The 230,686-nt window shown below is 41.9% G+C and carries 185 protein-coding genes, 3 tRNA genes, 2 pseudogenes and 1 riboswitch; of the genes and pseudogenes, 96 read left to right on the top strand and 94 right to left on the bottom strand.

Features of this window, described 5'->3' with window-relative positions; translation table 11 throughout:
* Positions 1 to 334 precede the first annotated feature (334 nt).
* Together COR50_RS04835 and COR50_RS04830 are read left to right on the top strand one after the other, a co-directional pair.
* On the top strand, positions 335 to 742 hold the full coding sequence (locus tag COR50_RS04835) for a DoxX family protein (protein WP_098192945.1): 408 nt from the start codon (positions 335 to 337) through the stop codon (positions 740 to 742).
* 121 nt (positions 743 to 863) lie between these two features.
* Positions 864 to 1,556 (top strand): hypothetical protein, encoded by a 693-nt coding sequence (locus COR50_RS04830; RefSeq protein WP_157760627.1) that lies wholly within the window; start codon positions 864 to 866, stop codon positions 1,554 to 1,556.
* Between the two features lie 48 nt (positions 1,557 to 1,604).
* Here the strand turns inward: COR50_RS04830 and COR50_RS04825 are convergent, their stop codons facing one another.
* From COR50_RS04825 to gcvT, 3 genes are all read right to left on the bottom strand, one after another.
* Positions 1,605 to 2,330: a 2-phosphosulfolactate phosphatase gene (locus tag COR50_RS04825; RefSeq protein ID WP_098192943.1), complete on the bottom strand. Its 726-nt coding sequence runs from the start codon at positions 2,328 to 2,330 to the stop codon at positions 1,605 to 1,607.
* A 14-nt stretch (positions 2,331 to 2,344) separates the two neighbouring features.
* The gene (locus tag COR50_RS04820; RefSeq protein WP_098192942.1) at positions 2,345 to 2,818 is read right to left on the bottom strand and encodes an SRPBCC family protein; all 474 of its coding nucleotides are present in this window, start codon (positions 2,816 to 2,818) and stop codon (positions 2,345 to 2,347) included.
* Between the two features lie 103 nt (positions 2,819 to 2,921).
* The gene (gene gcvT, locus COR50_RS04815) at positions 2,922 to 4,010 is read right to left on the bottom strand and encodes a glycine cleavage system aminomethyltransferase GcvT (protein ID WP_098192941.1); all 1,089 of its coding nucleotides are present in this window, start codon (positions 4,008 to 4,010) and stop codon (positions 2,922 to 2,924) included.
* A 280-nt stretch (positions 4,011 to 4,290) separates the two neighbouring features.
* Here gcvT and COR50_RS04810 point away from each other — a divergent pair, with 280 nt between their 5' ends.
* The 7 genes from COR50_RS04810 (at position 4,291) to COR50_RS04780 (ending at position 11,310) form a co-directional block, all read left to right on the top strand.
* Positions 4,291 to 5,913 carry a M20/M25/M40 family metallo-hydrolase gene (locus COR50_RS04810; RefSeq protein WP_098192940.1) on the top strand — a complete coding sequence of 541 codons (1,623 nt, stop codon included), beginning with the start codon at positions 4,291 to 4,293 and terminating at the stop codon, positions 5,911 to 5,913.
* Positions 5,914 to 5,981: 68 nt separating this feature from the next.
* Complete coding sequence (locus tag COR50_RS04805; protein WP_157760626.1) at positions 5,982 to 6,383, top strand: hypothetical protein; 402 nt, start codon at positions 5,982 to 5,984, stop codon at positions 6,381 to 6,383.
* Positions 6,384 to 6,386: 3 nt separating this feature from the next.
* A complete protein-coding gene (locus tag COR50_RS04800) occupies positions 6,387 to 7,073 on the top strand; it encodes an NUDIX hydrolase (protein ID WP_098192938.1) in 687 nt (228 codons plus the stop codon).
* Positions 7,074 to 7,196: 123 nt separating this feature from the next.
* Complete coding sequence (locus COR50_RS04795) at positions 7,197 to 7,574, top strand: hypothetical protein (RefSeq protein ID WP_098192937.1); 378 nt, start codon at positions 7,197 to 7,199, stop codon at positions 7,572 to 7,574.
* A 17-nt stretch (positions 7,575 to 7,591) separates the two neighbouring features.
* Positions 7,592 to 8,053: an HAD domain-containing protein gene (locus COR50_RS04790; RefSeq protein ID WP_098192936.1), complete on the top strand. Its 462-nt coding sequence runs from the start codon at positions 7,592 to 7,594 to the stop codon at positions 8,051 to 8,053.
* Positions 8,054 to 8,632: 579 nt separating this feature from the next.
* A complete protein-coding gene (locus COR50_RS04785) occupies positions 8,633 to 10,054 on the top strand; it encodes a nicotinate phosphoribosyltransferase (protein ID WP_098192935.1) in 1,422 nt (473 codons plus the stop codon).
* Positions 10,055 to 10,113: 59 nt separating this feature from the next.
* Positions 10,114 to 11,310: a BamA/TamA family outer membrane protein gene (locus COR50_RS04780; RefSeq protein WP_098192934.1), complete on the top strand. Its 1,197-nt coding sequence runs from the start codon at positions 10,114 to 10,116 to the stop codon at positions 11,308 to 11,310.
* Positions 11,311 to 11,355: 45 nt separating this feature from the next.
* Here COR50_RS04780 and thiH read toward each other — a convergent pair whose 3' ends face one another.
* The 7 genes from thiH to thiS all read right to left on the bottom strand — a co-directional run bounded on the left by thiH (position 11,356) and on the right by thiS (position 17,384).
* Positions 11,356 to 12,474 carry a 2-iminoacetate synthase ThiH gene (gene thiH / locus COR50_RS04775; RefSeq protein WP_098192933.1) on the bottom strand — a complete coding sequence of 373 codons (1,119 nt, stop codon included), beginning with the start codon at positions 12,472 to 12,474 and terminating at the stop codon, positions 11,356 to 11,358.
* Complete coding sequence (locus COR50_RS04770) at positions 12,474 to 13,256, bottom strand: thiazole synthase (RefSeq protein ID WP_098192932.1); 783 nt, start codon at positions 13,254 to 13,256, stop codon at positions 12,474 to 12,476. The genes thiH and COR50_RS04770 overlap by 1 nt, the downstream gene beginning before the upstream one ends.
* Positions 13,237 to 13,872: a thiamine phosphate synthase gene (locus COR50_RS04765; RefSeq protein WP_098192931.1), complete on the bottom strand. Its 636-nt coding sequence runs from the start codon at positions 13,870 to 13,872 to the stop codon at positions 13,237 to 13,239. Before COR50_RS04765 ends, COR50_RS04770 begins: the two co-directional genes overlap by 20 nt.
* Positions 13,865 to 14,617 carry a hydroxymethylpyrimidine/phosphomethylpyrimidine kinase gene (locus tag COR50_RS04760; protein WP_098192930.1) on the bottom strand — a complete coding sequence of 251 codons (753 nt, stop codon included), beginning with the start codon at positions 14,615 to 14,617 and terminating at the stop codon, positions 13,865 to 13,867. The genes COR50_RS04765 and COR50_RS04760 overlap by 8 nt, the downstream gene beginning before the upstream one ends.
* Complete coding sequence (locus COR50_RS04755) at positions 14,593 to 15,192, bottom strand: thiamine phosphate synthase (RefSeq protein WP_098192929.1); 600 nt, start codon at positions 15,190 to 15,192, stop codon at positions 14,593 to 14,595. The genes COR50_RS04760 and COR50_RS04755 overlap by 25 nt, the downstream gene beginning before the upstream one ends.
* A 1-nt stretch (position 15,193) precedes the next feature.
* The gene (gene thiC, locus COR50_RS04750) at positions 15,194 to 17,059 is read right to left on the bottom strand and encodes a phosphomethylpyrimidine synthase ThiC (protein WP_098192928.1); all 1,866 of its coding nucleotides are present in this window, start codon (positions 17,057 to 17,059) and stop codon (positions 15,194 to 15,196) included.
* Between the two features lie 121 nt (positions 17,060 to 17,180).
* Positions 17,181 to 17,384: a sulfur carrier protein ThiS gene (gene thiS, locus COR50_RS04745; protein WP_098192927.1), complete on the bottom strand. Its 204-nt coding sequence runs from the start codon at positions 17,382 to 17,384 to the stop codon at positions 17,181 to 17,183.
* A gap of 53 nt (positions 17,385 to 17,437) precedes the next feature.
* Positions 17,438 to 17,539, bottom strand: a riboswitch (TPP riboswitch).
* 134 nt (positions 17,540 to 17,673) lie between these two features.
* Between thiS and COR50_RS04740 the strand changes: the two genes are divergently transcribed.
* A complete protein-coding gene (locus COR50_RS04740; protein ID WP_157760625.1) occupies positions 17,674 to 18,156 on the top strand; it encodes a lipocalin family protein in 483 nt (160 codons plus the stop codon).
* Between the two features lie 66 nt (positions 18,157 to 18,222).
* Here COR50_RS04740 and COR50_RS22235 read toward each other — a convergent pair whose 3' ends face one another.
* Together COR50_RS22235 and dnaN are read right to left on the bottom strand one after the other, a co-directional pair.
* On the bottom strand, positions 18,223 to 18,477 hold the full coding sequence (locus COR50_RS22235) for a hypothetical protein (RefSeq protein ID WP_157760624.1): 255 nt from the start codon (positions 18,475 to 18,477) through the stop codon (positions 18,223 to 18,225).
* Between the two features lie 672 nt (positions 18,478 to 19,149).
* Positions 19,150 to 20,268 (bottom strand): DNA polymerase III subunit beta, encoded by a 1,119-nt coding sequence (gene dnaN / locus COR50_RS04730; protein WP_098192924.1) that lies wholly within the window; start codon positions 20,266 to 20,268, stop codon positions 19,150 to 19,152.
* A gap of 326 nt (positions 20,269 to 20,594) precedes the next feature.
* On the opposite strand from dnaN, the gene COR50_RS04725 reads away from it, so the two are divergent.
* The 6 genes from COR50_RS04725 (at position 20,595) to COR50_RS04700 (ending at position 29,300) form a co-directional block, all read left to right on the top strand.
* Positions 20,595 to 21,854, top strand: coding sequence for a pyridoxal phosphate-dependent aminotransferase (locus tag COR50_RS04725; RefSeq protein WP_098192923.1), 1,260 nt, complete (start codon positions 20,595 to 20,597; stop codon positions 21,852 to 21,854).
* A 520-nt stretch (positions 21,855 to 22,374) separates the two neighbouring features.
* Complete coding sequence (locus tag COR50_RS04720) at positions 22,375 to 22,989, top strand: TetR/AcrR family transcriptional regulator (RefSeq protein ID WP_098192922.1); 615 nt, start codon at positions 22,375 to 22,377, stop codon at positions 22,987 to 22,989.
* Positions 22,990 to 22,991: 2 nt separating this feature from the next.
* Positions 22,992 to 23,615 carry a TetR/AcrR family transcriptional regulator gene (locus COR50_RS04715; protein ID WP_098192921.1) on the top strand — a complete coding sequence of 208 codons (624 nt, stop codon included), beginning with the start codon at positions 22,992 to 22,994 and terminating at the stop codon, positions 23,613 to 23,615.
* Positions 23,616 to 23,641: 26 nt separating this feature from the next.
* Positions 23,642 to 24,997 carry a TolC family protein gene (locus tag COR50_RS04710; protein WP_098192920.1) on the top strand — a complete coding sequence of 452 codons (1,356 nt, stop codon included), beginning with the start codon at positions 23,642 to 23,644 and terminating at the stop codon, positions 24,995 to 24,997.
* Positions 24,998 to 25,006: 9 nt separating this feature from the next.
* Positions 25,007 to 26,080: an efflux RND transporter periplasmic adaptor subunit gene (locus tag COR50_RS04705; RefSeq protein WP_098192919.1), complete on the top strand. Its 1,074-nt coding sequence runs from the start codon at positions 25,007 to 25,009 to the stop codon at positions 26,078 to 26,080.
* Positions 26,081 to 26,117: 37 nt separating this feature from the next.
* Positions 26,118 to 29,300: an efflux RND transporter permease subunit gene (locus COR50_RS04700; protein ID WP_098192918.1), complete on the top strand. Its 3,183-nt coding sequence runs from the start codon at positions 26,118 to 26,120 to the stop codon at positions 29,298 to 29,300.
* A gap of 124 nt (positions 29,301 to 29,424) precedes the next feature.
* Here COR50_RS04700 and COR50_RS22230 read toward each other — a convergent pair whose 3' ends face one another.
* Positions 29,425 to 30,702 (bottom strand): histidine kinase, encoded by a 1,278-nt coding sequence (locus COR50_RS22230; protein WP_157760623.1) that lies wholly within the window; start codon positions 30,700 to 30,702, stop codon positions 29,425 to 29,427.
* A gap of 136 nt (positions 30,703 to 30,838) precedes the next feature.
* On the opposite strand from COR50_RS22230, the gene pheS reads away from it, so the two are divergent.
* From pheS to COR50_RS04680, 3 genes are all read left to right on the top strand, one after another.
* The gene (gene pheS / locus COR50_RS04690; protein WP_098192917.1) at positions 30,839 to 31,867 is read left to right on the top strand and encodes a phenylalanine--tRNA ligase subunit alpha; all 1,029 of its coding nucleotides are present in this window, start codon (positions 30,839 to 30,841) and stop codon (positions 31,865 to 31,867) included.
* Positions 31,868 to 32,013: 146 nt separating this feature from the next.
* Positions 32,014 to 32,874, top strand: a complete 861-nt coding sequence (locus tag COR50_RS04685) for a 3-hydroxyacyl-CoA dehydrogenase family protein (RefSeq protein ID WP_232516273.1) — start codon at positions 32,014 to 32,016, stop codon at positions 32,872 to 32,874.
* Between the two features lie 74 nt (positions 32,875 to 32,948).
* On the top strand, positions 32,949 to 33,932 hold the full coding sequence (locus tag COR50_RS04680; protein WP_098192915.1) for an NAD-dependent epimerase/dehydratase family protein: 984 nt from the start codon (positions 32,949 to 32,951) through the stop codon (positions 33,930 to 33,932).
* 10 nt (positions 33,933 to 33,942) lie between these two features.
* On the opposite strand, the gene COR50_RS04675 is transcribed toward COR50_RS04680, so the two are convergent.
* The 3 genes from COR50_RS04675 to COR50_RS04665 form a co-directional block, all read right to left on the bottom strand.
* Positions 33,943 to 34,626, bottom strand: a complete 684-nt coding sequence (locus COR50_RS04675; RefSeq protein ID WP_098192914.1) for a hypothetical protein — start codon at positions 34,624 to 34,626, stop codon at positions 33,943 to 33,945.
* Positions 34,627 to 34,692: 66 nt separating this feature from the next.
* Positions 34,693 to 35,634 (bottom strand): UDP-3-O-(3-hydroxymyristoyl)glucosamine N-acyltransferase, encoded by a 942-nt coding sequence (locus tag COR50_RS04670; RefSeq protein WP_098192913.1) that lies wholly within the window; start codon positions 35,632 to 35,634, stop codon positions 34,693 to 34,695.
* A 574-nt stretch (positions 35,635 to 36,208) separates the two neighbouring features.
* Entirely contained in the window at positions 36,209 to 36,949 is a 741-nt protein-coding gene (locus tag COR50_RS04665; RefSeq protein ID WP_232516272.1) for a Crp/Fnr family transcriptional regulator, read from the bottom strand.
* Positions 36,950 to 36,987: 38 nt separating this feature from the next.
* On the opposite strand from COR50_RS04665, the gene COR50_RS04660 reads away from it, so the two are divergent.
* From COR50_RS04660 to COR50_RS04630, 7 genes are all read left to right on the top strand, one after another.
* Complete coding sequence (locus COR50_RS04660) at positions 36,988 to 37,581, top strand: pseudouridine synthase (RefSeq protein ID WP_098192911.1); 594 nt, start codon at positions 36,988 to 36,990, stop codon at positions 37,579 to 37,581.
* A gap of 57 nt (positions 37,582 to 37,638) precedes the next feature.
* Positions 37,639 to 38,514: a YicC/YloC family endoribonuclease gene (locus COR50_RS04655; protein WP_098192910.1), complete on the top strand. Its 876-nt coding sequence runs from the start codon at positions 37,639 to 37,641 to the stop codon at positions 38,512 to 38,514.
* Between the two features lie 24 nt (positions 38,515 to 38,538).
* Positions 38,539 to 39,024: a gliding motility lipoprotein GldH gene (locus COR50_RS04650; protein WP_098192909.1), complete on the top strand. Its 486-nt coding sequence runs from the start codon at positions 38,539 to 38,541 to the stop codon at positions 39,022 to 39,024.
* A gap of 3 nt (positions 39,025 to 39,027) precedes the next feature.
* Positions 39,028 to 40,041, top strand: a complete 1,014-nt coding sequence (locus tag COR50_RS04645; protein WP_098192908.1) for a sensor histidine kinase — start codon at positions 39,028 to 39,030, stop codon at positions 40,039 to 40,041.
* A gap of 127 nt (positions 40,042 to 40,168) precedes the next feature.
* Positions 40,169 to 40,879: a response regulator transcription factor gene (locus tag COR50_RS04640; RefSeq protein ID WP_098192907.1), complete on the top strand. Its 711-nt coding sequence runs from the start codon at positions 40,169 to 40,171 to the stop codon at positions 40,877 to 40,879.
* A gap of 300 nt (positions 40,880 to 41,179) precedes the next feature.
* The gene (locus COR50_RS04635) at positions 41,180 to 41,944 is read left to right on the top strand and encodes a sensor histidine kinase (RefSeq protein WP_157760622.1); all 765 of its coding nucleotides are present in this window, start codon (positions 41,180 to 41,182) and stop codon (positions 41,942 to 41,944) included.
* Positions 41,945 to 42,077: 133 nt separating this feature from the next.
* Positions 42,078 to 42,836, top strand: coding sequence for a LytR/AlgR family response regulator transcription factor (locus COR50_RS04630; RefSeq protein WP_098192905.1), 759 nt, complete (start codon positions 42,078 to 42,080; stop codon positions 42,834 to 42,836).
* A 147-nt stretch (positions 42,837 to 42,983) separates the two neighbouring features.
* On the opposite strand, the gene COR50_RS04625 is transcribed toward COR50_RS04630, so the two are convergent.
* From COR50_RS04625 to COR50_RS04615, 3 genes are all read right to left on the bottom strand, one after another.
* Positions 42,984 to 43,826 carry an SH3 domain-containing protein gene (locus tag COR50_RS04625; protein ID WP_098192904.1) on the bottom strand — a complete coding sequence of 281 codons (843 nt, stop codon included), beginning with the start codon at positions 43,824 to 43,826 and terminating at the stop codon, positions 42,984 to 42,986.
* A 13-nt stretch (positions 43,827 to 43,839) separates the two neighbouring features.
* Positions 43,840 to 45,813 carry a BatD family protein gene (locus COR50_RS04620; protein WP_098192903.1) on the bottom strand — a complete coding sequence of 658 codons (1,974 nt, stop codon included), beginning with the start codon at positions 45,811 to 45,813 and terminating at the stop codon, positions 43,840 to 43,842.
* A gap of 131 nt (positions 45,814 to 45,944) precedes the next feature.
* On the bottom strand, positions 45,945 to 46,652 hold the full coding sequence (locus COR50_RS04615) for an SDR family oxidoreductase (protein ID WP_098192902.1): 708 nt from the start codon (positions 46,650 to 46,652) through the stop codon (positions 45,945 to 45,947).
* Positions 46,653 to 46,825: 173 nt separating this feature from the next.
* Here COR50_RS04615 and COR50_RS04610 point away from each other — a divergent pair, with 173 nt between their 5' ends.
* Positions 46,826 to 47,521 (top strand): YjjG family noncanonical pyrimidine nucleotidase, encoded by a 696-nt coding sequence (locus COR50_RS04610; protein ID WP_098196098.1) that lies wholly within the window; start codon positions 46,826 to 46,828, stop codon positions 47,519 to 47,521.
* 422 nt (positions 47,522 to 47,943) lie between these two features.
* Here the strand turns inward: COR50_RS04610 and COR50_RS04600 are convergent, their stop codons facing one another.
* The 4 genes from COR50_RS04600 to COR50_RS04585 all read right to left on the bottom strand — a co-directional run bounded on the left by COR50_RS04600 (position 47,944) and on the right by COR50_RS04585 (position 50,848).
* Entirely contained in the window at positions 47,944 to 48,603 is a 660-nt protein-coding gene (locus COR50_RS04600) for a phosphatidylserine decarboxylase family protein (RefSeq protein WP_098192900.1), read from the bottom strand.
* Positions 48,604 to 48,730: 127 nt separating this feature from the next.
* Positions 48,731 to 49,606, bottom strand: coding sequence for a phosphatidate cytidylyltransferase (locus COR50_RS04595; RefSeq protein WP_098192899.1), 876 nt, complete (start codon positions 49,604 to 49,606; stop codon positions 48,731 to 48,733).
* 67 nt (positions 49,607 to 49,673) lie between these two features.
* Positions 49,674 to 49,898, bottom strand: coding sequence for a putative signal transducing protein (locus COR50_RS04590; RefSeq protein WP_098192898.1), 225 nt, complete (start codon positions 49,896 to 49,898; stop codon positions 49,674 to 49,676).
* A 23-nt stretch (positions 49,899 to 49,921) separates the two neighbouring features.
* Positions 49,922 to 50,848, bottom strand: a complete 927-nt coding sequence (locus COR50_RS04585) for a CPBP family intramembrane glutamic endopeptidase (RefSeq protein WP_098192897.1) — start codon at positions 50,846 to 50,848, stop codon at positions 49,922 to 49,924.
* A gap of 160 nt (positions 50,849 to 51,008) precedes the next feature.
* Between COR50_RS04585 and dusB the strand changes: the two genes are divergently transcribed.
* The 9 genes and pseudogenes from dusB to COR50_RS04540 all read left to right on the top strand — a co-directional run bounded on the left by dusB (position 51,009) and on the right by COR50_RS04540 (position 65,420).
* Positions 51,009 to 52,079: a tRNA dihydrouridine synthase DusB gene (gene dusB, locus COR50_RS04580; RefSeq protein ID WP_098192896.1), complete on the top strand. Its 1,071-nt coding sequence runs from the start codon at positions 51,009 to 51,011 to the stop codon at positions 52,077 to 52,079.
* A gap of 94 nt (positions 52,080 to 52,173) precedes the next feature.
* Complete coding sequence (locus COR50_RS04575) at positions 52,174 to 52,743, top strand: HNH endonuclease (RefSeq protein ID WP_098192895.1); 570 nt, start codon at positions 52,174 to 52,176, stop codon at positions 52,741 to 52,743.
* A gap of 578 nt (positions 52,744 to 53,321) precedes the next feature.
* Positions 53,322 to 54,122 carry a pyrroline-5-carboxylate reductase gene (proC, locus tag COR50_RS04570; protein WP_098192894.1) on the top strand — a complete coding sequence of 267 codons (801 nt, stop codon included), beginning with the start codon at positions 53,322 to 53,324 and terminating at the stop codon, positions 54,120 to 54,122.
* 132 nt (positions 54,123 to 54,254) lie between these two features.
* Positions 54,255 to 54,476: pseudogene (locus COR50_RS04565) on the top strand (HigA family addiction module antitoxin); the annotation flags it as partial.
* 654 nt (positions 54,477 to 55,130) lie between these two features.
* The gene (locus COR50_RS04560; protein ID WP_098192892.1) at positions 55,131 to 56,738 is read left to right on the top strand and encodes a DUF6377 domain-containing protein; all 1,608 of its coding nucleotides are present in this window, start codon (positions 55,131 to 55,133) and stop codon (positions 56,736 to 56,738) included.
* 680 nt (positions 56,739 to 57,418) lie between these two features.
* Complete coding sequence (locus COR50_RS04555; protein ID WP_098192891.1) at positions 57,419 to 60,361, top strand: SusC/RagA family TonB-linked outer membrane protein; 2,943 nt, start codon at positions 57,419 to 57,421, stop codon at positions 60,359 to 60,361.
* 26 nt (positions 60,362 to 60,387) lie between these two features.
* On the top strand, positions 60,388 to 61,932 hold the full coding sequence (locus tag COR50_RS04550) for a RagB/SusD family nutrient uptake outer membrane protein (RefSeq protein WP_098192890.1): 1,545 nt from the start codon (positions 60,388 to 60,390) through the stop codon (positions 61,930 to 61,932).
* Between the two features lie 139 nt (positions 61,933 to 62,071).
* The gene (locus COR50_RS04545; RefSeq protein ID WP_098192889.1) at positions 62,072 to 64,531 is read left to right on the top strand and encodes a glycoside hydrolase family 31 protein; all 2,460 of its coding nucleotides are present in this window, start codon (positions 62,072 to 62,074) and stop codon (positions 64,529 to 64,531) included.
* 136 nt (positions 64,532 to 64,667) lie between these two features.
* On the top strand, positions 64,668 to 65,420 hold the full coding sequence (locus tag COR50_RS04540) for a rhamnogalacturonan acetylesterase (protein WP_098192888.1): 753 nt from the start codon (positions 64,668 to 64,670) through the stop codon (positions 65,418 to 65,420).
* Between the two features lies 1 nt (position 65,421).
* Here the strand turns inward: COR50_RS04540 and COR50_RS04535 are convergent, their stop codons facing one another.
* Together COR50_RS04535 and COR50_RS04530 are read right to left on the bottom strand one after the other, a co-directional pair.
* Positions 65,422 to 66,093, bottom strand: a complete 672-nt coding sequence (locus COR50_RS04535; protein WP_157760621.1) for an HhH-GPD family protein — start codon at positions 66,091 to 66,093, stop codon at positions 65,422 to 65,424.
* 85 nt (positions 66,094 to 66,178) lie between these two features.
* Positions 66,179 to 66,877 carry a membrane or secreted protein gene (locus COR50_RS04530; protein WP_098192886.1) on the bottom strand — a complete coding sequence of 233 codons (699 nt, stop codon included), beginning with the start codon at positions 66,875 to 66,877 and terminating at the stop codon, positions 66,179 to 66,181.
* 285 nt (positions 66,878 to 67,162) lie between these two features.
* Between COR50_RS04530 and COR50_RS04525 the strand changes: the two genes are divergently transcribed.
* The 3 genes from COR50_RS04525 (at position 67,163) to COR50_RS04515 (ending at position 69,412) form a co-directional block, all read left to right on the top strand.
* Positions 67,163 to 67,603, top strand: a complete 441-nt coding sequence (locus tag COR50_RS04525) for a hypothetical protein (RefSeq protein WP_098192885.1) — start codon at positions 67,163 to 67,165, stop codon at positions 67,601 to 67,603.
* A 166-nt stretch (positions 67,604 to 67,769) separates the two neighbouring features.
* Positions 67,770 to 68,786 carry a class 1 isoprenoid biosynthesis enzyme gene (locus COR50_RS04520; RefSeq protein ID WP_098192884.1) on the top strand — a complete coding sequence of 339 codons (1,017 nt, stop codon included), beginning with the start codon at positions 67,770 to 67,772 and terminating at the stop codon, positions 68,784 to 68,786.
* A 71-nt stretch (positions 68,787 to 68,857) separates the two neighbouring features.
* The gene (locus tag COR50_RS04515) at positions 68,858 to 69,412 is read left to right on the top strand and encodes a hypothetical protein (protein ID WP_098192883.1); all 555 of its coding nucleotides are present in this window, start codon (positions 68,858 to 68,860) and stop codon (positions 69,410 to 69,412) included.
* Between the two features lie 123 nt (positions 69,413 to 69,535).
* Here COR50_RS04515 and COR50_RS04510 read toward each other — a convergent pair.
* The 3 genes and pseudogenes from COR50_RS04510 to COR50_RS04500 form a co-directional block, all read right to left on the bottom strand.
* Positions 69,536 to 70,755: pseudogene (locus COR50_RS04510) on the bottom strand (IS256 family transposase).
* An 86-nt stretch (positions 70,756 to 70,841) separates the two neighbouring features.
* Positions 70,842 to 71,453, bottom strand: a complete 612-nt coding sequence (locus COR50_RS04505; RefSeq protein ID WP_098192882.1) for a PH domain-containing protein — start codon at positions 71,451 to 71,453, stop codon at positions 70,842 to 70,844.
* Positions 71,454 to 71,503: 50 nt separating this feature from the next.
* Positions 71,504 to 72,601 (bottom strand): type I restriction endonuclease, encoded by a 1,098-nt coding sequence (locus COR50_RS04500; protein ID WP_098192881.1) that lies wholly within the window; start codon positions 72,599 to 72,601, stop codon positions 71,504 to 71,506.
* Between the two features lie 223 nt (positions 72,602 to 72,824).
* Here COR50_RS04500 and COR50_RS04495 point away from each other — a divergent pair, with 223 nt between their 5' ends.
* Entirely contained in the window at positions 72,825 to 73,298 is a 474-nt protein-coding gene (locus tag COR50_RS04495; protein WP_157760620.1) for a hypothetical protein, read from the top strand.
* Between the two features lie 83 nt (positions 73,299 to 73,381).
* On the opposite strand, the gene COR50_RS04490 is transcribed toward COR50_RS04495, so the two are convergent.
* Positions 73,382 to 73,455, bottom strand: a tRNA-Ile gene (locus COR50_RS04490).
* Positions 73,456 to 73,574: 119 nt separating this feature from the next.
* Between COR50_RS04490 and COR50_RS04485 the strand changes: the two genes are divergently transcribed.
* Complete coding sequence (locus tag COR50_RS04485) at positions 73,575 to 74,198, top strand: HAD family hydrolase (protein ID WP_098192879.1); 624 nt, start codon at positions 73,575 to 73,577, stop codon at positions 74,196 to 74,198.
* A gap of 12 nt (positions 74,199 to 74,210) precedes the next feature.
* Here COR50_RS04485 and COR50_RS04480 read toward each other — a convergent pair whose 3' ends face one another.
* From COR50_RS04480 to COR50_RS04465, 4 genes are all read right to left on the bottom strand, one after another.
* The gene (locus COR50_RS04480) at positions 74,211 to 74,474 is read right to left on the bottom strand and encodes a DUF4834 family protein (protein ID WP_098192878.1); all 264 of its coding nucleotides are present in this window, start codon (positions 74,472 to 74,474) and stop codon (positions 74,211 to 74,213) included.
* A gap of 75 nt (positions 74,475 to 74,549) precedes the next feature.
* Positions 74,550 to 74,903 (bottom strand): TM2 domain-containing protein, encoded by a 354-nt coding sequence (locus COR50_RS04475; protein ID WP_098192877.1) that lies wholly within the window; start codon positions 74,901 to 74,903, stop codon positions 74,550 to 74,552.
* Positions 74,900 to 75,217, bottom strand: a complete 318-nt coding sequence (locus COR50_RS04470) for a DUF2752 domain-containing protein (protein WP_198405779.1) — start codon at positions 75,215 to 75,217, stop codon at positions 74,900 to 74,902. Before COR50_RS04470 ends, COR50_RS04475 begins: the two co-directional genes overlap by 4 nt.
* A 2-nt stretch (positions 75,218 to 75,219) precedes the next feature.
* Positions 75,220 to 75,459, bottom strand: coding sequence for a GlsB/YeaQ/YmgE family stress response membrane protein (locus tag COR50_RS04465; RefSeq protein ID WP_098192876.1), 240 nt, complete (start codon positions 75,457 to 75,459; stop codon positions 75,220 to 75,222).
* A gap of 250 nt (positions 75,460 to 75,709) precedes the next feature.
* Between COR50_RS04465 and COR50_RS04460 the strand changes: the two genes are divergently transcribed.
* The 11 genes from COR50_RS04460 to COR50_RS04410 all read left to right on the top strand — a co-directional run bounded on the left by COR50_RS04460 (position 75,710) and on the right by COR50_RS04410 (position 91,271).
* On the top strand, positions 75,710 to 76,174 hold the full coding sequence (locus COR50_RS04460) for a ribosome maturation factor RimP (RefSeq protein ID WP_098192875.1): 465 nt from the start codon (positions 75,710 to 75,712) through the stop codon (positions 76,172 to 76,174).
* Between the two features lie 16 nt (positions 76,175 to 76,190).
* Complete coding sequence (nusA, locus tag COR50_RS04455; RefSeq protein ID WP_098192874.1) at positions 76,191 to 77,438, top strand: transcription termination factor NusA; 1,248 nt, start codon at positions 76,191 to 76,193, stop codon at positions 77,436 to 77,438.
* Complete coding sequence (infB, locus tag COR50_RS04450; protein WP_232516270.1) at positions 77,425 to 81,018, top strand: translation initiation factor IF-2; 3,594 nt, start codon at positions 77,425 to 77,427, stop codon at positions 81,016 to 81,018. The genes nusA and infB overlap by 14 nt, the downstream gene beginning before the upstream one ends.
* 201 nt (positions 81,019 to 81,219) lie before the next feature.
* A complete protein-coding gene (locus COR50_RS04445; protein ID WP_157760619.1) occupies positions 81,220 to 82,593 on the top strand; it encodes a peptidylprolyl isomerase in 1,374 nt (457 codons plus the stop codon).
* A gap of 327 nt (positions 82,594 to 82,920) precedes the next feature.
* Positions 82,921 to 84,768 (top strand): amidophosphoribosyltransferase, encoded by a 1,848-nt coding sequence (locus COR50_RS04440; protein ID WP_098196096.1) that lies wholly within the window; start codon positions 82,921 to 82,923, stop codon positions 84,766 to 84,768.
* Between the two features lie 120 nt (positions 84,769 to 84,888).
* On the top strand, positions 84,889 to 85,386 hold the full coding sequence (locus tag COR50_RS04435; protein ID WP_098192871.1) for a SixA phosphatase family protein: 498 nt from the start codon (positions 84,889 to 84,891) through the stop codon (positions 85,384 to 85,386).
* 173 nt (positions 85,387 to 85,559) lie between these two features.
* Positions 85,560 to 86,963, top strand: coding sequence for an aspartate ammonia-lyase (gene aspA / locus COR50_RS04430; protein ID WP_098192870.1), 1,404 nt, complete (start codon positions 85,560 to 85,562; stop codon positions 86,961 to 86,963).
* A gap of 106 nt (positions 86,964 to 87,069) precedes the next feature.
* Positions 87,070 to 88,206, top strand: a complete 1,137-nt coding sequence (locus COR50_RS04425; RefSeq protein ID WP_098192869.1) for a type II asparaginase — start codon at positions 87,070 to 87,072, stop codon at positions 88,204 to 88,206.
* A gap of 16 nt (positions 88,207 to 88,222) precedes the next feature.
* The gene (locus tag COR50_RS04420; RefSeq protein WP_098192868.1) at positions 88,223 to 89,563 is read left to right on the top strand and encodes an anaerobic C4-dicarboxylate transporter family protein; all 1,341 of its coding nucleotides are present in this window, start codon (positions 88,223 to 88,225) and stop codon (positions 89,561 to 89,563) included.
* 18 nt (positions 89,564 to 89,581) lie between these two features.
* The gene (locus COR50_RS04415) at positions 89,582 to 90,751 is read left to right on the top strand and encodes a porin (protein ID WP_098192867.1); all 1,170 of its coding nucleotides are present in this window, start codon (positions 89,582 to 89,584) and stop codon (positions 90,749 to 90,751) included.
* A gap of 31 nt (positions 90,752 to 90,782) precedes the next feature.
* Entirely contained in the window at positions 90,783 to 91,271 is a 489-nt protein-coding gene (locus COR50_RS04410; protein ID WP_098192866.1) for a VOC family protein, read from the top strand.
* Here COR50_RS04410 and COR50_RS04405 read toward each other — a convergent pair whose 3' ends face one another.
* From COR50_RS04405 to COR50_RS04395, 3 genes are all read right to left on the bottom strand, one after another.
* A complete protein-coding gene (locus tag COR50_RS04405) occupies positions 91,272 to 91,757 on the bottom strand; it encodes a low affinity iron permease family protein (RefSeq protein ID WP_098192865.1) in 486 nt (161 codons plus the stop codon). It lies immediately after the preceding gene.
* A 6-nt stretch (positions 91,758 to 91,763) separates the two neighbouring features.
* Positions 91,764 to 93,191 carry a sigma-54-dependent transcriptional regulator gene (locus tag COR50_RS04400; RefSeq protein ID WP_098196095.1) on the bottom strand — a complete coding sequence of 476 codons (1,428 nt, stop codon included), beginning with the start codon at positions 93,189 to 93,191 and terminating at the stop codon, positions 91,764 to 91,766.
* Between the two features lie 106 nt (positions 93,192 to 93,297).
* A complete protein-coding gene (locus COR50_RS04395) occupies positions 93,298 to 93,657 on the bottom strand; it encodes a response regulator (RefSeq protein ID WP_098192864.1) in 360 nt (119 codons plus the stop codon).
* Between the two features lie 251 nt (positions 93,658 to 93,908).
* Here COR50_RS04395 and COR50_RS04390 point away from each other — a divergent pair, with 251 nt between their 5' ends.
* Complete coding sequence (locus COR50_RS04390) at positions 93,909 to 94,100, top strand: CsbD family protein (RefSeq protein ID WP_098192863.1); 192 nt, start codon at positions 93,909 to 93,911, stop codon at positions 94,098 to 94,100.
* A 256-nt stretch (positions 94,101 to 94,356) separates the two neighbouring features.
* Here the strand turns inward: COR50_RS04390 and COR50_RS04385 are convergent, their stop codons facing one another.
* Complete coding sequence (locus COR50_RS04385; protein WP_098192862.1) at positions 94,357 to 94,809, bottom strand: PA2169 family four-helix-bundle protein; 453 nt, start codon at positions 94,807 to 94,809, stop codon at positions 94,357 to 94,359.
* Positions 94,810 to 95,149: 340 nt separating this feature from the next.
* Between COR50_RS04385 and COR50_RS04380 the strand changes: the two genes are divergently transcribed.
* Together COR50_RS04380 and COR50_RS04375 are read left to right on the top strand one after the other, a co-directional pair.
* Entirely contained in the window at positions 95,150 to 96,133 is a 984-nt protein-coding gene (locus tag COR50_RS04380; protein WP_157760618.1) for a hypothetical protein, read from the top strand.
* A 66-nt stretch (positions 96,134 to 96,199) separates the two neighbouring features.
* Positions 96,200 to 96,793 carry a hypothetical protein gene (locus COR50_RS04375; protein ID WP_098192860.1) on the top strand — a complete coding sequence of 198 codons (594 nt, stop codon included), beginning with the start codon at positions 96,200 to 96,202 and terminating at the stop codon, positions 96,791 to 96,793.
* A 3-nt stretch (positions 96,794 to 96,796) separates the two neighbouring features.
* Here the strand turns inward: COR50_RS04375 and COR50_RS04370 are convergent, their stop codons facing one another.
* Genes COR50_RS04370 through COR50_RS04360 form a run of 3 tightly spaced genes read right to left on the bottom strand, consistent with a single transcriptional unit; the run spans position 96,797 to position 100,117 of the window.
* Positions 96,797 to 98,233 (bottom strand): hybrid sensor histidine kinase/response regulator, encoded by a 1,437-nt coding sequence (locus COR50_RS04370; protein WP_098192859.1) that lies wholly within the window; start codon positions 98,231 to 98,233, stop codon positions 96,797 to 96,799.
* A 2-nt stretch (positions 98,234 to 98,235) separates the two neighbouring features.
* Positions 98,236 to 98,700: a response regulator gene (locus COR50_RS04365; RefSeq protein ID WP_098192858.1), complete on the bottom strand. Its 465-nt coding sequence runs from the start codon at positions 98,698 to 98,700 to the stop codon at positions 98,236 to 98,238.
* A complete protein-coding gene (locus tag COR50_RS04360) occupies positions 98,693 to 100,117 on the bottom strand; it encodes a sensor histidine kinase (protein ID WP_098192857.1) in 1,425 nt (474 codons plus the stop codon). Before COR50_RS04360 ends, COR50_RS04365 begins: the two co-directional genes overlap by 8 nt.
* 342 nt (positions 100,118 to 100,459) lie before the next feature.
* Between COR50_RS04360 and COR50_RS04355 the strand changes: the two genes are divergently transcribed.
* The 3 genes from COR50_RS04355 (at position 100,460) to COR50_RS04345 (ending at position 102,359) form a co-directional block, all read left to right on the top strand.
* Positions 100,460 to 100,819 carry a hypothetical protein gene (locus COR50_RS04355; RefSeq protein WP_098192856.1) on the top strand — a complete coding sequence of 120 codons (360 nt, stop codon included), beginning with the start codon at positions 100,460 to 100,462 and terminating at the stop codon, positions 100,817 to 100,819.
* Positions 100,820 to 100,841: 22 nt separating this feature from the next.
* On the top strand, positions 100,842 to 101,387 hold the full coding sequence (locus COR50_RS04350) for a YciE/YciF ferroxidase family protein (protein ID WP_098192855.1): 546 nt from the start codon (positions 100,842 to 100,844) through the stop codon (positions 101,385 to 101,387).
* 105 nt (positions 101,388 to 101,492) lie between these two features.
* The gene (locus tag COR50_RS04345) at positions 101,493 to 102,359 is read left to right on the top strand and encodes a glucose 1-dehydrogenase (RefSeq protein WP_098192854.1); all 867 of its coding nucleotides are present in this window, start codon (positions 101,493 to 101,495) and stop codon (positions 102,357 to 102,359) included.
* Between the two features lie 92 nt (positions 102,360 to 102,451).
* Here COR50_RS04345 and COR50_RS04340 read toward each other — a convergent pair whose 3' ends face one another.
* Complete coding sequence (locus tag COR50_RS04340) at positions 102,452 to 102,826, bottom strand: hypothetical protein (RefSeq protein WP_098192853.1); 375 nt, start codon at positions 102,824 to 102,826, stop codon at positions 102,452 to 102,454.
* 323 nt (positions 102,827 to 103,149) lie between these two features.
* Here COR50_RS04340 and ku point away from each other — a divergent pair, with 323 nt between their 5' ends.
* Genes ku through COR50_RS04320 form a run of 4 tightly spaced genes read left to right on the top strand, consistent with a single transcriptional unit; the run spans position 103,150 to position 106,713 of the window.
* The gene (gene ku / locus COR50_RS04335) at positions 103,150 to 103,923 is read left to right on the top strand and encodes a non-homologous end joining protein Ku (protein ID WP_098192852.1); all 774 of its coding nucleotides are present in this window, start codon (positions 103,150 to 103,152) and stop codon (positions 103,921 to 103,923) included.
* Positions 103,920 to 104,540, top strand: a complete 621-nt coding sequence (locus COR50_RS04330; protein ID WP_098192851.1) for a DNA polymerase ligase N-terminal domain-containing protein — start codon at positions 103,920 to 103,922, stop codon at positions 104,538 to 104,540. The genes ku and COR50_RS04330 overlap by 4 nt, the downstream gene beginning before the upstream one ends.
* Positions 104,541 to 104,557: 17 nt before the next feature.
* Entirely contained in the window at positions 104,558 to 106,492 is a 1,935-nt protein-coding gene (gene ligD / locus COR50_RS04325; protein WP_098192850.1) for a DNA ligase D, read from the top strand.
* A gap of 26 nt (positions 106,493 to 106,518) precedes the next feature.
* Positions 106,519 to 106,713 (top strand): hypothetical protein, encoded by a 195-nt coding sequence (locus COR50_RS04320; RefSeq protein WP_157760617.1) that lies wholly within the window; start codon positions 106,519 to 106,521, stop codon positions 106,711 to 106,713.
* 78 nt (positions 106,714 to 106,791) lie between these two features.
* On the opposite strand, the gene COR50_RS04315 is transcribed toward COR50_RS04320, so the two are convergent.
* The 4 genes from COR50_RS04315 to COR50_RS04290 form a co-directional block, all read right to left on the bottom strand.
* Positions 106,792 to 107,748: a hypothetical protein gene (locus COR50_RS04315; protein WP_157760616.1), complete on the bottom strand. Its 957-nt coding sequence runs from the start codon at positions 107,746 to 107,748 to the stop codon at positions 106,792 to 106,794.
* Positions 107,749 to 109,346: 1,598 nt separating this feature from the next.
* A complete protein-coding gene (locus COR50_RS04300) occupies positions 109,347 to 109,553 on the bottom strand; it encodes a hypothetical protein (protein WP_098192845.1) in 207 nt (68 codons plus the stop codon).
* 101 nt (positions 109,554 to 109,654) lie between these two features.
* Positions 109,655 to 110,326 carry a response regulator gene (locus COR50_RS04295; RefSeq protein WP_098192844.1) on the bottom strand — a complete coding sequence of 224 codons (672 nt, stop codon included), beginning with the start codon at positions 110,324 to 110,326 and terminating at the stop codon, positions 109,655 to 109,657.
* A gap of 3 nt (positions 110,327 to 110,329) precedes the next feature.
* Positions 110,330 to 111,973 carry a tetratricopeptide repeat-containing sensor histidine kinase gene (locus COR50_RS04290; RefSeq protein ID WP_098196094.1) on the bottom strand — a complete coding sequence of 548 codons (1,644 nt, stop codon included), beginning with the start codon at positions 111,971 to 111,973 and terminating at the stop codon, positions 110,330 to 110,332.
* 398 nt (positions 111,974 to 112,371) lie between these two features.
* On the opposite strand from COR50_RS04290, the gene COR50_RS04285 reads away from it, so the two are divergent.
* Positions 112,372 to 113,070, top strand: a complete 699-nt coding sequence (locus COR50_RS04285; RefSeq protein ID WP_098192843.1) for a porin family protein — start codon at positions 112,372 to 112,374, stop codon at positions 113,068 to 113,070.
* 81 nt (positions 113,071 to 113,151) lie between these two features.
* Here COR50_RS04285 and COR50_RS04280 read toward each other — a convergent pair whose 3' ends face one another.
* Together COR50_RS04280 and COR50_RS04275 are read right to left on the bottom strand one after the other, a co-directional pair.
* Entirely contained in the window at positions 113,152 to 113,931 is a 780-nt protein-coding gene (locus COR50_RS04280) for an enoyl-CoA hydratase-related protein (protein WP_098192842.1), read from the bottom strand.
* A 24-nt stretch (positions 113,932 to 113,955) separates the two neighbouring features.
* Positions 113,956 to 115,983, bottom strand: a complete 2,028-nt coding sequence (locus COR50_RS04275) for a S9 family peptidase (RefSeq protein WP_098192841.1) — start codon at positions 115,981 to 115,983, stop codon at positions 113,956 to 113,958.
* A 126-nt stretch (positions 115,984 to 116,109) separates the two neighbouring features.
* On the opposite strand from COR50_RS04275, the gene hflX reads away from it, so the two are divergent.
* From hflX to COR50_RS04260, 3 genes are all read left to right on the top strand, one after another.
* On the top strand, positions 116,110 to 117,300 hold the full coding sequence (gene hflX, locus COR50_RS04270) for a GTPase HflX (protein ID WP_098192840.1): 1,191 nt from the start codon (positions 116,110 to 116,112) through the stop codon (positions 117,298 to 117,300).
* Between the two features lie 6 nt (positions 117,301 to 117,306).
* The gene (locus COR50_RS04265; protein ID WP_098192839.1) at positions 117,307 to 117,639 is read left to right on the top strand and encodes a Rieske (2Fe-2S) protein; all 333 of its coding nucleotides are present in this window, start codon (positions 117,307 to 117,309) and stop codon (positions 117,637 to 117,639) included.
* 392 nt (positions 117,640 to 118,031) lie between these two features.
* Positions 118,032 to 118,105: transfer RNA gene (locus COR50_RS04260), tRNA-Asn, on the top strand.
* A 347-nt stretch (positions 118,106 to 118,452) separates the two neighbouring features.
* Here COR50_RS04260 and COR50_RS04255 read toward each other — a convergent pair.
* The 14 genes from COR50_RS04255 to COR50_RS04200 form a co-directional block, all read right to left on the bottom strand.
* The gene (locus COR50_RS04255; protein WP_098192838.1) at positions 118,453 to 119,439 is read right to left on the bottom strand and encodes a type II toxin-antitoxin system HipA family toxin; all 987 of its coding nucleotides are present in this window, start codon (positions 119,437 to 119,439) and stop codon (positions 118,453 to 118,455) included.
* A gap of 2 nt (positions 119,440 to 119,441) precedes the next feature.
* On the bottom strand, positions 119,442 to 119,765 hold the full coding sequence (locus COR50_RS04250; protein ID WP_098192837.1) for a HipA N-terminal domain-containing protein: 324 nt from the start codon (positions 119,763 to 119,765) through the stop codon (positions 119,442 to 119,444).
* Entirely contained in the window at positions 119,762 to 119,980 is a 219-nt protein-coding gene (locus tag COR50_RS04245) for a helix-turn-helix domain-containing protein (protein ID WP_098192836.1), read from the bottom strand. The genes COR50_RS04250 and COR50_RS04245 overlap by 4 nt, the downstream gene beginning before the upstream one ends.
* Before the next feature lie 321 nt (positions 119,981 to 120,301).
* Entirely contained in the window at positions 120,302 to 120,667 is a 366-nt protein-coding gene (locus tag COR50_RS04240) for a hypothetical protein (protein ID WP_098192835.1), read from the bottom strand.
* A 123-nt stretch (positions 120,668 to 120,790) separates the two neighbouring features.
* Entirely contained in the window at positions 120,791 to 120,955 is a 165-nt protein-coding gene (locus tag COR50_RS22225) for a hypothetical protein (protein WP_157760615.1), read from the bottom strand.
* A 25-nt stretch (positions 120,956 to 120,980) separates the two neighbouring features.
* Positions 120,981 to 121,670 (bottom strand): nucleotidyl transferase AbiEii/AbiGii toxin family protein, encoded by a 690-nt coding sequence (locus COR50_RS04235; protein WP_098192834.1) that lies wholly within the window; start codon positions 121,668 to 121,670, stop codon positions 120,981 to 120,983.
* Complete coding sequence (locus COR50_RS04230) at positions 121,663 to 122,217, bottom strand: hypothetical protein (protein WP_157760614.1); 555 nt, start codon at positions 122,215 to 122,217, stop codon at positions 121,663 to 121,665. The genes COR50_RS04235 and COR50_RS04230 overlap by 8 nt, the downstream gene beginning before the upstream one ends.
* Positions 122,218 to 122,409: 192 nt before the next feature.
* Complete coding sequence (locus COR50_RS22220) at positions 122,410 to 122,592, bottom strand: hypothetical protein (protein ID WP_157760613.1); 183 nt, start codon at positions 122,590 to 122,592, stop codon at positions 122,410 to 122,412.
* 129 nt (positions 122,593 to 122,721) lie between these two features.
* Complete coding sequence (locus tag COR50_RS04225) at positions 122,722 to 123,762, bottom strand: serine hydrolase domain-containing protein (RefSeq protein WP_098192832.1); 1,041 nt, start codon at positions 123,760 to 123,762, stop codon at positions 122,722 to 122,724.
* Between the two features lie 373 nt (positions 123,763 to 124,135).
* Positions 124,136 to 125,407 (bottom strand): alpha-hydroxy acid oxidase, encoded by a 1,272-nt coding sequence (locus COR50_RS04220; RefSeq protein WP_232516269.1) that lies wholly within the window; start codon positions 125,405 to 125,407, stop codon positions 124,136 to 124,138.
* An 80-nt stretch (positions 125,408 to 125,487) separates the two neighbouring features.
* Positions 125,488 to 127,464: a heparinase II/III domain-containing protein gene (locus tag COR50_RS04215; RefSeq protein WP_098192831.1), complete on the bottom strand. Its 1,977-nt coding sequence runs from the start codon at positions 127,462 to 127,464 to the stop codon at positions 125,488 to 125,490.
* Between the two features lie 15 nt (positions 127,465 to 127,479).
* The gene (locus tag COR50_RS04210; protein ID WP_098192830.1) at positions 127,480 to 128,772 is read right to left on the bottom strand and encodes a glycoside hydrolase family 88 protein; all 1,293 of its coding nucleotides are present in this window, start codon (positions 128,770 to 128,772) and stop codon (positions 127,480 to 127,482) included.
* 100 nt (positions 128,773 to 128,872) lie between these two features.
* Positions 128,873 to 130,609 (bottom strand): RagB/SusD family nutrient uptake outer membrane protein, encoded by a 1,737-nt coding sequence (locus COR50_RS04205; RefSeq protein WP_098192829.1) that lies wholly within the window; start codon positions 130,607 to 130,609, stop codon positions 128,873 to 128,875.
* Positions 130,610 to 130,657: 48 nt separating this feature from the next.
* The gene (locus COR50_RS04200; RefSeq protein WP_157760612.1) at positions 130,658 to 133,768 is read right to left on the bottom strand and encodes a SusC/RagA family TonB-linked outer membrane protein; all 3,111 of its coding nucleotides are present in this window, start codon (positions 133,766 to 133,768) and stop codon (positions 130,658 to 130,660) included.
* 391 nt (positions 133,769 to 134,159) lie between these two features.
* Here COR50_RS04200 and COR50_RS04195 point away from each other — a divergent pair, with 391 nt between their 5' ends.
* Together COR50_RS04195 and COR50_RS04190 are read left to right on the top strand one after the other, a co-directional pair.
* Positions 134,160 to 138,236, top strand: a complete 4,077-nt coding sequence (locus COR50_RS04195) for a hybrid sensor histidine kinase/response regulator transcription factor (RefSeq protein WP_098192827.1) — start codon at positions 134,160 to 134,162, stop codon at positions 138,234 to 138,236.
* 81 nt (positions 138,237 to 138,317) lie between these two features.
* Positions 138,318 to 139,331 carry a glycosyltransferase family 4 protein gene (locus tag COR50_RS04190; RefSeq protein ID WP_098192826.1) on the top strand — a complete coding sequence of 338 codons (1,014 nt, stop codon included), beginning with the start codon at positions 138,318 to 138,320 and terminating at the stop codon, positions 139,329 to 139,331.
* Positions 139,332 to 139,333: 2 nt separating this feature from the next.
* Here COR50_RS04190 and COR50_RS04185 read toward each other — a convergent pair whose 3' ends face one another.
* The 4 genes from COR50_RS04185 to COR50_RS04170 form a co-directional block, all read right to left on the bottom strand.
* Positions 139,334 to 140,158: a HipA domain-containing protein gene (locus tag COR50_RS04185; protein WP_198405777.1), complete on the bottom strand. Its 825-nt coding sequence runs from the start codon at positions 140,156 to 140,158 to the stop codon at positions 139,334 to 139,336.
* A 118-nt stretch (positions 140,159 to 140,276) separates the two neighbouring features.
* Positions 140,277 to 140,609, bottom strand: coding sequence for a HipA N-terminal domain-containing protein (locus tag COR50_RS04180; protein ID WP_098192824.1), 333 nt, complete (start codon positions 140,607 to 140,609; stop codon positions 140,277 to 140,279).
* Positions 140,584 to 140,823 (bottom strand): type II toxin-antitoxin system Y4mF family antitoxin, encoded by a 240-nt coding sequence (locus COR50_RS04175; RefSeq protein ID WP_098192823.1) that lies wholly within the window; start codon positions 140,821 to 140,823, stop codon positions 140,584 to 140,586. Before COR50_RS04175 ends, COR50_RS04180 begins: the two co-directional genes overlap by 26 nt.
* Positions 140,824 to 140,989: 166 nt before the next feature.
* A complete protein-coding gene (locus COR50_RS04170) occupies positions 140,990 to 142,123 on the bottom strand; it encodes a hypothetical protein (RefSeq protein ID WP_098192822.1) in 1,134 nt (377 codons plus the stop codon).
* Positions 142,124 to 142,242: 119 nt separating this feature from the next.
* On the opposite strand from COR50_RS04170, the gene COR50_RS04165 reads away from it, so the two are divergent.
* Positions 142,243 to 143,526: a hypothetical protein gene (locus COR50_RS04165; RefSeq protein ID WP_098192821.1), complete on the top strand. Its 1,284-nt coding sequence runs from the start codon at positions 142,243 to 142,245 to the stop codon at positions 143,524 to 143,526.
* Between the two features lie 79 nt (positions 143,527 to 143,605).
* Here the strand turns inward: COR50_RS04165 and COR50_RS04160 are convergent, their stop codons facing one another.
* The 12 genes from COR50_RS04160 to COR50_RS04095 all read right to left on the bottom strand — a co-directional run bounded on the left by COR50_RS04160 (position 143,606) and on the right by COR50_RS04095 (position 161,231).
* Positions 143,606 to 143,974 (bottom strand): retropepsin-like aspartic protease, encoded by a 369-nt coding sequence (locus tag COR50_RS04160; RefSeq protein WP_198405776.1) that lies wholly within the window; start codon positions 143,972 to 143,974, stop codon positions 143,606 to 143,608.
* Positions 143,975 to 144,123: 149 nt separating this feature from the next.
* Positions 144,124 to 144,834 carry a hypothetical protein gene (locus COR50_RS04155; RefSeq protein WP_098192819.1) on the bottom strand — a complete coding sequence of 237 codons (711 nt, stop codon included), beginning with the start codon at positions 144,832 to 144,834 and terminating at the stop codon, positions 144,124 to 144,126.
* A complete protein-coding gene (locus tag COR50_RS04150; protein ID WP_098192818.1) occupies positions 144,834 to 146,447 on the bottom strand; it encodes a hypothetical protein in 1,614 nt (537 codons plus the stop codon). Before COR50_RS04150 ends, COR50_RS04155 begins: the two co-directional genes overlap by 1 nt.
* Positions 146,440 to 147,672, bottom strand: coding sequence for a hypothetical protein (locus COR50_RS04145; protein ID WP_098192817.1), 1,233 nt, complete (start codon positions 147,670 to 147,672; stop codon positions 146,440 to 146,442). The genes COR50_RS04150 and COR50_RS04145 overlap by 8 nt, the downstream gene beginning before the upstream one ends.
* 7 nt (positions 147,673 to 147,679) lie before the next feature.
* The gene (locus COR50_RS04140; RefSeq protein WP_098192816.1) at positions 147,680 to 151,156 is read right to left on the bottom strand and encodes a hypothetical protein; all 3,477 of its coding nucleotides are present in this window, start codon (positions 151,154 to 151,156) and stop codon (positions 147,680 to 147,682) included.
* Between the two features lies 1 nt (position 151,157).
* Complete coding sequence (locus tag COR50_RS04135) at positions 151,158 to 152,666, bottom strand: hypothetical protein (RefSeq protein ID WP_098192815.1); 1,509 nt, start codon at positions 152,664 to 152,666, stop codon at positions 151,158 to 151,160.
* Positions 152,667 to 152,677: 11 nt separating this feature from the next.
* The gene (locus tag COR50_RS04130) at positions 152,678 to 153,073 is read right to left on the bottom strand and encodes a hypothetical protein (RefSeq protein WP_098192814.1); all 396 of its coding nucleotides are present in this window, start codon (positions 153,071 to 153,073) and stop codon (positions 152,678 to 152,680) included.
* 4 nt (positions 153,074 to 153,077) lie between these two features.
* Entirely contained in the window at positions 153,078 to 154,598 is a 1,521-nt protein-coding gene (locus tag COR50_RS04125; RefSeq protein WP_157760611.1) for a hypothetical protein, read from the bottom strand.
* 627 nt (positions 154,599 to 155,225) lie between these two features.
* Positions 155,226 to 156,476, bottom strand: a complete 1,251-nt coding sequence (locus tag COR50_RS04115) for a DUF4374 domain-containing protein (RefSeq protein WP_098192811.1) — start codon at positions 156,474 to 156,476, stop codon at positions 155,226 to 155,228.
* 32 nt (positions 156,477 to 156,508) lie between these two features.
* Positions 156,509 to 158,851, bottom strand: a complete 2,343-nt coding sequence (locus tag COR50_RS04110) for a TonB-dependent receptor (protein ID WP_198405775.1) — start codon at positions 158,849 to 158,851, stop codon at positions 156,509 to 156,511.
* Positions 158,852 to 159,018: 167 nt separating this feature from the next.
* Positions 159,019 to 160,653 carry a PepSY-associated TM helix domain-containing protein gene (locus COR50_RS04105; protein ID WP_098192810.1) on the bottom strand — a complete coding sequence of 545 codons (1,635 nt, stop codon included), beginning with the start codon at positions 160,651 to 160,653 and terminating at the stop codon, positions 159,019 to 159,021.
* Between the two features lie 302 nt (positions 160,654 to 160,955).
* Positions 160,956 to 161,231 (bottom strand): hypothetical protein, encoded by a 276-nt coding sequence (locus tag COR50_RS04095; protein ID WP_157760610.1) that lies wholly within the window; start codon positions 161,229 to 161,231, stop codon positions 160,956 to 160,958.
* An 895-nt stretch (positions 161,232 to 162,126) separates the two neighbouring features.
* On the opposite strand from COR50_RS04095, the gene COR50_RS04090 reads away from it, so the two are divergent.
* From COR50_RS04090 to COR50_RS04080, 3 genes are all read left to right on the top strand, one after another.
* A complete protein-coding gene (locus COR50_RS04090; RefSeq protein ID WP_098192807.1) occupies positions 162,127 to 162,543 on the top strand; it encodes an energy transducer TonB in 417 nt (138 codons plus the stop codon).
* 178 nt (positions 162,544 to 162,721) lie between these two features.
* Positions 162,722 to 162,794: transfer RNA gene (locus tag COR50_RS04085), tRNA-Gly, on the top strand.
* 149 nt (positions 162,795 to 162,943) lie between these two features.
* Positions 162,944 to 164,464, top strand: coding sequence for a sulfatase family protein (locus tag COR50_RS04080; protein WP_098192806.1), 1,521 nt, complete (start codon positions 162,944 to 162,946; stop codon positions 164,462 to 164,464).
* 126 nt (positions 164,465 to 164,590) lie between these two features.
* Here COR50_RS04080 and COR50_RS04075 read toward each other — a convergent pair whose 3' ends face one another.
* Positions 164,591 to 167,575, bottom strand: coding sequence for a ligand-binding sensor domain-containing protein (locus tag COR50_RS04075; protein ID WP_198405774.1), 2,985 nt, complete (start codon positions 167,573 to 167,575; stop codon positions 164,591 to 164,593).
* 130 nt (positions 167,576 to 167,705) lie between these two features.
* Between COR50_RS04075 and COR50_RS04070 the strand changes: the two genes are divergently transcribed.
* The gene (locus tag COR50_RS04070; RefSeq protein ID WP_098192804.1) at positions 167,706 to 169,169 is read left to right on the top strand and encodes a clostripain-related cysteine peptidase; all 1,464 of its coding nucleotides are present in this window, start codon (positions 167,706 to 167,708) and stop codon (positions 169,167 to 169,169) included.
* On the opposite strand, the gene COR50_RS04065 is transcribed toward COR50_RS04070, so the two are convergent.
* Together COR50_RS04065 and COR50_RS04060 are read right to left on the bottom strand one after the other, a co-directional pair.
* Positions 169,164 to 169,778, bottom strand: coding sequence for a M15 family metallopeptidase (locus COR50_RS04065; RefSeq protein WP_098192803.1), 615 nt, complete (start codon positions 169,776 to 169,778; stop codon positions 169,164 to 169,166). The two genes, COR50_RS04070 and COR50_RS04065, sit on opposite strands and share 6 nt — an antisense overlap.
* A 135-nt stretch (positions 169,779 to 169,913) precedes the next feature.
* Entirely contained in the window at positions 169,914 to 170,378 is a 465-nt protein-coding gene (locus tag COR50_RS04060) for an HvfX family Cu-binding RiPP maturation protein (protein ID WP_198405773.1), read from the bottom strand.
* 742 nt (positions 170,379 to 171,120) lie between these two features.
* On the opposite strand from COR50_RS04060, the gene COR50_RS04050 reads away from it, so the two are divergent.
* Positions 171,121 to 171,576 (top strand): RDD family protein, encoded by a 456-nt coding sequence (locus tag COR50_RS04050; RefSeq protein ID WP_098192801.1) that lies wholly within the window; start codon positions 171,121 to 171,123, stop codon positions 171,574 to 171,576.
* 18 nt (positions 171,577 to 171,594) lie between these two features.
* Here the strand turns inward: COR50_RS04050 and COR50_RS04045 are convergent, their stop codons facing one another.
* The gene (locus COR50_RS04045; RefSeq protein ID WP_098192800.1) at positions 171,595 to 172,398 is read right to left on the bottom strand and encodes an RDD family protein; all 804 of its coding nucleotides are present in this window, start codon (positions 172,396 to 172,398) and stop codon (positions 171,595 to 171,597) included.
* Between the two features lie 72 nt (positions 172,399 to 172,470).
* On the opposite strand from COR50_RS04045, the gene COR50_RS04040 reads away from it, so the two are divergent.
* The 5 genes from COR50_RS04040 to COR50_RS04020 are packed head-to-tail and all read left to right on the top strand — an operon-like array spanning position 172,471 to position 177,937.
* Positions 172,471 to 173,454 (top strand): stage II sporulation protein M, encoded by a 984-nt coding sequence (locus tag COR50_RS04040; protein ID WP_098192799.1) that lies wholly within the window; start codon positions 172,471 to 172,473, stop codon positions 173,452 to 173,454.
* 19 nt (positions 173,455 to 173,473) lie between these two features.
* The gene (locus COR50_RS04035) at positions 173,474 to 174,370 is read left to right on the top strand and encodes a hypothetical protein (protein ID WP_098192798.1); all 897 of its coding nucleotides are present in this window, start codon (positions 173,474 to 173,476) and stop codon (positions 174,368 to 174,370) included.
* The gene (locus COR50_RS04030) at positions 174,360 to 175,601 is read left to right on the top strand and encodes a DUF4350 domain-containing protein (protein ID WP_098192797.1); all 1,242 of its coding nucleotides are present in this window, start codon (positions 174,360 to 174,362) and stop codon (positions 175,599 to 175,601) included. The genes COR50_RS04035 and COR50_RS04030 overlap by 11 nt, the downstream gene beginning before the upstream one ends.
* 3 nt (positions 175,602 to 175,604) lie before the next feature.
* Positions 175,605 to 176,585, top strand: coding sequence for an AAA family ATPase (locus tag COR50_RS04025; RefSeq protein ID WP_098192796.1), 981 nt, complete (start codon positions 175,605 to 175,607; stop codon positions 176,583 to 176,585).
* Between the two features lie 8 nt (positions 176,586 to 176,593).
* Complete coding sequence (locus COR50_RS04020; RefSeq protein ID WP_098192795.1) at positions 176,594 to 177,937, top strand: DUF58 domain-containing protein; 1,344 nt, start codon at positions 176,594 to 176,596, stop codon at positions 177,935 to 177,937.
* Between the two features lie 461 nt (positions 177,938 to 178,398).
* On the opposite strand, the gene COR50_RS04015 is transcribed toward COR50_RS04020, so the two are convergent.
* Positions 178,399 to 180,558 carry an alpha-galactosidase gene (locus COR50_RS04015; protein ID WP_098192794.1) on the bottom strand — a complete coding sequence of 720 codons (2,160 nt, stop codon included), beginning with the start codon at positions 180,556 to 180,558 and terminating at the stop codon, positions 178,399 to 178,401.
* A 370-nt stretch (positions 180,559 to 180,928) separates the two neighbouring features.
* A complete protein-coding gene (locus COR50_RS04010; RefSeq protein ID WP_098192793.1) occupies positions 180,929 to 181,681 on the bottom strand; it encodes a glucose 1-dehydrogenase in 753 nt (250 codons plus the stop codon).
* 272 nt (positions 181,682 to 181,953) lie between these two features.
* Between COR50_RS04010 and COR50_RS04005 the strand changes: the two genes are divergently transcribed.
* A complete protein-coding gene (locus COR50_RS04005) occupies positions 181,954 to 182,403 on the top strand; it encodes a DUF1569 domain-containing protein (RefSeq protein WP_098192792.1) in 450 nt (149 codons plus the stop codon).
* A 59-nt stretch (positions 182,404 to 182,462) separates the two neighbouring features.
* On the opposite strand, the gene COR50_RS04000 is transcribed toward COR50_RS04005, so the two are convergent.
* The 3 genes from COR50_RS04000 to COR50_RS03990 all read right to left on the bottom strand — a co-directional run bounded on the left by COR50_RS04000 (position 182,463) and on the right by COR50_RS03990 (position 187,008).
* Entirely contained in the window at positions 182,463 to 182,933 is a 471-nt protein-coding gene (locus COR50_RS04000) for a Dps family protein (protein WP_098192791.1), read from the bottom strand.
* Positions 182,934 to 182,970: 37 nt separating this feature from the next.
* Entirely contained in the window at positions 182,971 to 183,879 is a 909-nt protein-coding gene (locus COR50_RS03995) for a transglutaminase domain-containing protein (protein WP_098192790.1), read from the bottom strand.
* A gap of 540 nt (positions 183,880 to 184,419) precedes the next feature.
* The gene (locus COR50_RS03990) at positions 184,420 to 187,008 is read right to left on the bottom strand and encodes an NACHT domain-containing protein (RefSeq protein ID WP_098192789.1); all 2,589 of its coding nucleotides are present in this window, start codon (positions 187,006 to 187,008) and stop codon (positions 184,420 to 184,422) included.
* Between the two features lie 729 nt (positions 187,009 to 187,737).
* Between COR50_RS03990 and COR50_RS03985 the strand changes: the two genes are divergently transcribed.
* The 3 genes from COR50_RS03985 (at position 187,738) to COR50_RS03975 (ending at position 201,552) form a co-directional block, all read left to right on the top strand.
* Positions 187,738 to 198,381: a gliding motility-associated C-terminal domain-containing protein gene (locus tag COR50_RS03985; RefSeq protein ID WP_098192788.1), complete on the top strand. Its 10,644-nt coding sequence runs from the start codon at positions 187,738 to 187,740 to the stop codon at positions 198,379 to 198,381.
* 90 nt (positions 198,382 to 198,471) lie between these two features.
* Positions 198,472 to 199,482 carry a PorP/SprF family type IX secretion system membrane protein gene (locus tag COR50_RS03980; protein ID WP_098192787.1) on the top strand — a complete coding sequence of 337 codons (1,011 nt, stop codon included), beginning with the start codon at positions 198,472 to 198,474 and terminating at the stop codon, positions 199,480 to 199,482.
* Between the two features lie 72 nt (positions 199,483 to 199,554).
* Positions 199,555 to 201,552 (top strand): OmpA family protein, encoded by a 1,998-nt coding sequence (locus tag COR50_RS03975; protein WP_198405772.1) that lies wholly within the window; start codon positions 199,555 to 199,557, stop codon positions 201,550 to 201,552.
* Positions 201,553 to 201,823: 271 nt separating this feature from the next.
* Here COR50_RS03975 and COR50_RS03970 read toward each other — a convergent pair whose 3' ends face one another.
* Positions 201,824 to 202,294: a hypothetical protein gene (locus tag COR50_RS03970; protein ID WP_098192785.1), complete on the bottom strand. Its 471-nt coding sequence runs from the start codon at positions 202,292 to 202,294 to the stop codon at positions 201,824 to 201,826.
* Positions 202,295 to 202,776: 482 nt separating this feature from the next.
* Between COR50_RS03970 and COR50_RS03965 the strand changes: the two genes are divergently transcribed.
* The gene (locus COR50_RS03965; protein ID WP_098192784.1) at positions 202,777 to 204,189 is read left to right on the top strand and encodes an MATE family efflux transporter; all 1,413 of its coding nucleotides are present in this window, start codon (positions 202,777 to 202,779) and stop codon (positions 204,187 to 204,189) included.
* 123 nt (positions 204,190 to 204,312) lie between these two features.
* The gene (locus tag COR50_RS03960) at positions 204,313 to 205,236 is read left to right on the top strand and encodes a PfkB family carbohydrate kinase (protein WP_098192783.1); all 924 of its coding nucleotides are present in this window, start codon (positions 204,313 to 204,315) and stop codon (positions 205,234 to 205,236) included.
* Between the two features lie 112 nt (positions 205,237 to 205,348).
* Here COR50_RS03960 and COR50_RS03955 read toward each other — a convergent pair whose 3' ends face one another.
* The gene (locus COR50_RS03955; RefSeq protein WP_098192782.1) at positions 205,349 to 206,155 is read right to left on the bottom strand and encodes a S1/P1 nuclease; all 807 of its coding nucleotides are present in this window, start codon (positions 206,153 to 206,155) and stop codon (positions 205,349 to 205,351) included.
* A 90-nt stretch (positions 206,156 to 206,245) separates the two neighbouring features.
* Here COR50_RS03955 and uvrB point away from each other — a divergent pair, with 90 nt between their 5' ends.
* From uvrB to COR50_RS03935, 4 genes are all read left to right on the top strand, one after another.
* A complete protein-coding gene (gene uvrB / locus COR50_RS03950; protein ID WP_098192781.1) occupies positions 206,246 to 208,285 on the top strand; it encodes an excinuclease ABC subunit UvrB in 2,040 nt (679 codons plus the stop codon).
* Between the two features lie 422 nt (positions 208,286 to 208,707).
* Positions 208,708 to 210,090 (top strand): ammonium transporter, encoded by a 1,383-nt coding sequence (locus tag COR50_RS03945; protein WP_098192780.1) that lies wholly within the window; start codon positions 208,708 to 208,710, stop codon positions 210,088 to 210,090.
* A 195-nt stretch (positions 210,091 to 210,285) separates the two neighbouring features.
* A complete protein-coding gene (locus COR50_RS03940) occupies positions 210,286 to 211,341 on the top strand; it encodes a porin (RefSeq protein WP_098192779.1) in 1,056 nt (351 codons plus the stop codon).
* 134 nt (positions 211,342 to 211,475) lie between these two features.
* Positions 211,476 to 212,135, top strand: coding sequence for a DUF2461 domain-containing protein (locus COR50_RS03935; RefSeq protein WP_098192778.1), 660 nt, complete (start codon positions 211,476 to 211,478; stop codon positions 212,133 to 212,135).
* A gap of 224 nt (positions 212,136 to 212,359) precedes the next feature.
* Here COR50_RS03935 and COR50_RS03930 read toward each other — a convergent pair whose 3' ends face one another.
* Positions 212,360 to 212,578 carry a hypothetical protein gene (locus COR50_RS03930; RefSeq protein WP_157760608.1) on the bottom strand — a complete coding sequence of 73 codons (219 nt, stop codon included), beginning with the start codon at positions 212,576 to 212,578 and terminating at the stop codon, positions 212,360 to 212,362.
* Positions 212,579 to 213,357: 779 nt separating this feature from the next.
* On the bottom strand, positions 213,358 to 214,347 hold the full coding sequence (locus tag COR50_RS03925) for an aspartate-semialdehyde dehydrogenase (RefSeq protein WP_098192776.1): 990 nt from the start codon (positions 214,345 to 214,347) through the stop codon (positions 213,358 to 213,360).
* Positions 214,348 to 214,462: 115 nt separating this feature from the next.
* Here COR50_RS03925 and COR50_RS03920 point away from each other — a divergent pair, with 115 nt between their 5' ends.
* The 3 genes from COR50_RS03920 to COR50_RS03910 all read left to right on the top strand — a co-directional run bounded on the left by COR50_RS03920 (position 214,463) and on the right by COR50_RS03910 (position 219,627).
* On the top strand, positions 214,463 to 217,012 hold the full coding sequence (locus COR50_RS03920; RefSeq protein WP_098192775.1) for a lamin tail domain-containing protein: 2,550 nt from the start codon (positions 214,463 to 214,465) through the stop codon (positions 217,010 to 217,012).
* A gap of 118 nt (positions 217,013 to 217,130) precedes the next feature.
* Positions 217,131 to 217,778: a DUF5606 family protein gene (locus COR50_RS03915; RefSeq protein WP_098192774.1), complete on the top strand. Its 648-nt coding sequence runs from the start codon at positions 217,131 to 217,133 to the stop codon at positions 217,776 to 217,778.
* Positions 217,779 to 217,896: 118 nt separating this feature from the next.
* The gene (locus COR50_RS03910; protein WP_098192773.1) at positions 217,897 to 219,627 is read left to right on the top strand and encodes a M3 family oligoendopeptidase; all 1,731 of its coding nucleotides are present in this window, start codon (positions 217,897 to 217,899) and stop codon (positions 219,625 to 219,627) included.
* 73 nt (positions 219,628 to 219,700) lie between these two features.
* Here COR50_RS03910 and COR50_RS03905 read toward each other — a convergent pair whose 3' ends face one another.
* A complete protein-coding gene (locus COR50_RS03905; protein ID WP_098192772.1) occupies positions 219,701 to 220,132 on the bottom strand; it encodes a Fur family transcriptional regulator in 432 nt (143 codons plus the stop codon).
* Between the two features lie 14 nt (positions 220,133 to 220,146).
* Entirely contained in the window at positions 220,147 to 220,773 is a 627-nt protein-coding gene (locus tag COR50_RS03900; protein ID WP_098192771.1) for an SCO family protein, read from the bottom strand.
* A gap of 180 nt (positions 220,774 to 220,953) precedes the next feature.
* Between COR50_RS03900 and COR50_RS03895 the strand changes: the two genes are divergently transcribed.
* The gene (locus tag COR50_RS03895; RefSeq protein ID WP_157760607.1) at positions 220,954 to 221,322 is read left to right on the top strand and encodes a MerC domain-containing protein; all 369 of its coding nucleotides are present in this window, start codon (positions 220,954 to 220,956) and stop codon (positions 221,320 to 221,322) included.
* A 347-nt stretch (positions 221,323 to 221,669) separates the two neighbouring features.
* Positions 221,670 to 223,961 carry a TonB-dependent receptor gene (locus COR50_RS03890; RefSeq protein WP_098192769.1) on the top strand — a complete coding sequence of 764 codons (2,292 nt, stop codon included), beginning with the start codon at positions 221,670 to 221,672 and terminating at the stop codon, positions 223,959 to 223,961.
* Between the two features lie 82 nt (positions 223,962 to 224,043).
* On the opposite strand, the gene COR50_RS03885 is transcribed toward COR50_RS03890, so the two are convergent.
* Positions 224,044 to 224,700, bottom strand: coding sequence for a hypothetical protein (locus COR50_RS03885; RefSeq protein WP_098192768.1), 657 nt, complete (start codon positions 224,698 to 224,700; stop codon positions 224,044 to 224,046).
* Positions 224,701 to 224,747: 47 nt separating this feature from the next.
* Complete coding sequence (gene purN, locus COR50_RS03880) at positions 224,748 to 225,317, bottom strand: phosphoribosylglycinamide formyltransferase (RefSeq protein ID WP_098196090.1); 570 nt, start codon at positions 225,315 to 225,317, stop codon at positions 224,748 to 224,750.
* An 839-nt stretch (positions 225,318 to 226,156) separates the two neighbouring features.
* On the opposite strand from purN, the gene COR50_RS03875 reads away from it, so the two are divergent.
* Positions 226,157 to 227,437 carry a c-type cytochrome gene (locus tag COR50_RS03875; protein ID WP_394336706.1) on the top strand — a complete coding sequence of 427 codons (1,281 nt, stop codon included), beginning with the start codon at positions 226,157 to 226,159 and terminating at the stop codon, positions 227,435 to 227,437.
* A 137-nt stretch (positions 227,438 to 227,574) separates the two neighbouring features.
* A complete protein-coding gene (locus tag COR50_RS03870; RefSeq protein ID WP_098192767.1) occupies positions 227,575 to 230,670 on the top strand; it encodes a TAT-variant-translocated molybdopterin oxidoreductase in 3,096 nt (1,031 codons plus the stop codon).
* Positions 230,671 to 230,686: the final 16 nt, after the last annotated feature.

Below are 230,686 nucleotides of genomic sequence, written 5' to 3'. Positions count from 1 at the left end.
AACACACATTAAAACATTAGAAAAATCCTAGGCTCGTGAAAAGGCAATCCACAAAGGTAAGCAGAATTTGTGGAAAATGTAAGGATTAAAATCGGGCTTTCGCGTGGTAGAGTGGAGGCCAAACTTGTTCCTTCGCCGCCTGCCTTATACTCTAAACCGCATCGTTGATCTGCCCGGATCAAAAAAAATCCTAAAAAAAGTCCAATAAAAATGAAAAACTGTCTATTCCTCCCGCTTCATTTCCATGATAAATTTGCATAAAAATCGAGGTATGTATGTGAAGGTAAGGCGACTGTGAGTATGGGTAAGGCATGCCTTATCTCAACAAAATCATATGGAAAGTATTCAGAAAAAACAAAATGTAGCCCTATTGTTGCTACGCATCGGGATCGGAACTTTATTCATCGTTTTCGGCATTATGAAGTTGGCGGGTGGCAGCGCTACCTGGGAAGCCGTGGGCGGCTCTATGCAGCTCGTAGGCATTTCGGCAGCTCCGAAATTTTGGGGCATCGTGGCATCTTTAACGGAATTAATCGGCGGAATCAGCTTATTATTAGGACTTTATACGAGAATCGGGGCGATATTATTGCTGTTCACGATGATTGTAGCCGTATTAGTAAAAATCAATTTTGACGGAACGCTTGCAGGCGTTGCCAGCCCGTTGACGATGTTAATCATCATGATATTTTTTGCTGTCGGTGGCAGCGGGCGTTATTCTTTGGATGCGAGGAGATTGGGGTAATGTTTTTTTGTTGGAGAAGAAACGGAAGGCCAGAAGCGGTAGATTTTTAATAGTTATTTGTTATAATAAGGTAAAAGCTGTTAATTGTATGTACAGATTGCTTTACGCATAATAGATAATAATGATCTACATAAAAACAATTTTCTTTTTTGTCTCGTTGCTAACAGTCCGTGGTAATGTATCCCCGGTAAATGGTATCGTTGACATAGGCCTTGTGAAAATAACTTGTATACAGGAACAACCGGGAAGGCCGAAGCCTATTGTAATCATCCCAACAGATACCATTTATTATAACGGCTCTATCGGTGTCGAATTAAATAGCGCCAGGCATACCGTGGAAGTCAATTCCACCATGAGCCAGGAAGTTATCCGTACCGGCTATCATTTACTTGATCTGAAGAAGTTTAATTATTTCAAATTTAAATCAATTGAGGAATTAGACCCGGGAAAAGTGAATTGGGAGCCGATTCAGAAGAAAATGGTCGGGATGAAACTTACATTTCCCTATTATGTTGGCCAAAAATATACCGTTTCCGATACGGTCATTAACGATAAAAAATTGCAGTTAGTTCATTATATATTTTCCGGGGAATCAATGGAAGCTGCGCCGACAAAAATAATTATAGATCCCGATAAATCATGTCCTGTACCGTTGAAGAGTATTTCCGAGAAATTTAAAGGAAGGGTTTTGGCTTTGATATTTGATTATCCAATTAATCAAGCAGTTACTACGATTCAATTTGATTATGAAGACAATATTGAGCCAACTTCTGAAGTGAAGAATATCTATCAGAAAATAGGGGCATTGTTATAAAAGAATAAAAAGTAGCGGAGAAGTTACTTATTCCGCTACTTTTTATTTTTACCCCGCAATCAGCTCACCATTTTTAAACAATGGTAAAACGTTGGCGCCATCGGGCGTAAGGCAATATTTAATATCTTCTTCCAAACCAAATCTAGCCAAACGTTGGAAGTGGGAAGCTCCTTTCATAAACTCGAAAAGATCATCTTTGGCAGCGGCGTATAAATTCTCCGCACCGATCGCGGAATCGCAATCTACCGCGAAATGTTCCTTGATCCTGGATACTACCGCACCCGCGAATAAAGTATCTTCCATATTGACGCGATCCTTCCATGCGGCACATCCCAAGATGACATTCTTCCCTTCCGCCACCAGGTAATCGCAAACAGCGCTGATATTAGGGAATGACCCCGTTACGATCTGGATGGCATCCGTAGCCATATGCAGCAACTTGGTACCGTTGGTCGTTGTTAGCACCAACACTTTACCCTCGATAAAGTCACGGGAATATTCAAAAGGAGAATTACCGTGCTCTAAACCCGCTGCAATTTGACCATCGCGCTCCCCGGCGGTAATGGCGTTTAATTGTTTGCCGATATTTACACACTCCTCTACGGATGCCACCGGGATCACCTTGGCAGCGCCGTTATGCAAAGCGGTGCAGATCGTTGAAGTAGCCCTTAAAACATCGATAATTACCACGATGCTATTCTTCACATCAAACAAGTGCAACAATGCCGGGGAAAGGCATACTTCTAACTTCGGTTTATTGGATTCTACGCTCATTCAATATTATTATATTAAGATAAAACCACGCGCCACTTGTCGCTTTCAGCATATTCCTTGATTGCTTTATTGCGGGCTTTCAAGAGATTTTTCATATACCGGGCGAGGTACAACTTTTCAAACCAACGGCCCATCCTGCCGTAGGGGGTGCCAAATTCAAAAAGATCAATCATGATCGTACCATTTTCAATTGCTTTGAAATGATGTTCATGCTTGAGAAATTTAAAATCACCTTCCGTCATTTCATCGGCAAAAAAATGACTTCTCTGCATGGCCGTGATCTTGGTTGTTAGTTCCCTCACTTTACGGATGTGCTTAGCTCGCCAAGTAACGGTTTCATTAAGTTCCATCAGTCCGCTGGTGCGACCTCTCACTGCTTCTTCCCCGTTGTGTTGCATGCTTTTCTTGTGCATGGTAACACTACGGCTCAAGTCGAATACCCTTTCAATGGGGGCATGAATGACAGTGGTCAGGTGAATAGTAGGCATAGCGATTAAAATTAAAAATCTTTCAATAAAATGTATGATATGGTTCGGGCAATGCTATCCTCTAACGTTTCACCGGGCAATAAATTTTGTGTTCCTGGGAAAATTAGCCCAAGAATGGTACTTTTACCACTTTGGCTTTCAGGCTTTTATCCCTAACGGCAATGAATATCTCCGTATCTAAAGCGGCAAAAGGTGTTTTTACATATCCTAAGCCAACGGCTTTTTGAATAGTGGGGCCTTGTGTACCCGAAGTTACCCTTCCGATAACATTTCCTTGTGCATCCTTGATTTCATAATCATGGCGGGGAATACCTTTGTCGATCATTTCGAAGCCCACCAATTTTTGTTGGATGCCTTCGGCTTTCTGTTTTTCCAATATTTCCCTGGCGGTAAAGTCCTTGGTAAACTTGGTGATCCAGCTCAAGCCGGCTTCCAATGGGGAAGTACGATCGTCAATATCATTACCGTAAAGGTTAAAGCCCATTTCCAGGCGAAGGGTGTCACGGGCGCCTAAACCGATCGGTTTTAATCCCTTGGGGCCACCCGCTTCAAAGATCGCATCCCAGATTTTTTCGGCGGCGCCGTCTTTATCTTCAAAATAGATTTCCACACCGCCGCTTCCGGTATACCCGGTCGCGCTGATCAACACGTTTTCTACACCTGCGAAAGTGCCTTTCACGAAGGTGTAATATTTCATATTTACTAAATCCAAGTCGGTTAAAGGCTGCAAGATGCTGGTGGCATTCGGGCCTTGTACAGCTAATAAGCAAGTTTTGTCGGAGATGTTCTGCATTTCAACATTCTTGCTGTTGAATTGAGAGATCCAGTTCCAGTCTTTCTCGATATTGCTGGCATTAACTACCAGCATATATGTTTTATTTTCCTCGATACAGTAAACCAACAGATCATCCACGATGCCGCCTTCCTTGTTGGTCAGGCAACTGTATTGCGCTTTCCCGGCAGTAAGCTTAGAAGCATCGTTAGTCGTTACCCTTTGGATCAGATCCAGGGCATTTTCGCCTTTCAAAATAAATTCACCCATATGGCTAACATCGAAAACTCCGGCATTCTTGCGCACGGCAAGGTGCTCATCATTGATCCCAGTATAAGAAATGGGCATATTATAACCAGCAAAAGGAGCCATTTTCGCGCCAAGTGCCAAATGCTTTGCTGTAAAGGGTGTATTTTTCATAAAAAGAAAAAATTAATAATATATTGGTTTATTGATTGGAAATAAGCTGTTATCTTATATTAACAGCCCGGCAAAAATAGGATTTAATTTCTGTTGGGGTGAAATTGGTGCAATAATTGTTGACGCTTGCGTGTATTGATCGGGCGATTTTACTGTCCTTTTGTATGATTATTGTTTGGTAATGAAGCCAGGTTACACATATTATCGAAATATGTATTTGTTTGACTGGCGGTTTCGTGATCTTTAATCGACTAATTTTGTCTTGTAAATCAACTTTGTTGTGAAAACTTACCTACTCTTGCTGCCGCTGGCATTTTCTTGCGCGGTACATGCCCAAAAGAAAGCAGATCGTAAAACGATCAGTAACCTGCAAAGCCACGTGGCTTATTTGGCCGATGATAAGTTGGAAGGCAGGAGAACCGGTACTGCCGGGGAAAAGCTCGCTTATACTTATATCGCGGATCAAATGAAAGCCAGCGGGCTGGCGGCGAAAGGTACGGAAGGCTATTTACAGACTTTCGAAGTAAGCGAGGCCTGGTTGCCGGGAAAAAATACGCACCTATTGTTAAATGATAAAAAGATGCATCCCGGTAATGACTATGAAATCATGCCTTTCAGCGGAAATAAATCAGCTAAAGGCGATGTCATATTGCTGGTAAATGAACCTGAAAATGTATGGATATTGAATGTAGCAGACTGGGAAAAAGTTGATAATCCCCATGCTGATCCATTGGCCAGGTATAAAGCTAGAGCTGATGAAGCTATCGCGAACGGGGCAAAGGGCGTGATTTTTTATAATGGCGATATACCCGCTGCGCTCGTAAAAAAATGGAAGTTTGAAAAACTGGATTTGTTACCCGTTCCGGTATTGTATTTCCCCAAAGCAAGCAGTTCCATTTTTGAAGATGAAAATGTTACCAGCTTTAAAGTAGACTGCTCCGTAGATCGTGTAACTGAAAAACGCAGCGGAACGAACGTAGTCGGTTATATCGATAACGGTGCGGCACAAACAGTAATCATCGGTGCGCATTACGATCACCTCGGTCATGGTGAAGATCATAATTCACTGTCGCCGGGAGGATCAGCCATTCATAACGGCGCCGACGACAACGCCAGCGGAACCGCCGCCATGCTCGAATTGGCGCGTATGTTAAAAGATAGCGAGCTGAAGAAATTTAACTACCTCTTCGCCGCATTCTCGGGGGAAGAGCTTGGACTATTCGGTTCTAAATACTTCGTGGAGCATAGCCCGGTACCTTTAAACACCGCCAATTTCATGATTAACATGGATATGGTAGGAAGGTTAACGAATGATAAGGGCTTACAAATTGGAGGGATCGGTACCTCCCCCGCTTGGCCGGGAATAATCGCTGAAAGTTTACCCAAAAACCTAAAGATCACATATGATTCTTCCGGCATCGGACCTTCCGATCATACTTCTTTTTATTTGAAAGATATCCCGGTACTTTTCTTCTTTACCGGCACGCATACAGATTATCATAAACCGACGGATGATGCCGATAAGATTAATTACACCGGTGAACTAACCGTGATGAAAATCATTTACGAAATCATAGAGCATAGCGAAGATGAACCCAAGTTGGCTTTTGCCAGAACAAAAGAGCCGAAAATGTCGACGGGCAAGTTCTCAGTAACCTTGGGCATTATGCCTGATTATACGTACAGCGCCGGCGGTGTGAGGATTGACGGCATATCGCCCGGTAAAGTTGCAGAGAAAGCGGGTTTGCAGGTGGGAGACGTTGTTGTAAAGCTGGGCAATTACGATATAAAGGATATGGAAAGCTATATGTCGGCCCTGGGCAAGTTCAAATCCGGTGATCAAACAGAAGTAATCATCAAGAGGGGTAATGAAGAGAAGAAATTCCCTGTTTCTTTTCAATGATCGTTGAGGGTTTGACCTTCCCGCGTGATTTGACTATCTTGCAGGATAAATTTATATAAACGATGACGATGCGCCTATTTATCTCTAGTAGTTTATGTGTATGTTTTAGCTTGCTGCTGGCATGTAACAATAAGCGGAAAGGGATGTCTGAAGAAGGTTACGAAGTTATTAGCGAGAAATGCTTCATCGTTCGTAATAAGCCGTTTAATGATAGCCTGCAAGACAGCGTATTGAAGATAAAGACGCAGATCATCGAATATTTAAAGGCGCAGCAATTCCCGGAAAAAGTAGTACAGAATGATAGTTTGCTGTTCCGCCGCGCTAACGGGCAAGAAGTGGCGATCGTGCTCCCCGTTCCGCAAGATGCCTGGGAAGCTAACACCATAATTGTATTCGATCCCTTGAAGAACCCGTTATTCATCAACCCACGGAAAGGGGTTACCCAGTTAGAAAAATACTTTAAACCATAATCATTGTTGATCCAACAGCATATCAGGGTAACGGTAGATGCCGTTGTGTTTGGTTATTCTGCCAAGCAAGGTATTTCCGTGCTACTGATAAAGCGAAAAATACCGCCACATATATTCAAGTGGGCTTTGCCCGGTGGTTTCGTGCACAATGATGAAAGCTTCGAAGACGGCATCAAGCGGGAACTACGTGAAGAAGCCGGCATTACCATTAATTACCTGGAACAACTGTATACCTTCGGAGCACCGGAGAGGGATCCCCGCGGTAGGATTATTTCTATCGCATATTATGCATTAGTGGATCCATCCAACTTTAAACTGGCGCCTGATACCGATGCTGAAGCAGCACAATGGTGCCCGATCGACGAACTTCCTTTCCTGGCTTTCGACCATAAAGAAATCATTGCCTTGGCGCAGGAGCGACTAAGGAATAAAATCCGCTATGAGCCGATCGGCTTCGAGTTGCTGGGAAAGAAATTTTCGATGGCCGAGTTGGAAAGCTTATATACGCATCTATTAGGAAGATCGGTTGATCGAAGGAATTTCCAGAAGAAGATCTTATCCTTCGGATTTTTAAAGACCTTACCTGAAAAACAAAAGCATCCGCAACAAGGCCGCCCGGCGCAGTTGTATAGTTTCGATGAGAAGAAATACCATGCCTTGAAAAAGGAAGGGATTTTTTTCGAGGTGTAAAGAGTTGTTTTTATAGTCTTCACTATTCAAAAACCGAAGCTACATTACTCATTAAATTTTCTCACTGATCGTGTAATCCAACAATATAAATTCGTTAACTTAATTAAATGAAAAACGAATGAAATGGTTACAAGAGAAAAGATTGAAAAGTTGATTCGAGAAAACGAAATCGAGTTAAAACCTACGCAGCCTAAACTATGTGTGCCTATCATCGGTAGGATCCATAGGAAAATGTTAAAAGACATTCGACTACCTGGAATAAAGGTTAAAGGTGAGTTGATCTGTCAAGGACATCATAGATATATTGCTTCCCTTCTTTCTGACCGAACAGTAGAAAGAGTTCCTGGTGAGACTTCGAGCAATCCAAATATTACTGATTGGAAATCAGTGATTTTTGAAACAGAAGACTGGGATACGAAGGAAGATATAGAAATGCATAACCGTCTAAATGCTGAATTGAACAATATGTCTATAGAAGATTTCAACCGATTATTAGAATAATTGTACCTTTGTATGCGATGTTATACTTATTAGACATAGATGGTGTAATGGTTCCCGCTACGAGTTGGAAACGTCCTGAAATTTTGAAGGATGGCTTTCCTGCCTTTAGTAGTAAGGCTACCCATGCTCTTCAGATCTTAATTACTGGGGACGATACCATCGTGCTTACAACATCCCATAAATCTAAGTATACCCTTAAAAAATGGAAGCAAATTTTCCAAAATCGAGGGATTCATATCGATCATCTTAGATCCCTACCTGAAAACTCGGATCATTTAAGCAGGAAGGATGAAATAGTCAATTGGCTAAATAGTGAGATGCAGCATGAAGACTTCGTCATTATTGATGATGATAAGTCTTTGAATGAACTTCCGTTTTCTTTTAAAGAAAGATTATTTCAAACTAGTTCACATATCGGCTTAACAGTAGAGCTTGCACAAAAGATTAAATCAGTTAGAGCCGGTCAAAGTTCTGAATAATAAAGGATTGACTCCTTGCTTCTATTATAGCGAGGAGTTTTTTTTATCTAGCTAACCATATTTGTATTTTCTTCAAAAAATATTCACCATGGCTATATTTTCTTCCTGGTTCATTGGAGAAAAGCTTATGGCTGTATTAGGTTCTCTTTGATATTATCTTGCCGGATGAATTGTATAAAGAGGCTTAAAAATGTATGGAAAATCTACTCCATAATGGATTTGCTCACCCCTTATACTCCCTTTGCAACTACTTTCTTTTGTATCTCTCTACAACCGTAAAATTGCAATAGCTGCCCCTTATTATTTACATTTAAATCCATTAATCTATTGATTACTAATAAGTTAATTTGTTTTGCGTATTTTCAACAATAAAATATTTTTTTAATTCGTAAGAGTTTTTATATTTGTGTTATAATTACGCAAATGATACTTCTAATGGTGATTGCTATTCGTTTTGCTTTAAATCGATTTAATTCCCTTAAGAAGTTAACACGGGAAATAATTTTTTTCCTCGGGCCAAACAGAACAACCGTTTTTTTGTTGGGATGATTGGTATATTGAAACTTAAAACTCTTGGATATGACCGACATGAACCTAGTCCTATTAGCCGATGCTTATAAATACTCCCACCATAAATTGTATATGCCCGGAACGCAGTTCGTTTATTCTTATATGGAAAGCCGCGGGGGGAAATTTAGCGAAACCGTGTTTTACGGCTTGCAATATTTTCTTAAGCACTATTTGCAAGGGGCGGTTATTACCAAGGAAAAAATTGATGAAGCAGCAGAAACTTTATTAGAAGTATTCGGGAGAAATGATGTTTTCGATCGTAGTAAATTCGATTATATCGTTGAAAAACACGGGGGAAAGTTGCCGGTTAGAATCAAGGCGGTTCCCGAAGGAACGGTAGTGCCGGTTAAAAATGTAATGATGACCATCGAGAATACCGATCCGGACTGTTACTGGTTAACGAACTTCTTGGAAACCTTGTTGATGCAATCATGGTATCCTTGTACCGTGGCAACATTAAGCCGGGAGGTTAAAAAAGTTGTAAAACAATATTATAAAGAGACTGCCAGCGATGCGGCTCAAGCGGGGATAGATTTCGTGTTGAACGACTTTGGTTTCCGTGGTGTCAGCTCTGTCGAAAGCGCCGGACTGGGCGGCAGCGCCCACCTGGTAAACTTCTCAGGTAGCGATACAATCGCGGCTTCTACCTTCGCTTCCCGTTATTATAAGGCGCCAAAGGCTGCCGGTTTATCTATACCTGCTACCGAGCATTCCATTTGTACCTTGTTAGGGGAAAGCGGAGAATTAACCGTCTTTAAACATGTACTCGCTACCTTCCCCACAGGGACTGTCGCCTGTGTTTCCGATTCTTACAACATCTTCAGGGCGTGTGAACAATACTGGGGAACGGATTTGAAAGATGAAGTAATGAAAAGAGACGGGACTTTGGTTATAAGGCCCGATTCCGGTGATCCGGTTTTAACACTTTTGACGGTGTTTGACATCCTGTTTGATAAATTCGGATTCACGACAAATGAGAAGGGGTATAAAGTGCTGCCACCGCAAGTAAGGGTGATTCAAGGTGATGGAATTAGCTATAGCTCTATCCACACGATTTATGCCGCCTTGAAAAAGGCCGGTATCAGCGCTGAAAACCTGGTGCTGGGCATGGGTGGCGCCCTTTTGCAAAAAGTGAATCGAGATACCCAGGAGTTTGCTTTGAAGTGCTCTTATGCAGAGATTAACGGAAAAGGTATCGATGTGATGAAATCCCCGGTAGAGTTGGACTCCCAGGGAAAAATGAGGACTTCCTTCAAGAAATCTAAAGCGGGAAAACTGAAGTTAGTACGCCTGCCCGATGGAAAATTGGAAACTTTGAAAGAGGATGAGTCGCCCGAATTGGATGATTTGTTGGTAACAGTTTTTGAAGATGGTGAATTAGTCGTGGAACATAGTTTTGAAGAAATCAGGCAACGCGCGATGTGCCCTTAAAAAACTAGTACGCTTTTTGCGAAAGGGATTGCCTGTTCTTTTGCACCTTTGTAGTAATTATGTTGAAAAAATTTATCACGACTTTGGCTGGTGGTTTGTTGCTCTTCTCGGCAAATGCACAAATCAGGATTTATAATACCCGTCATTCGCAGGATACGCTGAAGACTGCGCCGGGAAAAGATTCTTCGCTTTTACGGAAAAGCCGCTTCCTGCCTATTCCCGTTTTGGGCTATGCCCCGGAAAAAGGCTTGGAAATAGGCGCCGCGGTGCTGTATTCTTTTTACCTGGATAAGGAAAATCCCGTAGCCGGAACCCGGAACTCTACTATTATTTTCATCCCGAGCCTAACTACGGAACATCAATATAAAGCAGATATCAAGGCCGATTTTTGGTCGCCGGGAAACCTATGGCATTACAAGGGACAACTACGTTATCACGATTTTCCTATTAACTTTTACGGGATCGGCAGTGATACCAGGGAAGCGGATAAAACTTTGCTGGATAATAAACGCTTCAAGTTCCTAGCGGAGGTTGAGCGTAGGCTACTCCCCCAGTTTTATGCCGGCCTTTCCCTGCAATATCAATATGATGAATACAGTGCGGCTGAAGATAAAGGGATTTATCCCCAAATGAACCTAGTGGATAAGAATGGCGGCCACAGCACTTTCCTGGGCGTTTCGGCTATATATGATAATAGGAATAATCAAAATTATACGACCCGGGGCTCATTCCTGAGGGCGAACGCGGCATATGCTTTAGATTTTTTAAGCACCCGGCCGTTCTGGAAGCTGGAAGGAAAGGCCAGTCATTTCTTCGCAATATCTAAAAAGAGTACGGTCGGCATCAATGGTCAATTGAATAGTGTGCAGGGCGATGCTTTACCATTTTATATGCTATCGGAATTAGGGAGTGATTATATTATGCGCGGGTATTATCCCGGTCGTTACCGCGACCAAAATTTTGCCGGGATACAGGCTGAATACCGGTTTTTAATTGATCCTAAGTTGGGATTACAATTATGGTCATTCAATCTTCAACCAAAATTTGCCTTGGCAGTTTTCGGTGGAACGGGTGCCGTTTTCACGAATCATAATATTGCATTAGACAAGTTAAAACCTAATTACGGCTTAGGGCTTCGTTATTTCTACGATGAAAACTCCCGCTTATCTATCCGCATTGATTACGGTTGGGGAGAAAAAGCTCCCGGTGAAAAAAGACAACAGGGTTTTTATTTGTCGATCGGTGAAGCATTTTAAATTTTTCGTTGCAAAGCGATGCAATCATAACATCGCTTTGGATTCTTAATCGACAAACGATCTTTCATAATCTTTCCAAACCGGTTCATATCCGGACTTCCGCAGCATTCGGGCAATTTCTTCGGCAGATCTTTCATCAGAAATTTCAAATTGCTCCAGGCTTTCTTTTTCTACGGCGTAGCCACCGGGGTTCGTTTTGGAAGCTGCGCTCATCGCGGTGATGCCCAGCTTGAATAAATTGTCCCGCATATTGGTTTCTTCGCGGGTCGATAAGCTGAGTTCCACTTCCGGGAAACAGAGGCGGTAAGCACAGATTAATTGCACTAATTCTTTATCCGTCATTTCAACCTTGGGCGCTAATCCACCGGAGAATGGCCGTAATCTTGGAAACGAAATGCTATAGCGCGATTTCCAGTAAGTCTTTTGTAAATACTGTAAATGTAACGCTGTAAAAAAGGAATCAGTTCTCCAGTCTTCCAAGCCTATCAAAACACCTAAACCTATTTTATGAATCCCTGCTCTACCCAGGCGATCCGGTGTTTCGAGGCGGTATTCAAAATTGGATTTTTTGCCTTTAGGGTGATGTTTTTTATAATCACTCCCGTGGTAGGTTTCCTGGTACACGAGTACGGCATGTAATCCCAGGGGTTTTAAAATCTTGTAATCTTCTTCATCCATCGGTTGTACTTCCATGGAGATGTTGGCAAAGTGCGGCTGTAAAATTTGCAAGGCGTTCTTGAAATAATCCAAGCCCACGGTTTTATTAGCTTCGCCGGTAACCAGTAAAACATGATCGAAGCCCATTTGCTTTATCACGTTTACTTCTTGCAACATTTCCGCGCCTGTCAACGTTCTTCTGTGCATGGGATTGTTATAGCTAAACCCGCAATAAGTGCATATATTTTGACATTCGTTGGATAAATATAAAGGAACATACATCTGCACGGTATTGCCAAATCTTTGCCGGGTTAATTGCTCGCTTAATCCCGCCATCTGGGCAAGGAATGGAACTGCCGCCGGGGAAATCAGGGCTTGAAATTCTTTCAATCCGCGGTTTTCCATCTGCAAAGCTTTTAATACATCGCCCGCCGTAAATTGATAAATGTTTTGCTTTTGCCTATCCCAATCGTATTGAAGAAATGTTGATAAGAATGAATGTTGCATTATGCCAAGTTTTCTAAAAATGAAACTAAAGGACTGGAAGCCGCAGCTTGTGTGCGTACGGAAGGTAGCCCCGCTTCGTAAGCCATCCGTCCCGCGATGACAGCATCCTTAAAAGCAATGGCCATATTCAATGGATGGGCCGCGGTTGCAATAGCCGTATTCACCAGGACGGCGTCTGCACCCATTTCCATTGCCTTAGTTGCATCGCTGGGCGCTCCGATCCCGGCATCGATAATTACAGGCACCTGGCTTTGCTCTATAATAATGGAAAGGAAGTCGGCCGTTTTTAAACCTTTATTACTACCGATCGGCGCTCCTAGCGGCATGACGGCAGCAACGCCTACTTCTTCCAGGCGTTTACATAAAACGGGATCGGCATGGATGTAAGGCAATACCACGAAACCATCTTTTACCAATGCTTCCGCAGCAATCAATGTTTCGATAGGATCCGGTAATAAATACCTGGGATCGGGATGAATTTCTAATTTCACCCAGTTGGTATCCAGGGCCTCCCTTGCCATTTGACAAGCGTAAACTGCTTCCTTTGCCGTTCTGGCGCCGGATGTATTCGGCAATAATTCAAACTTTGGGGAGGATAGATATTGCAGCATATCCTCTGCCGGTTGTTCCAGGTCAATTCTTTTCAAAGCTACGGTTACCAGTTCCGTATCGCTGGCTTCCAATGCTTCTTTCATCTGTAAATGCGAACCGAATTTCCCCGTTCCCGTGAACAGCCGCGAATGGAATGTTTTTCCTGCTATTTTAAGTGGTTGTATATTCATGATGCAGTAATTGTTGTAATTGAGTGACGATTTTTTCCGCTTTTGCAGATCGGGTGATAAGTCCTGATACCGCGATGCCGTAAACTCCCGCTTTCATCAATCCCGGGATATCTTCCAGGCCGATTCCTCCAATGGCAAATACCGGGATCTGAATACCGTGTAATTGCATCTTTTGCAGGATGGATCGATAGCCTTCCAAGCCAAGTATAGGGCTAAGTTTCTGTTTAGTTTCCGTGAACCGTAATGGTCCCAGCCCGATATAATCCGGTTGATGTACCGCATGGCGTTGAATGTCTTCAAAAGTATTAGCAGTAGCTCCTGTTACGAACGGTTTGAAATCCTGCTTTACTTTCGCTAAAGGCATATCTTCTTTACCAACATGTATCCCGTAGGCATTAACTGTAGCCGCTATTTGCGGAGCATCATTAATAAATAATTTTGCACCGAATGTATCGCATAACTCCTTTGCCTTGTACGCGGTAGCTAACCATTCCGGTAACTCCGTATGTTTCAGCCGCAGTTGAATGTTTTTGCATCCGGCATTACATGCTTTCTTGATATGCTCAATATGGTCAACCGGAAGATAACCTTGCGATATATAAATAATCTTATCCATGATGATATCCTAATAATGAATCATTACTTATCAAAAATTGATAAGCGTATTTTTTTGCCTTATAACAAGCTTCTGTTAAATCGAATCCTTGGGAGAGGTAAGCAACGATAGCGGCGCTTAATACGCAACCGGAACCGTGTTTTCCCGAGGCATTGCTTTCTCTTGGCATGAATTGCTTTATAGGCCCGTTTTTTAAATAAAGGAAGTCATGCCCGGGCATCGTTGGGTGGTGCCCGCCTTTTAATAATACGTTCGCCAAGGATTGCAGTTCTCCCATGGCCAATTCAATGTTACCGTTACTCGTTAATAATCCAGCTTCCAGGTAATTGGGTGTAATTAAAAAACACTCGCGTAATAAAGATTCCAGTGGCCCTGAAAGCAGCGGATCATAAAAAGTAAACCCGCTGGAAGATTTAAGTACCGGATCCCAAGTAATATGCAAATGCGGTTGCTCCCGCTTCAACCTTCGGACGATTTCCAAACAACTGTCAACATCTTTCATTAAACCCAGCTTGAGAAACTGAAGGGGGAACTTCCTTATTAATGGGATTGCTTGGTCGATGACCTGGGAAACGCTCATCCATTCAACCGATAAAAACTCCGAATCGGTTTGAACCGTCAAAGCCGAACAAACGCCGAAACCGTAAACATTTAATTGTTCAAATGTTTTGATATCGGCTAATACCCCGGCACCGCCGCTGGGATCAAAGCCTGCAATACTCATAACATATTTCCTTGCCGCCATAATTTTGCTATTTCCAGGTAATTTTCAACTGCCTTTCCCGGGTTTGACCATACGGCTCCCAACAAGGCTATATTTTTAATTCCCAGCTCCCTGGCCACTTCTACAACGGATGCTTGTATCCCGCCCAATGCTATCAATTTGTTGGATGAATATTCAAATTGATGCCGTGTTTTGGGTTGATATCCCGGTTTGGAAATACTTTCAAACAGGGGGCCGGCAAACAGGTAATCAAAATCTTCTTCTAGGCTTTCAAACTCTTTCATTCCATGTGTTGAAGTCGTGCAGGTCATTCCCCCTTGTCGCCAAGACAGGATTTGCTGCAAAGTATAATGAGTCCTCAACTGGGTACTGAAATGGATACCGCCTAATCCCATCCCGGTTGCTATTTCCGGAAAATCAGCCAAGATCATTTTTTTTCGATCTCCCGGGGAGAATAGTGATAAGAATGCCAGGTATTCATCCCTAGATTTCCCGGGTTTACGGACGACGAACTTTTGCAAGCCGGCGTTCAATAAAGCCTGGATTTGTAGATGTTCAGTATCCATGAATTCCGGTGCAGAGAAAATCCAGATCATCTTATTGAAATATTTCTCCGCCCTGCTCTACGAAATGCTTGGCTTTTTCCTGCATCCCTTGTTCCAAGGCTTGCGTTTCATTTAATCCTTGTGATTGCGCATATTCCCTAACTTCTTGCGTGATTTTCATCGAGCAAAAGTGCGGGCCGCACATGGAGCAAAAATGCGCGATACGCGCACCTTCCGCCGGAAGCGTTTCGTCGTGATATTCGCGCGCCGTATCCGGATCTAAGGACAGGTTGAACTGGTCGTTCCATCTAAATTCGAACCTTGCCTTGCTGAGAGCGTTATCGCGGTATTGTGCGCCGGGATGGCCTTTTGCAAGATCGGCGGCATGAGCAGCTAATTTATAAGTGATGACCCCGGTTTTTACATCTTGCTTATTCGGTAAGCCAAGATGTTCCTTCGGTGTAACGTAACAAAGCATCGCGGTACCGAACCAACCGATCATGGCCGCGCCAATCGCGGAAGTGATATGATCGTAGCCCGGAGCAATGTCGGTCGTTAAGGGGCCGAGGGTATAAAAAGGCGCTTCGTGGCAATGTTTCAATTGCTTATCCATGTTTTCCTTGATGAGGTGCATCGGCACATGGCCGGGGCCTTCGATCATTACCTGTACATCGTGTTTCCAGGCAACTTGGGTCAATTCTCCCAAGGTTTCGAGCTCTGCAAATTGGGCAGCATCGTTTGCATCTGCAATGGAGCCGGGACGAAGGCCATCGCCCAATGAAAAGGCGACATCATAGGCTTTCATGATTTCGCAGATCTCTTCGAAATGGGTATATAGGAAGTTCTCGCGGTGATGCGCCAGGCACCACTTAGCCATGATAGATCCGCCGCGCGAAACGATGCCTGTTACGCGCTTGGCAGTTAACGGTACATACCTCAGCAGTACCCCTGCATGGATGGTGAAATAATCCACGCCTTGTTCTGCTTGTTCTATCAAGGTATCGCGGAAGATTTCCCAGGTGAGGTTCTCCGCTTTGCCATTTACCTTTTCGAGCGCCTGGTAAATAGGTACGGTGCCGACGGGAACCGGGGCATTGCGGATGACCCATTCCCTTGTTTCATGGATGTTTTTACCGGTACTTAAATCCATGATGGTATCAGCACCCCAGCGGCAAGCCCAAACTGCTTTTTCAACCTCTTCTTCCATACTGCTGGTAACGGCGCTGTTGCCGATGTTAGCATTGATTTTAACGAGGAAATTGCGACCGATAATCATCGGTTCTGATTCGGGATGGTTTACATTGTTAGGAATGATGGCTCTTCCGGCGGCAATTTCACTTCGTACGAATTCGGGAGTAATTCCTTCGGGCGGTATACCAGCGCCGAAGGCCTGCCCGGGATGTTGCCGCAGGTTGCTATCCCCGTTTTGAATAGCTTCCCTTCTTTGGTTTTCCCTGATGGCGACGTATTCCATCTCGGGGGTAATGATACCTTGCCGCGCGTAATGCAGTTGCGTGATATTTTTACCGGGTAGTGCCTTGTAAGGTTTCGGCTTTTTGGGAAAACGTAAAGCCGCCGGGGTTTTGGCTTGGTTTTGATTTACGAAATCGGAGCTGAAAGATTCCAGTGTTTCTATGTCTCCACGTTTCTCGACCCAGGGCGACCTGAGCCTAGGCAGTCCTTCACGTATATCTATCTTGATATTAGTATCAGTATACGGACCGCTGGTATCATATACCGTGACCCCCGGGTTCTCGATGGTTTTATCATCAATTTGAGTGCCTGATAAGGAGATTTCCCTCATGGCCACTTGTACGGGGTGGATTTTTCCGGGTATATAAATTTTCTGGCTAGCAGGGAATGGAGTTCTACTTATAATTTCTTCCCGGCTCCCGGGTATCGGTTGCGTATTTTTCATAATGATGTGAACATGATTTTTTAGATGAAAATATTTTCGTGTAGCCGTTATTGTTATATTTATAACAATAAGCAGCTGCACGCTATTCTAGCGAGTACAATTATTTATTTATATCATGGTATTAGCCTCCCTGGGTTGCCCGAATAATGGTAACCTGGTCTGATGGGCTTAGGGAAACATTATCCCAACTTCGTTTAGGAATAACTTGATCATTGACCGCGATAGCGATACCCTTTGTAGAAGGAATTTGAATAAACTGTAAGAGTGTAGCAAGCGTTGCGCCCTGCTCCACTGCATAAAGTTTATTGTTTACATGAATTTCCATGAGATTGGAGATTTAATTGAACAATAAACTTTAAGGATGCGTGATAGATGAGAGAGTTCAGTATAACTTTTTCCTACGACAGTATGAACTGCATCAGGTACTGAGGGTATCATCTCAGTTCCGGTATGTATACCGGAACACCCCTAAAGTGCTGTAAAACTAAGAAAGATTCGTTGGAATAACGAAATTTATTCGATGTAAATTTTATAGCATCATATTTGTATTATCTTGTACGCTCTAAATGCAGGCCAAGGGATGCAGGGCATTTATTCATCCAAAAACAATCACCATGAAGCACTCCGCATATATTATATTCATTTCCCTGGTTTTGTCGGCATGCCAGCAAACGAAACGTGAAGCCATTAGCTCTTACCCTGATAGTTTGATAGAATACGTAGATACAATTTATACGCCCCCTGTTGCTGTGACGGATACACTGCAAAGGGATAGTATCGACCTAACATTAGTGCCAGGCAGATGGTGGCAACCGGTTCCAGGCAAGGAAGAAGAGCAACAGGGATTTCATTTAATGAAAGGGGGAAAAATAAAAGGACTGAATATGCCGGCCTTGATTTACGAGAAATGGGAAATTGTATCCGACACCTTGATGCTTTGGAGTGATATGGTATCAGGAGAAGATACGACACGGTTAATCGACACATTATTGGTTAGGAATGTTAACGACTCCGTGATGGTTTTATTTCCCCACAATGCCGCCGCCGGTTATTTCGAGATTTATCACCGTGAAGGCGCCAAGGGTAAAAAGAAATAGCCCGCTCACTTATTCAAAAGAACAAGCAAAGCGGGTATTTAATATATTTTAAAGCTTACAATACACTTATTGACCACCTAAAATTCCAATGCCCAGGATAATAGTGATGCAAGCGAAAATGATTCCTGCAACAGATAATTGTAAATCAAATGTTGTTCTACGAGATAATATCGTAGAAGCAATGCCAATAAGCAAAGCAGAACCACCCATAATTATCAGGGCGCTTGAATTATACAGGAAGAATGAGAATACCAAGATAGTAAACCCTAAAATAAACGCGATAGCACCGGCTATGCGGGATGATGTTATTGAGTGTAGCATACGTAAATGTTTATCTATTTAAACTATTTTTATTGTTATATAATCCAATCAATACTTCAAAGATTCCAGTTAGCGGAAACTGCCAGACTAATACTCAATCCATTAGGAATCTTCAATTTTAAATAGGTAAGACATAGGAATCCCTGCTGATATTTCGACTAACGTAGATCTTTAAAGAACTCGGTTAGTGACAATCCTTTAATCCTGCTGCATGCATTTTGAAAAACGGCCTGGATAATTAAATACTCCTTGCACACTATAAAATGCGTTTTTGCAGAGGAGATGGCCAAAAGGGATAAATGGGGTAAATTTCTAGATGCGCTTTATAGCATCTTTTACAATATAAAATTAGAATCTTTTTGTATAAGTCGGAAGTAAATTAACATGTTTTTTCATTGCCGCTTAACAAGCGATTCACAATTAAATTACTTTATATGTAACTTTAAAGTAATGAATTATTCAAAGTAATTTAAATTGATAAAATTACTAATATGTCAATATTAGTTAATACAGAGAATCTTACTTATTAGACATTATCATTACTTGTCAGCGTGTGTTTAATTGTATTTTAAAAACCAAGGAGTTACATACTACCGGTGTTTGGGGTTATTCAAAACAAAAAAGCAACCCCCTGGGAGGTTGCTTAAAATAATTATACTCTTATTATCTTAATTAGTTGTTCAGCATTAAAGGCATTACCAATATTAAAAGGTCTTCATTCGCTTCTTGCTCTGATGGTTTGATAATACCTGCTTTCGTAGGAGTGGATAATTCCATCGATATCTCGTCTCCTTCAGCGGCGTGTAACATCTCGATCAAGAATTTAGCATTGAAGGCGATCTGCATATCCTCGCCGCTATATTGGCAACTCATGCGTTCGTTTCCTTCGAATGAGAAGTCAACATCCTGGGCCGATAATTGTAATTCGCTACCCGTAATTGACAATGCTACCTGGTTGGTACTTTTATTAGCGAATACCCCTACCCTTTTTAATGCGTTCTGGAAGTCGGTTTTATTAACTACCAAGCGGTAAGGATTTTCCTTGGGTATTACTACTTTATAATCCGGGAACCGTGCATCGATTAGGCGGCAAATCATCTGCGCATTATCGTGCGTTACGAAGAAGTGATTTTTGCTGTAAGCGATCCTGATCTCGGTATCGTTATCAGGAATGGCAGCTTTAAGTAAGTTCAACGGCTTTTTGGGAACGATGAAGCTATCGCTCTGCGGGCATTGAACATCAGTTTTCACGTATTTGACCAAGCGGTGGGCATCGGTAGCAACGAAAGTTAAGCTCGTTGGCGCCAGCTCGAAGTAAACGCCGGTCATAGCAGGGCGAAGATCATCGTTACTCACTGCGAAAATGCATTTGTTGATCGCGGTAATCAGGCCGGTGGCAGTCATCGTGAAAGAAGTTGCATCTTCGGCAGCCGGTTCTTTCGGGAAGTTCTCAGGGTTTTCGCCCATCACCTTGTACTTACCGTTGTCGGAAGTGATTTCCACCGCGTAAGAATTTAGGTCGATGTTGAAAGTAAGTGGTTGATCCGGCAAGTTCTTCAGGGAATCCATCAGGATTTTTGCCGGGATACAAATACGCCCGTTTTCTTTCGCTTCCACCTCTAATTTGACCTTCATCACTGTTTCCAGGTCGGTAGCCACTACCGTGAGCTCGTTTTTTTCGATCGAGAAGAGGAAATCTTCCAAAATCGGTAAAACGGTATTCGAGTTAATAACACCACTGATCTGTTGTAATTGTTTCAACAAAGTAGAAGACGAAACGATAAACTTCATAAGGTTACTTGCTATAAGTTATGTTTAATGCAAACAAAGATAGAAAGAATTGTAATTCACCGTAACCCGTACCCACTTATTTATTAACACTCTTTCAACGATCGTGTGTTAACAATATAGTCCGGCCCCATGCCAGGGCTATATTAAAATTGCTAACCGCACTTGAATATTTTGACAGTTTTAGAATCGTTTATTGACGATTTTTAATTAATGTTAGAATTGTTTTAAAATATTTGAATGAATCGCTTCGTTTTTTGAGAATATATGGAATAGGGTTAGTTTTGCGGGCGCAAAAAACTAATAATCACATTAAAAAAATCTTGGTTATGAAACTATCTCATTTAGCCGAAACGCTTATTGGATCTGAAATTATTAAATTGGCCGGTGAGATTAAGGAGAAGATGGCCAAGGGTGAAAAAATATACAACTTTACGATCGGTGATTTTGATCCCAAGGTGTTCCCCATCCCCGTTGAGTTTGAGCAAGAAATCACGAAGGCTTACCAAGAGCATTATACGAATTATCCTCCTGCTGACGGCATCCTTGAATTGCGGAAAGCCGTAGGAGGCTTCATTCATGAAAGGGAAGGGTTAAACTACGATCCTACCAGTGAAATTGTTATTTCTTGTGGCGGTCGCCCGATCATTTATGCAACTTACCGGACACTGGTAGACCGCGGCGAGAAAGTGATATACGCTACCCCTTCTTGGAATAATAACCACTATACACATTTCCTGGAAGCAGAACACGTAGTTTTGGAAACTACCCCTGGAAATAATTTTATGCCGACGGCGGCAGAACTTAAACCCTTGTTGAAGGGGGCTACCTTATTGGCTTTATGTTCTCCCCAAAATCCTACGGGAACTACTTTCGGCAAACAACAATTGGAAGAGATCTGTGACCTGGTGCTGGAGGAAAATAAATCCCGCGGTGACGATGAAAAGCCTTTATTCGTAATGTTTGACCAAATGTACTGGGTATTGACATTTGGAGATACAGTGCATTACAACCCGGTTTCATTGCGTCCCGAAATGAAGAAATACACCATTTTCATCGACGGTATGAGTAAGGCCTTTGCCTCGACAGGTGTAAGGGTTGGATGGGCCTTAGGACCAGCCAACGTGATTGGAAAAATGAAAGCGATCCTTTCGCATGTGGGAGCCTGGAGCCCGATGGCAGAGCAAAAAGCTGCCGCCCGCTACCTGGTTCAAAGGGAAAACGTGGATAAATACCTCTCCCACTTCAAAAGTGAGATCGAGGAGCGCCTTGTAAAAATCTATGAAGGGTTCAATAAATTAAAAGCCGCCGGCCACCAAGTAGATGCCATCGCCCCACAAGCAGCCATCTACCTAACTATAAAACTGGATCTTGTGGGCAAGAAAACAGCCGATGGAACCGAATTAAAAGATCAAGCCGCGGTAACATCCTACATCTTGAACGAAGCGAAACTGGGCATTGTACCATTTAATGCCTTTGGTGCAGCGAAAACCTCTCCCTGGTATCGCCTGAGCGTGGGAACATGCGTAAAAGAAGAAATACCCGCCATGTTATCCGCCCTGCAAGCCGCCCTGGAAAAATTAAACTAAAAATAAAAACAACACATTGCAAACATAAAATTAAGCCGGCTCCCAGCCGGCTTAATGCTTAATAATACCTCGTATCCACCGCACCCCTCAATTATCTACTCCCGTCTCCCCCACTAACCATCACCCCACTAACTATCTCGCCAATATCATCCGCAAAAAATCATCCGCAAAAAAGCATCCGTGAAATCCCTAAATCCCAAAAAATCCGTGATATTTTTGACTTTTCGACCCAAATAGTCAGTATCCATCACTCCACAAACAACAACCTAAAAAAGCCACCAAATGTTATCTTCTGTTAAAATCGACATTTTCCGTGAACGGAAACTACTGTACTTATAAAAGTTTACAAAGTGTTTATAAAAAATTGATTTTCAATATGTTTTTTTGGAAACCCACCCTGTTTTTATCATATTTAAGACTGTGAAGGAAATGTTAAATCCCTGAAAAAAGGTCAACTTATGTTACCAAATTTCAAAAAAGTTATACTTTTGACTTTGTAACTAAAAAAGTCAAATACTGAATGCATACAGAGAATAAAGACGAAATGAGAGAAAGGATCATCGAGGCCGCCCTAAGAAGATTCACCCATTATAGTGCATCCAAAACCACTATGACGGAAATCGCGGAGGATCTCAGTTGCTCCAAGGCGTCTTTATATTATTATTTCCCGGATAAAAAAAGTGTACACTTAGCAGTGATCTCAAAAATCGGGGATTATTACTTAGCTGCCTTGGAGAAGGAAGCCGGGAAGGTAGAATCGGCCGTGGCATCGCTGGAGAATGTGATCGCTATCAGGAACGAATTTATCCAGCGCTTTTGCAGGCTTGAGTTGTTCAAGCTGATCAATGATGAAGCGATTAAGGTGTTCCACGAGGAAATCAAGGAAGCGAAGAAACGTGAAATGGCGGTCATCGTTAAAATCATCTCCAAGGGCATTGAAAAGGGTGAGTTTAAAGCAGTAGATCCGGAAGAAACGGCCAACCTGCTGTTTCACGCGTGGATAGGGTTACGTTATTGCTTCATCCAGGATATGTCTACGAAAATTACCGAGGACCTGGACGAAGAACAAGCCAAGGTGCTCGTACATAGGCAGAAACAATTATTAAAAATATTCGTAGAAGGACTTAAAAAATAGCCATGCAACAAACAGGAACACAAGAGAGAATCTTAGATGTAGCATTGCGCATGTTTATGACTTACGGTGCTAAAAGTATTACCATGAATGATATTTCAAGGGAATGCGGCATCTCGAAGAAAACCTTGTACGAACATTTTGAAGATAAGAATGAACTAGTGCAAGAGGCCATCACCTTCATGTTGAAATGCCATTTAGATGATATTATGACTACTAATGGCCAGGCGAAGAATGCAATTGAAGAATTGGTGTTTGGCCTCGAGCACACCGAAAAAATGGTGAAAACCGTCAACCCGGTTTTGCTGTACGAGGTTGAAAAATATTTCCCCTCCTCATGGAAAGTGATAATGGAATTTAAAGAAGGGTTCTTGGCCGATTATTTAAGCAAGAACTTGGAAAGGGGAATGGAAGAAGGGCTGTATAGGAAAAATATCAATATCCCGGTGATCAGGCATATGCGATTGCTACAGCTAGACAGCGCTTTTAACCCGCAACATTTCCCGGTAGCCAAGTTCGATTTACACGAAGTTTTATACCAGGTGGCCGCGCATTATATCCATGGCATTGCCACCTTGAAAGGACATAAACTGGTGAATAAATATTTAAACATCAACGAAGAAGAATAAAACACAATACGCAATAAACGTTACTCATGAAAAGGTTGAAATTATCCTTAATTCTACTCATTGGATTAGGTGTTTCGCAGGTCAAAGCGCAAGAACAACCGCTCACATTGAAAGAATGTTTGCAATACGCGCTTAAAAACAACCAGCGGCTACAACAAACCCGTGTCAATGAAGAAATCGGTAAGCTGAAAACTAAAGAAGTGAAAGCCCAGGCTTTACCGCAAATCAATGGTAATGCTAGTCTCACCGATAATTTACTCAAACAGAAATTAGTGCTTCCCGGCGAACTGCAAGGCAAGCCCGGGGAAACTACCATCATCGAAGCCGGTACCACTTATAATAGTACCCTTTCCGGCGACTTGACCCAGCAGCTCTACAATGCCAGCGTGTTTACCGGCTTGAAAGCTGCCAAGAGCGGGGAAGCTTACTATGCTTTGCAAACGGCTAAATCCGAGGAAGACGTGATCTACAATGTAGCCAGGTCTTACTTCACCGTATTATTAACTAACCAGAAAATTAAAGTGGTGGAATCGAACATCGACAAGTTTAAACAACTTGTAAAAACAACCACTACGCAATTTGAAAATGGCTTGGCTAGAAGGATCGACCTCGACAGGATCAAGGTAAACTTAGTAAACGCTACAACTGAGAAAAATAACCTGCTGAATACAGTAGAAGAACAAACAAATTTATTGAAACAGGTAATGGGGATGCCTAACGATGCTTCGTTGACTTTCCCGGTCGTTACCTTGGAAGATATTGAGAAGGCAACGGAGGGTAATATAGATTGGGGTGTATTTAATTTTGGAAACAGGACGGAATATAAACTGATAGAAAAGGAACAAGAATTACAGCAATTGCAAAGAAAGGCTTACATCGCTGAGTATTACCCCACCGTTTCTCTCAAGGGCAATTATTCTTACAACGGGATGAGTAATAAGTTCGACCTGTTCAAAGGAAACTCAACCGCCAATTGGTTCGGTATGGCTTCCGTAGGTTTGAATGTTAAAATACCCATTTTCGATGGATTTGCCCGCCGCTCCCGCGTTCAACAGGCGGAAGCTACCATCAAGCAACTCGATATGGCCAAATCTGAATCCCAATTATCATTGGCAACAGATTATGCTAATGCCAAGTTGAAATTGAGCAATAACCTTAACACCATCCGTTCACAAAGGGAAAACGTGGAGTTGGCCGAAGAGGTTTATACTTCTACCAAGAGCAATTACGAGTTGGGTTTGACAGATCTCACCGAATTGCTCAACGCGGAAACTTCCATGGCGGAAGCACAACGCAGCTACAATGAAGCCTTGTTACAATACAAGCTCGCTGAAATTGATCTTATTAAATCTAACGGTAACCTTAAAACACTCTTAAACTAATCTATAGCCATGAAGAAAATTATCATCTACGGCGTTCTTACTATTGGTGCTTTGGCTTTCATTATGTGGAAACTGAATGCTAATAAAGCTGCCAATATCGAAAAAACGGATTTCGTAAAGGAAAGTAATAACGGGGTTATACCCGTGTTGGTGGAAAAAGTGGCTAAAGTAGAATTTGATCGCAACTTTACCGCGAACGGTAATTTCGAACCGATCAGGGAACTGACTTTCTCCAGCGAGGTGTCCGGCAGAATTACCCAATTACTCGTAAAAGAAGGTAGCGTCGTTTCTAAAGGCCAATTATTGGTAAGGGTGGATGACGAGTTGCTCAATACCGAATTGCAACAAGCTAAAGTAAACCTAGATAAAATTACGCTGGATAAGCAAAGGAATGAAAAGGCATTTGAAACCGGCGGGGTTACTCAAAAACAATTAGACGATTCAAAAACTGAATATAAATTGGCGCAAGCCAGGTTGGATGCTGCTCAACGCAGGGTAAACGATACTTACGTGAAAGCGCCGATATCCGGTGTCATCAATGCCAAGTACGTGGAGCTCGGTACTTACCTCTCCCCCGGTAACAAGATGTTTGATATCGTGGATGTTTCCAAGTTGAAGTTGGTAGTGTCTGTGCCCGAAGCCCAGGTGATTCACCTCGATAAGGGTGATCAAGTGAAAATCACAACGAATGTATTCCCAGAAACTTCATATACCGGTGTAATTACTTTCATCGCTTCTAAAGGGGATAATACCTTGAATTATCCTGTTGAAATGGTGGTTGATAACGTATCCGGCAAAACGTTGAAAGCCGGAATGTACGGTTCTGCCAATTTTGAAATGCCTCAAATGCAGCCTGCTATCATCATCTCCCGCAATGCTTTCGTGGGTGGTGTGAAAAGCAACCAGGTGTTCGTTATGGAAAAAGGCATCGCTAAGTTGAAAAAAGTTGTTGCCGGAAATATTTACGGTGACAGGGTTGAAATTCGTGAAGGATTGAACGAAGGTGATACCGTAATTACCAGCGGACAAATTAACCTGGTGGATGGCTCCAAGGTGAGCTTACAAACAGCAGAAGCTAAATAAGCTAAGGGTTTGACAGCATGATTCAAAACATTGAACAATGAAGATTACAGAAATATCCATTAAACGGCCCACCATCGTCGTGGTGTTGTTTACCATATTAACGTTGCTGGGGGTTATCAGCTACAAATCGTTGAACTACGAATTGTTGCCCAAGTTCTCCTCCCCGATCGTTACCATCTCCACGATTTACCCCGGCGCCTCGCCGCAGGAAGTGGAAAGTACCATCACTAAAAAGATTGAGGATGCCGTGGCTTCCATGGAAAAGATTAAGAAGATTACTTCTAAATCTTCAGAAAGCTTATCCGTGGTTACCGTGGAATTAAATAATGATGCCGATGTAGATATCGGCTTGCAAGATGCTCAACGGAAAGTGAACGCCATCTTGGCTGATTTACCTACGGATGCAAAACCGCCATCCTTAAATAAATTCTCACTGGATGATTTGCCCATCATGACCTTGGCCGCCACGGCCAACATGGATGCCAGGACTTTTTACGACTTGGTCGATAAAAAAATTCAACCTGCATTATCCCGTTTACCGGGTGTGGCCCAGATATCATTGACAGGTGGTGAAGAAAGGGAAGTTCAAATTAATATCGATCCTAAAAAATTGGAAGCGTATAAGCTCTCTATTTTACAGGTTAGAAATATCATTACCAATGCCAACCTTGACTTCCCTACGGGTAAAGTAAAAACCTTGGATCAACAAATCCTGATCCGCTTGGCCGGTAAATATAAATCGGTGGATCAATTACGTGATCTCGTACTGACGACTACGCCCGATGGAACACAAATCCGTCTCGGTGACGTTGCCGATGTACAAGACACGCATAAAGACGCCGAAAAGATTGCCCGCGTAGACAGTAAAAGCGCGATCGCGTTATCCGTACAAAAACAAACAGATGCCAACGCAGTGGTGGTAAGTGAAGAGATGCACAAAGCCATCGCGCAAATGGAAAAGGAATATGCCGCCAGTAATTTGCATATCGATGTGGCGAACGACTCTTCTACTTTTACCTTAGAATCGGCAGATTCGGTAATTCATGACTTGATCATCGCGATCGTGTTGGTGGCTGCCGTGATGTTGTTATTCTTGCACAGTTTGAGAAGCGCCCTGTTCGTGATGATCTCGATCCCGGCATCCCTGATCGCGACCTTTATCGGTATGAAGATCATGGGCTTCTCGCTGAACCTGATGAGCTTGCTGGGCCTTTCCCTGGTAGTAGGTATATTGGTGGATGATGCCATCGTGGTATTGGAGAATATTTACCGCCACATGGAGATGGGTAAAAATAAGGTACGTGCGGCTTTTGACGGGGTGAAGGAAATCGGTTTCACCGTTACTTCGATCACCCTGGTAATCGTGGTGGTATTCTTGCCGATCTCGTTAACCAATGAATTGGTGTCCAAGATCCTGAGAGAGTTCTGCGTGGTGGTGATGATTTCCACGATGTTAAGTTTGCTCGCCTCTTTCACCATCGTACCGTTATTGTCTTCCCGCTTCGGTAAGCTGGAGCATATGACCGGGAAAAACATCTTCCAAAAATTCATCCTCTGGTTCGAACGCCAACTGGATAAATTCACCGCTTGGATGACCGGATTATTGAAATGGGCGTTGAAACATAAATTGATGACCATCGTTATCTCCATCGTGATGCTCGTAGCTTCATTCATGTTGTTAGCGAAAGGTTATATCGGTGGTGAGTTCATTCCTCAAGGTGACCGCGGTCAATTCATCGTGATGTTGGAATTGCCGAAAGATGCTTCCCTGGAACAAACGAACCAAGCCACTTTGAAGGCCGAACAGGTATTAAGCAAAAAACCTGAAGTGACTTCGTTAATCACGACTGTTGGTCAGACGAGTGAAGATGGTTTCGGTACTTCGCAGGCTACTGTATATAAATCTGAAATCACCGTCCTGTTGGTCGATGAAAAACATCGTAATGACGCTTCCGATATCTTCGCCACCAAGGTGAAGAAAGAGTTGGCAGCGCAACTTCCCGGTGTAAAGGTTAAAACAACCCCCGTGAGTATCTTGGGTACTGCCCAAAGAGCGCCGGTGGAGTTGGTTGTGATGGGTAACGACCTGGATACGGTAATGAGCTTCGCAAAGAAAGCCATGGCTAAACTGCAAACCATAGAAGGTACGAGCGAGGTTAAATTATCGGTTGAAGACGGTAACCCTGAAATCAATGTGCAGGTTGACCGTGATAAGATGAGTGCATTGGGACTGACCTTGGAAACCGTGGGAGGAACTATGCAGACCGCATTCAGCGGAACGGCGGACGATTCAAAAGTGAAATTCCGTCAAGGTGAATATGAATACGACATCAACATCCGTTTTGATAATTTCAATCGGAAAAATATCAACGATGTTAGAAATATTTCTTTCGTGAACAACAAGGGTGAGTTGGTGAAATTATCACAGTTTGCCGAAGTAACGGAGGGTTCAGGACCGAGCCGCTTGGAGCGCCGGGATAAAAGTACTTCTGTTTCCGTACAATCCCAAGCGATCGGCAGACCGTCCGGTACCATCACGGCAGAGTTCGCTAAGGCTTTGGAAACCATGTCCAAACCTGTTGGCGTATCTTATGTATTCGGCGGTGATGCCGAAAACCAAGGAGATTCCTTCAGCACCTTGGGTACTGCCTTGTTGATTTCCATCATCATGGTATACCTGATCATGGTTGCCCTGTATGATAACTATATTTATCCTTTCGTGGTATTATTCTCGATCCCGCTATCCATTATCGGGGCCTTGCTTGCCTTGGCATTAACAAATAATACTTTGAACATCTTCACGATCTTGGGTGTGATCATGTTGATCGGTCTCGTGGCGAAGAATGCCATCATCCTGGTCGACTTTACGAACCAGATGAAAGAAGAAGGACAAAGCACATATGAAGCCTTGATCCATGCGAACAATGCCCGTCTTCGCCCGATCCTGATGACTACCATCGCGATGGTGATCGGTATGTTGCCGATCGCGTTAGCAACGGGTGGTACGGCCTCTACTAAGAATGGTTTGGCCTGGGTTATCATCGGAGGTTTGATCAGTTCGATGTTCTTAACCTTGATCGTTGTTCCTGTTGTATATGCTATCGTGGATAGGATCATGCAGAAATTCGGATGGGGCAAACAATCTAGCAAACGATACATCCGTCAAAAGATGTATGCGCCGGTGAAGGAAAAAGATATGGAACCCTTGAGTTATAATTAAAAATGGCACAGCGTAAAAGCTGTTCAGCATAAAGATTAAGTGTTACAAACAGTGTAACAGTTGTAGGTTTAACTAAATGGCCGGGATATTCCTATCCCGGCCTAATTATTTTTACCCGGTTTGATTATTCGAAATCATTCCTGCATATCTTGATCGAAACCTTGGTGCCGGCAGGCATCTCATCATTATAAAGATCTTCTATTTCGATACTGAAATCCGTATTGAACAAGGATTTATACAATTCTACCCTTTCCATGCAAAGCATCATGCCTTTGGATTTATAGGCATCATGCTTAAGCGTTTGAGTACGGTTTTGCCCCGCCAATTTCCTCCCGATGCCGTTGTCGGTAATTTCACATAGCAAGGTGTTATCTTCCGGCTGTAGCCAAAGAACTTTCAACCTGCGGTCGCCCTCTTTGTTCATTAAGCCATGCCAGATGGCATTTTCTAGGAAAGGTTGAATCAGCATACCCGGGACGTAGAAAGTGTGTGGGTCGATATTGTCTGCCAGCTTTATTTCATATTGAAAATTGTTGTCAGCCCTCAACGATTCCAGGCCGAGGTAATATTCAATCATCTCGTTTTCTTCTTGCAGGGAGATAAAATTCTTCTCGGCATGCATTAATACCGTGCGCAATAATTTAGCAAAATGAGAGACGTAAGCCCCCGCTTTATCTACCTGTTCTTGGATAATACAATTATAAATACCGTTTAAACAGTTGAATAAGAAATGGGGATTGACCTGCGATTTTAAAGTAATTAAGCGGAGTTCCGCCAATTGCTTATGTAGTTTTTGTACCTCTATATCTTGCAAGTTAGCCTTGGTTTCCGCGAATGTTTTGGCGAGCTTCGCTGAACAAATTGCCGCGATTTGTTCCAGTATAAACCTGTGATGTTCAGTATAAAAATGTTTCTTATGGTGTTCCGAATCGATAATTCCGATCACCTTCCCTTCGTAGAAAATGGGAACAGTAAGTTCTGAATACCGTTGCTGGTCATCCACGATATAGCGTTTGTCTTGCGTGGTGTCATGGATGATTTCCGATTTTCCCGACAGCGCCACTGATCCCACGATACCGGTACCTAAAGGAATTTCTATCGGGTTTAATATTTCGAACTTTTCTGGATTTTTTGCGCCGTATGCTGCCTTTTGCACGAGTTTAGACCCCTGCTCATTAAAAAGGTAAATCACGCAATCTTCAAATTGCAATTGGGAAATACAGTTCTTGGCAATATCCCACAATATTTCATCCACCCTGTTTTTGCCAAACAGGGAAGTGGTAAAATAATTGATAGTGGCTTGGGTTTTATATTGCCTCCGTACCCGGAAAAACATCACACCCAATGCCGCAATAATCAATAAAAGAGTAGCAAGAATAATTATATATATGGCTTGCGGCATATATGAAATTAAGTATTCCTAAGAAAATAATTGTTGATTTCAGTTGTGTCCCGGGCTAAAATATAGGAATTATACAATTCCTAGCAAAATTTACCCTAGTGGAAGAATCTGCCTAATTAATTATCTTTGTTGCCTTATGGAGCAGATTGTACAGCAAATAGACGCCTATAAACAAGAGATTGAAGCTCTTTCCCCGGCCACTGCCGAGGAATTGGAACAATACAGGATCAAGTTCCTGGGCACCAAGGGAATCGTGAAAGCAATGTTCGGCGAGATGAAATCTGTGCCGAACGAGCGTAAAAAGGAGTTCGGGCAGGTACTGAATGCCTTTAAACAATTGGCAGAAGCTAAGTATGAAGCATTTAGTCACTTGAAAGACGGCGCCGCGGCCGTTCAGAATGATATCGATTTCAGCTTGCCGGCGGAATCGATTCGCTTAGGCACCCGGCACCCGATCAGTATCGTGAGGAATAAGATCATCAGGATTTTCGAGCGGCTTGGTTTTACTATTGCTGAAGGCCCTGAAATAGAGGACGATTGGCATAACTTTACCGCTTTAAACTTACATGAGAACCACCCGGCCAGGGATATGACAGATACGTTTTACGTACATCAGAACCCTGATTGGTTGTTGCGTACACATACATCCTCCGTGCAGGTGCGCGCGATGGAGTCTAGCCAGATGCCCATCAGGATTATCTGCCCGGGCCGCGTATACCGGAATGAAACCATCTCTGCGAGGGCGCATTGCTTCTTTCACCAGGTGGAAGGCTTGTATATAGCTGAGAATGTATCTTTTGCCGATCTTAAGCAAACATTATATCATTTCGTGAAGGAAATGTTCGGGGAGAAAACCGAGGTACGTTTCCGTCCTTCCTACTTCCCGTTCACGGAACCGAGTGCCGAGATGGACATCACTTGCTTTATTTGCGGGGGGAAAGGTTGCTCCGTTTGTAAACAAACCGGTTGGGTTGAGATCTTGGGTTGCGGGATGGTGCATCCGAACGTGTTAAAGAATTGTGGCATCGACCCGGAGAAATACACGGGCTTTGCCTTCGGTATGGGTATTGAGCGGATCACCATGTTGAAGTACCAGATCAAGGACTTGAGGTTATTCTCGGAAAACGACCTGCGTTTCCTGAAACAATTTGAAACTGCATTATAAATTGAGGGCTGATGTAACCATCGGCCCTTTCTTTTTGAAGCTATCTACCTGAACAAAACATCCATATCTGCCGGTAATGTTGGTATTCTATCCCGGAATAACGATATTGCCGGAATCAATATCGAAAGCGAACCAATTCAATGTCCATGAACAATCAAATTTCTACGGTTGCAGTATGCGGTGCTGGTACCATGGGAGCCGGTATAGCGCAGGTAGCTGCTGGGAAAGGGTTTAAAACCATCTTGTATGATCTTCAGGATGCCGTGATAGAAAAGGCGGCGGACAAGATCCGTCAACAATTACAAAAATTGGTGGATAAAGGAAAGATCTCCTCCGATCAACAAGCCCAAACATTATCCAACTTAAGTTTTACTACTGATATTTCATCCTGCAAAGCTGAAGTTATCATTGAAGCTATCGTGGAAAATGTTGCCGTGAAAGTGGAATTATTCTCTAAATTGGCGGCAATCAATGATCCCGGTACAATCTTATGCTCAAATACTTCATCGCTGCCCATAAAGGAAATTGCCGCCGGACTGCCGCAGCCGGAACGGGTTGTAGGGATGCACTTTTTTAACCCCGCTCCCGTAATGAAACTGGTAGAGGTGGTGAGCGCGGAACAGACGGCAACGGAAGTCGCTGAAAAAATATACGGGCTGGCGAAACAATTCGGTAAAACACCTGTACATGTGAAAGATTCCCCCGGCTTTATCGTGAACCGCGTGGCCAGGCATTATTACCTGGAGGCGATGCAAGTGGCCGGGCAAGGTGTTGCCGATATTGCAAGTATCGACCGGCTAATGGTTTCCCTCGGTTTCAAAATGGGCCCTTTCGAATTGATGGACCTGATAGGGAACGATGTTAACCTGGCTGTTTCACAATCTTTATACGATGCCTTCGGAAAAGCGGAAAGGTTTAAACCCGGGGCATTACAAGTAGAGAAGGTGGCCGCTGGAGAACTGGGCCGAAAAACAGGAAAAGGTTTTTATGATTATCAAAATCGATGATATTCCCGGAAAGATTCTAAACTAATAAAGGCTTTCTATAACTTTACGCATCTTTTTAAATCACTGTTGTATTCATGATATTAGTAACTGGAGGTACCGGATTCTTGGGAAGTAACTTGTTGCGTGCACTCGTGCAGGCTGGCAAACCCGTAAGAGCATTGTACCGCCGGGAGATCCCTTCGCAACTGGATGATATTAAAGACCGGGTGGAATGGGTGAAAGGTGATATAACCGACATCTTCTCATTAGAGGATGCCCTGGTAGGAATACAGCAGGTATACCATTGTGCAGCGGTCGTTAGCTTCCAGCCGGGCGCTAAAGAGCGTTTGTTTAAGATTAACATCGAAGGAACTGCCAACGTGGTAAATATGTGCCTGGATGCAGGTGTAAAGAAGCTGGTTCATGTAAGCTCCGTAGCTGCATTGGGCAGGGCAAAAGAAAATGAAACGATTACCGAAAAGGCAGAATGGGTAGAAAGCTCCTCTAACTCGCAATACGCGATTAGCAAGTACCTCGGTGAAATGGAAGTATGGAGGGGAATGATAGAAGGTTTGCCCGCTGCAATCGTTAACCCTTCCATAATTTTAGGTAGCCATTATTGGGATGAAGGTCCCGGGCAGTTTTTTCAAAATGCTTGGAAAGAATTTCCGTATTATACTACCGGTATCAATGGCTTTGTAGATGTAATGGACGTAGTTCGATCCATGATGTTGCTCATGAATAGCGATGTAACAGGACAAAGGTTCATCCTCTCCGCCGACAACTGGACGTACAAAGATATTTTTACCACGATAGCGCAACAACTTGATAAAAAGCCTCCGCATATCTCCGTGAAACCCTGGATGGCTGCACTTGTATGGAGAATGGAAAAAGTGAAGCAGTTGTTCACAGGTAAAAAACCACTTATAACTAGAGAGACTGCAAGAACAGCACAATTAGAGGTGTTTTACGACAATACCAAGTTGCCCAAATTCTTACCCGGCTTTTCCTACACTCCCTTGGAAGCAACAATTAGCAGGATTGCTTCGGACTTTAAACAATTTAAAGCCAGGCAATGAGAATGAGATATTATTGCTGTAATAGCGAGCTGACGGCAGCGGCAAATACTTGGCTCTCGTAGCTGTCCAAGCCTTCTTCCACCCAAACCTTCGGTTGCTTATCCAACATAACCGCAGCAAGTATCTTTTTCTTGCTTTTAAATTCATAACAGGTTTTTTCATAAGAATTTGTGAAACTAAACTTATTATGTGCCGAAATCATAAAACTCCTGTTGCCCGACCTTAAAGTACCGGTTATGTTATTTTTATTCAAAGAAAGGTAATGCGGTTTACGGATGATCATCTCCCAATGCGGCCGCGAAGTATCTTTCTGATCGATTAATTCGGCATAGAAAAAGTCTGCGTTGCCCGTATGTTTGCTATGAAGATATTTGGGTAATGTTTTTTCATCGATCGAGATACTTGCGACGGTGCCGTAAGTGATTAAGTATTCACTAGCGTTACTGGTAAGTTGATAGTGAAAGACATTCTTTGCAGAAGGAAAGGTCCTGAAGATCGAGGTTCGGTTGCTGCCGTTAGTTTTAGAACTTGCCTGGTATTTACCGATAGTGTATGTTTTAGCCGAAAACCATCCGTCCGCTATTACAACGGGCCATTCATTGCTGGGGCGGTAAATATCTTGGGGATCGCTGAAGCTGCTGTTAAAAGTTAATAAGCTAAGGCAAACAAAGCTGTACAAGAAGAATCGTAACATCGCCTGCAAAATTTATGGAAACATGTACCACGCGATGCCTATCTACGCGCGGTACATATCAATATTTTAACTGTTGAGTTTATTCCACATCTCGGGGATTCGTTTAACCCAAGCTAGTTCCCTTTTCTTATGGCGAGCATCTTCTACCGGGGTGCCGAAGTACGTTTTGCCGCCTTCGATTGAACTAGGTACGCCGCTTTGTGCTAAAACGATTGCTCCTTTTCCTATTACCAGGTCTTTTGAAACGCCAACCTGCCCCCATAGGATCACGTTATCTTCGATGATCGCTTTGCCACCGATTCCAACTTGTGCGGCGAACAAACAGTTTTTACCAATCACCGCGCCGTGACCGATATGGATCAGGTTATCGAGTTTTGTTCCCCGTCCTATGATCGTATCGCCACTAACACCTTTATCGACAGTGCAGTTTGCACCGATCTCCACGTTGTCTTCAATCACTACCCTACCGCAACTTTCCAGCTTATCATACTGCACTTCACGCTCTGCCCTTTTCTTAAAGTAAAACGCGTCGGCGCCGATTATAGTACCTGCATGGATAATGACGTTATCACCGATTACCGAATGGTCGTAGATTGTAACGTTTGGGTGGATGAGGCAGTTTTTGCCGATCCTAACATGGTGTCCTATAAACACGTTGGGTTGCAGGATAGTACCCTCGCCCACCACGGCAGTATCGCTGATCATGTTTGTGCTGGGAACGAAGGGTCTGAACTTTTTTACCAAGCTCACATAAGCGCTAAAGGGATCATCCAAAACAAGGATCGCCTTCCCTTCGGGGCAATCTACTTCCTTGTTAATAATGATAATGGTAGCTTTTGAATTAAGTGAAGCGTTATAATATTTTTCAAAATCCACGAAGGAAATATCGCCTGGTTCCACTTTGTGAATTTCGTTTAGCCCGGTTGCCAACAAGTCGGCATTACCTACTAATTTAGCCCCGATCATGGAAGCAATTTCGGTAACCGGGATCGGTGTTTCGAACTTCATAAGAATACTTTTAGAATGCTAACAAAGGTAGTGTAATTCATCCAAGCAAAATGGTAATACTTAGTGTAAGAAAAGCAATTTTTTGAAGCGATGAATTGGAAGCAAGGAAGAAATTGTTCCACATTTTGGAACAAGAAAAGTATCGTTATCCACAAAAAACTTAGCTGTGTGTATAAAATATTTTGTAAATTTTTTCTTTTGTGATGAAATTCTTTTTAATATTGTGTAGGGAATCTTGTTTCCCTGTACTTACTAACCCATTCACATAACGAGAAAGTCTGGTTGTAACAACTTCCAGACTTTTTTCATTCTATACCTGGAATGCGCTACAGTAAAGTGTTTCATTAAACCTCACTTCTTTAATTGCTTGCCACTTTTCATCTTAATTTTGTTGAAATGCTTGGTTGAATATTGTTTTACAAGCCTAGATGTTTATGGTTGGAAAAGTTATCCCGGTTTAAAGGTACGGGGTAAAGAAGGATTTGCTTGCCATGGAGGAAAGGTGTCATGTCAACAACCCGGTAATGGGGAATTGTTCTTTCATATGTTGGGTTGTTACAGTAAAGTTGCTGAACTAGTCTTGCAGGTTAGCCATCTTGATGAGCTGTTGTAGTTGCAGTATCTTGATTTTTTTCCCGGTAAGATCGATTACTTTTTCCTTTTTAAATTCCGATAGCAACCTGATTGCCGATTCAGTTGCCGTACCGACGAGGTTGGCAATTTCTTCCCTCGACAACATCACGTTAATCGTTTGCTGATCGTTTTGCAAACCGTAAGTTTCTTTTAAAGTCAATAACGTTTCCGCCAGGCGTTCCCGTACCGGTTTTTGGGCTAAGTTGGTGATCTTCTCTTCCGCCCTCCTCAACTCACTGGTTAAGATGCGCATCATTTTAAGGGAAAGGCTATTGTCTTTCAGCAATACGTTCAGGAAAACATCCCTGGGAATGAAGCAAACGGCGCTGTCTTCCAATACCGTCGCGGTAGCTGTATAAGCTTGGTTGCTGATTAATGCTTTGTAACCGATTAAGTCGCCTGGACGAACCAGCCGGATAATTTGTTCCCGGCCATCATCGCCACTATGGGTCAACTTGATCTTGCCGGTATTAATCACGTAAATACCGTAAGGTTGTGCGCCTTCGTGGAAAATAGTTTGCCCTTTCTTGTACAAGGCGCATTTCTTCACAGCAGCAATGTCGGCTGCGTGTTGCTCGCTTGTGTCGGCAAAAATATCCCCCAAGTTCTTGTTACAGTATTGGCACTGTGGTGTATCAAAAAATTTACTCATGTACCTGTCTTCCCAATGGGAATGTCGCAAAATTACTAATTTACAGTCCCTTAACCAAAGCAAGTGTTGTGTCGTTGCATTATTTTATTATATATAAGCCTTACCAGGTTCTTTCACAGTTTAGCCGGGAAGGAGAAAAGGCCGTATTAGCCGACTATTTTAAGGTTCCCAAGGATGTTTATCCCGTGGGAAGGCTGGATTATGACAGTGAAGGGTTATTGATTTTAACCAATGACAAGAGCTTGAATCACCGCTTATTGGATCCCAAGTTTGCCCATGAAAGGGAATATTGGGTACAGGTAGATGGTGCGATTACAGTAGAGGCATTACAAGGTTTGGATAAGGGGATTGATATAAAGGTTGACGGCAAAACACACCATACCCGTCCCGCGAAGGCAAAATTATTTGAAGAAGCGCCCGGTGTCCCGGAAAGGAATCCTCCGATCCGCTTCCGTAAAAGCATCCCGGCGCCATGGATCAGCCTAACACTTACGGAAGGCAAAAACCGCCAGGTTCGCAAGATGACCGCGGCAGTTGGCTTCCCTACTTTACGCCTGATCCGTTACAGGATCGGGAATTTGACCTTGGGCAACATGCAAGCCGGAGATATCGTACCTTTAACCGCCGATGAAATCAAGGCAGCTTTATTCAATAACAAGTAACATTTCTAGTTTCTTTGGATGAATTTAACTAGGTTTGTTGCCAACAATTTATAATATATGCTCAAATCCATGACCGGCTTTGGCCGTGCAGAAGTGACCCAAGGAGAAACGACATTCATTGCTGAAATAAAATCGTTGAACGGGAAACAGTTCGAGGTAAATTTAAAACTTTCCCCCCTGCTGAAGCCTTACGAGTTTGATATCCGTAACATCATGCAATCGGTACTGTACCGCGGTACGATCGATGCTACGATTAACATCAAACAAAACGGCGCTACCCGCCCCGTGGTGATCAACACGACTTTAGCCCGTTACTATTACGATGGCATCCGCAAGATGGCACTGGATTTGGATCTTCCCCAAGATGATATGCTGAATGTGCTGATGAAGTTGCCGGAAGTGGTTTCTCCCGCCACCGAGCAAATCAGTGAAGAGGAATGGAAGATGGCTTCAGATGTAATTACATCGGCCGTACAACAACTCGATGCTCACCGTCTAAACGAAGGCGCCGTTTTGGAAACCGACCTGGCGCTCAGGATTAACAATATATTAGAGTACGCGGAAAAAGTGAAAGAGCTGGATCCGTTGCGTAAAGATAAAGTACGCCAAAAGCTGGATGGACTGTTGGCGGAATATGTTGGAAAAGAAAACGTGGATGCTAACCGCCTGGAGCAGGAGCTGGTATTTTACCTGGAGAAACTGGATATATCTGAAGAATTGGTGCGCTTGAACAATCATTGCCGTTATTTCAAGGAGATATTAGAAGGAGATGAATCGTCTAAAGGTAAGAAACTGGGTTTCGTGTTGCAGGAAATAGGCCGGGAAATAAATACCACCGGTTCCAAGGCTAATGATGCCGGTATCCAGCAATGGGTCGTGATGATGAAAGATGAATTGGAAAAAGCCAAGGAACAAGTTTTAAACGTGTTGTAAGGATTTAAAACAATCGATATCATTATGAAGTATTGCTTAGCAGTAGCAACGCTTGTCTTATTATTTTTGTCGGCTTGCCAGCCCATGCAGATGGATGTCTATGAGAAAAATATAGAAATCCCCCAGCATGATTGGACTTACGACTTCAAGCCTAGTTTCGAGCTGGATTTGCAAGCGGCAGATACCGCATTTTACTATAATATTTATGTGAATATACGTCATGAGGATGCCTACCCTTTCAGTAATCTTTGGATGACGATCATGACCACCTACCCTGATTCTACCGCGCAGGAGCCTGTTAGGGTTCAATTACCCTTGGCAGATATCAACGGGAAGTGGTTAGGTTCAGGCATTGACGATATCTACGAACACCAAGTTTTGATCCAGGAGAAAGCTATTTTTAACCAACCTGGAAAATATCTCTTTACCTTTGCACAAAAAATGCGGCAAAACCCTTTGCCTCATGTAATGAACGTGGGATTGAGAGTTGAGAAAGCCGCGCACCGATAGCGCATGAAGAGAGTCATTCAAAAAATACAGACGGGTAAGGGCATTACCTTCGTCTATTTCTTCCTACTATTTTACATCATTCTTGCCTTGGTATGGTGGGGCGTTCTATTGTTCCGTCAAAGCCACCAGATCAAAACTTTCGAAGTACAAAACCTGGAACTAAGGATCGATAAAACGGTTACCCCGGTGGCTTACGAAGAAGAATTGTACCGCATAGAGCGCGATGAGCATATGCGTACGTTCAAGTTTTTCGGTGAAGGCGCTACTTTCCTGGGCGTCATCTTCTTCGGTGCCGTGCTGGTATACAGGGCCGTTTGGAAGCAGATAAAGCTCGGCCAGCAGCAACAGAACTTCATGATGGCGGTTACGCATGAATTAAAATCTCCCATTGCCGCGGCGAAGCTCAACCTGGAAACCATCCGCAAAAGAAAGTTAGATGAAGAAAAGCAGCACAAGCTGCTGGATAATACGATCAAGGAAACCGATCGCCTGGATCAACTGTGCAACAATATCCTGCTGGCATCACAATTTGAGAACCAGAAAGCACAGTTGTTTAAGGAGCCTGTAAACCTAAGCGAGATCATCTGCCATGGGCTGGAACAAATCAAGCACCGCCAATCTCATGAAATAAAGGCTTATATCAGCCCTAATATTTGGATCGAAGGTGACAAATTTATGCTGAACCTCGTATTGAGCAACCTGGTGGAAAATGCCGTGAAATATTCCCCGAAATGTTCTGAAATTATTGTTCGGCTATTCGAAGAAAACAAACTGCTGAAATGGCAGGTTATAGACGGGGGGGATGGCATAGCTGATGATGAAAAAGAGAAGATTTTCCAAAAGTTTTACCGCGTGGGCAACGAGAACACCCGCAAAACGAAGGGAACCGGGCTCGGGTTATATTTGACTAAGAGGATCGTAACACAGCATGGTGGCGAGATCGAGGCTATTGATAACCCCGGTGGCGGAACTTGCTTTGAAATTAGCTTCCCCGGTTTCCAAGTTAAACACGCTTAGAATTAAGCTTTATAGTAAATTTATAATAGGTTTCGAGATATGCAGAAAAGTCGGGTTCCGTACCTCGGCACGATATTCGGTAACTTATGATTATCATTGTATTTAATAAATCAGCAAATAATATTATATGAAGGAAGCGAACAAAGCAACAATATTGCTGGTGGAAGATGAAGAAAATCTACAAGAAGCATTAAAGTTGAACTTGGAGCTGGAAGGATATGAAGTTACTGCTGTAGATAATGGTACTGCTGCCCTCAAAGCAGTCAAAAATGAATATTTCGATTTGATCATCCTCGATATAATGCTTCCAGAAATGGACGGTATCGCCGTATGTGAAAATATACGTATTCAAAATAATGATGTACCCATTCTCTTCCTCAGTGCAAAAAACAGCAGCGCAGACAGGGTACTTGGATTGAAGAAAGGGGGTGATGATTATATGACTAAGCCTTTCAACCTGGAGGAATTATTACTCCGCGTTGAAAAGTTGATCGTCAAGAATAAGAGAATCCAAGATAAGGATAGTGTTCCTAACGTTTATAAATTTGGCAATAACAGCATCGACTTTGCAGCGCAAGAATGCATTGGTAAGGATGGCAAACGGCATGAACTTAGCAAGAAGGAAACCATGTTGTTGAAATTGCTGATCGAAAATAAAGGGGAAGTTGTAACCCGCGAGAAGATACTGCAAGTAGTTTGGGGTTATAACGTTTACCCGACCACCCGCACTATCGACAACTTTATCCTCAATTTCCGCAAGTATTTCGAGGAAGATAGCCGCAACTCCCGTTATTTCCATTCCGTTAGAGGCGTTGGCTACAAGTTTACAGATGCTTGATAATTAATTAAATATAAATCGAAAGGCTGGGAATTCCCGGCCTTTTTTAATTACCTGGACCGGTGGGAACCTACTATTGTACAATATTTAGTGAATCAATGAAATCCGGCCAGTTATATCACGAAAGTTCCCTATTACCTCGAAAAAACGACCCACCAATAATTTTGTTATGTTTGGGGAGGAAATCCAGTTTAAATTTATAAGAAAGGATTAAAAAGTTTTTAACCCTGCGAGGTTATTATTGTGTTGAATCAATTCATTATTATATCTCTACATGGTAGTTGGCCATTTTGGTTAATCGTGTTGATCAGTGGAAGTTTAATCGTCTATTTTGTAACACGCCGTGCCAAACGAACCCGGAAACTCATCGAAGACGAAGTTCAACTCCGCCAGCGGCAGACTGCCATGGAGTGGAAGGCCTTTCAATCCCAGATGGATCCACATTTTATTTTCAACAGCTTAAATGCCATTCAACATTTTATTCTCTCTACAAGTACGGAAGAAGCCTCCCTGCATTTGGCCCGCTTTTCTAGGTTAATGAGACTTACCATCGATCATTGCGGGCAGGAATGGATTTCCTTGGAAGATGACCTGGATGCCTTGGAGCTTTACATTCAGCTCGAACAGCTCCGTTTTGAAGGTAAATTCCATTATCAAATTGATATTGAACCCGAACTAGAAACCCACCAGGTAAAAGTACCCCCTTTTATTGTTCAACCCTATGTCCACGACGCCATTTGGAAACACCTTTTGGTAAACGATCGCGAACCAGCCGGGATATTGAAAATTTCAGTAGCTTCACAATATGAAGAACTAGTAATCCGGTTGGAAGATAATGTGGAGCCGGAATGGATGGGCCAAAATATCTACCGTTACCGCCCGGCTGCCAAAGATGTTACCCATGATAGGCTTAATTTTTTAAGGGAGCGCTACGACACGTCGATCCAAGTAGATACAGGCCAGCTATTTAAAATGGATGGCGCCTGTAATGGTGCCTATACAGTGATAAGGCTTCCCTTGTTTTATAATTCGGTTAAGATGAATAAATTGGGAAAATATGAGTAATTTAACGGCTCGAATAGCGGTATGATAGTGTTATCATTAAGGATTTAGAATAACTACAACTGTAACTGTTAAGGATTTGATTAATTTATTGCACTGAATCCCTGGCTGCTTATAACACAAACTTGGCTATTATATGCAAGCGATAATTATTGATGATGAAAAACATTGCAGGGATGTCTTGCAAATGTTGTTAAACAAGTATTGCCCGCAAGTTAAAGTAATAGCGACTTGCGCCGATGGCAAATCCGGTTTGGAGGCGATACAGGCATCGGAACCTAACCTTGTATTCCTGGATGTTGAAATGCCGGGGATGGACGGTTTCGAAATGCTACAGGCCTGTAAAAACATTAACTTCTCCGTAGTATTTACTACTGCCTACGATCAGTACGCTATCCAGGCGATCCGCCATAGCGCCATCGATTTCCTGTTGAAGCCGATCGATAAGGATGAATTAATTCAAGCTGTAAATAGGGCTCAAGCCCATGCACAAGCCAGCCCGCCCAATAAGAAAGTTGATACGCTGCTGCAATTCCTTCAACAGCACCTTCAACCTAACGAACGTATTGCCCTACCTACCCTCGACGGTTTAAGAATGATGCCTATCAAGGAAATCTTATACTGCGAATCGGATGGTGGATATACCAGGATCTTCATGCAACAGGGTGTTCAGGATAAACCTGCCGTACTCATCTGTAGAACCTTGAAAGAGGTAGAAGATGTGTTGAAGGAGAAAGGCTTTTTTAGAGTGCATAATAGCTACCTGATCAACCTTTCTTATATCGATAAGTATATTAAGGGCGATGGCGGTGAAATCGTTATGAGCGATGGTAAAAGTATCCCCGTTTCACGTAATAGGAAGCAAGAGTTCTTGACGCGGATCGAGCGGCTTTAATGTTCACGGATTTTTTCGGATTGAGGGATTTTACGGACGATTTTTTTCTCCGGATTTATTATCGATTTTATCGCTCCTTTGGTTCCTTTCAAATCTTTTATACGTTCATTCTTTTATTCTTCCTATTTTTCTTTTGGGTTTGTGCTGTTATAGGATTTTTATGTCTTTGGCTTTGATCCAGCCTTCTTTTCCATCTTCCATTAAAATTTTGGTATAGCTAGCTGTCGTATCCAGAATTTTTACCTTGGTGCCTGCATGGGCTTCGAATAGATCTTTGCCGCTATCTCCCGGGGCGTTTTTTACGGTAGCAGCACCTGGGATCACGATTGCCGAAGAAGAATTAGTAGCCAGGTTGAACATGTATATGCTCATACTCAAATGGGCTACAAAAATTACGCTCAAGGCATAAATCACCCAGCGGAGATAGTTGGAACGGAATTTTGGGAAGAATTTATACAGGATAAAAGCTATTGCTAATACCCACGCAACTACGATGGATGCAATGGCCCATCCGTTTGGCGAATGCCATTGGGAGAATGCCATCCACCACTCCTGGAAAAACAATAAGGGTAATTCGTCCGGGCGATTTTCAACCTTTTGTTCTGCTATGCTTAAATTATTAGATGCGGCTTCGTGATGTGGGTTCAGCTTTAAGGTCTTCTCATAGTAATATATTGCAGGACCTACCTGGTTGCTTTTCAAATAGGCATTGGCAGCATTGAAAAATAAGTTATCAACCTGGTACCCGGAATCGATCAACTGCTGGTATGTTTTGGCCGCTTCCGTAAATTGCTGATTTTGATATAATTGATTTGCCTCGTCGAACAAAGCCTGTGTATTAGGCTTTTGTGCGAAGCTGTTTATTCCTGTACCAATGAGAAATATCAATAAAATTCCTTTACAAATCAATTGCCGCATGAATTGTTGATTGTTCCTTTGTTTGATAATTTGTTTTATTGTTTTTTGCTCGAACAACAATGCTCTCTTCATAATAAAATAATTATTACGCAGCTTGCTTCTTTAAGGCTGTTTCCATATCGCTAATTACAGTAATGGCTTGCTCATAAGTAGTTCGACGAACATCGTGACTGTTAGAAGGCGCATACAAGGCGATTTCACAATTATCTAGCAGCACGAATAAGTTATTCGAAATGGCAGGGTCGATTTGCTCCGCAGCCAAGCGATCTTGAATAACCTGTTTATTTAATTCGGCCAATGGAATATGGAATTTATTGGCAAGGTAGCCCCAAACGGCACGGGATGTTTCTTCGTAAAAGAGCTTGTCCTTTCCCTCGTTTAAATAACGTGCCGCTAATTCCAATCTTTTTAAAGCTACTTTATTGGCGTGTTTATATTTTAATAATGATGCATTCTTAATCATATAAGCTTGTTGCTGTTTCTTCCAGTAGAAGAAAGCAATTGCCAAAACCGGCAATAATAACAAGGTCCAGAACCAAACACTTTTTAGGAAATAGGGAATACTCAATGTCCATGCTTGCGTGCCTGGGATTATATTTTTGAAGGTGTTACCGGCAGCTCCGGCCACAACAGGCGTTGTATTGCGCACCTTCTTACCTTGAGCAATATCTAGAGCTATTGCCGGGGATTGCAAGGTTTTATATTCTTGCGTCCCGGGATCAAAATATGAGAATTCCACCGGGGGAATAGTATGTTTTCCACTTTCCTGCGGCATGATTACGTATTCAAACGTTTTGCTGCCGGAAAGGGGGTTGCTGTTTTTATCAATATTATCGCTAACCTTCGGATCAAACACTTCGAAAGATGGTGGTAAGTCCAATTTAGGCGCATTCAGTAAGGTGATGTTTCCTTGACCTTTAATGGTAACCTTCATCGTAATGGCATCATCAGTCGTAATGTCTTCTTTAACCGGGGCCACATCCATGGAAAATTTGCCGATCGCACCTGTAAAACTTGCAGGTTTCCCGTCGGCAGGTAATGGCTTAACATGAACTTTTACTACCGGACTTTTAATCTTGTAAGGAATGTCCTCGTAAGTATAGTTAGGCCTGTTAAAGAAATCGTCGAAGAAAGGGTCATCTACCATACTGCCGCCCATCGCGTCTTTGAAGAAGGGATCATCAAAAATATCTTTCATGCGGTTATTCCTGCCACCGGGTACCTCCTTGATCAGTCGTACCTGGTTGTCTACCTCGGCAGGATCAAGCTCCAAAGTACCGTTCTGTAACGGGAAGAGCATTGTTTTACGGATGGTGAATACCTTAAAAGGAACGCCGTTCACGTATTCGGTTTCTGCCTGGGGTGGATTGGGTAATTCGATATCCCTCGCGGAAAACCCTTTAAAGGCCGGCACTTTCGTTACTGAGGAGTTCGTAGGAAGCCGGGTATATAATTTATAAGTAGCGGTGATTTGCTCCCCTTCATAAACGTCGGTTTTATCAACATCAACTTTTACAAACAAGTTTTTGCGCAACTTTTCATCGATGTTTTCATTCTTTTTCAGCACCCCGCCCATCACATCATCTTCGCCGCGGTTGTTGCGGCGGGCAGCCGGTGGCGGGTAATTCGATTGTTGTTGCGGGCGTTGCAAATTCCTAGCCTTACTTACCCCGATCCCAATGGGATTGGATTTAATCAAATCGCCATTCACGCGGGCTGTAGCCGCGGGAATCGTGAAATTCCCGATTTGCTTCGGTAATAAAACGTAAGATATTATGAATTGGGTTGTTGCCTTACCATTAGCGATAGTAGAACTTTGCATTTGCATTGGACCTTGAATCACCGTAAAATATTTAAACTCCGGTGGATCGAAGCTTGCAATATTGGTGGCATTTTCAAGTACAAATTGCACTTGGAACGGCTCATCTAAAGCTACCGAGTTGGAATTTGTAACAGTCACAAACTTTACCGATTGTGAAAAGCCCGCGGAAATCATCCCCAGGCAAAACAGTAAAGTAAAAAATATATGCTTCCTTATACAAACTAAACTTGTCATCATCGTTCAACAAATTTAACCAATGCCCTTGCGATTGACCTTAATTTTCAGTTAAAAGTTAGTTAAAAATAATTATATATAAATTGCCCTAAATGGCTTACCATGGGGAGTTTTAGCGGATGTTGACTATGCAATTATTCTATATCTCCAAGCATAGGTCTTAACACGATATCTTCTATAACGGTTTGGGGGGCCAGGTTATAGGCGCTCCATATGACTTGGGCAATATCTGCGGCGGGCATCAGGCGGTCTTCCGGGGCTTCGAACCCTTCCCAGGAAGCCGTTTTTGTTGGTCCGGGGCTGATGCTGGTAACTTTTATGTTATGGGGTTTGAGCTCTTCCCTTAAGTTTTTAGAGAACCCCAGCAAGGCAAACTTTGTAATGCTGTAGGAGCCCCCGTTAGCATAAGCTTTATGGCTGGCAGTAGAACAAAGGTTGAAAATATGACCTTTTTTCCGTTGAATCATGCCTGGTAATAAGGCTTTGGTTAGGTAATAGGCGCTGTATAAATTGACAGCCATCATCTTTTCCAACATTCCTTCCGCTTCTTCATGAATGGCCCCGGGAACGAAGATACCGGCATTATTCACCAGGATATCGATATGTTGAAATTGTGCTTTAATATCATCAGCGAAATTCATTACCTGTTCTTTTTCAGCCATGTCTACCATCGAAGCAAACACCTTGGTACCCGGATGCTTTTCCACTAAGCGGGCTTGCAAGTCCCCGATATCGACAGGGTTCCTGGCACATACCGCCAAGTTAAATCCTTGGGCGGCGAGTTTTTCTGCTACAGCTCTTCCTATGCCTTTCGTGGCGCCGGTAATTACAGCATTCTTCATCTAAATTCCATTTATTAAGCCTTAAAAATACATAAAAGACTTAACCTAAAGTTTAGTTAACGGGAATGGGAACAACTGTTGAATTCCCACTATTGTAGTAACTTTGCCGCTCTCTAATTGTGAATACATAGACATCTATGTATAGGTTTTTGAGGATTAAAGGCCAACGAATTATGAAATACAAGCATATATTTTTTGATTTGGATCATACCTTATGGGATTTTGAGACCAATTCAAAGTTGACATTGAAGGAGTTGTATGATACCCATCAATTAACGGAAAGGAATATTCCTTCCTTCGAAGCGTTTTATCAACATTACACTGAACATAACGACCGTCTTTGGGATCGCTTCCGTAAAGGCTTTATCAATAGAAATGAGCTGAGGACGAAACGCTTTTGGTTAACTTTCTTGGATTTCAAGATAGCGGATGAGAAATTATCTAAAACGTTCAGTGACGCTTTTTTACAGATTCTGCCTACTAAAACGGCTTTGTTCGACGGTACTACCGATGTATTGACCTATTTACGCAACAAAAACTACGATATCCATTTAATCACGAATGGCTTCGAAGAAACACAATTGTTGAAATTACGGAATGCGGGCATCAAGGATTATTTTACACACCTGGTTACTTCTGAAACCGCGGGCAGTCTTAAACCCCACCGTGAAATTTTTGATTATGCCATCGCGAAAGCAAACACGACGGCAGGGGAAAGTATCATGATCGGTGATGCCATAGATATTGATGTCTTGGGAGCCCGGAATGTGGGGATGGATCAAGTTTATTTTAATCCTACCCAACTGCCGCAGGTACAATTATCAACCTATACCATTAGGGAACTAAATGAACTGATGGGTATATTATAATTGAATTGATGGTGGGCTAAGCTGATTACGGTTACAAGGCTGATTATGACAAGGCTGATTATGACAAGGCTGATTATGTTGACAAGGCTAATTATGATGACAAGGCTCGAGAGCCTTGTCCCGCCGATCCCGAATTAATTTCCCCTCAAAATTTTTTTCACCCTCATGGCAGCAGGGTTTTGGGGTTGTATGCAACAGGCCATTGAATCATTTTGCTTAATAATTGTCCTTTCAAGGCTATCTTTTTCCGCAGCATTCTTAACAACAGCATTATTTATATTCTTGTCCCCGGTTTTTCCGTTTTCAGCGGAACCGCAGCTCGCAATTATGCCTGTAATTACAACAATTAAGAAAAGATATTTTATCATAAGAGTTATTAAGAAAATGCCGCTCCATACCGGGGCGGCATTTAAAAATATATATTAAGCAGGCAATTCGGCAATCACTGTTTGTCCACCTTTTACAACTTCATTAAGTTTTACATTGACTTTAGTGCCCACGGGCAAAAATAAATCAACCCTGGAGCCGAACTTGATAAATCCCATCTCTTCGTTTTGACGCACCTTGTCGCCGGGTTTGAGATAATTTACAATCCTTCGAGCGAGAGCACCTGCGATCTGGCGAACGAGGATGGCTTGTTTGCCATTATCCAGCACAACGGTATGTCTTTCATTTTCGGTAGAAGACTTGGGATGCCAGGCTACGAGAAACTTTCCCGGGTGGTAAGTTGATAATTTAACCTCGCCGCTGATAGGGTTTCTATTGACATGCACATTTGCCGGGCTCATAAAGATCGAAATCTGCAAGCGTTTGTCTTTAAAATATTCCGGCTCTTCAGTATCCTCGATTACCACCACTTTGCCATCGCAAGGAGAAATTACGAACTGCTCGTTGTAAGTGTATTGCCTGGCAGGGATGCGGAAGAAAGAAACAATGAATAAGAAAAATAAAATGGAAATAATTGATACGGTATAATTCAGGATAGGGGAATTGCTGCAGAAATAAAAAATTACAGCATTTAAAATTGCTAATACGATAAATGTTAATGCAATTGTTGGAAATCCTTCGCGATGGATCTTCATCTTGATTTAAGTTATATTGTTTTTGTTAAAAAGCTAATTACAAATGTGTCTGCATCTCTAATAATCCACGAAGTTAGGGAAGAATTACGAATACGTACCGGTAAAGAGATGTAATAAAGATTCCTTTTTATAGAAAAAAATAAATATATATCCAGGCAAGCGGCGCCGCAAAGATCAAGGAGTCGAACCGGTCGAGAAAGCCGCCATGACCGGGCATAATGTTGCCGCTGTCTTTTACACCGGCCATTCTTTTCAATTTCGACTCGACTAAATCGCCTATGGTGCCAAATATGGCGGCTATGCCGGCCAATACCATCCAATGTTGGAACGCCAACCATTGATAGCCCCAAAAATGACCGAATACACCGGCGGCAGCGATGGCCAAAACCATCCCCCCTACACTTCCTTCCGTTGTCTTTTTCGGGGAAATACTCGGGAAAAAAGGGGTTCGACCTATTAATGAACCCACGATGTAGGCCATGGTATCGTTGATCCAGATGAAAATAATCAGTAATAATGGGGCCAGGTAACCGATGTGTAGGCCAGTATTACCCACAGCTTGCATACCCGGTGTTAACCTCATATTTACCAATAAGCCAAAGGGCAGGGTTACATATAATAAACCGAGTAAAGAATATCCCAGGTTTTTTAGGGAAAATTGCTTGGCTAATAAAATCTCACCCATCGGCAATGCCAAGATGAAGATGATCGTCATCCATAAACCGATAAATCCTAACGAGATAGAATTGTAAGAACCGAAATATGGCCCTGTAAAAGCCATCATGGCAGCGCAACCCGCAACGATTACGCCGTACTTATGCCAAGCGGTGATCTCCTGGTAGCCCGGGTCAATGTTTCGAACCAGTTTAAAATATTCCTGTAAAGCAAATAAGTTGACCAGGAAAAATAATAAGAAAAAAGAAAGTTCATTCCACAAGATTCCCCCTAGCATTATTGCTACGAAAACCAATGCGGATATAGTACGGGTAATGAATGTTTTCATGATTGTCGGCTAAAACCTGCTTCGTTGAGGCCGTAAAATAATGAATGCTAGGAAATTATTATGCATACTAACCTTCATTTGTTGGGTTGCCTTCAGCGACAAGCTGTTTGGCCAGGGTTTCATTAACTTCTTGAACATACACCTCGTCTAAGCCGGGAATCATTTGTGTAAAGGACGAATCTTGCTTATTAACAATTACAGCTTCTATACCGTTTTCTATCAACATTCCCTTTACAATTTCAGCCTTAAAAGGGTCCCTGGTTTCGTAAACTTTAATCCAACCTTTTTCCATATATATATTGAATTTTGTAAAATTTAACTTATTGATATAACGCCTTCATCTTGGCGATTGTTGTTCCCATTACGGCCCTGGCGTTTCAGTAAGAAGAACAGTCCCATAACTATCAAAGCACTTGCCAAAAGCATGTACCAGGGCAGTAATTCATCATTTTCCATCTCCTTACTCACTTGGCCTATATTAATAAGATACGCCGTGATAACGCCGAGGGCATTATTGATGAAATGGCCTATGATAGAAAGCCATAAGTTATTACTAACCAAGTATATAGCTCCCAGTAGTACCCCTAGGAAAAACCTTGGCATGAAACCCATGAACTGGAAGTGGATCGCGCTGAATACCGCTCCGGTAAAGATGACGGCCACCCAACCATTTTTAAACCATTTGTGACAAATGTTTTGCATGGCACCTCGGAATAAAAACTCTTCGGAGATGGCAGGTACTACGGCTATCACTATTAAGTTGAATAACAATCCGCCGATATTATCGGTTGCCAAAATGGTTTTTGTCAATTGTTCGGCTTGATCTTCCACTTTCATCAACGATTCCGGCAATTGCCAACCTTGGTTCCAAACCGCTAAGGCCCCGACCAATGGTAAGGCAAATAGCATGATTCCTATTGCTATAGCACTTTGAGATATATTAGGTGTTTTGTTAATTTTCAAATAAGCGCCGATCTTTTCATGGCTGGCCCAATAGGCAAATAATAGGGCCGGGAGGAAATATGCGAATAATGTATAAAACATCTGCCCAACTTTTAAAGCGCTGATGGCTTGCGTATTGCTGGCTTGTAGGTTGTTGATGTTTTCATATGAAATCCCGCCGCTGATTAAAGGGAATACTCCTATCAAAACCAGTGAGTACACCAGGTTGAGCACCACGAATAAGGCTAACAAGATGGCGAGCTGCAACGAACTCGGAAATTGACTGAGTTTCCCTTTCATAAACTGTCTCTATATTTTTTTGCGTAAATTTACACCGTGTTTTTCATTAGGCAAGGAATACTTCCCGCCTGCAATGCGGAATTTTATACGGTTCACGGTCAGCAATATACGATTTTATGAACGGGTGAATTGTGCAGTAGAACCGCTAAATTAGAATTATATGGTTAAGATCGGAGATATAGAGTTGGGGGATTTTCCCTTGTTGCTGGCGCCCATGGAGGATGTGAGCGATCCGCCATTCCGTGCCGTTTGTAAAGCAAATGGCGCCGATTTGATGTACACGGAATTTATTTCTTCCGAAGGCCTGATACGCGATGCGATCAAGAGCCGTAAGAAATTGGATATATTTGATTACGAACGTCCCATAGGCATCCAAATTTTCGGAGGCGATGAGGAACCGATGGCTATGGCCGCCCAAATTGTAGAGGCTACCAACCCCGATTTGCTGGATATCAACTTCGGTTGCCCGGTTAAAAAAGTGGCCTGCAAAGGTGCAGGGGCCGGTATTCTCAAAGATATCCCGAAGATGATCAAGCTAACGGAAGCCGTGGTAAAAGCAACGAAGCTACCGGTAACCGTTAAAACCCGTCTCGGCTGGGATGATCAAACAAAGAATATCGAAGAAGTGGCCGAGCGCCTACAAGATGTTGGCATCAAGGCACTCTCAATTCACGGGCGCACGAGAACGCAAATGTATAAAGGTTCAGCAGATTGGACCTTGATCGGTAAGGTGAAGGAAAACCCGCGCATTCATATCCCGATTTTCGGGAATGGCGATATCTCGACACCGGAACAGGCTGTTGCCGCAAGGGCTAAATACGGTGTAGATGGTATCATGATCGGTCGTGCCGCGATCGGTTACCCGTGGATATTCAATGAAATCAAGCATTTTATGGCTACAGGCGAACATCTTCCGTTGCCTTCCATTGAAGATCGCGTGAAGGTGTGTAAGCAGCACGTAGTACAGTCTGTCGAGTGGAAAGGCGCCGTGGTAGGTATATTGGAGATGCGCCGCCATTACGCGAATTACCTGAAAGGCTTACCCGGCATCAAGGAATACCGTGGAAAGCTGGTATCGGCAGCCAACCTGTCGGAAGTAGCAGCGATTTTGGATGAGATCGCGATTCAATATAAAGGATATATTTTTGAGAGAACCAATGCTGAAGTTAATGTTTCGAATGAAGAAAGCGGAGAAGAATCGATAGCGGATTGTAGTAACATATATATGTAAAGAACCTGTATTAACCCCTGCCAGTGTACATTGTTTGCAAATAGAGTCATGCAATACGGGTACACCATGAGCGGAACCAGAAAATATAATTTGCATGGCCGCAGTTAAAAACTTAAGAAATGAAGCCTGGAAGGATCTGCTGATAAAACACCGATCTACCCTACGGAAAAAATATGCTGTTTCTAACATGGGAAGAGTTATGAGTTACTTGGTTTCCATGGAAGACGGCAAGCTGCTGAAAGGCTCCACCGTAGAAGGGTACACCGTACTCAACATCAAACCTGCGGATACTTATCAATCTTTATATTTACACCGCGAGGTGGCGAAAGCGTTTTGTGAAAAATCAAGCCGCGCGCAGAAATACGTGATTCACCTCGATCATAATAAGAAGAATAATAAGGCTACTAATCTCAGGTGGGCCACCAAGGCCGAAATGGAGCAACACCAACAAAATAGCCCCGCCAAAATTGCTTATAAAGAACAACAGAAACAGAAGGTTAAAGGACTGAAACTGAATGTTGCTAAAGTGAAAAGTATCAAGAAATTGTTGGCAAGGCCGGGACGGAAAACCATGAAACAGATCGCTGCCCAATTCGATATCAGCGAAATGCAGTTGTATAGAATTAAGAACGGTGAGAATTGGGGACACGTCACGGTTCACTGATGTAAGGTCACATCACTGATGTAAGGTCACGGATTTTTTAATGATTTAAGGATTTCACAGATTGTTTGGTTCAATCTGCTTGGATGCAGGTCGATGGAGGCTTTCTTATTTCTTTATTTTTTATCATTGTTGTCCGACTAAAAATGCTTTAAAGGTACTTGAATTCCTTACCTGATCAAGGATATAAGCGAAGGATGATACATTCACCCCCCGCCAAGTGAACCATGGAACTTTGCATTGTTGATAGCGAAGGGTAGCTTGGGTATACAGTAAGCAGTAGGAAGGCCAGATCGAGCGATCAAATTGGTGGCCGTAATGGCCAATTTTCCTTCTTGTTAATTTTTAGGAAACATATAAAGTAAAAAACCTGCTGTCTATAATAATATCGAACAAAAATGGAACAATAAAGCAAGTTTTTCATTCTTAACAATGTGCATTGTAGATTATTATGTAGCGACAGCAATAACACTACGCAACCGCCGTTGTCACTCACTTATACCGCGGTAATCCTTCTCATCTGTATTTTTAGAAAAACTCTAATGAAAAACGATGTATTTTAAGCCTATAAAGTTAGTGTTATGGAATTTCAAAAAATAGCTATTATCGGCGGTGGGAATCTCGGTTCCGCCATTGCTCAAGGACTTGTTAAGAGCGGTTTTTCTAATCCGGGCGATATCATTATTACTAAGCGTAACACTACTACCCTAGCCCATTTGCAAGCTCAAGGCGTCCAGGTACAGTCCGATAATGCTGCCGCGATCGCTGCTTCTAATGTGATCGTTGTAGCATTAAAACCGTATAATGTGAAAGAGGTCTTAGCCGATCTGAAAGCGATTTTTGATCCCGGAAAGCATATCCTGATCAGCGTAGTAACAGGTGTGAGTTTGCAAGATCTTGATCAAATTACTGTTGATGGCTTACCCATTTTTAGAGCGATGCCTAATACCGCCATCGCGATACAAGAATCGATGACTTGTATTTGTCACCTGGGCGCTACGCAGGAACAAATCAATTTCGTTACGGAGATGTTTAACCAGCTCGGAGTAACGGTTAGCATAGATGAAAAACTGATGGATGCCGCTACCGTTTTGGGGGCTTGCGGCATTGCATATGCGCTGCGCTTTATCCGCGCCAACATACAGGGGGGAATTGAAATCGGTTTCGATGCTAAGACGGCTAACCTGATTGCAGCGCAAACCGTAAAAGGCGCCGCCGAATTATTAATCAAGGAAAATCGTCACCCGGAAGAAGAAATCGATAAGGTAACCACTCCCAAAGGTTGCACCATTGCCGGTTTGAACGAGATGGAACACCAGGGGTTCAGCTCCTCCCTGATTAAAGGAATTTCCGTTTCTTATAATAAGATTGTGAAGGGATAAAATATGCTAACATACATTTTTACTACATCTCGTTTCAGTAAACCTGTGCCTAAACAAAAGAATTCTTACAAATATTGCTAAGATATTAATGAATGGGCATCAATAAATATGCCTTAACGATCAGCTTATAGGCTTGCAAAGGAAACATACATCTCGCAAACGAGGATTTCACAAATTATGAAAGGAAAGAGAGGTATCACCACCGATACCGCATTAAGGTTGAGCAAGTACATTGGAAATTCCGCTAAGTTTTGGTTAGGCTTACAAGATGATTACGATATTGAAGAAGAACTGATCAATAACGAAATTAAAATTAGCGGCATGAAAACAATCAGCACCGGGGTGGCTTATTAAAGTCGATAGCAATAAAATTATTTCTGTTCCTTTTACCATCTCTTCGTATATAAAATAATTCCCTACCCATTCTTTTCTAGTTAAATGATATTATATAATTGACAATGAATGTGTTATGTATAAGAATGTCTTGCGCAATCATAAAATAAAATATTATAAATTAAAATAAATGATTATATTTGTTTTGTCCTGATACAATACCTATGAAATGTCGTTAGTGACCGGAAACGGGAGCAACGAGCAACCGAATACACCTTTGAATATGAAACACCTTACAACTACCCGTTCTAGTAGGCGGGTCAAGCACTTTGTTTGTCATAGTTTACGCTACCCTATGTTTCTTAAAGAAATGCTTCTTTAGGGTAATTTGGTTATAGAGTTTTCCAATACACATTATTTTATAATAAAAAGAGCTTTAGTTAAACGTTCTACTGAAGGCGAGACCATGTCGTTGTTTTTATGATTTTTTAAATGGTAAGAACAGCCATAGTAGTCAAAATGAGAGCACCTCGCAGGTTTTGTACCTGGGGGTGCTTCTTTTTTTTGCGCAAACGATTAATTGTCATAACAGTTATTATTTTCAAAAAAATATGCAGCAAATAAAAGATTGTCGTATAATGCAGTAGGAACAATGCCATCTTTCATCGATCGTTTATGAAGCATTTAATTACTTGCTTGTTTTGGGTGCTGATTTCAACCGCGAACCTATTAGCACAAAATCCTATTGCCCAAGCCCTGGCGGATTTACAAATAACTATCCAAGAGGCTGGTAAATATGACATGAACAGGCGCAAAGAAATAGCGCAGTTAAGGGATCGATTGGTTCATACGGCTGCTACCGAACTTGAAACCCGTTTCGAATTATCTTCCCGCTTATGGGAATCCTTCAAGGTGTTTAAATACGATTCTGCTTTCGTATATGCACAAAAAATGCGTCAGATCGCACAAGAGATGGATGATCCTGCTAAGCTCGCCACTGCTAATATCAAGTTGGCCTTCGTGTTGTTGAGCTCCGGCATGTTCAACGAAACAATCGATTGCTTAGATAAAATCCGCACGCAATATATTCCAGCTGCCGATAAATCGATGTATTATTATGTAAAAGCTCGCTCTTACTACGATTTGGCCGATTACTGCTCCGATCGTTACTACGCACCGCAATATATCAATAAGGGTAATTATTACATTGATTCTGCCATTCAAAACTGTAAAGAAGATTCGTTTGAATATGGTTATTACCGCGGGTTGAAATATTGGAAATCGAATGATGAAGAAAAGGCAAGTGAGCAATTTAAGTTAACGGCAGATAGAAGAGACTTGACTTGGCACGAGAGGGCTATCGCCACATCTTCGTTAAGCACCATATATATAAAAATGGGCCGGGTTGATGAAGCTATCGTGCTTTTGGCACAAGCCGCGATGGCCGATATAAAATCTTCTACCAAGGAAACAACTGCCATCTTTAATCTTTCGGAGCTTCTTTTTAAAAGGGGAAATGTAAAAATGGCCTCTACCTGCGTAGAATATGCCATTAGCGACGCCACTTTTTATGGAGCCCGCCAAAGGAAGGTACAGGTGAGCTCAATTTTACCGATCATCGAGGGTGAGAAGTTGAATATCGTGGAGTCGCAGAAGCAAAAGTTCGTGATATATTCGGTGATTGCCACCTCGTTATTAATTGCATTAATCATCCTTGCAATAATCATCTTTAAACAGAATGAAAAACTGAAGGCTACCCGCAATCAGCTCATGGCCTCCCATCAAGAGCAACAGCGGATCAATAGCCAATTGCTGGAAGCTAATAAGATTAAAGACGAGTATGTCGGCTACTGTTTTCACACTAATTCCGCTTATATCCATAAAATTGAAAAGTTTAAAAAGCAACTGGAGCAAAAGTTAACAGAAAAAAAGCATGCTGAAGCGCTTTTCATCGTAAATAATATTAACATTAAACAGGAACGCGAAGAGTTATTCAAAAACTTTGACCGCATCTTTTTAAAAATTTTTCCCAACTTCGTGCAGGACTTTAACGCTCTCTTTCATGAAGAAGACCAGGTTAAGCTAAAGGATAATGAATTGCTAAATACGGATCTTAGGATCTTTGCCCTCATCCGCCTCGGAATTGCTGATAATGAAAAAATAGCTGAGATTTTAGAATACGCGGTGAATACCATCTACACTTATAAAACCAAGATCAAAAATAAATCGCTCGTGTCCAACGATCTCTTTGAAGAGAAAATCATGCAGATTAAAAGCCGCTAATTGCTTTTTTAATTTTTTTATTAACTAGCATTGCTCAACTAGATTGTTTAAATTCATTGTTATTATTTTTATTGAAATGCCCGTTGAACTATTACAAGTTCCGTTATTTTTTAACCCGTTCTATTACCAAAATCTAATATAATGACCGTACCAAGTTTAACCCGAAAACCTGTAAAACTGTATCAATTTACACTTAAAAACACCGGTAATTTAACCTTAAATCAGTCATATATAAAATTATGTAATATAAATTTATATGATTGATTATTAATGTTTTAACTGGCATAAGTGGAACTATTTTTACTTTAATTTCTATATTAAATTCATAATAGTTGGCCAACTTCTGCAAGCTAAGTTTCTTTGATACTGCTTCAATTATTAAGAAACGAAGTAATAACCAAAATCACGAAAGCTTGATACAAAACTGATCGATGCATTTTGTTTAAAAGTTCCATGAATTAGCAATAATGATATGAAACCCGCAAGGGCTACCCATGTCCGTAATTGTTCCACGTAAGTTAAAAAAGATGAAAAAATCCACGCATGGTAAATATGAAGCCCTCCGAACGGGCTAAACCTATTTCTACCATTATTCCATTAATTATTAAAAAAATTGAGTCCACCGTGGTCGTATGAAATATGTACACCACGTTTCCAAATCACGTTTTAAAATCTGCGTTATGATCAAAACTCGATTATTACAGACGTTTTTGTTTTGCTCGCTTTGGCTCTTATTAGCAAGCATAGCCAATGCACAAAGCCGAACCCTATCCGGCAAGGTGCTCGACGAAAATGGTGGCGGCATCCCGGGTGCCACCGTTCAAATTAAAGGTACTTCCTCCGGCACCAGTACGGACGATAAGGGTGCGTTCAAACTTACCCTTCCGGCCAATGCCAATACATTGATTGTATCCTTTATAGGCTACAAAAAATTGGAAGTTGATGTTAAAGGAAAGTCGGAGGTAACGGTTAATATGGAATTGGAAAATACGACCCTCTCCGATGTAGTTGTGGTAGGTTACGGTACTGCCCGTAAGAAAGATCTAACGGGATCTGTTGCATCTGTTAAAGCCAAGGATTTTAATAAAGGCGTGTTGGCTGCCCCTGATCAATTGATCCAAGGTAAAGTGGCCGGCTTGATGGTGATCAACAATAGCGGCGCTCCCGGTGGTGCTACCACGGTTCGTATCCGCGGTAATTCTTCCTTGAGAAGCGGTAACCAGCCTTTGTATGTTGTAGATGGTGTTCCCCTTGATGGTCGTACTGCCAAGCCTGCCTTTACTGGCGCCGTTGGAACTACTCCCGATTCGAACCCTTTAAACTTTATTAACTCTTTTGATGTTGCGTCCATGGAAGTTTTAAAGGATGCTTCCGCAACGGCTATTTACGGTTCCCGCGGTTCTAATGGGGTTGTAATGATCACCACGAAACAAGGGGTGCCAGGCCCCGCGGCCGTAGATGTAAATTATTCAGTTGGCTTCAGTAACCTGTTGAAAAAGCTGGACGTGTTAAGTGCATCGGAGTACCGCAAAGCTTTGAGTGATTATAGCTTAACCAATGGTGATTACGGCGCCGATGTAGATGCTTTGGATGCAATCACCCGTACCGGTATTACCCAAAATATCAATGTTGCTGTAAGTGGAGGTAACGAAACTAGCCGCTACCGCGCTTCTTTTGGCTATTTAGATCAAGAAGGGATCGTTAAGAAATCCGGCTTTAAGAAATATACTGCCAATATGAACGGCCGTTTTAACTTCATAGATAACCGCGCAGGATTGGATTATTCGTTGTTGGCCAGTCACTCCACGGAAAACTTGGCTCCTATTAGTAACGATGCGGGTTTTCGCGGTAGTTTAATTACGCAGGCGCTGCAATGGAACCCGACCAGGGCTTTATATAATCCAGACGGTAGTTTTAATATTTTGGATGATGGTTCTGCCGTAAACCCTGCCGCGATGTCGGCTGCAAATGATGATGTTGTAAATATTAACGGGATATTGGGAAGCATTTCCCCATACTTTAAATTCAACGATAACTTAGAATACCGTTTTATTTACAGTATCAACCATCAAGTAGGAGAACGCGAAGCGCAATTAGCATCTTTTATCAACATTCCCGGTATCTTGGGAAAAGGACAGGCTTTTTATGCTACTAATACGTTAACGGCACAATTGTTTACCCATACATTAAACTTCAATAAACAATTAAATCCTAACTGGCATCTTGGTGCAGTAGTTGGATATGAATATCAAAAATATGATTATAAAGGCCGTGGTTTAACTGCCAACACATTCACAACGGATGCCATCGCTTACATAGATGCTTTACAAGATGCACCGCAGGTAAATACCTCGATCAATTCATTCAGGAATCCCACCAGTGAAATACAGTCGGTATTTGGTAGGGTGAACCTTAACTGGATGGACAAGTATCTATTGACTGCAACATTACGTGCAGATGGCTCTAGCAAGTTCGGTGAAAACAACCGCTACGGTTATTTCCCGTCTTTTGCAGCTAAATGGGTGACCAGTAATGAAGAATTTCTTAAGGGAAACCAGTTCTTCAACTACCTCGCTTTGCGCGCCGGATGGGGAATTACCGGTAACCAGGAATTTCCAGCAGGCGCTTCACAAGAACAATATGGTACTACCAACAGCGGATCTGCCGGCTTGAACAATGTGGCCAACCCCGACCTGAAATGGGAAAGTACCAAGCAATTAAACGTGGGCTTGGACTTTAACCTGTGGGATTACAGGATCTCAGGTAGCGTTGATTATTTCCATAGGAACACCACTAACCTGCTATTCAACTTACCCACGATCCTTCCTGCCCCTGCCAGTACTTACTGGATTAATGTACCGGCTAATATTATCAATAAGGGAGTTGAGTTCGTGGTTAGGGCAGAAGTTGTTAAAAGCAATGATTTTAACTGGGCTGTCGGGGTAAATGCAACATTCCTGAAAAATGAATTGACCAATTATGACGGTGCGCCACTGTTAACCGGAGCTATCAACGGGCAGGGTGTAACCGGAGCCTCCGTTCAAAGGATCGCGAATGATTATCCTTTGAATACCTTCTATGTTCGCAACTTCGAAGGATTCGATAAAGACGGCCTTTCAATGTACACCGATGACGGTGCCTTGTTTATGAAATCTAACCCCAATCCTAAAACTTTGCTCGGTATAAATACGGAATTGAATTATAAGAAATGGACATTACTGGCCAGCGCTCACGGCGCCTTCGGTTACGAGATATATAATAATACGGCCAATACGGTATTGCCGATCAACGGCCTGGGAAATACCAACGTAGCTAAGAAGCTGATCGGCAATGGTGAAAACTTATCGAATGCAATCGCAACATCTTCCCGTTACCTTGAAAACGGTAATTTCTTGAAGATGGATAATATAACCCTTAGTTACAACCTGGGCGATGTGAGCAAGTTTAAAAATGCATCCATATTCGTAACGGGACAAAACCTATTCATTATCACTAAATATAGTGGTTTTGATCCGGAAGTAAATACGGATAAAAGCTTAAATGGAGTAACCTCGTTAGGTATAGAGTACGGACCTTATCCAACAGCTAGAACCGTACAGGTTGGTGTAAACTTTAGACTTTAATCATCCATCTACTAAAATGTATTATCATGAAGTTGAATAAATTTATTATAGCTGCCGCGGTTTGTGCTTCAACGGCTATGTCGTGTACCAAGCTTGATGAAAAACTGGCTTCCACAATCACGAAAGATGAAGCTGATTCCGTGATTACTGCACCGTCATTATTACTACGTGCATATAATGGCTTGCAACTACCTTACCAGGATCAAAGTAATTTCTGGGCATTACAGGAAATGACTTCCGACGAAGCCGTGGCTCCTACCCGTGGTGGCGACTGGGATGATAATGGCGCCTGGAGAGCCTTGAAACTACATACCTGGGATGCGGATCATGTATCGATAGGGAATGCATTTAGGAACTTGTTACAGCTACAGTTTTATGCTACTAACGTGCTGGAATTTAATCCAACACCGCAACAGGCAGCGGAAGCAAAGTTCCTTCGGGCATTATCTATGTTTTCGGTATTGGATGGTTGGAACCAAGTGCCCTTCCGCGAGCCGAATGCGAACTTGTTAAATCCTCCGAACGTTTTGGTTGGTGATGAAGCAACGAACTTTATTATCGGCGATTTGGAGGCTGTATTAAATGATCTGCCTGCGGAAGGACCTGCATATACTGCCAGCCAAAATGCAGCAAGGGCTTTGCTGATGAAGTTGTACCTGAATAAAGGAGCTATTTCAAACCGGCAGGCGCCGACTTTTGATCCTGCTGATATGGAAAAAGTAATACAATATGCAGATGCGATCATCGGTACCGGCAAATATTCACTTGCCACCAATTACTTCGACAACTTTGCATATAATAACAACATTATCTCTACCGAAAATATCTTCACGCAGGAAAATGGACCCGGTTTAAGTACCGCCCGCGGCGGTAATGCGGTGTTCTGCCATTGGGCCCCGACTTTACATTACGCGCAAGTGCCTAGCGGCTGGAACGGTTTCGCTACAGTTGGCGATTTCTATGACTTATACGAGGCTACTGATACCAGGTTAGGTGGAAGTTACCCCGGCTTTACCGAGCTAACAGGAACAAAGGTTGGTTACTTGATCGGTCAACAATATAACAAGGATGGCGTGGCATTGGAAGATCGTAAAGGGAACAAGTTAATCTTTACAAAAGCCCTGGAGCTACGCGAAAGTGGGAATGACCTGGAAGTGAAAGGTATCCGCGTGGTAAAATATGTACCGGATATGGTTACACCTAATGGAAGCAATAGTAATAGCGCAGAAAATGACTATGTATTTTTGCGTTACGCCGATGTATTGTTGATGAAGGCGGAAGCTTTGTTGCGCTTGAATCAAGCCGGCGCCCTGGCTATCGTAAATGATATAAGGGTGAAGAGGAATGCTTCCCCGCTCGCGGATGTTACGTTAGATGATATTTTAGATGAAAGGGGGCGTGAATTATACTGGGAAGGATGGCGCAGGCAAGACCTGATCCGTTTCGGTAAATTCTTACAACCTTGGCAACTCAAACCTAGTGATGATCCCAAAGCCTTGCTCTTCCCTATTCCAAACAACGATTTAGCTGTAAACCCCAATTTGAATCAAAACGAGGGCTACGCTAATTAGGTTCTAAATGTAAACAAACATCGTGATCAAGGGAAAGGCCGTGCCAGTACAGCGGCCTTTCCCTTCCCCTACAACTTTGCAGGCAATGTAAATTGACCTGCTAGGGATTTTATTGCATGTTCAAAATCAACAAATTCGTATGAAGTATCAATTTTTTTATTGTTTGATAGGACTTTGTTTGCTAGCTCCTGTTACCAAGGCGCAGCAGGTAGTTAAAAATACAGGTGATGTAACCGGGGTCTCAGTGAAAGAAAGTTCGATAGATATTCGTACTGAAAATGCTTTCATAAATATTTCAGTTTATAGTCCCAATATCGTGAGGGTTAGGATGGATCAACAGCAACTGGGGAGCGATTTTTCATATGCCGTAATTGCCAAACCCAAACCCGGAAATGTGAAGGTCAGCCAAGACGATGTTAACCTGCAAATACTAACGGACTCGTTAAAGGTTGTTATTCAAAAGAAGCCGTATTCCATTACTTTTTATACACTATCCGGCGAGGTGATAAACCAAGATGAAAAGGGGCTTACCACCAGTTGGATCGGTACCGAGGTAACTACTTACAAAAAGATGCAAGAAGGGGAACGTTTTTTAGGCTTGGGAGAGAAAACGGGTAACCTGGATAGAACCGGGAATGCTTATGTAAACTGGAACTCAGATGTATTCGGTTATTCAACTTCGCAAGATCCGCTGTATTCGACTATCCCTTTTTATATAGGCATTCATCATGGCTTGAATTATGGAGTCTTCTTCGACAATAGTTACCGGAGCACATTTAATTTCGGCGCTAGCAATAACCGTTTTTCAAGTTTCGGTGCGTTGGGAGGAGAAATGAATTATTATTTTATCTACCATGCAAATATGCCAGGGATCATCAAGAGTTATACTGATTTAACCGGAAGGATGCATATGCCGCCACTTTGGAGCTTAGGATACCAGCAGAACAGGTATAGTTATTATCCTGATACGGAAGTGTTGCGAATTGCACAAACATTAAGGGAAAAACATATCCCGGCCGATGGCATCACGCTGGATATCCATTATATGGATGCATATAAACTTTTTACATGGAATAAAGAGCGTTTCCCTGATCCGGCAGCCATGGTACGAAAGTTAAAAGACATGGGTTTTAAAACAACCCTGATCGTAGATCCGGGAATTAAAGTGGAAGCGGGTTACCCGGCTTATGAAAGTGGTAAGAAAGAGGATATTTTTATTAAGTACTCCGACGGGCAATATTATACAGGTCAAGTTTGGCCGGGCTGGTGCCACTTCCCCGATTTTACTGGCGAAAAAGGCCGTGATTGGTGGAAAGAACAAATGAAACGCTTCGTGAACGAAGGTATATGCGGTTTTTGGAATGATATGAACGAGATCGCCACCTGGGGACAAACCATGCCCAACAACGTTTTATTTGATTTTGAAGGAAAGAAAACTACGCACCAGCAAGCTCACAATATTTATGGGCTCAATATGATTAAAGCAAGCTATGAGGGAACCCGCGCCGCTATGAAAACCCGTCCTTTTATCCTGACCCGCGCTGGTTATGCAGGGCTACAACGTTATGCAGCTTTATGGACCGGGGATAATCGCGCTGAAGATGATCATATGTTGTTAGGGATACGTTTGATGAATAGCTTGGGAATGAGCGGTGTAAGCTTTACCGGTATGGATGTAGGGGGATTTACAGGAAATCCGAGTGTAGGTTTATATACAAGATGGATGCAGATAGGTGCCTTCATCCCTTATTTCCGTAACCATACGGGAGTTAATACTAAGTCCAGTGAACCTTGGGCTTACGGGGAGGAATCCTTGGAAGTAAACCGGAATTATATTAATCTCCGCTACCGATTGTTGCCATACCTGTATAGCAGTATGTACGAATCTACGCAAGACGGAATGCCGGTCATGCGTAGCTTGGCAATCGATCAGCCACATGAATCAAAAATATACGATACCCGTTATCAAAATGAATACGAGTACGGCCATGCATTTTTGATCATGCCATTTGAAAGTGGTAAGGATTACGGCAGCGTATATTTTCCTGTAGGTACCTGGTACAATTTTTATACAGATGCCCCGGAAAATGGTGATACAGAGAAAATAATTCCATTAAATTATCACCAGCTCCCGGTATATGTAAAAGGTTCCAGTATTATCCCGATGCAATCATTGATACAAAACACTGCTGAACAGCCGACCGACACGCTGGTGGTACATGTTTACAAAGGGACGGAAGCAAATACGTTCGTGTATTATGAAGACGATGGGAATACGTATGATTATGAAAATGGCGTTTTCTATAAAAGGGAAATAAAGTATGATCCAGCTGCCGATGAAATTAAATTTGGAACTGTTTCAGGAGAATATTCAAGCAATTTTAAACACGTTGCATTGGTATTACATGGTTTTGATCAAAGCCTGGACGGGATAAATGTTGATGGTAAAAAAATGAAATTGGCGCCTCAACAGATTGCTTTCTTAAACCCTATTTCAAAATTCGATCCAACAGGCGGATTTAATGTTGCGCCGCATTGCCAGGTAAAAGTAGTGGTCTTTGATAACTTGAATAAGGAGATAGTGGTCTCTCAATTATAATGCAGATCGTCTGTAAAAGGAAACTACTTTAGTGGAATTTTCGTAGTTTCCCGAAAAGTGTTCTGCCTTTAAGCGGAACACTTTTTCGTTATTAGATGTTGACAATTTTTTATAGCTTGTATGTCAAATTCCACATATGTTAAAACAATTTCTATTACAAATCCTGTTATCGACCTGTATTATACAAGGTGTACAAGAACAGGAAAATATCACTATTTATTTGATAGGTGATTCTACTATGTCGATAAAAGTTACCGGCGCTTACCCCGAGACAGGATGGGGCATGCCTTTTAAATATTTCTTCGATTCCACGGTTACGGTTGATAACCGGGCCAAGAACGGTAGGAGCACCCGTTCGTTCATCGCGGAAAACCGCTGGCAGCCCGTGGTTGATGCGTTGAAACCCGGTGATTACGTAATGATTCAATTCGGCCATAATGATGCCGCGAAGAATCGTCCGGATAGATATACAGATCCGGTCGCCTATAAAGAGTTATTGGAGAAATATGTTAAGGAAACGCTTTCTAAAGGAGCTCATCCGGTCCTGCTAACACCCGTTTCCAGGCGTAGGTTCGATTCGACCGGAATGGCAATAGAAACCCATGCTGCTTATACGCCTGTTGTAAAGGAAGTAGCAACAGCCATGAAAGTGCCATGTATCGATTTGGACGCCAAGAGCCGGGAGTTATACCAGTCTATGGGAGAAGAAAATTCCAAGCTTTTATTTTTACAATTAAAAGTGGGCGAACATCCGAACTACCCTAAAGGGAAAGTTGATAATACTCATTTTAATGAGTTGGGAGCAAGGTTAATTGCCCAAATTGTATTGCATGAAATGGAGCAACTACATTTGCCGGTATGTGAACATATTGTAAAATCTAACAGGTAATTTATTTGTCTTTGACACTGTTTTTATAGTATTTACAATCCTCGTTCAGGATACAAATTTCGCATTCCGGCTTTACCGCCTTGCAAACCAGTGCAGCAAAGTCCAGTACAGCCCAATTCATTTCAAGTGCGTTAGGGGTGTTTACGATCGCGGATGACAGTTTTTGTAGATAAGGATCATGGCGTATATCTGCTAATTTTCGTTTCTTGAAATAGCGCTCTAGTAATCGGGCCATATTCACATCCAGTAAGGGAGATGGCTTATTCCATAGAACAAGCTCAACTGCATTGGCCAGGTATTGACCCATCATCGGGAGTTGCATTAGTTCATCCCTGTTCTGGGGCAAAATCCCCTTAGTATCAATCATTTTTTCAGCAAGCGCTTTTAATCCCCTAGCTCTTTGCCTGTATAAGCCCAAGGGAGTCAGTACGGATTCCAATTGCTTGATATCCGTGTCAACAATCGATTTCCAGCTCGGGAATTTCCGTAGAAACTCCAAGTAGACCTTGCTAACCGTTTCGGCCTTGGTACGCTGTAATAATATTTCGGCAATGATGGCGCGGTAGGGATCGAGTTGAATTTCCCGCCAAGGGAATTTCCTGCCATGAAGGAAATACCAGGACAGTAGTTTCCGTTGAAATGCTTGGATAATATGTTTGGAAGGTAGCCTCAATAAAATACCCTTACAAAATGTATGCTTCCAAAGTTAGCGCATTCCTGGAAAGCGATACAAATCTGTAAGGGTATATAAGTAAATACTAATACGTTCTCGTCCAGATTTCGTGGATTGGATCACCTTTAGAGCTTTTGCCGCTATGATCCCATTCATTACCATTTAGGGAGCCGTTAAAAGAGAGCGATGCTCCTACCCTGCTATTATCACGGGAGAAAAATTCGATATTTTCCGTGTATTGGCCATTTTCAAAGGAATAAGTACCTCCCCCTGAACCGAAAAACTCCCCCGTCTCCGTGTTCATCGCAATCCATTGAAATCGCTTACCAGACAGAATCTTAACCGTTTTCCGGGCCCTGGCCGGCATATTGTTCATTTTACCATTTTGTTCCCGTCCCGTTATTTGCCAGTACCCGGGCATAACACCGTCGCCGTAATCGGTGCGTTCCCAGGTGCGTGCCCCGTCGGGCTCATATAGTACCATGCTAGTCGTGCTAAAATCCGCAGAGAGGTTAAGTGTTTTCCCAACCTGCGATTTATCCGTAGCGTTAAATTCAATGTTAAATTTTACGTCGTCAGGAGTGTCGGCTTGCCAGGTGCCGCCGTAGGTAGAGATAAATTGGCCCGGTGTGTAAATGGCGATCGTAAAATATCCTGGTGTGACGATCATGCTACGGATCGTATCACCGGATTTAGATTGCCAAGCCCCGGTAGGTTGATCTTGTGCGAAGGTGGCCGAAACGCTGCCACAGATTAGGATTAAAAAGGATAATATTGTTTTCATGATTCGTAGAATTGAATAAATAAGTTACGGATTATTCATGAGAAATTTATGATTTCAAACAAGTCAATGATATATTAATATAATGTATTGACATTGATATATTTTTCTATCATTGCAAGCAAAATAAAACCTAACTAAAATGAAGAAAACTCTAGCCCTATTGTCAATACTTGTTGCCATATTTGCTAGCTCCAATCTACAAGCACAAGATATACTAAAAGGAAATGTCAACTTTTTACGTGATGTAAATGACCTCAAGATTGAATTTAGTTATGATAATTAAAAGTGGGAAAAGATGGAAGTGAGGCTAATTATATCAAGCGTAAGAAAGCCGAAAAAGAGAAAAAAGATGCAGGTAGTGGTGATGAATGGGAAAAAGCATGGCAAGGAGACAAAAGCGAGAAATATCAACCTAAATTTGAGCAGTTATTTTCTGAATATAGCGATATCAAGGTCGGGGAAGATTTGGATGCAAGATACATGATGCATGTTGAAACGGAGTTTATCGAAGTTGGATTTAATGTTGGCGTCAAAGCAAAACCGGCGTTGGTGACGTTAATCGTAACATTTTACGAAGCAGAAAACCCCAAGAAAGTCTTATGCAAAATCAAGATGGACAAAATGAAAGGTTTTCAAGGGCATTTTGATTCAGGCTCAAGGATTGCCGAAGGCTATGCTAAAGCGGGTAAATATTTAGCAAAATTTATCAAGAAAAAATTGAAATAGAATTGATGCGATGAAGCTACTATTGGCTGTCTTTCAGGTCATTCGAAGATAACATAAAAAGGGGTATGTCATGAAATGATATACCCCTTTTGTATTACTTTCCTTATGGTTCCTAGTTTTTCTTTTCGAAATTCTTAATTTAGTAGGATTGATTCCAGCGTTAGAGATGAAAAAGATTAAGCCTACACCTATTAGCCTGTATAAAACCACGATACTTTTAGGAAGTTTATATTTTAGGATCAAGCGGCAAGAAAAATATTTACGCAAGCAAGTCGCGGTTATCCTCAAGGATATAAACTTCAAAGAATATCTCGTTGGTAATGAGAAAGCTGTTTGCCGCACGATAAAATATTGGCAGTTGGGATTGAACTTGATCTGTGAGAACGTTTATCGATTGACGGGCAATTCGCTTAACAAGGATGAATATGAACGGATCGGGCTACTTAGTCTCTTTGCGCCGTTGTACGATGATATGTTTGATGATAAAATATTGGGTATAGAAGATATAAAGAGTTTTACTTCATATCCATACGATTATAAACCGGGTGACAAAATTGATAAAATGGCACATCAACTTTATCTTAAGATTTTGTCAGAAGTTCCGGATCCTTCTTTTGTAATTCAACAGTTAGAGCAAGTATTCAGGTGGCAAAAGGCTTCTTTGAAACAGTTTGATGCCAATATTTCCGAGAAAGAGCTGTATGAAATAACTTATTACAAAAGCTATCATTCAATATTGTTATACTGTTCCATTCTAGATCATTATCCTACACAAGTTATTCTAGATATGTTGCTACCGTTGGCCGGATTGATGCAATTGACAAATGATGCATTCGATGTTTATAAAGATAATCTGAATGGCGTTTATACGATCCCTAACCGTTACCAGGATATAGAAAAGCTGAAATGTAATTTTTTATCCGATGTTAATAATTTGAATAAATCCGTGAGGGAACAATGTGAAGATAAAGATGAGATGAAGAAGTATACCGTGATCGTTCATTCATTGAACGCGATGGGTCTAATAGCAATAGAAAAATTACAGGACTTAAAGGAGAACCTTTCCCCAAACCAGTCACTTAATCAATTAAATAGAAAGGAACTGGTATGTGATATGGATAATTGGTCTCAAAGATTTCGCTGGATAAAACAGGTGTATTATTTATCTAACTACGTCAACTAATTTTTATTCGGAAAATTGCGATAAACGTATTAAATTAACTTGGTCTGTCTGAACGTTAATTTTGAGTCTATATGGAGATAGGAAAGCCATTTAATCAATGCACTGTAGATGAGTATTATCAAATCATTGATAATCATAAGAAATATAAAGATTTTAACTCATTGGGTTTGTATCGCTCTCTAATTGAGCATGAACAATTGAGCCTAGAAGAAAAGATCCGGGTACGCGATTATGCTAATAAAACCTTGTACAAAACTTTCGAGTTCTTACAATTGAAAGATCCGGATACCTATTTTGCTGTTTCAACTTTAGGAGATGAATTGAGCGAAGTGGAGTTCCGTCAATTTTGGAAGGATATTGTCGCCAATCAACAAAAAATTTTGTCCGATAAGAATATTAAACATCGCAACTTCGGTACATATTCAAAACATGATTGCGGGAGAGCTGATTGCCCATTAAACGGTTTGATGATCAAGAAAGGGTCTTCGTTATCTTGGAATATGATGAAGTTTCATACGGATAAGGATAAGTCAACGGCAGAAAAGAAAGCGCAACATCGGAAGTCGGAAAGGAAGAATAAGCAGCAGATTATTCGGAGGGCTTTGGGTGATGGGGATGAGATATAAAGCTTTATCCGGTTCGGTTAAACAGATCGCTTTCGTTAGAGATTTTACAGGCCGGCAAAAGAATGCACGACCTGTTTTTCGATGATAATTGGGAGTGTAAAATAAACTGTGTCAACATTTAATTTATAATCGCAATTTCAGTCGATCCCCAAATATAATTGACAGCTGAGACACAGTCAGACTCCAGTTTTGAAGGGGCTGTGTCCATTTCTTCTGGATGTTCTGGGCAGCCAGGTAAATTAATTTCAGCAAGGCCATATCGGAGGTAAAGGCTCCTTTGGTTTTGGTCACTTTACGCACCTGGCGATGGAACCCCTCGATAGTATTAGTGGTGTAGATCAACCTGCGGATGGCCTCAGAATATTGGAAATACGTAGTGAGCTTATCCCAGTTCCGGCGCCAGGAGTCTATAACAACTGGATATTTCTTTCCCCATTTTTCGTCCAGTTGATCCAGCTGCGACTCTGCTTCTTCCTTGCTCACCGCCTGATAAACCGGTTTTAAATCGGCCATAAATGGCTTCTGGTCCTTACTGGCTATGTACCTGATAGAATTGCGGATTTGATGTACGACACAGGTTTGTACCGCTGTAGAGGGGAATATCGTGGCAATAGCCTCGGAAAATCCCTTCAAATTATCGATACAGGCAATAAGTATATCAGATACCCCCGTTGCTGAAGATTGGCCAGGACACTCAGCCAGAAGTTAGCTCCCTCGCTCTCCGAGACATACATGCCTAATAGCTCTTTGCGTCCATCGGTATTTATACCAAGGATATTATAAACACAACGGTTAACTACTTTGCCTTCTTCTTTGACTTTATAAAACATGGCGTCCAGCCAGACAATGCAATACAGTGGCTCCAAAGGACGGGCCTGCCATTCTTTGACCAGAGGGATAACTTTATCGGTTATGGAAGATAATGTCGCAGCTGAAATCTCTGTATCGTACATATCTTTGATATGAGCTGAGATGTCCCGTAAGCTCATGCCATGCCCATACATACCGATGATTTTACTCTCCAGGCTCTCTGCCAGAATGGTCTCCCGCTTTTTGATGATCTGTGGTTCAAAGCTGCTTGCCCGGTCACGGGGTGTCTCCAGATCGATAGTACCATCTGCTGTTTTAAGCCGTTTTCGGTTTTTGCCATTCTTCCGGTTCCCATTTGCCCGTTGCTCATCATCTAAATGAACCTCCATCTCGCCCTCCAGTGCAGCTTCGAGAATATCTTTCAGAAGAGGTGCGAAAGCCCCATCTTTGCCAAACAGGGACTTACCAGAGCGGAGTTGCTCTAAGGTCTTCCGTTTGAGTTCTTCGTAGTCAAATTTTCCTTTTTGTTCCATAAAAAAAACTGTGTTAAAGATCTTGTTTTTTTAGTCTTTGACACAGTTTATTTTACAGTCTCTGATAATTAGACTACTCTTCTAAATCAAATCCTCGATAGTATCTCCGCTTTCTTAGCATTATATTCGTCCTCTGTTATTAGCTGGTTATCCAGCAATGATTTTAATTTTTGTAGTGTTTGCGCCGGATCTTCCTTTATTGAATTAAGACCATTAGTATCGGGCGTATTCGGTACATTCGCATTAACCATTACATTTCCCGCAGCGGCACGCTTTTCTTCGAGTGCCAGTTGGCGCCTGATTTCTTTTTGAATCTCTTCCTGTTCCTGTGCCATAGTATATAATTTCCTGGCTTGCATTTTGGGAAGAAAGTCCATTCTATTTACGAATCCAGTAATGGTTTTAATGGAGAATACAGCGCCTAAAATGCCTTCTCTCATATGGCAATCAAATACATCTTTCCAAACATAATCTTGAAATTCCATGGTTAGCCCAAGAGTTTTCGGGCGACAGAAAATTATCCTTTTATTAGTTAGCGCTACGCAGTCGGGAGAAAGGTTTATTGCCGGTTTTTTCTGCACTGCTATATAAGTTACCTCCTCACCCTTCATCAATAATCCATTTAGTTTACCCATGATTTTTTCAACAGCTTTGGGATCTTGTTCTTCGTTAAGAAGTTTTTTTAGATTTTCTATCATGATATAGCATATAAGTAATATAAATAAGCATATTTAAATTTCGAATTAGGTCAATCTTGTGTAACAGTGACCTGTATATAATTATTAGCAGCCACAAGCAACTCTTTTTTATAATTATAAATATCTTCCAAGGTTTCTAGGGCCATCTTTTCGCCATTGTCTTTTCCATTATGGAATAATTCGAGGTATTTTTTGGAATGGTTGAAATGTAATCTTGCCAAAGGTTTACGGTTGTTATCATCTAATAAGATGCCGAAATACGATTGTGTATCCCTGAAAGCAATTCTCGCAGCAGGAAGCAATTCCCTCAATATCGCTTTGATAATTTGTGCGGCCTCCTTCTCTTCTTCAGTAGTAATGATTTTGGGGCTATCGGCATTGTCATCGATCGACTGTAGATCTTCTGATTCCTGCTTTGACGGAATTTTTTCATTAATGCTTAATGCGTTCTTTAGCCTGAAACTTATCGATTCGTTAATCGAGTTGGAAAGCGCTTTCTTGGTATATTCCCGAAAAGCAACTAGGCGGGAAGCTGTTAAGGGCCTGTTGAAAAACTTACTTACTAATAGCTTGATAAAATCATCAGTTGGAGTTTGCAGTTCCTTTTCAAATTCTCCCCTAATCGCATTGATATACTTCAAAGCTTCGGCAGAATCTAAAATACTTTCGAGGTTATAACTTTTCTTGGTAAAATTTTCTAATATCCTGATATGGGCTTCTTTAATGTTGCCAAGGTCTAACGTGAAAAATGGCTTGTCATCCATGATATTAGGACGTTCGAGATCGGCGTAAAAGTTGTACACCTGGCCGTTGGTGAGAACCCCGAACCTGGATTTAGAAACATGGTAATAGCGGTGGAGTTGTGAATTATGAGCATCTACGTTCTCTTTCCAATGTTTACATTCTATAATTAATACCGGCTCACCTTCTTTCATGATGACATAATCGATCTTTTCTCCTTTTTTGGAGCCGATATCACAAATAAATTCAGGGATTACTTCTGTAGGATTGAAAATGTCGTAGCCAATGATTTGTATAAAGGGCATTACAAAAGCATTCTTGGTTGCCTCTTCAGTATTGATCTGCTCTTTTAAGGAATCAAGCCTTTGATGCAGCTGTTCTAGCTTTAGTTTTAAGTCGTTTTCCATGTTAGGGAGGATTATTACTAGAAGCTAAAATACCGGGATACTATGGTTGTTTTTTACGGAAAACCGTAAATGGTATAGCCTGTTTGGGGATACCGGGGAGAAATATGGGAAAGATAAGCCTGAAATTAAAGATATCAAATAATCATTTTCTTTTTCAGAAAAAGCGTAATATTTTTATGCATTGTTATTTATCTACCTATTACCTAATAACCTATACCTATTCATGCAAGAAAGTAACACAATATTTGGGGATGATTTTGAAGAAAAAATTGTCAATAAAAGGAAATTACTACCTATTTGGATCAAAATTTTTTGTTGGTTTTTCTTATTGGGTGGTTTGTGCGAAGTAATTATTTTCCTGGGCATACTTTTGGGAGTAACGCCTGTATTGGCATTTTACGGACTGGAAAGCCAAGAAGCTTTTTCTCCTACAAGTTTGCTATTACAATCAATACTAATTATCAAAGCGATTGTTGCTTTCGGGTTATTGAAATATAAAAAATGGGCTGTTGATCTCGCGGTTTTGGATGCTATAATAGGAATTGTAATTTGTCTGACGGTTTCCATTTACAGGACAATACAAGTTAAATTTACATTAGAGTTTGAACTACTCTTTTTAGTGCCATACTTGGTTGTAATGGTTAAAAGAAGAAAAAATTGGTTATTAGCTATGAAGCAATCTACGGGAACCTTGTAGTTCATCTAAGGCTGTTCATTAGCTATCTATAATCGTAAAAATAAAAAAGGCTTTCTGCAACTGCAAAAAGCCTTTTATGTTCGTGGTCCCACCAGGGCTTGAACCTGGGACCCCCTGATTATGAGTCAGGTGCTCTAACCAACTGAGCTATAGGACCAAAGTCCATCAGGACTAAATCTTAACCTTGAAGGCTAAGGGATGGCAAAATTAAATTTTTTTTTATTCTATCCAACTTTTAGTCGCCTTATTTTTTGACTGTATTAAATTTGCAGCACTATGCAGCAGATTCAAAACATCATTTTCGACCTCGGGGGGGTGATCCTCAATATCGATTACAGGCGCACTGAAAATGCCTTCAAGGCATTGGGCGTTCAAAACTTTAATGAGTTGTACAGCCAGTTTAAAGGTAACGAACTGTTCGATAACTTGGAAACGGGGAAGGTTAGCCGGGAAACTTTTGTAAGCGAACTGGGAAAATACGTGCAACCCGGCACTTTGGACGAAGATATTATCGCTGCTTGGAATGCCATGTTGCTCGACTTTCCCGTTCAGCGGCTACAAATTTTACAGCAGTTGAAAAATCAGTACCGCTTGTTCTTACTGAGCAACACGAACGCGATCCATGTCGATGTATTCAATGATATTTTAATGCGTGACAGGGGGCTGCCTTCTATTGCTATCTTCTTCGAAAAGGCATATTTCTCCCACGAAGTAGGCATGAGAAAGCCCAATTCCGATATTTACGAATATGTGTTAAATGAAAACGGGTTAAAACCCGGAGAAACCCTTTTTATCGATGATACACTGCCTAATATTACTACCGCGGCCGCCCTGGGCATTCAAACGATACATTTGCAGGCCCCGAAAACGATCGCTGATATTTTTAAACCTAAAGATTGATGAAATAAAATATTATTTAACCTCTTCAAAATCAATATAATCCCCTTTCTCTGAGTTAGGCTTAGACGGGTTAGAGGATTGTTGTTGAGCTTGGTTGTTGTAATATTGCTGCTGTTGTTGTTGCTGTTGTTCTCGGTAAGCTTGATGCATCCTATCCTGCACATCATTCATCTGGCGACGGATCTGTTTCGTACTTGAATATATTGGTAATATAAAGTCAAATACGAGTTTGTACAACAGCCATCCTATAAATATGTAAAATAGAAGTTTTAACATAAAACAAAGGTAGCGGTTATTCCGCTACCTTTTTGGTAAAATTCGATGGATTTAAGTTTTCTTTAACAGGCCAAATTATCTATAGCCCAACATCGCCGCCGCTTCCATTGCCTGCTGCTTATTATATTCCCAGGTCAGCTTTTTATAATTCACGGCATCTACGATCGTACCCACCAGGCAAAGTCCGCCGGTAAATAAATATAAAATACCCATACCGACCTGGTTCAATAAGAACCTGTGAATGCCACTAACACACACGAAGCCCAACAGGCAGCAGATCAAGATGGTTTGAGGGTCTTTGCGGTTTTGATTATATAGTATGAAGAATTTTTGCTTGGTTTCATCATTGAAGTCTTTAGTCAATTCTTTTAACCAAAGCATTTCTTCATGGGATAAACCCGGTAGGGTGTACAAGTAATTATCGTTCATATAGGTTTTTTATTGAATGCAATATAAGAATTTATGGAGGCGATTTGCAACCGTGTTAAAACGGTAATCCTGTAAAATAATATTAAAACAGCCGGAATTCCAAGGGGGTGATATTGGAACGATTGCGACCAATTCCCATGAAAAGTTTCGTGGATAGCATGGCCGATCCCGCAGCCCGGGCACCAGGGTAAACCGATCCATTTCGCAACGCAGAGCGAATAATGCTCCCCGCTGCAATCCATCACGGCCAAGGCAATCAAGGCTACGATCCAGATGTATAATTCAAAATATATATGTTTAATCCATTGTTTCAAAATTATCTAGTAGATCTGTTGAATAAATTGACAATAAATAGCAGTACGCATGCCCCGATAAAGGCGGTACCGAAATGGCCCCATGGGCCGAGGTCTAATTTGCGGAGGAGCCATCCGCCGATCACGCCGCCGACGATGCCCAGCAAAATATTGCCCAGGCAACCCAGCCCATGACCCTTTACCAGCAAGCTGGCTAACCAACCTGCCAATGCCCCGATGATGATAAACCATATAAAATCCATGCTATCAAATTAACTTTTTTTATTGAAAATTTATATATGAACCAATGATTTAATAGGAGGTGAAATTCAATGCAATCGACCCTGGTTGCGAGTTGTAGGGAATTGTTACCCCCCTCGGAAAAGGATAAAATAAAATTAACAGGTAAAAATTGAAGAAATAATTTTTGAAATGAAATAAAAGATTAATTTTGCATTGATAAAAAGATTCAATCGAAGGGGACGAATAATCGGTCCCCTTCGCGTTTTTTGTATGACAAAAGAAAATGTGATAAAGGCCATCGAGCAGTTGGTGGAACCATTGCTGGCCAACGAGCCCGGGTACTTCCTGGTAGAAGTGAAAATAAAACCCACGAATAACGTTAAGGTTTTTGTCGATGCAGATCAAGGTGCTACTATTGAAAACCTCATAAAGCTTAATAGGGCACTCTATCCATTGCTAGAAACTTCCGGGTTGTTCCCGGCAGACGATTTCTCGCTGGAGGTTTCCTCTCCCGGATTGGATGAGCCGCTTAAAAATCACCGTCAGTATTTAAAGAATATCGGGCGTAAAGTGGAAGTAGCTTTACTCGATGGCACGCAGAAAGAGGGCGTGCTTTTGGCGGTTGATGAAGAAAAGATCACCCTCGAAGAGAGCCTGGGAAAGAAAAAGGAAAAAGTTCAAATTGAAATCAACTATACTGAAATTAAATACACAAAATTGTGTATCGTGTTTTAATTAATAATATCAGAACATGGCTAGTATTAACCTGATTGAGTCATTTACGGAGTTTAAAGAAGCGGAAAACATTGACCGCCCTACCCTTATGAAGGTGTTGGAAGATGTATTCAAAACATTGCTGCGCAAGAAATACGGCTCAGATGATAACTTCGACGTGATTGTAAATACGGAGAAAGGTGATCTTGAAATTCTCCGCAGGCGCTTAATTGTGGATGATGGTGAAGTGGAAGATGAGAACGCCCAGGTGGCCTATTCGGAAGCCATTCAAGTAGAACCGGATTACCAAGTTGGTGAAGAATTATATGAAGAAGTAGATATCCAAGATTTTGGCCGCCGTGCCATCCTGGCTGCCAAGCAAACATTGGCCGCAAGGATCGGTGACCTGAAGAAAAATATCCTCATGCAAAAGTATGATGATCGTATCGGTGAAATCGTTACCGGCGAAGTCTACCAAGTATGGAAAAAAGAGGTATTATTATTGGATGATGAAGGGAATGAATTAATATTGCCTAAAGTAGAACAAATTCCAACGGATTATTTCAAAAAGGGCGAAAACGTTAGGGCTGTAGTGAAAAGGGTGGAAATGAAAAATAACTCCCCGCTCATTATTTTGTCCAGGACTAGCCCCGCATTTTTGGCAAAATTGTTGGAAATTGAAGTGCCGGAAATCTTCGATGGCCTTATCGTGATCAAGAAAATTGTACGGGAACCGGGTGAAAGAGCTAAAGTGGCCGTAGAATCTTATGATGATCGTATTGATCCGGTTGGCGCTTGCGTAGGTATGAAAGGTAGCCGTATCCACGGTATCGTTCGTGAACTGCGTAATGAAAACATCGATATTATTAATTATACAGCTAATATTCAACTGTTAATCCAACGCGCGCTTACACCAGCCCGTATCAGCCGAATGGAATTGGACAATGAAAATAGGTACGCCTCTGTTTTCCTAAAGCCGGATCAAGTATCTTTGGCAATCGGAAAAAAAGGTGTCAATATTAAATTGGCCTGCGAGCTGACCGATTTTGAAATCGACGTGTTCCGCGATGAGGATCAAGATCATACCGAGTTTGATATCGACTTGTCCGAATTCTCCGATGAAATCGAAGAATGGATACTGGATGAACTGAAACGTATCGGTTGCGATACCGCCCGCAGCGTTTTAGATCTTACACCGGAAGAGTTGGTTCGCCGTTCGGATCTTGAGGAAGAAACAGTTTACGAAGTTAGAAGAATATTACAGGAAGAGTTTGACAAAGAATAAAGTCCGTCCCGATCCTTCCCAAGGGAAGGGCTTCATTAGCAAAGGAGAAATATTTTTAGAGCTATTTTCAAAAGTAAGAAATCTTCGCCTATGGCGGGGAAGGGGAAGACCGAGTAATAACGATATGCCTGATACTACAAATAACACACCGCGATTGCTGGCTGCTGCCAAGGAATTTAACGTTGGTAAGGAAACGCTTGTCGATTTTCTTACCAATAAAGGATTTGACATGGGGGGCTTCAGCTCTCCCAGTGCGCGCCTGACTTCCGAAATGTACGTAGCACTGCAAAAGGAGTTCCAACAGGATAAGGTTAATAAGAAGAAGAGTGATCAGATTGCCTTACCGAAAGGAGCTACCTCGGTGGAAACCGCAAAGAAGAAAGAAAAAGAGGATGCTGATATTGTAGCGAGGAAGAAAGAGGCTGTTCCAAATGAACCTACAGAGGCAACGCCTGCCGAAGAGAATACTCCGCCCGCAGCGGAAAAATCTGCCCAAACGGCCCCTGTTGCTGAACCGGAAATTCCGGCTGCTAAGCCCGAAACTCCCCCTGCTCCAACGGCTAAAACAGAACCCGTTGCAAGCCCCGAAAAAACGGAACCGAAAGCTCCCGAAAAGGAAAGCCCGAAACCGGAAGCCGAAAAAGCTAGCGATGGGGTCGCAAACCAAGAAGCTCCCAAGATCTCCGGGCCTAAAGTGGTGGCTACCATCGATTTGGATGCCATTAACAACCCGGCGAATAGGAATAAAAAATCGGCAGATACGCCTCCTCCAACCCCTCCACCGGTAGAAGAAAAAGCTCCCGTGGCCGAGAAAAAAGAGGAAAAGGTGGAAATTCCTGCCGAGAAGCCTGCTGCTCCTACTCCTACTGCTACTCCTTCAGCCGTAGAAGCATCTGCATCAGATAAGACACCTACTCCTGCTCAAGAGAAGGCGCCCGAAGAACCAAAGGCGCCGGTTGAAAAGGTGGAAAAACCTGCTGCCCAAACGGAAACACCGGCTCCTCCTGCCAAGGAAGAACCGAAAGCCCCGGAAAAACCGGCCGCAGAAAAGAAACCTAAAGAAAATCAGCCTGCCAATAGGCCTCACAAAGAGAAAGGTAAAGATTCGGTGAAAGGGCATGACGCTAAAACACCGGCGAAGGAAAGTACTAAAACAGTAGAACCAAAAGTGGTAGAAGAGCCAGAAATCGCACCGGCAGCCCAAAAAGATGAGGATGCCAACATCGGTGCTGTCATTGAAAACATCCAGGCCGAGAAATTAACCGGGCCTAAGGTGATCGGTAAAATCGATCTGCCTACGCAAGCGGAACGTACCCGTGAAAATAAAACATCTTTCAAAGATGAAAAACGTAAACGGAAGCGTATCGTCGTAGAAAAGAAACAAGAACCGATCAAGCCGAAAGAGTTCGCTAACGAACGTGGCGGCGGCCAAGGTGGCCCGCAAAATCGCCATCAAGGCGCTGGCCAAGGTAATCATCAAGGCCGCGGTGGCCAACAAGGTGGTGGACCAAACCGTGGTGGCCACAACAGGCCAAACCAAGGCGGTGGTCAACACAATAGGGGCGGCGGTCCCGGTGGCCATCAAGGTGGTAACCGACACAATAATCGTCCCGGTGGCGGTAACAGGCCAGGCGGTGGCGGAAGGTTCGATAGAAACCAACGTCCCGAAGAGCGCGAAATCGATAAAAACGAGATCCAAAATAAAATCAAGGAAACCATGGCCAAACTCGGCGGTGGTAACCGGAATAGTAAATCTAAAGCCAAACATCGCCGCGAGAAGCGTCAAAGTCATGAAGAAAACATGGCTAACATGAACGCGGAAAACAACAAGTTGCAAGTAACGGAGTTCGTTTCCGTAAGTGAACTAGCTAACTTGATGGATGTAAGCTTCGCTGAAGTAATCTCCAAATGTATGGGACTGGGTATCATGGTATCCATCAACCAACGCTTGGATGCCGAGGTGATTGAGCTGGTGGCCGGAGAATTTGGCTATGAAGTGGAATTTATCGGCGTTGATGACGATGAAATAATCGATGAGGAAGAAGTAGTTGATAGTGAAGAGGACCTGGAACCCCGCGCACCGATTGTAACGATCATGGGTCACGTTGACCATGGTAAAACATCGCTCCTTGACTATATCCGTAATGCTAACGTGGTAGCTGGTGAAGCAGGTGGTATCACCCAACACATCGGTGCTTACCAGGTGAGGTTGGAAAGCGGTAAGAAAATCACTTTCCTCGATACCCCGGGTCACGAAGCCTTTACCGCGATGCGTGCACGTGGTGCGAAAGTAGCGGATATCGCCATTATCGTGGTGGCTGCTGATGATGCGATCATGCCTCAAACGAAGGAAGCGATCTCCCACTCCCAAGCGGCTGGTTTGCCGATGATCTTCGCGATTAACAAGATCGATAAAGATGGCGCCAACCCTGAAAAAATTAAAGAACAATTGGCTGGTATGAACCTCTTGGTAGAAGACTGGGGCGGTAAATATCAAAGCCAGGAAATATCTGCGAAGAGCGGTTTGAATATTGACTTGCTCTTAGAAAAAATTGCCCTGGAAGCGGAATTGCTGGAGTTGAAAGCCAACCCCAACCGGGAAGCTAACGGTACCATCATTGAAGCTACCTTGGACAAAGGCCGTGGTTATGTAACTACGTTGCTGGTTCAAAACGGTACGCTCCGCCAAGGTGATACGGTGGTTTCCGGTGCGCACTATGGTAAGGTGAAAGCGATGTTCAACGAACGTGGTGCCCGTATCGAGGAAGCAGGACCTTCTGCTCCCGTACAGATCCTAGGTATGAACGGTGCGCCGCAAGCCGGTGAAAAAGCGAAGGTTTATGAAGATGAATCTGAAGCTAAAAACGTGGCCAACCGCCGTGCACAAATTATCCGGGAACAAGGTATCCGTACTAAGAAACACATTACCCTGGATGAAATCGGTCGCCGCTTAGCCCTGGGTAACTTCAAGGAATTGAACCTGATCATTAAAGGTGACGTGGACGGTTCTGTAGAAGCATTGAGTGACTCCTTGCAGAAACTCTCTACCGAAGAAATCGTGGTATCCGTGGTGCATAAAGCCGTGGGACAAATCACCGAAAGTGATGTTCTCCTGGCAACAGCTTCCGATGCGGTGATTGTCGGTTTCCAAGTTCGTCCTTCATTACAGGCTTCGAAATTGGCAGAGAAAGAAAATATCGAGATCCGTACCTACTCTATCATCTACGACGCTATCGATGAGCTGAAGAGCGCGATGGAAGGTATGTTGGAACCGAAGATCGAGAAGAAAGTGGTTTGTAACGTGGAAGTTCGCGAAACTTACAAGTTTGATAAGATCACGGTGGCAGGTTGTTTCGTACTCGATGGTAAGCTGACCCGTAACACCCGTGTAAACGTGGTGAGGGATGGTATCGTGGTGTATGCAAACGCGGAACTGGGATCATTGAAACGTTACAAGGACGATGTGAAAGAAGTGGTATCCAACATGGAATGCGGTTTGAGTATCCGGAACTTCAGCGATCTGAAAGTGGGCGATATCATTGAAGGTTTCGAAGAAGTAGAAGTAAAACGCACCCTCTAATTTTAAAATATTATCAAGGTCGGCCGGAAAACGGTCGACCTTTTGTATTTTTATAACCTGCGCAAACATCCGGTATGCCTGAAAGATGCTACCGGCAAAGATTTGAATCATCTTATAGGACGATAAACTTTTGTTAAAAGAATGGGCCGTCTTTGCGCGGCTTATTTTTTATTGGTTATTTTGGAGTCTTACAGTAACATTATGAAGAAAATTTTGATATTGTCGGCATTTGCCCTGTTATCGGTTACAAGCGCTATGGCACAGGTTCGTTATGTAGCGGATAAAATCGTAGCTAAGGTAAATGATAAAATTATCCTCAAATCGGACGTTGAATCCCAAGTAGTAGAGATGGAACGCAATGGGCACGCCCCTGCTACCGCCGCCTGCGAAGCCTTGGAAGGGATGATCGCTCAAAAAGTGCTCGTATTACAAGCAGAGAGGGATAGTTTGCCGATAAGTGAAAGTGATGTGGATGGACAGATAGAAAACCGTATTCGCTACATTCTCGGTCAATATGGTGGCGATCGCCAGAAGATGGAAGAAATCACGGGCTACACCGTATATCAAATGAAAGAGCGCTTTAGGGAGCCTATCCGCGAAGCAATTTTAGCAAAAGCTATGCGTGATAAAATCTTTAACGCGGTAAAAGTAACTCCAACGGAAGTTAGGCAAAACCACGAATCCATACCTCAAGATAGTCTGCCTTTTTATGAATCGGAACTGGAAATAGGACAGGTTGTAATCTTTCCGAAAGCTAGCAAAGACATGGAAAAATATGCTATCGAACGTTTGATGGATTTTAAACAACGTGTTGAAAATAAAGAAGCGGAATTCTCTACCCTGGCCAATTTATATTCGGAAGATCCCAGCGTTAAAATGAACGGCGGCATCATCAGTATAGCTAGAAGCGAGCGGGATAATTTCGACCCTGAATTTGCAGCAGCAGCCTTCAGGTTGAGAGAAGGAGAAATATCTTCCCCTGTAAAATCCCAATTCGGTTACCACCTGATCAAAATGTTGAAACGCCAAGGCGATAACATAGTAATCCAGCATATCCTCTTGAAAGCTAATATCATGAAAAGTGATAAAGAAGCAGCGATCGAGAAGCTGGATTCTGTAAGAACACTTGTATTAGAAAAGAAAATCTCCTTCGATAAAGCCGTGGCTGATAACAGTGATGATCCTATGGCGAAGTTCAACGGCGGTATGATTCAAGACCCTCAAACCGGTAGCACATTCATCACCATCGATCAAATGAACGACCCATCGATGCAAGATATCGTACTAATGATCGACACCATGAAAGCAGGAGACATTTCAAAACCAGTAAGCTTCGAAGAACAGGGTCGCGAAGGAGTAAGGATCATATACTTGAAAACCCGCACAAAACCTCACAGGGAAAATATGGTTGATGACTACTCCCGCATCCAGGAAAGAACATTAGTGATCAAACAACAAGATGCACTAAAAAAGTGGTTGATCCAGAACATCCCAACCTTTTACGTACACGTGGAAAATGAATATGCCAATTGCGGCCAAATTAAAGAATGGGTTGCAGCTATGGCAAAACAATAGGTGACCTTGGCCCAGCGAGCCAAGGCGGGCAGTAAATCCTTGGCTCGCGAGCCAAGGCAGCAGTGAACCAGGGGTGAGCCAACCAAGGCGGGCAGCAAACCAGGGGTGAACCAACCAAGGCGGGCAGCAAACCAGGGGCGAACCAACCAAGGCGGGCAGCGAACCAGGGGCGAACCAACCAAGGCGGGCAGCAAACCATTCCATTGTTCGATCCATCAACCCAATCCAACCATATCATCCGCATACTCCGTGTAATCCGTGCAATCCGTGATCGAAATTGGTTTTTGCCAAAAAATGGGTGTAACTTTGCGCTTTCAATTTTACGGCATGAGTGACGCGATCAAACATGAATGCGGATTGGCATTCATAAGGCTCAGAAAACCATTCTCCTATTATCAAAAAAAATACGGAACTGTTTTCTACGGTCTGAACAAACTGTACCTCTTGATGGAAAAGCAACACAACCGCGGCCAAGATGGTGCGGGTGTGGCTACGGTAAAATTGCACACCGAACCTGGTGTCCCTTTTATGCACCGTATCAGGAGCGCCAAACCACAAGCAATAGGCGATGTTTTTGCCCAGATTCGGGAAGAAATTGCAGAAATAGAAAAATACCAACCGGAAATTACGAAGTACCCCGGCCTGATGAAAGGGCATGTAAGATTTCTCGGGGAACTATTACTCGGGCATCTCCGGTATGCCACCCAGGGCAAATCAAATGTAGAACTCTGCCATCCTTTCGTAAGATATAACACGATTCCAGCCCGTAACCTTTCCCTCGCAGGTAATTTTAACCTTGTAAATGCCGACGAATTATTCGATTTCGCGAATGTGCATCCGGATGGAGCACACAAAAACAGTGATCTGGCGGCTATGTTGGAAGTGATCCACCATTTTATAGTGGAAGAAGATGAAAAGGGAAATAATGAGCTCGATATAAAAAATATTTTACAGCAGGCGTTCTCCAAGTTTGATGGCGGTTACCACGTTGGCGGCTTGTTAGGAACAGGTGACTCCTTCGTGATGCGCGATCCCAATGGAATTAGACCTTCATATTATTATATTAACGATGATGTGATCGTGGCGGCTTCCGAAAGAGCGGCCATCCGTACTACCTTCAATGTAGGTGAAAACGACGTGTTGGAGTTGATGCCGGGAAATGCATTGATCGTTAAAAACAATGGCGAATACAGCATCGAACAGATATTAGAACCGCGCGAAAGAAGGGCTTGTAGCTTTGAGAGGATTTACTTCTCCCGGGGTAATGATCAAAAAATATATAAAGAGCGTCTTTCCCTGGGTTATACACTTTCCGAAACGGTCTTGAAAGCAATTGATAACGACCTGAGGAATACGATTTTCTCATTTATTCCCAATACTGCCGAAGTAGCCTTCTACGGTTTACTAAAAGGATTGGAAAGTTACCTGAACCGCATCAAGGTGGAAAGAATCCTTTCCTGGGAGAAAGACTTTGACCAGGAGAAGCTTTCGGAGATGATTAACCGGCGCATCCGTATGCACAAAATAGCCATCAAGGATGTGAAGATGCGTACTTTTATCACTGAAGATTCTAGCCGCAACGAAATGGTACAGCACGTATACGATATTACGTACGGAACCGTTCGCCCCGGCATAGATACCCTCGTGGTAATCGATGACTCGATCGTTAGGGGTACTACCTTAAGGGAAAGCATTATCAAGATGTTGGACAGGCTCGGCCCTAAACGGATCATCGTAGTTTCTTCGGCGCCACAGATCCGCTACCCTGATTGTTACGGTATTGATATGAGTAAGATGGGCGATTTTGTTGCTTTCCAGGCAGCTATTGCCTTGTTGAAGGAAAATAATAAGGAATATATCCTGCAAGAAGCTTACGGCTTATGCAAGGAATTGGAAAGAACCAACACCTTGCATGCGCAAAACGTGGTGCGAAATATTTACAAACCATTTACTACCGAGCAGATTTCACAAAAAATCGCAGAAATCATCACCCCTAAAGATATTACGGCTAAAGTAGATGTGATTTATCAAAGTATTGAAAATTTGCATCAATCTTGCCCGAATAACCTCGGTGATTGGTATTTTACAGGCAACTACCCCACCCCTGGTGGTAATAGGGTTGTGAATAAAGCATTTATGAATTACATGGAAGGGAAAAACGAAAGGGGCTATTAAGCGGCAATAATTATTGTTAAATTTCCTTTAAATTATAAAATTACCGCGTGCCAGCTTGCTGTAACACGCGGTACTTTTTTTATAATGTAGTATTTTAGTGGTACACGTTTCGTTTAGATTATGAAAACATTGTACCTCGTTCGTCATGCTAAATCTAGTTGGAACGATCCAGATATTGATGATTTTGATCGCCCGTTGAATAAACGGGGTAAAATAAATGCCCCCGAAATGGCTCAACGCATGGTGGAACGCGGTGAGCTACCGAACCTAATCATTTCAAGCCCCGCCAAAAGAGCCCGCAGCACCGCCAAGATGATGGCAAAAAATTGGGATTACCCGAGGCAGGCGATCTTGCTGGAAGAAGAATTATACCTATGTTACGCTTCAACATTTTTGAAAATTATCACGAAAATTGATGACGATTTCGAAAAGGTGGCCATTTTTGCTCATAACCCGGGCATCACGGATTTTGCTAATTACCTTACAGAAACGATCCGTATAGATAATATCCCGACTGCCGGAATTTTCGCCATCCAGGCAGAGACCGACCATTGGAAAGATTTTGACCTAGCTAAGAAACAATTTTTATTTTTCGATTACCCCAAATCAAGGGACTGAAATTAAAGCCCAAGAGGCTTTCAGCCGGAAAAAGTATCGCCCTATACCCCGGGAAATCTTCACAAGCAGACGGGAGCATGTAACATCCCTGTTGAACAATCCTAACATTTTATCTGTTTTGAATGCTAATAGAACCTCATAATGTTCCAAACTGACACTCAAAACTATCTTATATGTCAAAAAGAATCGAACATGATTTTCTCGGTGAACGAGAGATACCACAAGACGTGTATTATGGCATTCAAACCCTGAGAGCGCTCGAAAATTTTCATATCACGGGCATCCCGATCAAATCAGAACCGCTGTTTGTACAAGGCCTTGGCTATGTAAAGAAAGCCGCCGCCCTTGCCAATAAAGAACTTGGTGTGTTGGATCCTAATATCGCTGATTATATCGTGAAAGCGAGTGATAGGGTAATTAATGGTGATTATAATGACCAGTTTTTGAGTGACCTGATCCAAGGAGGCGCCGGTACTTCGGTGAACATGAACGCGAATGAAGTAATCGCCAATGTTGCGTTGGAGATGATGGGTAAAAAGAAAGGTGAATACGAATTTTGTCATCCTAATAACCATGTAAACTGCTCGCAATCTACGAATGATGCTTATCCTACCGCATTTAGAATCGCTTTATATAAAAAACTGGTAGAATACAGTAAGATCCTCGGAAACCTGGCGGATGCTTTCGAAACCAAGGCAAAGGAATTTAGTAATGTGCTTAAAATGGGACGCACGCAACTCCAGGATGCAGTGCCAATGAGCCTTGGTGATGAATTTGGGGCTTTCGCTACGACGATTCGTGAAGAGCTTGCAAGGGTTGCAGATAGCAAATCCTTGATTGCCGAGATCAATATGGGCGCTACCGCGATAGGAACCGGGGTCAATGCCCCGAAAGGTTACGCGGAGCTTGTTACCAAACATTTACAAGAAATAACAAACTTGCCTTTGCAGCTTGCCGGCGACTTGATAGAAGCTACTTACGATACCGGTGCATATGTACAATTATCCGGTGTCCTGAAAAGAACAGCCGTTAAGTTATCAAAGTTGTGTAATGACTTGAGATTATTATCATCCGGTCCGCGTTGCGGGTTGAATGAAATCAACTTGCCGCCGATGCAACCGGGATCATCTATCATGCCGGGAAAAGTGAACCCGGTAATCCCCGAAGTTGTTAACCAGACCGCCTTTTATGTAATAGGCGCCGATCTTACCGTGACGATGGCGGCGGAGGCAGGGCAATTACAATTGAATGTTATGGAACCTGTAATTTCATTCGCCTTATTTACATCCATTACATATTTAGAGCATGCTTGCGATACGCTCCGCGAGAAATGTGTAGTGGGTATAACCGCCAATGCAGAACATACTCAAAACATGGTGATGCAAAGTATCGGCATCGTGACGCAATTGAACCCTATCATCGGCTACGAAAAGTCGGCTGCTATTGCAAGGGAAGCGTTAGAATCAGGTAAATCGGTACATGACCTGGCGGTTAAAGAAAAGAAGCTATTGACACAAGAAAAATGGGATGAAATATTCACATTTAAGAATATGATTCATCCGACATTTATAAAGTAAGGTTCTTCGGGATGCGCAGCGGCGCATCCCTTCCATTTTGTGCATACTCCAGCGTATAATTTATTAATACTATTTACTATTCCTAGAGTCTTTAAACATCCTGTTTATGAACCGAGTAACCGTATTCCGTCCCGCATTGATACTAAGTATCGTAGCGATCTTATGGCAATCCGTTCCCCTTCAAACAATTGCTCAAAGAAAGAAAACCCGGAAAGATATCCCTGCTCCCCAAACCACAAGAAAGCATAATCCGAACTTGCCGAACGTAGTTATTTTAGCTACGGGAGGTACAATTGCAGGAGCCGGTACTTCCAGCGTGGGCACGGCATATACTGCTGGTCAAATACCAATTGAATCATTGCTACAGGCCGTTCCCGAGGCAACGAAAGTGGCAAATATCACCGGGGAGCAAGTGGCGCAGGTGGGTAGCCAGGCGATGAACGATGAAGTATGGTTGAAGCTCGCCAAAAGAATTAATGAGTTGGCTAAAAAAAGTGATGTGGATGGATTCGTAATCACCCATGGTACAGACACCCAGGAAGAAACAGCTCTCTTTTTAAACCTCACTGTTAAAACGGATAAACCCGTTGTGATGGTTGGCGCGATGCGCTCTGCAACAGCTATTTCCGCCGATGGACCAAAAAACTTGTACGATGCCATCGTAACTGCGGCCAGCCCTAGCTCTAAAGGACGGGGAGTCGTTGTTTGTATGAATGATAATCTTTTTTCTGCGAGGGATGTTGTAAAAGTAAATACAACTAACGTGGATGCTTTTCATGCGCCTAACTCCGGCCCAATCGGCTTCGTACTCGATGGAAAGGTAGCATGGTATAGTCTGAGCCTGCGGAAGCATACCACGCAAACTGAGTTTGATATATCTAATGTTGATAAGCTTCCTAAAGTAGATATTTTATATGGCTATTCTAATGTCGATCCCAACTTGGTAGATGCCTTGGTGAATGATGGAACGAAAGGTATCGTTATTGCCGGGGTCGGAAATGGAAACCTTTATCCTGCCGTAGAAGAAAGGGTAAAAGCCGCCGTTAAAAAGGGCGTTGTTGTAGTGCGTTCTTCAAGGGTGATGAGCGGTCGTACAACGATGGATGCCGAAACAGATGACAAGGTGCTGGGAACCATTGCTTCTGATGAATTTAATCCGCAGAAGGCCAGGGTATTGTTGCAATTAGCATTATTGAAAACAACAGATCAAGATACGATTCAACAAATGTTTCTACGCTATTAAGATTTAATTACTCCTTATGATCATAGTTCAATTTGCCGTATTACTTGCAGCTATCATTATTGGGGCAAGAATGAAAGGCATCGGCCTTGGATTGATGGGTATGGTAGCATTGGCTATTTACTTGTTTATTTTCCGCCTGCGCCCCGCTGATCCCCCGATTGATGTGATGTTAATAATCTTGGCCGTAGTAACGGCTGCCGCAACGATGCAGGCAGCAGGGGGAATGGATTACATGGTGCGTTTAGCAGGAAAGATATTGCGTAGCAAACCTTCTTTGATAGTACTATTGGGGCCTTTAACGACCTATCTTTTTGCCTTATTTGCCGGTACGGCGCATATTACATATTCCTTGCTACCGATTATTGCGGAAGTTTCAACCAAGAAACGCATCCGGCCAGAAAGGGCATTGAGTATATCCGTAGTAGCCTCGCACCTGGGAATTACTTCAAGTCCTATTTCTGCTGCTACCGCGGCAATGCTTACCATACTAGGAGGAAAGGTTTCGCTTGTAGGTATCTTATCGGTTTGTATACCTGCTTCCATAGTGGGGATTTTGTTTGGGGTGGCTTCCGTGTGGCGTATGGGTAAAGATTTGGATAAGGACCCGGTATTCCTGGAGAAGATGAAAGATCCCGAGTTTGCAAAACATTTGGACTCGGATGCGGGGGAAGATAAGAAGCCTTTATTGCCGGGCGCTAAATCTTCCGTGCTGATATTCTCTTTGGCTGTGTTGGCAATAGTTTTGGTGGGGGCATTTCCGCATTTGATGCCGCAGTTTGAAGCAGGTCAAGAGAATTTCGCCGTGGATGCAATGGGACATATAAAAATGGCCACGGTCATAGAGCTGGTCATGCTTGCAGCAGCAGCTTTTATATTGATATTCTGCAAAACTTCAACCGAAGCGGTAGCAAAAGCCACCTTATTTACCAGTGGTGCTGTTGCGGTAGTTTCCATCTTCGGGGTGGTTTGGATGAGCGCAACTTTTATGCAAGCAAATTTGTCCACGATAGAAGCCACGCTAGGAGAAATGGTACGCGCGGCTCCATGGACTTTCGCTTTCGCCCTGTTTACACTTAGTATATTAATGTTTAGCCAAGCAGCCACCACGAAGGCATTAATGCCTTTAGGGGTAGCGCTGGGCATCGCGCCTGCTAACTTGGTTGCGATGTTTCCATCTGTAAATGGAGATTTCTTTTTGCCCGGTTACCCTACCCTTTTGGCAGCTATACAATTCGATCGAACGGGAAGCACGCATATCGGTAAATACTTATTGAACCATAGTTTCATGATACCAGGTGTGGTGAGTGTTTCCATTACCGTGATCGTAGGGTTCCTATTTTCAGCCATTTTCTTATAGTCACTTTAACCTGTCATTATGAAGAAATTTCGGTTCCATTTGTTTTTATTGCCGTGCATGGTTTTAACAACTATTGTAAAGGCTCAGCGGCAAAGAGATACCATGTTGACGCAACCCTTGATTCCCATCACGAAACAACAGTTGTTATCCAATGTAGACATTATCGCAAATATGCGCTATGCATTCCGCAGCGAGTTTAACGAGGGAGCTTATACCGGTTCCCGGTTCAATATGGAACAATTTCGCTTGGAGTTCCGGGGTAAAGTCCTGGATAAATTATACTTCCGTTTCCGGGATCGCTATACCCGTGATCCAACAACGCAAACGGTAGATAACCTTAGCCGTTCTACCGATTTGGCTTATTTAAGGTTTGACCCGGATGAACATTGGAAGATATATGCAGGAAAGCTCTGTGCGGATTGGGGTGGGTTTGAATTTGACGCTAACCCGATTGAAATCTACGAATACTCCGACATAGTAGAATACGCGGATAACTTCCTCTCCGGCGCCGGGGTAGGTTATGTTACCAATAATAAACAAGAATTTACTTTCCAGTTGTTAAACAGCCGCACGGCTACTTTCGGGGAATTATACGATTCGGTACCGGGTTTAAGGCCTTCAAAATTTCCGTTTGCTGCTGTTGGGAACTGGAGGGGGGAGCTTTTTGACGGCAAAGTTTCCACCATTTGGAGTTATAGCATATTTAAGGAAGCGCATAATACTTATATGAACTATATCGCCCTGGGTACGCAGCTGAAGCTGAAGAACTTCCAATTACAATATGATTTCAAATGGAGCGATGAGCAGTTAGACCGTAAAACTATCGTTTCGGATATAATAAAACCGCTGGGTATACAGGCTGCTACCGATGCTAAGTATATTAGTCACTGGATGCGGGCAGACGTTAGGGTGGCGCCCATTGTAAATTTATTTTTTGTTGGCATGGTGGATTTTGCCAATTGGGATGACAATCCTGACCCCAGCGTAGATTCCCGCTTAAGAACAGCCTGGGGGTACATGCCCGGTGTTGAAGTATTCCCTTTTAAGAAATATAACCTGAAAATATACGGCATCATGGTTGGCCGGAAATATGTTTATAGCGATTATGCTAAGAACACGCTGGGCGCCAGTAATACGGACAATTACAGGATCTCCGTAGGTATCATTTCGCCTATATTGGTGTTGTAACTTTTAATGGCATTTAATCCTATATTGCAATATGGAATATAAAGTACCTGCACAAACCAGGATAGGTCACGTGCATTTAAAAGTATCTGATCTACAGCGCTCTTTAGATTTTTATTGCGGCTTATTAGGTTTTGAACTGATGGTTACATATGGAACTGATGCGGCGTTTATTTCTGCCGGGGGTTATCATCATCATATCGGGTTAAATACATGGCATAGCAAAAATTCTCCCCCTGCCCCGGTGCAGTACCCCGGTTTGTATCATACAGCTATATTATACCCAACACGTAAAGACTTGGCCATGATCCTGAAAAGGTTATTAGACGCAAATGTGTCCTTCACGGGATTTGCTGATCACGGGGTTTCCGAAGCTTTGTATCTCGATGATCCCGACGGAAACGGGGTTGAATTATACTGGGATCGTCCAAGGGAAGAATGGCCCATGGATGCAGATGGGAAACTGGTAATGTATACCCACAGGCTAGATTTGCCCGGTTTATTAAAAGAGTTGGATGCTTGATTATTTATGTTTACCGATGCTCCTGGAAGATTTCATAGCTTCTTCGATAGAATGTGATTCTTCGAGAGAAATCTTCTTCTGAATTTCCTTGCATAATATAGTGTAGTATTGATGCAATACATTCAACTCTTCCTCGCTCAAAGATTCCACATCGATTAAGCGGTTACTGGCATTTGGGGTAGCGGCAATGAGTTCGTTCAGTTTCAATTGAACCGATTTTGAATCCTTGTTTTGTGATTTCTGGATTAAGAAAACCATCAGGAAAGTGATGATGGTAGTGCCGGTATTAATAACGAGCTGCCAGGTATCCGAGTATTTAAAAATAGGGCCGCAAATGCCCCAAAAAATTAATACGCCCAATGCAATCAAGAAGGCAGTTGTACTGCCGGTGGCCTGGATAACCCTGCCTGCAAATTTTTCGAATAACCTGGATAAAGCGGACTGTTTCTTTACAGGTTTCTTTTTTTTCCTGGTGGTGCTTTTCATAAAAAACTAATAACTGATATTAAGTAAACGCAATTTATTATATAAAGTTTTCCGATCGATATTTAACATTTGCGCAGCTTTCGTTTTATTATATTTTACCGCTTTAAGTACATTCATTATCTTTTGATACTCAGCCTTTAAGGCAACGCTTTTTAAATCATTCTGCCCTTGGATGTCTGCCGTTTCCAGGTTTTCCTCAACGGGGTTATTTACGATCGGGATTATATCATGAGTTTCCTTCATTTCTAATGGCATGGATTCCATCGAAATGTTTTGTCCATCCGGGGTTAATAAACAGGCTCTCCTGATAATATTTTTCAATTCGCGTATATTCCCTGGCCAATCATATTGATATAAACACTCCATCACTTCCTTGGAAATACCCGCTTTAGGTTTATCTAGCTCCTTAGCTGTTTGTTCCAGGAAATTATCTACCAAGAGACCAAGATCATCTTCACGGTCCCTCAACGGCGGGATATGTATGGTAAATTCATTGAAACGATGGTATAAATCTTCCCGGAACTTACCCTTTAACACGGCGTCTTGGAGTTTTTCATTTGATGCCACGATCAAGCGCACATCAACGGCAATTTCTTTTACACTTCCTACATGTCGCACCTGTTTTTCTTGAATTACCCTGAGAAGGGCAACTTGTATATCATAAGAAAGATTGGCTATTTCATCGAGGAACAAGGTGCCCCCTTTGGCTTGTTCGAAGGCGCCTTCCTTGGAGTTTACGGCCCCGGTAAACGCTCCTTTTTCATGCCCGAATAGCTCACTTGCCGCCAGTTCTTTCGATAAAGCCCCGCAATCTAAGGCTATAAAAGGGCCTTTATGCCTATTGCTTTGCTCATGGATCAGGTGTGCTACAGACTCCTTCCCTGTCCCGGTTTCGCCGTAGATAATAACCGTATAATCTGTTGGGGCAACCAAGGTAATTTGACGGTATAACTCTTTAGCGACTTTACTTTTCCCGAAAACATAGTTTTGATCTTGCAGGGGATATTGATTGCTTTCCTTGTACTGCTTTGATGCTTTTTGATTGAGTTTCCCCATAGCGGCAAGCGGGGGTTGTTCGTACTCCAAAGCTTTTTTAACTAAGGACAGGATCTCATCGGGATACAAGGGTTTGGAAATATAATCAAAAGCACCCTTTTTAACCATATCTACGGCAGTTCTGACATCGCTATAGCCGGTAATAATCACTACAACGGTTTGGGGCGAAATTTCCCTGATATTGCTTAATAATTGCGCACCATCAGTATCTTTTAGTCTATAATCGCATAGCACGAGGTCATATTTGCTAGCCTCCAGCATTTTGAGTGCCGTATTTCCCTGCATCGTGCTTTCAACTTGGTATCCATTCTTCGAAAGGAATTTGCTTAGCAACGTACAGATATTTATTTCGTCATCAACAATCAAAATACTTTTCATAAAAATTATTCTATTATTCGGGTTATCGTGAATTACTTGCTTGTTCTCAACTAGTGGGAATAATAGGAAACGGCAGGGTATTAAATTTACGACATTTTTCCGAGCTTCATTCATGAAGTTGCACCATCAAATCTTTTAAGCTTTTAATGTTAAAAGGTTTCGGCAAAAAGTAGGAAGCGCCGGCAGAGAGCGCTGCCTCTTTTTCATAGCCGGCATCGAAAGCGCTGATTGTTACAATTGTAATATTATCATGGTTTTCCTTTATAAATGGCAATGCGGCTAAGCCCGAACCATCCGGCAAGTGTATGTCCAAGAATAAAATATCAGGTACCTCTTCCTCTATAAAAGCTAAGCCTTCATTCAGTCCATGTACATATTTAACCTGGTATCCATCGCGTGATAAACTCATTTTAAGGAGGCGGCAAATATCAGGTTCATCATCGATAATTAAAATTAAACTTCCCATCGCACAATAATTTATCACTTTTATCTTTGGTTGAATCTTATTGTTATATATCAATAAACTTGCCTATCTATTTTCTATAGCATTCATCTATATGTTTAAACTATTATCGTGGAAGTAATTCCACGATTTGTTGAAATTTTACATTCCCCGGCGGGTTTAACATTTTGTAAACAGGCATTTTGGTACGCTGGTATGGATATTGTTTCAATACCTGTAGAAGAATATTATTGTAGAACCCAAAACGAATTATTATGAACACGACAATTTTGAAAGGTAAATGGAATGAGATCAGCGGTAAGTTAAAGCAGCAGTTTGCAGAATTAACCGATGATGATCTTAAGTATGAAGAGGGTAAGGAAGATGAATTGATGGGTAAGATCCAGCAAAAGATCGGTAAATCTAAAGATGAAGTTCAATCACTAATTCAATCTTTTTTGAAATAATATGCTTTTTACCATAGCTGTTGTTTTAGTTAATTAGTAAGTTATAAGTTTTTAAGATGGTGAATAAATGATATGAGGATGAAAAATGACATAAATCGTGTCATACTATATTTTAAAATATCATGAACGATACATTAAAAAAACTTATAGCTTGCCAAAAGGTTGTCCTGCAAAAAGCGGGACAATCTTTTTTATATCGATTCCCCTTTTTCTTCAATCCCGCCCAACAATGAAAATCATGATATTATAATACAGGTCAGAAGATATTTCTCAAGTGGTGTATCCTATCATAAGAAGATTTCATAATCTTCTGTTGGTGTAAAAGCAGTTTGTACACATCTATAGGCAACTTCTCTTTTCCACTTAGAACATCGGAATAAACCCTCTGTGCCATATCTTCTCCGAATTCACAATCTTGTAATACTTGGTGGCGTTGGGATGCGGGTAAAAGCTTATTTTTTATCTGCATCCAGGTGGCGTAAGCCTTCCCGGTCAAGGTATTGTTTTTTTCTTGTGCAAACCCCATTTCCAGTAATAAGCCGGAAAGTTGTTGGTGCAAATCCTCGCTTATCCTGATCATATCTTTAAAAATATGCTTCAGATCTTCATCATCACAAATTTGAATGGCTCTTTCATAACCTTGAATACGATCTACTTGCGTCCTGGATAATTTTTGTAATATCACTATCGTTTGATTGAGCTTCTTCATCTTCCGGGTCGTTTATACATATAAATACAAAAACTTTACCAGCAAGAATTTTAACTGCGGTTTGAATGTATGTCAATTATAAATTTTTTCGTGCTTGCTAATGATGAATCCCTAAGCGAGCTTGGTCCATTCTTCCATTGGAATATTGTATTTAGAATAATTTTGAATATGTTCATGGGCTGAAAGCAAAAGATTTATATCTTTAGTACAGATATGCATACATAGCAACATGAAGATTTACCATTACTTGTTTTTAGCTTGTATTTTGCTGTATTTTAACCGGTGTACGCTTCCAAAAACGGGTGATTCGCATAATATGGTATGTGAAAGATTGGCCTTTGTGGAATCCATTTATAAAAATGCTGCTGTAAAAGCCTGGCCCCAGTTGGCAGATAGTGTGGATATTGTTCCCCTGGTTTATTTTAAAGATGATACCGGTTATATCAACCATGCAACGGAAAGGATGGTCGAGCTGACCGGTGCAACACTGTTTGAATGCCATAAGGATCTGAAATTGTATAAATATATCGATCCCGGTTTTCTAGGTACTTTTAAGCTCATTACCAAGCTGGATTTCACCGATACCTGCTTGTTGCATTATAATTTACCCGTTACTTATTGCAATAGTCCCGAGAATGCACACCTTTCTATACCCGCTATTTCAAGTACCGAAGAGTGGGCGGCCCGGGTTATCCATGAATATTTTCATGCTTACCAATTATTACATCAGGGAACCCGTGATATCTACAGGCAACAAATTGCCCATAAAATGACGGTGGACAGCCTGAATGCGAACTATATCGTGGTAGATTGGTTTAAGCAGGGTATTGATAAAGAAAATGCCTTACTGTTAAAAGCCCTCGAAGTGCCTACCAGGGATTCGGTGATTATCTGTTTGCAAGCATTTGTGCAAGCTAGGGAACAGCGCCGCGATGTCTTCGAAATGACCTACCATTATAATATCGATCTATATGAAGATTATTTTGAAAAGATGGAAGGTACGGCCCGCTACATGGAGTTCCAAGTAATGAAGAACTACGGCAACCTTGTGGTATCCCCCACCTTAGCTGCCGTAGATACGTTTTTTCATGCATTTAAGGATTTTAAACGCTTTAACCTGGAAAAGTTTCCATGGCTATACAAGACGCAGCGAGCCTACAGGTACGTATATGCCACCGGGATGAACCAAGCCAGGTTGCTGGATAAATTGCAGGTTCCGTACAAGGAAGATCTATTTGATACTAGTATTTCTTTATATGCCATCTTGCATCAATGGCTGGAGCAACAAGAACGTAAAATGAAAGAAAATCAGGGCCGCAACTAGGTTGTGAAGGATTCTTTACCTATTTTTATATTGTAAATTTATTTATATGTAAATAATTATCTTCCTATGCCCTTATGTAAAATCTTTTTAGGTTTCGGTTTTTTAATCTTAACTGTGACCGGGGCGAATGCCCAACATTATGCCAGCACTTTCGTGGGTGATACCATCGTTTCCAAGTCTTATATGAGGAACTTGAAGCACCAGGTATACTTATTAAAAGCTACAAATTTCAATTGCCAACTTGAGCAGATGCTTCAAATCTATACAGCGAAACTTGATACCGTTTACAATGCTTCCGAAAATAGTTTAGTGGTTACATTTTTTGCCAGGAATGGTGTTAAGCTCCGGATACAAACGTTCCAGTTAGAGCAAGGCTCCAAGTCGAGGAAGCGCCTCGAAGATCAATATTTTAACATCAAGGGTGAGCTGGTGTATACCGAAGAATGGAAAAAGAAATCAACATTATCGAAAGAATTAGATCAACTCGTGTCCAGGCAACGTATCACGCTCGATGAAAGAGGTCGCCAGCAAATGTTGGTATTTGAACGTTGGGATGAAAAGGGGCATTGGGCCAGTAGGATGGTTCAACGATATGCCAAGGATGGGCAGCCTTTGAACCCTTATTTACAATCGATCGATCCCGATGAATTTTGGGATTAAGTGCTATAGCCTGTTAAATGAAATCTTAAAAGTACTACCATTGCCCGGTTCGCTCTCAACGGATATCGTTCCCTTATGACTCAGTATGATGTTTTGCGTAGAAGCCAGTCCCAAACCGGTGCCATTAGCTTTCGAAGTGTAAAATGGTTCAAATAAACGGGCCAGCACATCGGGTTCAATACCTTGACCGTTATCCGTGAAAATTACCTGCACTTTTTCTTGCCCGGGATTCACCCAAACGAATAATTCTCCTTGTTCCGGCTGCATGGCCTCGATAGCGTTCACCAGTAAGTTGGTAAATGCTACCAGCACTTTTTCCTCGTCGGCCTCTATATAAATTGGCTCGGGAACAAGCTGCAATCGTAAATTAACTTGGTTTAATCTTAACCGGTCTTCAACGAATGCAATGCTCTGCTCCACCAATTTATTGATATCATGTTTTTGCATTTCCAATTCTTGTAAGCGGGTCGTATTAAGCAACTCGCTGATTAGCTCGTTGATCCGGCTACAATTTCGTTCCATGATATCAAGATATTCGACCGCTTCCTCCTGTTCCGGTAGGGGATCCTGGCGGAATTGACTGACGGCTAGCAGGATATTCGTCAAAGGATTACGGACCTCATGCGCTACCAACCGAGCGATCCTGCCCGAAATAGCAAATTTTTCTAATTGTCTTTGTACTTGTTCTTTCTTGATCTTATCGGTTATATCTTCGGCCACACATAAAAATATCTGCTTTGATTCATCGAGCATATTGGCATTAAGCAGCACTTCAATCTTTTGTTGTTCTATAGTGACAAAGCTGTAAGGCGACTGGGAAATATTTGTATCATTACAAATGCTATCAATGAATTCCTGTCCTTCCCTTGGATTGTAGAATAAGGCTTTTAAGCTTTTATTTAATAACTGCTCTTTTGTTGCTTTTAATTTTTTACAGGCGCTTGGATTGACATCGATGATATTTTTATCACAATCGGCCAAGATGATTATATCGTGAGATTTTTCAAAGATGCCGAAATATTTACGTCTATTTTCTTCAATTACCTGGAGGTGGTTAAATTCATCCAGGGCGTAACGGATAGCCCTTTCCAGCATCGGCGCTGAAAACTCTCCCTTTACTAAAAAATCGGCGGCCCCGGCGGCCATAGCGGCTTTATCGATATTATAATCGCCTTTTCCCGTGAGCATGATCACGGGAGCTTTATAGTCCAATTCTTTAAAAAAATTCAGGATATCTAGGCCGGTAAAAGCGCCTAACCGGTAATCTACCAGGTATAGATCGTGCATTTTCTTTTGGATCGATTCCTTTCCTTTTGTAGCATTCGGTACCCATTCTACTTCGAAATTTTGCCCGGCCACATCATCTAGATATGTGTTAACCAGGAAAAAATCATCTTCGTCATCATCGATCATCAATATTTTTACAGGCTCATTTGTCATAATTATAGTTTTTTCAACGCGGGCAGTTCCACGAGGTTAAACCAATATTGGTGGAGCATGTTGGTAAAAAGAAGTAGCCCGTGAAAGGTTACCGGTTTTATGATGAAACTATTGCAACCTAGTTCGTAACATTTCAAAACGTCCTTCGATTCCCGGGATGTTGTTAGCACAACGATCGGTAAACCGCATAATCCAAAATCGTTCCTGATTTCGCGGATAACTTCGCGGCCATCTTTCCGGGGCATGTTCAGGTCGAGCAAGATCAAGTTGGGTAAGGGATAGCTTTTAATATCTACGTACCGCCCTTTTCTTTTTAAATAGAGCATCGCTTCTTCGCCATTTTCAACAAATGTTAAGTTATAGGGTAGCTTATTTTCATCGAAGGCGGCCTTCAACATCTCCCGGTCATCGGAATCATCATCAGCCACTAGAATACATTGCTTATCCGGGTTTTCATCTTTAATCATAGTTTAATTGTTTAAAAGGTAATAATATTACGAACAAAGCGCCTTTACCCGGATAACCGTACGCGGAGATCATCCCGTGATGAGCATCAACAATTTTTTTACAAATGGCTAATCCTATACCCGTTCCTTGGTATTCGCTTACTCCATGTAATCTTTGAAATATCATGAATATTCTTTCGGCATAAGCTTGATCGAAGCCGATGCCGTTATCCTCGATGGTAATCCTGCAAAAAAGATGGTCTTTCAAATTTTCCGGCATGATACCGGTTTCCGCACCGCTTAAAGTTTCCGAAGAAATGTTAATGGTTAATGCTCTATGCGGTGAAGCAAATTTGATGGCATTGGATATTAGGTTTTGGAAAAGTTGATGCAATGAAGTTTTGTGACCGATAATCGTTGGCAGCGTGTTATTTGTTACGATCGCCTGCTTTTCGTGCAGCGCTAGTTCTAAGTCTGACAGCACTTCTTGTAGTACTTGTGATAAATGAACCTCGTCCATATTTTCCCGGGTGATCCTGCCCGACCGGGAGAATACCAGTAAGTCTTGTATCAAGGTGCGCATCCTGTCTACGGCTACGAGCATCCTGTCAATCATCTGTTGACCTTCCGGCGGTAAGTTCTCGCGGTATTTCATCTGTAATCGATCGCTGAAGGTGGAGATTTTCCGCAGCGGTTCTTGCAAGTCATGGGAGGCTACGTATGCAAACTGTTCCAGCGCTTGGTTGGATTTATGCAATAGGGTTATGTTTTCCTGGAGCTCCCGTTGGTAACTCCTCATTTTGGATTCAATGCGTAGCTGGAGTTTAAATTCTTTATTCAGCACGATATAGCTATAAACTCCGATTAGGACGGCCAATATGGAAACCCCGAAGATGAAGGGTACCCATAATGATGAAAAGAAATGAAACAGCTTCGATTTTTCTTTCGTGGTACGCTCTTCTATATGGATCATTTGCTGCACTTTCTTTTCTACCAGGTCCATATAAGTTTCCCCCGCCTGTACGGATACGCGGGCGCTTTGACCAGGGGCATGGATAGAATCGGCCATGAATTGGCGGAATTTAATTTCCAACAAGACCCGCAAGGTATCCATGTTGTGCGATTGTACTTTACTGCCCCTCGTTATGACCCTCAATTGCTTGAACTCTTCGTCGATCTTGTCGATCCGTACATGCATGGGGGGCTCCATAAACCTTGGATCCTTGGTAAGATCAAATCCCCTGATCGCCGCCTCTGCATCTTTTAATTGCTTGGTAATGACTTCCAGTTTTTTCGATACCTCGATCGTGTGGTTGAGCTGGCTGGCATTCTGCACCAGGTTTTTTGCGATAAAGTAGGAACAGACCGTTGCGGCCACGATAACCGTAAAGGCAATGAAGAACCCGATCCTGATTTTTCTATGTACCGATATATGCATATTTGTTGTGAACGATCAATTTAAAATGAACGGAATTGTTACGGGCAAATTATTCTACAGTATGACTCCCCTATTCTACACGGAATACGGTGGTATTGTTGCGGGGCAATGCCGGTTTTTCTTCATGTTCAAATCTTGCTAAATTCTTTACTATAGTACGTTATAAAGTAGTGTTTCGGTAAGGATTTCCTTTATGGAACAGACTTTGTAAAACTATAATTGGTCAGTTACTTGCATACAACCCAATACTTCGAACGCACCGGTAGCTAACATCTTCGGAACTGTTCTTTAAATCTTATTGAAACCTACCGGTGCTTTTATTGAAATCTAAATGAACTTGTTATGATACATCCTAATAATCAAAATGGGCCAGAAAAGCCGGGAAAAGAACAACCGCCGCAAACACCGGGGAAACAACCGCCACCGGTAACGAATCCGCCACCCCCGGTGCCGCCGGAAAAGAATCCCAACAATCCGCAGGAAGTTCCTACGAGGCCAAACCCGCATGAACCGGCAGATCCGCAATCGGAACCATCCCCTTCATCACAAGAATCATCCCAAAAAATTGCGGATCATGATTTGGACCCACCCGTACAAGAAAGGGATCCGGGTATTACCGATGGAGAAGAAAAATTATATGATAAAGAAAAGAGCGTCGTAGATAAAAGGGATCGCTTCCCTTTCCCGAATAAACAGCATTAATTCATATTATAAAAATTTACTCATGGCAACAGGTACTAAGACAAGAAGTAATGCCAGGAGCGCCCAAACGGAAGGACTGCCGAATGAAAAATTCCAAGCTTTGTTCATGGCAGAACTGAAGGACATTTATTGGGCGGAAAAGCATTTATATAAATTCTTGCAAAAGATTCAAAAATATATTTCAACGCACCAGTTATTAATGACTGTTGCCGATCATGAAGCTGAAACCGCCATTCATATCGAACGGCTGGAAGAAGTATTTGCATTGATGGATAAGAAGCCTTCGGGACAAAAATGTGAAGCCATGGCCGGCCTGATTCATGAAGCGCAGGATTTTATAGATGATACGGATGCGATGGTTAGGGACGCGGCTTTAATCATTTCATTGCAAAAGATGGAACATTATGAAATAGCTTCTTACGGCAGCTTAAGAACATTGGCTGCCATGATGAATAAGCCAAGGGCCTCCGACATCCTGGGAACTACTTTGCTTGAAGAAAAAGATGCGGATAGTATGTTAACCAATATTGCTGAAACTTCTGTGAACGAAGAAGCTGTTATGGAATAGCATACAAAATACCAGCATCCATCATCTATAGATGTAAGGTAAAGTCTTTCTAAATCTATTTAGGAAGACTTTACTGTTTCATCTCCATCCTTAAAAACTTAAATCATGCAACATGCCGCTCCAAAGAAAGCCGTTCGACCTAAACAACAACAAAAGGAACAACCCGGGAAGGAATACTTGATGCAACCTTTACCGGATAATGAACCCATTATCCCGGCTTGCGGCTTATTGGCCGGGAAAGTCGCCATAATTACCGGTGGTGACAGCGGGATTGGAAAGGCAATAGCATTGGCTTTTGTCGGGCAAGGCGCCAAGGTGGTAATTGCATATTTTAATGAAAAAACTGACGCATTGCAAACGAAACACGAGATTGAGCAGATGTCGGGAACTTGCTTGTTGATTCCAGGAGATATCAGCCGCGAAGCACATTGCAAGAAAATTATTGATAAAACTTTGCAACAATTCAAACGCTTGGATATTGTGGTTAATAACGCGGCGGTACAATATCCCCGGGAAAGTATAGAAAACATCAGCGCGGAGCAATTAAAGAAAACCTTTTCAATTAATGTTTTTGCACAATTTTATACCTGTAAATATGCTATCCCGAAATTAAAGAAGGGGGCATGCATCATTAACACGACCTCCGTTACCGCTTACAGGGGAAGCAGTCATTTGCTCGATTATTCTGCCACCAAGGGAGCTATCGTATCGTTTACGAGGAGCCTTTCCTCTGTATTGGCCAAGAAGGGAATCCGCGTAAATGCCGTGGCGCCCGGCCCGATCTGGACACCGTTGATACCTGCAACATTCCCGGCAAAGCATGTACAGAAATTCGGTTCTGATGTTCCGTTAGCCAGGGCGGGGCAACCTGCCGAGGTAGCTTCTTGTTTCGTTTTCCTGGCCAGCGATGCTGCCAGTTATATCACCGGGCAAGTATTACATCCTAACGGTGGAGAAATTATCAACGGGTAAGATTAAATAAAAAAGGATTGGCTCAGCATGCCAATCCTTTCCTAACACAACGGCTATATATTATAGTTGGATGAAGGTGTTTCGTGTTGTTGCTATAAACCATGGAAGATGTATTGCTCTTCCCTGTCTTCTACCGGGATTTTCTTTATAAAATCATCAAAACCTTCTTCATCATGGGTGCTGTACATCCCGTAAGCATCTATTACATATCCCTTCTTACCTTTTTTATCTTCCATAATATATAATACGGAAGAGTCCGAAGGATCTGAAGCGCCTTCGAAGCGGTATGTTTTTATAATTTTCAGATCTTCTGCATCGTAAATATCTTTACCTCCTTCCGATTGCATTCTTCCATGATCGCTAAATTTTAACTCGTTGTCGTACCCTCTTTCGCGCAATTTGTTCAAGACTTGAGATAAAGTATTCATATCATCTAAATGGCTATTTGCAATGACTTCTTTTTTCATAGAATGTTGTTGTTGATGTATCATACATAATTCAAAAGTTATGCCACCAGGCAATTATGAAAAGTTATAACGGTATGATTTCTGTAGTATCCTTAATACAATTCCCCTATTTCCCCCTATCACGGCACTTTACAAACAATCTTGACAGAAATGTTAAAATTATTAATTCATTATGATGATATAAATACATATCCTATTGAAAATCTGTTTTTACATTTTGCTTATGCAATATTGGATAAAAATGTAAAGCCGGCTTAATCTTGGGTCGGCACTTCACTTTTAACATCTTTCGAACGTATTTGTTATTTAATAAAACAGTTTTTATGAAAGCTATTTGGTCGGGTTCTATTGGATTTGGATTAGTAAATATCCCGGTGAAACTATTCAGCGCGGTGGAAAGTAGTAGCTTAGATCTTGACATGCTTGATGCAAAAGATCATTCGCATATCCGTTATAAACGCGTAAATGAAAATACCGGGAAAGAAGTTCCCTGGGAACAAATCGTCAAAGGGTATATGTATAAAGATGATTACGTGGTTTTGGATGATGAAGATTTTGAGGCGGCATCCCCTGAAAAAAGTAAAGTGATTACCTTGTCTAATTTTGTAGATATATCTACTATTGATACAATTTATTACGAGTCGCCCTATTATATAGAGCCCGCTAAAGGAGGTGATAAGGCTTATGTACTATTGCTGAGAACCTTGGAAAAAACGAAGAAGGCCGGTTTGGGACAGTTCGTTTTGCGCTCGCAGGAGCACCTGGCCTTGATTATGCCACGGGAAAAAGGGCTGATGTTACAAAGGTTGCGTTTTGCAGAGGAAATCCGCGATATCCAATCCGTGAATTTACCCGGTAAGGTAACCATTAGTAAGCAAGAGCTGGATATGGCAACAAAGTTGGTGAAACAGTATACGGAAGCTTTCGATATCAGCAAGTTTAAAGATACTTATAACCACGAATTGTTGAAGATTATTAAGGCGAAAGCCAGCGGTAAGAAGCGGACCGTTAAACCGCTTAAAGTTGTTCATACGGCAAATAAGGATTTGTATGAACAATTAAAAGCCAGTATAGCAGGTAAAAAACGTATATCATGAGCTTGACGAAATACAAACAGAAAAGAGATTTTAAAAACACACCCGAACCCCGCAGTGGCAAAAGTAAAGATGCCAAGTTGAGCTTCGTCGTACAAAGGCATGATGCCACGCAATTGCATTTCGATTTCCGCTTGGAAATGGATGGCGTATTAAAAAGCTGGGCCGTTCCCAAAGGTCCTTCCTTAAATCCTGCTGATAAAAGACTCGCGATGGAGGTGGAAGATCACCCGTATGACTATAAAGATTTTGAAGGCGTCATCCCGGAGGGTAATTACGGGGCTGGTACCGTGTATATCTGGGATAAAGGCACTTATGAAATGTTGGATGATAGCGCTGATCCTTTGAAGGAATGGAAATCAGGTTCCATCAAGGTAATCCTACATGGCAAAAAGCTGAAAGGGGAATTTGCGCTGGTGAGAATGAAATCTGCCGGGGAGAAAGCATGGTTGCTCATAAAGCATAATGATCGTTATGCCACGGAAGAAACGTATCATATCGATGACTATACGCCTCAAAAGGTCTTGAATAAAGATAAAGAGCATCCCGCGCGGGCGGGTAGCTCCCCCAAAGGTGCAACCAGTAAAAAAAACGTAAAAAAAAAGCCCGGGACAAAATAGCGCCGCCGGAAAAAAAGATGAAGCCGTTTTATAGTCCCATGCTTGCCACCCTGGTAGATAAGCCTTTCGATGATCCCGGTTGGATTTTTGAACGGAAATGGGATGGGTACCGGGCGATCGCTTCCTGCCATAAAAATATTTGTAAATTATATTCACGTAACCACCAATCCTATCTGCCTGCTTTTGACATAATTGCCAAAGCTGTGGAGAAAATTCCACATAACGTGGTGTTAGATGGTGAATTGGTTGTATTGGATAAAAATGGACATGATGATTTTCAAAGGATGCAGCAATATAAAAAAAGCAAGGAAGGCAAGCTTGTTTTTGAAGTGTTCGATCTATTATACCTGGATGGTTATGAGACAACAGCTTTGACTTTATTGGAAAGGAAAAGCCTGCTAAAGGACTTAATAGCGGATTTGGATGATCCGCACGTGCAATATACCGATCATTCCAGGGCTAAAGGTTCGGAATTTTTTAACAAGGCACGGAAGCGCGGATGGGAAGGGATGATTGCGAAAGAGGCCGACAGTTTTTACTCTGAAGGATTGCGCTCAAAGCAGTGGTTAAAAGTGAAACATCATAAGCAACAGGAAGCTATTATCGCGGGTTACACGCGCCCGAAAGGTAGCCGTTCAAAATTCGGCGCTTTATTACTGGGCGCATATAATGGCAAGAAATTGGTATTCTTAGGTCATTGTGGCGGTGGATTCGACGAAGCTTTATTGAAAGAAATATACGGGATGATGCAAGCATTTAAAACTCAAAATAACCCCTTTGATACCGAGTTTAAACCGAACGGGGAACCCACATGGTTAAAGCCGAAGCTGGTTTGTGAAGTGAAATTTGCCGGTATGACGGAAGCCGGGCAACTCCGGCAACCCATTTTCTTAGGTTTACGAACAGATAAAGCAGCCAAGGATGTTACCCTTGAAGTGCCCCGCAAAATTACCCCGAAGAATGCCGCTAAAAAAGTTATTAAAAATAGCCGGGGACAAACAGAAAAGGAGGAAATTATGTCAAAAAACACGCTTAACAAGGAAACGATTAATATGGGTAGTAAGCAAGTTCCGGTAACACATACCGAAAAATTGTACTGGCCGAAGGAAGGTATCACGAAAGGAGATTTGTTGCAATATTATGAATCCATTGCCCCGTATATCTTACCACATCTTAAATTACGCCCCCTTTCCCTGCACCGCTTTCCAGAAGGTATTCAGAAGCAGGGTTTTTATCAAAAAGATGTTGATACGGAGCACCTGCCTCCGTTCGTGAAAACGGTGCCAATTTATGCGGATTCTGCCAAGAGAGATATCGACTACGTGGTTTGTAACAACGGTGCGACCTTGATTTACTTAACTAATCTGGGTTGCATCGATATGAATCCTTGGCTGAGCAGAACCCGGAATTTAGATCAGCCCGATTTTATAGTTTTTGATCTGGATCCGGGTAAGATCGATTTTGAAGCGGTTGTGGAAACAGCTATTTGTATCAAGGAATACTTGGAATCGTTAAATATTACTTGCTATTGTAAAACTTCCGGCTCTACCGGGATTCATATTTTCGTACCTACAGGTGGCAAATTGGATTATGATGCCGGTCGTTTGTTTGCCAAATATGTTGCTACGCAGGTACAAGCCCAATTGCCGAAAATCACCAGCGTAACGAGAGCGGTTTCTTCCAGGACTAAAAAGGTTTATATAGATTACCTGCAAAATAGCCGCGGTCAAACGGTGGCTTCGGCTTATAGCGTTCGTCCGAAACCAGGTGCTACCGTTTCAATGCCTTTAGATTGGACAGATATAAATGCGCAGCTTAGCATCCGGGATTTTGATATCCATAATGTGCCCGGTTTGCTGGAATCAAAGGGCGATATTTGGGAAGGCGTACTCACGGAAAAGAACAACTTTAAAAAGGCCATTCAACTGATTGGAGAACTTGAAGCTAAATGATGTTGTTATCATATAAAGCTGTAGACATGAAAAAAGTAAAAGTAGTTTATCATAAAGGACAGAAAAGAGATATTGCCCAGGAAGGACTGTTGGGGCATTTCGTGCGCGGACTTCTATTTGGCGCTGCCGTAGGCTACGTATTAACATCGCCTAAGTCTAAAGAATGGAAGAAGAAAATCGAGGAAAAGTGCGACCGCTTTTTGGAAACTATGATCGCGTGATTTCATCCTAATACTAATTTATTTTAAGCATTAAAACTCCGCTGCTTCGGGCTACGATCTCCGGATAGTGGAGTTTTTTTATGGCCAATCGGGATGTATATATTTCCTGATAATATATTCTGTAATGGGTCTCAACCTTATTTTTATTTCTACCGGGTGGTAGCCGTCAGCGGTAAAATATTCGAGCTTGCCCTTGATCTTTGAATACCATACGCGGCCAACATCGTCTAAACCGATGGTATCTATTTGCGTGATCTGTTTAAAATGCACCAGTTTGAAAGTGTCCAGCGCTAATACTAAGGTATGCTTATCCATTTTTTGGGTACAGGGCACTTGTTGGTAATGATCGACGTTCCAGTACATACAGGAGCCTTTAGCTCCATATAACCCCATTATTGAATTTATCCCTGGCCGGTTCCGATTATTCCAATACATCGTGCCGGAAATGGCAAGAATTACGGCAATAGAAACGAATGCTATTGTCCTACTATTTTTTAACAGTCCATTCAATATAATTTGATAGAAGCCAATCCATTTTCTAGGCTCTTTTGGTGATATTAGCAGCTCCTCCCCTGCTGTTTTATCAATAGGAATCACTTCTTCTTCTTCAATTGGTTCCCGCCCTTCATCACCATTTTGACTACCGTTTTCTATGTTTGTGTTGACTCCTTTTAAAACCTCATATTTCGCCCCATATTTATAAGGCCTCTGTTCAAAATCGATCAGCCAGGCAAGTAATTCAATATTCTTTTCATCAGTAGTGCTTGTTAATTCCCTTAAATAATTCACCAGGGGCCTGAATTTATCAGTATCGCAGCGTTTGATGGCCAGTATTGATTCAGCTTGTCCTTCACCGGTGCCGAAGAAGCTTCTCAATGTCTTCTCATCTCTAGGTCGATAGCGTTCCCGGTAAATAATTAAGCATTCTTCTTTGAGCTTGGCCGGGGAGGGGTTCGTTAGGTTTAATGAAAGCTTATTGGCCGCCCTTTTACGGTTATAATCCTGGATGACCAATTTAATGTAATCAGGAAACATTTTCAACATTTATAGGGGTGAAAGTATCGGAATTTTCGGAATACGATCCGCATTTTCGGAATTCCTCCGGAATGATTGGAATTATCGGAACTGCTTGCCAATCAACCTGTTAACCCATCCTATCTTCGTTCTCGTAATCGGTTGTACATCTCATTAGCTACGGGAAACACTGATTCTACAAAGGCATAGAAAGCGGTAGTGAATAACCGGTTTGGGAAGCGATTATAAGCTCCCGTGATCTATGCCACCCTTCCTTCCCAAAAAATGCGAGCGGCGCCACTCGCACTCACATTCACGGCTTGCCGGCATCAACCGGCCGGGGGCTGATTTCCTAAAATTAAAAAATTAATAAGATGCTAGAGTTAATTCTCGCCTTTTTCTTGGCGTTCTGCCCTAATCATCATAAAAAATCAAATCACGATAACGGAACACAGGTAACCACCATGGATACCGGTGGAGAAACAGAGCACGGTCCGAATCAACCACCACCACCTCCTCCACCTCCGACAAATCCGTAACTAAAATCTGACCGCCCCGATTCATGGGGCGGTTTTTATTTGGGAGAACATGGGTGTTCATACCATTTGCTTTATTTTATATCATTGTTGTCCGACTAAATTTTCAATGTGGAAGAACAACGATCTCCGTTAAATGTTCGACTCAATGCCTATCTGCCCGTTTCTTGTACTTTTTTGCTTGCCCCAAAAAGCACCTAAAAAGGGCACAAATTGGCCATTACGGCAGCCAATTTGATCGCCCGGTGGAGCTTTTGTACTACTGTATCACCAGGCTTTCATTCGCTATCTGGCAAGGAATACAGCAAGGCTTGAATCAATTTTAATCGGACAACAATGATTTTATATGTATATACATTCATGTACTTTTTTATCAATAATAAAGAGGTCATAAAGGGAAACATAATTTCAAGTCTTTCGGTTGAAGATAAATGCTATGCATGCCATGTACAATATGGAAGCGCTTTTATAGGCATCCGTCAAATTATCTGTCAAAATACAATCTAATGATATCAGAAAGGTTAAATGGTAAATTTTCCCGAACATTCACATGATAAGCCCGAACATTCACATGATTTATTGGGCTATTGATTATATTCCCACTTACACAGTGTTTTATTTGTTGATCTCGCACTATCCAAGGATATTTCGATGATCTTATGTTTACAGTTTTTCAGTCCCCGGCAATCATCCCGGTAATGATATTTTTTAGCATATTTACTATCACATACAAATACGGTAACCCGTTTACAGGTTATGCCACTGGCAAATACAAGGGTTAATAACAAAAGTTTCATGGATGGGTTTTTAAATAAAATCCTAGAATGTCAGAATGTTCTTAGAACAAGAAGTGCCAGCATGATCGAGATACTGCAAAGCCAAAGGAAAACCATTAGACAACCTTTGGAGGTCGTTCTATAGTACATCCGGTTGTAAGCGGCCTTTTTGGGATTGGTTAACCAACCCCAACCCCGCGGCGCTTTGAAACCGAGGGAATGCCTGGCATAACGCTTCCAGGATGTCCTGGCGGCTATTCTTTTTTTTAAGGATGGTTTTCTAATTCCAAATTTCATCATGCAACATTTAGCGGGTATGACATTCTATGCAGCAGGTTTTACAGCCATTGACTTTAGAATAAAATTTTTTGGCTGTAGAGACTGCAATTTTACAAGAAGCAAATTGACCGAGCGGAATCCTGTTAATACGCAACGGCATTTTATAGCAAGCTTCTGCATGTACTTCATGCTCGCCATTGCTTTGCTTGTTCATATTAACATAATAATTCTTCATGGTACCGGCTTTCTAGGTTCAAAGCTAGTACGCATGGGGATGTGATTTTTACGGGAAACCGTAAAGGACGAGTTTTCTAGCTAAGGGTAGAATTGATGGATCTATTCGAATGAAACGATTCCCCATTTTACACAATGAGCGATGATCTGTTCATTTTTGGAGTAGTTGAAAGCGGCCTTCATACCATTGATTCTTTTTTCAATGCTGCTTTGGCCAGAAGGTTGGATATTATGTTCTTTAAAATATGCAGCAATTTCTTTTTGGCTCATTCCTTTTACCATTTGTTCCACGATCTTGATATCATAGTCGCTAAACTGGTAAGTATTACCGCGTGATTCGTTGAGAAGTTGACTGGAATAATATTGTTGGTTATCATTAATACATTCGAATGCTTTTTTCAGTTCCTTGGCATCGCCCCTGGCCTTTCTTACAAAACCGTCTATTTCTAAATTTTTATAAAGATCCAGTATAATTGCGGGCCGGTGTTCAGCGGAAAATACCAGTACTTTCAAGTCGGGTTGTAAGTCCCTGGCTGCTTTAATCAAATCCATCCCGTTGGACAGCTTCACTTCCCGGTGATCTTTTTCGAAATAAAGATCCGTTATTAGTAAGTCATACGAAGCATCTTCCTGTATAGATTTTTGTATTTTCAATAGCGCATCATCGCAATAAGTAGCAGTTTCATAATCGCTGATACCTATTTCTTTCAATGTTATATTTAAGGAGATGTTGACACTTTCGTGATCTTCGGCTACTAGTATTTTACGGATCATATGTTATGTTATTGGGATATTAATTTGAATTTTTAGACCTTTTTCATTTTGGAATGATCCAAATTTAATAGTCCCGTTTAACTTGCTGATACGGTTTTCCGTATTGATCCAGCCATTTCCGGGTTTAAATGGTACAGGTAATCCAACACCATCATCGGAATAGTTTATAATTAATTCTTTTGTTGTTCGTTCAAATTTTATAAAAGCATTTTTTGCCTTGCTATGTTTTTTCATATTTACCATCCATTCTTGTAAGATTTGTTCCAGCTCAGTTTTGATTTTTGGGCTCATGTCATTCCAAGTTGCGTTTGTATTACCGGCAATGGAAACGAGCCTATCATTAGTTGAGAACGCGGATAATAAATTCGAAATGGACCTTGTGTAATCGCGCGATATATTCGGTGTACCCTCGTAGGAAATATCCCTCGATTGCTCGTAAAGCACTTCCATTTTATCCAGTAATTGTTCTTTATCTATCACCGGGTTATGCTCTATTTTCGTCATGATCTGATACAATCCATTTGCTACAACATCGTGCACTTTTTGGGAAGTTCTTAGTTTTTGTTCCCGCATCAAGCGTTGTTTTCTTTTCCTGTAATTATAGAAACCAAAACTTGCTCCGATCATGCCAAGAGCGATACTCATGATTAACTGTATAATCCTGGTTTTCTTTTCGGCATTTTCCTTTTGAAGTTGCAGGTTCTCCGATTTAGTTTTCTCGGCATCGAAACGGATTAATGCAAACTGATTTTTAGCATTATTCCTACCGGTTTGTATGCTGTCGGATAACAACTGGTAACGTTCGAAATAATTTTTCAGTTGCTGATCAGGCGCTAATGCCAATAACTTTTGTAAGGCTTCTACTTGATCATCGGGGCTATTGAGTTCCCGCGCTTTGGCATACATTTTCTTGGCATACAACAATGCGGAATCAGGGTGTTTATTCGCATAATAGTCCGATAAATGTGCATAGCTGGCATTCAGTCCCCAATTATCCTTTTCCTGCTGGCGGATGTTCAAGGCTTCCATCATTTGGGGAGCTGCTTTATAATCGGAGTTCTGCAACCATTTCACTTTAGCGAGGTTAGATAACAACCGGGCATAGCGTTTTTTATTGTTCCGGCTTTGTGATAGAATGGTGTCGTAAATTGAAATGGCCTTATCGTATTGACCGTTTTTCTGGTAAGTCACGGCTTTATTACTCAGCGTAATGACCCGCGTAACAGTATCATTTGCATACTTCAATGCTTCATCAAGGTATTGGATCGAGGCATCATAATTTTTTAAGTTCATATTGGTAATACCTAACTCGTTGTAATCGGAGTAAAGGCAGTAATAGTCCTTCGGATTGTTTTCATCCAAGTGTTTCAAGGATTGGAGCAAACTCTCCTGGCTATTGAAATAATCCCCGGCATCCGATTGAATGATGGCCATCCTGTTATATGCCATGGCAATTTCCAGGCTATCTTTTGAATTGTTAGCAGCTTTGTTATAATAATAGAAGGCGGAATCAACATCCGTATAAAACAGGGACTCCCCTTTTTGGTAGTCATTAGATGTTTGAATCCGGGGGATTTCGGAAGATTGTTTACACCCGGTATAGAACAGGGCAAGCAGTGCAGTAAAATAAAAGTAATTTTTTAACACCGGAATTTGATTTAGGTATAATGGAAGAATATTGAACAAGGGTATGCCTGATGTATTAAGGATTTGTTTTATACAAAAAGACGGTCTTGTATGGGGGGAGGAAGGGTGGTTTGTCTAAATCTGTATTTCGACCGGTTATATGGATGCCCTTTAGGAGCGAGGGTTTTGTTACCAATAATTTCATGTTTTAAAACTTTAGGGTTTGCTAGGCTTCGAGAGCGGTTGATAAATATAATATAAATAGGCCGCATGGCGGCAATTTTTAAGTTGAATTTTGCGGGCGACAGCTATAAAATGACTAGCTTTGAAATTTTATTTTTGCAATATTTTAACCTTTGATTAGCGGCATTCTATTAAATTTGCCTAATATTCGATTCGCTAAGCATTTATAAGACATTATGAAAAAATTGATTTTTACGCTCTGCTTATTAGGAGTTTCCTTCGGGTTATTTGCGCAAGATGGCGCAGCAGGCGCTGTATTGAACAAAGCAACACAAAGCAAGGGATTTTCCAGGGACTTCCTGATGGTTCAGCTTTCTTATGATGGTTGGGGCAATATGCCTGATACTATCAGTACCAAGGGCTTATCGCGTGGATTCAATATTTATTTCATGTACGACTTTCCCTTCAAAAAAGGAAATTTTAGCTTTGCGGCTGGTCTTGGGTTCGGTTCCAGTAGTGTTTTCTTAAGAAACCTTAAGCTGGATATGCAATCCACTTCCTCATCCCCGAAGTTTGTTCCTACAGATGAATACAAAAAATATAAAGTTGCCACGACCTACCTGGACGTGCCTTTGGAAATCAGGTATTTTGCCAAGGATAATCCGAATAAGGGTTTCAAAGCGGCTGCCGGGATAAAAGTAGGGATGCTTGTTAATGCCCATACCAAGGGTAAAAACAGCCTGGGCGGCGAAAGAAATATCATCAAGGAACAAAACAAGCGTTATTTTAATACTTGGAGATATGCTGCAACTGCCCGCGTAGGGTACGGCAATTTCTCATTATTCGGTTCTTATACGCTGAACACCCTGTTCAAAGACAATAGTAGTGTTGATGTAAATCCGTATTCTATTGGTATTTGCTTGAGCGGACTCTAATTTTATAAAGATTTTTTATAATAAAGTAAGCCCGGGATTTATTAGATCCCGGGCTTAACGTTTTTATGAATGCAGGTGAAACTATAATCCTTGAAAAGCAGGTTTACGCTTTTCGAGAAATGCCTGGATCCCCTCCAAATTATCTTGCGTATTACCGGCAATCTCCTGGCAATAAGCTTCATATTCTAAAACAGCATCCAGCTGCTCCGTCATACCTTTCGTCAAGAGTTTCTTCAATAGCCCGATTGCCTTGGTAGGCGCTCCGGCATAAAACTTTGCTTCATCTGAAACAACCTGGTCCAGCTCCGCAGGTGCGACTACCTTGTTAATAAATCCCAATTCCATCGCTTCTTGTGCCGATAATTTCGAGGCCTTGGTTGCCAATTCAAAGGCTTTATGATATCCTACTGTGCGGGGAAGGAAATAGGAAGATCCTGAATCGAGTACCAGGGCAATATTGATAAATATCTCTATCATGCTGGCATTTTCAGAAGCTATAATCATGTCGCAAGCCAGGGCTAAAGAACACCCTGCCCCGGCGGCTACGCCGTTCAGTTTACAGATAACCGGCTTGGGCATATTCCTGATGGCGCGGATCATCGGGTTATATCTTTTACGTAAAGAATCGCCGAGGTTCCGCTTTCCTTGTTGCATACTGGCCTTTAAATCCTGGCCGCTACAAAAAGCTTTTCCAGCCCCGGTAAGTACTACTACCCTTACCTTGGCATCTTTCTCCACCTGTTTCAATGCATCTTGCAATTCATAGCTCATGGCATCGTTGAAAGCATTATAAACATCCGGCCTATTCAGCGTAATAGTGGCCACGCCGTTTTCGACTGATAACATCAAATTTTCAAACATGGTAGGAATATTTTGGTGTATATATTAAAGGGTGTTTTTCAACCAATCAAAGAATTCCCTTTGCCAAACAATCGCGTTTTGCGGGCTCAGTACCCAGTGATTTTCAGTTGGGAAATAAAGGAGTTTGCTCTTAATTCCATGTAATTGTGCCGCTTGAAATGCCTGTAATCCTTGTTCAATCCCTACCCTGAAGTCAATACCTCCCTGTATAATCAGGATCGGGGTATTCCATTTATCAACGAATTGGCTCGGGTTGAATTGTTCATAAATTTTTGCATTGGCCTTGTCCCAGTAAGCGCCGATATCGTAATTAGCGAACCACAATTCTTCCGTTGTGCCATACCAGCTACGCAGGTCAAATAAACCATCATGCGCGATGAATGTTTTAAAACGATTTTCATGTACGCCTGCCAACATATAGATTGAGTATCCACCATAGCTAGCCCCAACGGCGCCTAGGCGATTTTTATCAACAAACGGCTCTTTGCTAACAGCATCGATAGCCGAAAGGTAATCCTTGATGGGTTGTCCGCCCCAATCTTTACTGATCGCTTCATTCCATGCTACGCCATGTCCCGGCATACCGCGGCGGTTGGGCGCTACAACGATATAACCTTGCGCTGCCATCAGTTGAAAGTTCCAACGGAAGGAATAGAATTGAGATAAAGCCGATTGTGGCCCCCCTTGGCAATATAAAAGCGTAGGATATTTTTTATTAGGATCGAAGTCGGGAGGATAGATCACCCAGGTCAGCATTTGTTTGCCATCGGTAGTTTCGATCCAGCGTTCTTCCACTTTGCTTTTGCCGATTTTGCTATATGCTTCCGTGTTGACATTCGTAATTTGAATCATGTCCCCGGATTTAAGATCAACGGAGAACAATTCTGCTGCATGGTTCATATCGGCCCGGCTTACAACCATCCTGCCGTTAGATTCACCTACGATACCATTGATATCAAAAATTCCCCGGGTTAATTGTTTAATGTCTTTTACGGAAACTTCTTTCACCTTTCTCGGTAGGTCGATGACAAACATCTGCTCCGTACCTTTTACTACTGCAAGGAAGTAAATACTTTTCCCGTCCTTTGAGAAAGTCGCGCTGCTAACAGTTCCGTCCCAATCTTTCGTAAGGTTAACTGTTTTGCCGGAAGAGAGGTCATGCCAGATAATGTCCTGCTTATCTGCTTCGTAACCATCCTTAGCCATACTTAACCAAAGCAACTGCGTACCCTTTTCATTGAAGGCCGGAGACAGGTCGTACCCCATCATACCTTCCGTAAGGTTTCGGGTAGATTTATGATCTACATCGTAAACATATATGTCGGTATTGGTGCTAGTAGCATATTCTTTACCGAACTTTTTCTTGCAAACATAAACAACCTTGCGGCTATCGGGGCTCCAGAGAAAGTCTTCTGCGCCGCCGTAAGGCATTTGCGGGCAATCGTAAGGCAGCCCTTCCAATAAGTCGGTAGCTGCGCCAACTTCACCATTGTCATACGGCGCAACGAAGATGTGGCTGAAATAACCATCTTCCCAAGTGTCCCAATGGCGGTAATTTAGATCCGTGTAGATCTGCACGTTTGACTTTGGAAGGTCCGGGTAGAAATCGGAGCCACTTACCTTGTTGATCTTCACATCCTTTGAATAGATAATATATTTCCCGTTCGGCGACAAGCGGATGTTTTGAACATCGCTTGGAAATTTCGTTTTCTGTAGAGCATTACTACCATCGCCACGCATTTCCCAATACTGGCCTTTATAATTGAATCCTAAGTTGCCGCTAGGTCTTAGTTGCACCAACCCTTCGTTGCCCTTGCTGCTTGTCAATTGGCGGGCTTGTCCGCCCATGACTGGAACAATAAATAAGTTTCTTTCCGAGCGGTTGTCGGCCAAGGAGTAATTAGATACCCCGTAAATCACGTGAGAGCCATCGTCTGTTAACGTTTCAGCACTCACCCTTCCCAGTTGCCAGAGCATTTCCGGGGACATTTTTTCTTGTGCCATACCCTGTTGCATAAATAAAATACCTGCTAATAATAAAAAGCTACGCATTGGTGTAGAATTTGTTATGATGCATAAATGTAGGAAAAGCCGATGGACGGGCAAAAAAAGGAACCGGGAAAGGCATGTGAAGGGCGGGAAATTAATTAGTAACTTTGTAGAAATTTTATATCGACATTGCTAGAAAAGAAACAGGTAATTAATAATGAAGAACGTTGCGTGCTGGTGGGTTTGATTCATAAAGAACAGACGGAACCACAGGTGCAGGAGTTCCTGGACGAGTTAGCCTTCTTGGCAGAAACAGCCGGGGCGCAAACCGTGAAACGTTTCACCCAAAAATTGGCCCATCCAGATAGGGCAACCTTCGTAGGGAAAGGTAAATTGGAAGAGATCCAACAATATATTCAAGGCCGGGAAATCAACCTGGTAATATTCGATGATGAATTGACCGGTTCCCAGATTGTAAATATCGAAAAAGTTTTAAAGGTTAAGGTGATCGACCGTAGTGACTTGATCCTGGATATATTTGCGCGGCGCGCCCGCACCGCCCAGGCAAAAGTACAGGTTGAGTTGGCACAGTACCAATACATCTTGCCAAGGTTGAGGGGGATGTGGAGTCACTTGGAACGGCAAGGAGGTGGTATCGGTTCAAGAGGTCCCGGTGAAACGGAGATCGAAACCGACCGCCGGATCGTAAAAGATAAGATTTCTTTATTGCGCAAAAGACTTGCGGAAATAGATAAGCAGTCTTTCACCCAGCGTAAAGATCGCGGTGAATACATGCGCGTAGCCTTGGTGGGATATACGAACGTGGGAAAATCCACGATCATGAACCTGCTCAGTAAAAGTGAAGTTTTTGCGGAGAACAAGTTGTTTGCGACGCTGGATACTACCACGCGGAAAGTGGTATTTGGACAAACTCCTTTCTTATTAAGCGACACCGTTGGTTTCATCAGGAAATTGCCGCACCATTTGGTAGAAAGCTTTAAATCTACCTTGGATGAAGTGAGGGAAAGCGACATCCTGCTTCACGTGGTGGATATTTCGCACCCGAAATACGAAGAACAGATTGATGTTGTGAATAGAACCCTCGCTGACCTGAAAGCCCTCGACAAACCAACGATCTTAATCTTTAACAAGATGGATCTCTACGAGAAGCAAACCTTCGACGAATGGTTAAGTGACGAGGTGAAGCAAGATATTTTACAACAGCTGAAAGAAAGTTGGGAGCATAAAACCCATGGCAATTGCGTATTCGTTTCCGCCACGGAAAGGCAGAATATCGATGAGCTAAGGCAAACGATCCTGGATAAAGTAGTTCATTTATACAGGGAACGCTATCCATATAAGACGGAATATTTTTATTAATTATAGATGGGCAAGCAATACAACTGGCATTTGATGCCACCGGTAGTAACGATAGAAAAGGAAATTACGGTTGTGGAAGTACAAGGTAAAAAACTTTGTGTGACGCGGTACGAAGGCCAGTTGTATGCCTTTGCTTATAAATGTCCACATGCAAGCGGTATCATGGCAGAAGGGTATATCCAGGAAGGACAGGTTGTTTGCCCCTTGCACCGCTACCGTTTCAACATCAAGAACGGTTACAATACGAGCGGCGAAGGATTTTATTTGAAGACCTACCCTATTGAAGTGAGGGAGGGACAAACTTATATCGGTTTCGAGAAAAGCTGGTTAGGGTTTTAGCATTGCCGCTGGGAAAAGTTATTATAAACCCATTTCTCCACTTTCATACTCCAGGTGAATCACTTGTATTGCCAGGGTTGATATATTCGAAAAATCGCCCCGGTATTGTCTTTTTCTCCCCTGTTGCATAGGCGGTTATACAATTAATATTTTCCCATCTATAACCTGTTGGTTCAATACCTGTTGCATAGCGATTTTTCGGAATTTGAACCTTGTACCAGGTTGAAGATTACAAAAAAATCAAAAAAGTTTATTAGTGGAAATCCTTTGCCATGGCCATTTTCAGTAATGTGCTAAAAATTTTTTCTAAAAAAATGAGCAATAGATTTTGCAGGAATGAAAAAATATCTATTTTTGCAATCCCAATCGAACGGGAAACAAACAAAAAACATTCCTCCTTAGCTCAGTTGGTTAGAGCATCTGACTGTTAATCAGAGGGTCGTTGGTTCAAGTCCAACAGGGGGAGCGAAAAAGAAAAGGCTTGCAGTAATGCAGGTCTTTTTTGTTTTTGTGATGTTTGTTTCGCGAAATTTTAGATGAAGTTGAATTCTTGGGATATTTTGGGGTCAGAAGGTGTGGTTGAAGAGCTTATCCTTATCTAAGTTAACTTATTTTTTGTGTTGTTTTTGTCAGTAGAATTAAGAGATGCGAATTGTCTCTCGGTATTAAACATACGCTTTTCATGATGCATAAGTAGCTAGAAGATGGCAATGAACCGCTTAGAAAATTATTCATCATAATAATACTTCAAACGGCTCCCTACTCGCTTCACGTCCTATATCCTTACTCATTTAACATTCCGTCGATTAGTCTTCACTTCTTTTCCAGTTGCCTTAATCGACCTTGATACGATTGCCAATAATTACGCTTGGTGGTTTCATCCAGGTATGACGCCAACGTTAATTCCTGCACCTTATCTGTTTCGGAAAGCATGAGTTGCCTGATTGCATCGAAAGAGGCTTGGGAAATGCCTGCCTGATCGGCCAATACTAAAAACTGCTGCATAATTTTCCCCTGCGATAAATTTTTGGGGAGCAAGCCATCATCTAAGGCGAAATCCTTGTCCTTAATATGGATCCGGCTGTTAAGCAAGTCATACGCCGGACTCAGCCGGTAATCTCCCATTGGCGTTTCGAGGAGAGAAAAATTTTTGAAATGTGCATCGCCATTTGAAAAGAGATAGTTGAACATGAGCAGTTTCAATAATTTGGGCGCTTCCACGGGATAAGCCGGGACGTATTTTTGCATGAGCTGAAATAGCTCCAAATAGTTGCCGAGATATTTATAATGTTCTCCGTGTGTTTGAGGCGTGCGCCCAGCTAGTGATGCAAAATCTTCTTGCGCAAGTTTTCTGTCATTTTCATCGACATCAAAACGTTTGGTGATGTACGCAGGTGCTCCATTCCGGAAGAAGATCAGCGCATTCTCCGCCGTTTCGATATGATATACTTGTCGCGCAATCTGCATGGTAAGGTGTTCATTGGGGGGCATCTGGTCCGGTCGTCGGCCGTTTGCCGGAATTGGTTTTAATATGTAACTACCTCGTTCGCCCTCGTTAATCAATCGAAGTTTATTCTTCTCGAGCAGAACGGAGAATTTTTCTTGTACACCCGAGATAGATATGCGTTTTCTGTTCTCATCAAAGAGTTCGTCCATTGCCGCATTAGTGGCGGGTGAATCATAGGGAAGAAGATGACTTACTTTGCGGCCCTTGAAGACCCTGACAAGCGCTGTTCGACTATAGGTATGGTAGCCATGAGCCAAAGTCCCGGGACAATGTTGGATATCTGGTAAACTCATGTTTAATCGATTTTTGACACGGTAACCGCGCCGATGGTATCTGTTTGTGCAATCGTCAGCAATAACCCGAAATAGTCGGTTTTGTCCAAGTGGTTAAGCTGGCAAACTACCTGCTTGTTTGACCCTTCCGGTAGCATGTTGTAGAAGAACGGGAATAAGTAATTAGAATGGTATGGTGTGGCGATCTTCGGCAATGTAAGGCTGATCGCTGGCTTGCTGCCGTCTTCTACCCACGATGCGTTATACTGGAATGTGAACGTACCATCATCATGCTGTATTAGGACGCCGGCTTCTTGTCCTTTGAAAAGAATGTTGGCTGCTCTCATGCGTTAACCCCCATGTTTTTAATGACGACTGTTACTTCAAGGCCCAGTGCTTCACCGAGCTTTTGGAGTGTTTGCAAGGTAGGATTGCCCTTGCCGCTTTCAAATTGTTTCAAGGTCCTCAATGCTACGCCGGAAAGTTGAGCGAGCGTCTCCTGCGTCACATTTAAAGATTCCCTTCTGGCTTTCACGATGTCGAAAATTTCCCTTGAGTGCATTATAATACCTTTTTCATGGTAAATTTAAGCATTCTGGATTAAAATTCGTTAAAAAGTGCGACAAAAAGCACTTTTTGATTAAAATATATATGGAACGTGTCCAAATGCGCTAAAAAGGGTACTATAATGCCCTTTTTCAAAGACTCATTTCTGGCATATACTTGACAAAAACGAAAAATAAGAGATAAGCATTGTCGTTAACTGGATTACCTACTAGTCAGCAAACATGAATTATTCGCAAACAAATGTTCCCACGCTAAATATGGCTAACCCAGATTAGCGTCAATGGAAGGACTAACTTTTTACATTACGATCAACTGCCTATCCACAGAAAGTCCTCTTTAAATCGTTAATCAACCGTTCAAAATCAGGTAGGATTTGAACTTTTTCAGGATGGCCACTGTAGATAGCATGATTTGGATGCAGCCCATCGGTAAGAAAATAGACTTGTGTATTATGTATATTCCCGTTTGCGCGAATTTTGGAAAGATGTTTCTCCACTAGTAGAGCAGTTATATTCTTCCTAGTGATCACCACTATAAAACCTTGGAGTTGCTTATCCGCAGTAACTACAAATTTTTCTTTTGTTATACCATGCTTGTAATACATTGTCACTCCCTGCATACCAATTAGATAATTGGATGAGTTGATAACGACGTTTTCCAACTCACCCCTTTTTCTACCCATATAAGTTTTAATATCCACTACCCCCTTTATCAAATCATTTTTTATAAGTAGTAGGTCTGGGTATATAACCTTGCCTTTTTCCCGAGCTGTTGAATTGTCAAAGGTTGATCAATCGCTATTTTATCAATAATTGGAAAGTTCGTTAACAGGAAGTAGGCAAACAAGTCTTCCATCATGCTTGAAACCACGACGTATTTTGTCAGTAGATACAAAGCCCGTCGGCATTGTTACTTGGCGGGATTTTTTATAGATGCAGATAACTTCATCTAAAAATTCTTGCTGAGTCATAGTCCTGGTATTTTTAATGTTACTGCTAAGTAGACCTGATAAGACTTGTCTTAATTTTAGCTATTAATTTCCCCGCACTACCTCCATATCTAACACTTTCCATATGGCAATACACGCCTTCCTCAAAGTCAGGATGCTCTACTAATGGTATAAGTTCTTCTATAAGATACTGTCTCACCGATTCAGGGGCTCTTAGAAGTTGATCATCAAAATCTTTACAATTCTCAAAAATATAAACCATGTCTTCGAAATCACGGCTTGTACGTAAATCTCCACCTCTTGATTTATGAGCCTCCCATTTGGAAGCCAAAAAGTAAGGCAATGAAAAAATAAGTATTTCAGTTTCGTCATCCAATTTATATGGAATTGCATTACTAAACCCTTCGGGATACCATCTATTACTAAATCCCAGGATATCTGAAGAGGTCGGCATTATATCAACAATAATTCCCTGAATAGTATAGCGACAAATTACTCCAGATTCTATGTCATTGACGAAACCCAACGCTCTGAGCTTGTCTTCCATTAGAGAATGGTCGGCATATGTAGCCAACTCTATCACCACATCCACGTCATCGGTAGGTCTGATATTTTCTGCCAGTGCTTTTTGTGTAGAATATAAAGAAACGGCGGCGCCACCCACAAATACATAGAGATTATTAAGCCCCTTTAAACATTGAGCAACTGCCTTAATTCGTACAATATTCTCATGCATGGTGAATGCTAAATTTTTCTTGCAATAATCTAAGTGCTATCTCCTTTTCTCTGACTTTACCTATGCGCATCACATCAACTAAGGATAACAATTCATATAGTTTTTGATCTTTCAAAGCTGCCTGAACCGCATTCGGATATAAAGGGTTTATTGTTTCACCTCTCGCTGTTCCTTCTGCATATGGCCATACTACCATTTCATTTAGTTGGTTTGTCATAAGGTATGGTAACATCACAGGAGAAGAAAAGGCCGTGGGGATCCCAATTGCAATTGACCCCCGTATAGCAGGAAATACTCGCGGCAATCCATATTGAATAAATTCAAGAAAAGCCTTTCTCATGACCTTTCTTTTTGAAGTATCTAGTAACTCGGCCAATGCTGATCGTTGCAAAGAATAGCTAACCTCGGAAGGACTTAAAAACAGGTCTTCCGCAATGTCCTTGTTCATCCAATTCGGATTAGATATGATTATTTTCAACAATACCGCTATGTCTTGCGGTCGCATGCCATTACGTTGATTCATATCACAAAGATACGAATATTTCATAATTCATGATTCATGAATCATGAATTTGTCGCCTGAGTCTATAATATTGACATTCATTTATTTATCCTCCCATGCTTAATGAAGGCTCTTTAAAAATCGCTTTCACCCCCTGTAGCAAAAACTATATTTAACTGTTGTATCAGAACTATAATTTGCGCTTTGTGAGGCTATACATTAATAGCTTTTATTGTCCTATCGATCATTAAACACCACTAACTCCTGCGAATACTCCTTCTTAACCGCCTTCTCGAAACTATCCAGGTAGCTCTCCGTCATCAATGTTCTTATACTTAAGGTGTGCGATATCTGTAGCGTTGATGCCAATAGCCAGGTAAGGAAATAACTAAAAGTCTTTCGCCTTCCGTTCACTTTCACATTCTAGTTGATAGCAATAGATTTTGCTAATATCTTCCAGCGTTAGTACTTTCTTGATATTTCGAGAAGATGGCGGTTGAGAAAGCCTTCGGCCAAAGGGTTAAACTGAATTCTAAATTTACATTACCACTACAAACCATTCACCCGCCTAAATATTTTGATAATACGGTTATTCACAACTTCTGATACATTCCAGGTGTATCCATCGAAATTCGTCGTATTCACAAATTGGATGACCACGGTATTTATATCTTTTAAGTACTTCGCTATGCTTTGGTAGCCGGGAACTAAGCCGGTATGTTGATATTTGTATATGGAGGAATAAATTTCCTGTTCATCTTTATTCAGCAAGGTACCCTCGTTTAATGCCTTTAAGAAAATGCCCACATCTTCTGCTGTGGCTAACATGGAACCATAATAAGCCGTTTTGATGTCTTCGTCGATCCCGACATAATAACCGCTCATGACATCATCTAAGTTCACATCCCGGATCGACCCGAATGTGTTTTTTAGTCCGAGCGGATCCAATATCACCTCCTTGATATATTGAAACTTTCTATAGCCTACCACTTTTTCAATAATCATTGATATCAATAAATAGTTGGTGTTTGAATATTCATAATCTGTACCGGGTTTGAAGTTCGCCGGTAAGTCCAGCACTAAATCGAGCGTTTCTTTACCATTGCCCGGTGGATTTTTCCAAAAATTAGGCGTGTTGGTAAAATTGGGGATACCGCTTTTGTGCTGTACCAACATCCTCAAGGTTATTTTATCTGCATATTCAATTCTGCCTGCTAACTCCGGTAGGTAGTCCGCGAGCGTTTTGTCTAATGACAACCGTTTGGCATATACCAATTTGGTGATGGCAACTGCATCATATAGTTTCCCGATGCTGGCAATCTTGAATAAAGAATGTGGATCGGCAGGAATTTTACGTTCCCTGTTTTTCCATCCCGCCGCATAAAAAGCAGGTGCTTTATCCCCTTGTTGTATATAAACTATTATCCCATCAAACCCAAGCCCAATGGACTTGTCTACTTGTTCTTGGATAGTACCGGGGAGCGGGGCTATCCAGGTTTTAACTATAATCCATGGTACAAAAAACATGGAGATTGCAGTGCCCAGGATTAATGCTATTCTTATAGTTAGTTTTATTTGTTTCTTGGTCATACTTTCTATGATGGGGCGCTAATAAATAGCTCGCTAAATTAAAAGAGTTGGTAATATGTGGGAAACCATAGTTTAACCTAGCTAAATTAATTAATAATTGATAAATGCTTTAATGTGGCATTGCCGACTTTCAAAACCGAACCCCGTTGATCATTTTCCAATTAAATCAAAGCCATGGCAACGTGATGAACGATTCGGGTGTGCTTGTTTGCACTGCCGTCAATGGAAACGCATCATGTCAATATATTGATCCGTTTTAAAGGATCAGCTGCAAGGATAGGAACTTATATATATTAGCATCCCCGGTATCGCGCTAATACCGGGGATGCCTAAAAAATATGTTCATTAGCTTCTTAATGTATCTAGCCGTTAATTACCTCACCAAATGCTCCGCAAAGCGACCCGTATCTTCACAACACAATTGTTCCATCACCTGCTGCAACTGTGTTTTCAAGATCGATATGGTGTGATCTCCTCCCCTCTTTCCTAATGCCGCTACACCGTACATGAAACTACGGCCCATAAATGTAAACTCCGCACCGCTCGCCATGGCCCTGGCAACATCCGGGCCGGATCGGATGCCGCTATCCATCATGATCTTGATCTTCCCGGCATATTCCTTCGAAATCCGTTTCAGCGAATGTACCGCCGACTCCCCCGCATCTATCTGCCTGCCCCCGTGGTTCGATACAATGATTCCATCAAGCCCCAGGCGTACTGCCATCCCGGCGTCCTGCTCGCTGGCAACGCCTTTCAATACTATTTTCCCTTTCCACTGATCCCGGATCGGCTTTATCTTTTCTTCGTTCAAACGCCCTTCAAAAGTTTGATTCATAAACAAACCGAGCTGCTTCATGTCCAGGTTACGCGGGATGTATGGCTTCAAGGTTGCAAATTCGGGGATGCCGTTTACCAAGGTGCTGAGCGCCCAATGCGGCCGCGTCAAGATCTGTAAAATATTTTTCAAAGTCATCTGCGGCGGCATCGCCAAGCCGTTGCGGATGTCGCGCGGGCGGAACCCGAAAGTCGGCACATCGCAGAGTAATACCAGGGTATCACATCCGGCTGCCTGCAACCTGTTGAGGATGTCGTCCCTCAACCTGTTCTCCGCCGGGTGGTACAGTTGGTACCAGAAATTCCCCCGGGTGATCTCGCTAACCGTTTCAATCGATGCCGTCGTGACCGTGCTAAGTATAAAAGGAATATTATGTTTCGCCGCCGCCGCCGCTAATATCTCGGTGGCTTTCGGCCACATCAGTCCTTGCAAACCCACCGGGGCAATCCCGAATGGCGCATCGTATGTTTTGCCGAATAGCTCCGTCTTCAATGATGAGCCATGGTGCCGCGTAAGGTATTGAGGAATCAACTCTACCTTGCGCAAATCATCCGTATTTTTAAAAAGGTTTACATCCTCATTGCATCCGCCATCGAGATACTCGAAAGCAAAACCCGGCGTTTTCCGCTTGGCCTTGTTCCTCAAATCTTCAATCGATGGATAACGGGTATCATATTTCCAACTCATCCTGCTGTTGTTATCAATTAATAATCTGTGATCAACAACTGTAGCCTGGTAATTAGCCTCCTGGACCCAGCTTCCATGGCACTTTTCAGCCGCCGTTGCGTCGCACTCTTGTGCTTTTGCCACGCTATGCAGCAAATGGTACTTACCGGTACAATTTTGAGTCGGAAAATTAATACCTCGCTGATTCCTGTTATTATAGTATCTTATTGTTTACTGATAATAAATTTGTATTTACCCTTCAGCGACAATTTTTTTGCTTTCAATGACAGCCTGTATATTTGATCGCCCCACACGTTCGACAATCTTTTGTCCGGCAAAGGAACCGTTTCTACCGAAGCTGTAAATTGCGCCGCATCGTACGCTAACCTTACCTGCTTGTTATCCTTGATCAGCACCACGACCCCATCCTTGCTAATGTCCGGTTGAGCCCAGGTCATAAAGTTGATGATATTAGCCTCCTTGCTGGCCGCCAGTTGGTAATTATCTTCTATTACAAGCTTGTCATCGCCTAGGGTGTATTTCCGCAACCACGCTTTTACCGCTGCATCTTTGCCATAAGCAGCAGCGATATCCAAGCTGAACGTTTTCTTTTTTTCCTGGAAGCTCGCATTGCTGGCTTTATAATCTTTACCGAAAGGTTGCGGCTGCCCATTTACCATCGGCAGGTTGTGGTAATTACTCTGCATCGTCCAGATCTTGTAACGGTCGCTGCTGAATGTTTGCCTGGTATAAGTACCTACGCCGGCATCGATAAAAAACGGGAGGGTATCTATATACAAGGAGAATGTGCCGGCATCGTTGTGATTATGACTTTCATTATTATAACCACCTTTCGCTGCGAAGAAATAACCTGCCTTATTTTTCATATAACAAACCTCGGTTTGCGGGTACCAAACCGAACTGAAACTTGGTAACGAAGGCTGCGTTTGAACGAGCTCTTTATAAATCGATAAATTCTCCAGCGTCCTGAAAAAGTCCCTGGAACTACTTTTTTGTACGTCAAAATTTTCTTTTCTATGCAACAAGTACGCGGCAAAATGTTCCATACTCTCGCTATGTATGGCTTTCCCATAACGGAAAACCAAACCTGGATCTCCATCGTTTCGTGCCGAGGCATCGGCAAAATTTACGACCCAGCCGTTGCCAACATAACTATATGCAATGTAGTTTCCCATATTTTTTATAATAGGCTTATCGAAGATGGATATTTTACCTCCTGTAGCATAGCTCAGCACTTGCAGGTAATCGTACATCTTCCCAGCCGCATGCCCCCAATAAGAAGAGCCTTCCTCACAAGCGCCGTCTTCCTTGGTGTAATTGATGAACTGGTCAACACTACGCATCGTTTTGTAAACAGCATCGGCAAGTTTATCCCGGTTTTCTTCCATCAACAGGAAGCATAATAGCACGTTTGAATTGCACCAGGGGTTCCAGTTATTTACGAAAGCGCCCGGTTTGCTTGCCTGCCACCAGTAATCGTTGCGTTGCATATAGGGCACTAAAATCCTGGTCTGGATATTCTCCTTGAGCCTGCTCGAAATGATCGTATCTACCTTGTCAAATTCATCGTGGAAGAAATAGTATGTCCAGGAGAGGAAAGCGCCCATATCTCCCGACACCAGTTCTATGACGTTGTCCTTGGGATCGGGTAAAGCCCGCTTTCTCAATTGGAGCCCGCTTAAATGCGCTGAAATGGCCCAGGATGGAAGGTTACAGTTGTACCAAACACCGTTGATGATTTGATCCATAAACCGGCCTTTCCCTTCGGCCAGCTCTGCAAATACCAAGCTGCTCAGCGCCGTATTATTGGCGCCGTTCGGAGCTTCCATAGCTGCGCGGCTGCCGCTACGCTCATATTCCAGGTATTCAGTAGCTTTGATTACTTTCCACTCGTAGTTTAAATATTGCTCCCCGTTCTTGATAAGCGATGCCTTGGCTTCGCCCGTAAAATTATCCCAGCCTTGCCTGTCGGTATAAGCAGGATATTTAAGCCATTGTTCCTTGGGTAAGAGTCGCTCTTTAACCTGTTCCGGGTTAGCAGATTTCTGCAATAAATCCCGCGCTGTTTGTGCTTTTAACCCGCTGCTAAAAAGGGAACACAGGATGAGTATATAAATGAAATTCTTAGTTGATAACTTGTTTACCAAGGTATTCAGATAGTTTAAAGTTGATATGTACATGCGTCAATATTTTATTTAAATGATCTTCTCACCTTCCAATAATTTCTTATAGCGAATTAAAGCTTCCAAGTAATAATAATCTGCATAAACTAAGGGTACATCGATTTCGACGCCGTCCGGAATACTTCCCACGGAATGTTCCAATATGAAATGTCCGTTTGTACCTAGCTGCGCTGTATATCCTGGGCTGCTTAATGAATGTAATATTTTTATAGCAACATCTTTATATCGTTGTGCTTCTTGTGCCTTAGCATAAGTACTTAATTCAAATAAAGCCGATGCTATAATGCTGGCGGATGAAACATCCCGGAACTTCCCGGTTACCTCTAATGCATGAGATTTAACGCCGGGTGTATAGCCGGGTTCATCAGCATTAAAATCCCAATATGGAATTTTATCGGTCGGCAGGTTCTTATTATTTACGATGTAATCTGCCAGTCCTAAGGCAGTTGTTAAAAACCGCTGATCTTCCGTTTCGCGGTAGCACATGGTAAAACCGTACAATGCCCAGGCTTGCCCGCGAGCCCAGGTTGAATTATCAGCATATCCTTGCGATGTTTCCCTTGCTAATACCTTCCCGGAAGTACTGTCATAACAAACGACATGGTAAGAACTGTAGTCTGGCCTGATATGATTTTTCATCGTGGTCAAGGCATGGGTAATGGCGATATGCCGGAAACTGGTATCGCCGCTTATTTTGGAAGCGAAGAACAGCATCTCCAGGTTCATCATGTTGTCAATAATTACCGGGAAGTGATATTCGGCATCGCCGTGTTTAGATCTAAAGACATTCCAGGATTTTATGCAGCCGGTTGTAGCGTTGTACCTCGTACTCAATGCTTTGGCTGCATTGATTAATACGGATTTGTAAGACTCGTTCTTAGTGAGCCTGTAAGCATTACCATAGCTACAATACATCATGAAACCCAGGTCGTGATTGCCGGTAAATGTTTGTAAAGGGGCAAGGCTTTCCGTCCACCTCCTGGCTTCGGATTTATATTGATCGCTATTAAGGTACTCGTATGCCTGCCAAAGGTTGCCGGGGAAAAAGCCCGGGGTCCAATCATACATAGAAGTGCTTACCAATTCCCCGTTTTTATTGATCGTCCTGGGATATGCCGGATCTTTTTCGTTGAAGTTTTGATTGGCATCATCCAGCAGCTTGCTAAGCATGGTGTCGGCATGTTTAAAATTTTGATCTATGAAAGCTAATGCTGCGGTCTTCCCATCTACAGTGCTTTCCCGGGAAAGGTGACAAGCAGAAAAAATGATCGATGCAGATAATATTACAACCCCCAGTTTCTTCATGTATTATGAATTAAGGTACTCAATGAAAAATGTGGGCCTCATTATTTACCCCTTAATTAAAAGGAATAAATAACGAAGCCCTGTTAAAATCAAAGCTATTTTATTGCCAGTTTGGATTTTGTGTTAAAGTGTTGTTACTCAAACCGATTTGTGCGGAAGGCAATGGCCACAAATAATCTTTTTGCGTATCAAATTTCCTTTTATCTGCCGCTTGGAATAATACGTACCCGTCTAATAACGGTGGTACAACCGAGCCGCCATAATTGATATCATCGAAATATTTCCTTTCAATAATTGCTTTGGGCAATTCTACTTCCGCGGTTTTCCACCTGATCAGATCCCAGTACCTGAAGCCTTCAAATGCCAGCTCAATTGTTCGTTCCCTACGAATTTCTTCCCGCATGCTCAGGCCGTTCGAATTCACGAATGCATTTGTCAATAACGGTAATTTACTGATGTCGTTGTTGCTGGCCCTATTCCGTAGCAGGTTGATTGTAGCGTTCAGATCGGCATCCGAAATACTTTCATTGAGCTCGTAAGTCGCTTCTGCGTAGTTCAACAAAACTTCCGCGTAGCGGATGGCTATATAATCTAAGTACACTTGGGCGGTTAAGAAATCTGCCTGCCCCGTCCAATATTTCTGCTGGTGGTAATAAAATGTATTTCCATAAATGGGCGTACCGCCAGAAATGGACGCATAAGGATCGCCAACTTTGAACAGCGTCATAACTAACCTGGGATCTCTATTCCTGGTATCGGTGAGCAAACCTGTTTCGATCCCGTTGGAATCAAGGGTGGATTTCCCGGCCGGTAAGCCATCTGAATATAACGCTAGGTTTACATAAGCTCTCGTTGCCGCATTGCCGCCATCGGTCAGGTTATTCCGCATATAGGAATGTGAAGCGATGCTGTTCGACATGTTTTGCCCGTACAATCTAACGAGAATATTTTCCTTATTGTTAGCATAATATTCGCCGGGGTACCTGAAAAGATCCTGGTAGCTAAGTTCGCCTGTGCCGGTGAATAAACTATGCTTCGCTTCATTCATCACCGTTTGGGCGGCTTCTTTCGCAATGGTGAAATGCTTAGTGGGGTTTTTAGTTCCCGTAAACTCCGGTGCACCATGAAACTTATTCCAGCTTCCTTCATACAATGCTACCCTGGATTTAAAGGCTAAAGCGGCACTTCTTGTAATGCGGCCATATTCTTTTCCGGCTACGCCGCTAGCCGAAGAACTACCCGGTAGTTGATCTGCCTGCGGACAATTGGCCGCTGCAAAGTCCAAATCTGCATATATGGAATCTACCACGGTCTCCCTGGCGGTTCTTGGGGTGTACAACAATTCATCATCCCTACCTGTAATCGTTCTCCAGATGTAAGGTACATCGCCGTAAATTTTAACCAAGTTAAAATAGGACATTGCCCTGAAAAACCTGGCTTGCGCGATGCAGTAAGTCTTCATCTCGCCACTAGGTATACCGGCTGATTTTTCAATTACATTATTCGCTGCGCGGATGTAAGCATAAGCATTATTCCAACGTCCGTCATTGGACGGGATATTCCGGGAGCCGTCACTCACCTGGTCTACCGTCCGGGTGGTAATATTTACGGCCAGGTCGCTCATGCGGTCTTCCAATGGAGTATTGAAGTCGGGCAGACTACTATATAAGTAGTTCGTACCTGCGATCAAGTCGCTTTCTGTTTTCCAGAAAATGGGATCGGTGATCACCGATTGCGTATTCTGATCGAGTTGCTTGGTGCAGCTATTTAAAAATAAACCTATTCCGGCTGCGGCAAGAAGAAGTGTTATTTTATTTGTTGCTATTAATGTTTTCATATACAATAATGTCTTTGTCGTTTAAGAAAAAACTGTTCCCGGCATTTACTAGAAGCTAACATTCAGCCCCATTGCGTAACTTCTCCACATCGGGTAGCCGTAAGAGATCCTGTCCGTATTTTCAGGGTCGTAGTAATTAAACCACATGCCTGTTTTTTCCCACAAATCCTGGCCGGAAAAATAAAGGCGTACATCACCTAATCCCTTGATGTGATGTTTATCCTTGGTTAGGGTGTAGCCAACTTGTAAATTCTTTAAACGGATATAGCTGGCATCCTGTACCCAATGCGATGACACAACATTGTTGATCCTATCGCTCACCAATATTCTAGGGAACTTGGCATCGAGGTTATCAGGTCTCCAGTAGTCTTCGTGGATTTTCCAAGGCATGATCCAGCCGCTGTAAAATGCCATAGCGTTTTCAGGATTAATCAATACATTCCTCTTACCTACCCCGTTAAATAACACGGATATATCGAATCCTTTCCAGTTTACCCCGGCATTAATACCAAATACATAACGGGAGTTGGTATTACCCAGGTACACCAGGTCGCCATGATTTTCGGCTGTATTGACACCCTCGTTAATGAAACCGTCTTTATTCCTGTCTATTAGCTTGATATCACCTACAGATGTATTGCTGACACGCACCGGTGATCCTGCTAATTCATCTTCTGTATCAAAATATCCATCTGCTTTATAGCCGAAGATTGAATTGGTAGACATGCCAACCAGGGCTGAATTAATTCCCTGTCCATACACGGTACCGCCGATGTTTTTCACAACGGTATTCTTATCATCACTCAGGTTGGCGGAGATAAAGTAACTACCGTTTTTAAACTGGTCAGTCCAGTTGATATTGACGCCCCATCCGGTTACCTTGATCGCGGCCAAGTTGGCTGCATTCGGCGCCACACCTAGCATAGAAGGCAATTGTTGGGCAACGAATACATTGTCGTTGGTCTTCTTGAAATAATCAAAGTGGATGCGCAGCCTGCTTCTCAGCATTTCAAGATCGAAGCCGATATTAGCCGTTTTGATGATTTCCCATGCTTTGCTGTCTGCCGGTAATGATCCTTGCCAAAACATCGCCGTACGGGCATCGTTGAAAGGGTAATAAGACCTGGAGAGCGGACTTTGGAAATCGTAGTTGTTAGCATTCGGGTCTGATGTTTGCGCCCCGCCGGTAGTACCGTAAGATGCCGCAACTTTAAATTCATCGATCCAGGGCAAGGCGGTTTTAAACCATTCTTCTTCGGCTATTCTCCAGAAAGCATTGACCGCGTAAAAGTTCTGGAATTTATGCCCCGGCGCTAGCCTGGAGCTTCCATCGCGCCTGAAGGTACCTTCTAAATAGTATTTCTTGTTGTAGTTATAAGACAGCCTGCCGAAATACGAGATCCAAGTATTAACCTGGATATTATCCGATACGTTACCCACGTCGGCATTCGCCAAGGTTGTATAATTGAGGGTAGGGAAATCGTTCAATAATAATGCCCTTTGGATGGCCTGGATCCGGTCGTATTGGTAGATTTTATATTCATAACCACCCAATAAGTTGAAATTATGTTTATCGATCGAATAGTTATAATCTGCCGTGGTGAAGAAGTTTTGTGTAATAGAATACGGCCTGCTCTTGTTAAGGGAATTTACCGGGTTAATGGAAGTTCCGGGCACCGGGTTCATGTTTTGATCTATCGTCCAACGGGGAACGGTTTTATTATAAATTTCCCTGTTAGAAAGCACTAAGCCGGGGCTATATACCGCTTTTAGGTTTAATCCCTTCACGATTTGCTTGGCAGAAAGAGTTACTACGCCGTTGACGTTGTACTTATCCTCGTCATCGTAACCGCCGTCTTTCAGTATCGGGTAAGCATTGGAAATCGTGCCGATAAATGCGTATAACTTACCATCGGATCCCGGTGTGAAAATAGGGTTCCTCGATGCGCGGATGGAATACACGTTATACATCAAACCATAACTCCCGGATACGCCCACCGAAGGCGCCATGATATTTTCCTTGGCAAAGGAAAGCCTGGTATCTAGGCTAAATACATTTGAAAACTTCGTATTGTAATTAATCCGGGCATTGAAGCGGCTATATTGGTCAGGCCCGAATTTGAATACTCCTTGTTGGTCAAGGTATCCCATTGAAAACAGGAACGAAGACTTATCGCCGCCACCGCTTACGGAGAGGTTCAGGTTTCTTTGCGGGCTTTGGTTGCGCATCAGGATATCCTGCATGCTATTATTGTAATAATATTCCCATTGATTGGTATTCGGGTTTAGATAATCATCTACGTTCGGATCGTCAAACCATTCCAATTGTTGCTCGCTGAAAGCGGGGTTACCGCCCCCGTTTACGTTGGCAGCATTCAACAACTCCCCTTCTTTCCTTGAGCTCAATCCTTCGGGACGCGCATAGGTAGTCCGCCAGGTGTACATGGAGGAGAAATCCACCCTGGTTTTTTGGTTAGCCTTCCCGCCTTTCGTTGTCACCAAGATCACACCGCCACCTGCTTTGGCGCCGTAAATGGCGGCGGAAGCGGCATCTTCTAGAACGGTAATATTTTGAATATCATTCGGGTTAATCGAGTTAATATCGCCTTCTACACCATCGATGATGAAGAGCGGCGCATTTTGCGCTCCCAAGCTGGTAATACCACGGATGCGGGCAGTCCATCCTTCCCGGCCGGGTTGACCGTTGCTGCGGGTGATTACTAAACCCGGAGCAGCGCCTTGCAGCGCTGATAAGGTATTGGTCACGGGACGATCTTTCAATATTTTTTCGTCCACCGAAATTACAGCGCCCCCAACATCGGCCTTGCTCCTGGAGCCATAACCAACCACGACCACCGTATTCAGATCGGAAACTTTGGTTACGAGTTGTACGATCATTGAAGTTTGGTCGCCAACTTCCATTTCCCGCGTGTCGTAATTGATATTACTGAAAACGAGTACGGCCCCGGCTGGTACAGAAAGAGAAAATTTTCCTTCCGCATCGCTGGTCGTACCCGAAGCCGTGTTTTTAATCCTGATGGAAACACCCGGAACCGGTTTGTTGGCCTCGTCGATAACTCTACCGGTAATTTTTTTTGATTGTGAAAAAGTAATTAAGGGATTGATAATTAATGCTAGTACTCCCAAGAGTATTTTCATTCGGAGCGAATGATACCTTTGGGAATTGAACAAAAGTCTCATAGCAGCTTTGATTTTAGGTTGAAAAAATGCAAGCGGCAATAACAGAGTGACGTGGATAATCCATTGAGCTCTTTCATAACGCGGACAATCCATTGAGCTCTTTATTATAGCAGCGTATCAAGACAAATATTTCAGATGACGCGAAATTACCAGGGGGGATATCGGCAATAAATTGGGGGGGATTTGTAAATGGACTTGTATATTATTGATTATCAATAATATTTTTTTAGGGTTTTTTGAAAAATAATGGAGAGTTACGCAACTTTATTAATAGATTACAGTAGAGAATACTAGATAATTTAAGTGTTTGATTAAAATAGGATTGATATAATTTTAACAGAAAAACTCAATGCGGTCAAGTGAAGCGCTAAAATATATTATATTTTGCCTTTTATTATTTGCTATTAATTTTCTTGGTTTTTTTAGCTGCATTGCCCAAAATCTATCGTTTGACCATCTGAAAATTGAAGATGGGCTGTCAAATAATTCCGTATTGTCGCTTGAGCAAGATGATTTCGGCTTCATATGGATTGGAACCGCGAATGGCCTGAACCGTTACGATGGGAAGCGCTTCAAGGTTTATAAAACAAATGCCAAGGATAGTAGTAGTATATCAAATAATAATATATTATCATTAGCAACTGATAATAAGGGAAACCTTTGGGTGGGAACTACTAGTGGGTTGAATAAATACAATCCGCAAACCGATCAATTCCAAAGGATAGGAATCGATGGTATCAATAGTATATATTTCAGCTCTTCAGGAGCCGTTTGGGTTGGCGCCGTTGACGGTTTATATGCTTTCTTAAATCCAAAGTCAGACAAATTATTGTCATTCTCCCGGGAACAGGGCCTCGCCGGTGATGAAATAAGGGCAATCTATGAAGATCATCTGCATAATTTATGGGTCGGCACCGATAAAGGCTTGTCCATGATTGAAATGCAGGGGAATCAATTCCGCGTTGTTAATTTCGATCAGCAACTGGCTGACGGTAATAGTCTAAAGTCCAATTATATTACCAGTATTGCAGAAGATGATGATCATAATCTTTGGATCGGCACTCAAAATAGTGGCTTATATCTTTATGTCGTAAAGGAAGATCGCTTCTTTCATTATGAACAAGGCCGTGATCCGGCAGATGGACTGGTCAATAATAAAATCCGTAAAATACTCAAAGACAGGATAACAGGGATGTTGTGGGTAGGTACGCAGGAAGGTATTAGCATCATAAACCCCCGCACCAGGAAATTTCAAACTTACAGGCATGTGCCGGATAATAAAGAAAGCCTGTCGCAAAATTCTGTTTATAGCATACTCCAAGATGCCAATGGATCTATCTGGATCGGCACCTATTTTGGAGGGCTCAACACGGCATATACTTACCAGACGCCCTTCGAAATATTACAGGATGGAGAAGGCAACTCCAGTATAAATAATAATGTTGTCAGCGGTATCCTGGAGGATGAAAAGAAAAATTTGTGGATCGGTACCGAAGGTGGGGGCGCCAATTATTTTGATAGGACCAAGCGTATTTTTAAGGCTTATAAAAATGATCCGGCAAATTCCAAGAGTATAGCATCCAACCTGGTGAAGTGCATTTACCGTGATAAAGATGGTAATACCTGGATCGGTACCCATGGTGGGGGACTCAATCTTTTTGAACCATCCACGGGATCATTTAAGCATTACCTTTATAATGAAAACGATCCGCTTCGTTTACTAACTAGCTATAATGCTTTGTTTGAAGATCGCCTCGGGCGATTTTGGGTAGGCAGCTCCAGGGGAATAATGCTTTTTAAAAGAAATGGTACCTCGCTGGAAAAGTGGCCCGAGCAAGAATCCTTGCAAGGACTGAAATCATTGTACGCCCAAATTATATTTGAAGATTCAAAGAACAGGATATGGATCGGCACGCGTCCCGGTTTGTATGTCCTGACAGGCAACCTGCTTGAGCAGAAAAGCTTGAACGAACTTATAAATTGTATTACTGAAGATCTCGATCATAATATTTGGATCGGTACAATGGATGGCGGACTTTATTGTTATAACAATGCAAACGGGCAGCTAAAGCATTATACCAAGAAGGACGGGCTACCCGATAATAGCATCTTCGGAATTTTGCAAGATGATAAGAATGTTTTGTGGTTGAGTACTAACAACGGTATCGTGAAGTTTGATCCCCAAAAGAATATATTTCAAACCTATACCACGAGCGATGGACTGGCCGGGAATGAATTTAACCTCAATTCTTATTTCAAGGATAGCAACGGGAAATTTTATTTCGGCGGATTTAACGGCATCACCAGCTTTTACCCTTCCGAGATATCGTTTAATGAATTTAAATCACCGGTAGTACTAACAGGGCTAAAGCTGATCAATAAGGAAATAAAAGTGAATGACAAGAGTCATTTATTAAAAAAAGATATTAACCTCACCGATAAGATTGTACTGAACCATAATCAAAATATTTTCACTGTTGAATACGCATTGCTGAATTACGTTAAGAGCGAAAAGAATAGATATGCCTATAAATTATCCGGCTTTGATGATAATTGGATAGAAACACCGATGGCCTCAATTACCTATACCGATCTGTCTTCCGGGACTTATCAATTAATGATAAAGGGTGCCAATAATGATGGTGTCTGGAGTGATGTAAGGCAGTTGACGATAAAAATCCTACCACCTTTTTGGCTTACATGGTGGGCCTATTGTATTTACGCAGCCTCGGTATTTTTTATCATTTTCTTCGTGACCCGGTTTATTTATTTAAGGGCTTTGTTAAGGAAGGAGAGTGAACTGCACCAGGTAAAGCTCGACTTCTTTACTAATATCTCCCATGAAATCCGGACGCATCTCACCTTGATAATGGCGCCCGTAGAAAAAATGTTGGAAAACAGTAAGGGAGATGAATTTTTTTCTCAGCAACTCAATAATATCAATAGCAATGCGCGGCGTTTATTGAAATTGGTGAGCGAGTTGATGGATTTTAGAAAGGCAGAAACCAATAACTTATTGTTGCACGTGTCGCAACAAAATATTATACCTTTTTTGCAAGATATTTATGAAGGTTTCCGTGAACTATCCTTATCAAAAAATATTACGACATCTTTTATTCATAACACAGACGAAGTAATGTTGTACTTCGACAAGGAGCAGCTGGAAAAAGTGTTTTTTAATCTATTAAGTAACGCATTTAAATTTACCCCGGAGGGCGGACGCATCATTTTAAATGTCGAAGAAGATGATAAGTTCGTGAAAATTTCGATATCTGATAATGGACAAGGTATCGAACCACAATACCTGGAAAAAATATTTACAAATTTCTTCCAGGTAGCGGATCATGGCCTGCAAAATACCGGTTACGGCATCGGGCTGGCCTTAGCAAAAAATATTGTTGAGCTTCATAAGGGCGCCATAACCGTTGAAAGTGCGTATCAAGGTGATCAAATGGAAGGGCATACAACATTTGTTGTCAGATTGCTGAAGGGAATACATCACCTTGAGGGAGACAATAATGTAATAATTGAAAATAAAGTATTGAGTCAACAGCCAGCCCTGGAGAAACCGGTCAGTGTAAAGAAGATCCGGCGCACTTCTACCCAAACCCCGGCTGAACCAAAACAAACCATCTTAATTGTAGAAGATACAGATGAATTGAGGGAATTGATCAGGGAGAATTTCCAAGACCATTATACAATACTGGAAACCAGGGACGGTGTTGATGCCCTCGCCGTTGCCACGGAACAGATACCTGATCTCATAATCAGCGATGTAATGATGCCGAGAATGGATGGCTTTACGCTTTGCAATCACCTGAAAACCGATGAACGTACATCGCATATTCCCGTTGTATTGCTGACGGCAAAAAGTACCCAAGCCGATTTGCTGAGCGGGTTGGAAACAGGCGCCGATGTTTATCTAACAAAGCCGTTCAGCTTGCAGGCTTTGTTTCTTAATGCGAGGAATTTATTGGCTTCGAAGGAAAAGCTCCGCATAAAGTTTAGTCAAAAAATTAATGCTTCTCCATTGCCCGGTATTACCGCTATGCAGGAAACGGTAATGGAGGATGGTCTTAGTACGATCGATCAAGATTTTTTGATAAAGGCTACGGATTTGATTGAAGAATATATGGATCATGCGGAGTTTAACGTGGAAATGATGGCTAGAAAATTCGCGATGAGTAGACCCGTATTATATAAAAAAGTGAAATCCTTAACCGGGATGTCCGTAAATGATTTCATCAAATCCTTGCGGTTGAAGAAAGCAGGAGTTTTGCTATTACAACGGAAATTGAATGTAAATGAAATTTGCTATACGGTTGGATATAATGATATCAAGCATTTCAGGAACGAATTTAAAAAGCAATACGGGAAAACACCCACCGAGTTTGCCGCTCAAGGACAAGTGCAAAACGAATCCTAGCCATTGACGTGCTTATTGGCATGGGCGCTAACATTAGCATACAAATTGTGTTAATAATATAACATACAATTTGAACTAGCTATGAAAATCGCGATACTTTCCCCCGTGGCATGGCGTACGCCACCGCGGCATTATGGTCCTTGGGAGCAAGTTGCCTCCACTATCGCAGAAGGTTTGCATGAACGGGGAATGGATGTAACATTGTTTGCCACCGCCGATTCCTTGACGGGATGCAAATTATCCGGCATCATTCCAAAAGGCTACGAAGAGGATAAAGAACAAGATCCCAAAGTGGCGGAATGCTTGCATATCAGTCACCTGATGGAACAATCCGGGCAATTTGACATAATTCATAATCATTTTGATTTCTTACCACTGACTTATTCCCGGCTTATTCAATGCCCCATGGTAACAACTATACATGGTTTTTCATCACCGAAGATCATCCCGGTTTACAAACAATTTAATGATATAAACTATTATGTATCGATCAGCAATGCAGATAGGAATGCTGCATTAAAATATATCGCTACCGTATATAATGGCATCGATAAAAGACAATTCGATTTCAATGATGTGCCGCGGGACTATTTATTATATTTTGGCCGTATCCACCATGATAAAGGAACTTACGAAGCGATTCAAATTGCGAAGCAATCCAAGCGTAAATTGATAATAGCAGGAATAGTACAAGACCAAGCATATTTTGATGAGAAAGTTGCCCCCTGGATCAATAACGAAGATGTTCTCTATTTGGGAAGCGCCGGGCCGCAGCAGCGGAATGAGTTATTAAGGAATGCTTCCGCATTATTACACCCCATTAATTTTAATGAACCATTCGGGCTGAGTGTAGCGGAATCCATGTTTTGCGGTACACCGGTCATTGCATTTCGCAAAGGCGCAATGGGAGAATTGATCATCGATGGGAAAACGGGTTTCTTAGTAGATACGATAAACGATGCCGTAGAGCGGCTCCCCAATATCAGATCAATTAACCGGCTTGATTGCAGGGAATGGGCCGAGCTCAATTTCAGCAGGGAGAAAATGGTGGGCGATTATATAGAGGTTTACGAGGAGGTGTTGGAATTGAATTGAATTTAAGAACGGATGCGCTCCATACGTTCCTTGATAAGCAGGATGTAATTTTGTCGATTGCTTACAGATAAAAACGAGGAATTAATTAAGCCGATCATCATTTCTTCATTACGTATTAGTTGGGCAAATGTATGCTCGATTTGTTTATTGTTAAGGCCCAGGCTTTCTCCAAATTCTACAAATCTCGAGCGGTTAAACTTGTTTTTTCTTGCTCCAAGGGTAAGAGCCAATTCTTCTTTATCATTCGGGTTAACAATCGATACATTTAATAAGTCGTAGGCAGGTGAAAGTCTCCACTTGCTTTGGTCGTTTACGATTAACGAGAAATTTTTAAGATGCATATCATTGTTGCCGGTAATAAAACAAAATAATGTTATCTCGAAAAATGTTGTAAGGTCCAATAGGGTATTGTCTACATATTTTGCAATGGCCTTTCCAACCTTTTCCATTGAGCCTTTATATTTATCAAAGGCCTCCAAGATTTGGAACATATCCAGCATGTGAATTTTATTTCCATCTACGGTTCTGTCTATACGCTTGGTAATGTAAGCCAGTTCACCTGATGCCAGCCTTATTAGGCTAGAAGGTACGACGGGAATATTCAAGTTCTGGGCCATTTTCATCGTTGCATGTTCATTCTCTGGTAATTGTGAGTAATCTGCATGCGGTGGTTTGAGAATATAGTTACCTCCTAGTGCACCAACAATTGTTAATCGGCCTTTATCTTTATCATCAAGTGTGTTTTTTACCAGCGTTAAAGAGAGCTTTGGCTGTACACCCGGGATAGTTATGCTTCTTTGGACGGCATTTGCGGCTAGCTCTGCCATTTGACTTAAATTTAATTCGAGCCTTGGCGGAGTTTCCGTACCGAAAAAGATTTTACTGCATTGCGGATGAAAATCTTTTTGTTCCTCTTCTAGTTTTTTGTAACAATATAAACAGTGGTTATTCATTTTCTTCCTCTATTGGTATTACGCTAACAGCACCTATACAATCTTGGCAACAGGCCATTAATAGGCCCATCCTATCATTGGGATTCAATTTCCAATTTTTTGAGGCAATATCCAACAACCAACCTTCAGGAATCAGCCCTTCAAAAAATGGGAATAGTCTATTGTCAATATATGCTTGTTTTCTAACGGGCATTGTAAAGGTGAGAAATTGCTTGCTATGATGCTCAATATAGTCGTCAGCATATTGAAAAACATACTCTCCATCATCTGTTTCTACCAGGTGTCCTGCAAGATCATCTTTATAATAGATTGTCGCTCGTCTCATTATTTTCTATTGTAAATAATTTTAAACTAACGGGTGCCAAAGTATGACCAAACATTTTCAATACTTGGTTTACTTTTTCAAGCTGTAAGTCATTTTTGCCTTGTTCAATCTTACGGATTACTGTTAGTGCTACTCCTGCCTTTTCAGCGAATTTTTGCTGGGTTAATCCAACTTCTTTCCTTTTTTCTTTTACAAAAGCCTGTAGCGACTTCATAATTATATGTATTTAGATATAAATCTCTATAAATATACTAATTTATATCTAAATACATATAATTTCGATAAAATTCTTTGAATTATATGTATTTGCATATAATATAAAGAAAGCAGGGCTCTAATAATAAAGCCCCGCCCTGGATAAACTAATAAATTCCACTTAACTATTCCATCCAGATATTTTCATTGCTATCGAATCGCGCTATGATACCCCAACCGTAGAAATCATTCTCCACGGCCATGAGAATTTCGTTTTTCCCCTCTTTTAGCGGGATTTGAATACTGGCATTTTCCAAAGAAATGCGGCCGGAAGGAGCTTTCATCATTGGACGGCCATATAAATTTTTATCGAGGTACACTAACTGCTTGTTTACAAACACCCAAACTTCATCGCTGAAGCCCAGTCTTAGTGTTTTCTCAATATCTTTATCAGCATTGACTTGAGTCCTGATCCAAATAATAGAACGCTTGTTGTCACCACCGAACTCCCTCGAAAGATTGAGCATCCCTTTTCTTTCCGTTTGCATGGGTATCCATTGCGTGGTACTGTCGGGCGCCGTGTTGTAATCCATGCCAATTTTAGGGTCGAGGTACCTTACTTGCCTGCTAGCTTCCCAGCGGCGCAAATAACGCGGATCATTATCCGTAATATCAAAGCCGGGTTGTGCAGGAACATCTTCCGTGTTGCCGGGTTTGATGTGCATATTGGCAAATTTAGCCAAGCCTTCAATCGAGATGGCACCATGTGTTACATTCCCTTCAATATGAGGCACCACCAGTACCGGGTGCTGAAGATCATCTACGTAAATTTTCATCTGCTTACCGTGGATGATAGCTTTTACGTGGTGCCAGGTATTTGCTTCAAGTGAAACATTCGATTGGTACTCCGGGAACATATCCCATAAGTTCACGCCTTTCATAAAGGGAGCATACTGGATCGCGTCTTCAGAATCCTTATTACGGTTGTAGCCTGTTCGGAAATAAAAATGTTCCCCTTCCGCATCCCCCTGCCTGCGGAAATATATGGATGTAAAACCCATCTCGGCCGGTTGCAGATCAAATTCGATGGTGCCGTCGGAAAAATCCACATCTTTCAAGATAGCTTTATGATTGCGATCTTTGAATACGATAGCTTGGCGGCCGCCAACGTCTTCAAAGCTTACCTTACCTGTTTCAAATTCCCATGAGCCGGGTTCCATCTTTACATGAATATCTTTTCCCTTTTGGGCTAAGCCGGAATGAATGTTGGCGAAAAGACACAAGACGATACAAGCGGAAAAAATTAATCTCGTTTTCATAAGGTGATTTTAGAATGTTCTGTATAGGAGCAAATCTTAGGATTCGTTAACTTTAAACCAATTCATCCGGATTTCATGTTTGTTCAAGCTTGTTCAAGAGTGTATTTTATTTATAATCAATGGATAATAATAAAAATAATTATTTCATAAGTCATTGCTTGGAATTGATAGAAAAGCAATTTGATCACGGAGATAGCCGGGAATGGTCGCAATACGACTTTGAAAAGCTGGGAAATGATATCCAGGAAAAAACGGGGGTTGTGTTGAGTGTAAGCACGCTTAAGCGTTTGTATGGAAGGGTTAAGTATGAAAGTGCGCCGTCTTTATCAACATTAAATGCGTTGGCCAATTACCTGGGTTCCGCGGATTGGCGGGCGTTTAAAATAAAACATCCTTACAAGCAAGATACCCCGATTCCTGTAGAAGTACCTATTACTGGACATCAACAACTAAAACCCAAGCGGGGCCGTGCCTGGTGGATAATGGCCCCGCTTGCCTGCATATTGATAATATTGGGAATTAACTGGATCGGGCAATCGGAAAAGGCGGAAGTGGATGCTTCCGAGTTTAGTTTTAGAAGTAATAAGATATTATCCCGAGGCGTTCCCAATACTGTCGTCTTTAATTATGATGCGAAGGCAGCGGGGGATGATTCTGTTTATATCAGCCAAAGTTGGGATTTGAGTAAAAAGAAATTAGTTGATAAGAATAAGGATACTTACTCGGCGATTTATTATTACCCCGGTTATTTTGAAGCCAGGTTGCTTGTTGAAAACCAGGTGGTGAGTCGGCATGGCTTACAAATTTCAACTGATGGTTGGATGGCGTTGGCTGACCAGGATAATAATATCCCGGTGTATTTTAAGCGGGATGAAATCAGGCAAGATAGTTTCGTTACAGTAAGTACAGATTTGCTGCAAGCATATCATATTCCATTGCAGCCCCAAATTCCCGTGATACGTTTTTTTAATATTTTTCAAAGTGATTTTATCCGGAACGATAATTTCCATTTTAGGACAAAATTGAAAAGCGATTTCGGATCGGGCGCCGCGGCCTGCCATAATATCCAGGTTACGATTCAATGTAAGAATGATGGAATAGCAGTACCCTTGGTAGCTAAAGGTTGTACCGGGAATATCTCCCTGTTTGCTGCCGGGAACGGGATCAGCAGTGAAGATCATGATTTGTCGGGATTTGGATATGATCCCGGTGATTGGGTAACCTTAGAAATAGTCGGGGTCAACAAGCATCTACGCTTTATCGTGAACGGCCAAGAGGCTTATGCGCTGGACTTTCCACACGAACCGGCAGATATAATCGGGGTGGAGTACCATTTCTTGGGGCCGGGAACGATACGGTCTTCGGAGATTTGGCAAGGGGACCGGGTGATTGATTTGTTTTGAGGATACCTAGGTTATAATTAATATGATCTTACGAGTAATTGAATTGCCTTACCATAATTGAAATTGAATTATTCGATTCTTATTCGAACGTAATTTCTTTATTTCTATTATCAATTGATATCTTACCAAACTTCTCTAAGGCAGATTGCCCTAATAATAAGGGAGCCTTAAGATTTAGCACAACAGAAGCCCTTACATTGGAAAGCTCCCTATTCCCGATTTTTATAGTCTTTAAATTGATCAGCGTGCCATTGGAAATGTTACCAGAAGCATCGATAAAGTTGGCAACGCCCATAAAATCCGATATTTCTAAACTGCCCTGCTTATACAAAAACAAGGCTTCTGCACTAGATATAGAAATTGTACTGGACCCGGTGTCAAATATAAAATGCATAGGTACACCGTTAACTTCAACTGGTACTTGGTAAACGCCACCAATCTTAATCATCTTAATTATGTTTTTTTGTCCATCTCGTGAGCTGCTAGGCTTACTATTATTATTGCGGTTGGCCCTCTTTTTCTGTGCTGATTGTGAACAACCATTGCAGCCTATAAACGGTATCAATAATATTAGAAATATAATTTTTAAGTTCATTATTAGTTGGCTTTACCAATTTTAGGAACAATTTGTATGATAAATCGTTGATTTTTGACTTCGCTCTTGTAATGATTTTTCGGATCCCTGGGAAAGCGTCCTACGCCACCCCAACCATTTCCCGCTATTTGCAGGTCAACAAGGCCATTATATCGATCCGCTTCAAAATTAATCCCGATACTTTTCCAATAATTCCAAAGACTGTAAGCTCTTCTATAGCTCAATTCATAATCATTTAACTGGTAGCCATCCGATAAATGTGAAGCGGACCCAGCTATGATAACGAGGTAAGAAACGTTTTCCATCCCCGGATTGTTAGTTTTGCTTTTGGCAAGGCTGTAAATCGTATTTTGTAGTTGATAACCTACTTCCTTAATTTTTTCTACAGTAAAACTATAGTTTAATAATTGCCCCGGCAAGATATCATGTTTACCAAGTTTAAAATTGACATCAAACGCTAGGGTAAACCTTTTATATGCTTCTTCATAGCGGAATAACTTGGTATCTTCTTTCAGGGGTTTCAGGTTTTGTTCTACCATATCATACACTTCTAACTTATGTTGAAGATCATCGACGGTGTTTTGAAGTTCTTTTTCCTTTTTTTTCAGCATCAAAAATGTAAGTACATACAGGGTAAGCACAATAAAGAATAAACTTGTCATCAAATCCGAAAAGCTTGTCCAAAAAACACCTTCATTATTACCTTTTTTCATTAACTGGCTTTTTTGGGTTTGAACATCCTTTTGATGGCACTTACGAAACTGTTGGTTTTATGGCTGAGACTATTTTTATTGATTTGATTTAATACAAAGTTAGTTTCAGCAATTTTTTCTTGTAGTATAACAACTTCTTTGGCAAAATGTGTAGATTGGGCCAGGGCTTGTTGTTTAATATCATCAATTGTTTGACTCATATTTTCAAGGTGTGCAAGATTGGACAATTGTCCCCGGTTTTCTTTAAAATGTTTGGCCATAAGATCTTCCTCGTTAATCATAAATTGTTTGATGGATGCGACCTTTTCTTGCGTATGGAGTTCTAATTGTCGCAAGGATTTAGCGATTGTGTCATCAATATCAACCACCGCATCGCGCATTAATTCTCCCCTAGCTTCTATTTGTTGATAGTGGTCGTTCAGGAATTTCATTAAGCGATTGCTTTCCTCGACACGGCTATCTAATTTATTTGCAATATTTTCAAAGCTATTCGTTTTAGTAAGTATAGATTCAAAACTTTGAGACATTTTTGTAGTACCATTCACGAGGAGATTAAGTGATTGTATATATTTCGTGAATTGCTGGAACTGGGTAGCACCCATTTGCAGTTCCCTAAAAACGGTGATATTAGCTTTTGCAAACTCTGTAATATCTATTTTTTCCAACGACTGAAGTATTTTATCCTGTGCGATAACGGTATCATAATTTTTCAATAATAATTTTGAGAGCCGGTCAATATTTAAAGTAAAGTTGTCATTGAATTTAACGAGGTTGGTATGCAGCATATAAATGCTACTGGATACATTTTGATTTAATAAAGGTATTAGGTCGGTCAAAATGAACGTATAAAATATATTTTTCCTTTGTTCTGCGGAGCGTTGAGCTCCTTTAAATGCAAAATTTGAATTATATACTGTCCAACCTAGGCCATATAAACTTGCCATCATGGCTATCGATACCCCTCCCAAAAATCCCCTAACATCTAGGTTATCATGCTGATCCGACATCCAAAGGAGGTTGATTAAACCGAAAACAATGCCTAGCATAGTGCCCATTAAGCCTAAGTATAACGGCACAGTAGATGTTTGCGTGATCTCATTTTCCTCTGCATCCAAATTTCTTTCTACGATATCCCTGATAAGGTTGAAGTCTGTCGCTGCCCCCTTGTTACGAATAAGATAAACATTGATAGAAGCTACAGTTTCATCGAATGTTTTAGTATACTTTTGAGTAGGATTGACTAAGCCGATTTCTTCATGGTGATCCACCAGTTCTATCTCCTCATCTTCATAATAGTCCTGGTCCTCATATTCGAATTCATTGGGTATTGAATGATCAAAATCTTGCTCATCCGGATTTTCTGGAGATACATCTCCTGCAATGTCATTTGAATCTATCTCCGTGAATTGATGTAGATTAGCTATAATTGCTGTTGGCGTATTGGCTTTTAAGACATCGAAGGGAATTAAATAGCGTTTGAGCACTAAATTTTCTTTGGCAGGGAAAGCCTCCTTAAGTTCGCGGATTTTCTTTCTTGTTTTCAGTGCCTGGACAGTCTGTATAATGAGAATGCAGGCTACAGCTAATAACTCGATAAAAGTAATACTATTCATATTCTATTTCAGCTTTTTTGTAGAGTTCCCATTTTCCATTATTCTTTCTTACTATGCCAGGCTCAATTGTTTTAATTGATCTGGCATTTTGATTCAACGAATTTTTGATATTGCAAACAGGTCTAAGTATCATATCGGGAGCATTTGTGGCTTCCCGGACCTGGTTTTCTTTGTTGCCAATAAATTCAAAGCTCGCTTCAGATCCCCTATGGTCAGTTATTGTAAACTTGTAGAAACTTCCCATAGTATTAAATTGATTATTCACTTTTGTAGCATCAAATTGCCCCTGGCTATTGGGAATGGGTGCGTACAGTAAAGTGTCTGGGGCCAAGGAAGGATCTGGCCCTTCTTGAGCGGGTTCAGTATTTGCTGTATTGTCCCGTATATAGTTCAACGTGAGTTCCATGCTCAAAATTCTCTCGTTCATTATTTCGAGGTTATCTTGGAAATCTTTTATTTCCGGTGCTTTTATGTTTTTAGAAGGGGGGGCAACTAGCATACCTTGGTTCTCAACTTTAACTAACCTTCTCTCTAGTGTATTCACCTTTTCTTTTAAAGCCCTTATTGCCCGGGAAATGATGATGTAAATTACTACCAATCCCATGATGATGAGGATTATGGAAAGATAATTGGGTGCAAAGGAGTTGTTTGGCAAATTCATTTTTTTAATAGATGAGAATTCGTTTTTCTTTCTTGGGGTATCAATAGCAGTTGTATTAAATGCAGCAACACTGGATTCAGCTGAATCTGTATCTTCCTGTTCGGTAAGAAAGTTTTTTGTTTCCTTCCATAAATTATCATAGTTGTCTTCTATGGCAGCCGATATATAATTTATGTTTTTTATTTTTTTTATGTTTTGTAGCTCGTAATCGAGAATTTCTTTTAATCGGCTTATATTAATGCTATCTTCAAATTTATTCTTTAACTCATCAATTCTATCGACTATTAATTCATTCGTATTTTTGAAGTCATTACTTATTAGATCGCCTAATTCTTTGCGATTTAATGAATTACCTAACCGTACGTTTGCCAGTACTTCTTTTATTTTGTCAAATTCTTTCTTTTTTTCGTTCGTATGTGTGGTGTAGCTTTGTAAGTAATAAAATGTTATTTTATTGTTGAAATAGTCGATAACGTCGTTATACTGGTCTTTGCTTATACCTTGTGCGTTTAGCTTTACGATACTTAATACTACACAGGTAAATAATAGTATTAATCTTTTCATTTTCGTTTTAATTTTGAGGTATGGCGATTGAATTTGCCAATTTATTTATAGCTCCAACTAAAGGATAGAAGAATAATGTTTCTTCCAAGTTAATATCTGTTTTTCCATTCAGATCCCGGCGTTTTTGTTCAATTCCTGATTTTAGATATTGCATTAGATCTTCTTTCAGGATTTCTTTACTCTTTGCTAGGGCATGGGCATCTACACCAAACTTATCCGTGAAGCTGAACTCCTTGTTGATATCAAAAACAAAATCAATGAAATGCTTTACCTCGTTTACAACATTATCTAGTAAGCCATTTTGGTCTACCTGCATGTAATTAACTTGTATTCCGTTAGAGATGGTTGGGTTTTCATTGCTGGCCACCAAGTTTTCCGATTGATCTCCAAGAAGCACCGACTTAATTTGTTCTATATTAATATCTTTATCACTATATAGACCGCCTTTACAAGTAAGTTCTTTTGGTTCATTGCTTCTTTTAATTTCTATATTACTTTTCTGGACGCCATATACTTTTTGAAAAACAATGTTGGTAAATCTATTTAGGCCGTTTAACCCGGTATTGCTATCAGGTATCGAAAGTATCTTCGACCCGGTTCCACTAAATATTAGGTACCTTGGTATTTCAAATCCTTGTGCCTTCATCAACTTGGCCAGGTGGTAAATGATGGAAGCATATGATATGATAAAGATGATTTTCAAGTGCGGATCATCGGAAAGCATCTTGTTAAACGAGATGTCAATATCCTTATCTGTTAAGGATTTGTTTTTCTCTAGTGAAAAGAAAAAAGCAACGATATCTTCCGAATTTTGTTCTTTAACTATATTTTCAAGAACGCTTTTTAATTCATTGGATTGATTCTCCAACCTTTTGCCGATCTCGGGTTCGTATTTTCTTACGAAACCATTAATATTGGGTGATCCATTATAAGCATCTCCAAAAATGCTATTAGCTGCAAATCTGAATGAAGTAAGTGATTGGGGTTGATTCTCTTTATAGATAACCACGTCTGTTGTACCACCCCCAATATCTATTGAAGCAACAGGTAGGTCTGAAGCATCAATTCCTTGCCTGGATTTGAAGTAGTAGAATGGGGCAATCGATTCAGAAATCGGTTTCGGCTTGTTACTTTTACTGATATATTTTTCAAATAATTGGTTCCATATTCTCTCTAATTTATTCCGGCGATCTTCAATCATACTGGTGGGATAAAACCAGAAGAGCTTAGTGGTTTCTAATTTTCCATTATTCAGTAACACTTTATTCCGAATCATGAGAATCAATTGTTCAAAGTATGCCTCGATCTTTTTTTCTTCATCAGAATTCAATGTGTAATTGGACCACTTCAAATTGGTTTTAACCTTGGTGCCACGATAAATAGTTTCTTTTTCGTAGATGAAAGGGATATTAAAATCTGCCAGGGAATAAGTAGGCCCATTTGTATCTAAACTTTGATGATAAGCTAATGTTGTTCTATGTGGAAATTTGTAGTTAAATTGTTGCCCCAAGTTTGCTGGCAAAAACTCTTGTGGAATGAATCCATAAAAATGATAAAAGCCTGATTCACTAGCGGCTTCTTCTTGCACTTTACTGTCATGTAAGGTCGCAATCTGTATATCTTGATCCGTTATCTCGAATGCTTGAACCGTTCTGGACCTAGGTTCCCTGCTTGAATATTCCCTCGTAAATTCAATATGGGTATTAGTGGTTCCGAAATCGACGGCAAAAGCGAACTCATCAGTTCCGTTTTTTATAACAGGGAAAATCGGTATGATAATACCTGAAGCCTCGTTATGGTTTACTTCGATATATTCAAACTCTTTCTCCAAGACATAAAAATCGGAAGTGGCTGTTTCAACCAGTTTGGTACTCCGCCGTTTCTTCGACTTGTAGCTGAGTAATTCATTATCTTTATTCTTGAAAAATTTAAGTTTATAGTCGAAGTGACTATTATGATCGAGTATATCTCTTTCGATCATCATGACCCTATAATGACAATTGCTGTCATCACCTGTTTTTAAAAATGGGTATAAGGTAAGCCCAAATGCATTTTCAAGAATGAGTCCGTCTTTTGGATAAATTTCGTTTGTAAGGTTATTGTTATTGTTTTTATAAGTTCGGCTAAAAGTGGTGTAATGACCATTTGCTTTAATTGGTATCCTGAGATCAACTTCTACGGATCCTGCATATACCCGCATTTCAATCATTTTCTTACCATCATACATTGTCTTTTTTAGTAAATCATCCGTGTCGAAAAAGTCAAAGAACCTGGAAGTTAATGGTAATAAGTAATGTTTATCTGGATTGCCATTTTCAAAGGTTATATTTCCATTGAAAAATTTGCCATTGTCTATTGGATAATGTAGACGGATGATGTTGGGTTGTAAGAAATCCGCGACCGTTAAATAAGGATATTTATCTAACTGTCCGGGGACTATTCTTTTGTTGAGATCAGATTCAGGATCATAGATAGGTACATCGGTTGTGTAATCCCATAATACATTCTCGTCTGTATATTTCAGTTTAGTGCTGAAGTTACTTTGTAGAACAAGTGGTTTGTACCCCTTGTTATATTTGGAGGATCCAATTACAAAATCACTTTGTTCTTGTATGGCATCTCCCCGGTTCGAAATTTTCTTTTTTCTTAGCCTACACCCGAGAACTTCTACGTTATCGCCGGCTATGCCGGTGTTTAAAGCATCGTATTCGCTATCTAGTTCTTTATTTGGGTTTGCCTGGCTAATCGTGAGCTCATTTAGCTCATTATGTAAGGCCTGGTTATAGTTGTACAATTCGGTAAGATTCACCCGTAAATACTCTGAGATTGCAGGCATCTTAGTATTTAAGGTCGGATTGGCATAGAAGAATTTATATAAATATTTTATAAAGCTTGGGTGCCTTTGATATAATTGCTTATACTGTACATCAAATAGTAGGCTACTGTCGAATTTTATTTTGGTGAATGACAGGTCATTTGCTGATGTAAAGAATAATGTTGATGGGGATGTACCGCCGATTACTTGATGATCATAAAGTACAAAGAAGATTTTATTTAAAGTATCGAAGTTATAGTTTTTTGCATCCTGTTGTAAGAAAAGGGCTAAAGTTTCACCGTATAACTTGTGCTTTGGATTGACTGAGTTTAATAGCAATTGCAAATCAGTATGTTTATCCCATGATCTAATTTGAATCCTATCTCCCAACGAGTCAAAATTAAATAGAATCTCTCCAATGTCTAGACTATCAGATACTAGTTTATGATAGATAGTCTTACCTTGTAACGACTTGCTTGCTACGAACTTGAAAGCTGTATTGAACAAGTCAATCCTGGCAAAAGGACTTGGAATTGATGTGGGGGCCTTTGTTGAGTAATCGCCATCGGGATTAGCAATCTTTTCTATTTCGGTGGGTCCGTATGCTCCTCCACGGTCTGTCCAGTCTTGTGCATTGGACTCTTCAAACAAACTAAAAACATTTTCCATACTAAAATAGTTTTTTATTTAATACTGAATTGGAGGCAGTTTCAAATACGCCGATGAATCTCTTGTTGACAGGCATTTCACCTACTTTTTCAGCCGCTTTATCAAGATGCTTGATAAATAATTCGTAATTCTTTAGCGTCAAAGGGTTAAATGATTTCTTTTCGGGATAGCCCCGTACCAACGTGAAAATGCTTTGGGTTGGGATACTTATATCGATAATTTCATGTTGGTTGTTGACCACAAGATCAATATCGAAGGGGGAGAATGATATCTTATTTCTATGTAGTTCACCAAGCCAAATCCTAAAAGCTTGATTAAATTCAGTTACTTTAGTGAAGAAGAATTGTTGTAAAAAATTACTGTCAAATTTATTGGTGTAAGCTGAAGCGTACGGGTGATTTAACTTGTCTTTCAATTTTTCTTTCAGAAAGAGATTGAAATAGAAGTAAGAAGATAATTTTTGCTTGATTATAGCTTCTGTATAATCTGCAAGCTGCTTAAATCCAATCTGAGGCTGAGTTTCTTTTATACCAAAGACTTTATATAAAGGATTTGAAGCCCTTCCGTCAATAGTTGGAATACTATGGTCATCGATATTTACAAAATTTAAGATAGCTAATGCAGATGCCAGCTCTACAAAATGGGCATCGTTTTTTTGTCCTTTTCCACCTTCCCTGTTTTCATAAGTATTTTCAGTATTGCCGCCTATGTAATACATGGCATTGATAGAATTATTACCATTAACGTTTTCTGCATAATAATGCAACGCCGCTTTTGTTTTAGTGATGAAACCATGGCTATCTATTTCGGAATCATCGTCTTGCTTTACTTTAAAATATGGGGTTACAGTTATCGCCCCGATTATAGCATCTTTTAAAAATGCATTATGTTTGCCATTTACGTCACCTTTGCGGATATTCTTTAGTAATAGTGGAAAGCCAGCGGCGCCTGTACCCCCAAAAATTGAACTGATGATAAATATACGATCACCCTTCTCGAAGCTTTCTGCAAATGCTTGAAAGGATTCTGATTTGGTGAATTGGTTTAATACGATACTTCCAATATTGGGATTTCCTTTAAAGCCTACTTCTAAGCTTGCATTAAGATTTTTTTCAGAGAATAATAAACTAGCTAATAATTTGTTGTTAGCATCAAGTGTAGCATAATCAATAAAATCCCTGAATTTTTCATTCTGTACTCCTTCAATTTCATAACTGAAATTATCTATCACGTTACTATTTACACCTTTGCGAGAAAGTATCTGGCTTAGGGTAGATATCTCTGTATCGAAAAAATTTCCAACACCGACCCCTGCCACTTCTTTTTGAATGGCTTGGTAATCCCTTAAGAGTTTTTCTGTTCGGCTTTTATCGCCACCGGTCTTATCTGGGTCAATAATTATCGGTACAATGGAGTATTTGGATTCAAAACCAGCTGCAAGCAACATGGTCAGTGATTTTATCACCCTGGAACCGGTTCCGCCAATCCCGAAAATATATAGTTTAGGCATCGTATAAAATTTTAGTGAGGAATAGGGGTTCTTTTAGCAGAGCTGCTCCACCACCTGATAGAAAAGGAAAATATAACAAACAAGGTGGAAGCGATGAGCGCATTGAACAATGAAAACATGAAGTATTCACTACTATATTCTAATTCCAACGCTGTGAACCTATTGTATGTTAATGTGTATGCAAATGAATAAGTAACTAGAAAGTTAATTATCAACATTAACAACCAATGATACCACCTGGAAAATGATGGCCGGTTAATAATGTAATAAAAAAGGATGGCGACTAGAAAACTGCTAAGGAGGTTGACAAGTGCCAATTGGCCATAAATTCCTTCGGCATATACATCATCCGAGAATGGTGCAGAATAATAGAATAGTTCAAAAATGGTTGCTACAAAATCATTCATATTTTTATTTTTTAATATTTACAGTTAGGTTAAAAAGGTTGTTATTCCCTTGCTGTTGGACTTCATAAGCCTCATAGACACCTTCAATCAGATAGTTTAACCCAAAGGTTTTGCCTGTTTCATTCAAAATATTTGTATCATCCCCTGTACTGCTATTATATACCCACTCCGGGATTTCGTCTTTTAAGCTTAGTTGTGCATCTTGGATACCGCTTTTCTCTTTTGTTGAAAGCGTTATAATATGGGTGAAAGGAGTATTCTTGATCTTGATATAGTCATTAGGTGCAATATTTTTTTTATCAATGATTTCTATTTTGGTGATTTGAAAACCTTCCGTTACTTGGTAATGACTTTTGTCAAGTAAATATGATGAATCTACTGGAATATTAGATAGGTCTGTAGCTATAGCAAATTGAAGGATACCATTGTTGTATCTAATAACTTCAATTCCGGTCAATGTTTTATCCTTCTCCCTGGTGATCTTAAAATTGCCTATATTATTGGTTTGTCTTAGTAAAGCGTAATTTGAAAGTTCCTGTTGTGGATGGCCTGACAAATAGAAGCTATTTTCATAACCTTTTAATTTCGAAATAGGAACGTTTTGAGATAATTGTTTGATTAGATTGTCCTCTCCTATTAACCATATAAAATATGGCCTATCGGCACCTTTTAGAATTTCGAAAGTGTTATCTTTCTTCCAGTATTTGCCACTGAATTTGGAATGTAATTTATTAATTTGCGCCGCAAATTTAAATGACTTTGATTTATCGAGGAAGACATTCTTAGTTAGACTTTTTTGATATTCCAATGCTCCTTCCGTATCCTTACTTGGCTCAAGTGAGTAGATACAATCAGAGATGAAGATGGCAACTTCTCCTTGATGCAAGGAATCTAATACAAGACCTAGTATTTCATTCAATTTACTGACGGATTTGTTCCCGATATTATAAGGTGATTTCCCCGGTTCTAAAACATCCACGAATTGTTGCGGATCGTGAATGCTGGTAGGAAATATCTTAGAGTTGATGAAATTTACGGAAAGGTGTTCTTCGTTGTAGAATTTAAGTCCTGCCAGGTAATCAGCCAATGAGGCTTTGAAGTCTGACGAGAATAATAAGTATCCATCCATACTTCCTGAATTCTCAAGGTAGATCTTGATAACTGCTTTTGGGGCTTTTTTTGTACCCTTTACGTGAATTTCCGGTATTTCGCCATTTCTCCTTTTCTGTGCTACGGAAACGATAAGCTCTTTTAGCGATCCGGGTATTAGATTACCTTTATTATCAATGTAATCTGGGAACGATGTTGGATTTCCTGTTATAAGATCAGATAAATGCTGCCATTCTCTTTCATCTATAATGTTATCATTCTTTATGGCTTTCGTGATCTCGACCTTTAATAATCCCGTTCCCTTAGGCTTAGCGCATGCAAAGAACAAGGAGCATATCATTACAATTGTAAATCGATTCGATGCGCAATAGAGATAATAATCCCCCTTGCGTAAATTCAGTTTAAACTTACACATATAAAATTCAGAGGTTTAAAAAGAGGAGCTTCGCTTCTCGTTCAGACGGTATATATAAGGCTACGTAATGATATCAACTGTACTACAGTTAACACGGGGATCAACATTTCCTGTTATTTGTTGCTGTATGCTCAAATCTTATAGTAGATTGATCGTCACCTAAGTTTTATTTACTAACACTACTTGATATAGTAATTAATATTTAGGGCTCCGGTTACAAACTTTTGGTGCATTAACAGATTGAATGTTATCTCTACAATACAGTACAGGTAATATTTTAATCCATAAATTATAACATAGGTATCAAATCCTAGCTTGGGCATTAACACTAATTCACTATGAATACTAGGTATTTGTGGATCGAATGTAATAAACATTTTATTATGTAACAACATTCTGGCTTAGAAAAATTTGATTTTCAGATCGTCATACTTATTTATAGGTAGCAAGTTTCGAAAAATAAATGAAGATATCTTTGATAGAATTATAGTGATTATATGACCTTATTTCTATTTACAATGGATTGATTGTCTTAAGGTAATGGAGCTCCTTATAATGCGAAAGCTGCAAACCAAGCATCTCTACCCGGTCTACAGCTTTCAATATAATGGCTACTAATTAAAAATGCTATTCTGCTGATGGCAACCAATTGATGGAATTAATCGTACCTCCCGTTAATACCAAGCCGGAAGTTGCCGTGGCTGTACCCGCGTCGAATTTGTATACCACGGATTTTCCATCTGTAGTGGTAATACCTATGAACCCGGTTTTACCATCTTTCGGTGCGTAATTGTTCATCGCGATTACGGTGATATCTTCCGCGCCAGGTGTACCTGTTACCCATTTGAATGATTTCGTATTTACATTCGCGACAGCAAACTTGTTGGCGCCGCTGGCATATGCGTTCTGTTTGTCTGACATGAACAATATAAAATTACCATCGCCCAAGTATAATTTATCACAGATATACGATCCGCCGGAAGCATCGCTGACATCAAAGAAATAAGACTGATCCCAAGCCAGCTCTCCACTCTTAATTCTCATGATAGCGGAAGGTTTCGTAGAATTAAAACTGGCGCCATCGGAAGTAGCAAAGGGAGACGACCATGCATATACATCCCCGTTTTCAACAACTTCTAATCCATCATTGAAATATGCGCCGATGAAGCTGCTACGGTTATCGCGGATAATCGTATTTAAGCTCATATCGGGATAGTTGAATACGGCTATCCAAGAGCTGTCCGGGTAAGCTGTTGCAAAAAGGGCATCACCGGAACCTTTGATGCTGAAAAACGGTGCAAATACTTTGTTGCCAACTTGTTTTAGCCAGGAGAAATGCGCCATTTCCCCGTTACCTGAAAGTTGGGCGGTATTGATTTGCCCTTGCCCGCTGATCGTTAAACTTTCCGTATTTACCTTGTACCATAACGAGTTTTCTGTTGTTACGCGGCGGGAAATTTTCATCATCAGGATATCGTCTGCTACCGCTGCAAAAGCTTGTACTGTTTCCGATTGGAAGTTGCTTTGTTTTGATAGTTTTCCTTGATCGTCTAATTTGTAGATGGTCACGGCGCCGGGGTTGCCTTGGCCGTATAACATGCTGAAAAATAAATTTTTAGACGTTGTATAATAACGGTAAGTCCCGTCTTGTTCAACGCCGTTACCGGCAGTTGATAAAGTGCCGGATTCCAAATCTTCAGCAGTAAACAAATAATCTGCTACACCTTCTGCCGCGGATTGGGGTAGGGCAGCAATAACAAACCTTCCTGTACCTGCACCCGCATCTCCACCACCTGTTGATGGGTTGTCGTCTTTGTCACAAGAAGCCATTCCGAACGCGATGGCCGTAGATAAGAATAAAAGATTCAACTTTTTCATGCTGTATAATTTCTGTTTATGTTTTTGGATGATTATTTACTTATGAAATACCGCAGTTTTGCGGAGAAGGCCCTGCCGGGCTTTTGTAAGCTGAAGTTGTCATACAACATGGCATCGGTAATATTTCTGCATTCAAATGAAATATTATACTTACCTCCTTTCATGGCATATACAATGTTCATGTCGTGTGAAAGCTGTTCCGGAATACCATACTTCGTTTCGCTGCTGCCCCTGCTTGGCCAGTACAGGTAGAAGGCATGTACATATAACATGTTGTAGCCGATGCTCAGCTGGTCCCCTTTATCAAATACATTTTTTATGAATACGGAGGCGTCGGCATTTCCATACATATATGGCAGGTTCGGCATCCTGTCTTTATATACCTCGCTCACATTGGTATATCCCGGATCATATTTTTGCAGGTTGCGGATATCTTGATAGGTGAAGTTGATGCCCGCTGCTAAGAACTTTTTATAAGAGTACCTTACTTCTGCCTCTACACCTTTATTAGAAACGCCGTCTAAGTTTCTGGCGATTAACTTAGTTTGGTTGTTGTTGAAAGTATAATAAATATAGTCCGTTGCTTTCCGGTAAATGCCCATGGCGCTGGTTATAAACCGGTGATCTTCGTCCAGCTTGAAGGAATAGCTAATGCCTAAGTTGATATTATCGCTGGATTCTGGCTTCAGGTCAAAATTCTTTTCGCGGTTGATGAGATCTCCGAATAGGTCTTCATTTTCAGGCATCCTGTTCGTCTTCTCGTAGGATAGTTTTGCTTGTAAGGAAGGCAAGATGTAATATGATGTCGCGATGCCGTAACCGGGCTTGTTGATATCGGTCGTCATATTTTTATAGGTCGGCTCGCCGCCGGCATCACTGGCAAAAGTGGTTTTTGATTTTTGATAAATATATTTACCGAATACCGTTGTACTCCATTTTTTATTGACATCTAACTTGTAGCTAAGTCCCAATATATTCTTACCTGCTTTTTGAGGTTGTTGGTATTTATCGTCTTCAGGAGCGAGCAGGTCACGGCCTTTCCGGTTAAAGCGGCTGAATACATTATTAAAGGCTAATAGCTGTTTTTCATTGATCTTGTAAGTGATGGTCGCGGATGCCGTAGCGATATTGTTGCCGTATTTATAATACATACGGGATCTTTCCCCGCCTTTTCCGTTGAAGGTAATCGAGTCGCCCAACCAGCCATAGCGTGCATATACCGTGTCGATATTATTTTCTTTACCGAAATTGTAGTTGGCATTTATGGCAACATTCAATCCTTTTATAAATAAATCATCCTTTTGATATTTGAACGTGGGCATCACCGTATTGCCCCGTGTATGCCATGCGCCAAAAACGGATACCATCCTGGCGCCTGTTTGTATTTCTTTGTAATTCTGGCCGAGGGTGATGCCGACAAGGAAACGATCCGCCCATTGTTTATCTAGGAATCCAGTTTGTGCAATCAGCGTTTCGTTATGGTATTGATCGTGGAAACGTCGTACGGTGGTATTCGGATAATATTGGCCGGTATGTATATCGGCGGCGTCAACAGTTACTTTGTAATTATTGTCCGAGTAATTTTGAAAGGCATTCAGTTGGAATGTCAGCCCTTTCTTGGAAGTGATGCCGGCATTGATGTTTGTTCTATGGGTATTGAAAGAACCGTATGAATAGGAAACATCCAGGAAGTTTCGCAGCTTGCTGCCGGTAATGATATTCACTGCCCCGCCGAGTGCATCGCTGCCTAGCCATACCGGGACAACACCTTTATATACCTCTACCCTTTCGGCAAAATTGATGGGGATGTTATTAATCTGGATGGAAGACCCGAAATTCTCCATAGGGATACCATCCAGGAAAAACTTGACCCTGCTGCCGGAAAAGCCGTTAATAGAGAAGTTGAAATCCGATCCGACCCCGCCGCTTTCCCTTACCCGGACACCGGTTACGCGGTCCAATACATGCGCGATGTCTAAAGTGGAATTATGGAGTTTTTTAGCATCGATGGCCGTTACGTTATACGCTTGCCTGTTCGAAAGCTGCGTTTCAGAATATCCCATTACCGATACGCCTTCCAGGCTCGTTTCGGTAGGGGTCAGTTCGAAAGATAACGCTTGGTTAGAACTCCTGACAGTTACTTTCTTCTTAATGGTTTTATAACCGATTATGGATATTTCCAGGGTATGTTCTCCTAGGGGGATCCCCGCAAGTTGAAATTTTCCTTTACTATCCGTTTGGGAGATCTTCTTTAGTTGCCTGATCTGCACCGTGGCCGCAGGTACTGGTTCCTGGTTGCCAGTGAGAACCGTGCCGGAAAGGGTGCCGGTTGTTTGCTGCTGTGCAACTGCTAGCAATGACATTACCATTGCCATAGCAATACAGGGTAAAATTTTGAATTGCATATGCTTAATTACTTAACGGTTTATATGTACCATGAAAATTCACGGCTGTAGATCATAGCGCCAACTATGATCTACATTTTTGGGATGATTCTTCTAATAGAATGCCCGCAAAGGTATCTTGAAATGAATAGGATGATTTACGAAATGCGGAATTTTTTTAATTCCTTTTCTTGTTCGATTTTATTTGAGTTTTCAATTTTAGTGTTATTTGTTTTTTGATATTTCTTTACAATTAAATACCAACAAATAAATGCTCCCATGGAAACAAATAGCCAGAATACATCGATTAACAGGATGTCATAAAACCCTTTTTTATAGGTTGTCCATATCCAATTACCTGATACTACCCCGTTTGCTACCGGGATGAAAAAACCTATGATAGCGCCCATCAGCATAGAATCCCGGTTGGTCTTATAGTTGTTTCTTCGTATAATAAATAAAACACTTAATGCTAACCATGACCAAAAGAAGAACGGGTAAATAAATGCTGTTCCACCGCCTGGATGTATTTTAACCGCGATAAACGATGCTGCTGTTACTGGGAACATACTCAAGCAGATCGATAAGTAAATATTGGCGAGCCAATCGTTGAACTTTCTTTTCCTCCCGGGAATATTCTTCTTATTCCTTGCCACCAGCCAAATTAATACGCCTGAAATAATCACCACGCAGCCGCAAATGCCCAGTAAAAAGTATAAGACCTTGGTGGCATAGCCGCCGTAATTACCGAAATGTAAAGTATATACTAAGTCTTTAACCACACCGTTATAACCTGCTTTCTCGAAAGGACTTTTTACTTCTAAAACTTTCCCGGTGGCGGCTTCGTAGACTATTTTGCCGGTCCCGACAAATTTCTCGCTCCGGGGAAGTACCACATCCATCGACACTTGCATACTTTGATCGCCATAATTACTGATTTGCATATATGACAACTGTGTATGATCCCATTTCTCAAAGGTCTCTGAAACAAAATGATTAATGTCTATCTCTTTCCCGATGGCCTTACCCGCCATAGGAACATTCTTATCGTCATATCCCATCGTTTTATCGAATGCTTCCTTTTTTCCATCAAACTGCATGGCGATCGTCGGTTTAGACATTAAGGGAAAGCTAACCAGGAAATAAGTGCCCGTAACGGCAAAGATGAATAAAAAGGGAAAGCTGATAACACCTAATGCGGTATGCAAATCCGTCCACACGGTTTTCAGTTTTTCCCAGGGCCGAAACAGGTAGAAATTTGAAATGATCTTATTCCAATGCAATAATAAACCCGTGATCAAAGCAAATAGGAAGGCAAAGGCAACCCCGCCGGCGATGTAATAACCGATCGGGAATCCCAATCTGGCAATACCGTTTACCTGTGCTAAGAAGTGTAAGCGGTAAAGGAATTCGCCCAGGTCGTATGATTCTTTATAGTTCGATTGTACCTTGGTTTTGGAGTTGTATAAAAAATATCCTCCCCTTTTTTTATTACTGCTGTCTTTCGACATGCTGACCGATACACCGATCTTCGCACCACCCCTGGGGTACATGTAAAAGTAGATGTCACGACCGTAGAGGTTGTATTCCTTGTTCAACGAATCAACAATAGTATTGAAGTTGATATCCTTCTTCGAGATTTCTGCGGCGGAAGTATTCTGTTGCCAACTGGTTATTTCGCTTTTAAAGAATGCGAAAGAGCCCGCAAAAAATATTACATATAGTATAGCGCTGATAATGATCCCGCTGATGGTATGCGTGTTAAAATAAATATTATAATTACGATTATTCATGCCGATGTTTTTATCACTTTATATAAGCTTCATATATCCAAGGAGCGCAAAATAGGAGGCTGAGTAAAATGTAGGTCGCCCAGATCTTCCATCCGTTTTTTGCAAGGAATGCAAGGATCATCAGGATGGCCCACAAAATGTACATGGAAAAGAAACTCGTGATAACAACGGTTTTCTTATCTAGAAACGTCATCAGCAACTGATGAAAAGAAAGGCTCACCAAGTAACCGCCGAATAATGCGGCTGTTACTTTAAGGACTCTTTGCCCGGGAGAGCTCAAGTATTTTTTATTAGCAGGCATATTAGTAGAAGATGAAAAGTTCTGATAGCAAGCTGAAAGCAAGGATAATCATGATATGCTTTACCCTGAAATAACGTAAGGGGGCTAAAGATATAACGAGGATAGGTCCAGCCATCGATAATAGTAAGAACCCAAGGATACCTAATGCGATCCCATCTTTCAGGGTCCAGAGCAGCAGGCTGGAGCCGATCAATCCCAAGCCCGACCAGGTAGCCAGGGGTTTATGCTCCTGCAACCATGATTGGTAGCGGCCTTCCGAATGGAGCTTCGCTTTCAAGGATGTGTTGTATAAGTGGAAAAAGCCTATACAGTAACAAATAATGATGATTGAATACATTCGACTTAAATATTATTTTAATATTTTATTTATTGGGGTGATGCTAACTGGATGATAGCCGGATATTGGATGTATTGGATCATTTCCGGGTTTACTCAAAACGGAAAAATTTTCTAGGCGCAGGCAGGATTATTTTATAAATTGCATACGCTTATTTTACTTAACGGTTTATATAAGTACCATGAATTTTTCATGGTTGAGCCGTCCAGCGCCAACTGGCGGCTCTTTTTATATCGTTCGTATATACGATGTAAAGTTAGCTGTTATTAGAGCGGATGATTTACGAGATGCGGAAAAAGTTCAGAGATTTTTTGGGGGATTTTCAGGATGGCACGGATTTTTTGTTTTCCCCTGATCGTTGATTATGGAGGGAGGCTTTTTCCCGGTTATGATTAATTGTTGACCTCGCTAGGACGTAAGATTGCGTTGATTGGATGCTTGATTTCCTAGTACGGTGTATTTCGAGGATCAATAGCATGTTTAGGAGCAATATAAATGTTAATAGTCCTACTTGCCTGATGTCGGATGCTTCCTGGATAACGGTTTCTACAAGGTGTACCCGGTTTAATAGAACCAGGAAGTTTGCGAATACAAAACTGCTCCGGTAAAACCTATTTTTTGAAATGTATAGAGTGATTAATGGTAAAAGCAAAGCAAATTTAATGGAAGGACGCTGCTTTTCGTTGATGACGTAAGCGGGTTTCCAGGGGTGATGTAAGATTATACAGATTATGTGCGCGATCCGAAAAACGGTTTTCTATCTACAACATTGAAATTGGATAAAGATTTCGAATACACCATTAAAATATAATCTCCCAATTCGTTATCTTAGGACATGTTAAAGCATGGTTTCATTGCAATTACATTCGCTATTTTATCCGGTGGTTGCTCCCCGGCTGCTAATGAATTATCTTCAGCAAGCAATGGTGAAATTATATGTACTTTTCCACAACACCCGCCTTCGTTTCCCGGTGGAGAAATGGCGCTAATGAAATTCTTAAGGAAAATACGCTACCCGAAAGATCAAGCAACGGCCCAAGGCCGCGTTCGCGTTACATTTAAAATAGATAGCAAAGGCGCCCTTTCCGATATAAAAATTGTTCAAAAAGAAGTAAGGGATTATACATTACTTGATAAAGAGGTAATTAGGGTGGTAAGGATGATGCCCAAGTGGATTCCTGCGGAACAGGATGGTATAAAAGTAAGCACATACTTTACCATGCCTATTTGTATTTTACCGGCTTTTGACTAAAGGATTTAAATCTTGGGCAGATGGATGCACGTCTTTTCCCCCACTCTTAAAATTTTATCGGCCAATCTTCTAAAAGCGGTGTGGAAATTTTAACAAGAAGTGTTCTCATCAAAGGAACGGATAAAAATTATTCTTCCTTGCATTTTATTTCATATTCTTTGCTATCTTTATCCACCCTGCGGAAGTAGCTCACCTGGTAGAGCGACAGCTTCCCAAGCTGTAGGTAGCGGGTTCGAGTCCCGTCTTCCGCTCAACTTTAAAGTATGGCAGATAAATTACCCTTGTTGCCCCTATTCTCAACTCCAATTCCCTCTTTTTACACCGTTTTAGGTTAACATAGCATTATTATATTAACCGGGAGCTATATAAATTTACAGTGAACCTTTATCGATTCATAATTATGAAAAATTTGTTCATATCCTTGGGGCTGTTGTTGATTACCCGGATAGGGATGGCACAGGAGCGCCCGAATATTGTTTTTATCATTTCTGATGATCATGCCTATCAGGCTATCAGCGCCTATGGCAGCAAATTGGCCCAAACGCCCAATATCGATCGTATAGCAAACGGGGGTGCAAGGTTTACCAATGCACTGGTGACTAATTCTATTTGCGGACCCAGCCGTGCTTGCTTTATCACGGGAAAATATAACCATAAGAACGGCTTCAAAACTAATGAATCCGTTCATTTTGATATGACGCAAGAGCACTTTCCCCGCTTGCTGAAAAATAACGGTTACCAGGTTGCTTGGATCGGTAAAATGCACCTGGAAGCAATACCACAAGGTTTCGATTATTTTAAAATCGTTCCGCAACAAGGCCGCTATTATAACCCGGTGTTTATTTCTCCTAATGATACCGCCACCTATACCGGTTATATCTCCGACCTCATTACGCAGTTTACAACGGATTGGTTGGATAAAAGGGATACCACGAAACCGTTCATGTTGGTGGTAGGTGAAAAAGCAACCCACCGCGAATGGAGTCCCGATATCCAAGACCTGGGAGCTTATGATGACAGCACATTTGCTTTGCCGCCGACCTTCTTTGATGATTATAATGGCCGCGTTGCCGCTCAAAACCAGGATATGACCATCAGCAAAACGATGCAGATGGCTTATGATTTGAAAATTCATGTCGATTATGACAAGAGTTGGGTTTATAGAAACATGAATAAGGCACAAAAGGATGCTTACAAAGCATATTATGAAGATAAAATCAGCCGTGAGTTTGACTCGCTGAAACCGACCGGGAAAGCCCTGGCTGAATGGAAATACCAACGCTATTTAAAAGATTATTTGTCAACTGCCAAATCTTTAGACAGGAATGTTGGGCGGATATTAGATTACCTGGACGCGCACGGTTTAAGCAAAAACACGATTGTTGTTTATGCTTCCGACCAAGGTTTTTACATGGGAGAACATGGCTGGTTTGATAAGCGGTTTATGTATGAAGAGTCCTTGAAAACAGCATTCTTGATGCGTTGGCCGGGTAAGATCAAACCAGGTTCCGTAGTAAACGATATGGTATTGAATATCGATTGGGGGCCAACCTTAATGGATGCGGCGGGCTTGAAGGCTTCCCCGACTATGCAAGGCGAATCGTTTTTGCCTATCGTTACGGGAAAGAGCTACAAGAATTGGAGGAAAGCTGCCTTTTACCATTATTACGAGTACCCGGAACCGCACCATGTAGCGCCACATTTCGGTGTTAGAACCGGGAAGTATACCCTCATCAGGTTTTATGGCCCGCATAATGATTGGGAATTATATGACTTGAAAAAAGATCCAACGCAGGTACATAATGTTTATAATGACCCGGCATATGCTGCAACCAAGAAGGCATTAACTGCTAGCTTGCAACAACTCATCAAGAAATATGATGATAAAGAAGCGGCTGAAGTGTTGAAGAAAGAAATGTAATAATTTACCTGGTCATTATCATTAAATAAACGCCGGTGCAAACAGACAACTTGCACCGGCGTTTTATATGTAGAAGCTTATAATATTTAATGATTGCTTTGACCGGTAAAGTTTATTATTGTCGAATTACTTTTTACAAATATTAATCACGGTTCCATGATCGTTGGAAGTAATGTCGGCAATGTATTGAATTTGCTTTACACGTAACAACATATTCTTAAGCCCGTTGCCTTCATGGATGATCGAAGTATCGAAGCCATTACCGTTATCTTGTATCGTGATACAAAGATTGCCTTTCTGTGTCAGGATAATTTTTAATAAGATTTTATTACAGGCTGCATACTTAATGCTATTCGTGATGGCTTCCTTGATGATTAATAATAAGTTTTTCTTTTCCGCTTTGCTAATAACTTTATATAAAGCTTTATCCTCGACTTGCAGCTCGAACTGAATTTTTTGAGCCATCGTGACGGGGATTGCAAATTTCTGAACGCGGTTTAATAATTCCTGGATCGTATCTGCGCTATCGTCCAATACCCAGATCATATCCCGCAAGCCAGAGGTTGCCTGTTTTAGAGATTCATCAACTTGTTCCAGGTAATGATTGTTTTCCGGGGTGATCTTCGCCAGGTGTGTAAATACTTTCACGGCATTCAAGGAACTGCCGATGTCATCGTGCAGATCCGACGCAATATTTCTCCTTACCAGCTCTTGTTTCTTAATTTGCAATACCCGGTAACGGTATATTTGGTAAATAATAAACAGCACAAATAATCCTGCCAATACTTTAAACCACCAGGTTGCCCACCATGGCGGTGTTACCGTAATGTCTAAAGTGCGGACATCATCGCTCCACTCCCCTTCGTTGTTGGATGATCTTATCTCCAATGTGTACTTACCTACGGGCAAAGTCGGGAAACTTACCGTGGCATCGGTTCCCAGCATTACTTGCTGCTGGTTTAGCTGTGGAATTCGGTAGGCAAAACGGTTTTGCTCCGGTTCTATAAAGTTAATGGCGGCAAAGCTGATCTCGATATTCGTCGTGTTATACGGTACCTTGATGGCTTGAACGCCTAAGTCGCTGGTATCAACGCTGCTACCCGGGGCTTCATACTTGATTCGTGTAATATGTGTCTGGTTATGAAAGGGATTATTGCTAAGTTCATTGGTATTAATCCTGGTAAAACCGTCAATGCCCCCGAAGTATATATAACCATTATGGCTACAGGCCGATTTTTCATCGAATGAATTTCCGTGTACCCCGGCAGTAGTGTAATAATTTCGTATGAAATGGGTTTTGGTGTTTACACGGGAAAGTCCCTTGGCAGTACTTACCCAAAGGGTGCTGTCGCTTGCCGGAACAATATTAAAACAGGCGTTACTAGCCATACCATCATCCGTGGTAAGCGCCGTGAATTGTTTTGTGGATTTATCATAACAATTCAAACCACCACCGTAAGTAGTAATCCAAATTTTATTACCATCGTCATATACATCGAAGTAAATAGGTGAATTGGGACCTGCTTTCCCGGGGTAATAAACCTCGCAGTAGCCGGTATTCCAATTTACTTTGCTAATGGCCATATCGGAAGCGCACCAGAGATGCTGATCTTTATCGACATACAAAGCATTCACGCTATTATCCGGTAGGCTGTGATTATTGTTTACATCGTGAATAAAATGCTGTACTTGTTTCTGATCGCGGTGCCAGGTAAAAATGCCATCCTCGTTTTCGCTCCCCCATACGATCGTATTCGGATCTACCACAACTGCGCTACTAAAAACATACCGGGAAATGGATCTTAACTCCGGGTACTTTTGTTCGATGGGAATTAATACCTGCCGGTCAATATCATAATAATATAAATGTTCTTCTGTTGATACGAAATGGTTTCCCTGGTCATCCCGGAACAACAAGCTCACGGGGGAGTTAATATTTTTCAAGCCACGGGAGAACTTACGGATCCTACCGCTGTTGAGGTTAATCTGCCATAAGCCCACATAGCTGCCGGCCAGCATCATGCTATCATTCATTACGAGCAAATCGCTTACCTGCTCCAGCTTGATCTTGCTTTTTTCATCTTCTGAAAAAGCCGTGAAGCAACGCAGGATATTTTCTGATTTGCAGGCGCCACGGTAAGTACTGAGCCAGGCATTTTGCTGGTAATCGAAAAATACATCCTTTATAATATTATCCGGTAAAGCCGCATTTTCTTGCGTGTAATGATCGGTAATGTTGAATTGATCATCGGTAATGAATAATCCCTTGGTGGTGCCGATCCACAGTTGTTTTTTAGGACCTTGCTTGATGCAATGGGCCTGCATATTCTTTAATGCGAAAGCCTGTATCAGTTGGATATTATTCCCTTGGAGCGAAAAATGACTTACACCGTGATTGGTAGCAACCCCGAAGCGGTTACCGGGTAGATCTATAACCGCGTGGAATACTACCGGGGAATTGGGAAGGCCAAGATCCGATTTCGATATCAATTGCTCTATTTTGCCATATTTATCATACACGGCTAAGCCATAATTGTCGATTCCCACCCAGATACGTTCCCGCGCGTCGATATAAATCGTATGGACAACAAAGTTCTCAGCGCTATGCGTGAACGGGTTTATAGAAATATGCGAAAATTGGCGGTCTTTTTTCGAGAAAATAAAAATACCTTCGTATGAACCAAACCAGATATCTCCCAGGGGAGTTCCACTGCTACATTCGATCCAATTGCTGATTTGGCAGGGTTTATTGCTCGGGTTAGCGCATCTATACGAGGCAATTACTTCGCTATTGCGGGTATCGATAATATTCAAGCCGCCGTATGCCGTTGCCACCCACAAGCTATCTCCATCCAGGTAAAGATTTTTGATATGGTTTTGATTCAGTGAAGTGCGACTGTTAAATGTCTTTTTATAAATTTCGAAAGATTTACCATCAAAGCGGTTGAGTCCATCTTGGGTAGCAATCCAAATGAATCCGTATTTGTCTTGTAAAACTTGGGGTACATTATAGGAACTTAAGCCATTTTCCGAATCATATTTTTTGAATAGCAAGTTCGCCCGTTGTGCCTTTGTGCTCAACAGTGAACCAACCATCAATAGAACAGTCAAAAACCATCTGTATGCTCGAAAAATTTTAACGGGCATAGGATAATACTCCATTTGGAGCAACAATTTAATTCAATATATCGAGAATGTAAGTATTTATTGAATATCAATATATTAACCCCGGTTGAATATTATGAAAGCTGAATGGACCATCATGTTCTACATCTACAGTGTAGACCATAGTATTAAATATGCCAAGAAATTATTAAAAGCCCTGGCCGCCATCGGCAGCCGCAAGGATATGAATATCGTTATACAGTTTTACAGGAACTGGAACGATACGGAACATCCCGTTGATTACAGGGCAATGCGTTTCCATGTGCAAAAAGACGTGGTTCCGCATCCAACTAACGCGCTATTGGACCTGGGAAATGTGGATATGGGCGAAGCCGAAACGATGGCTGAATACCTTTATTGGGCTAAAAATGAATACCCGGCAGAGAAGTATATGCTCGTATTATGGTCGCACGGTATGGGTGTAGGGGTTTTTGAAGGTGAGCTGGAACCCGAGGAAGATGAAATTGTATTGCCAAAATATACAGGTGTTTTGTCGCACCAGGGGCGGATATTAGAAAACGATCTTAGTACGCTCACCCTGGATCGCAGGCATTCTCCCAATTACAGGATTACCAGGGAAGCGCTGATTTATAAAACTTCTGATATCAATAAGCTGAGTCTTGACGACGATGATGATGATGAAAGCCCCGGCGCTTTTATTATTACGCCTACCTCGCACCGCTTGCCGGAAGTATATAATAATCATTATAAAGTACTGAAGGAGAAGCAAATTAGTTTCCTGTCGCATGAAAAATTAAGGATGGCTCTGAAAGCTGTATTTAGCAAAAGACGGGGCGATAAGCTGGATATCCTGGCTTACAATGCCTGTTGCATGCAAATGATGGAAACCGGCTACCAGTTTAGGGAGTATTGCCGCTACCTCGTGGCCAGCGAAGAAACTATCTATTTCGATGGTTTGAACTACCCGGAGTTTTTAGCGCAATTGGCAGATAATCCCGATATAACAGCCGAAGCGATGAGTTACAAGATGATCGAAACCTTTTCCGCACAGTATCCAAAGTATCAGCACGACTACCTGACCATGTCGATGGTAGATCTGAAAATATCTTCAAAAACGGCGCAATACATCAGTGAATTTGCCGAAGAATTATTTGACCATGTTGAGCGTTACGCTCCCGCGATCAAGGCTGCCAGGTACAAATGCAAGCATTTCGGATGGAAATATTTTAATTCGTATATCGACATCAATTGGTGGCTGACGAACTTTTATGAACATTTACCTAAGAAAGACCCGATGATAAAAAAGTCGCAGCGGCTGATTGAGCGGGTGAATCCCGGTTATGTTTTGGCAGCATTTAACGGTGAAAAAAGGAAGCCCATCCCCAGTTTGGAGAGATCTTACGGAGCTAACGGCTTATCGATTTACTTCCCTATCAGTGAAAGGGATCATGCCGATAACCAGGAGTTTGTCCGCCTGTTTTTCAACCAGGAACGGGCCGAAGCCTACGATTTCGTGCTAGATACCATGTGGGACGATTTCGTGTTTAAATACCTGGATTATGCCGATAAATATTTATAAATTTTCCGGCGGGCCATATTTAGCAAATAATTTATCCCAAGCAGCTTTATTGCGGGCGTTAATCCCCGTAGCAGCTTCCAGTGCGGCGATCGACTTCGGTCCGAATATGCCGTCGAGCGCAGCGGTATAATAGCCGTCAATGAGCAGGTACTTTTGCCAAATCAACGCGATATTCTTCTCGATAGATGGTTTGAGGATATTGCCCGGTACTTCCAGGTGCGGGAGATCTTTGAAGCTGTTCCAATTACCGCCCCAATCCATTTGAAATTGAGTTCCCTGTTTTACGTACTTATACAAATTGCTGTTACCTAAGTAAGTATTTCCTTCAAACAGCCCGATGTCGATGGCCAGGCAGGGTAAATAATTATGCCGGGAGAGCCTGGTATAACCGTCAATATTGGTATATACAGCCCCGGTTTTGACCCATTTACCACCTTGAAAGGTCCTGCCCTTCTTGTAAATGATGAACTGGTCTTCCGGTGTGCGGTAAGCGGAAACTACCTTCGCGGTATGCCCGGCAGGTAACTTATTTTGTATAGCAGATAAAATGCTGTCCAAATGCAGCCTGATATGCGGGTGCAGGTACTTAGGATCACGATCGTAAGTCATGAGTTTGGGGTTTGCTGTTATGGGGTGAAAAGGGCTAGTTCCGGTGCTTTGGGGCTATGATCATCGAAGAATTAACCGAGATATACGTACTGATACGCTCTATATAAAATTAAGAAATATTTACGAGGAAATTATTTACCGTAAGTTAGGGCTACGTCTTTTATTGCGGTTAACCAGGTGATCGATGCTGAATTTTCCGGGGCCATAGATCAATAAAACGAATAGCATGACGAGGTAATAAAGCGGGATTTCGAAACCTCCGTTAGCTACGGGAAAGCCGTTTTGCCAGTGTACAACATTGATCGCTACGAGCATAATAATCATCAAGGGAATGGTGACAATGCGGGTAGCTAATCCCAGTGCCAGGAATATTACACCGATGGCTTCTATTCCTGCAACGAAATAAGCGCTTATTGTGGGCAGTGGAACCCCCAGGTTTGAAAAATTATCGATGACGCCTTGAATATTGCTCCATTTCAACTGTGCAGGCCAGAAGAAACCGAAAGCCAATACGAGACGCAAGATCAGCAATGGCCAATCTTTCATCCATTCAAAAAAACGTTGTAAAGGAGTATTGGGTTTCGTGTTAATAAATCTCATGCCTCGCCCTGAAAATTGGTTTTTAGAATATGGTTTCGGGAATCAATAGCAACATTAAGTTACTAAATCTTTGCTAATCAACGTATATGCCCGGCCTTTATTGTCCTTTATCGATGAATTGATAAAATCAAGGCTTAGCGACCGTTTTAAAATTGAACGTAAATTTATTTTAGGACGAATACTGTCAGACGCGCTACCCCACTTCGGAAGTACCCCTACCCACTTCGGAAGTACCCCCACCCACCTCCGAGGTACCCCCACCCACCTCGGAACTCCAATCGATGTTCTTTGAACCCCAAATTCGGATAAAATAAGTGGGTACAGTGGTTTTCGAGCTCCACTTTTGCGATAAAAACCGCTAAATATCACCCTAAAAGAGCATTTTTTAAATTTACAAAAAATAATACCCCACTTCGGAGGTACCCCCTACCACTTACCGGGTGGGTCATGACCTCAAAATAATCCCGAAACATGTGTTCCGAAGTACCTCCCCCCACTTCGGAAGTACCCCTACCCACCTTCGAAGTACCCCCTAGGGCTTCAGAAGTGGGTGTACGGGCTTATTTTCTCCGGATGATATTTCGTAAATTGCCTTACAAGGGTATAAAGCGACAATTTGTAATATTGATTTTGCGCGGCTTGGTTAAAATATTTTTAAACGGGATTAAATAGTATATTCATGTAATATGAATATTTAAGTTAATTTTTTACATTTAAGGCTCAATTAAAACCTAACTTATCTATGTCTGAACAAATGAACCCAAGTTCCGCCCAAGAAGGTAGTTTTCTCGATGATTTTGATACCCCGCAATATATTGACGCGAGCAGGGGCATCCGCTTTGCAAATTTTATCCTCGATTATATTTTCATTTTAGTTGTAATCGGTGTTTTAGCTGCTATTTCAGGTATGGAGGAGTATGATTATTACGGCAGCCTGAATTATTCGTATTATTTCTTAAATATGACTGTTTACATAGTCTATTATACCATTTTTGAAGGATTATGGGGGCGCACGCCTGCGAAATTTATTACCGGTACCATCGTGATAATGGAGGAAGGAACCCAGCTGGAATTCGCAAAAGCGTTTCTAAGATCTCTTTGCCGCTTCATACCATTTGAACCTTTTTCGGGATTCGGTATTCCTTGGCACGATTCATTGACCCACACGAGAGTGGTGAAATACTCCAGTATCCAGTAAGAATTTTTAGCCTGGTATTTACTTAGGTTCCCTGGTAGCCAGGTAATTATAATCATTCAGGATTGTTTCCAAGAATTCCAGCGAATTCATCTGCGTTTGAATGCCCAGTACTTGTTGGATTCTTTCTGCTACCCTATCCGCTAAAGTTACATCTATGTTTTGGGTAGCCCTGTCTAACAGGTCCTTGATCTTGTTCAGATCCTTATCGTTGATCCGCATAATTTGCGGGAATTGCACTTGGTAATTAGCGTCGGTAATCTCCCGGAAAATAGTGTTGGTCAAGGGTTGGGATTTCTTGCTGGATATAACGATCGTATTGGCAACAACATCGCCTAAGCGTTGATTGTACTTGGTTTTAATCAAAAACACCAAGGGGATAACGGCCGGGCATAAAACGAACAACATAAAACCAAAGGAGCTGACGCGATCTACCTGCGTTAAGTAGGCTAATACCGCGAAAATCATAGCCGGGGATTCAATGAGGCGGAATAAGTTGCGGATAATATATTGGTCTAAACTCGGTGCATTTCCAGAAAGGTTACGCACCTTGATTTTCACGATTTTCTTTCCCAACGTTTGGCCGTCCATGAATATTTCTGATAACAGGTAGTATAACGTAAAAGGAATAAATATAAAAAGTACGTTTACAATGGTATCTACCTGTTCGGGTAAATTCAAACGGGCAACGAGAAAAACTAAACCGAACACCGCGATTATACGGATAATGAAATCTAAAATGTACGCTAATAAACGGATGCCGCTGTCAGCCGCTGCAAATTCAAGATCTATATTAAACGGGGTAGGTATTTTTATGGTAGACATGAATCAAATTTAAAAATTTTATACATTGTCTTTACCATGTTTCCCTGAAATTTTGTAATTATACAAGTAAGGATGAGAGAATCATTATTTATTAAAAAGAATTTAGCCCGTTGGAAATCTTATGAACAGGAGGTTTCCCAGGACCCCGACGAAATGGCCGAAAGGTTCACTACGATCGTGGATGATCTCGCTTATTCCAAAACTTTTTATAGTTACAGCAAAACGACCCAATACCTGAACGGCTTAGCCGCCGGGATGTACCAGTCTATTTACAGCACACCGATCAAGGAGCCGGGACGTTTCAAGAAATTGTTGATGTACCAAGTGCCGTTGATCGTTGCTAAGTACAAGAAAGTTTTTCTTTTTGCAGCCCTGCTTTTTATGAGCATTTGTATGCTCAGCGCTTTCTCGGCATCTGTTGACGACACATTTGTTAGGGGGGTATTAGGCGACAATTATGTAAACATGACGGAGGAAAATATCGCGAAAGGCGATCCATTCAATGTTTATAAAGATAGTAATGAGCTGATGATGTGGGTGCAAATCGCTAATAATAATTTGAACGTGGCTTTGAGCTCCTTCGTTATGGGCGTATTGCTGGGTTTGGGCTCGCTGTATATCCTGGTGAACAATGCTTTTATGGTCGGGGCATTCCAATATTTCTTCTTTGCCAAGGGTTTGGGGATGGCCTCTGTGCTGGTGATCTGGATTCACGGAACCTTGGAAATATCCGCGATCATTATTTCCAGTGCAGCCGGGCTTATACTGGGATATAATTTATTATTCCCCGGTACTTTGAAACGCGTTGAAGCCCTTAAAAGAGCTGCGTTCGAAGGCTTAAAGATTATGTTTACGATTATCCCTATCATCACGTTGGCTGCTTTTTTAGAAGGGTTTGTTACCCGGCATACTGAAATGCCGGTATTCTTAAGCACATCCATCTTGGCTATTTCTTTTGTCATTATTATAGGATATTATGTTATATGGCCTATCCAACTGGTAAGAAAAGGTTTTTCATTGGATGAAAAAGGTCGCGTGTTGTTCCCGAAAAATTGATGAGCTTATTTGTTTTTGCATGAAACATCCGTATTTATTGATCTATATGCTTACTTTATTGTCCTTGTTTTGTGCCGGGGATATAAAAGCGCAACGGCTGAACACGTTGGACAGTGTTTCCTATGATCAAGATGAAGAGGTATTTATAGATTCCGTTGCGGTAGATAAACAAGGCATCCAACATTACCAGGATGAAGCAGTGGAGCCTGATACCACCACCTTGGAAGGGCAGGTAAGGCTGTTGTGGCCAGGAGGCTTAGCATATGATCAAAATAATTTCGGGGAATTTCAGGATGGGCAAGGGCGTTATTTCTATAATAATGTTCGTATTCATACAGGCAGTCCTGCCGGCTTGAAAGAACTGAAAGAGGACAGCGATATGGATTATGAAAAGGATTTAAGAGCGCTCGATCCCGAGCATAAAAAAGATGCGAAACATTTCCCTTTAACTATCCCGATTTTAATGAGCTTTTTTATTGTAGCATCGATTGTTCTTATCGTAGTAATCGTATATAACTCCAGGGGAACGCTGCGGAGAATTTTTAAATCTTCTAAAAATAATACATTTAGCGCGGCTGGAGTACCGGATGCCGAATCAAAAGTTGATTATCGATCATTAGCGGATGCCGCTATGAAAGAGGCACATTGGGCGGAAGCTGTCAGGTATTTGTACTTATATACGTTACAGGTGCTAGCAAGCAGTCAGAAGTTAATTTTACATAAGGATAAAACCAACAGGGATTATGTCAACGAACTTTCCGGCACCGAACTTCAAATGCCGTTCCTTGCCTTGACCCGGCAATATGAAATAACTTGGTTCGGCAAAAAGAATGTGGACGAAGCCCGGTTTTCTGACATCAGGTTTTCCTTTCAATCATTTCTAAAATCTATAAATAATACCGGCCATGAAATTTAGGTTTATATGGATTGGATTGCTGGTATTATTAGTAGTAATCATCATATTCGGCAGTGTTTTCCAGGGGGGGATGCGTAATAAAAGAAAAGTGGAAGATTTTAACGCAGCCAGCGCCAGTTTCGAGTACCGCGATAAAAAACCTTACGGTAGCTTCGTTGCTTATAAGCTGCTAAAGCAATATTTAAACGGGGCGAATCACGGCACCTTGCACCAAATTGTTAAAAAACCTGTTGCTGAACTATTTAAGACGACGTTCAACCAGAATGCATTATACTGCATTATTGCTAATAACCTGTTTTTGTCGGCAGATGATGTTGATAGATTGGGGAATTTTATCGAGAATGGAAATGAAGTATTTATAGCGGCTACAGATCCTGATTCCTTACTAGCAGAAAGGTTGCACTTTAACTATAAGGCGGGTATTGTAGACAATGGGGTATTCAATAAAAAGCTACATACGGTTCAAAATTTTGTAAATAAGAACTTCGGTAAGGATACCTCTTTTGCCTATAAAGGGATTTATAATAGCGGCTACTTTACCGCTGTTGATACCGCGGTTACAACCGTATTAGGTACTAATGAAGAAGGGAAGCCGAATTTTATTAGGATCGTTCATGGAAATGGGGCCGTTTATATTTCATTAAATCCTTTTGCCTGTACTAATTATTTTTTACTGCATGGAGAGAATCACCGCTCTTTCCGGAATATGATGGGCTACATACCCGATTCCAAAAACATCGTCTATTGGGATGAATACTATAAACATCAATATAGCCGGGAGGGGAAAGATTTTGATAACTGGTCTGTATTGATGCGGTATCCTTCGATCCGTTGGGCATTGATACTCATTTTGTGCCTGATGATTTTATTTGCCCTTTTTGAAAGTAAGCGCCAACAGCGCTATGTGCCTGCCGTGGAACCGGTGCTGAATAATTCCCTGGATTTTGTAAAAACACTCGGTAAATTATACTTTAACCACCATGATAATAAAAACCTGGTACATAAGATGACGACCCAATTCTTAGATCATGTAAGGAATAAATATTTTATAGACACGAAGTACCTGGATGAGAATTTTGTAAATCAACTCGCAAGAAAATCGAACCAGCCCAGGGAAGAAATTCAATTATTAATTAACATGATGCATAACCTGCAACTGGAATTTGAAGTTTCAGATAAACAGTTGGAGATGTATTATCAAGCTTTATATAAATTTTATCAAATAGCATAATAAATGGAAGAGAATACAACATTACAACCCAATGCTTTTGAGACAATGTCGAATACCATCCAAAATATTAAAGATGAAATTTCGAAGGTGGTAATTGGACAGGATGCTTTAATCGATATGCTACTGGTAGGCATCATCGCCAAGGGGCACCTGTTGGTTGAAGGTGTGCCGGGTGTTGCTAAAACATTAACAGCGAAACTATTGGCCCAATGTATCCACGCCGATTTTTCCAGGATACAATTTACGCCTGACCTGATGCCTGCCGATGTGCTGGGTACCTCGGTCTTCAATGCGCAACAGCAGGTATTTGAATATAAGAAAGGCCCGATCTTCGGAAACATCGTGCTGATTGACGAGATCAACCGGGCACCTGCTAAAACCCAGGCTGCTTTATTTGAAGTGATGGAAGAAAGGCAAGTGACCAACGACGGGCATACGCATAAAATGGGCAACCCGTTCATGGTGGTAGCTACACAGAACCCCATCGAGCAGGAAGGTACTTACCGGTTACCGGAAGCCCAGCTCGATCGTTTCCTGTTTAAATTGGAAGTGACTTACCCGGGGCTACAGGACGAGATATCTATGTTGCAAGCAGCAAACAGCAACAAGCTGGGAGATCATGCTTTGCAAAGTGTAAAACCGGTAGTTACTGCCGCTGAAATCATTGCTTTGCAGGACAAGGCGGAACAAGTATTCGTAGAAGAACATATTATCCGTTATATCGTTCACCTGGTGAAAGCTACCAGGGAAAACGGGTCCCTGTTCATGGGCGCATCTCCCAGGGCTTCTATTGCGGTATTGGCGAGTGCCAAGGCTTATGCATTGGTTGCGGGTAGGGATTTTGTTACACCAGATGATGTGGTGACCGTGGTTCCGGCCATCTTGAGACACCGGATAGTACTGACTCCTGAAAGGGAGATGGAAGGAATAACCACGAATGATGTGATAGCTGAAATATTAAAATCGGTGGAAGTTCCACGTTAAATAACACGATGAATCGGTTGAAACATTTTTTTGCTTCATTATACCTTAAGCAGCGTACATACCTGTCATTGCTGCTCGTGATAGGTTTTTTCTTATTATCCTTCTTCTTCCCGGGGCTGTTTGAAATTGCCATCGGGTTATTCTTTTTATGTTGCGCATTAGTGTTGGTCGATATTTTAGTGTTGTATTTACCGGGTAACGCGATACAGGTTGAAAGGGATATCGCGGACAGGCTCAGCAACGGTGAAGAAAACCCCGTTTCACTGCTGGTACGGAGTAACTACCCGCTGAAAATGCAGCTGGATGTGATCGATGAATTACCCTTTCAATTGCAGGAAAGAAACTTTAATTGGAAAACCTCCATCGATGTAAATGGTACTACTAAGTATAATTATATGCTGAGACCGGTTGAAAGGGGGGAATATAAGTTCGGTTATGTAAACGTGTATGTCAATTCTTTTCTTGGCTTGGTAAAAAGAAGATTCCTTACCGCTGGGCAACGCACCATAAAAGTCTATCCCGCATTCCAGCAACTGAAGCAATTGGGTTTTAAAGGCGCTAATAATTTATTGCAAGATAGTGGTGCGCACCGCCATAAAGTAATGGGCTTCAGTATGGAATATGACCATATCAAGGAATATGTGCAAGGGGATGATATCCGTGCATTAAACTATAAAGCCTCGGCCAGGCGGGGGCATTTGATGGTCAATAGCTATACCGAGGAGAAATCGCAGCAAGTATATTGTGTTATTGACAAGAGCCGCAACATGAGGATGCCTTTTAACGGGCTTACCTTGTTGGATTATGCGATCAATGCCAGCTTGATTTTTAGTAATACCGCTATCAATAAAGGTGATAAGGCAGGTTTAATTACTTTTAGCGACCAGCAGCCGGAATGGTTGAAAGCTAGCAATAGGAAAGTACAGATGAATGCGATCCTGGAAAAATTATACGCGCAAGGCACCACCTGGTTAGAGTCTGATTACGAGAAGTTGGTTTCAGGGCTGAGGAAGAATATCTCGCAACGTTCCCTGTTGATATTGTTTACCAACTTTGAATCGGTTTCTAACTTGCAGCGACAAATAGCATATTTGAGAACCTTGGCAAAATATCATCTGCTGATGGTCGTATTTTTTGAGAACACGGAATTGAAGTCTGTTAGTGAACGGCCTGCAGAAAATATCGAAGGGATCTATACGCAGGTAATCGCGCAAAAAATGATGCACGACAAAAAATTAATACAAAAGGAATTAGCCAAATATGGTATCCTGTCTTTATTGACCGCCCCCGCTTCTTTGACAGTAAACTTGATTAACCGTTATTTGGACCTAAAACAAAGAAGGGTCATTTGATCGGGTTCGACAATTAAATTTGCTGATGCTAGTTTCCAAACCGCCAGTGTTCAAAACCTGGTTTTCCGTGTTTGGTCTTTGAATTTTATCTCGAAATAACCTAGCCTCCCTCGCTAGTTCAAGCTTCCAAGCTGGGACTCCCAAATGGAGCAGCGCTCAATTGAGAGCGTATCTTGTTCGGCAGCATGGGAAATCCATTGAATGGCGTTTATGGTGCAAGGTGTACGTGCCTTTTTGTTTCGGGTACAATTGTAAATATCCTCAATTGTGCGTAGGTCCGAGCTTGGAAGCTCGAACCAGCAAGAGTTTAGTATTCAGACTTGAACCAGCAAAAGTTTTAGTATTCAGACTCGAACCAGCAAAAGTTTAGTATTCAGATTAAATTAGTATTTAGGTACAGCATTCAAAAAGCGAATACGGGTTTCGAACCAGTATAGATTTTCAGACATTCAAATGCAGTACTACAAAGATTTTAATTGTAAGATAACGGCTTGTTGAACCTTGTTTAAATTACTAGGTAGGCCAACTTTCATCAGGTAATCGCCGGAATAAGTTTTGCCATTTGCCTTGTTAATAGCTTTCTGTCCTTGTTGAACTAGTAATTCTTTAACAAGATATTTTTTTCCTGGATCCAAACCTTTGAATTTTATATTTTCAGCAATCTTGGAATCGAATAGTTTCTTGATCCTGAACATGAATATAACCGCTTCGGCCTTGTCATTGGCAGCGTACATCCATGAAGCGACGTTGTGATCATAAGGGGATTGTAAGCGGTATAAATCGCCCTGCCAAACAGTTTGCTGTATAGCTTTATATTCATGTAATGCTTGTTGACATAAAGCTAATTCTTCGGCATTTAATTTTTTAGGAACGAGGTCAAAGCCGAGTCTGCCGGCCATTGAAACAGCCAACCTGAATTTTAATGGAGCATCTCCCCACTCCGTTACATGTGCGCTGGTGGCAATACTTGGGAAGAAATAGGAATATCCCCATTGAATGAATACCCGTTCGGTTGCGCCTGTGTTATCACTCGGCCAAAACTCGGTAAAATAAGGCAGAGCCCCGTAATCGACCCTTCCTCCACCACCCGAACATAGCATAATTGGGAGTTCAGGATATTTTTGTCTTACCCTATCCAATACTTTATATAAACCGTTTACGTAATCGACATACAAATTACTTTGTTGGTTTCCTTCGAATTGTGAATAAGCATTTGTTACCATCCTGTTACAATCCCATTTGATATAAGCAATACCGGGGTTTTTGCTCATCATATCATCTACGATGTGATAAACAAAATCTTGTACGGTAGGATTAGTAAGATCCAGTACTAATTGAGAACGGTAATAATGTTCTTCCCTATTAGGCAATTTTATAATCCATTCGGGATGTTTTTCGTACAGCTCACTTTTAGGATTTACCATTTCCGGCTCTAGCCAAATACCGAATTTTAAATCCCTTGCTGCCGCTTCTTTAACAAGGTAACCGATGCCGTGAGGCAATTTGGCTTTATTTTCCTGCCAATCGCCCAGGCCGGCGCGATCATTATTCCTAGGATATTTATTGCCAAACCAACCATCATCTAACAAGAAGAGATCCACGCCCAGTTGCTTCGCATCATCAAACAGGTTGGTCAACTTTTCTTCGTTGAAATCAAAATAGGTCGCCTCCCAGTTATTCAACAAGGTGTACCTGCTACCATGGCCATTCAGAACGCCATAATCCCTTGCCCATTTATGGAAGTTTCTGCTGATCAATCCCTTCCCTTCATTGCTATAGCTAAACAAAAATGCCGGCGTTGTAAATGTTTTTCCCGGCAGCAGATGATACTCGGCGCCAAGTTCATTCATCCCGGCCAGTATTCTAAGCTGGTTAATTTCATCCACTTCGAAATCCAGTTTAAAGTTGCCAGACCAAGCTAAAGTACCGCCGATAACATCACCATATTCTTCAGTAGAAGTCCCGTTTAAGGAGATTAAAAATGATGGTGATTGATACATATGCGCACGGGTCTCTAATTGGCTGGATAATGTCTTTTTCCCGGCAGTCAAGTTGGTGCTTTCCATTTGCATTTCGGCGGCCCAATCGCCATGAAAATGTTCTAAAGTATAATTGCTCGCGCTGACACTTAATGCAGCTGAAGCATACTGGTATAAAACGATTGGCTTTTTCTCATGATGACTAACGGTTACCCATTGTGCTATTACATCGGAAGACAAGTACGCCTTGAAATGTAAATCGACTTCTACCGGGTACTTGGGGTCATGCAAATGAATGGTGGTTTCCTCGACGCCCGGTGCAACAAGCAGCTGTTGATGAGATTTATATACGAGCGCCAAAGAGGGATTCCCATCATTGTGAACCGTCCTGATGGCAGGGGTGAATAGATATTTAGTTCCGAATGTTGGATACGCCTCATCCCTGGTGCCAGGCAACAAGTAATAATCTGCCGGGTTCTTCAGCGCCTGCCCATAGTAAATTTGGTGCAGGCTCCCATCCTTTTCTTCGTGAAAAACAAGCCCGGTATGAGCCGTTTTTATAACAATGTAGCCACCCTTCTGTGCAATGGTCGCAAATGGAATACCTAAGGCCAGCAGAAATAGGAATAATATCTTTTTCATTAAATGTATTTTGTACGCTTATAATGTACTTGCAATATAAAAATTTCTTTGGGAAGAAAGGGAAGAAAAGAAAGAAAAGAAAGAAAAGGAAGATGGCGCAAATGACAGTCCAAAAAACCAGGCTCGAATCCCAGGTTATATCAAAACAACATCCGCGATAAAACATTTTAAGGTAATAGATAGGTATGAAACATTGATCAACCGTGAAATATCAAAAACAACATCCGCGATAAAACATCTTAAGGCAATAGATAGGTATAAAACAATGATCATCCGTGTAATCCCTAAATCCGTGTCCTTAAATCCGTGAAAAAGAAAGGGCTGCGCCTAAAAAGGGGCAGCCATTACAGTACAAAAATTAAACAATAAATCACAAAGCTAGATAGGCACCATCAATAGGGTAATAAGAACCCGTAATAAAAGATGCCTTGTTGGAACTGAGCCAAACAACCAGTTCCGCGATTTCTTCCGCCTTACCCAACCTCCCGATGGGGTGCAATTTAACCAGGGCTTTTTTCATTTCTGGATCCAGGTTATTTAATAAAGGTGTGTCAATAAAACCGGGCCCAACCGCGTTAACCCTTATGCCTTGGGAAGAATATTCTATCCCGGCGTTTTGAGTTAATCCTACAACTCCATGTTTGGCTGCTACATACCCGGCAGAATTGGCAAAGCCTACCTGTCCTAAAATAGATGCCATATTTATAATTGCACCGCCGCCATTTTTCAGCATAGCGGGGATCTCGTATTTCATACAGTAGAATACGCTGCTCAAATTAATCGCGATAATTTTATCGAAGTTTTCGATACTATAATCCGCGACCGGGTTTGCTTCACCACCGATGCCTGCATTGTTACACGCGGCATCTAATCTACCGTAAACTTTTACAGTTTCGTCTATCAAGTTTTTGCATGCTTTGGGGTCAGCAACATCGCATGCAATAAAAGTAGCGTCACCGCCTTTTGCCTTGATATCGTCCACGGTTTGTTTACCATGTTCCAGGCTGATATCACTGACTACTACTTTAGCCCCATGTTGGCTGTACAGTTCTGCTGTAGCCTTTCCAATCCCTGAGCCTGCGCCCGTAACAACGGCCACTTTTCCCTGAAAAAGTTGTTCCATATTGAAAAGTTAAGATGTAAATATTGCACTCATGGGGAATGCCTTGCTATCTGTTATTAACCGAATGATTATTCTCGCACAATTTTTAAATCAATCCATCTTGCTGGCCGATATTCTGAAGTAACGTTAAATTAATAACAAATTCTATTTACAAATGTTTTATCGAACGGAACATTCTTCACAGAAACTTTTTCGAGGGATGAATATAATAAGAAAGTTATATCTTTTGTTCCTACGAAAGTGTTAATTTCCACTATCAATGACGTAGAAAAATGAAGAATTTCTTTGACCAGGCAGATGCTGCCACTATCATTTCCAGGGTACAACATATTAACCCGGCTTCCACTCCCCACTGGGGCAAAATGACTGCGGCACAGATGCTTGCGCATTGCAATGCCGCCATGGAAATGGCCTTGGGAAAGAAGCAGGTTAAAAGGGCCTGGTTCAGTTACTTGGTAGGTTGGTTGGCAAAGCCCATGTTCCTGAATGAGAAACCCTTCCCCAAGGGCCTGCCTACCGACCCTTCACTTTTGGCAGGGGATGGCAATGGTGTGGAAGAAGAGAAAAATAAGCTCATCGGGCAAATCCAGGAATTGGCCAGCGGTGGCCCTGGAGTTGTAACAACAGCAGCCCATTCATTTTTTGGTAAACTAACTGCTGAACAATGGGCCAGGGGCATGTACAAACACCTGGATCACCATCTACAACAGTTCGGCGTATAAAAAAAATCCCGCGATTACTATCGCGGGACAAGTATGCTTTGGCATTAGCCACCTTATTTCTATTTCAAATAAGAGCGGAGCATCCAAGCCATTTTTTCGTGTTTCTCCATCAAGCCGGTAACAAAATCACTAGAACCAGCATCGTTATGGGTTTCATCAAACTCGCGGATACATTCACGGATGAAGCGGATAATTGTTTCATGATCATCTAACAAATTCTTCAATTGTGTTTTCTGATCGTTCGTGTATTCCGGCTCCAACAAATGTGTCAACTTGAGGAAATCGGCAAGGCGCCCTACGCTATAATGTCCCAATTGGCGGATCCTTTCAGCCACTTCATCGATCATTTCTGCCAGGTCGCCATATTGTCCTTCATAAAATAGGTGCATCTCCGAGAAATTCTGTCCTTCAACATTCCAGTGATAGTTTCTCGTTTTAGTATATAAAATACTTTCGTCTGCTAATAGCACTTGCAGTTTATCAGCTACTGCTTGTAAATTTTTTTCGGGTACACCAATGTTCACTTTCATTGTATAAGATTTTTAAATTAAAGATGTTGTAATGTTTTTATAAATCGATTAGGGCATATACTTGGTTATTCATATAAGGCCCCCCGGGATGGCGCGCCGTATAATCTAAGTTGATCCAATACTCTCCTTTCATTTCATGATAATATAACTGTTTTACAGGCGGATTGTTGAATAAAAGGACAATTGCTTGTTTCAAAATTTCAAAGTCATCCTTATTGCCACAATACAATTCGGGGTAAGCATGGCCTTTTACCAGTACAATCCTACATTTGGCCCCGATACTTTGCATACAGGAAACCATCAGGATTGAATGATCGTCACAATCACCCCCTAAACCATTCCGGATAGTTTCTTGCGGGGTGGCAAAATACTCATCCCTTTGGGAGTCATTCACATACTTAAAGTTATTACGAATATGTTTATATAAGCTCAAAAACCGTACTATTTTACCATATTTTGAAAAATATTCGTCAAAATCTGTTAAAGAATACTTTACAGCATAATTTCTAACGACGGAATCCTGGTCATTGACTTTTTCCCTGATACCCCTTACGGTTTTGTCATAATAGGTCTCTACCCTTCTTGGATACAAGCTGAGTATATCTTGTTGTTTTTGATCTTTAGCACCCCAGTTACCCTGGACCATCCCCTTATAATCGTTGATCACGTTCGTGAATGTATAGCTTCCAATGAAGAAATTGTATACTAAAACGCTGCAAACCAATACAAATGCCGGTATCATCAAGGGTTTGAAGATCCATAAAATGATCCTGGTTATCAAGAACGCGATCAAGAGGGATATAAATAAATCTATATGGATGTCCCCGATGATAACGGGTGGAATAAACCGGTTTAAAAAGGGCGCTAAAGGCAAAATAGTCAACAGGCTCAACAGGTTTAACAAGAAAGTTTGAACCGTAGTATATCTTGAATCTTCATTCGCCATGCTGCTTTTTGTAATAAAATTATGCCAGATTTATGGATATTTAAAATATCGATAGCCTTATAGTTTAAGATTTTTGGCTGCCTTAACTGCGTTGGAATTTCTACCCATATGCCTCCCTGCTTGGTCTTTTATATACTATTTACCAGTAAGGCTCATACTTGGTTGACTGTCATTGTTGTCCGCCTAAAATGGCATAAATTTACTTGGATGCCTTACCTGGTCAAGGACCTAAGCGAAGGATGATCTATTCAGCCCAGCCAACAAAACCGTGGAACTTCGCACTGTTAATAGCGAAGTCATACAGTAGTACAAAGAAATGTGCAGGTGGACATTGAATCGAACTTTTGAGGTAACGATAATTTTTACATTGAAAATTTAGCCGGACAATAATGGTAGATTGTTATAAATAAAAAGGGCACCGTAAAGAATTACAGTGCCGGTTTGATCCATGATTTTCTTGTAAAAAACGTTTGCCAGTAGGTGTACTGAAAAACTAATCTTGGAGTTCAACATGAACCATGGACGATTAATTTCTCTGGTTTATTGATAAATAAAGTTTGATACAGCTTTTTTGAACGTAGTATTTTTTTGTATTAAGGCAACTTGTTGCATCGCCAATTCGGTTTGATGTTCCATATTAAGATCTTGGTAAACCTTATTCAATATGGTATAATTAATCAGGGCAAATAATTTGAAGTCGAGTTTTTGCGCCATCTCCATCGCTGATTCTGCCAGTTTGATAGCCCTGTTGTAGTCACCGTTCTGGTAGCAAATTTCCGCGCCTATTATTTTTTGTAAAGTTTGTACATGCTTGGTACTGAATTGATCCGCCAAGTTTAGCTTCAACACCCTGTCGATATGCTCATGAATACGCTTCCCTTCCTTGGTATTGCCTACCCGTAAATGGGCCTGTGCTTCCCAGCAAAGTAGCGTTAGCCTGAATACATCTCCCTTGCTATAAAGCATTTGTGGATACCTTTCAAATAATCGTTGCGTGAAGTTTAGCAGCTGCTGGTAATCACCCATCAACAAGAAAGCGAAGCACATCGCTTTACAAACAATCTCTTCCGCCACGCCAATTTTCTGTCCGCCGATCAACCATAGCCATTTGCAATCGTAAATTTTCTCCTTGATATCTTCGTTGACTTCCCCGAATTTGAGGTATTCATATATAAACAGGAATATCTCGTAAGGTTGGATGGACATGGCAGTCAACGCCTCGTCATCAGCCGTCAGTTTCCTGATATTGGTCAACTCGAATTCACATGATTCGGCATCGAGTTGCATCAGGGCCATCACGAAAAGATTGCTGCGTATCTTCAACTTGTCTTCAGTAGATTCGGCTAATCCCAAGAAGGTATCCAGGATTTTTTTCTTGCGGTACTGAACAAAATCGTCGTTCACGAAACCGCTGATGGGGTGTTTTTTGAAAAAGCCGATGGGGAAAACTTCTTCCAGCGCAACCGGTTTGCGATCCTCCTGGTTGTGATGTAACACGATATACTCCAGTATTTGGGAGCGCTCGTTCGTTGTTAAGGGAAGTTTCAGGATAGCGTGGATACATTCATACTGTTGCTTGTTGATGCAGCAGCGCACGAGCCAATTCAAGACCGATATCCTGAAACTCGAAGGGGGAAAATATGATAGGATATGGTTGAGCATATCTTCTCGCACATGTTCGCCGTAATTTTGATAGAAATGCATTGCGACGAAATATTCCAGCATAAAATTATGGGTAAACCGGACCTTCACATTAAACATGATTTCTTGGCTCAAGTTTTCTTCAACCAGGATATTATCGGTTACCAATTCTTTATATGCCGGGAAGAGATCCGTGTTTTTATTTAAGAGTAAAGCTTTATCTGCATATAAACCGTTTCTTCCATAATCGAGTAATTGTAATAATTTATCGATGATGGCAATTTTGAAAGTATTTTTATTTGACTGGAACACCCTGTTCTGGATAAATTTGGACGCAATCTCGAAAAGGCTGAGCCTTTCATCGAAGAAGCCGTCCCCGTGTTCTTCGTTCAATTGACAGAATAGCTGTAAATAATACGGGTGTATTAATTTCTGCAAGAAAAGGTCTGATAGCTGTTCCACTTTTTGCGCATCGAAATGATAATGATTCAAGACCGATTTCATTTCTTCCTTGCTGAGCAGTGGTATGTTAATATTAGTTTCCTCGTCCATTTTGCGACCCATGAACCAGAACTTGCGGAAGTTGGCGTAATGTTGGGATCTTTGAAAAAGCTCCGACCAGGTACTTGACCTTACCGAGAGGATTACTTTCACCCATGGGTGTTCATCGTTAGAATAAACAAAATCCTCCAATTTGGAATACAACATTTTAGTTTTATCACTACCGAGGTTCAATTCGTCAAAGCCGTCAATAATTAGCACCAGCTTACCGCTGCGGGCTTGCGGGTTATTAGAGAAATATTCCCTTAGGTTTTCTCCCGGGCCAAGATTGAGTTGATTATCGAGCCAATTGGCTAGCGAAAAGCCTTTCATCATAAGACTTCCGGCAGCATGGGCATTGATAAACCAGCAAATGTCTTCCGTATGCGCGGCATTTTGGTTAAACCAGCAATGTTCAACAGCATGTACAAGGGAGATTGATTTTCCCCAGCCTGGGGGAGCAATAAAAACAGTGGCCGGGTAATCACTGTTCAAGAACCGTTCGATGTGTTGAATCGTTTCCTGTCTTACCACGGTGTAGTTGAAAGGGATACCGGAGCGATTTTTCAGCGTTTGAATGGTGTACTGAGAAACCGCGTTGGCCTTAGCTTTGAGCTCCATCCATTTGGAGGTGCAACCTTCGATTGTAGGAGAAGGCGCAATAGATGTTTTAATAGTTGCGGCGACATTCTTTGATTGGAACTCGTCCCAATCTTTATAGCCACAATAATGCGACAAAGTATTCAAGGTGTACCTTGAAAAACTATGTTGTGCTGCTGCAAACCCGAAGAATCGCTTTAACGTTGTTTCACTCACGATTTTCGTTGTTCTTCCCAGGATGGCTGTTGATAATGGTTTACATAGCCCGGGAGTAATGTTGTCCACACCGAATTGACGCAAGACTTCGTTTTGGAGCATCACGATGTAATCGTAGGATAAATCAATCATAAGGGGACAATTAATGGATATTCTAGAGTTAATAGAAATTATGATGATAATATACAGTTATCTAGTTCCACACAAGAGAATACTTACGAGGATAATGAACGGCTAGATTTACATTTTTAAAAATGAATAGAATGAATAATAATATATATTATTCGATTTAAATTATAACAAATTGATATTAAATTTATTATAATTTAAATTTTGTTCAAAAAATTTTTTGAGATTCTTGTTGTTTTAGGGGGTGATTTTCACGGTTCGAAGTAAAATAATGGTATTTAACGTTGTGAAAAATGTCCGGGGAAAACAGTTTTTTTTGATGCTGTCATTTTTAGAAGCAACCTGCCCCAAAACCTCTTTATTATATCCTCATTTATTCATCACCGTAATTGCAAATTTCAAAAAATGAACAAAATGAACAAGGATTTAAAAAATGAATAGACTGTTCGTTCTTGTCTTAGAATGAACGAAATAAACGCATGCTTTGCCAACTCAAGCTTATAGTTTTGTACAAGTTTCGGATGATGAAAATTATTAAAATGTTTCGAGGAATGTGATCCTGGCTATGATCAACCAAACATGCAGAAGAAAGTATCCTAGTAATAAACCGGTAAAAGTATCCTTACTGATTTTATAGACATTCTTTTCTTTCTGAGTTCATACCCTGTGCTATACTCCGAAGTACAATTATGCTATGTGTAGAAAATCTTATTACCCAAACCATTGTGAGCTATGACATTTAATGTTACTCCTAAAAAGCATTACGGCGCTTTTATCCTTGTCCTGTCCATCTTCATGATGGCCATTATACCCGGTATGCTTTCCGCGCAAAGGGTATATGCTACGAGTCAAACGAATGGTGTTTCTGGATTGTGTCTTTTATGCGGTGTTACCAATGCGGCTAACCCGGTTAATAACGCTAATCTGGATGATTATTCCCAATTTTCAGTTACCGTTGGGTTACTGGGTGTTTCGGTTCAGCAAACACTCATTTTTCCCACTATAAATCCAAACGAAAGTTGTGATTCCCTGGTAATTGGAATTGGTAATTCGGGCGCTTTGCTTTCTGCAAACTTACTGGGAGGCGTGAGTTTTGAAACACTCAACGGTACCACTCCTAATAATGATGCCGTTAGTGGGCAGGCCGCTTTGTTAAGACTCTTGAGCGGCGATAATCAAGGTGAAATAGTGTTAAGGCCTACTTCTAAATTTGATAGGGTTCGAGTTACCCTGTCAAGTAATTTACTTGGAGCCTTGGCAGACTTCCGTTTGTATTATGCCTATTATAACGAAGTTGATATTATACCTCCGACTATCACTACACCGGCATCGCTGAATGTATGTGAAGGGAACTCTATCGACTTAACGGCTACTACGGCAACCCCTGAAGCGGTTATCAGTTGGTACACTGTTCCAACGGGAGGTACGCCCATTACGAACCCGGTTGCAGACGGCACCACGTTAACTGTTACGCCGGCGAGCGGTACTACTACCTACTACGCGCAAACCGCGCTGGATGTATGTACTAATACTACGCGGAGTGCTGTTTCCGTGACTACCACGGCATTACCTGCTGTGCCTGCTCTGGCCAATACAACGCATACTATTTGTGCCGGCGACCAAACTACTTTCAATGTTCAAAATCCTGTTAGCGGCGTTACCTATAATTGGTATGATGCTCCTACGGGAGGTAATTTATTGGCATCGGGATTAACGTATACGACACCAAACTTAAATGCAGCTACCGACTATTATGTTGAAGCCGCATTAAGTACGGGCTGTGTGAGCGCCACCAGGGCGCAGGCTTCCGTGGCTGTGAATCCAAGTCCCGCGGCGCCTTCAGTTAATAATTCTAATGTTACGATCAATAGCGGTCAATCGGTAACTTTCAGCATCCCTAGCCCGGAACCGGGTGTAACATATACCTGGTATGACTCCCCCGCTAAAGTAAATACCCTTGCAACCGGCGCTTCTTATACAACACCGATCCTTTTCGGTACTACGAATTATTATGTAGAAGCCATGAACGGCACCGGTTGTACCAGTCCACTTACAACTTTAACAGCAACGATTAATGCGCAAAACAACGTTCCATGTAGTTTTGCAAATCAAGATAACGGGGTAACAACTTCGGGCATCTGTTTGCTTTGTAATGTTTCCAACCCTGCTAACGTGGTTGATCTAGATACAAGTACAGCATCAACGATGTCTGTTCCAGTAGGTGTGGCCGGATCAATTAACCACCTGATCGGTTTTTCCAATACATATGCAGCGGGCGATAGTATCGTGATAGTATTACAATCGCCGGGTCAACTGTTAAACTTGGACCTATTATCCGCGATTTCTGTAAGACCTTATTTAAATGCAACAGCCTTAGGTTCTGGGCCGATATCCTTAAATAATAGTTTAGTTGGTTTAAAACTACTCGGAATTATCGGCGGAACTGGTAGGTACCGCGTCTCTATTCCTGTTGATGAAGATTTCAACGGGGTAATGATCAGCTTAGGTAGTTTGGTTTCTGCTTTAGCTACGGTGAACGTATTTTACGTAGCCGCCACGGTACAATACCCAGTTCCTCTTGCAAGCGATGTAAATATATGTACCGGCAATACGGCTGACTTATCCGTCACTGCCGCAGCAAATACTTCCGTTAATTGGTACGATGTGCCAACCGGTGGTACGGCTTTAGCTACAAATACAACAAGCTTTACTACCCCGGCATTAACTAATACCAAAACATATTACGTGGGTATTAGTCGCTTCGGCTGTGAGAATGGTACGCGGGTACCGATCACTGTAAATGTGAACCAGGTACCGACTGCCCCGGCATTAGCCGTTGATACGGTAAGCCTTTGTGCCGGCAATACCGCGACTTTTGCTATTGCCGCTCCCGATGGAGATCTAACATACCGTTGGTATTCCACAGCAACTGGCGGTACGCCGTTGGATTCAGGTGCGACATTCACAACAGCGGTATTAAATAATAATGCAACCTATTACGTGGAAAGTAGCGCTAACGGTTGTACCAGTGCTGCGCGATCTACCGCAGCAGCGGTAGTGACCCAAGCTCCTGCTAATGTAACCGTGACGCCAAGTACAACTAGTGTCGTGCAGGGTGGTTCAGCAACATTTACCGCATCTTCAACAAGTGGCAACGTAACTTACAATTGGTTTGTGACACCTACAGGCGGCACTAGCATATATACAGGTGCCAGCTTTACTACGCCGCCATTGGTAGCAAACACAACATATTACGTTGAAGCAGTTGATAATACTACCGGCTGCGTGACATTGAATAGAACTGCTGCCACCGTTACTGTAAATTCCGGCGCTATCGACTTGTCATGCGGTGCGGCCATCTCTCAAAGTAATACGAGCAATGGTTTGTGTATTGGATGCTCCGTACAAAATCCGGGTTTATCTGTAGACTCTAGTACAGAAACCGGATCACGCATCGGGGTGGTGCTAGGCTTGTTAAACGCTTATGCCGCACAAAGACTGACCTTTGACGGTGTAGCTAATGTTGGGGATAGTATCCAGATCGGGTTAACATTACCTTCTTCATTGGCGGATGTAGGTTTATTATCGACAGTACAAGTAGTCACATATAATGGTGGTACTGCAAATAATGATCTCCAGGACATTAACGCAGCGCCGATTACCTTGAAATTGTTAGCTGGAAACCAAAAGGCATTGGTAACTTTTGCGGCAACGGCAACATTTGATGCTGTAGAGCTTAGATTAAATTCTGGAGCGCTAACGGCATTGAATGCTATAAATCTCGATTATGCGAGAGTGATTACAGCCGTGCCAACCGTGCAAGAAGACACCGTGTCCGTTTGTCCCGGCCAAACAGCGACCTTGAATGCAATTTCAAGACCTAATACCACTTTCCGTTGGTTTGCTGATGCAACAGGCGGCAGCCCATTATTTACGGGAGCCTCCTATACAACACCGGCCATCACGGCAAATACAACTTATTATGTAGAAGCGCTTTCTGCATCCGGTTGTACGAGCCCGACGAGAACAGCGGTATACGTTCAAACTGGCCTTCCGTCCGTAACTGTTACCTCCAATTCAGTTAGCATCCCAGTTGGTGAGACCGCTGATTTGAGCGTAAACACTCCTGAGCCAACATTTACTTATCAATGGTATAATGTGCCGACAGGTGGTACAGCCTTATCTACCGGACCAAATTTCACAACGCCGAACTTGTTTGTAACCACGGTGTATTACGTAGAAGCTTCAAATGGGGCGGGTTGTGCATCGGCTACAAGGGTTCCCGTAACAGTAAATGTAACCCAAACTCCGGGTGCAGCAGATGTGCCATGTGGAAGTGCAACTTCTCAAACTAATGCTGCCGACGGTCTTTGTGTAGGCTGTTACGTGGAAAACCCTGGTTTCGCAGTTGATTCCAGTACCACGACCGGATCTACCATTCATCTCATCTTGGGATTATTAAGCGGAAGTGTATCTCAAACATTGGAATTCCCAACGGCAAGCAATATCGGGGATACCCTGGTGGTAGGTTTAACCTTCCCTTCCAGCTTAGCAGATCTCGGTTTGTTAGCGAATGTACAAATTGGTACTGCTAATGGCGGCACTAGCAATAATGACTTGCAAGCAATCAATGGAGGAGGTTTAATTTCCTTGACATTGTTGAATAATAATCAGCAAGCTATTATTAAGTATGCGCCAACGGCAGCATTTGATAAAGTACAAATTCAAATGAACGCAGGTTTGGCACAAGCCATTAGTGCGGTTAATGTCGATTATGCAACACGGATAATTGCACCGGCAGTACCTGTATCTAATTCTGTAAATGTTTGTGTGGGCGATACTGCCACACTGGAAGCTACGGCCCGCCTGAACACTACATTCAGGTGGTACGCTACAGCAACTGGCGGTTCGTCTCTATATAACGGGCAATCTTTCAAATACGGTCCCGTGATGAATGATACAACTTTCTATGTGGAAGCTGTGTCATCGACAGGCTGTATTAGCCCTGTTAGGGTTCCCGTATCGATCATGGTGGGATTGTCTAATGTAAGTGTAACGGCTAATGAAGTAACTGTTGACCGCGGTCAATCTGCTACTTTAAGTGTAGATAACCCGGATGCCAACTTCACTTACGATTGGTTCGATGAAGAAACGGGGGGAACATCCGTTCATACTGGAGCTACTTTCGTTACCCCGGCAATAAACGTAACAACAGTTTATTATGTTGAAGCTACCAATGCGAATGGTTGTAAATCAAATATGAGAATACCTGTAACAGTATATGTTCGCCAAGACCCCGGTTCTCCTGATGCCGATTGCGGCGCAGCTAATAGCCAAACGAATGCCGCTAATGGTATTTGTGTGGGTTGTTACGTGGAGAACCCAGGATTGGCAATCGATTCAAGTAAGTCAACCGGTTCTACAATACATGTTATTCTCGGTTTAGTGGGTGGTTCCGTATCCCAAACGTTGATTTATCCAAGTCCAAGTAATGTTGGTGACAGCGTTGTGATTGGATTGACCTTCCCGTCAAGTATTGCAGATGTAGGTTTATTAGCTAATATTCAAGTAGGCACTTATAATGGTGCGACATTTAATAATGATTATGCGGATTTAAATTCTTCATTGATTAATCTTCAATTATTAAACAACAGCGAATCTGCAATCTTGAAGTTTGCACCGGGCGCTACGTTTGATAGGGTTGAGATCAAGATGAATTCAGGTGTAGCGCAAGCTTTGAGCGCAATAAACGTAGATTATGCTTCAAGGGTATACGCTAAGCCGCTGTTACAAAGCGATACCGTAGCTGTTTGTACTGGTCAAACTGCTACCTTAAGTATTACCCCGCAAGCAAATACTACCTATCGTTGGTATAACAAACCGGTAGGTGGAAGTGTATTGGCCACTGGAAATAGCTTCACTACCGGTAACATTTCCGTGGATAGTATCTTCTACGTAGAAGCTGTTACTTCAAGCGGTTGTGTGAGTTCCGAAAGAACTCCTGCCGTTGTTACAGTAGGTCTACCTGGTGTGGAGGTCACTTCAGATGACGTGACTGTGAACTTGGGAGAAACGGCTCATTTGTCTGTTAATAATCCGGATACTACTTATACTTACGAATGGTATGATGTAGCAACAGGTGGTACGGCATTGGCAACAGGAGCGGACTTTACCACCCCGGCAATGACTGTTAGCACGGTATACTATGTTGAAGCAACAAATAATATAGGTTGTAAAACGGCGAGCAGGATACCAGTTAGGGTCACCGTACTTCAAGCCCCCGGGCCAAATGATGTTCCTTGCGGTGCGGCAACAACCCAAACAAATACAGCGAATGGTCTTTGCGTGGGATGTTATATCGAAAATCCTGGTTTAGCGATTGATTCGAGTTCAGTAACAGGTTCCACGGTACATGTTATCCTAGGATTGGTAAATGCATATGCTTCACAAACATTAATCTTCCCAAGCGTAAGTAACGTAGGAGATAGCATTCATCTTTCCCTTACATTCCCCTCAAGCTTGGCAGATGTCAGCGTATTAGGTGGAGTACAGGTATTAACATATAATGGCACTACATCTAATAATGACCTTCAGTCGATCAATAGCAGTGTGATCTCATTACAGCTTTTAGCTAATAATACGGGAGCCCTGATTTCTTATGCTCCAACTAAAGCATTCGACAGGATCGAGGTAAGGTTGAATTCAGGCTTGGCACAAGCGCTCAATGCAGTAAATGTAAATTATGCCGCAAGGATCGTTGGTCCAGCGATGCCATCAGCCGATTCAGTGACCATTTGTCAAGGAACAACGGCGATACTTTCAGCAGATGTGCAGCCAAACACAAGCTACCGTTGGTATGCTAATGCAACTGGTGGCACGCCGCTGGCAAGTGCCGACAACTTTACAACACCAAACTTAAATACAAATACAACTTATTACTTGGAAGCTATATCCAGTGCAGGTTGTATTAGTCCAGTGAGAGTGCCTGTACAGGTAATAGTAACCTCAGCACCGAATGCTCCAACAGTTGCGGACACAACGATTTTGACCTGTGGAGGAACAACGGCTAGGTTAGAAGCAACAGGTCCGGCAGGCGCTTCGTTTAGATGGTATAACCAGGCTAGTGGCGGTACGACTTTAGCAGATAGCGCGGTATTTATTACGCCAGTACTCGATAGTTCAGCTATTTATTATGTTGAATCATATTTAGCTGCCGGTTGTGCAAGTGCAAGTAGAACTGCCGTGAAGGTCGAGGTAACTACAAGGCCGGAACCGCCTGTAGTGACGCCGGATGCGCCAACAATTTGCGCAGGCAACACAGCTACAATGGTGGCCAATTCAACTTCTGCTTCGGCAACGATCTACTGGTACGCCAGTGAAACTGCTGATACGGCTTTGGCAACTGGAAGTACATTTACTACCCCGGCCTTGAATGCCAATACTACATATTATGTTGGTACGTCAAATGGTCAATGTGAAAGTGCAACAAGAACAGCAGTAACTGTAATGGTAAATCCATTGCCGGTTGCACCTACGATCGTTTCAAATCCTGCAAACGGTATCGTGCCATACGGTAGCTCCGCTGAATTAACGGCTTCCTCGGCAACATCCAATGTGACGTACCATTGGTACAGGACGGCTACCGGTGGAACGGAAGATTTTGTAGGGGCTACTTTCCAAACCCCGCAGCTGACAGATGATGTAGTATATTATGTAGAAGCGGTATCTGCCTCAGGATGTACTAGCGGTAGAACGGCGATTGCATTAACGGTTGATAAAAACTTTAACCCGGGTTGTGATATTGCCAATGCTCAAACAGCTGTAGTGGATGGTGTATGCGTTCTCTGTGCAATTACAGATCCAAATAATTCTGTTGATAATGATACGACTAACTTCGCGCAAATCAATATACCTGTAGGTGTCGTGGGAGCTTCTTACGGTCAAAGGTTAAACTTTGGTAGCGTAAGTAACCTGGGAGACTCGGTGAGTATTATCCTGGAAGTGCCGAATACAGTTATCAATGCCAGCATACTAGGAGCTATTACGATTAACTCTATTAATGCAGGCGCAAGCAATAACGAAAATATCCAGTTGAATAACGCTGCTATCAAGATCGATTTGTTGGGCGGTGGTACGAATAAGTTTAAAGTGACTTTCAAACCAGCTGCTGCCTTCGATGAAGTTGAAGTTAAAATCGGCGGTGGATTAGTTACTGGATTTAATAACTTGAGAGTTTACTACGCTTACCGTGTAGTCCCTGCCCCTGAAATTGCGTTGAATGACGTAACTATATGTGCAGGTAGTACAGCTACCTTTAATGCGACAGCCCCAGCCGGGGTACAAGTAAACTGGTACACGACTGCAGTAGGCGGAACACCAATTGCTACCAATACAACTTCCTTTACTACCCCGGCACTTGACACGTTTGCCATTTACTATGCGGAAAGTGTGCGCGAATCTACAAGCTGCCCGAATCCGATTAGGAAAGCGGTATTTGTGAACGTGTTACCTGTTCCGGATCCCCCGGTAATCGTAACTAGTGATACAACTATTTGTCCGGGGAATACCGTTGTATTGAAAGCAGTTGCAAGCAATTCCACAACCCAGATCCGCTGGTTTGATGCCGCGACAAACGGTAACTTATTAGCAACAGATAGTATTTATATAACACCTGCATTAAGTAGCACCACTACTTATTATGTTGAAACATATAATGGTACTTGTACCAACAGTGGCGCAAGAGCGGCAGTAACCGTAAATGTTGGAAGTATTGCGCCAACACCGGTTTTACAAGCACCTACACTGGCACTTTGTGCTGGAGGTACGGCAACTTTCAATGTTGTTGCTGAAACCGGGGTAACATACAGGTGGTACAATACTTCAACAGGTGGAACCGCGATATTTACCGGGGCAACTTTTACTACCCCTGTATTAAATGCAAGTGCGGTTTATTATGTTGAAGCTAGCACAGGTGATTGTGCCAGTGCAACGGGAAGGGTGGCAGCTACTGCTACCGTGAATGCTATTCCAGGTGTGCCCGTATTGGTGAACGATCAGTTAATTTCTTGTGGTAATAATAGTGTCACCTTTAATATTCAGAATCCACAAGCTAATCTTACTTATAATTGGTATGATGCCGCGGTGAATGGCAACTTGTTGCACACTGGTATTAACTTCACAACGGTGCCTGCTTCCGATAGCGTAACATACTTCGTGGAAGCCTTGAATGGTTCGAGCTGCGCAAGCTCAACTAGGGCCTTGGCTACAGTGAAGGGAGGAGAGATACCTCCTGCACCAACGGTTGACTCTACGAGCTACACCGTTTGCTCTGGAACTAACCTGTCCTTGAACGTGAAAAGCCCACAATCAGGCCATATTTATCAATGGTTTGATGCACCAACGGGTGGTAACTTACTGTTTACCGGTTCTAAATTTATCACGCCGATATTAACAATGGATAGGAGCTTCTACGTTGCTGATAGCACGGCTAGCGGCTGCTCAAGTAGTTCAAGGACACAAGTCGATATCACGGTGAAAGCGGTGCCAACTGCACCAGTCGTAGTTGACGGTACCGAAATTTGTGCCGGTAATACAACAACTTTATTGGTTCAAAACAGGCAAAACGGAATAGAATACCGCTGGTATGATGCCATGATAGGTGGAAGCTTGTTGGCAACAGATACTGCTTACACGACTCCGTCTTTGACGAATACGACAACCTACTTCGTGGAAGCATATAATGGTACTTGTACAAATACTTCCGGAAGAGTTGCAGTTGTAGTGTCTGTTAAGGCAGTACCAACAGATGTTGTTGTGGATGCTGATAGTGTTGCTATCTGTAGCGGTTCTACTGCCATGTTGCATGTTTCCAATCCTTTGAGCGGTATAACTTACCGTTGGTACGATGCAGCAACAGGAGGTAATGTAGTTGCTACGGGTGCAGACTTTACAACCCCGGTATTAAGCGTATCTACCGATTACTATGTCGAGGCAATCAATATCAATAATTGTATGAGCGCCAACAGGACAAAAGTTACGGTAAGCGTAAATGACGGAATAGATGTGCCTGAATTGGAAAATGCAGACGTAGTAATTTGTAGGAATACAATGGCTATCCTTACAATTAAATCTCCGCGGGCAGAATTGCAATATGATTGGTATGATGCTCCTTCCGGTGGTAACCTGGTGTTTACCGGTAGTATTTATCAAACTCCTGCATTGAGTACAGATGCAACATATTATGTCGCGGCAAGCTTGAAAGGAGGTACTTGTACGAGCGCTTCAAGAGCAACAGTAAAAGTAACTGTAGCGGATGCACCGACAACGCCGGTACTAGTTAACGGTGCAATTACAACCTGCTCGAATAGTACTGCAACATTTGAAATACAAAATCCTCAACCAAATGTAACCTACCGCTGGTATGATGCAGATATGAATGGTAACTTGGTATTCACCGGGGCAAGCTTTACAACGGGCAACCTCACTGCGAATATTACGTACTATGTTGAAGCGGTAATTGGCAACACTTGTGCTAGCACAGGCAAAGCCGAGGCCACAGCTACTGTTGGCCCGCGCCCGGGAACACCGATGGTAACAGGTAACGCTGATCCGATCTGCCCGAACAGCCCTGATACATTAACGGCAACTTCAACTGATGCCGGGGTGATCTTTAACTGGTACACTAGCAGCACGGCCACAACACCGGTATTTACAGGCAACACATTCATAACCCCGGCATTGGCGGCAACTACTACTTACTATGTTGAAGCAGCTTATGCAAACAGTGGTTGTACAAGCACCAGCAGGGAACAAGCCACGGTAACGGTATTGGAAACATTAGCACAACCGACAGTTACGGTACAAAGCAAGACGGCGAGCAGTGTTACATTCCAATGGGATGCCATACCCGGGGCGATCGGTTACAGGGTATCCTTCGACAATGGTGTTACATCAGTATTCAGATCTAAAGACAGCCTGACATATACTGTATCCGGTCTTCAGCCTGCTCAAAGCGTAAGCTTACAAGTAATGGCAATCGGCTTGAGTGAATGTGCTAACAGTGGTTGGTTTATGTCGGATACCGATACCGATAATCCTGCCGGTAACCTGGTATTTGTTCCGAACGCATTCACCCCGAACAACGATGGCCTTAACGATATCTTGTATGTATACGGTACAACGATCAGCAATATGCAGATATGGATTTATAATCAATGGGGTCAATTAGTATTCCAATCGAAAGATCAGACTGTAGGATGGGATGGAACGATGAGTGGTAAGAAACAACCGGTAGGTGTTTACAACTACGTGCTGAAGGCCCAATTGCAAGATGGAACGATTGTAAATAAACGAGGTACAATTACAATCATCAGGTAAAACATTCATTAGAGCTAAAAAACATAAAGCAGGAATGATGCTGTATCCCTCTTCATTCCTGCTTATCTCGAACAACCAAAAAATGTTCCCATGAGAAACAAAATCATCATTGTAGTGCTTGCGTTCTGTGTATTTGTGCCGGCGCTTGCCAAAGCACAGGTAGACCCGCATTTTTCCCAGTACTACGCTTACCCCCTATGGTTGAACCCTGGCCTTACAGGTGTTGTGGACGGTGATTATAGGTTAAATGGAAATTACAGGACGCAATGGAACAACTTCGGCAAACCATTTTCTACTGCCGGTGTGTCGTTTGATGCTCCCACTGCAAAAAATCTCGGCCTCGGTGTAAATGTTCTGAACATGTCTGCTGGGGACGCCGGGTATAATTATCTAAATGCAATGGCTAGCATTGCCTATAACGGCGTGAAGTTGGGGCGAAACCAAACCAGCCAGTTTTCATTTGGTGTACAAGCCGGTATTATCAACCGCAGGATCGACCAAAGCAAATTGCAATTTGGTAGCCAGTACAATCCTGTGATCGGCTTCGATCCGAATATGATCAGCGGTGAAAACTTGGGAAGGACTTCTTCTACCGTGTTCGATGTAAATGCGGGGGTCATGTTCTTCGACGGTAATCCCAACCATACGGTGAATCCTTTTGTTGGAGTTGCCGCCGCACATCTTACCCAACCGGAAGATCCATTCTTAGAGGCAGATAACGGCGACCGTAAATTGCCGGTACGTTACGTGGCACATGGTGGTATGAGGATCAAGGTAAGCGATATGTTAAATATTACTCCCACGGGTTTGTATATGCGGCAGGGAAATGCGGAAGAGATCGTGGGTGGCGCCTATGCGCAGATATTAGTAAACCCGATGTGCGACGTGTTGCTAGGAGCGAATTACCGCTGGAAGGATTGTGTTATACCTTTTGCCGGCGCCCGTTATCAACATTTCACACTCGGCTTAAGCTATGATGCTAATACCTCTAACCTGAGACGATTAGTGAACGGGAGTAACAGTTTCGAAGTATCACTTTCTTACGTGTTCCGTAAGAAAAGAATCTTCGACCCGGAATATTTCATCTGTCCTAGACTCTAGTCAATAATGAAACGAATTCATATTATATATCGACGATTTCTATTACCATCGATTCAAATAAATGGTATCCCCATGAAGAAATTTACTTTTCTATTCGTTATATCCCTTGTAATTGTTAATGCTGCCTTGGCGCAATATGTAGCTGACTACAGAAGGACGGCAGACGTATATTATATGAACAAGGATTTTTATTCTGCCGCCCAATATTATAATAAAGCCCTCAATACCTTCGATACCAAGGAAGCGAAATTCATTCCTTATGTAGTGGATAAAAGTTCGAGGAAGGAAAAGAAGAAAGTGAAAGATTATGAAGAGGTGAAATACAGGCTTGCAGAATCTTACCGCCATTACTACGATTATGCCAGCGCTGAAAAATGGTACGCTTCTATTATAAATGATAATGCTACCGAGGCCGTTGCCATGTTTCCGTTAATAAGGTATCAATATGCAGTATGCTTAAGAGCTTTAGGTCGGTACGATGAAGCCTTGCAGCAATTCAAGCAATTTAAAGAGGAATATAAAGGTTACGATGATTATTCGACCCAAGCCCTTGTTGAAATAGCTACTTGCGAATTTGCAGTTGAAGAAATGAAAAAAACTCCCCGTTTTACTGTAATGAAAGTTACAGGAGATGTAAATCGTGCAGGAGCTAATTATGCTGCTGTCCTGGAAAAAGCCGGGAATATCATTTTTACTTCTTCTAGACCGGATTCCGGGGCTTTAGATAAAAAAGGGAATCCTTATGTTAATAAACTTTATACTGCATCCGGGAGCGGCCATGAATTTGAAAATTCCAGCTTGGTAGATATTCCCCTTGAGAAAAATATGGATATGGGGGTTGCGACATTATCCCCCGGTGGAAACACCATGTACCTTACCAAGTGGACTACGAAGAACGGGCAAAAGATGAGCGCGATTTACGAATCTAAAAGATCGGGAAGCAGCTGGTCAGAGCCGGTAAAATTAGGCGCTAACGTGAATGCAGATGGATATAGCTCCAAGGAGCCAATGCTTACCAGCGACGGTAAATATTTATTGTTTTCATCAGATAGGCCCGGGGGTAACGGTAAGTTTGATCTTTGGTATGCTACCTTGCAAAACGGCACGCCTAACGCCCCGGTAAATATGGGTAATATTATCAATTCTAAAGAAGACGATTGTGCCCCTTTTTATGATACTAGGAATAAAATGTTGCTCTTTAGCACCAATGGCAGAGTCGGTTTCGGGGGGATGGATTTCTTTAGCAGCAAGGGTTCTTTCGGTGATTGGGTAAATCCTGTTAATATGGGATATCCCTTAAATTCCCCGAAGGATGATATATATTTCTGCCCCAATACTACCGATAACGGCATGCAACAAGGATTTTTTAGTTCTGATAGGGAATCGGTTTGCTGTTTGGAAGTATTCACGCTTCAAAAAGTAGCGAAGGTAATGATGGGGATGGTGAATGACTGTGATGGCGGTGCGCCGTTAACAGGAGCTAAAATTACATTGCTGTTACAACCGGAAAATAAAATTATAGATCAAGTCGTATTGAATGAAACCGGGAAGTATGAATTCGAAGTAGAACTTGATAAAGACTACAAGATATTAGCAGAAAAAGAAAATTACTTCTCTAAAACGATCTCTGCTAACACGGCTACATTACACACTGCTGATACGCTGTTTAACCCAGGTATCTGCCTAAAGAGGTATGAAGTGGGTAAACCGATCATCCTTAAGGATATTTATTACGATTTTGATAAAGCCACTTTAAGGCCACAATCTTTAGTGGTACTAGATACTTTATATACCATATTAGTGGACAACCCTGATATTGAAATCGAATTAAGCGCGCATACCGATAGTAAAGGTACGGATGCGTATAACTTGAAATTGTCTGATGCTAGGGCGCAATCTTGCGTAGATTACCTGATCTCGAAAGGGATTAGTAGGTCAAGGATTATTGCACATGGCTACGGGGAGTCGATGCCGATTGCTCCAAATACATTACCGAACGGAAAAGATAATCCTGATGGAAGACAATTAAACCGTAGAACTGAATTTAAGGTGCTTAGAAATAAGCACTAGTTAATAATGATTTTAACCTTGGAATATGAATTACCTTTTCCATATCCTAACCATCAATTATCATTATTCAACTGATTTGGGATACTTAAGTTGAATAAAAAGACCATTCAATAGTAAATAGTGCAGGGTAATTCATTACTAAGCGCTTCTCACAATGGGGGTTTTATAAGCTCTAAGAATGGAGTAACAGCCGGGAGTAATCCCGGCTGTTAATTTTTAATTTACCTATAACTGTTTTATTGCTTAAGCAATAATTGAACTAACAGAAAAATTAATTAGCAGCATCTAGGATTTTCTTAGTAGCGACTGCTTCTTCTGTTTCTCCGTCTACGAAAGAAATACGTGCGAAAGCTTTAACTTTCATCGCGCTGTCATAGCTGATAGAATTAACGGTAGCTTTGCTTTCCAAGCCTGCCCCGGTACTTTTAACACTAGGTAAAGCCAATAAAGTGTCAGTAGTAACAGCTACGTCTTCGCCTTTAAAGACACCGAAATTGTAAGTAGTATCTTTAATAGATTTATTGAGTGTGATGGCGATTTCAATAGTAGAATCAGCTTTCTCCTTGATGGTCACTTTACCATTTGCTGTACTATCTGTGCTAGTGAAAGCGTACTCCTTGGTGCGCATTCTTGGCGCATCGTCATCGTCATCGCTACAAGCAGTAACTGTAAAGCAAAGCATTGCGGGCAAAGCAATAGCCATTAGGCTTCTTTTAAGAGCCTTTTTAGTAAGCATAAACATGGTTTCCGTTTTTAAATTATTGATGTTTGTTTAATGAATTTTTCTCAATAGGTTTCCGATAATCGAGTTTAGTTTTCATTATTGGTTATGGATGTTAAACGGGAGTGTTTATGAAATGTTACAGCAATTTGAATTTTTTTTTAATTTTTTTCAATGGAATGCTGTTCTGCCTTATTCTATTATGAAAATCAGGCTGTATTTTCATTACGGGTATTTTAAATTGAGGATGTCGCAACACCTTTTAAAAGCCCTCATTTGAAATTTCCAAATTTGTTTACATGACAATTAATTCATAGAATTTCTCTCGAAGTAAATAAAATGTCTATATTTGCAACTCAAACTATGCTGATTATGAAAGTCTCCACACCCATCTTGTTCTAGCGAAGTCAAGATGTAAATCATTTCTCTTATTGCAGCGCAAAGATCCTTTGCGCCACTTCGTTTGTTATTTCTAATTATTACTCAATTTAAGTTGTTTAACCATGCGTCTATCGCAACGAGTTTCCCGTGTGCAAAGGATTTTCGGTTTGATCGGAAATGCCATTACGGGAAAAGAATATAATTATACTTCCGGGAGTATTAAACAGGCTATCGTATTATTAGCTATCCCCATGATCTTGGAGATGGTGATGGAATCACTTTTTGCAGTGGTAGATATCTATTTTGTAAGTGAACTGGGCAAAAATAGTATCGCCACCGTGGGGTTGACGGAATCAATGCTGATGATTATTTATTCATTGGCGATGGGGATCGGTATGGCTGCCACTGCCTTAGTTGCACGTAGAACGGGCGAAAAGGATAAAGATGGCGCTTCCCGCGCCGCTGCGCAAACCTTGTTGGTCGGTATCATTGTTTCGCTTTTAATCTCTATTCCGGGTGCATTCTTTGCCCCGCAGTTATTAAAGTTAATGGGCGCTGGAAATGAAGTCCTGCAAGTCGGAACTTCTTACACTAGGATTATGCTTGGCAGCAATATCGTGATTACCTTATTGTTCCTGGTCAACGGTATTTTCCGGGGAGCGGGCAACGCGGTCATGGCAATGCAGTCCCTATGGTTAGCAAATATCATCAATATCATTTGCTGCCCCATATTCATCTTCGGATGGGGGCCTATACCTGCTTTCGGGTTAAAGGGCGCTGCTATTGCTACGGTTGTAGGGCGTAGCACCGGCGTAATATTCCAGCTATGGTTTCTATTCAGGGGAAATAAGAATATTAATTTCAACTTTGCTTTATTTAAACCTAACATGGCATTGATGAAGCAAGTCGTTAAAATCGCTTCTAGTGCTGCGGGACAATTCCTCATCAACTCGGCAAGTTGGATTGTACTGATCAGGATTATTTCTTCTTTTGGAGAAGCTGCCATCGCCGGTTATACGATCGGTATCAGGGTGGTGATTTTCTCGCTTTTACCGGCATGGGGCTTAGCAAATGCCGCGGCCACGCTTGTCGGGCAGAACCTGGGTGCCCAGCAACCGGACAGGGCAGAGCAATCCGTATACCGGGCCGCCTTTTATAATATGGCGGTACTAGGTACAATTTCTGTCTTTTTCATCGTGTTTACGAAGGGAATTATCGGGATGTTTACCCATGAACCGGAGGTAATTCGCTATGGTGTTGACTGTTTAAGGATTGTAAGCATCGGGTTTTTAGTGTATGCTTTCGGGATGGTCATTATCCAATCAATTAATGGCGCCGGTGATACCAGGACTCCCCTGTTGATTAATATAGTAGGGTTCTGGTTAATACAAATCCCGTTGGCATATATCTTGGCCATTATTTTTCGGTTCGGTCCACCGGGTGTATTCATAGCAATCTGTATCGCAGAAACGGTGGTAGCGGCTATCGGTTTCGCAATATTCCGCCGGGGAAAATGGAAGCTGGTTCACATTTAGCGGTAAATTGTCAATTTTAGGGGGAGATTGCACCACCTTCTCCCCTTTAATACTTAACTTTGGCGAGTTTTTAAGCCGGGGAAATCCCGGTTTTCTGCATTCATCAATTTTAAATTTGTATAAATGTCGCTGACTGTTGTAGGCTCTATGGCGTTCGATGAAATTGAAACGCCCTTTGGAAAATCTGGTAAAATTATTGGGGGTTCTGCTACTTATATTGCTTGGGCTGCATCGAATTTCTTGGATAGTGTGAATCAAGTCTCCGTAATCGGGGAGGATTTCCCCAAGGATGAGCTTGATGAGCTTTCAAAGAAGGGGGTTCAACTGGAAGGTGTGCAAATGAAGCAGGGTGAAAAAAGCTTCTATTGGGCAGGCCGTTACCATATGGATATGAACACCAGGGATACTTTGGCTACAGAGCTCAATGTTTTGGCTGATTTTGACCCGATGATACCCGACAGTTACCAGTCCAGCGAATTTCTCATCCTGGGTAACCTTACCCCGCAGGTGCAGAAAAGCGTGATCGAACAGTTTAAGGTTCGTCCGAAATTGATCGTGATGGATACGATGAACTTTTGGATGGAAACGGCACTTAGCGATCTATTAGAAGTCATCAAAATGGTGGATGTATTGTTGGTGAATGATAGCGAAGCCCGTCAATTAACCGGGGAATATTCATTAGTGAAGGCTGCGAAGAAGATCCTTACCATGGGTCCCAAATACCTTATCATTAAGAAAGGGGAACATGGAGCGCTATTATTTAGTGAAAATCACGTGTTCTTTGCTCCTGCTATGCCTTTGGATGATGTTTTTGATCCAACGGGGGCCGGCGATACGTTTGCCGGTGGATTTATCGGTCATATTGCCCGCACCAAGGATATTTCTTTTGAAAATATGAAGACGGCAATAATCGTTGGTTCCGCGATGGCGTCTTTTTGTGTAGAACAGTTCGGTGTGAAGCGTTTACGCGGAATTACACGCGATGATATCAGCGAAAGATTAGATCAATTTGTACAGCTTGTGAATTTTGATATAGATCTTGTATAAAAGGTATTGATTAAATAAAATGAAGAACAACGGGCTGCTTTCCATCCAAAGAAAGCAGCCCGTTTTATAATATTATGATCTACATAAAAATTAACCGGGGCGGATATTTTATTTATTTATAAATGTCATTCAGCACCTTCGCTAACCTTAATCCACCTTTCAAAAGTTGGTTATTGAGGTCGTTTACAAAGATGTAATTGTAACGGTAACTCAATTGATCCCCATCCTTGGTGCGATCATAAATTTTATCGGCTATTAAATGCGATTCGAATAACCAGTCTGTAATGCTTCCTCCTTGTATCGTTTTAATTGTTGATAATGGTGAGCGATCCAGCCAATTTGTGTATTCTGTATAACTAAGCTGTTGGAAATCAATTAAGTGTTCGTCCCAAACACGGTGGAGGTTCGTGGGTTTGTCAAACCATTTCACACTAATCTTATTACCGCCTTGATCTTCATCATGACCAACATGTAACGGTTGGTGCATATCCCCTATCATGTGTACCAAGAAACTCAATGCAAACCTTTTTTCTTCTTTACTGGAGGCAGGATTTTTTAGTTGCTCGATCATGGCAAGGGTTTGCTTGTACAACTCGCCTTGCGCTTTATCCTCACGGATCATCTCATCAAAAGTTTCCCTGGATATGTGGCCGGGGAAGTCCACATAATGCCAGGGGGAAGTATGCTTGTATTTGTTAGTAGTATCGGATTTTATGAAATCGGGCCAGTTGGCAATCATCGCCAAGCTTTCGTTTCCGATGATGCCGGCAATCGCTTTTTTTGCCCGGGAACTTAAATGCCTATTGGCAATCTCTGCAACCACCCGATGCCCCGTTGGGCCCCATGCATATGTATTACTGCCTAATACCAGGATCAATACCAGTATAATTGTTTTCTTAAAATTGATCAATTTGTGCATGAATAGTTAATTTTGAATGTAAAGTTCCGCGAGAACAACTGAATAAAAAAGTTTTTATACTCCCATTTACATCAAATATAAATATTTAACATGCCATTCCAATTACAATCGCCATATCAACCCGCCGGGGATCAACCCACGGCTATCGCGCAATTAACCGGGGGAATTCTCGATGGGGAAAAGCACCAGACATTGCTGGGAGTAACCGGTTCCGGTAAGACCTTTACCATGGCCAACGTTATCCAGAATACGCAGAAGCCTACCTTGGTACTAACTTATAATAAAACCCTCGTGGCGCAGCTATACGGAGAACTGAAGCAATTCTTTCCCGATAATGCCGTGGAGTATTTCGTTTCTTATTATGATTACTATCAGCCGGAGGCTTATATGCCCGTGAGTGATACTTACATAGAAAAAGATTTATCTATCAATGAGGAACTGGATAAGCTGAGATTGAGAGCTACCTCGAACTTATTAAGCGGCAGAAGGGATATTATAGTCGTAGCGAGCGTATCATGCATTTATGGTATGGGGAACCCCACTGAATTTGAAAACGGCATCATCCGTTTACACCAAGGACAGGTAATGAGCCGCAATACCTTGTTACATGGATTGGTGAATGCTTTATATACCCGCACCACCGGGGATTTTAACAGGAGTAACTTCCGTGTGAAGGGAGATACGGTAGACATTAACCTACCTTATGTTGACTACGGTTACAGGATCACTTTCTTTGGCGATGAAATCGAGGAAATCGAAAGCTTTGAAGTTGAAACGGGTAAACGTATCGGGAAAATGGATACCGCGGCGATCTTTCCTGCTAACCTCTACCTGGCGCCGAAAGATATGATGCACCAAATCTTAACAGAGATCCAGGACGAAATGTCTGCACAGGTGAATTATTTCAAGGAACAAGGGAAATTGATCGAGGCGCAACGCTTAGCGGAAAGGGTGACCTACGATGTGGAAATGATCCGTGAATTAGGTTATTGCAACGGCATCGAAAACTATAGTAGATTCCTCGACAGGCGCTCTCCCGGAACGAGGCCGTTCTGTTTGTTGGACTATTTTCCCAAGGACTTTCTATTGGTGATCGATGAAAGCCACGTAACCATCCCGCAGATTAGCGGGATGTATGGCGGCGACCGCTCCCGGAAACTTACATTGGTTGATTTCGGGTTCCGTTTGCCCTCGGCATTAGATAACCGCCCGCTCAACTTTTACGAATTTGAGCAAATGACCAACCAGGTCGTGTACGTGAGCGCTACCCCCGGAGAATACGAATTACGCAAAACAGATGGCGTGGTTGTAGAACAGGTTGTAAGACCTACCGGTTTGTTGGATCCACCGATTGAAATCCGCCCCAGCGTGAACCAAGTCGATGATTTATTGGATGAAATTGATAAGCGTGTTTTAAAAGGCGACCGTGTGCTGGTAACAACGCTAACCAAGCGGATGGCGGAAGAAATGAATAAATACCTGGAACGCATCAATATTAAAAGCCGGTACATCCACTCCGAAGTGGATACCCTGGAGCGAGTAGAGATTTTGCGTGACCTGAGGTTAGGGAATATAGATGTGCTGGTAGGGGTAAACTTGCTAAGGGAAGGGTTGGATTTGCCCGAAGTTTCCCTGGTGGCAATCCTGGATGCGGATAAAGAGGGATTCTTGAGAGATGAACGCTCCCTGACCCAAACGGCAGGCCGTGCTGCCCGTAACGTGGATGGCCTCGTAATCTTTTATGCCGATAAAATCACGGATAGCATGCAGCGCACGATCGATGAAACGGATCGTCGCCGCGCGAAACAAGATATCTATAATAAAGAACATGGAATTACGCCGAGAACCGTTCGCAAAAGCAAGGAGCAGATCTTGGGACAAACAAGCGTGCTGGAGATCAAGCATTACGATGAAGATTCACCTTTGGCAGTGCATGACGAGTTAACCATCGTTTCGGAAGAGGGAGCAGCATATAGTAATATCAATACGATCCCGCAGATGGAAAAAGCTATCGGGAAGGTTAAAAAGGATATGGAAAAGGCTGCCAAGGACTTGGACTTTATGGAAGCGGCAAGATTGCGCGACCAGATGTTCGCAATGCAACAGCAATTAGAAATGATGAAACGGTAGATTAAAATCAAGCTTGATTAAATATTATAAATATAGAATTATTTATAATGTATTATTTAAAATTAATCTTCTTTTTCGTAACATATATGTATTTGGATTTTATGTAAAATATTGAACAATAATTATTTATAAGAGTTAATGTAAATAAGCGGTACTAATTTAAATATCGAAAATTTGAAAATCTTCACATAAAATTAATGATATTATAAATGGTTTAATATCAATGATTTAAATTGATTTTATGCCCCGCGAGCCAATTCCCAAACAGCTAAAATATAAATTAACATATAATTATTTGTAATATGATTAGTTGTTGAAAGGCTATTTCTGCATATTTTTCAAATATTTCCATTTTTATAGCCTTCTATTTGATTTTTTATATCGTAATTATACTTTTATTGCGAATTATAAAATCAAGTGCTATGAAGAAAACATTATTTCAAGATTATTTGCCATTTATCTTTTTGGCAGCTTTGGCCTGCATAGGCATATTTATTCCGTCGGTCCCCGCATTTGCCGATGTGAGTAAATACAACACGGCAGATGTAGCTTGGATATTAGTAGCTACTTGCCTCGTGTTTTTAATGACCCCCGGCTTATCATTCTTTTACGGAGGTATGGTGAACCGCAAGAACGTTATCTCCACCATGATGCAAAGCTTTATTGCTACGGGTATCATCAGTATCCTTTGGGTAGTTGTTGGATACAGCCTGGCTTTCGGTGATGATCTCGGTGGTTTTATAGGTGATCCGCGTACCTTCTTCTTCTTTAAAGGTATCCCCGATGGAGCGCCGGTAGGAACTATACCGTTATTATTATTTGCTTTATTCCAGTTGAAATTTGCCGTGATTACCCCGGCTTTGGTGGTAGGCGCCGTTGCAGAACGCATCCGCTTTACTTCTTACGTGCTGTTCATGGTATTATTCAGCCTTTTAGTATATGCTCCAATTGCGCACTGGACCTGGCATGCCGATGGTTTCTTATTGAAGATGGGCGTATTAGACTTTGCAGGTGGTACGGTGGTACACATTTCTGCGGGTTGTGCTGCGCTCGCCGGTGCGTTGGTATTGAAACGTAGGAGAGATCATGTTGAGAAAAAAGATATTACACCGGCCAACATCCCGTTTGTATTGTTGGGAACCGGTTTGTTGTGGTTCGGTTGGTTCGGATTTAATGCCGGTTCGGCATTAGCCGCCAATTCCCTTTCAGTTTCTGCTTTCGCTGTTACGAATACCGCTTCAGCGGCGGCAGGCTTATCATGGGTATTTTTCGATGTGATCCGTGGTCGTAAACCTTCAGCGTTGGGATTCTGTATCGGTGCCGTGGTAGGTTTGGTTGCGATTACGCCCGCTGCCGGCTTCGTGGCGATCCCGCAAAGTGTTTTCATCGGGTTCATTTCGGCTATCATCTCTAACATGGTGGTTCATTGGAAATCGAAATCAACTATCGACGATACCTTGGATGTATTCCCTTGTCACGGTGTAGGTGGTATGGTAGGTATGTTGTTGACAGGTGTGTTTGCAACGACAACTATCAATGCGGCAGGAAGCGATGGCTTGTTGTATGGCAATCCGAAATTATTCCTGACACAATTGACGGGAATGGTTATCGTGGTAGCTTACAGTTTCGCGGTATCCTATGCAATATTCAAGCTTATTGACATGATACACCCACTTCGTGTTTCCGAGGAAGAAGAAGATTTGGGCTTGGATGTATCGCAGCACAACGAAAATTACCATGCCCAGATCATGTCTGTTAGCGGTAATGGCACATTAAAAGAGGAAGATGAATTACTCCCGCAATAATAGCCAGTTTTAAAAATTCAAGACAACCGTTGCGGCGCCTTGTCGTGGTGCGCTGCGGCGGTTGTTGCCAAAAAGATTTTTTTACAATTAGTTCTTTACATACGGAGTTTAGTCAAGTTCCACCCATCATCATCATTAGCACCTTAACATTTGCAGCAGTTTTCCACCCCATTTTATCAACCAAAATTAATGCTAATGAAAAAAGGATTATTACTGGTGTTGGCCCTGGTCGTTGCTTGTGCCACCTACGCGCAAGACAGTTTGAGATTACTTCCCGAAGGATTGAAATTGAGCGGTTCAGCGGATGTATATTATAAATACAATTTCAATAAAAACGTCTCAGACAACAAAACGAGTTTCACCAATTCCCATAATTCTTTCGAGTTGGGAATGATATCGCTCAAGTTAGAGCATAATTACAAGAATGTAGGATTTGTTGCAGATGTAGGTTTCGGCAAAAGAGCCGCAGAATTTTCATATAATGATGCAGGTACCAGCGAGTTAGCTATTAAGCAATTGAATGTATCGTATGCCCCTGCTGATTTCTTAAAATTTACAATCGGAAGCTGGACGACGCACGTTGGATACGAGCTAGTCGATGCTTATCTGAATAGGAATTATAGCATGAGTTACATGTTTTCCTATGGACCCTTTTTCCATACCGGTGTGAAGGCCGATTTATCATTGGGATCTAATTTCTCTGCCATGTTAGGGGTATTCGATCCTACCGATTTTAAATCGGCTTCCTTCACCAACAAGAAGTACATCGGGGCGCAATTGGCTTTTATCAAGGAAGCTTCTCCCGTGAAAGCTTACCTGAACTACATCGGTGGTGAAGATACTTTCAACGTACGGAATGACCAGTTGGATGCGGTAATCACATATACCGTAAATACGAAATTCAATATTGGCTATAACGGTACCTATAGTACATATAGCGACGCAGGTTCCGGCAACTGGTATGGTTCTGCATTGTATTTTAATTATGACCCCACGGAGCATTTCGGACTAACGTTAAGAACCGAATATTTCTCTGATAAAGACAATTTAAAAGTCTTCACTAGCACTGAGGAACTCGCTAATGGTGGTGATGTATGGAGCTTTACGCTCTCCGGAAATTATAAAGTCGGTGGTTTGACCATCATCCCGGAAGTACGATTAGATCATGCTTCGGAGATGATATTTACGAAAGGGGATTCACCGAAGAGTAATACGGCCAATGTTTTAGTAGCAGCCGTTTACCATTTTTAGAATCGGTTTAAATTTTTGGCTCATATAAGAAAGGTTTAACTACTAACCGAATTATGTAACAGGTGTGCGATCTTTTATCGCACACTTTTTTTTGCTGTGATAATCAATTATTTTTGTTATCATAATAATTGATCATGTTACTAGCTTCCTCTATAAAATTCTTAAAGGACATTAAGAAAAACAATAACAAACCTTGGTTCGATTCACACAAAGATGCTTACATCGCCGCCAAGGAAGATTTCGATAACCTTGTATTGCAATTAATCCAGGGCTTGGGTAAGATCGATACGGACTTGGGCAACTTGGTTGCGAAAGATTGTACGTTCCGCATTTATAAAGATGTGCGTTTCTCGAAAGATAAGATTCCGTACAAAACTAATATGGGCGCCTATTTTTCTAAAGGAGGTAAGAAGTCCGCCTATGCAGGATATTATTTCCAGTTTGAACCCGGCGGCAATAGTTTTTTAGCGGGGGGCCTCTGGATGCCGGAAGCGCCCGTGTTGAAAAAGGTACGTCAAGAGATCGATTATAATTTCGAGGAATTTCAAAAGATCGTAGGCAACAAATCATTCATCAAGCAATTCGGAACCGTGTCCGGTGATGCTTTAAAGAATGCTCCGCAAGGTTATTCGATGGATAACCCTGCTATAGAATACTTGAAACTGAAAAGTTTTATTGCATCCTGCCAGGTGCCGGATACAATGCTCACACAGCCTACTCTCGCCAGGGAGTTGCTGAAGACTTTCGCGGCAATGCAAAGCTTTGTTGACTTCTTAAATACCGCTTTAGATTAACTTGATCCCGGGAATAATATCATGGTAAATCACTTCGAGAGCTTTTGGGGGCTATACGGAGATTTGCTGCTAGTTGCCGGGAGGAAGCAAAATTTCTTGCTACCGACAACTAGGTTTTTTATTTCACAGGATAACGTTCATGGATAAATGAAGAGGAGTTTGTGCTGATGCTTTAATCCTTGTTCACCATCCGAAAGGTGCATGTGTGCAATACTTACTCGTAATTAGTTTTTGTGAATTAGAAATTCGAAAGGTCTTGTCTTGCGATTTTTTAATAGGTTTTCTTTGTCTAGCCTGTTTTGTGCAAAACGCTGGTTGTAAACATTGGCCACCTCGATGATGGGCATAATTCCGTCTAAAGTGTCTTTCTGATCCACGATCGTCATGATCCTGGATACTTGTGACGAAAAATTAGTGCTCCATTCTTCAGTAAACTTATGCATGAGCAAAAGTTCGCGATTGGTGTTGGTTTTCATAGGAAAAAAGGGACTTTAGTAATTATTAAATGATTTTCAAAACATCCAATAAAATAACTAATAGGATATAGGACTGTCAATCAAAATTCAATTTATTCTGGCACATTTCAATACTACTTCCGTGTAATTTTTTAACCCAAATATGTTGATTTATTATAAATTGAATCAACATGCTATCAGTAAGCGCTAATTCGGCTTTCCCTCTTTTTTTCGTTTAGGCATAATCGTTACAATAAAAACGCGGATAGTGAATTTACGGTAAATTCTTTACAAATGCAATAAAAAGTTAAAATTTAGCGTTCTTTTTCGTGTGCCCGGTGGCGTTAGTCCGATAACTTACGTCACCGCCTTTCCATCCCCGACAATTCCAGCTCTCCATAATTATTGTAAATCAATTGGTAATCTTAGGCATTTGCCCAGCATAGGCATGGTTTAGTTGCAATCTTTCGGAAATATATACCCGGTAATGGCCGGAAAACATATGCTCCTGTTGTTGCAATATTAACGCAGAAATCGATAACCTGTACGTTTTATTGTAAATAGTATGCCCTTTTTTTAAAAAATGATAAGAATTAACTATGTCAACAGATTTAAAATTACCGGTTTAAGGATGACACGGATCGGGGTATTTTTCGTGTAAGCGTTTGGTTTAGAGCGGATACTGATTTATCTGGCTAAAAAATATGGCCCCGCTGTTGGAGGGACCATACCTGTTTTGTTGAAATATTAATTTTGAATGAATTGTATTATAACCATTGCTTTGCCAGCAAGTATTCCGCGATTTGTACGGCATTGGTAGCGGCGCCTTTGCGGAGATTGTCAGCAACGATCCACATGTTTACCGTTTTTTCTTGGGTTTCATCGCGGCGGATTCTTCCCACGAAAACTTCGTCTTTATCGTGTGCATCTTTCGGCATCGGGTAAGCTGCTTTTGCCGGCTCGTCTACTAAGATAATGCCGGGTGTTGCGCTTAAAATATTACGCAGTGCCGCATCATCATACTCTTGCTCAAATTCGATATTTACCGATTCGCTATGACCGCCCATTACCGGTATACGTACAGTTGTTGCCGTTACTTTCACGCTATCATCTCTCAATATTTTCTTGGTTTCATTCACCATCTTCATCTCTTCCTTCGTGTAACCGTTGTCCATGAAAACATCGATTTGGGGGATAACGTTCAAATCGATTTCATAGGCGTATGCTTTCTCCCCGCTAATACCTTGCCTTTCGTTCATCATTTGGGTCACCGCTTTTACACCGGTACCGGTAACGGACTGGTATGTTGAAACTACCACGCGCTTGATCTTGTATTTGTCATGCAAAGGTTTCAATACCAATACCATTTGAATGGTAGAACAGTTAGGATTGGCAATAATTTTGTCTTCGGGTGTTAAAGCGTCGCCATTAACTTCCGGTACTACCAGTTTTTTGCTTGGATCCATACGCCAAGCGGAGGAATTGTCGATAACGGTGATGCCTGCGGCAGCAAACTTAGGAGCCCATTCTAGGGATGTACTACCCCCTGCGGAGAAAATAGCTACATTGGGCTTCATGGAGATAGCCGTATCTGCATCCACCACCTTATACGCCTTGCCCTTAAATGTTACTTCCTTGCCTACGCTCTTGGCAGAGGCTACAGGAATCAAGTCAGTAACAGGGAAGTTTCTTTCCTCGAGTACTTGTAACATTTTTGAGCCTACCAGCCCGGTGGCTCCAACTACGGCTACTTTCATTTTAATTTTATTGAATGTTTTAAGGAGTTCAAAATTAATACAACAAACTGGCTTTTACACTACCCCGGGCTAAACGAGCTAAATTTTTTTTATCTTCATATAAACCCAGTTGAATATGAAACTGACCATTGTTTGTTGCCTGCTACTATGGCCAATGATAGCCTGTAGCCAGTATTTGCTTTCTTTTGATGATCCGGGTAATCCAAGCCGTTTCCCGGAAGGCGATACGAATTTTATTGTGCGGGATGGCAAATTGCAGTCGGCCTGCCTCCTGCCCAACACGCGTTTTTACTGTTCTTTTGCCAGCCCGGTAACGGGATCCGCTTATTGGGAATTGTCTTTTCAATTGAAATTCAATCCTTCCGGCGCTAATTACGTGGATTGGTATATCAACGCCACCGATGCGGTGCTCCCATCTTCTACCACTGCTGCATACTTTGTTAGGATGGGTGGTACGAAGGATGAATGTTCCTTTTACCGCCAGTTTCCGGGCGCTGAACCGGAATTGCTAATAGACGGGCGGGATGGACGTTTCAATAAATCTGATAATACCGGGAAGCTGCGACTTTTATTGGATGATGAACACCGGTGGTACCTGTTTCACGATAGCACCGGCACCGGCGAGTATTTTCAATTAGAAGGTAGCATGGAGGATACAGCTTATTTGCCAGGTGGGTATATAGGTATCGCGATCAGGCAATCAACACCAAGTTTCTTCGGGCAGCACTTTTTTGATGATATTAGAATCATGCCGGCCGGAATGATAGGTTCAGGTCCCGTATTGAAAGGGTTAAGTCCCCTCAATGATAGTGCTTGGATACTCGTATTTGATGCTCCCGTCCTGCTAAAGGATGTTTCCCTGGTGGCCGGGAGCTTGCCCGGCTATGATCTCTTGCCGGATCCAGTTGTCGCAAACCGCCTAATACTTTCCTTCCGGGAGCAGCTGCCGCATAATATTGAATTTCCGCTTACTTTGTATGGTATTCGTGATTATTTCGGAAACAAGTCTGGTCCGGTTGAATTTAACATAGCTGTTTCTAAAGCCGGGCCGGCGGATATACTTATCTCCGAAATCATGTATCAACCATTACCGGCTATGCCTTACCCGGTACGGTATATAGAGCTAAAGAACAGCGCTCAATATCCTGTTAACCTTGCAGGTTGGCAGTTGATCTCATCCAAGGGTAGTTTGTTGTTGCCAAGTGTCCGTATGGTGGTAGGTAGTTATTTATTGATATGCGATATTGCTGCGCGGGAGTTTTTTCCGGGGAAAGATGTCTGTACGGTAAACACCATGTTAAATTTGCAATCGAAGGATCAATTGATCCTGCTGGATAATTCGGGGCAGTGGATTCATGCTGTATCATATCAAATGTCATTATATCAAGATCCTGTTAAGGCATTAGGTGGATGGAGCTTGGAATTAACAGATGATAAACTGGCTTGCTATGGTGGTACTGGCTGGGCATTCAGCTTAAACGGGTCGGGAGGAACTCCCGGGATGCCCAATAGTCAATTCCACGATACTGTTGCAAATGCTAATGACATCCGGTCAATATATTGTCCTGATGAATACCATACGGAGCTTTGCCTGGAGGTATCTTACGACCTTCAAAGTGCGCAATTATTATCCCGTTATTCGCTAGATAACGCGATTCATCCCAAGGCTATAACCTTGGATCCGTTCAAAAACATGTTGTTGCTGGAATGGGAAAGACCATTAGATAGCGGGAATTTACACCGCTTATCTATCGAGGGAATTAAAACTTGCGACTCCGAAGATGAGATCAGGATTAAGGATATTCGATTTGGTTGGGCGCAGCCACCCGCAGAAGGGATGTTACTCATCAATGAAATCCTGTTTAATCCGCACCCTGGCCAACAAGATTACCTGGAGATATACAATAAGAGTGATAAAGTGTTGAACTTGCAGCAGTTGTTTATTGCCAATCGGAACTGGGATGGAAGTTTGGGCACCATTGTGCAAGCCAGCGGGGAGCCGGATGTGATACTACCCGGTGAATATATTGTCTTTTGCAAAGATCCCCGTTCACTGTGTTCACAATACATTTGTAAAAACGAATTTGCATGCCGAACGGTAGCTTCCTTACCCAGCTTCCCTGATGAACAGGGCTGTGCGCTACTGCTCGATTATAAAGGGACGGTGTTGGATGAGTTTTGCTACGGGGAAAGTATGCATTCTCCTGCTATTTCGAATGTAGAGGGAATTGCATTGGAGCGGGTTAGTTGGAACTTGGGAAATGTGCATGGTAATTGGCAATCGGCAGCCTCATCGGCAGGTTACGGGACCCCGGGATATGAAAATTCGAGATATTTGTTGGAGGGAAGTTCATCTTGGAAGGTAAATCCCAAGATAATCTCGCCTAATAATGATGGTTGGAATGATATCTGTAGTCTTACTATACCTATTGATTTAGCGGGGAACGTCTTGAATGTTTATATATTTGATATATTAGGAAATTTAGTCAACCATTGGGTGAAAAACGTTCTTTTAGCAGGGAATGATGTATTTATTTGGGATGGAAAAGATGATCAGGATAAGCTTTTACCCGCGGGTCAATATCTTTTTTTATTGGAAAATTATGATATTAAGGGGCATGTTGGCCGTAAAAAGATAGTTGTGGCAATTGTGAGAAATGAATAGGGGCCTGATTTATAAAGGATAAATTGATATTATTCTATATATTGGAAATTAAATTGAAAATTAGAAAGCGGGCATTATAGGCTAATTTTTTATATTTGCCCTTCTTAAAAAAATGAACATGCAGTACAGAGAAATCGTAGCAATAACTGGTTTAGGTGGTTTATTCCAATTGGTAGCCAGTAAACAGGATGGTGCTATTGTAAGGTCGCTGGAAGATAAAGTAACACGTTTTGTTTCTTCCCGCATCCATAACTTTACGCCTTTGGAGAGCATTGAAGTATTCACAACAGGTGATAACGTAAACTTGGCTTCTGTTTTCAAAGCCATGCAAGAAAATGAAGCTAAATTCCCTTTGATCGAAGCTAAATCCGATAATAACGCGATCAAATCTTACTTCAAAAACGTATTCCCCGAGTTCGATGAAGAAAGGGTATATGTTAGTGATATGAAGAAGATGATCAAATGGTTTGGCATCCTCAAAACTAACGACCTGTTGATATTCGAGGAAGCCCTCGCAGAAGAAGAAGCCCCGGTAGAAGAGGCCGCGCAGGTTGAAGAAGCCGGCAAAGCTACGGAAGAGGTGAAAGAAGCAAAGCCTAAAGCCAAAGCTAAGGCTAAAGCTAAAACTGCCACCGAGGGTGAAGATGCCCCGAAAGAAGCAAAGCCTAAGAAAGCAACAAAGGCCAAAAAAGAAGCTGGCACTGATGATGCTAAAGAAGCGCCTGCCAAACCTAAAACTACCCGTAAAAAGAAATCAGGGGAGTAATATATTTCTCCCGGAATTCATAACTTAACATTCCAAGCATCCTGTAGCCGTATTAGCCTGGTTTATTCTTGCTATACCTACAGCTTGCTTGGAATTTTTTTTAAAATAAGATGAATTTATGTTGAATCTAGATGCACATATAAAGCCTGCCCCGAGGCAACTGCTCCCGGCAGATTTCAAAGTAACAACCTGGGAAGCGCTACAACCTTATTTTGAAGAGCTGAAAGAAAGGAAGATCGATTCCCTGGAGGATTTAAATCATTGGCTCCGGGATATCAGCGAGTTGGAAGCGGTGATCGGTGAAGATGCCTGTTGGCGCCAAGTTAACATGACCCGCGATACCACGGATAAATCCCTCGAAGAAGCATTTGCATATTTCTGCATGGAGATCCAACCGAAGCTACAGCCTTATGCTGATGCGCTGAACCGGAAAATGTTGGAGTCCCCATTCGTGGATCAATTAGACAAAAAACAATTTTTCCCCTACCTGAGAAGCGTACGCAAGCAAGTGAAATTGTTCCAGGAGAAAAATATTCCGTTACAAGCCGAACTAAGTGTAATGGCTCAACAATATGGAGCCATCGCCGGAAAAATGACGATTGAACTGGATGGAAAGGAGTATACTCTGCAACAAGCGGCTAAATTCTTGGAAAGCAGCAACCGCGAGCTCCGCGAATCCGTGTTTACCAAAACGGGCAAACGTCGTTTGGAAGATAAAGAGGCATTGGATAACCTCTATTCCCAATTAGTGCAGAAAAGGCACCATGTAGCCGTAAATGCTGGTTTTGATAATTACCGCGATTATAAATTCGAGGAATTGGGCCGGTTCGAATATGCTAAGGAAGATTGTTTTCAATTCCATGAAGCGGTGCGCCAACATATCGTTCCCCTGGTTAAAAAAAGCCTTGAACGTCAACAGGCCAAACTTGGCTTGGAACACATGAGGCCCTGGGATACCGATGCAGAACCCGCGGGACAAGAACCTTTGTCGCCGTTTGAAACAGGCGCTGAACTTACTGATAAAACAATCGAATGTTTTAACAAGCTGCATCCGTATTTTGCCGATTGTATCCGCGTGATGAAAGAGATGCAAAGGTTAGACCTGGAAAGTCGCAAAGGAAAGGCGCCGGGCGGTTATAATTGCCCGATGCCCGAAACAGGCGTTCCTTTTATATTCATGAATGCCGCCGGGCAGATGAAAGATCTTACCACGATGGTACACGAAGGCGGCCATGCCGTACATTCTTTCCTGAGCCATCATTTGCCGTTAACAGCGTTTAAGGAGTACCCGAGCGAGATAGCAGAAGTAGCGAGCATGAGCATGGAATTGTTCACGATGGATCATTGGGATATATTCTTCCGGGATGAAGCCGATCTGAAAAGAGCTAAACTGCAACAACTGGAGCGGGCTATCAACATTTTTCCTTGGATTGCTACGATCGATAAATTTCAACATTGGATATACGAGCATCCGCAACATTCCGTAGCGGAACGTACACAGGCATGGAACGATATCCAGCAAATGTTCTCCACGGAGATTGTTGACTGGTCGGGTTTTGAAACGATCCGTGAAAATGCTTGGCAAAGGCAGTTGCATTTGTTTGAAGTGCCATTTTATTATATCGAATACGGGATTGCCCAATTGGGTGCGATCGCGATGTGGAAGCAATACCGCGAAAATCCGGCGCAAGCGTTAGAGAATTATATGAATGCCTTGAGCCTGGGTTATACGAAAACTTTACATGAATTATACGAAGCGGCGGGAATTAAGTTTGACTTCTCCCCTGCTTATGTTAAGGAATTAGCTGATTTTGTACAAGAAGAAATCGAGCATATCCTGGCTTCATAAGCAAGTAATTTTTCATCATATTATTTGATCCCCCGCCAGCATGAATTTTCAATTTAGGTTAGCGGGGGAATTATTATTTACAGTCCTTGCAAACCCCGTTCACTACTACTTCTACATTATGCATATTGTATCCCTTGGGTAAATGAATGTTGGGTACATCCGTTTCATCCAAGCAGGTAGTAGTGCCGCATTGCTCACATTTAAAATGGATATGCTGATCGTGATGCTCATGCTCCTTGCAATCGGATTTGCAGAGCGCGTAGCGGACAGAAGTATCTGTCGTGGGAATTTTATGAATTAATCCCTTATCCAGAAAAGTTTGTAAAGTACGGTAAATCGTAACGCGGTCGAATGTTTGACCCGTTAATTTCTCAAAATCAGCATGTTCTAATGCGCCGTTGCTCTTGAGGAATAATTCCAATATCTTGATGCGGGTTTCTGTAACACTCAAGTTGCAAGCGCGTAACCAAGTAGCAATTTTCTCTTTTTGTTTTTGCGTTGCCATAACTCTCCCTGTATTTATTCAGTTCTTAAGCGGTCAATATCCTTGATCAACTTATTGATATCACTTTTTTTAGTGCCTTCATATAATCCCCTGATACGGCCCTTACCGTCTACAAGTGCGAACCATTGGGTATGAACGAAATCTTCATCTCCGGTATAATGCCCATCATCAACGAGGTAACTTTCCCTGGCCAGTTTGTATAACATTTTTTTAGAACCGGTTAAGAACCACCAATTTTTAGCATCTGCATGATGTTTTTCCGCGTAAGCTTTAAGAATGGGGACGCTGTCATACTCCGGATCTACGGTATGCGATAAAATTCGGAAATTAGGATCGTCTTTATAAGCTTCGTAGACCTTCTCCATATTTTCATTCATCCTCGGACAAATACCTGTGCAGGTTGTAAAGAAATATTCTGCCACGTAAAATTTGCCTTTCACGGAATCTTTCGTGATCGTTTTGCCTTCCTGGTTTACGAAGGAAAAACCTTGCACTTCATGCCCGGGAGAACCGAGGTAAGGCAGTTTTTCTTTACCATAATAACTACCGGTCTCATCCTTAATAACGTAGGCATTGTAGCCAACGAACATAGCGCTCAATGCAACAAAGAACACTATATAAAATATCGCTTTTTTTGACATAGTTCCCTTCTCTTTGGTACTTCAAATCGATCTTCAAAGTTACTACACATCTTGCCAAAAGCCATCATATTTTAAGTTAAAACTCTACGGATACGTTTCCGTATGCAAAAATAAAAATAATTATGCAACAATGTTGCAAATAATACATAAGTTTGCATTCTGAATAAAAATTGGATGAAGATGAAAATCAACCTGGATGCTTTAGGGGTTACAGCTTCCCTATTATGCGCTGTGCATTGCTTAGTAATGCCCTTGGTTTTGGCGGTTTCCCCGATCGTATCGGAGCACGCGGAGGGTCATGAATCTTTCGAAGGGATAATTATAGCCTGTACTTTGATTTTAGGGACATGGTCATTGATCCACGGTTGGCGAAAGCATCACGGGAAATGGTTTTTATTGCCGCTTTTTGCTTCCGGTTTTGCCGGTTTGCTGGCTTCGCATTACTGGATCAATGATGGATGGAGTGTCCCGGTATTAATCCTATCCATCACGGTTATCATTTACGCGCATGTACATAATTGGTGGTTGGGGCGTAAAATAGCCCATTGACCTAAAAAATATTTTAGTCCTGCCTAAGTGCCGCCACCATATGCTCTGATTAAGGTTGATAGGCGGCACTTTTATTTGGTTATCAATGTATTATTGATGTTTTCGACATGCATTTTGCCCAGTAAAACAATCACTCGATAACCGGGCATTACTGTTTTTTGAGTGAGAATAATATTCTAATCTAAGCGCTGTATTTGCAATTAAAGTTATTCTTTAATTGCTGTAAGCCTTATTGGATAAGGGTTTTTGTTAATTTTAATAAATTTAGATAAGACTAAATAAAAATTTAGATGAATAGCTGTTCTGAATTTAAATTTGCAAAGAAGTTAAAACTTTAACCTTTTATCATGCTAAATAGAATTTTACCCTTTTTGATACTATCCCTATGCCCTGTTTTATTATTGGCACAATCGAAAGCTACCGTGTATGGGAAAGTGTTGTCTGATTCGGTAGCTGTGCCTTATGCCAGTGTCGGCTTGCTGGGAACAAACCTGGGCGCCGTTACTTCGGAGGACGGCTCTTTCATCCTGGCAGATGTCCCGGTTGGGAAATATTACATTCAAGTTACAGCGGTGGGTTATGAAAAAATAAAACAGGTCGTCCAGGTAAAAAATGGGAAGAACCAACTGGAAATTAAAATGCTTTCGGCGGCTTCGGGGCTCCAGGAGGTAGTTATCAGCGGCACTTTAAAGCCGGTAAGCAAAATGCAAAGCCCTGTTCCCGTGGAAGTTTACACGCCGCTTTTCTTCAAAAAGAACCCCACGCCCAGCATTTTCGATGCTTTGCAAAATGTGAATGGTGTTCGTCCGCAAATCAATTGTAATGTTTGTAATACCGGTGATATCCATATCAATGGCTTGGAAGGACCTTATACGATGGTGTTGATCGATGGAATGCCAATTGTGAGCGCATTATCAACGGTATATGGACTTTCCGGCATTCCCAACAGCTTGGTGGAGCGTGTAGAGATTGTGAAAGGTCCGGCTTCGACTTTATACGGATCGGAAGCTGTTGCAGGTTTGATCAATATCATTACGAAGAACCCGGATGCGGCATCTAAATTTACTGCTGATGTCATGGGAACTACCTGGCAGGAGTTGAATGTGGATTTGGGCTATAAATTCAATATCGCGAAAAAGGCACATTCGCTGCTCGGGGTGAATTATTATAATTATCAACATCCCCTCGACAAAAATCATGATGGTTTTACCGATGTTACGCTACAACACAGGATCTCCATATTCAATAAATGGTCGTTTAAAAGGAAACTGGATCGAGTGGCCAACTTGGCAGCCAGGTTTTATTACGAAGATCGCTGGGGTGGGCAGATGAACTGGGAACCTAAGTACCGGGGCGGCAACGAAGTTTACGGGGAAAGTATTTATACGAAGCGATGGGAGCTGATCGGGAATTACCAGTTACCCGCTTCGGAGCGGCTCATGTTCCAGTACTCGTTAAATTATCATGATCAAAATTCAGCGTATGGCGACACATGGTTCCTGGCAACGCAAAAGATCGCCTTCGGGCAGCTAACATGGGATAAGGAAATAAAGTTCCACAGCCTGGTGGCCGGTATCCCGGTAAGATATACCTACTATGATGATAATACCCCGGTTACTAATAAAGAAAAGGACGGGATATTTGTTAACCAAGCCCAAGAAACATTCCTGCCGGGAATTTTTATCCAGGATGAATATGCCTTTCACCGGAATCATACCTTGCTGATGGGCTTGCGGTATGATTATAACTCCATCCATGGTAACATTTTTACACCTAGGATTGCTTATAAGTGGAGTCCAAATTATAAACATGTATTACGCCTGAATGCCGGCACCGGCTACAGGGTGGTTTCCCTGTTTACCGAAGATCATGCCGCGCTTACGGGTGCTAGGGATGTTATCATTAAAAATGACCTGAAGCCGGAGAAAAGTTGGAATATTAACCTTAATTATACCAATAAGTTCAATTGGGGACAGAGTTTCCTTGGTTTTGACGTTACGGCATTTTATACCAGGTTCTCCAATAAGATCATACCGGACTACGAAACTAACTATCAACAAGTTATTTATGATAACCTGGATGGTTATGCTATCTCCAAGGGCTTGAGTATGAACATGGATATCAGCTTTCGCTTCCCGCTAAAAATAATTGCCGGGATGACTTATACCGATGTTTACCAGGTGGAAGATGAAGAGGGGGGACAAAGGAGATCCCGGCCCTTGCTAACGGAAAAAATTTCCGGCACCTGGGTAATATCATATAATATTAAGCCATTGGCTTTATCGGTAGATTATACCGGAAATATTTACGGGCCCATGAAATTGCCCTTGGTCAGTGATTTGGATCCCCGCCCGGAAAATTCCCCGGTTTGGAGTATTCAAAACATTCAATTCACGAAAAAGATCGGCTCGCAGTGCGAGATCTATGCCGGGATAAAAAATCTTTTAAACTTCCGTCCACGAAGAGATGCCATCGCGCGGCCGTTTGATCCCTTTGACAAGGATGTTAGTTTTGACCAACAGGGGAATGCATTGCCAACCCCGGGGAATCCCTATGCGCTGACTTTCGATCCATCGTACGTGTACGCGCCAAACCAGGGCATCCGGGGATTCGTGGGGGCTAGGTTCAGCATCAAATAGTTTTTTATGGGTTAAAAACAAAGCCTGCCCCTTGTATATGCAATCCGGGCAGGCTTTTATGTATTATGGAGCAAATGATCCGCTAGAGGTTGAGGCCGATTTTTATGCCTAGGTGAACACTCGGTAAGATACTTACCATATGGCCTTTATCTAAGTTCAGCACATCGTTTTCCACGTTGTAATTAGCATAATGGTATACTTTTCCCCGGATGCCGACACCCAGGTAAGGATCGAACACCACTTTCTGGCGGGTAAATTGCCTGCCGATCAGGAATTGTAATCCATAAACATCCTTGTGCGCTTTATTTTTGAAGACTTCATCGTTAAAGTCGAAATCGGTAGCGGGATAATACACCCTCTTATATAATAATGAAGGTTGGAAATAGGTTCCGCTGGCATGTTGGCTACCGTTAAGAGCGAATAAATACCATCTGAAACCGACCCTTGCACCAAAACCAAGGCCTTCCACGAACTGGTCGGTAGAGATATCCGGTTTTTTCTGACCGATATCGATCCGCTTCGACAACAGGTAATCAGGGTAATCACTATAAATAAAGGTAGCGCCGAACTCCAGGCTGAATTTATTGCTCAATTCTTGCTCCCAGTATAAGTCCAATTCATTGATTAGCGTTGTCGGGTTTACTTTCAGCGTGCTTTTTGAAGGCGCGACAGGATTCTCCTGGGCCGACAACTGGAGCGAACAGCAAGTAATAACAAGGGCGATAACAATTTTTTTCATACCTGTTTGGATATCGTAAAGGCATCAATATTAAATGATGCATGATATTATAAAGTTGTCAATAATCGTTCCACAATTATGGGAAACCATTGATGTTCCAGGGCTTGTACTTTCCTCGCTACGTCTTCCGGGGTGTCGTTTTCTGAAAGTACACATTTCTCTTGCAAGATGGGTGCGCCTTCATCATAATGCTCATTAACATAATGGATGGTGATGCCACTTTCCTGCTCCCGGGCAGCCACTACGGCTTCATGAACAAAATGTCCATACATGCCTTTCCCCCCGTATTTGGGTAATAACGCGGGGTGGATGTTAATGATCCTGTTAGGGAAGGCTTCAATTAGGTTAGCGGGAACTTTCCATAGAAATCCTGCCAAAACCACGAGGTCGATACCCGCTTCTTTTAATAAAACGACATAGTTGTCGGATTTATAAAAATCCTCCCGGTTAATTAAAACAGAAGGAATACCTTCTTTCTCCGCGATATTAAATACCCCGGCGCCCGGTTTGTTGCAGAGGATAAATTTCACGGAAACCTGGTCGTTTCCCTTGAAATGATCAATAATTTTTTGAGCGTTGCTTCCGTTTCCGGAGGCAAAAATGGCAATATTCTTCAATGGAATTTGATTAATAGTATTTGTAACGGCTGCAAAAATAGGAAGAAGCATTCAAATAGCAGGCTCTATATATTATATTATACAAGCTAAATTATCGGCGTTTTTGTAGGTTTTTATATAAAATATCTTTATTTTATATTGTGATCTCTTACAATTGCTTGAGAAGCATGTCGTTATTGGCCCTATAAATCCGTGTTTTACAAATACTACCTTTAATTTCAAGGTTGTAGTAAACCTTGGGCTCATGAAACTTGTTATTGGGTGAAAAGGCTAGCACTAGATAAATGACACAAGGGCGCCAAGCCAGTAAAGAACCAACAAATCTATTATATATATTAAGGTGTTAGAACCTGTACATACACACCGGGTAGAGCATTGCAGATACATGTTGAACAATGATCGAGGCTTAGAATTTCCATTATATAAAAAATTGTAGGGCGCTTTTCACTGAAATATGATTTAAGTCAGGAAAGGGAATTTTAACATTTACTAATTTGGTCGGGTTAAATTGGAGAAGGAGGCTGAAGCCCGGATATTTTATGGCTTTTCCGGGGAAAATGGTTAGATGAGATATTGACAATTATAGTTGTTCACAAGGAATTACATAACTATATCTTATATGACCGGGACTCCAGGAAGCAACTGATAAGGGTCGCCAAAACGTCTGAAAGTTTTAATAGTAGGGAGTTTAAGCCAACGGAAGCAATTTAATAATCAATAAAATATAGCATATAAGCCCGTAAGAATTTTTTAGGATTGTTGGGAAATTGTCAACATTCTGTCTTATTTTTGCGAGCACTTTTAAGGAATCTTTGGTCAAATCTAAATTAATATAGACTGTGTATCGTCGTGTTTCCATTCGTTTGCGCAAGCATTTTGTGAGTGTCTTTATCCTATGCGCTGGTCTAGTACTGTCATCCTTAACTACTAAAGCTCAGGGTGACCCAGCCGCAGGTCAAGCCTTATTTAAAGCCAATTGCGCTAGTTGTCATAATGTTCACAAGAAATTAACTGGTCCTGCTTTGGCTGGTGTTGAAGGTAGATGGGCAGACAAGAAATTGCTCCATGCCTGGATCCGTAACTCTCAAAAGGTAATCGCTTCAGGTGATAAATATGCCAAGCAGTTGTACGCAGAGTACAATGTCGTAATGACTCCTTTCGAAAGTTTCACTGATGAGGACATCGACAATATCTTGGCTTATATCGCGAAAGAAGAGAAAGTTGTTCCCGGCGGCGCTGCCGGTGCTCCTGGAGCAACCGCTACCACTGGTAAAACGGACAACTCTACCAACAACCTGATCTTCGGTATTATTACCTTGATCTTGGCCGTTGTTGCGATTGTCCTGATGCAGATCAACAGCAACTTGAACAAGTTGGCTGCTGATAAAGAGGGTCAACCTACTCCGGAGCCTGTTCCTTTCTACCGTAATAAAGCATATATCGCAATCTGCATTGTGCTCTTATTTATGGTGGGTGGTTATTTCACAATCCAGGGAGCTATCGGTTTAGGTCGCCAGAAAGATTATATGCCGGAACAGCCGATCTTCTATTCACACAAAGTACACGCCGGGATTAACCAGATCAACTGCTTGTACTGCCACTCCGGAGCTGAGAAGAGTAAGCATGCTATGATTCCGCCGGAGAATGTTTGTATGAACTGTCACAAGTCTATTAATGAATATACCGGTCCGGATTTATACACTGCTGAAGGCAAGAAGGTAAATGGTACTGCCGAAATACAGAAGTTATATGATGCTATCGGCTGGGATAAGGATGCCAGTAAATATACTAAACCGGGTAAACCGATCGAGTGGGTTAAAATCCACAATTTACCTGACCATGTTTACTTCAACCACTCACAGCACGTAGTAGCCGGTAAAGTACAATGTCAAACTTGTCACGGTCCTATTCAAGACATGGACGAAGTACACCAATTCGCTGACTTATCCATGGGATGGTGTATTAACTGTCACCGCACAACCAATGTTCAATTCACTGAAAACAAATACTTTACCATTTTCGAGAAACTACATGAAGATATCGCGAACGGTAAAATGAAAGCCAGTGATATTACCGTTGAAACATTGGGTGGTACAGAATGTCAAAAATGTCACTACTAAAATAGTATAGCGATCGTCGCACTGAAAGGCGGCGATTGTTGTATGAATGATATATAAAGTAACCTGTTTATACTCTTGATAAGGAAGCAGGAAACTGGGAAAGAACAATTTGTAAATCGTAACTCGTAATAAATAACATGGAGCAAAAAAAGTATTGGAAAGGCTTGGAGGAGTTGCACAATACCGCTTCTCACCAGGAAGCAGTGGCTAACGAATTCAGGGAAGATCTCCCTTTTGAAGAGAGTGAAAGCCTGCTGAATGCTACTACCCCGCGTAGGGATTTCTTGAAATACTTAGGGTTTACCACGGCTGCTGCCACGATTGCTGCAAGCTGTGAAATACCTGTAAGAAAGGCTATTCCGTATGTTAATAAACCTGAGGATATTACCCCGGGTGTACCAAATTATTATGCTTCTACTTACGTTCAAGACGGTGAGTTTGTTCCTGTCGTGGTAAAAACCCGCGAAGGCAGACCTATCAAAATTGAAGGTAACGAACTATCATCTATCACCGGTGGCGCAACTACCGCCCGCGTTCAAGGTTCTGTTTTGCACCTGTACGATGTGGCTCGCCTGCGTTTCCCCGGTCTGAACTCTACTAAAGGTGATAAATCTAAAATCCAGGAGTTAAACTTTGCCGAAGTTGATAAGCAAATCGCTTCCGGTTTAGCTGCTATCGGTGGAAAATCAGCCGTTGTGTTGACTTCTTCCATCCTCTCCCCTTCTACTAAGAAAGTTATCGGCGAATTTGTTGCCAAATATCCGGGCGGCCGCCACGTAACTTACGATACACTCTCTTTTGCCGGTATGCTGTTGGCTAATGAAGCTAGCTACGGTAAAAGGGTATTACCTTCTTACCACTTCGAAAATGCAAAGGTGATTGTTAGCTTGGGCGCCGATTTCCTCGGTACCTGGTTAAGTCCCGCTGAATTTTCTAAACAATACGGTCAAAACCGTAAAATCAATCAAAAGAACCCGAGCATGAGCAAGCACTTTCATTTTGAAAGTATGATGAGCTTGACCGGTGCTAACGCGGATGAAAGGTATACACACAAACCTTCCGAGCTGGGTGCTGTTGTTTTGAATCTTTACGCAGCATTGGGCGGTAATGTTGCCGCTCCTGCTATCAGCAATGCCCGTTTGAAAGAAGGTATCGCTAAAGCTGCAAAAGCCATCCAGGCTAATCAAGGTAAAACCTTGGTTGTTTGCGGTTCTAACGATGTGAATGTTCAAATCTTGGTAAACGCGATCAACAACTTGGCAGGCGCTAACGGTGCCACGATCGATTGGGCTACTACCAGCAACTACCGTCAAGGTATCGATGCTGATATGGTGCAATTGGTTTCCGATATGAATGCCGGAAATGTAGGCGCCTTGTTCCTGCACGGTGTAAACCCTGTTTACGACTATTTTGATGCGGATAACTTCAAAAAGGGTCTAGAAAAAGTGGCGTTGACCGTTTCTTTGAACGATCGTTACGATGAAACTACAGAATTAGTTAAATACTTGGTTCCGGCTCACCATTACTTGGAAAGCTGGGGTGATGCTGAACCTAGAACGGGTTATTTCAGCTTCACGCAACCTACTATCGCCCCGTTATTTAAAACCAGGGCTTTCGAACAGTCTTTGTTGACTTGGTCCGGTAACCCAACACTTTGGGAAGATTACCTGAAGGATGCTTGGATTGCCAAACTGGGTTCTCAAGCTGCTTGGGATAAAGCTTTGCAAGATGGTATAGTTGAACCTGCCACAGCACCGGCTTTAGGTGGCGCTACCTTCAATGGCGATGTAGCCACTGCTGCTAGCAAAATCAAAACGAAAGCGGGTGGCAAATTTGAATTGGTAGTGTATGAAAAAGTGGCGATCGGTAACGGTAAAGAGGCTAACAACCCTTGGTTGCAAGAAATGCCTGACCCGATTACACGCGCTACTTGGGATAACTACCTCTGCGTTTCTAACTCCCATGCGAAAGACTTGAACAGCTTACAACTGGGTGATGATTATGAAATCCACGCAGATAAAAGAGTTGTAAAGGTTAAGGCCAACGGCAAAGAAATGGAATTGCCATTGCTGATCGTACCGGGTATTCATCCTGAAGTGGTGGCTATCGCCGTAGGTTACGGTCGCGGTAAGAAAGAAAATGTAGGTAAAGCTGCCGGTGAAGTGGGTCAAAATGCTTACAAGTTCGTAACATATAACGGTACTACTTTCGACTACTTCAGCACTGCTGTTGAAGCCGAAGCTACCGGCAAGATGTACCCGATCGGTCAAACCCAGACGCATAATAGCTATGAAGGTCGCCCGATTGTTAAGGAAACTACCCTGGAAGAATTCCTCGCTAATCCTGAAGAAGTAAACGAAGACAGGAAGGAATTAGCCCGTTACGGTGAAGATTTCCGTTATGACGGTACTTTATATCCTGATAAACATGCTAACCTTGGTATCAAGTGGGGTATGTCTATCGACTTGAATACTTGCTTCGGTTGCGGTGCTTGTACCATTGCCTGCCAAGCGGAAAATAACGTTTCCGTTGTAGGTAAAGAACAAGTGATCTTAGCGCACGAAATGCACTGGATCCGTATCGACCGTTATTTCAGCGGAGATGTTGATAATCCGGAAGTAGTATTCCAACCGATGTTGTGTCAGCATTGTGATAATGCTCCGTGTGAGAACGTTTGTCCTGTTGCCGCCACCAACCATAGCTCTGAAGGTTTGAACCAGATGGCTTACAACCGTTGTATCGGTACCCGTTATTGCGCAAACAACTGTCCTTATAAAGTTCGTCGCTTCAACTGGAGAGACTTCAACGGCGCTGATAGCTTCCAAGATAACTTGTTGGATGTTGCAGATATGAACGACAACTTAACACGTATGGTATTGAACCCGGATGTTGTGGTTCGTAGCCGCGGTGTAATGGAAAAATGTTCTTTCTGCGTACAACGCCTACAAGATGCTAAGTTGGCTGCTAAGAAAGCCGGTCACCCGATGAAAGACGGCGCTGCTAAAACTGCTTGTCAACAAGCATGTGCTGCCGATGCGATCATCTTCGGTAACGTGAATGATAAGGATAGTGCGATTTACAAGTTGAGAAGCGAAGAGCAAACACAACGTATGTACTACGTGTTGGAAGAAACGCACGTATTGCCTTCGATCAACTACTTGGCTAAGATCAGGAATAAAGATGCTGCTCCTAAAGCAAAAGAAGAACATCATAGCGAAGCTGCACATCACTAATATAATTCGTGGCAAG

It is taken from the genome of Chitinophaga caeni, from assembly GCF_002557795.1.
Classification (GTDB): Bacteria; Bacteroidota; Bacteroidia; order Chitinophagales; family Chitinophagaceae; genus Chitinophaga; species Chitinophaga caeni.
Note: the sequence above shows the minus strand (reverse complement) of the source record. Positions and strands in the feature narration are given on the sequence as shown.

Bases quoted from the DNA above. Each gene is read 5' to 3' on its own strand.
- COR50_RS04255 (WP_098192838.1), bottom strand. From the start codon at position 119,439: ATGAGTTTACCAGATATCCAACATTGTCCCGGGACTTTGGCTCATGGC.
- COR50_RS04770 (WP_098192932.1), bottom strand. From the start codon at position 13,256: ATGAATATACAACCACTTAAAATAGCAGGAAAAACATTCCATTCGCGG.
- pheS (WP_098192917.1), top strand. From the start codon at position 30,839: ATGGAGCAGATTGTACAGCAAATAGACGCCTATAAACAAGAGATTGAA.
- COR50_RS04005 (WP_098192792.1), top strand. From the start codon at position 181,954: ATGAAGAATTTCTTTGACCAGGCAGATGCTGCCACTATCATTTCCAGG.
- COR50_RS04615 (WP_098192902.1), bottom strand. From the start codon at position 46,652: ATGAAGAATGCTGTAATTACCGGCGCCACGAAAGGCATAGGAAGAGCT.
- COR50_RS04805 (WP_157760626.1), top strand. From the start codon at position 5,982: ATGCGCCTATTTATCTCTAGTAGTTTATGTGTATGTTTTAGCTTGCTG.
- COR50_RS04185 (WP_198405777.1), bottom strand. From the start codon at position 140,158: ATGGCAGAGCTAGCCGCAAATGCCGTCCAAAGAAGCATAACTATCCCG.
- COR50_RS04265 (WP_098192839.1), top strand. From the start codon at position 117,307: ATGGGCAAGCAATACAACTGGCATTTGATGCCACCGGTAGTAACGATA.
- COR50_RS04575 (WP_098192895.1), top strand. From the start codon at position 52,174: ATGGCCGCAGTTAAAAACTTAAGAAATGAAGCCTGGAAGGATCTGCTG.
- COR50_RS04165 (WP_098192821.1), top strand. From the start codon at position 142,243: ATGGATAATAATAAAAATAATTATTTCATAAGTCATTGCTTGGAATTG.
- COR50_RS04065 (WP_098192803.1), bottom strand. From the start codon at position 169,778: ATGACTTACGATCGTGATCCTAAGTACCTGCACCCGCATATCAGGCTG.
- COR50_RS04320 (WP_157760617.1), top strand. From the start codon at position 106,519: ATGAAAAAAGTAAAAGTAGTTTATCATAAAGGACAGAAAAGAGATATT.
- COR50_RS04700 (WP_098192918.1), top strand. From the start codon at position 26,118: ATGAAGATTACAGAAATATCCATTAAACGGCCCACCATCGTCGTGGTG.
- COR50_RS04705 (WP_098192919.1), top strand. From the start codon at position 25,007: ATGAAGAAAATTATCATCTACGGCGTTCTTACTATTGGTGCTTTGGCT.
- COR50_RS04650 (WP_098192909.1), top strand. From the start codon at position 38,539: ATGAAGTATTGCTTAGCAGTAGCAACGCTTGTCTTATTATTTTTGTCG.
- COR50_RS04060 (WP_198405773.1), bottom strand. From the start codon at position 170,378: ATGAGATTTATTAACACGAAACCCAATACTCCTTTACAACGTTTTTTT.
- COR50_RS04105 (WP_098192810.1), bottom strand. From the start codon at position 160,653: ATGAATAATCGTAATTATAATATTTATTTTAACACGCATACCATCAGC.
- COR50_RS04780 (WP_098192934.1), top strand. From the start codon at position 10,114: ATGTTGAAAAAATTTATCACGACTTTGGCTGGTGGTTTGTTGCTCTTC.
- COR50_RS04410 (WP_098192866.1), top strand. From the start codon at position 90,783: ATGGAATATAAAGTACCTGCACAAACCAGGATAGGTCACGTGCATTTA.
- COR50_RS04140 (WP_098192816.1), bottom strand. From the start codon at position 151,156: ATGGAAAATGTTTTTAGTTTGTTTGAAGAGTCCAATGCACAAGACTGG.
- COR50_RS04020 (WP_098192795.1), top strand. From the start codon at position 176,594: ATGAATCGGTTGAAACATTTTTTTGCTTCATTATACCTTAAGCAGCGT.
- COR50_RS04675 (WP_098192914.1), bottom strand. From the start codon at position 34,626: ATGTTACGATTCTTCTTGTACAGCTTTGTTTGCCTTAGCTTATTAACT.
- COR50_RS04765 (WP_098192931.1), bottom strand. From the start codon at position 13,872: ATGGATAAGATTATTTATATATCGCAAGGTTATCTTCCGGTTGACCAT.
- COR50_RS04365 (WP_098192858.1), bottom strand. From the start codon at position 98,700: ATGATTAAAGATGAAAACCCGGATAAGCAATGTATTCTAGTGGCTGAT.
- COR50_RS04360 (WP_098192857.1), bottom strand. From the start codon at position 100,117: ATGCATATATCGGTACATAGAAAAATCAGGATCGGGTTCTTCATTGCC.
- COR50_RS04560 (WP_098192892.1), top strand. From the start codon at position 55,131: ATGAAGCATTTAATTACTTGCTTGTTTTGGGTGCTGATTTCAACCGCG.
- COR50_RS03935 (WP_098192778.1), top strand. From the start codon at position 211,476: ATGTTACTAGCTTCCTCTATAAAATTCTTAAAGGACATTAAGAAAAAC.
- COR50_RS04720 (WP_098192922.1), top strand. From the start codon at position 22,375: ATGCATACAGAGAATAAAGACGAAATGAGAGAAAGGATCATCGAGGCC.
- thiH (WP_098192933.1), bottom strand. From the start codon at position 12,474: ATGCAACATTCATTCTTATCAACATTTCTTCAATACGATTGGGATAGG.
- COR50_RS04110 (WP_198405775.1), bottom strand. From the start codon at position 158,851: ATGGCAATGGTAATGTCATTGCTAGCAGTTGCACAGCAGCAAACAACC.
- COR50_RS04345 (WP_098192854.1), top strand. From the start codon at position 101,493: ATGCAACATGCCGCTCCAAAGAAAGCCGTTCGACCTAAACAACAACAA.
- COR50_RS04170 (WP_098192822.1), bottom strand. From the start codon at position 142,123: ATGAAAACGAGATTAATTTTTTCCGCTTGTATCGTCTTGTGTCTTTTC.
- thiC (WP_098192928.1), bottom strand. From the start codon at position 17,059: ATGAAAAATACGCAACCGATACCCGGGAGCCGGGAAGAAATTATAAGT.
- ku (WP_098192852.1), top strand. From the start codon at position 103,150: ATGAAAGCTATTTGGTCGGGTTCTATTGGATTTGGATTAGTAAATATC.
- COR50_RS03955 (WP_098192782.1), bottom strand. From the start codon at position 206,155: ATGCACAAATTGATCAATTTTAAGAAAACAATTATACTGGTATTGATC.
- gcvT (WP_098192941.1), bottom strand. From the start codon at position 4,010: ATGAAAAATACACCCTTTACAGCAAAGCATTTGGCACTTGGCGCGAAA.
- COR50_RS03890 (WP_098192769.1), top strand. From the start codon at position 221,670: ATGCTAAATAGAATTTTACCCTTTTTGATACTATCCCTATGCCCTGTT.
- COR50_RS22230 (WP_157760623.1), bottom strand. From the start codon at position 30,702: ATGCCGCAAGCCATATATATAATTATTCTTGCTACTCTTTTATTGATT.
- COR50_RS04015 (WP_098192794.1), bottom strand. From the start codon at position 180,558: ATGAAAAAGATATTATTCCTATTTCTGCTGGCCTTAGGTATTCCATTT.
- COR50_RS03900 (WP_098192771.1), bottom strand. From the start codon at position 220,773: ATGTCAAAAAAAGCGATATTTTATATAGTGTTCTTTGTTGCATTGAGC.
- COR50_RS04755 (WP_098192929.1), bottom strand. From the start codon at position 15,192: ATGATCTGGATTTTCTCTGCACCGGAATTCATGGATACTGAACATCTA.
- COR50_RS04390 (WP_098192863.1), top strand. From the start codon at position 93,909: ATGAACACGACAATTTTGAAAGGTAAATGGAATGAGATCAGCGGTAAG.
- COR50_RS04585 (WP_098192897.1), bottom strand. From the start codon at position 50,848: ATGAAAGGGAAACTCAGTCAATTTCCGAGTTCGTTGCAGCTCGCCATC.
- COR50_RS03915 (WP_098192774.1), top strand. From the start codon at position 217,131: ATGCAGTACAGAGAAATCGTAGCAATAACTGGTTTAGGTGGTTTATTC.
- ligD (WP_098192850.1), top strand. From the start codon at position 104,558: ATGAAGCCGTTTTATAGTCCCATGCTTGCCACCCTGGTAGATAAGCCT.
- COR50_RS04385 (WP_098192862.1), bottom strand. From the start codon at position 94,809: ATGAAGAAGCTCAATCAAACGATAGTGATATTACAAAAATTATCCAGG.
- COR50_RS04740 (WP_157760625.1), top strand. From the start codon at position 17,674: ATGAAGCACTCCGCATATATTATATTCATTTCCCTGGTTTTGTCGGCA.
- COR50_RS04710 (WP_098192920.1), top strand. From the start codon at position 23,642: ATGAAAAGGTTGAAATTATCCTTAATTCTACTCATTGGATTAGGTGTT.
- COR50_RS04610 (WP_098196098.1), top strand. From the start codon at position 46,826: ATGAAATACAAGCATATATTTTTTGATTTGGATCATACCTTATGGGAT.
- COR50_RS04240 (WP_098192835.1), bottom strand. From the start codon at position 120,667: ATGGGTAGAAAAAGGGGTGAGTTGGAAAACGTCGTTATCAACTCATCC.
- COR50_RS04215 (WP_098192831.1), bottom strand. From the start codon at position 127,464: ATGTACATATCAACTTTAAACTATCTGAATACCTTGGTAAACAAGTTA.
- COR50_RS04445 (WP_157760619.1), top strand. From the start codon at position 81,220: ATGAAGAAAATTTTGATATTGTCGGCATTTGCCCTGTTATCGGTTACA.
- COR50_RS04160 (WP_198405776.1), bottom strand. From the start codon at position 143,974: ATGATTAAGATTGGTGGCGTTTACCAAGTACCAGTTGAAGTTAACGGT.
- COR50_RS04435 (WP_098192871.1), top strand. From the start codon at position 84,889: ATGAAAACATTGTACCTCGTTCGTCATGCTAAATCTAGTTGGAACGAT.
- COR50_RS04820 (WP_098192942.1), bottom strand. From the start codon at position 2,818: ATGCCTACTATTCACCTGACCACTGTCATTCATGCCCCCATTGAAAGG.
- COR50_RS04530 (WP_098192886.1), bottom strand. From the start codon at position 66,877: ATGAAAACAATATTATCCTTTTTAATCCTAATCTGTGGCAGCGTTTCG.
- COR50_RS04355 (WP_098192856.1), top strand. From the start codon at position 100,460: ATGATACATCCTAATAATCAAAATGGGCCAGAAAAGCCGGGAAAAGAA.
- COR50_RS03990 (WP_098192789.1), bottom strand. From the start codon at position 187,008: ATGATTGATTTATCCTACGATTACATCGTGATGCTCCAAAACGAAGTC.
- dnaN (WP_098192924.1), bottom strand. From the start codon at position 20,268: ATGAAGTTTATCGTTTCGTCTTCTACTTTGTTGAAACAATTACAACAG.
- COR50_RS04415 (WP_098192867.1), top strand. From the start codon at position 89,582: ATGAAGAAATTTCGGTTCCATTTGTTTTTATTGCCGTGCATGGTTTTA.
- COR50_RS04350 (WP_098192855.1), top strand. From the start codon at position 100,842: ATGGCAACAGGTACTAAGACAAGAAGTAATGCCAGGAGCGCCCAAACG.
- COR50_RS04030 (WP_098192797.1), top strand. From the start codon at position 174,360: ATGAAATTTAGGTTTATATGGATTGGATTGCTGGTATTATTAGTAGTA.
- COR50_RS04245 (WP_098192836.1), bottom strand. From the start codon at position 119,980: ATGCACTCAAGGGAAATTTTCGACATCGTGAAAGCCAGAAGGGAATCT.
- COR50_RS04115 (WP_098192811.1), bottom strand. From the start codon at position 156,476: ATGAAAAAGTTGAATCTTTTATTCTTATCTACGGCCATCGCGTTCGGA.
- COR50_RS22225 (WP_157760615.1), bottom strand. From the start codon at position 120,955: ATGACTCAGCAAGAATTTTTAGATGAAGTTATCTGCATCTATAAAAAA.
- COR50_RS04225 (WP_098192832.1), bottom strand. From the start codon at position 123,762: ATGACCAAGAAACAAATAAAACTAACTATAAGAATAGCATTAATCCTG.
- COR50_RS04000 (WP_098192791.1), bottom strand. From the start codon at position 182,933: ATGAAAGTGAACATTGGTGTACCCGAAAAAAATTTACAAGCAGTAGCT.
- COR50_RS04670 (WP_098192913.1), bottom strand. From the start codon at position 35,634: ATGAAGTTCGAAACACCGATCCCGGTTACCGAAATTGCTTCCATGATC.
- COR50_RS04210 (WP_098192830.1), bottom strand. From the start codon at position 128,772: ATGAAGAAACTGGGGGTTGTAATATTATCTGCATCGATCATTTTTTCT.
- COR50_RS04205 (WP_098192829.1), bottom strand. From the start codon at position 130,609: ATGAAAACATTAATAGCAACAAATAAAATAACACTTCTTCTTGCCGCA.
- COR50_RS04555 (WP_098192891.1), top strand. From the start codon at position 57,419: ATGATCAAAACTCGATTATTACAGACGTTTTTGTTTTGCTCGCTTTGG.
- COR50_RS04295 (WP_098192844.1), bottom strand. From the start codon at position 110,326: ATGATCCGTAAAATACTAGTAGCCGAAGATCACGAAAGTGTCAACATC.
- COR50_RS04150 (WP_098192818.1), bottom strand. From the start codon at position 146,447: ATGAATAGTATTACTTTTATCGAGTTATTAGCTGTAGCCTGCATTCTC.
- COR50_RS03980 (WP_098192787.1), top strand. From the start codon at position 198,472: ATGAGAAACAAAATCATCATTGTAGTGCTTGCGTTCTGTGTATTTGTG.
- COR50_RS04595 (WP_098192899.1), bottom strand. From the start codon at position 49,606: ATGAAAACATTCATTACCCGTACTATATCCGCATTGGTTTTCGTAGCA.
- COR50_RS03985 (WP_098192788.1), top strand. From the start codon at position 187,738: ATGACATTTAATGTTACTCCTAAAAAGCATTACGGCGCTTTTATCCTT.
- COR50_RS03870 (WP_098192767.1), top strand. From the start codon at position 227,575: ATGGAGCAAAAAAAGTATTGGAAAGGCTTGGAGGAGTTGCACAATACC.
- COR50_RS04725 (WP_098192923.1), top strand. From the start codon at position 20,595: ATGAAACTATCTCATTTAGCCGAAACGCTTATTGGATCTGAAATTATT.
- COR50_RS04130 (WP_098192814.1), bottom strand. From the start codon at position 153,073: ATGAATGATTTTGTAGCAACCATTTTTGAACTATTCTATTATTCTGCA.
- COR50_RS03945 (WP_098192780.1), top strand. From the start codon at position 208,708: ATGAAGAAAACATTATTTCAAGATTATTTGCCATTTATCTTTTTGGCA.
- COR50_RS04125 (WP_157760611.1), bottom strand. From the start codon at position 154,598: ATGTGTAAGTTTAAACTGAATTTACGCAAGGGGGATTATTATCTCTAT.
- COR50_RS04250 (WP_098192837.1), bottom strand. From the start codon at position 119,765: ATGAGAGCAGCCAACATTCTTTTCAAAGGACAAGAAGCCGGCGTCCTA.
- COR50_RS04045 (WP_098192800.1), bottom strand. From the start codon at position 172,398: ATGTCTACCATAAAAATACCTACCCCGTTTAATATAGATCTTGAATTT.
- COR50_RS04315 (WP_157760616.1), bottom strand. From the start codon at position 107,748: ATGTTTCCTGATTACATTAAATTGGTCATCCAGGATTATAACCGTAAA.
- COR50_RS04340 (WP_098192853.1), bottom strand. From the start codon at position 102,826: ATGAAAAAAGAAGTCATTGCAAATAGCCATTTAGATGATATGAATACT.
- COR50_RS03920 (WP_098192775.1), top strand. From the start codon at position 214,463: ATGAAACTGACCATTGTTTGTTGCCTGCTACTATGGCCAATGATAGCC.
- COR50_RS03975 (WP_198405772.1), top strand. From the start codon at position 199,555: ATGAAGAAATTTACTTTTCTATTCGTTATATCCCTTGTAATTGTTAAT.
- thiS (WP_098192927.1), bottom strand. From the start codon at position 17,384: ATGGAAATTCATGTAAACAATAAACTTTATGCAGTGGAGCAGGGCGCA.
- COR50_RS04645 (WP_098192908.1), top strand. From the start codon at position 39,028: ATGAAGAGAGTCATTCAAAAAATACAGACGGGTAAGGGCATTACCTTC.
- COR50_RS04790 (WP_098192936.1), top strand. From the start codon at position 7,592: ATGTTATACTTATTAGACATAGATGGTGTAATGGTTCCCGCTACGAGT.
- COR50_RS04300 (WP_098192845.1), bottom strand. From the start codon at position 109,553: ATGAAGAATTATTATGTTAATATGAACAAGCAAAGCAATGGCGAGCAT.
- COR50_RS04235 (WP_098192834.1), bottom strand. From the start codon at position 121,670: ATGCATGAGAATATTGTACGAATTAAGGCAGTTGCTCAATGTTTAAAG.
- COR50_RS04505 (WP_098192882.1), bottom strand. From the start codon at position 71,453: ATGATAGAAAATCTAAAAAAACTTCTTAACGAAGAACAAGATCCCAAA.
- COR50_RS04370 (WP_098192859.1), bottom strand. From the start codon at position 98,233: ATGACAAATGAGCCTGTAAAAATATTGATGATCGATGATGACGAAGAT.
- proC (WP_098192894.1), top strand. From the start codon at position 53,322: ATGGAATTTCAAAAAATAGCTATTATCGGCGGTGGGAATCTCGGTTCC.
- COR50_RS03965 (WP_098192784.1), top strand. From the start codon at position 202,777: ATGCGTCTATCGCAACGAGTTTCCCGTGTGCAAAGGATTTTCGGTTTG.
- COR50_RS03885 (WP_098192768.1), bottom strand. From the start codon at position 224,700: ATGAAAAAAATTGTTATCGCCCTTGTTATTACTTGCTGTTCGCTCCAG.
- COR50_RS04025 (WP_098192796.1), top strand. From the start codon at position 175,605: ATGGAAGAGAATACAACATTACAACCCAATGCTTTTGAGACAATGTCG.
- COR50_RS04010 (WP_098192793.1), bottom strand. From the start codon at position 181,681: ATGGAACAACTTTTTCAGGGAAAAGTGGCCGTTGTTACGGGCGCAGGC.
- COR50_RS03895 (WP_157760607.1), top strand. From the start codon at position 220,954: ATGAAAATCAACCTGGATGCTTTAGGGGTTACAGCTTCCCTATTATGC.
- COR50_RS04475 (WP_098192877.1), bottom strand. From the start codon at position 74,903: ATGAACGATAATTACTTGTACACCCTACCGGGTTTATCCCATGAAGAA.
- COR50_RS04155 (WP_098192819.1), bottom strand. From the start codon at position 144,834: ATGAAAAAAGGTAATAATGAAGGTGTTTTTTGGACAAGCTTTTCGGAT.
- COR50_RS04070 (WP_098192804.1), top strand. From the start codon at position 167,706: ATGAAAGCTGAATGGACCATCATGTTCTACATCTACAGTGTAGACCAT.
- COR50_RS04040 (WP_098192799.1), top strand. From the start codon at position 172,471: ATGAGAGAATCATTATTTATTAAAAAGAATTTAGCCCGTTGGAAATCT.
- COR50_RS04495 (WP_157760620.1), top strand. From the start codon at position 72,825: ATGCAAGAAAGTAACACAATATTTGGGGATGATTTTGAAGAAAAAATT.
- COR50_RS04285 (WP_098192843.1), top strand. From the start codon at position 112,372: ATGAAAAAATTGATTTTTACGCTCTGCTTATTAGGAGTTTCCTTCGGG.
- aspA (WP_098192870.1), top strand. From the start codon at position 85,560: ATGTCAAAAAGAATCGAACATGATTTTCTCGGTGAACGAGAGATACCA.
- COR50_RS04640 (WP_098192907.1), top strand. From the start codon at position 40,169: ATGAAGGAAGCGAACAAAGCAACAATATTGCTGGTGGAAGATGAAGAA.
- COR50_RS04460 (WP_098192875.1), top strand. From the start codon at position 75,710: ATGACAAAAGAAAATGTGATAAAGGCCATCGAGCAGTTGGTGGAACCA.
- COR50_RS04545 (WP_098192889.1), top strand. From the start codon at position 62,072: ATGAAGTATCAATTTTTTTATTGTTTGATAGGACTTTGTTTGCTAGCT.
- COR50_RS22235 (WP_157760624.1), bottom strand. From the start codon at position 18,477: ATGCTACACTCAATAACATCATCCCGCATAGCCGGTGCTATCGCGTTT.
- COR50_RS04655 (WP_098192910.1), top strand. From the start codon at position 37,639: ATGCTCAAATCCATGACCGGCTTTGGCCGTGCAGAAGTGACCCAAGGA.
- COR50_RS04375 (WP_098192860.1), top strand. From the start codon at position 96,200: ATGCCCTTATGTAAAATCTTTTTAGGTTTCGGTTTTTTAATCTTAACT.
- COR50_RS04680 (WP_098192915.1), top strand. From the start codon at position 32,949: ATGATATTAGTAACTGGAGGTACCGGATTCTTGGGAAGTAACTTGTTG.
- COR50_RS04230 (WP_157760614.1), bottom strand. From the start codon at position 122,217: ATGAAATATTCGTATCTTTGTGATATGAATCAACGTAATGGCATGCGA.
- COR50_RS04785 (WP_098192935.1), top strand. From the start codon at position 8,633: ATGACCGACATGAACCTAGTCCTATTAGCCGATGCTTATAAATACTCC.
- COR50_RS03970 (WP_098192785.1), bottom strand. From the start codon at position 202,294: ATGTTTATGCTTACTAAAAAGGCTCTTAAAAGAAGCCTAATGGCTATT.
- COR50_RS04500 (WP_098192881.1), bottom strand. From the start codon at position 72,601: ATGGAAAACGACTTAAAACTAAAGCTAGAACAGCTGCATCAAAGGCTT.
- COR50_RS04825 (WP_098192943.1), bottom strand. From the start codon at position 2,330: ATGAGCGTAGAATCCAATAAACCGAAGTTAGAAGTATGCCTTTCCCCG.
- COR50_RS04135 (WP_098192815.1), bottom strand. From the start codon at position 152,666: ATGCCTAAACTATATATTTTCGGGATTGGCGGAACCGGTTCCAGGGTG.
- COR50_RS04465 (WP_098192876.1), bottom strand. From the start codon at position 75,459: ATGGATTTTATATGGTTTATCATCATCGGGGCATTGGCAGGTTGGTTA.
- COR50_RS04630 (WP_098192905.1), top strand. From the start codon at position 42,078: ATGCAAGCGATAATTATTGATGATGAAAAACATTGCAGGGATGTCTTG.
- COR50_RS04835 (WP_098192945.1), top strand. From the start codon at position 335: ATGGAAAGTATTCAGAAAAAACAAAATGTAGCCCTATTGTTGCTACGC.
- COR50_RS04280 (WP_098192842.1), bottom strand. From the start codon at position 113,931: ATGTTTGAAAATTTGATGTTATCAGTCGAAAACGGCGTGGCCACTATT.
- COR50_RS03905 (WP_098192772.1), bottom strand. From the start codon at position 220,132: ATGGCAACGCAAAAACAAAAAGAGAAAATTGCTACTTGGTTACGCGCT.
- COR50_RS04590 (WP_098192898.1), bottom strand. From the start codon at position 49,898: ATGGAAAAAGGTTGGATTAAAGTTTACGAAACCAGGGACCCTTTTAAG.
- COR50_RS04420 (WP_098192868.1), top strand. From the start codon at position 88,223: ATGATCATAGTTCAATTTGCCGTATTACTTGCAGCTATCATTATTGGG.
- COR50_RS04620 (WP_098192903.1), bottom strand. From the start codon at position 45,813: ATGATGACAAGTTTAGTTTGTATAAGGAAGCATATATTTTTTACTTTA.
- COR50_RS04485 (WP_098192879.1), top strand. From the start codon at position 73,575: ATGCAGCAGATTCAAAACATCATTTTCGACCTCGGGGGGGTGATCCTC.
- COR50_RS04625 (WP_098192904.1), bottom strand. From the start codon at position 43,826: ATGAAGAGAGCATTGTTGTTCGAGCAAAAAACAATAAAACAAATTATC.
- COR50_RS04175 (WP_098192823.1), bottom strand. From the start codon at position 140,823: ATGAAGTCGCTACAGGCTTTTGTAAAAGAAAAAAGGAAAGAAGTTGGA.
- COR50_RS04190 (WP_098192826.1), top strand. From the start codon at position 138,318: ATGAAAATCGCGATACTTTCCCCCGTGGCATGGCGTACGCCACCGCGG.
- COR50_RS04180 (WP_098192824.1), bottom strand. From the start codon at position 140,609: ATGAGACGAGCGACAATCTATTATAAAGATGATCTTGCAGGACACCTG.
- COR50_RS04540 (WP_098192888.1), top strand. From the start codon at position 64,668: ATGTTAAAACAATTTCTATTACAAATCCTGTTATCGACCTGTATTATA.
- COR50_RS04275 (WP_098192841.1), bottom strand. From the start codon at position 115,983: ATGCGTAGCTTTTTATTATTAGCAGGTATTTTATTTATGCAACAGGGT.
- COR50_RS04050 (WP_098192801.1), top strand. From the start codon at position 171,121: ATGTCTGAACAAATGAACCCAAGTTCCGCCCAAGAAGGTAGTTTTCTC.
- dusB (WP_098192896.1), top strand. From the start codon at position 51,009: ATGGTTAAGATCGGAGATATAGAGTTGGGGGATTTTCCCTTGTTGCTG.
- uvrB (WP_098192781.1), top strand. From the start codon at position 206,246: ATGCCATTCCAATTACAATCGCCATATCAACCCGCCGGGGATCAACCC.
- COR50_RS04715 (WP_098192921.1), top strand. From the start codon at position 22,992: ATGCAACAAACAGGAACACAAGAGAGAATCTTAGATGTAGCATTGCGC.
- COR50_RS03960 (WP_098192783.1), top strand. From the start codon at position 204,313: ATGTCGCTGACTGTTGTAGGCTCTATGGCGTTCGATGAAATTGAAACG.
- COR50_RS03910 (WP_098192773.1), top strand. From the start codon at position 217,897: ATGTTGAATCTAGATGCACATATAAAGCCTGCCCCGAGGCAACTGCTC.
- COR50_RS04515 (WP_098192883.1), top strand. From the start codon at position 68,858: ATGGAGATAGGAAAGCCATTTAATCAATGCACTGTAGATGAGTATTAT.
- COR50_RS03930 (WP_157760608.1), bottom strand. From the start codon at position 212,578: ATGCATAAGTTTACTGAAGAATGGAGCACTAATTTTTCGTCACAAGTA.
- COR50_RS04685 (WP_232516273.1), top strand. From the start codon at position 32,014: ATGAACAATCAAATTTCTACGGTTGCAGTATGCGGTGCTGGTACCATG.
- COR50_RS04330 (WP_098192851.1), top strand. From the start codon at position 103,920: ATGAGCTTGACGAAATACAAACAGAAAAGAGATTTTAAAAACACACCC.
- COR50_RS03925 (WP_098192776.1), bottom strand. From the start codon at position 214,347: ATGAAAGTAGCCGTAGTTGGAGCCACCGGGCTGGTAGGCTCAAAAATG.
- COR50_RS04400 (WP_098196095.1), bottom strand. From the start codon at position 93,191: ATGAAAAGTATTTTGATTGTTGATGACGAAATAAATATCTGTACGTTG.
- COR50_RS04600 (WP_098192900.1), bottom strand. From the start codon at position 48,603: ATGAAGATCCATCGCGAAGGATTTCCAACAATTGCATTAACATTTATC.
- COR50_RS03995 (WP_098192790.1), bottom strand. From the start codon at position 183,879: ATGGCGAATGAAGATTCAAGATATACTACGGTTCAAACTTTCTTGTTA.
- nusA (WP_098192874.1), top strand. From the start codon at position 76,191: ATGGCTAGTATTAACCTGATTGAGTCATTTACGGAGTTTAAAGAAGCG.
- COR50_RS04090 (WP_098192807.1), top strand. From the start codon at position 162,127: ATGTTAAAGCATGGTTTCATTGCAATTACATTCGCTATTTTATCCGGT.
- COR50_RS04830 (WP_157760627.1), top strand. From the start codon at position 864: ATGATCTACATAAAAACAATTTTCTTTTTTGTCTCGTTGCTAACAGTC.
- COR50_RS04145 (WP_098192817.1), bottom strand. From the start codon at position 147,672: ATGAAAAGATTAATACTATTATTTACCTGTGTAGTATTAAGTATCGTA.
- COR50_RS04405 (WP_098192865.1), bottom strand. From the start codon at position 91,757: ATGAAAAGCACCACCAGGAAAAAAAAGAAACCTGTAAAGAAACAGTCC.
- COR50_RS04395 (WP_098192864.1), bottom strand. From the start codon at position 93,657: ATGGGAAGTTTAATTTTAATTATCGATGATGAACCTGATATTTGCCGC.
- COR50_RS04200 (WP_157760612.1), bottom strand. From the start codon at position 133,768: ATGAAAATACTCTTGGGAGTACTAGCATTAATTATCAATCCCTTAATT.
- COR50_RS04520 (WP_098192884.1), top strand. From the start codon at position 67,770: ATGAAAAAGATTAAGCCTACACCTATTAGCCTGTATAAAACCACGATA.
- COR50_RS04760 (WP_098192930.1), bottom strand. From the start codon at position 14,617: ATGGCGGCAAGGAAATATGTTATGAGTATTGCAGGCTTTGATCCCAGC.
- COR50_RS04080 (WP_098192806.1), top strand. From the start codon at position 162,944: ATGAAAAATTTGTTCATATCCTTGGGGCTGTTGTTGATTACCCGGATA.
- COR50_RS04195 (WP_098192827.1), top strand. From the start codon at position 134,160: ATGCGGTCAAGTGAAGCGCTAAAATATATTATATTTTGCCTTTTATTA.
- COR50_RS04035 (WP_098192798.1), top strand. From the start codon at position 173,474: ATGAAACATCCGTATTTATTGATCTATATGCTTACTTTATTGTCCTTG.
- COR50_RS04440 (WP_098196096.1), top strand. From the start codon at position 82,921: ATGAGTGACGCGATCAAACATGAATGCGGATTGGCATTCATAAGGCTC.
- COR50_RS03940 (WP_098192779.1), top strand. From the start codon at position 210,286: ATGAAAAAAGGATTATTACTGGTGTTGGCCCTGGTCGTTGCTTGTGCC.
- COR50_RS04550 (WP_098192890.1), top strand. From the start codon at position 60,388: ATGAAGTTGAATAAATTTATTATAGCTGCCGCGGTTTGTGCTTCAACG.
- COR50_RS04425 (WP_098192869.1), top strand. From the start codon at position 87,070: ATGAACCGAGTAACCGTATTCCGTCCCGCATTGATACTAAGTATCGTA.
- COR50_RS04480 (WP_098192878.1), bottom strand. From the start codon at position 74,474: ATGTTAAAACTTCTATTTTACATATTTATAGGATGGCTGTTGTACAAA.
- COR50_RS04795 (WP_098192937.1), top strand. From the start codon at position 7,197: ATGGTTACAAGAGAAAAGATTGAAAAGTTGATTCGAGAAAACGAAATC.